Genomic DNA, 230,686 nt, shown 5'->3' on the forward strand with positions numbered 1-230,686 from the left:
ACGGATGAGTTTTTTTGTTGATAAAGTTTTATTGATTGATTCTCCCGCATTTAATCTTCCCTTAGCAAAAGCGATTAAAACGATTAATCCAAATGTTGAGATTATTTATTATATTTTGCCTCAGGTTTGGGCATGGAAACCTAAACGTGTTGCGAAAGTAGAAAAGTACTGTGATGTTTTGGCATCTATATTGCCATTTGAACAGCAGTTTTACAATAAAGCAACCTATGTAGGGCATCCACTTTTAGATGAAATACCTCTCTTTAAATTACGTGCAGAGGAAACAGGTGTCATCGCTTTTTTACCAGGGAGTCGTAAAAGTGAAATTCGTAGTCTTTTCCCTATCTACAAAGAACTTGCTTCCAAGATAGAAGGTAAAGAGAAGCTTTTGGTGATTCCACCGCATTATGATTATCGAGAAATTGCAGAGATTTACGGCGATATACATGATTTTAAAATCTGTCGAGACACGTATGAAGCATTTGAAAAAAGTGAGTTTGCTTTTGTCTGTTCAGGAACAGCGACTTTAGAAGCTGCACTTGTTGGCGTACCTTTTGTGCTCGCATATAAAGCAAAAGCGATTGATTATTGGATAGCAAAACAGTTTGTCAAACTTAAACATGTAGGATTAGCCAATCTGATTTTTGATTTTGAAAAGATGGAACCTCTTCACCAAGAGTTTTTACAAGAAGAGGTTACAGTTGATAACTTGTTTCAAGCCTATGAAACAACAGACAAAGAAGCATTCTTTAATCATGCCAAAAAACTTCGTTCTATGCTCAGTCATGGAAGTCAAGAGGCAATGATAAGCATAATGAAGGTATAATCAAAGTTTTTAGCAGAATTGTAATCACTGTCTGCCTCAAAAAATACGCTTTTCATATTAAAAATTTGGGTATTTCCCTTATTTTACACCATAACAGTACGTAGAAAGCTCTACTTAAAACTGTTATGAAGAATTTAAAGATAGAAGTATAAGGAGATAATTATGAGCAATGCAAAAGAACCAATGACCGAATATGGTTTTAAAAAATTAACACATGAATTAAGTGATTTGAAAAAAAGACAACGACCTGAGACTGTCATCGAACTTGATATTGCGCGAAGTCACGGTGATTTAAAAGAAAATGCAGAATACCATGCAGCAAAAGAGCGTTTAGCGTTTATTGATGGACGTATTGGGGAATTAAGCGATCTTGTTTCTCGTGCACATGTGATCGACCCAAGCTCTTACGAGCACGATAAAGTACGTTTTGGCTCAACCATTATGCTCGAAAATTTAGAGACCAATGAAGAGGTCACTTATACGATTGTCGGAAGTACTGAGAGTAATCCTGATCGTGGGCTTATTTCGTACTATTCACCTTTAGCGATTCAGTTAATGGGAAAAAGCGAAGGCGAAGAAGTTACTATCAAACTACCATCAGGTCAACAAGAGTACGAAATCTTGGAGATTGCGTACCATGAGATCAATTTCGAGGGATAAAGTATGTCAAAAATAGATGTAGCCATTATTGGGGCAAGCGGGTATACTGGTTTAGAACTGATTAAAATTTTGATGAATCATCCGCACTTCAACATAAACTATATAGCGACCACAGAAGGTGGAGTAAAGGCAACGGAACTTCATCCAAGTCTAGCAAGTGTGTTTGAACAAGATGTTTTAAAAGCCGACGCAAATGAAGTAGCAAAATATGCAAAATTAGCTTTTCTAGCACTTCCTCATAAAGCAGCCATGGGCTTTACGAAAGAACTTTTAGCGCTAGGTGTCAAGGTGGTTGATCTCTCAGCGGACTATCGTTTAGAGCTTGAGGCGTATGAAAAACACTACTGCGAGCATGAAGATAAAGAGAATTTAAAAGAGGCTATTTATGGGCTTCCTGAGATTAACCGTGAAAAAATTAAAACGGCACGTTTGATTGCTAATCCTGGATGTTACCCGACTGCGTCAATTTTGGGTATTTTGCCATTTTTGAATTACCTAAACAAAGAAGCGCCTATTTTTATTGATGCAAAAAGTGGTGTGTCTGGTGCTGGTAAAAAACCAATGACGACAGCGCATTTTGTAACGATCAATGAAAATATCTTTGCATACAATCCTCTAAAACATCGTCATGAGCCAGAAATTGCCGAAAAGCTACGCCTTGTGAGTGGACATCCTTTTGAGGTTAACTTTGTACCTCATTTGCTTCCAGTCAGTCGTGGAATGTTGGTGAGTTCTTATTTACAAACGAATGACGTGATTGATGCAAAAGCTGTTGTGAAAGAATTTTATAAAGATACCCGTTTTGTACGAGTAAGGGATGTTCCTGTTGATATTAAATCAACAGCTGGAACAAACTTTTGTGATATCTTTGTAAGCCAAAAAGGTAAGTCTATTTTCGTTTCATCGGCGATTGACAATCTTTTACGCGGTGCATCTTCCCAAGCAGTGGTTAATGCTAATCTCATGTGTGGTTTTGAAGAAACCGCCGGTATCCCAATTATCGCCTATGTCCCCTAAACTGAATATCAAAGAAGGCGCTTTATTTATCGCTGATGCGCATGACTCAGCTGAGAGAGCGTTCTTCTTTGATTTTTTAGTCTATGTAAACCAAAATCCTCCATCCCAACTTTTCTTAATGGGTGATATGTTTGATCTACTGGTTGGTAGTGTTTCGTATGGTGTGAAACAGTACCAGCGTTATATCGATCTTATTGAAGAGATTGGAAAAAAATGTGAAGTCTATTATTTTGAAGGTAATCATGACTTTAATCTCTCATCACTCTTTTCGCATGTCACTGTCATTCCTATTGAGGAACAACCTTATCTAGCTAGCCTGCCTAGTGGTAAACGCTGTCTTTTATTGCATGGGGATAAATATGGAAGTTTTATCCATCGTTTTTATACGAGAATTATTCGTAATCAAACTGTTTTAAAAGCCCTCAACTTTCTAGATGAAATCATGCAAGGAGCTATTTCAAAAAAGATACAAAATGACCAGTCAAAAAAAAGATTGTGTAAGCGAATAGAAAATTTTACAACGCTAATGCAACAGAAGCTTCATTTTTATCCAAAAGTAGATGTTGTTGCAGAGGGGCATTACCATCAAAACATTGATTTTATGGTATCTGGAACGCATTATATAAATTTTTCATCTTTTGCGTGCAATCAAAGCTATTTTAGTGTACAATCCTCATCAGAGACAGAATTTGCGCAAAAGCAACTAAGGGGCTGCAATGGCTAAAGAAAGTATTTTAAAAGTAGGCTCCAATGAGATGGAGCTGGTGGACTTCCGTATTTTTAAAAAGGAAGAAAACGGTGTATATGAGGGAATTTACGGTGTAAACGTTGCAAAAGTACGTGAAATCATTAAAATTCCTAATTTGACAGAACTTCCAGGCGTACCAGATTACATTGAGGGAATTTTCGACCTTCGTGGTATTGTTATTCCTGTTGTTAATCTCGCCAAATGGATGAATATTAAAGAGCCAGACGATGGTTCAATCAAGCCTCGTATTATTATTACAGAATTTAGCGATATTTTGATTGGATTTGTCGTTCATGAAGCCAAACGAATTAGACGTATCAGCTGGAAAGATATCGAACCAGCATCATTTGTTGCAGGTATGGGCTCACTCGATAAAAGTCAGATCACAGGTGTAACACGTATCGAGAATGATGATGTTCTTTTGATCTTAGATCTTGAGAGTGTTGTACAAGCACTTGGAATTTATCAGCCAAAGATGGATATTAATGATGACCAAATTGTCAAAGTTGATGGTGTTGCTTTAATCCTTGATGACAGTATGACAGCGCGAAAACTTGTCAGTGATGCTCTCAATAAAATGGGCATGCGTGTCGTTGAAGCTAAAGATGGTATGGAAGGATTGGAGCGACTCAATGAGCTTTACAATACCTATAGCGATCGTTTAACAGATGTTGTCAAAATTATTATCAGCGATGTCGAGATGCCTCAAATGGATGGATTTCACTTTGCGGCTAATGTGAAAGAAGATGCAAGGTTTAAAAATATTCCTATCGTCTTTAACTCTTCCATTAGTGACCATTTTAGCGAGATTAGAGGCAAAGAGGCGGGCGGTGAGGCCTATTTAACGAAATTTGATGCGTCGATTTTTTACAAAGAAGTTTCTAAAGTAATTAAATCGCACGTGAAAACAGCACAATAGGGGTAGAACGATGGAAGATATTCAAGAAATTTTAGAAGATTTTTTGGTTGAAGCGTTCGAACTTATTGAACAACTTGATCAAAACTTAGTGGAATTAGAATCCAATCCAGATGATTTGGAATTACTAAACAGTATCTTTAGGGTTGCACACACGATTAAGGGCTCTTCATCATTCTTAAATTTTGATGTTTTAACAGGCTTAACACATCATATGGAAGATGTTTTGAACAAAGCACGCCATGGTGATTTAAAACTAACACCTGAAGTTATGGATGTCGTTTTAGAGTCGATTGATCTTATGAAAAGTTTATTGCATGCGATTCGTGACAATGGAAATGACACATCTGTGGGCATTGATATCACTGATATTTGTCGTCGTTTGGACATTATCTCAAATGGCGAAAGTGCACCACATGCTACAGCTGCAGAAGAAATTGATGAATCACCTGTACCTTCAGAAGAAGACAATGTCGATTATTCAAAACTAAGCGATCAAGAAGTAGAAGATGAGATTGAGCGCTTACTTAAAATGCGTAAAGAAGAAGATCGCAAACGAAGAGAAGGCAATAGTGCTCCTAAAGCAGCTCCAGTTGCTACACCATCGTTTGAAAGTTTGAAAGATAATGGTGATAACGATAGTGACGATGAAGCACCAAGAGTAGAACCAGTATCAAGACGTGGTGGAGGCGATAACGCCAATACAGCTCCTGCAAAAAAAGAGTCAGCAAGTTCAATGGAACAAACCATTAGGGTTGAGGTTAAGAGACTCGATCACTTGATGAATCTTATCGGCGAGCTCGTTCTTGGTAAAAATAGATTGCTTAAAATTTATGATGACGTTGAAGAGCGCTATGAAGGTGAAAAATTCTTAGAAGAGCTCAATCAAGTCGTTTCGTCTATTTCTCTAGTAACCACAGATCTACAAATTGCGGTTATGAAGACCAGAATGCTTCCAATTGCAAAAGTCTTTAATAAGTTCCCAAGAATGGTTAGAGATCTTTCTCGTGAACTTGGTAAGCAAATTGAGCTTGAAATTTCAGGTGAAGAGACAGAACTCGATAAATCGATTGTTGAAGAGATAGGCGATCCTTTAGTCCACATTATTCGTAACTCATGTGACCATGGAATTGAAGATGCTGCGACAAGAAGAGCAAACGGTAAGCCTGAAACAGGATTGATTCAGCTCAAAGCGTACAATGAAGGCAATCATATTGTTATTGAGATTACCGACGATGGTAAGGGCTTAGATGCAGATCTGCTTCGTACGAAAGCTATTGAAAAAGGTATGATTACAGAGCGTGAAGCTGATGCAATGAGCGATAAAGAGGCATTTGCGTTAATTTTTAAACCTTCATTATCGACTGCAAAAGTGGTAACGAATGTTTCAGGTCGTGGCGTCGGAATGGACGTTGTTAAAACGAATATTGAAAAGCTCAATGGTATTATTGATGTCGATAGTGAATTGGGTCGTGGAACAGTTATTAAGCTCAAAATTCCTTTAACATTAGCGATTATTCAAGCGTTACTTGTTGGAGCGCAAGAAGAGTACTATGCTATTCCATTAGCATCTGTTTTAGAAACTGTACGTATCCCTCTTGATGAGATTTATACCATTGAAGGCAAAAATGTACTAAGACTTCGCGATGAAGTTCTCTCTCTCGTACGTCTTTCAGATATCTTTGGTGTTAAACAAGTCTATGAAGGTGGCGAACATACTTATGTTGTTGTTATCGGTCTTGCAGAGTCAAAACTTGGTGTTGTTGTTGATACACTTGTTGGCCAAGAAGAGATTGTTATCAAATCTCTTGGTGATTACCTCCAAGGCATTGAAGGTATTGCAGGTGCAACCATTAGGGGTGACGGACGTGTAACACTTATCGTGGATGTTGCGGCACTGATGAATCTTGCTAAAGGTATCACTGTAGATATTCGTGCAAGTGCAGAAGCGGTTGTAAAAACAAAAACAGTACCAAGCGATTATATCGTTCTAGCAGTTGATGATAGTGCAATGGATCGTAATATCATGAAAAAATCCATGGAACCAATCGGAGTCAAAGTACTTGAAGCAAGCAATGGCCAAGAAGCACTCAATATGCTTAAATCTGCTGAATACAGCATTGATGCTGTGCTTATTGACATTGAGATGCCAAGAATGGATGGTTATACTTTAGCAGGCGAAATTCGTAAATACTCTAAGTATAAAAACCTTCCGTTAATTGCGGTTACGTCACGTACTTCTAAATCTGACAGACTCAGAGGCGTTGAATCAGGCATGAGTGAATATATCACTAAACCATACTCTCCAGAATATCTTGAGAGTGTGGTCAGAAAAAATATTAAACTATAAGTGGGGAAGTCGCGATGAATGATAAACTCAATCAAATTCTTAAAAAACAGCAACAACAAGTTGACGAGCCACACAAAAAAGAAGATGATATTATTCAGCTTGTGGGATTTATAATAGGACAAGAAGAATACGCAGTGCCAATTTTGAGTATTCAAGAGATTATTAAACCGATTGAATATACGAGAGTTCCAAGTGTACCAGACTATATTCTAGGTGTCTTTAATCTAAGAGGTAGCGTTATCCCATTGATTGACTTAAGACGTAAGTTTAAAATGGATCCAGTAAAAGTAACGGAAGATACACGCTACATCGTTATGAAAGGAAAAGACAATACCGCTGGCTTTGTGATTGATCGTTTAACAGAAGCGATTCGTATTAAAAGTAGCCGTATTGGACCACCACCAGAAACAATTCATGCTGAAAAAGGGCTGGTTTATGGAATTGGTATGAGAGAAGAAAACATCTTGACAATTCTGAAAGTTGAACAGCTTTTAAAACGCGATTTCTAAATACACTTTAAGTGCCAAACTAAAAAGTTTGGCACTTTTTACTCTTCTAGTACTTTAATAAATCAGCTACAAGTTCAAAGTTGTTGGCACTCATCATGTGAATTTTTGGATGTATTTTTTTAAGCTCTACAAAGGCATTTAAAGAGAGTTGAAACCCTACTTTTCGTTCTTCTTCTTCACTAATTTTTTTTGCTTTTGCCAATTTATCCATCCATAAAGCTGGTACATGAATACCCGGAACGTGTGCAGCTAAAAACTGAGCAGTTCGTAGTTTAACAATAGGGAAAAATCCTAAAATCAACTGTGTTTGGCTCTGCTCTTTTCCAAGTTCTGTTTTAGCATCTTTTAAAAGCTCTAAAAGCATCGTTGCATTTTCAACACTATACACAGGTTGCGTAATGATGCCTACGGCACCATGCTCGATTTTAGTAGCCATTTTTTTCATTAAATTTTTTGGTGTATTTGCATGGGCATTGCAGACCGAAAATGGATAAATAGGCTTAGGTTGGGTTTTAAAGGGTTTTCCTGAATAGTCAATGCCTGCATTAAAGCATTGAATAATATCTAAAAGGAGCGTGCTATTTCCTTCAAAAACACCTTTAACAGCAGGTTGATCACTCGCACTTGCTGGATCTCCTGTAAGACATAAAATGGTTCGTAAATCATATTCGTTTGCACCCAAAAGATCAGATTGAAGGGCAACTTTATTGCGATCTCGCATACTCATCGTTGCAATAACAGGTTTTGAAAATTTTGTTTGAAGACTCAGTGCGCCAAAAAGCGCATTAAATTTAAGACGTGCGAGTGGATTGTCCGTTGTGCTGAAACCATCAACCTTCGTATCGAGCCCAAGTGAGGCTATCTTTTCGATAAGCGGCTCAAACGTTGGCTCATGCATTGGAGTCGTTTCAAGCGTTAAAAAAGTATCGTGTTTTAATTTTTCAATAAAGGTTTCGATCATTGTTTTCCCATAAAGTGAACTTTGTCGTATTATAACTTAAACGCATACAAACATGCTAGTCCTTCTTTTAGCCTAAAGCGTTTTATTGCCTAAGCAAGATATTGCTATAATGAGATTTTTAATAGTAATTAAGGAGCGGCTTGAATGAAGTTGTGTGTATTTGATTTTGATTCAACACTCATGGATGGTGAAACAATCGATTTTTTAGCAAAAGAGCATGGGGTTGAAAAAGAAGTCTCTATGATCACTGAAGCTGCAATGCGCGGTGAACTTGATTTTTTTGAGAGTTTAACAACACGTGTAGGGCTTTTAAAAGGTATGAATGCGAGAAAGGCAGAAGAAATTTGCCATGCGCTTCCTTTGATGAAAGGGGCTTATGAGGCGATTGCTGGACTAAAAGCAAAAGGCTATACGGTTGTTGTTTTTAGTGGAGGGTTTCGTATCGCAACAACGCCTGCAAAATCAATTTTAGGTTTTGATGCTGATTTTGCCAATGTCTTACATGCTAGAGATGGCCACTTAAGTGGGCTTGTAGGTGGCGATATGATGTTTGGTTTTTCAAAAGGCGATATGCTAAGACGTGTACAAAGTCTTTTAAATGTCAGTTACGATAACACAATTGCAGTAGGTGATGGCGCAAATGACATCTCTATGTTTGAATGTGCGGCAAAAAAAGTAGCATTTTGTGCAAAACCTATTTTAAAAAATGCTGCCAATGTCGTTATCGATGAGAAAGACATGCGTAATCTTCTCCAATTTATTTAAAAGAGTGAACTAAATGTATAACAATGATTTAAAATTTTCGTTATGGTGTGATTTTGTTGAGCGTAGCTTTTTAGAAGGTGAATTTGGAGAGCTCATTCAAAACAATATTGTCAATGCTGCTACGAGTAATCCATCTATTTTCAAGTCGGCTTTTTTGGGTTCGTCTGCTTATGCAGAAGATAAAGCAAAACTTCAAGGAAAATCAGCCAAAGAGATTTATGAAGCCCTTGCAATTTCAGACATTCAGCTCGCTGCAAAAAAGCTTTTGCCTTCTTATGAAAAAGGAGATGATGGGTTTATCAGTATCGAAGTTGATCCTTTTTTATGTGATGATGCCGAAGCAACGGTTGAAGAAGGAAAGCGATTATTTAAAGCTATTGGCTATCCTAACGTTATGATTAAAGTGCCTGCAACGGAAGAGGGCTATATAGCAATGGAAGCATTGTTAAGCGAAGGTATTAATGTCAATGCAACATTGATCTTCTCCGATGTACAAACACAAAGTTGTCTGGAAGCATTTGCAAAAGCCAATGAGACATTGACGCAAAAAGGATTTAAAAAACTTCCTCAAGCAGTGATTAGTATTTTTGTAAGCAGATTTGATCGCAAATTGGATGAACAGCTAAAAAAAGTAGATTTCGTAACGGCTCGAGTAGGTATCATGAATGCTATGCGCGCTTATGCGTTGATCCAAAAAGCACAGTTACCAAATGTTAGAGCTCTTTTTGCAAGTACAGGTGTAAAAGGTGATGAGCTTAGCCCAGATTATTATATTAAAGAGCTTTTGTTAGAAAATTCAATCAATACGGCACCTCTTGGAACCATTAAAGCATTTATCACTTCTTCTAAAGAGTGTAAGCCAGTAGAGTTAAGAGCTGATTGGATTGAAAACTTTTTTCATTCTCTTGCTGCTAATGGTGTTGATATGAAGGTAGTCTGTGATGAATTGATGGATGAAGGTTTAAGTGCTTTCAAAGAAGCTTTTGTTGAGATTTTGAACGAACTCAAATAGACAAAGGATGTCACAATGGCAACAGTTGAAGTCAATGTTAGTGAACTTACTTTTGAGATGACAAAAAAGCTGAGGTTTTATCTCAGCAAACTTGTTGAACACAAAGGAAGTGATTTGCATGTCAAAACAGGGACAACCATTAGAGGTCGTATCAATGGTGAAATTGTCTCCTTTTCTAAAGAAGTTCTTGCGTATCAAGACGGACTTACTCTAGCAAAAGAGCTTCTGCGAAGTCGCTTTCCAGAGTTAGTCGAAAAGAAAAATATTGACTTCACGTTTAAACTCAACGATGATTACCGCTTTCGTGTCAATATGTTTTTTCAAGTAGATGGTGTTTCAGCTGTTTTTAGAACCATTCCGATGGTGCTACCAACCATTGAATCATTGCATTTACCCTCTGTGATTAATTCATTGTGTGATCTCCCTCGTGGTCTTATCTTAGTAACAGGACCAACAGGTTCAGGTAAAACAACAACATTGGCTTCAATGATTAATCGTATCAATAAAACACAGAAAAAGCATATTATCACCATTGAAGATCCTGTAGAGTTTATCTATAAAGATGAGTTGTGTGTCGTCAACTAGCGTGCTATTGGACAAGATGCACTCTCCTTCTCTGATGCCTTACGTGCAGCACTTCGTGAAGATCCCGATGTTATCTTGGTTGGTGAAATGAGAGATCTTGAAACCATTGAAACTGCAATGCATGCAGCTGAAACAGGGCACTTAGTCCTCTCAACATTACATACTGTTGATGCAAAAGAAACCGTAGGACGTATCATTGGTATGTTCCCTGGTACAGAGCAAAATCGTATCAAAATGTCATTAGCATCTGTTTTGCAAGGTGTTATTGCACAACGTCTTGTTAAAACAGTCGATAATGGGCGTACGGCTGCTGTCGAGATTTTAGTAAAAAATGCGCGTATAGAGGCACTCATCTTAGAAGGCCGAGAAGGCGAAATTCCTGACGCAATTAAAGAAGGCAAAGATGTCTATAAAACGCAAACCTTCGATCAAGCGCTTTTAGCGCTTTATGCAGAGGGTAAAATTTCACGAGAAAATGCTATTCAAGCATCGACCAGTCGCAATGATATTACAATGGCTCTTGACTTCTATGATGCAGATAAAACTCAAAAAGAGACACGTAAAGAAGAGGCTCGTGTGAGTATTAAAGAACTGAAAGAGATTGATAAAGATATCTTAGGATTGAAACAATAACAATTTATGCAGCTTTTAGGTTCAATTTTGTACAATTGTTCCCTTATTTTTTATAAAGGAAAACTATGTTAGAAGGCATCATTAGAGATAGTATCGAAAAAAAGGCTACTAAAGCACTTCGTAGAGATGGATATCTAATTGCAAATATTTACGGTAAGGGTGAAGAAAACATCAATGCTGCATTTAAAGCAAACGAATTCATCAAAGCAGCAAAGAACAAAGATACTCTTATTTTCCCAGTGAAAGTATCTGGTAAAGAGTACAATGTTGTAATTCAAGATTACCAAAGAGATCCAGTAAATAGCAACCTTTTACATGTTGATTTACGTATTGCACTTCCAGGTGTTTTAACAAAATATTTGGTTCCTGTTATTCTTGAGGGTACACCAAAAGGTACAAAAAACAAAGGTGTTCTTATCCAATCTAAAAAACGTTTAGCAGTTAAATGTACAGCTGAAAATTTACCAAACAGCTTTGTTGTTGATGTAAATGATCTTGATGTTGGCGATACAGTTTTAGTACGTGATATTCAAGTTCCAGCAAACGTTAAAATCATGGATGAAACACGTGTTTCTGTTGCCGGAGTTATTAAAGCGAAGTAACGCTTAGATGACACTTCTCGTAGGGCTTGGAAATCCAGACTTACAATACAAAAATAATCGACATAATGTCGGTTTTATGGTCATCGATGCTATCATCGATGACCAATCTTCATGCGAAAAAATCACAAAAGCTAATTTTAAAGGTGAACTTTTTAAAGCACCTTCTATGTTACTGCTGAAACCAACAACGTATATGAATCTTTCAGGAGAAAGTGTACGTTCTGTGGATGATTATTTTAAGCCTGATCAAATTATTGTTATTCATGATGATTTAGACCTTCCTTTTGGAACATTACGTTTCAAAATAGGCGGTGGTCATGGTGGTCATAATGGGCTTCGCTCTATTGATGCTCATATTGGACCAGAATATATACGCGTTCGTATTGGTATTGGTAAACCAACACATAAAAGTGATGTTGCAAAATATGTTCTTTCTGATTTTTCTGTATGTCAAAGGGAGCATTTGCCTGAAATCATCCAGCATGTAAAAAAGAGTATCAAAGCACTCCTCACAAGTGATTTAAAAGAAGTTTCGCTACAATACACGCTCAAACAAACCCTGTGTGATGGAGATAAAGTATGAAACTTTTTGAGAAATATATTGTTAAAAATTATCTCAAAAATTTCTTTGTTATCTTTATAGCACTTGATCTTTTTTATGTGGGCGTTGACTTGCTTACAAACTATAATAACATTCCGGATTCTGCAAACTTGCAAATTTTGTATGCTCTTTTTCAAGGCATGAATGCCGTAAATTATGTGTTACCACTTTCAATTGTATTTGGTATGGTTGTAACGTATTTTAGTATGATTAAATCCAATGAACTTATCTGTATGTATGCATCAAGTATTAGTAAAAGAGCGCTTGTGAGGCCTTTTTTTATTACTGCTTTAGGACTTACACTCATTTATATTGGACTCAATTGTACGGAATTTGCTTATGCGTATGAATATAGCGCAAATCTAAAAAAATATAACCGTATTTCAAACAGCTCAGAAGATCTTTTTCTAAAACACAATAATCAATATGTCTATTTTAAAAAACTTGATCCGCTAAAACAAGTGGCATACGATGTGACTATTTTTGAAGTAGATAATGTTGATCTTACTAAAATTATACGCGCTTCTGTAGCTTCATTTATTCAAAATCATTGGATTTTGGAAAAGGTAAGCATCGTGCATAAACCACGAATTACCTCTTTGGACAATGATGGTTATCGTACCGAAAATGTTGATAAACTTCAAACTATGGAAAATTTTAAACCTAAGATTATGGATAACGTGTATCAAAGTGAATATACCTTATCTATCAGTGATGGCATTGATGCATTACGCTTTTTCAACGAGCAAGGTGTCAATACCAGCAAGATTAAAGCAACACTCTTTTATCAGCTTTTTTTCCCTTTTTTCGCTCCTTTTTTGATTGTCATTTTGTACTATAAAGCTCCTGTAATGGGGCGTTATTTTAATATGGCTTTGATCGCTTCTTCTTTCGCTTTTGTAACTTTAATTGTTTGGAGTGGACTTTTTCTTTTAAGTCGTCTTGCAGCAAATGGAGTTGTTTTTGCAGAAATTGCTATTTTATTACCTATTGTACTTCTTCTTTTTATTGCCATGTATTTTTACGCCAAACGCTAAGTTAACTCGCATTTAATCATCTTTTGTTGAACTTTTTGATAGAATAGAGGATTATTGTTATCTCTAATAAGGTTCAAAATGACGAAATTCCAAGCTTTAGCACAAAAATATGATACTCCTTTATATGTTTATGACTTTGACACAATCTCCAACAAGTTTTCGGCTCTCAAAGAGGTCTTTAAGGCACGCAAATCTCTTATTTGTTTTGCTGTAAAATCAAACTCAAATCTCTCTGTTTTAAAACATATGGCAGGCCTTGGAGCAGGGTGCGATTGTGTTTCTATTGGTGAAGTCAAACGTGCTTTAGTAGCAGGAATCCCTAAATATAAAATTATCTTCAGTGGTGTTGGCAAAAGAGACAATGAGATCGAAGAAGCACTGCAAAATGATATTTTGATGCTCAATCTTGAAAGCGAAGAAGAGATGAAACGGGTTGAGATGATTGCAGAGCGATTGGGCGTAACTGCACGCATTAGTATTCGTGTCAATCCAAACATCGATCCTAAAACGCATCCGTATATTTCAACAGGTCTTCACGAAAATAAATTTGGTGTTGATATTGAGAGTGCAAAGCGTATGTATATTCATGCGAAAAATAGTGCTTCTCTTGATCCAGTTGGAATTCATTTTCACATTGGTAGCCAAATTACAGAGGTAGAGCCTTTTAAAGAAGCAGCACTTGTTTTAGCAAACCTATTACGTAACCTCAAAGCTTTAAAGATTGACATCAAATTTTTTGATGTGGGTGGTGGTATAGGCATTCAGTACAAAGATGAAACAACAGTAGCTCTTTATGAGTATGCACAATCTATCTTTGCAGCACTTACAGGTCTTGATGTGACATTGGTATGTGAACCAGGTCGTTATTTGGTAGGTGATTGTGGATATTTTTTAACGAAAGTACTTTACGAAAAACACAATGGCTATAAACGTTTTGTTATTGTTGATGGTGCAATGAATGATCTCATTCGACCAAGTCTGTATCATGCGTATCATGCGATTGAAGTAGAAGGCAAAGCAGTAACTCAAGAAACAACGTTGTGCGATGTTGTTGGTCCAATCTGTGAAAGCGGTGATTTTTTTGCAAAAAATATTGAATTACCTGCTCTTGAACATGATGATCTTTTGGTGATTAAAAGTGCTGGAGCATATGGCTTTACAATGAGCAGTAACTACAATACACGTTCACGTGTAGCAGAAATAGCCCTTGAAAATGGAAACGATCGTTTAATCCGTAGACGTGAAAATTTCGATGATGTCATTGCTTTGGAAAAAGAGTACCTGTAATGCATTGGAATTCATTCTACCAGCTATTGGGCATCTCAAAGGCAGATAAATGCAAGAAATAGAAAAATACAGAAAAAAAATTGATCATATAGACGATCAAATTTTGAAGTTGCTCAATGATCGTATGGAGCTTGTTAAGGAGATTGGTCGTGCAAAGCAGACCAGTGGAACAGCTATTTATCGCCCTGAGCGAGAAAAAGAGATTTTGGATCGTTTAAAAGCACTAAATAATGGTGCATTGAACAATAGAGCGATTGATGCAATCTATTTAGAAATTTTTGCAGTAAGTCGTAATCTTGAGTTCCCAGAAAAAATTGCTTTTATGGGGCCAGAGGGTAGTTATACACATCAAGCTGCAGAGAGCCGCTTTGGTGCGATGGGGAGTTACATTGAAGTAAGCTCAATAGAGGCTGTTTTTCATGTGCTTGAAAATGGTGAAGCTAAGTATGGTGTAGTGCCTGTTGAGAACAATACAGCAGGAGCTGTTGGTACAACCCTTGATTGTTTAGGAAAGTTTAGTTCTAAAATTGTTGCAGAGCTCTATATGGATATTCACCACTCTTTTGCCACAGTATGTGAAGATATCAAAAAAATAAAACGTATCTACTCGCATCCGCAAGGGTACAATCAGTGCCGAAAGTTTTTAGAAGAACATATGCTCTTAGGGGTAGAGTTTATTCCTACCAAATCAACCGCAGAAGCAGCAAAAAAAGCAAGTGAAGATCATGATGCTGCTGCTATTTGTTCGCATATTGCTGCTAAACTTTATAATGTGCCTATTATGTTTGCCAAAATTGAAGACAATATGGCAAACCAAACACGCTTTTTGATTTTGAGTGATTTTAAAAATAAAAAAGGCGTACATAATAAAACCTCAATTTTGGCAAAAACAGATGATAAACCAGGTGGTCTTGTAGAGTTCTTGCAGACATTCCAAGATCAAAAAGTCAATCTCACGAAAATTGAGTCACGTCCGACAAAAGAAAAAGGGTTTCAATCTATTTTTTATATGGATTTTGAAGGACATATTGATGATGAGAACGTTCAAAAAGTAATTGAAGAGAATAAAGAAAGATATGATATTAAATGGCTCGGTAGCTATATTTGTGGAGGATGAGAGATGCAATTTAACGGTGTTTTAGATCAACTAAAAATTTATGAAGCAGGTAAGCCTATTGAGCTTGTAGTACGTGAATACGGCATAGAAGCTAAAGATGTTATCAAATTAGCCAGCAATGAAAATCCAAGAGGATGTAGTCCTAAAGTACTTGAAGCAGTACGTGCAGAAGCTGCTAAAATGAATTTATATCCAGATGATAGTATGTATGAGCTCAAAGAAGCTTTGGCTAAAAAATATGCTGTAAAAGAGGAAAATATTATTATTGGTGCGGGAAGCGATCAAGTGATCTCTTTTGCAGTCCATGCGAAAGCAAATCCCAATACAAAAGTTTTGATGGCTGGAATTACCTTTGCAATGTATGAAATTTATGCTCTTCAAACAGGAGCAACCATCCTTAAAACACCATCAGCTGGTCATAATCTTCAAGAGATGTTAGATATTTACAAAGCAAATAAAGACATATCAGTGATTTTCCTTTGCCTTCCAAACAATCCGCTCGGAGAGTGTTTAGATACAAAAGATGTGTATGCCTTTTTAGATCACATCAGTCCTGAAACACTTGTAGTGATTGATGGTGCGTATCAAGAGTATGCAAGTTTTAAAGACCCTGCGAAAAAAATTGTTCCAAGCGAAATCATTGCAAAATACCCAAATACACTCTATTCAGGTACATTCTCAAAAGCGTATGGACTTGGGGGTATGCGTTGTGGTTATGGAATTGCGCAACCAGAAATTATCAAGGCACTTTTAAAACTGAGAGCACCATTTAATATCACAAATTTAACGCTTAAAGCGGCAATTGTTGCACTGAGTGATCAAGCGTTTGTGGATGCTTCTGTCAAAGAAAATTTTGAACAAATGAAATCATATGAAGCTTTTGCAAAAGAACTGGGTTTTAATATTATTGAGAGCTATACAAACTTTATTGTATTAGAATTTGATGCAAGTAAAAACTCTGGTGTGATTGCGCAAAAATTGATGGAAAAAGGTATAATCGTTAGAAATTTAGGATCGTATGGTATGAATGCAATTCGTGTTACCATAGGAACACCTGAACAAAATGCACGCTTTTTTGAACTCTTTAAAACAATTTATAAGTAAGAGAAAGACATATGGAGCTTAGAACACTTTTAAATCAAATAGCAACACTCATACAAAACTTGACCTTGCGTCAAAAGATAGTTGCAGCAGTTTCGATTGTTGTTCTTATCGGTTTTTTAGTGTTTCTGACGCTCTACAAAAACTCCACTTCGAGTAAAGGAAGTGGGTACAGTGTTTTATTTGAAAACACAACTGCGGGTGATTCTGCACTGATTATTCAACAACTTGAAAAAGAGAAAGTTCCTTATAAGATACTCAACGAAGGAACAATAGCTGTTCCTACAGAAATGGTGCATAAACAAAGAATTTCGATAGCTGCACAAGGCATTCCTAAAAATAGCAAAGTTGGTTTTGAAATTTTTGATAAAACTGAGTTTGGTGCGACTGATTTTGAACAAAAGATCAAATATATTCGAGCACTTGAAGGTGAACTTGCACGTACTATTGAAAGTTTAGGACCAATTTCTAACGCAAGTGTACATATCGCTATTCCGAAAGAGACAGTATTTGCTCAAAAACAAGCGGCACCAACAGCGTCCATTGTTCTAAATATTCGACCGAGTATGAATCTTTCTGTGAAACAGATAGTAGGCATTAAAAATCTTGTTGCTGCTTCGGTTTCAAACTTAACTGCAGAAAATGTTTCAATTGTCAATCAAGATGGTGAGCCTTTAGGTGATGAGCAGAGCAATATTTTTCAAGGTGAGCTGGTTAAAAGCCAGATGCGCTATAAAAAAGAGTTTGAACACAATGTAGAACAGAAAATTATCAATGTGCTAGCTCCCGTTATTGGTGGTGTGGATAAAGTCAATGCAAAAGTAACCATCGATTTTGATTTTTCCCAACAAGATTATGTTAGTGAGATATATGATCCAAACTCTGTACCTAGAAGCGAGCAGAGTGTTGAAGAAAAACGTGAAGGAAAAGAGCCTCAAGATGTAGGAGGCGTTCCTGGTGCGATCAGTAATATAGGGCCCGTACAAGGACTTGAAAGTAATAAAAAAGGCGAAACATATCAAAAAAGTTCTACGACTACCAATTATGAAATTTCAAAAAAAGTGGTTAATTCTAAAGATGAGTTTGCAAAAGTTAAGCGTTTAACTGCTGCGGTAGTTGTTGATGGTGTTTATAAATATGGAGTCGATGCTGACGGTAAGAAAAAAAGTGAATTAGAGTACTTTCCTCTCACAAAAGATCAGATGGATGCTATTCGTGATGTTGTACGTCAAACTGTTGGGTATAACCAAGCAAGAGGTGATGAAGTCACGGTTAGTAACTTTGAATTTAAGCCACTTTCGAGTGATGGAACACGTGCTCCAACTAAAGATTTGATGGATAAAGTCACCAATTACGTAGGACCATTGGTACCTTTATTAAAATATGTTATTGTCGGTATTTTACTGTTTGCCTTCTATAAAAAAGTGATTATTCCATTCAGCCAAAAAATGGTTGAAACAAAATTAGATGATTTTGAAGATGAAATTGAGCCAATTACAGCGCATGAAGAAGAGGGAGCTGAAGATACGTTAGAAAAATTCAGACAAGCTCGTAAAAAAGTCGAGGATCAGCTTGGAATTGGTCAAGACTTTAATGAAGAGGCTCTTAAATATGACGTCTTACTTGAAAAGCTTAAACATGTTGCAGAACAAAAAAGTGAAGAATTTGCGGCACTCTTACAATCTATGATTCGTAATGAGGGTGATTATGAGAAAAATAGCTCAAAGGATCTAACATAATGAAACTTACAGAAGAGCAAAAAACCCTTTATAATGAACTTTCTATGGCAGAAAAAGCTGCAATTTTGATGATTCAGTTAGGCGAAGATGCGACGGCAAATCTTTTTTCACATATGGAAATTGATGTCGTGACCGATATTTCTAAATTTATTGCCACTGCTAAAACAATTGATAAATCTGTTGCAAATGCTGTTTTGGAAGAGTTTTATGTCATTTTACAATCCAACCAATACATCAGAAGTGGTGGTATGGAATATGCAAAAGAGATTCTTTATCGTACTTTTGGTGCAGAAGGTGCTCAAAAGATTCTTGATAAACTTTCTAAATCAATGGAAAATTCACAGAGCTTTGGATATCTTTCTCAAATTAAGCCTCAGCAGTTGGGTGATTTTATTATTAATGAGCACCCACAAACCGTTGCGCTTATTTTAGCACATATGGACCCTACGAGCGCGGCTGAAACACTCTCGTTCTTCCCTGATCAGCTTCGAAGTGAAGTTACGATTAGAATGGCAAATTTAGGTGAAATTTCACCTTCAGTTGTTAAACGCGTTTCTGCAGTATTGGAAAATAAATTAGAATCATTGACTTCTTATAAGGTTGAAGTGGGTGGCCCACGAGCTGTTGCAGAAATTCTTAATCGTCTTGGTCAAAAAGCTTCTAAGACAACTATCGCATATATTGAACAAGCCGATGAAAAATTGGCATCTGTTATTAAAGATATGATGTTCACTTTCGAAGATATTATGAAGCTTGATGGAAATGCTGTACGTGAAATTCTTAAAGTAGCAGATAAACGTGATCTAATGGTTGCTCTTAAGGGATCAGCAGATGATTTGAAACGAAAATTCTTTGATAATATGTCTCAACGTGCACAAGAGGCATTTGTAGAGGAGATGAACTTTTTAGGCGCTGTGCGTGTAAAAGATGTTGAAGAGTCACAAAGAAGAATTGTTGAAGAGGTGCAAAAACTTGCAGAACAAGGCATTCTCCAAATCGGTGAAGCTGAAGAGATGATAGGTTAAGATGGTGAGCGAGAATATTATTGATAAAGAGAAGGTTGAAGACCACTCTGTAAAGCCGTACCGGTTTAAAGTTTTAGGTTCCAACGTATCAGAAACTTCCACGCCATTACATGTGAATGAAGAGGTAAGTTCATATGATCCCGAATCGATGCCAGTAAATGACGAAATTGTAACGATTGCGCGCATTGAAGAAGGAACACAAAATCAATTTATTGAAGAGCTCCTCAAAAAAACAGATGAACTCACAACAAATGTTGTTAAGCTTCAGATTCAAATTGAAAAGCAAGAACAAGATTTCAATAACAGATTAACAGAAGAGCTAACGCGTGAAAGAGAAAATGCTTATGCGCAAGGTTATCAAAAGGCAAAAGAGGAAGCTGAGGATGCAATTAGTGAGATTCGATCGCGTTATTTAAAGTCAATCAGCCATTTAGATACACTTTACAAAAGTATAGAAGAACGCATATCAAAACTTGAAACTGATATGAGTGTTACCGCTTTTGAGATTGCTAAAGAGGTGATCAAAAAAGAGGTCAGTTTATCAAGTACACAAATTGCAGCATCCCTTTCCAAGGCACTGCTGAAAGAGGTCAAAGATGCTGTCAAAATTGAACTTAAGGTCAATCCAAAGGACTTAGATGCACTTAAAGAACTTTATGCGGAAGATGAAAAAATAAAAGTAACATCGGATGATGCGATTACGCTAGGTGGTGTTGTCATTCTTAGCGATGTAGGAAACTTAGATGGCAATTTGGCAATGCGTTTAGAAAAAGTGAAATATCTATTACAAGAAAACTAAAAAGCACTGGAAGACATGAAACAATTACGAGAATCCTCTATTGAAGAATTAAATGACTATTGTGAGCAAATTAGGCAGAAAATTATTCAGACTGTTAGCAAAAATGGTGGCCATCTGAGCAGCAATGTAGGTGCAGTAGAGCTTATAGTAGCTATGCATTATGTTTTTGATGTAAAGAATGATCCCTTCATTTTTGATGTTAGCCATCAAGCATACACCCATAAGCTTCTGACGGATCGATGGGAGCGTTTTGAAACTCTACGAGAACTCAATGGCATTAGTGGCTACACACGACCAGATGAATCAGATTGTGATTATTTTGTTGCAGGACATAGCTCAACATCCATCTCACTTGCTGTTGGTGCAGCAAAAGCTATTGCATTGAAAGGTGAACAGTATAAGCGTGTACCTGTTGCACTGATTGGTGATGGCTCATTGAGTGCTGGTATGGTGTATGAAGCCCTTAATGAACTTGGAGATCGTAGATACCCTGTTGTTATTATTTTAAATGACAATAAGATGAGTATTGCAAAACCTATTGGTGCTATTAGTAAATTTTTATCCAGCGCAATGGCAGGTGGTTTTTACCAAAAAATCAAAAAAACAACGGAACAGATTTTACAATATTTACCAGAGAGTGCCACCTATATGGCGAAAAAGTTTGAAGAGAGTTTTAAACTTATTACTCCAGGTATTTTATTTGAAGAATTAGGAATTGATTATATTGGACCTATTGATGGGCATGATTTAGAGAGCTTGATTAAAGCCCTTCAATCAGCACGAAGCCTCAAAAAACCAGTTATTATTCATGCCCAAACTCTTAAAGGCAAAGGGTATGAAATGGCAGAAGGGTATTATGAAAAGTGGCATGGAGTAGGGCCTTTTGATGTCGCTAGTGGCGAAGCTATCAAGCAAGGTGTGAGCAAAAATGCAACCACAATGTACTCAGAAGCACTTATGACATTAGCAAAAACTCATGATAATGTTGTCGGTGTTACTGCTGCAATGCCAAGTGGTACAGGACTATCCCCTTTAATTCAAGCTTATCCTAATCGTTTTTGGGATGTGGCTATTGCTGAACAACATGCTGTTACTTCTATGTGTGCTATGGCTAAAGAGGGATTTAAACCGTATGTGAGTATTTATTCTACTTTTTTACAACGAGCTTATGACCAAGTCATTCATGATGCATGTATTATGAATTTAGATGTTGTTTTTGCGATCGATCGTGCAGGAATTGTAGGAGAAGATGGAGAGACACATCAAGGAGCATTTGATATCTCTTATTTAAGTGCAATTCCCAATATGACTTTGATGGCTCCACGCGATGAGAGAGGAATGCATGCCGCTATTCATTATTCTTATATGCATAAAGGGCCATTAGCAATTCGTTATCCACGAGGAGCATTTTTAGAATCAGATGCTTTTGAGTCATTACCATTTGAATATGGCAAAGCACAACTGCTCCAAGAAGGTACAAGTAGTATTCTTCTTTTGGGATATGGAAGTGGTGTTGGTAAGGCTATTGCAACTTCAAAATTACTAGCAGAGCAGGGTATTGAAGCAGCTATTGTTGATTTGAGATTTGTGAAGCCATTGGATGAAACATTGTTGATTGCATTATCACAAGAATACAATAAATGGTACGTTTTTAGTGATAGTGCTAAGATAGGTGGTGTAGGTTCATTATTAATGGCAGTGAAAGAAAAACATACTTTAAACGTGAATATTAAAACATTTGAATATGAAGATGCATTTATTACGCATGGAGCAACACATCTTGTTGAAGAACAATTGGGCATTACGGTTGAACAATTAGCAGAAGTAATTTCAAAAGAGTTCTATTAATTAATAAAAAATATTAGTTAATTTTTTTTGAGATAAATTGAACTAAAATATGGAATCATTCAAGAAAATATTATAAAAGGGGTTTATTATGAATGATTTCATCAATCTTCTTAAAACCAAAGAGCTTAAAGCAACGCCCCAAAGAATATCTGTTCTTAAAGAGTTAGGAAAAAAGATGCATCCTACTATTGATGATCTATATGAAGCTCTTCGAAAAGAGAACCCTTCTATGTCTTTGGCAACAGTTTATAAAAATTTGGCTACGCTTAAAGAAAAAGGTGTTGTAATTGAAGTGAATACTGCTGAAGGAAAGATGCGTTATGACATTTATTCAAAGCCGCATATTCATCTTGTATGTCGTCAATGTGGTGCTATTGAAGATGTAGATTATGATAAAAATTTGTTTGCTTATCAAACAGTATTAGAGCAAATGAAAAGTGTAAAAATTGATCGTATGGATGTCATTGCAACTGTAGAGTCATGTACGCTTTGTTGTAAAAAGTAAGTAATAAAAAGAGAGAAAAGCTAAGAGAATAATCTCTTAGCTTTATAAATTAAAGTTTATCTGAGTTATGTGCAAGGTAGTCAGCAACACCTTCTGTGCTTGCAGTCATACCTTTATCACCTTTTTGCCAACCTGCTGGACATACTTCACCATACTCATTCGTAAAGAGCATTGTATCAATCATTCTTAGCATTTCATCGATGTTTCTTCCAAGTGGCAAGTCATTGATAACAGCATGTCTTACGGTTCCATCTTTATCGATTAAGAATGAACCACGAAGTGCAACACCCTCTTTAAAGAGAACATCATAATCACGAGAAATTTGTTTTGTAATATCTGCAACTAATGGGAATCTTACTTGTCCAATTCCGCCTTGGTTAACTGGAGTGTTTTTCCATGCAAAATGTGAAAATTGTGAATCGATAGAAACACCAATAACGTTAATACCACGATTTTTGAACTCTTCTAATCTTTTGTCGAATGCAATAATTTCTGATGGACATACAAAAGTAAAATCGAGTGGATAAAAGAAAAGAACTGTACCTTTTGCGCCGAAGTTTTCGTATAAATTAAAATTATCGACAATTTGATTGTCACCAAGTACTGCGGTTGCGGTAAAATCAGGAGCTTTATTTGTTACTAACATGAGTATCCTTTAATTGAGAATTTTTATTGATACGGAAATTATACAATTAAATATAAAAAACTCTTTTAAGTAATAAGACTAATTCTATCCAATAAGATTTAATCCAAATTAGGTTCTAAATTCCCCCAATTTATGGTTAAGGTTTTCTGTCATACGGCTTAGATGTTCAGCAGCTCCCGCGATCTCTTCAACACTGCGACTATTTTCAGTTGAGATTTTATTGATTTCACCTATTTTAGCAATAATAAGTTCTATTTCATTACCTGTCTGAAGGTAGTTATCAACCGTGTTTTCAGTGATTTTTGTTACTGAATCAATGATTTTGAAACTTTCTTGTAAGCGATTTTCAACCTCTTGAGCTGTCTGAGCAAGTTCTTCAACTTTTTTAGAGTTCGAACTCATTTGTTCGCTAGAATTTACAATAGATTGAACAATAACATTGATTGTAGCATTAATCTCAATAAGACTTTTTTGAGTACGTTCAGCGAGTTTTCGGACTTCATCAGCAACGACTGCAAATCCACGGCCGTGTTCGCCTGCACGTGCTGCCTCAATCGCAGCATTAAGTGCTAGAAGATTCGTTTGATCTGCAATATCACTAATAACAGTTAGAACATTTCGCACTTGCTCAGCATCCACACTTAATTGGTTTAATCCATGTGCAAGTTCAATTTCCGTTGCTGAGCTTTTTTGAATTTCTTCTGTTAAAGCAACGACAGCGCTACTTGCAGAATAAAGTGAATTATTGGCTTTAATCATATCTTCTTTGCTATTTTTTGCTTGGTCAATTGATCCTAACATATTGTTACGAATTTGATTAGCTTGGTGAGTGGTATCAATAACGATTGTTGTTGATTTTTCAACAAGTTTTTCAACTTGAAGGGATGTGGTAGATAGTTCGTGTGAAATAGAAGAATTTTCACACGAAAGAGATTTTGCATTACAAATGAGAATGCGTACTTTTTCAATAAAGTTATTAATTTGCTCACTAGCCTGTGCAATCTCATCACTTCCTTTGATCTCTAAATGACGTGTGAGGTCGCCATCTCCACTAGAGAGTTCTTTTGCTTTTTCAATAAGATTATTAAGAGGTTTTGTAATGATTTGATTGATAATAATCCAAATAATGATCACAATAACAAGAGTCATAATAAGAGAAGTGATAATAAGATTATTTCTAAGTTTATCATTTGCAGTTTGAAAATCTTTTTCGTTCGCTTTTGCTACTAATATCCAATTCCACTTGTCAAAAGCTTGAAAACTAACGATCTTTGCTTCACCATCTTCTGTTATATGTAACATACCATTTTTTTGAGCAAGCATTTTTTTATCAAGTTCTGAAGAAATTTTTGTATTAGTAGTATCTATTTTGGGATGCACATCGTACGATTCACTTTTGGTATTCATGGCATAAAAGTAACCATTGTCACCAATTTTCATATTATTGATCTGATTTTTTAATGCTTTTAATCCCTCTGTGAAGTTATACCCAATAAACAAAATACCCAAAATCTTATCATTTTCTACGATAGGAGCATAGACGGTAATGTAATCTTTTCCAAATAATCGTGCACTTCCGATGTATTGTTTCTTTTGCATAATTGGTTCATATGCAGGACTGTTCTTACCTAAAAATGTTCCCATTGCACGGCTGCCATCTTCTTTCTTTAGTGATGTAGAAACACGTACAAAGTCGTCACCTTGCAAAGCAAAAATAGTTGCAACAGCACCTGTCAGATCAGTAAAAGTATCAACTTTTGTAAAATGATTATTGAGTGTATATCCAGCGTTTGTAAGGGTAGGTGTATCAATACCATTCACTTTAATTTTTTCATTAGGATTGATATGAAAAGCTCCAAAATCTGCTTTGAAAATATTAAAAAGTTTGATGGCGGTATCTTCTAGTGCACTATTATAAACTTTAACAGTTTGCTCTAATCCAGAAATATTTGCATTAATCTTTTGTTCTGTTTCTTGTTGGATATAACCTGTAAGGTAAAAATTGATATAAAAAATAAAAGCAAAAATTGATACAGAAACAATTAATACCTGTAAAATTGTTACTTTTTTCGCTATAGAATTCATTGATTGTCTCCACGCTAAAATATTATTGAGTTAATAATATGAAAATATACCTTTTGAGAAGTTAAACATAAAGAAAAAAGTTAATATTTATTTACCATGTTGACAAATTCTATGTTATTGACATGATTGGCTGAAATAAAAGTTAAGCTATTTTCATGCTACGAATTTTATGTAATATTTCTTAATAAAAGATTTTAAAATGAGATCTCTTGTTTAAAATAAGATTCCAGATTGAGCTGTTTAAATAAGCCATTTGTTTAGTTTTTAACTAGCAATTTGGTTTTAATATCAATTTTAATTTAGTTTCGATATAGTTTTTTGTTAGTAAAAAATACCGAGTTAAGGAGAAATTATGGCAGTAAAAATTACTGATATTTGTATCGCATGTGGTGCCTGTATTGATGAGTGCCCAGTAGAAGCAATCGTAGATGATAGCGATAACCCAACAGGTGCTGATATCTATTATGTCTACGCTGACAAATGTGTTGAATGTGTTGGCCACCATGATGCTCCTGCATGTGCAGAAGCATGTCCAACAGAGGGTTGTATTGTATGGGACGCTCCATATCCAGGACAACCAAGCCGTGATGAAATCGGTGCAGATATGAGAAAAGGCACAACTCCTTGTGCTGAATAATAGCTACAAAGAGGGGTCATCCCTCTTTGTTCTATATAGTATAAAAATAGTATTTAATTGATATTAAAAAAAAATTCTGCTATACTCCCACGTTCTAATTCCCTACAAAGTTATGAAATTCAATTATATATAGGAGCGGATTGTGGAAAGCACATTATCCATTATTAAGCCAGATGCAGTAGCTAAAAACGTTATTGGTAAAATTGTTGACAGATTTGAATCAAATGGATTAAAAATTGCAGCGATGAAAAAAGTTCAACTTAGCCAAGCGGATGCAGAAGCTTTTTATGCAGTTCATGCAAGTAGACCTTTCTTTGGTGATCTTGTTAAGTTTATGATTAGTGGACCAGTAGTCGTTATGGTTTTAGAAGGCGAAAATGCTGTTCTTAAAAATCGCGAGCTTATGGGTGCAACTAATCCTAAAGAAGCAGCAAAAGGAACTATTAGAGCGGATTTCGCTGATAGTATTGATGCAAATGCTGTTCATGGTAGCGACAGCTTAGAGAATGCAAAAATTGAAATTGACTTCTTTTTTGCAAGAAGAGAGATTCTCTAATTTCAATGCAAATTGAATTCAAAAAAATTCCCGCTAATGGGATTCATTTTGAAACATCTTTAGGCAAGATTAGATTTTCTGGTGAAGCTTTAAAGACAAATAAGACAATGGTAAAATGTTCAGGCATTATGGAAGGAATTCTTCCTCATGTGTGTGACCGTTGTGCTGAAGGTTTTGAATTAAAAGTGAATGAACGTGTTGAAGTCTTCGCAAGTGATGGTCTTTATAAAGATCAAGAAGGTGAAGAACTTTTAAATATAATAGAATTTTTTGATGGTTTGATAGATCTTGAAGTAGCGCTTCAGAGTGAAATTGAAGCTTTCAAAAGCGATTACCACTATTGTGGACAATGTGAACAATTAAAAGGAGAGTAAAATGGCAGTACCTAAGAGACGTGTAAGTAAAACAAGAAGTGCAAAAAGAAGAACTCACTATAAAGTGACACTTCCTATGCCAGTAAAAGACAGTGATGGAACATGGAAAATGCCTCACAGAGTGAACAAAACAACAGGCGAATATAAAAACTAAATGCTAACCATAGCAATTGACGCGATGGGCGGGGACTTCGGTCCCGCTCCTATTGTTGAAGGAACCCTTCTTGCGCTGAAAGAACGTAATTTTAAAGCGCTTCTTGTTGGGGACGTTACTGTTCTCAAATCCCTAATCCCTAATGATTATCTAGATAAAATCTCATTTATTGAAGCAACAGATATTCTCGATATGCATGAAGCTGCGACCAATGCGCTTAAACGCAAAGAGACATCCATTTATAAAGCTGTTGATCTTGTCAAGGATAAAATAGCTGATGCTGTTGTGTCTATGGGGCATAGTGGTGCAACAATGAGTCTAGCAACTTTACGAATTGGACGACTAAAAGGTGTTTTGCGTCCTGCAATTGCTACGATTATGCCAACGGCAATTGCTGGTAAACTTAGCCTCGTTTTAGATGTAGGCGCAAATGTAGATTGCAAAGCAGAACATTTAGCGCAATTTGCTATTATGGGTGAAGCATATGCGAAAGATGTCTTAAAAATTGCAAAGCCCAAAGTTGGTTTGCTTTCTAATGGTGAAGAAGAGAGTAAAGGAAATGAAACCACGAAAGAAGCATTTTTAGCACTAAAAAAACTTGATAGTTTTGTAGGTAATGTAGAAGGTAATAATGTTTTTGATGGTTCTGTAGATGTCATTGTATGCGATGGTTTTGTAGGAAACATCTTACTTAAAGCCAGCGAAGGTGTTGCGGACTCTATTACCAAAATTATCAAGCAAAACGTTAGACGTTCTCCTCTTGCAATTGCAGGAGCCGTACTTATGCGAAAAGTTTTTAAAGTGCTTAAAAAACAAGTAGATTACGCAGAGTACGGTGGTGCACCACTTATTGGTATTAATGGCTGCGCAATCATTGGGCATGGTAAAAGCAATGCAAAAGCAGTGAAGAATGCTATTTTTCAAGCGATTAGTTTCTCAAGTTCTAATATTAATGCTGATATTGAACAGAAATTAACACTATTAGAGCAATAAAGGATAAATGTGTACGCATCTTTAAAATCCATTGGGGCGTATGCTCCTGCCCGTATATTAAGTAACGCTGATCTTGAAAAAATGGTCGAGACCAGTGACGAGTGGATTGAAAAACGTACCGGTATTAAAGAGAGACGTATTGCTGCAGAGGATGAATCAACCAGTGATTTAGGTGTGAAGGCAGCTGAAGTTGCCATTAAGCGTGCTGGTATTGCTAAAGAAGAGATTGATCTTATTATTTGTGCAACACTTTCACCTGATCATTTTTGTATGCCTTCTACTGCATGTGTTATTGCTGGAAAATTAGGTATTAATGATGTCATGGCATTTGATATCAGTGCTGCTTGTAGTGGATTTGTGTATATGCTCTCCATGGCAAAAGCATTCATCGAATCGGGTGCAAAGAAAAATGTTCTTTTAATTGGAGCAGAAAAAATTAGTAGTGTTGTGGATTATACTGATCGTAGTACTTGTATTCTTTTTGGAGATGGTGCAGGAGCCGCTATTATTAGTGTTACAGAAGACAAAAACGAAGCAATTATCGACATACATGCTTCAGCAGACGGTCGTTATGGAGATCTTTTAATAACGCCTGGTTGCGGTTCAAAGTATCCTTGTTCACAAGAAACGCTTGATAATAAACTCAATTATATTAAGATGCAAGGTAATGATGTCTATAAAGTAGCTGTTAAAACACTTACCAATGATGTAATCGATATTTTAGAAAAAAATAATATTACTGCTTCAGAAATTGATCATTTTATACCGCATCAAGCAAATTTTAGGATAATTGAAGCTGTACGTGCAAAACTTGATTTTCCAATTGAAAAAACTGTCTTAACCGTTGCAAAATATGGAAATACATCAGCAGCATCTATCCCTATGGCAATGAATGACGCTTATGAAGAAGGTCGTATCAAAAAAGGTGATCTAATGTTATTGGATACTTTTGGTGGTGGATTTACATGGGCAAGTGCATTAGTACATTTTGGTGGTCAGTGAATTATTAAATAAGTATTACTACATGTAAGCATTTAATGCTTACATGTGTAAAAAATTAAAGAATTTTATGTAGAGTTGTTGCTTTACTCATCCATGCTTCTAGACCACTCCAATCTTCTTCTTCAATCATTTTTTTCGATTTTTCTAATTCTTGTTCGAAAATTTCAATGGAATTTAGAACATTCACTTTATTTTGTCTAAAAATATCTGACCACATCTGAGGTGAGCTCTTTGCAACTCTACTCATATCACGGAAACCACCTGCTGCTAAAGCAAGGATGCTTTTAGGGTCTTCTTGTCCCATAACACTATTTGCTAGGGCATAACTAATAACGTGAGGAAGATGCGAAATAAAAGAAGCATGTGCATCATGGGCGTATGGATCCATAAAGACGATTTTCATACCGATATGTGAAAAGACTTGAATAGCTCTATTTTTATGCAAATCACCACTACTGTCAGTATCACAAAGAACTACTACTTTATCATGATATAAATTTTGAATAGCCGCACTTGGTCCAAATTTTTCTGTACCTGTCATTGGGTGTGCAGCAATGAAATTAACACGAATATTTTCAGGAACAGATTCAACAATTTCTGCTTTTGTACTTCCCATATCAACAATAGTCGTATTAGTTGGGATATTCTGAAGTTCTTGGAGTGCTTTAATAATTCCACCAACAGGGATTGCAAGAAAAATCATGTCACATGTTTTAATTTCTGCAAAAGAGACGATATCGTGAACAAGTCCTAATTTTAATGCTTCTTCGCAGTGACTTAAATTATGGTCAAACCCCACAATCTTAGATACCAATTTTGTATTTTGAAGTGCTAATCCTAATGAGCCTCCCATTAAACCTAAACCAACTATACCTACTACCATTAAGAAACTCCTTCTTTCACACATCATTACGTACCAAAAAATAGCCATTTTATGGTTTTAATAGGCACTTAATTCTAGAGATGGTATTATAGTTCAAAATATCTAAAAATTATATTCTAGGGCTAATCAGTATGAAAAAAGTAACTGCGTTGTCTCTCATTGTCGCAACTGCATTGTATGCGGCACCGTTAAAAAGCCTTCAGTTTGATGGATTAATCCACCTTTCCCCAGAGATGGCTTCTGAGATGATCGATATGAGAGCCGGTGACTCTGTCGATATGGAAAAAATCGATAAAGCGGTTAAAACGCTTTACAAACAAAACTATTTTGAAGATGTTTGGGTTGAAGAGGTGAGTGAAGGCGCTTTACTTATTCACGTTAAAGAAAAACCTGTTATTGCAAAAGTTGATTTCTCAGGTATTAGCGAGAGTGATAAAGATGAGATGAATAAGCTCGCAGGCATTAAAAAAGGGGAAGTTTATGATGCTGAACGTGCGGAACTTTCCAAACTTAAAATTATTAAATTTTATGAAGACAAAGGCTACTTTGATACCGTCGTTGAGATAAAAACGACACCTTTAAGTGAAAAACTTTCTATGGCGATTGATTTTGTTATCAACCGTGGTGAAAATATTGTTATCAAAAAAGTGACTTTATGTGGTTCAAAAGAACTAAAATACGGTGATATTGAACCAAATATTGCAAATAAGTCTGAAGAATGGCTTCCATGGATGTGGGGATTCAACGATGGAAAGCTAAGAACTAATGATCTAGAACACGATTCAGCACGTATCAAAGATACATACATGCAAAAAGGATATCTTGATTGTGAAGTTAGCCAGCCATTCTTAAAAACCTATTTAGATAGTTATACCGCTGATCTTGTTTACAGCATTAGCGAAGGTGAGCAATATAAGGTTGGGACCATTGCAATTGAAATTCCAGATGGCTTTATTGATACAAATGAAGTTATTAAAGAAATGTTCCTTCAAAATGGAAAAGTCTTCAACGTAGCAAAATTACGTAAAGATATGACACTTATTGAAACTAAAGTCGCAGATCAAGGGTATGCTTTCGTAAAAATTATTCCTGATGTGAAGAGTGATAAAAAAACGCATGTAGCGAATATCACATATAGAGTTGTTCCTGGAGAAAAAGTTTATATTAATAACGTTAGAATTTCAGGCAATAGCCGAACAATCGATAGAGTTGTACGACGTGAAGTTTATTTGGCGAACAATGATCTTTATAGCCGTACAGACGTTGACGATACAAAAAAAGCGCTCAAGCGAACAGGCTATTTCGAAGATGTTGAAATTAAAGAAGAGCGTTTAAGCAAAAACTCAATGGATATAGTTGTTAATGTAAAAGAGGCATCTACTGGTTCTATTGGTGGAGGTATTGGTTATGGCTCCTCTGACGGACTTCTTTTAAGTGCAAATATTTCAGATGGAAACATTTTTGGTTCAGGTTTAAGAGCTGGTATTGATGTTGAAAGAAGTGACAGTGAACTTAATGGTGCAATTTCATTAAGTAACCCTCGCTTATTTGATTCAGTTTACAGCCTTAGTGGTAAAATTTATGGTGCAAACAACGATTACTACTACTATGATGAAGAAAAATATGGTATTAATGTTGTATTAGGAAGAAAAATTGCACGTAATTGGGGCGTTTCATTAGGATATATTATTGAGCAATCTAAACTTTCTAACTTAACAGGTGAACTTCAACCATATAAAAATATTTTATGGACAGATGAAACAACACTTAAAAGTTCTATCGTTCCTGGAATTTCATTTAATAATACAGATGATTTCTACCTTCCACGTAGCGGTATTGCAGCGAGCAGTAGTTTAGAGATTGCAGGACTTGGTGGTGATGAGAAATTTATGAGTAGTGTAAATAAATTTGCTACGTATTATGGTATGCAAGATCTCATTGATTATGATCTAATTTTACGCTATAAAGCGCAATTTAAATACCTAGCAATGAATTCATCAGATGAAAAATACTCTTATGGTGAGAAATACTACATGGGTGGTGTAAGAACGATCCGTGGCTATGAATCTAATTCACTTTCTCCAAAACTAAATGGCACAAACATCTTAATTGGTGGAAATACCATGTTTGTAAACTCAATTGAAGCGAGTTTCCCATTAGTTGAGAGACTTAAAATGCGTGGTGCGATTTTCTTTGACTATGGTATGATTGGCGATGATAGTCTCGATATCAAACGTGGCGGTACAGGTGTTGCACTTGAATGGATTTCTCCACTTGGACCAATTGGTTTGATTTTTGCACAACCTGTTATGGATGAAACAGGAGATAAAAAAGCTTCGTTTGAATTTACAATTGGACAAAAATTCTAATACTAATAAAAGAGAGGTTTAAACCTCTCTTTTTACTCTTCACTACTTTAAAATTTTCTACTTAATTATAATTGCAAAAGAGGCTGGTTTCATCAGCTGTTTAATCTGCTCGCGAGCCAAAAATAATTTTTTTTCTGCTTGAATGGTAAGTGTATGGTTTTGATAACTAAAGCTAATTGGACTACGGCTCATATCGCTATTAATTGCTTTAGCAAGAGAAAGGATAAAACTAAGCCATTGAACTGTCTGCATATCTGGGAGAAGAGCTTTATACAATGCTATATCTTCAATCGTAGGAAGTTTATTCACATGATATTTGATAAGCATTGCAACGAGTATTTTTTGTTGATGCGAAAAACCATAATTAAGATTATTCAAAATGAAATAAAAACTGTGTAAATGATTTTGGTAAAAACCTAATTTTGTTCCAATATTATGAAGCTCTGCTGCAACACCAAGCTCAAATTTATAGGTTTCAGAGATTCCATGTAACGGAGCTAACGTATCAAAAAGAAGATGAGAAATTCTTTTGATATATAGATTGTCTTCTTCCATAAGTGAAAAGCGATCTTTAAAGCTTCGAAGACTGAGCTTAAAATTAGGAGAAAACGTATGGTGATTAGAACGTAAAAGGTCACAAAGATATGCACCTTCTCTTACGCCTGCTCCACTCGTAATAATCGTCTTACAAGAGAGCTTTTGATAAATGGATTGAAAGATAATACATCCTTCTCTCATAGTATCATAGCGATCTTTTCTTACTCCTAAATTTTTAAGCCCTAAAACATCAGAATTAACAATGGCATCAACAAAAGGTGTATGGGAAGCTATTTCATATTCAAAGCCATGAACTGTTTTAAGAGGGTAATTTGTACGTTCCATAATAATTTTAGACAGTGATCTAAGCGTGCCACCGATACCAATCATATCATTGCATGAAAAACGTTCAGGAATCTTCTCAATCTCTTTATGAATAAAAGTACGGATTTCCCCAAGAGGAATCTTTTTATCAAAAAAGAGCTCTTTGAGTCTTACGGTACCAATATTGAGTGAAATTGTTTCAACAATTTTACCATTTTCAATTTTAGCAAGTTCGGTTGAGCCTCCACCAATATCAATTGTTACTGCATCTTGAATGTCTTTAAGATAATTAAGTGCACCTACCGCACCATAATAAGCCTCTTTTGTACCTTCAATGATTTTAATGTTGATATTGAGTTCATTATGAATTTTTTTAATGAAAGCATTAGCATTGGGGGCGTCTCTAAGAGCAGAAGTTGCAATACAGAGTACCTTATTGCATTTAAGCCCTTTGATGATGTGACCAAACTCCTCGAGAGTAGTAAAAGCACGTTTAAGAGCAGGCTCTTGGAGCATACCACCAAAATTATAAGCACCTTCACCAATTCGTACACGGCTTTTTGTTTCATTAATGAGATGAAACGCAAAACGACTACTTTTTTCAAAGATCGCCATTCTCGCAGAATTTGATCCTATATCAATAATGGCTGTTCGTTTTGACATTAATTGTCGCTGTTAAGCTGTTCGTATTTTAGCTTTAATTCTTCAACGCTTTCGATATTATCAGGGTCTGGGATAATACATTCTACTGGGCAAACAGAGATACAAGCTGGTTCGTCATAATGACCAACACACTCTGTACAGACATCTGGATCAATAATATAAATAGGATCTGATTCCTCGATCGCTCCATTTGGACATTCATCGCGACACGCGTCACACGCAATACACTCTTCCGTGATCATTAAAGACATGCTTTTTTTCCTTGTATAAAGTCAAATTTATTGACGAGTTTATACACTAAAAATACTTTAACGAAATTTAAAGAGAGCGTTTGCGAAGTGGAAGTAGTAGTGTTGCAACGGTTCCTTGTACGTCTTCTCTGTTTTTTAGAGTGATTTTAGCTCCAATTGCATCAGCTGCATTTTTAGCAAGGAAGAGTCCCAAGCCTGCACCTGTTTGATTGCCATAACGCTTGAAAGGTGCAAAAAGGTCTTTGCTTTCATCAATACCAATGCCTTCATCAATCACATGAACGAAAAAACCTTCTTTATTGAGATAAGATTGGACTGTGATATTCCCTTCTTTAGGGGTAAATTTAATAGCATTCTGAACAAAATTTTGCAAAATATGCATTAAAAGAGTCGGTTGAATGGTTATTTTGTAGCTTAGAGGGGTAATATCTTCAATAATATTTTTTTCTTCCATCTTGGCTAGAATGGTGTAATTATTCACTTGTTCTTTTAAAAATGCAATAAGATCAATTTCAATGGGTTTTTCAAATTGAGCTCCTTCTTGACGACCTATTTCTAGGATATTACTAATCATTTTATTCATGTCATTGATGGTTTGGTTATTGCTTTTAATCGTATCAATATATTTTTCATTTTCTCTTGGCTTCAGTAGGGTTACTTCATTTTTAGTTTTCATAACAGCTAAAGGCGTTTTGAGCTCATGTGCGGCACCTATGAAAAGTTCTTTTTGAGAGTTAACAAAGATTTGAATACGCTCAACAAGCTTATTGATACTTGCACCCAAAGGCTGGAATTCGCTAGGAAGTTTTTGAGTGTCAATAATTTGTAGAAAATTTTCATTCATGCTCGCTAATTTGTTAGTCAAAGAACGAATAGGGAGTACAAGCATTCGAGAGAGAAAAAGTGCATAAAAAAGTATTAGAAAAATTGCTGTGAGATTGATGCTAAGGATATTTCGAAGAATTTTGTTGAGAAGTACATCGGTGTTGGAAATATCTTTAGTAATCGAAATAAAATAATGCTCGCGTTTTTCTAAGGGGTAATAAATCGTGAGAAATTTTTGATCATCTTTTTCACTGTGTTCAAACGAAGGAACATTGCCTTGATTTACACGAATGGCAATAGTGACTTGGACATCCGCTGGATTGTTAATAGAACTGAGAGATGGATCAAAAATATTAATACCCATACGCTCTATAGAACTGACACGAGAAGTGGCAATAATTTTAGCTTGTTTTGTAAGCTCTTGCGTAATATCTTCAAAAATTGAGATTTTAATATAGTTGTAGAGGATGACGGAAAAGATTACAATCAGTGTCGCCGAAGCGGACACCAATTGTAATATAAAACTTTCTCTTATACTTTTTTGGGAAAGCAAAATCTATAACCTCTTCGTCTAACTGTCTCAATAGTTGAGATTTCCAATGGTTTGTCCATCTTTTGACGAATTTGGTTAATGGCAACTTCGATAACATTTGGTGTAACAAGTTCTGGCTCTTCCCAAATTGCATCAAGAAGTTGCTCTTTAGATACGATTTGATCACTATGGCGAGCAAGGTGAGTAAGAACTTCAAATGGTTTACCTTTAAGTTCAATTTCTTGACCTTTATAGGTAATTTTTTCTTCATCCGGATCGATGGTCAAGTCATCAATTTTGATCACATTGGTACCGCCAAAGCGAAGTCTTGCTTCGATACGAGCGACTAAAATATCAAAATCAAATGGTTTGCGGATATAGTCATCTGCACCCGCTTTAAGTGCTTTAATTTCGCTCTCTTTGTCATCTTTCGCAGAGATAATTACTGCTGCGGTACGAGGAGATTTTTGTTTGATAAGGTTGATAAGATCAACGCCATCGCCGTCTGGGAGCATCCAATCTGTTAAAACGAGGTCATAATTTCGAATACCAATGTAGTATTCTGCATCTTTATAGTTCTCAGAGCTATCGGTTTGATAACCAAACTCTTGTAAGCCTTCTGCAATGGTCTTATTGAGGGTTACTTCATCTTCAACGATTAAAATTCGCATTATAAATTCCTTAGTTGCTAAAATTTAAACGGGATTATACCACAATTTTAGCTAGATTTAAAGTTTTTTTAATTAAATTTTAATTTTTGGAGTAGCAAATGGTTTGTGAAACCCCAACCATCGCATTTGACAAAATATCAGGTTTGAAAATTTGAAGTTTTATTTTATGGATTTGTGGATGAAAAACTTTCAGTTTTTGGATTAAATCATTGAGCGCATCTTCAAGTAAAAAATAAGACATTTTATTCATTTCTTCTTCAAGAAAAGTGGAGACTTTAGCATAATCTATAAAATTATCTCCACTGTAATCATAATCAAGTTTGACATTTAAAATGACTCGTTGAGGTGTATGACGTTCTTCCTCAAGAATCCCGACAATTGTTTCAAACGTTAAATCTTGAATAATAATTTGCATTAGATAACTTTCGATTCTTTACCTTGAAAGAGTCTAACAATGTTTGGAATATGTTTGTAAACAATCACAAAAGCGATGATAAAAATAGGCGCATGAGTTTTAATACCATCAATATCTGGATGAATGATAAAAGAAGAGAGGATAAGAGCACAAAGTGCTAGTAATGATGATAAAGAAGAAATTTTAAGTACTTTACCAACAATAAACCATGTAATAAATGCAATTAACGTCTCAATAGGAAGCATGACTAACAGTACACCTGCTCCTGTAGCGACACCTTTACCACCTTCAAATTTAAGATAAGGACTGTAACAATGACCAATTACTGAAAAGATAGCAATAGCCCACAATGTCTCAATACTTAAACCAATTAATTTTGCAATAATCAATAATACAACACCTTTTAATGCATCCAAAACAACGGTTGTAATTGCCAACTTTTTTGCCAATGCTGGATTAGTTTCTTTGAGTACTCTTAATACATTTGTTGCACCAATGCTACCGCTACCACTTTCTCTAATATCTTTGCCAGTAAAGAGTTTTGCAATCAATAAACCAAAGGGTATTCCCCCGATAAGATAGCTTAAAATGTAAAATTGAACGTTAATGTTTAAGAGAAAATCCACACCTAATCCTTCATTGAAATTCCCGCAGTATAGCAATAATTTTGTTATTATTTCTTTAACGCTATAATAAGTTTTTTCGATAGTACACAAGGAATTTAAAGTGGATAATCAAACCTTAAAAGAAGAAATTTTAAAGTTAAAAAAAGAGTTGCACGTTAGTATTGTGGCTCATTTTTATCAAAAAGATGAAGTTTTTGAACTCGCTGATTATGCAGGGGATTCATTGCAATTAGCGCAATGGGCTGCAAAAGATGCCAATCCGTATTTGCTTTTTTGTGGCGTTGGGTTTATGGGGCAAAGTGTTAAAATTTTAGCACCAAATAAACGTGTGTTAATGCCTAAAATAGCGTGTTGTGCTATGGCTAGAATGATTGATGTAGAGTATTTTGATCAAAATGTTGCGATTTTAGAGAACGCTGGTATAACAAAAGAAGATATTTTACCTGTTACGTATATCAATTCATCGGCAGATGTGAAAGCCGCTGTTGGAAAGATGGGTGGATATGTCTGTACCAGCTCCAATGCAAAAAAAATCATCACAAAAGCTTTAGAGAGTAACAAAAAGATTTTATTTGTACCTGATCGTTGTTTAGGACAAAATATCGCTAAAGAGATGGGACTCAAATCGTGTGTTGTTGGAGATGGAAGTGATCCAAAGGAAGCAGACATCATCTGTTATAATGGGTTTTGTTCTGTACATCAGCTTTTTGATGTTGATGATATTGCTTTTTATCGTGCAAAGTATCCTGGAATTTTAATTGTAACGCATCCAGAATGTAAGCCTGAAGTATGTGAACTTTCTGATTTTGTGGGATCAACTAGCCAGATTATTGATTATGTTAAAAAGCTTCCACTTGATCAAAAGGTAGCGATTGGCACAGAATACAATATGATTAAACGCTTGCGTAAAGAGAACACTTATGTGCTTTCTTCTTCAAAACCAGAATGCCCTACTATGAATGAAACCACGCTTCAAGATGTTTACAATACACTTCTTAGCATTAAAGAAGGGCGTTTTGAGAATGAAATCAGTGTTTCTGAAGAGACGCGTAAATGGGCGTATGAAGCCCTTAATAGGATGTTTGAAATATGATCAAAAAATTTGTTAAAAAAGCACTTGAGGAAGATGTCGGTAGGGGCGATCTTTTTTCATTAGTAGGAAAAGATAGCTTTGCAAGTGCAAATATTATTTGTAAAGATGTAGGTGTTTTTGCTGGAAAGCCTTATGTTAAGGCATTATGTAAATTAAATAAACTGGATATTAAATTTTACTTTAATGATGGAGATATGCTTCAAAAAGGTGATCTTGTAGCTGTCATTGAAGGGAAATCAAAAAATATTTTACGATGTGAGCGTACGATTTTAAATCTTATGCAACACGCCAGTGGTATTGCTACCAATGTTGCAGGTTATAAAAAAGTGTTAGAGGGATATACCCTTAAACTTTTAGACACTAGAAAAACCAGACCACATTTGCGTATTTTTGAAAAATATGCCATTCGCTGTGGCGGTGGAAATAACCATAGAATGGGCTTAGATGATTGTTTAATGATCAAAGATACACACCTTAAAACCATAGATGATTTGAAGGTCTTTATTGTAGAGGCAAGAGAAAAACTTCCTTTCACATGTAAAATCGAAATTGAATGTGAGGATGTGGAATTTGCGAAGTTTGCAATACAATGTGGCGCTGATATTATTATGTGCGACAATATGTCACATGTTGATATAAAAGCTGTTGTTGCTTATAAAAATAGTCATTTCCCTCATGTCCTTTTAGAAGCTAGCGGTAATATTACAAAAGAAAATATCATTGAGTATGCTAAAACAGGTGTTGATGCTATTAGTAGTGGGAGTTTGATCCATCAAGCAGTTTGGTTAGATTTTTCCATGAGAATTACTCATAAAACACTCATCTAAAGTAGGAACAGTATAGCGTGGCAGATGATCAAGAGAAGACGGAAGAACCCAGTTCCAAGAAGATTGAAGATGCCAGAAAAGATGGTAATGTTCCCAAAAGTCAAGATACCAGCGCCTTTATCACCTTACTTGTAGCACTTGTCGCATTCTTAGCGCTTCTGTCATTTATACAATCTCGCATTGTCTACCTTTACTACTACTATCAATCTTTAATAGGTACAGAAATTACAAAAGAGGTCACACTTCAGGTATCGATGATCTCTTTTAGAGAGATTATTTTTATGGTCATTCCTCTCTCTTTGGCAGTTGCTATTGCAGGAATTTTAGCGAATGTCATCCAAACAGGATTTATTTTTACAACGAAACCGCTCATGCCAGACCTTTCAAAATTAGACCCAATGAAAGGGCTTAAAAATCTCTTTTCAATGAAAAAAGCGGTTGAAGCAATTAAAATTATCCTTAAAGTGGGTGTCATTTTATGGGTATGTTATTATTTTCTTCTTTCGTTCACTAAAGAGCTACCAACGGTTATTTATTTTCCATTGTTTGATCAACTATCATGGTTAAAGCAGAAAATGTTAATTCTTGTAGCTGTAATTTTGATTTTGTTTTTAGTGTTGGCCTTAGCAGATCTTCTCTTTGTACGATTTACCTACTTTAAAAGTTTACGTATGAGTAAGCAAGAGTTAAAAGATGAATATAAACAGATGGAAGGTGATCCTAAAATCAAGGCTAAAATTAGACAGATTCAAATGCAAATGACGAAAAAACGTATGATGCAAGAGATTCCTCAAGCTGATGTTGTTATCACCAATCCGACACATTATGCTGTTGCTATTCGTTATAACCAAGACAAAGAGGCAGCTCCAAAAGTTATTGCGAAAGGGACAGATTTTGTTGCACTTCGTATAAAAGAAATTGCGATGAATTATAATATTCAGATTGTTGAGAACCCTCCATTAGCTAGAGAGTTGTACAAAAAATGCAATCTTGGTGATATTATTCCTGAAAATCTTTATAAGGCAGTTGCCGAAGTTCTCGCGTTTGTTTATAAGAGCTCAAAGAAGCCTCGCTAAAAGATATCAATAACTTTTCAGTCAAAATTAAGTATAATCTCCATTTTATCTCGAAGTGGAGTTATAATGTATCAACAAGCGTGGAAGCGTATGCTTGAAGCCAATCACATTGTTATTGTCTCTCATGTACATCCAGATGGTGATACATTAGGCAGTGCTTTAGCTCTGTATGATGCGCTAAGCCATGCAGGGAAAAAAGTAACACACTTCAATAAAAACAGTGAACTTCCATTGGTGTATGACTATTTGCCGGGATTTTCCAAAATTAAAAATAGTCTGCCGAAAAGTTTCGATTTAGTAGTTAGTTGTGATTGCTCAACGCGTGATAGGCTCAAAATTCCAGAAGGGGATTATGAGATTATCAACATTGATCATCATCTGACAAATCGCTATTTTGGAAACATGAACCTTGTGGTAGATCGTTTCACGAGTGCGGGGATGGTGGTATATGAGCTTTTAAAAGCCAATGCCATTGAGATGAGCAAAGAGTGTGCGATTTGTCTTTATACGGCTATTGCCGATGATACAGGTTTTTTTCAATACGGCGATATGGACGAATTGACGTTTAGTATTGTTGCACAATTGGTTAAACGTGGAGCAAATCCAAAAGAGATTGCCTCGAAAGTAAAGCGTAGAGAGCCCCTTTCAAAAATAAGACTTTATGGTTATATGTTAAACCATTTTGATCTTTATGAAAATGGGCGTATTGCTACCATTATTTTTGATAAAGCAGCTCTTGAGGCCACAGGCGCTAGAAGACACGATACTAAAAACATTGTCAACATGCTAAGAAGCATTGTTAATGTCACGATTGCGATCATGATATTGGAAGAGAAAGAGGGAGGCTATAAAGTCTCATTAAGAAGTAAAGATATTAATGTCTCAAAGATTGCGTTGGAGTATCAAGGCGGTGGTCATAAGACTGCTGCAGGTTTTGAAGTACCTGTTTGTGATCCAAAAGTCCTTCGAGATGAAATTGTGGAAAAAATAAAAAGGATAGACAAAGAATGAGAAAACAAGGAAAATCGTCCATAGCAGCCGTTGTGCTTGGATTTATTTTTTTAGTCTTAGTAGGTGGAGTCGCATTTGTATTTAACTCCAGTTTATTTGAAAGAGAAGCTCCTCAAGTCGTTCTTCCTAAAGAAATTGAATGGAATTTAAAAGAACCTATTAAAGTGCAGTTAGCGGATGCAAGTGGACTTCGTTTTGTGCGAGCATCACTTTTTGATGGTGAAAAAAGTGTTGTATTAGATACAAAAGAGTATAAAACACCTGAAAAAGTGGTCGACCTCAATCTCTCTTTTCCTAAGACAGGATTTGGTGCAAACAAAAAAGTGTTTGAATTGACTGTTGAAGCTGTTGATGGTAGTAAATGGAACTTTTTTGCGGGTAATAGTGTTAGTGTCAAATCAGTTATTAAAGTGGATACCAAAAGACCTGAAGTTAACATCATCGGAAGTTCATATAAGATTATGAAAGGTGGCGTTGCTACGGTTATCTTTAAAGCACAAGATGAAGCAATGAAATCGCTTTATGTTGAGACAAATTTTGGTAAAAAATTCTATCCAACACCTTTTTATAAAGAAGGGTATTACATTACTTTAGTAGCATGGCCTACCAATATTGAGAGTTTTAGTGCATCCGTTGTCGCTCTAGATCGTGCTGGAAACTTAACAAAAGCACATATCCCTTATTTTTTACAGGATAAAAAGTATAAAACATCTACTATTGCATTGGATGACCGTTTCTTAGATGGAAAAATTGCCGATTTAATTGCAGAAATGGCACCTGAGCGTTCATCTCTTACGAAATTGGAAAAGTTTAAATATGTTAATGAAGATATGCGTAAAGGCAATGAAGCAAATATCTTAAAAGTAACGTCAAATGTACCAACAGAATTGATTAGTGGATTTTATCTAAAACCATTTTATCCATTGCGTAACGGAAAAGTCGTTGCAAGTTTTGGCGATCATCGTTTTTATGAGTATGATAAGCAACCAACCAGTGAGTCGTATCACTTAGGACTTGATCTTGCAAGCAATGCACAAGCTGCTATGCAAACCTCAAATGATGGTGTGGTTGTGTTTGCTCGCGAAAATGGAATTTATGGCAATAACATTATTATCTCTCATGGATTAGGGGTTTATTCACTCTATGGACATTGTTCAAGCTATATGGTAAAAGAAGGCGATGTGGTTAAAGCGGGCGAATCTATTGCAAAAACAGGTTTAACAGGATTGGCACTTGGCGATCACCTGCATTTTGGTATGTTTGTTCAAGGTGTAGATGTTAGACCAGAAGAGTGGATGGATGAGGTTTGGCTTAAAGAGAGCGTCTTTAATGTAATAGAATCAGCAAAGAAGATTATGGATCGATGAAAGTAACACAAAAAAATGTGAGAGTGTTTCATATTGAAATTGATGATGAAGCCTCTTTTTTAGATTATTTTAGAAAAAACAGCCTTCTTTTGAAGGAATTCTTTTTGCTTGTCGAAGGAAATATAACAAAAAATATTGCCTTTGTATTAGAACAAAGTGGGGTATGTTACAAAGACATCAATCATTGTACTATTCGTTTTGGAGGTATTAAAAAAGAAGCACCTGCACTTGAAGAGGTACCACTTAAAAAAGAGAGTGTTACTGAACCTGTTGCTGAGCAGTCTAAACAGTTACCAAAATTGAAGCTTTATGATCGTCCTATACGCTCTGGTGAAGAGATTGTTGAGAGTTTACCTATCGTTATTTTTGGTCGTGTCAACAGTGGAGCAAAAGTTTTTTCTGAAGAGAGCATTAGTATTTATGGTATTATTGATGGATTAGTGCAGTGCGATGGTGATTATATAGTACTGAGCGGCATCAGTCCAAGAGGGCATCTCATCTTTAATGGAGAAATTGTCGATAGAGAGATGCTCAAACAAAATGTACTCCAAAAAATTGTTATGCGTGATAACGCTATAGAAATAAAGGAAATTGTGTGAAACAAACCACATTAGCCAAAGCGGTTAGCGGTGTAGGAATAGGTCTTCACAAAGGTGAGCCAATTTCGATACGTTTAGAGCCTCTTGAAGCAAATAGCGGTATTCTTTTTTACAGAAGTGACGTTGGACTTTTAGTTCAAGCGTTACCTCAAAATGTTGTGAATACTCAAATGGCAACGGTCATTGGAAATTCAAGTGCTTATATCTCAACGATTGAGCATTTACTATCAGCTGTTTATGCATATGGAATTGATAATATCAGAGTCGTTTTAGATGGAGCAGAAGTTCCTGTTATGGATGGCAGTAGTGCAAGCTTTTGTATGATGTTAGATGAAGCAGGAACTCGAAAACTTGAAGCTACAAAACAAGTTTTAATTATTAAAAAAGAGGTGGAAGTGCAAGATGGTAAAAAGTTTGCACGTGTAACACCTAGCCTTAAACCAAGTTACAGTTTTATGATTGAATTTAATCATCCTTCTATTGGTAAACAAGAATATAGTTTTGAGTTTAGTAAGAAAAATTTTATTGAAGAGATTTCTAGAGCCCGTACATTCGGCTTTTTAAAAGATGTTCAAATGCTACGTTCACGTGGACTTGCTTTAGGTGGATCACTTGATAATGCCGTAGTTATGGATGATACTAAAATTTTAAATCCTGAAGGATTGCGTTTTTCAAATGAGTTTGTCAGACATAAAATCTTAGATGCAATTGGTGATCTTTCTCTTTTAGGTGCACCATTTGTAGGTGATTATATTTCATTTGCAGGTAGCCATAATCTTAATCATGAACTTACAAAAGCTATTTTAAGAGATCCAAGTAATTACGAAATTAGAACGCTCAGTGTTGAAAAAGCAGAAGAATTTGAAAAGGTTTACGCATAAAAACAGCTGTTGATATTGTTGTTATAACGCTTACTTCGCCTTTACATGTAGGCATTTATGAAAATAACCAACTCGTTAAAACGTATGAAACCATAGAGCAAACGAGTGAAGCATTGCCATTATTATTTGCGTCTATTCTCAAAGAATATCAACCGAAAAGGCTTTTTTTTGCGAGAGGTCCTGGAAGTTTTATGGCAATTAAAATTACCTATATTTTTTTAAAAACGCTCAGTATTACATTAGGAGTACCACTATTGGCATGTGATGGTTTTGTATTCAATCAAGGAAAACCCATTCGTGCAATGCGTAATCTCTACTTTATTAAAAAAGAGCAAGAAATTACAACCGTTCGATTAGAAACTCCCATAGAGCAGCATTTTGCTTTACCTACAGTTTTGGATGAAAGACTTTTTAATGATGAAATTGAACCACTTTATATGTTACCAGCAGTTTAGGAGCAATGTGTGAAGATAAAAATACCAGCGACAAGTGCCAATTTAGGACCAGGATTTGATTGTTTAGGTCTTGCTATTGCACTTTACAATGAAGTAAGCATTAAGCCTTCCAGCTATCAGAGTATCTCTGTTAAAGGTGAAGGTGAAGAGAATGCAAAACTTAAAAAAAATAATATTTTTGTCTCCATTTTTTATGATATTTATCAAGAATTAACGGGTAAAAAAGATCCTTTCAGATTTGAATTTTTTAACAATATCCCTTTTTCAAGAGGTATGGGAAGCAGTTCAGCTGTTATTGTTGGTGCCATTGCAAGTGCCTATGAGATGGCTGGTATAAAAGCAAGCAGGGAGACTATTTTAAATAAAGCGATTATATACGAAACACATCCTGACAATATTGCTCCTGCCGTTTATGGAGGATTTACAAGTTCTATTGTTGAAAATGGGAAAGTAAAAACACTCAGAAAAGAGATGAGTGAAAAACTTAAGGTAGTAATGATCATACCTGATCGTCCTATGTCAACAGCACATTCAAGGACATTACTTCCTAAAACCTATTTGATGAAAAATGTAGTGTATAACCTATCCCATGCATCTTTATTGACGGCAGCTTTTTTTAGTGAAAATTGGGAATTTTTAAGAGTAGCATCAAAAGATTGTATGCATGAACATCGACGTATGAAACAGATGAAAGAGCTTTTTGAGGTGCGTGATATTGCTTTAAAAAGTGGAGCGTTAATGAGTACACTTTCAGGAAGTGGCTCATCATTTTTCAATCTTGTAAAGGCTGAAGATGCTCCAAAAGTTGCAACGGCACTTAAAAATGCATTTGGGATGTTTAGAGTAGAAATCTTTGAATTAGATAACCACGGTTTTGAAATCGTAAAAAGCTGAAAAACAGCTAAAATTTGATATAATCAGGCGCAAAAATGAGTCAACCCATACGAATGTGCATTGTTTGTAGAGAAAGATCTTTGCAGGAAAGTTTACAAAGATTGCAGATTGTAGATGGTGAGCTCGTGCTGTTTTCTAAAGTTGGAAGAAGCTTTTATATCTGCAAGGCATGTATGACAAACAATGAAAAGAAAGTTGTGAAAATACTCAACAATAAATGTAAAACAAATCACAAAGCAATGATGGAATTTGGTAAAATTTTTAAGGAGACAGGGTCGAATGGATAAAGTTCGTATAACCGAAATAGCAAAAGAACTGGGCATGAAGAACAAAGAGATCGTTGATAAGGCGATAGATCTTGGACTTGATGTCAAAGGGCATTCAAGTTCAATCAGTACAGAAGATGCCGAAAAACTCATGAACTATGTATTGAGCGGAGAGAATGCACAAGCAAGTAAGCCATCCCCTCAACCTAAAGCTCCAGAGATTAAAAAAGTTGAAGTCGTAGAGACACCAGCTGTCGTTGAAAAACCAAAAGCACCTGAAGTTGTTGTTCCTAAAACCAAAACATTGAAAGAAAAAGAGCTTGAAGCAGGACAGAGTGTTAAAGTACACAAAGAGATTGCTCCAAAAACAGTAACAGAGCCTTTGGCTGAAGATGAAGACGAAGATATGGAAGATAAACTTGACCCGACCAATGTACGTAAACGTAGAGGTTTGGTGATTGTTAAAAAGAAACGACCTGATGTTAAAGAGGTTGAAGCTGAAGAGAAGCCGAGTCCATCGTCATTTTATGGCTCACGTGAAAATACACCTTCACGAAGCATGGAGTCCATGTTTGCGTCTACGACAAATAATAGTGCAGAACTTCAAAAAAAGAAAAAGAAACTTAAAAAAGTTCCAGCTGAGAAAAAAGCCAATGCTGAAAAATTGGATATTGCTTTAAATATTGAAATGGCAGATACCAACATCGATACGGAAGAAGAAGATATGATTGTTCTTCCTGACCTTAATGTAGGCATTACGGTCAACGAAGAGGCGAAAAAGAAAAAACAGATTGATCCTAGCCAAATTAGAACAACGAAAAAAACAAATTTTGTGATGCAAGGAATTCAACGTGTTGGTCGTAAAAGAAGACGTAGACCTACACAAGTTCAAGAAGCAGAAGCAGTAAGCGCGATTGAAATTCCTGAAGAGATTAGGGTTTATGAATTTGCAGAAAAAATTAATAAACCTGTTAGTGAAGTCATTAAAGAACTTTTCTCATTAGGTGTTATGTTTACTAAAAACGACTTCTTAGACAAAGATTCGATTGAAATTTTAGCAGATACTTTTGGTGTTAATGTAACAACTGTCAATGACCAAGAGGCATTTGACTATGTCAAAGCGTATGATGAAGAAGGTGAAGCCGGTGAGCAAAATCTTGTTGAACGTGCACCTGTTATTACCATTATGGGTCACGTAGATCATGGTAAAACATCCCTTCTTGATTACATCAGAAGTGCCAAAGTAGCAGCAGGTGAAGCAGGTGGTATTACCCAACACGTTGGCGCTTATATGGTTGAAAAAAATGGTAGAAACATTACCTTTATCGATACTCCAGGTCACGAAGCCTTTACAGAAATGCGTTCACGTGGTGCGAAAGTTACGGACATTGTCATCGTTGTTGTAGCAGCAGATGATGGTGTAAAACCTCAAACAAAAGAAGCAGTTGAACACGCAAAAGCAGCAGGAGTTCCAATCATCATTGCTGTCAATAAAATGGATAAAGAATCAGCTAACCCTGATCTTGTCAAAGCACAACTTGCAGAGCTTGGTATTACACCTATTGATTGGGGTGGAGATCATGAATTCGTGCCAGTGTCTGCAAAAACAGGTATGGGTATCGAAGATTTATTAGAGACAATTCTATTACAAGCAGATCTTTTAGAACTAAAAGCAGATCCAAGCAGAGATGTTAAAGCGACTGTTATCGAGAGTTCACTTGAAAAAGGACGTGGTCCTGTTGCAACAGTTGTTGTTCAAGACGGTACTATGCGTGTAGGCGACATTGTTGTTGCGGGTGTAGCATTTGGTAAAGTTAAAGCACTTCTTGATGATCTTGGTCGCTCCGTAAAAGAGGCACTTCCGGGTGAGCCTGTTGTTGTACTTGGTCTTAGTGAAGTTCCAGGGGCTGGCGAGACACTCATTAGCGTTAAAACAGATAAAATTGCACGTGAATATGCGAAGAAAAAAGCAGAATATTTACGTCAAAAAGAGCTTTCTAAAACAACCAAAGTAAGTTTAGATGATCTTAGCGCGATGATTGCAGAGGGTGCTTTAAAAACATTACCTGTTATTATTAAAGCAGACGTTCAAGGTAGTCTTGAAGCAATTAAGGGTAGTTTAGAAAAAATTAGAAATTCAGAGACGAAGGTTAATATCGTTAGCGCAGGTATTGGTGGTATTACAGAAAGCGATGTAGCGCTTGCAGGAGCAAGTTCAAACTGTGTGATTTTAGGCTTCCATGTTCGTCCTACAGGTGTTGTTAAAGAAAAAGCAAAAAGTGCTGGCGTTGAGATTAAAACGTACAATATTATTTATGATTTAATTGATGACGTCACAAACCTTGTTACAGGATTGATGGCTCCAGTCATTCGTGAAGAAAACATCGGTCAAGCGATGGTCAGAGAAGTCTTTACGGTTCCGAAATTGGGTGCAATTGCTGGTTGTATTGTTACGGATGGTACCATCAATAGAGGTGTTAAAATCCGCGTTATTCGCGATGGTGTCATTATATTTGAAGGTAGTGTTTCATCACTCAAACGCTTTAAAGACGACGTAAAAGAAGTAGGTAAAGGGTATGAGTGTGGTGTTGGCATTGATGGCTACAACGATATTAAAGTAGGCGATTATATCGAGAGCTTTAAAGAGGTTGAAGAAAAAGCAAAACTATGATGGATAAAAGTATTAAAATCCAGCGAACGGAAAGTGTTTTAAAAGAGCTTATTCCTGAAGCGCTCTGCACTCTTGAAGATGAGATGCTTCGTGGTGTTTGCGTTGTTGATGTACAGTGCAGCCGTGGAAAATACGATGCGATCGTTTATTTAGATGGATCTATCTATGACGAAGCTGAAAAGCGTTATATCGTTTCTCATTTAGATCGTGTACAGCGACATATTCAAACGCATTGTATGCAAGCAGAGGGCTGGTTTAGATGTCCTCATTTTAAATTCCGTTTCGACGATAGTTTAGAGCTTCAAAATAAAATGGACGCTCTCTTTGCCAAAGTGGAAGAAGAGTTGAAAAAAGGTAAAAAAAGCGATGATTAATCTTGAACAAATTACTAAGATTGTAGAAAGTTGCGGTGTATCGCTTTATGATACTGAAGTGGCAAACGAATTTGATAAAAAAATTTTTAGAATTTATATTACCTCAAAAGAGGGTATTAATCTTGATAAATGTGCGGAAATTAGCCGTATTTTATCACCAATTTTTGATTTAGAACCACCACTTGAAGGTGAATATCTTTTTGAAGTCAGTTCTCCTGGCATCGAGAGAAAATTGACAAAACCAGAGCATTATAGTGCTTCTCTTGGTGAAAAAGTCAAAATAAAACTTAAGACTAAAGAAAAATTTATTGGTCTACTTGAAGCCTTTAATGGTAACGCTGCTTCTGTGCGCGTTGAAAATGAACTCAAACAGATTTCTCTGGATGAGATTGAAAGTGCTCGAACCTATTTTGAATGGTAAGCGCATTTGACGCTGTCTTAATGCAAAAGGCACTTGATGCTGCGTGGGCGCATCAAGTGCTGACTTTCCCAAACCCAGCGGTTGGAGCTGTGGTAAGTAATGAGCAGGGCGATATATTAGGGGTTGGAGCGCATAAAAAAGCGGGAACACCTCATGCTGAAGTGCTTGCTCTTAAAGCTGCTTATGAGAACTTAACCAATGATTCACGCATCAGTTGTATAGAAGATGCAACTGCACTACACGATTTTTTAAAAGAACATCACAATCATCTATTTCATAATCTCACATTGCATGTAACCCTAGAACCATGTCACCATTTTGGTAAAACGCCTCCTTGCTCAGCGCTTATTGAAGCACTTGGTATAAAGCGTGTTGTCATTGGCTCATTTGATGAAAGCGCAAAGGCTAAAGGTGGTGGTGCTTTTTTAAAAGAAAAAGGGGTAGAAGTCATCTTTGGATGTCTTAAAGAGGCGTGTGATTTACTTTTAACACCTTTTACGTGCAAAGAAAGCAAACATCCTTTTGTATTTTTTAAATTGGCTGTGAGTAGCAATGGTGTCGCAACGGGAGGTATTATTACTTCGGAAGATTCAAGAAGAATGGTTCATCGTTTAAGAGATCGTTGTGATCTTTTAGTCATTGGCGGGAATACAGTAAGAACGGACAGACCTATTCTTGATGCAAGATTATGTGATGGAAAAGCACCTGATGTATTGATACTCTCTAAACAAAATAATTTTGACCAAACTATTCCTCTGTTTAATATGCCAAATCGCTTGGTAAGTATTGCTCAAGATAGTGAAAATATGAATAACTATTCTATGGTAATGATCGAAGGTGGGCAAGGATTTCTTGATCTACTTTCAAAGAAAGTTGAGTGGTACTTAATCTTTGAATCACCTCATGAAAAAGAAGGCAATCCTATTGTTCTACCAGATGGATTGCAAAAAATTTTTTCTCAAAGAGTTGGTGAGGATACGATGAGTTGGTATTTTAAACATGCAAAGTGAATTTTTACTTTTTGAAGTTATTATTGTTTTACTCGCCGGGTTTTTTCATGGGGTAGTTGGTTTTGGATTCCCCATGGTAGCAACACCACTTTTTGTTCTTTTCCTCGATTTAAAACAAGCTGTTTTATACACACTATTTCCTACACTTATTACCAATGTGGTGAGTCTTAAAAAAGCAAATTCCTTCTCTCATATTTGGAAAGAGTTTTGGCCGCTTATTCTTTCTGTGATGGTAGGAAGCATCATCGGTACCAATCTTTTGGTTGTTTATTACAGTCATTATTTTAAATTAGTCATAGCTGCTGTAATGCTTTTATATCTCAATAAAGAGAGACTTCGTTTTTCGTTGACGCATGCAGTGGCAAAGCAACAAGGCGTCGTAACAGTTATCATGGGGTTTGTCAGTGGATTAGTGGGCGGAATGGCGAATATTATGTCACCTGTTTTGATTATGCTGATTTTAGAACTAAAACTTGATAAAAAACATGCTATTGGGGTGATGAGCTTTTGTTTCATTGCCAATAAAACTTTGCAGATTTTAATTTTTGGATATCATGGAAGTTTTACTGTAGAAAATAGTATGCTTATCGCATTTTTTGTACTTGTCTCATTAATAGGATTTTGGATTGGTACAAAAATTCATGAGCGTATCAATGAAAAACTTTATACGATGATTTTAAATCGTATGTTATGGGTTATTTCATTTTATTTAATTTTCTCAACGTTTTACATATAAAGAGCATATTTACGTAGCAAAAGAGCTTGTGCTTCTTTGTAAAGGTTTCTATAATGCGATGGGGTCGTATCAATAAGTGGGGCATATTTTTCATACGTTTGCCATACTTGTTTCGCCCCTTCTTTCTTCCCTTTACATGCTAAAGCTAAGGCTGTTGATGCATTAATGAGGCCTTTAAGAATTTTGGCTTCATCTTCATATTCAGAAAGCTTTTTGAGTCGATGCCAATCTGTTTCTAATACCTCATGCCCTTCAACAAACTCATCTTTAGAGACAACGTCTAAAAAGTGTTTAATTGCTTCCATACGAACTCTTTATTTTAGGAATTGGTGACGGTTCATGCAGGTAAAAACCTTGTGCATAATGAATACCAAGCTCTTGAACCTTTTCTAAGATCTCTTTTTTGTGAACAAATTCAGCAACAACTAAAATACCTAAATTTTTAGCAAAATGGGTAATCGTTTTAACCGTAGCATATGCGTTTGCATCCGTATCCATGTTTTTGATCAGTGAGCCATCAATTTTGATGAAATCCACATTTAAACGTAAAAGATATTCAAAGTTAGAATAACCAGCTCCAAAATCATCGATGGCAAGTAAACATCCATGTGTTCTTGCTGTTTGTAAAAAGTTTCGTACCTCTATAGAATTTTCAATACCTTCTGATTCGACAAGCTCTAATGTAATGCGCTCTTTAAGCGTAGGGTATTGCTGCAATAATTCTATAAGATAGTTGGTTGTTTCTTGATTTACTATATCTTCTTTTGTGATATTAATTGAGATATCACAATGAAGCTCCAGCGCTGCTCTAAAGCCTTCTTGGAGTACGAAGCGGGTTAGTTGATCGTAGAGATGCATACGTTTTGCCAAATCAATAAAATGAAAAGGTGAAATAATCTGCCCGTTGGTATCGATTAAACGAATGAGTACCTCATATTTTTTACGTTCAGTATTTTTACCATGTACGGGGACAATTTCTTGTAAGAAAATCGTAAAACGGTTTTCTTTGAGTGCTTTACGTATAGTTTCATTCCATTGAATATCTTTTTGAAGACGCTCCTCAAAGCCTTTATTGTCATCGTAAATCACAATACTTTTATGCGATGAACGAGCTTCTTTCATAGCAATTTCTGCACGATTGTAAAGATATTCTATGCCATTAGCAATACCAAAGCGAATTGAGAGTGGATAAAAAGCGTGTTGGATAAAGAGCCCTTCATGACCAAGAATGGCAAGGAGATGTTGGCACTCATCATTAAAAGCTTGATCTGGAAGCTCTGTATCGCAAAAAAGAGCAAACTCGTCACTTTGGAGATGGTAAAGCTGCCAATTTTTAGGCATAAGCTGTTTAATTTTTAGTGCTAAATGACGTAAATAGAGGTCCCCAAATGTTTGTCCATGCAGTGTATTGATATCGCGAAAACCGCAAATATTCAGAATAGCCAAGTGAGGAGCTTGTGCCTGCTCAATAGCTTGAAAGAGTACTTTTCTACTTGGGAGCTCCATCAGTTTTTCTTTTCGAAGGTGTTCAACTTGTTCGAAAAGCTCACTCACATCATAACGGATTGCTATATACTCTTGGATTGTATTTTGTTCATCAAGAAGAGGCATGATGACAGATTTGACATAGTAACTACTGCCATCTTTACGTCTGTTCTTAACAACACCTTTCCATGGTTTACCTTCTTTAAGCGTTGCCCACATCTCTTTGAAAAAGCTTTGAGGATTGTCTGGATGACGAACAATATTATGAGGTTTTCCCAATAACTCTTCTTTGGAGTACCCAGAAATAGCTACAAATTGGTCATTCGCGTAAGTAATAATTCCTTTGGTATCTGTCTTAGAAACGATGGTATTTTCATCAATGGCTTCTTTGTAGTGTTCTAAGAGTTGTGTCTGTTTTTCATGTTCACAAATAAGGTGTGCAATCTCACCTAATTCATGCTCTTGACGGGATAGTGCTAAAATATATCCCAGTTGATGTGTTTTAAGTGCCATCGAAATACGTCTAATAGGTGTGAAAATAACCGTATGTGTGAGTGCATAAAAGAATACAATGACACATAATATAATGATAACACCAGCAAGCACAATAGAGTGTTGAAATTCAGTCATAAACAGAAGTACAGAAGGCGTATAGTAAAAATCAAGATAGCCAATAATTTTATCGGACAAAGAGGAGAGTGGTATATGAAAATGCTCACCAAGCGCAGCATGATTTGTATCACGAGAGAAAGAGGCTTTCCCAAGGGTTATTTGCTCCATACTCTCTAAAAAAGCATCATCAAAAATACGCCCTAATACTAAAAAGCCCATCGGCTTACCTGTTCGCTCTAAATCGGCTGAATAATGAATAGGAGAAAGAAAAAATTGGATAAATTTACCATTTTCAAAATGGAAAAACTCTTTAAAATGAGAAGGTGTGGAAATAAGTGAGGATAAATCAAGATAGATGTCATCTGCTTTACTGTTTTTATAGTGATAAACTTGTTTTTTTGAAACATCAAAAACAGAGATATATGTAAGATGAAATGTCTCAATCATTGGCTCTAAATTATCTTTGCTCCAGTTTAGATCTTGATTGTGTACAAATGTTACCATTTCATCCCAACGGGAGTAATCTTGGCTTACTTGTCTAATAGCGGTACTTTCAAGATTTAACACTGCTTTATAGCGCTCAAATACACTACTTTGTTCTTGTTTGATTTGGTGCTGCTCTTGCGTTTTTTTACCAAACCACACAGTAGTCATTAAAATGATTGCAAATGAGAGAATGAGTGCACTATAGAGTGCGTATGTTTTTGCTATCTTCATGTAACCAGTATAGTTAAAAGCGAATTAAATTTGCTTTATTTTTAAAAATTGGATACACTATTTTTCCAGAAAGATGAGGTTCGAGTTCATCTTTGGTAGTTTTGTGATACGTGACCTTTAGTTAGCATCCTAAATACTCCCAAAATACTCAATTTTCTACTTTTCGATTTTATAACAGGAGCATTAGATGGCTTTATTAGAGGGAACCGTTAAATGGTTTAACAACGAAAAAGGTTTTGGTTTTATCCAACCAAATGACGGCGGAAAAGATGTATTCGTACACTTTCGTCAAGTAAATAGATCAGGTTATGGTCGTGTTTCTTTGGCAGAAGGCCAAAAAGTTACTTATGAATTAGGCGAAGGTCCAAAAGGTCCTCAAGCTGAGAACGTAACAGCACTATAATACTTCGGGGGAGATTTTCTCCTCCACTTCTTCTTTAAACCAATAGTTAAATTCACTTCCTTTTTTCTCTTCTGATTGTACTTCAATCACAATGCTATATTTATCGCAAATACTTTTTACAATGCTCAGCCCAATTCCAAAACCACCTTTATAGATATCGCCTCTGTAGTGACGCTCAAAGATTTTGTTGATCTCTTTTATGCCAACACCGTGATCTTTTACACGAAAACATAAACCGTTATCTTTCGTATGTAACGAGACTTCAATAATTGTTTGTGGTGGAGAATATTTAATCGCATTGGTGATGTTATTGTCAATAATGCGTTGTAATTCAATGCGATTGATACGCACAAAGTGCTCTGGTTCTATGGTAGAGAGAATGGTGATTTCTTTTGAAGAGCTCAGTGCTTCAAAATAGGCGATCCTATCTTCTAAAAAGAGTGAAAAATTAAGTATTTCTGTCGAATAGGTAATTGTCTTGTTTTTGATGAGGTATTCAAGATCATCATAGAGTGTTGAAAGCGTTGAAAGTGCTGCTAAAGTTCGACTAAGACGTTTATCTTTATACTTTTTAACTAAGCCCTCAATATTGAGTTGCATAATGCCAAGAGGCGTTTTAAGCTCATGCATAACATCGGTGAAAAAGAGATTCATACGTGTTGATGTCTCAATGTAAGGCTTGAGTAAAAGTTTGAGAAGAAGATACGAAAAAATGAGCATACCCAGTAACACCACACCAATAATCACCAAAACATCAAAAATCACTTGTGAATGGGATATCTCTTTTTGTACCACTAAAAATTTGGCATGCAGAATATTGGGAGCAAGCGGGTATTTGTAAAAGAGTGATGCATCATTTTTGGCAAATTCATCGCTAAAGGTTGGGATAGGTTCATCAATCAAAGAAAAAATAATGTGATTGTTCGCATCTAAAAGCGCACTTTTGAAGATAATAGAGCGTGGAAATAAAAATGTTTTTTGAAGCGGTAAAATACCTTGAATAGATGTTTCAATCTCCTTGGCATAGCTGCGTAATTGTACTTCTTGGTTAACTTGGCTAAGGCGAAGTGAGACAGAGAGATAATTTAAAATAGGGAATGAAACCAATAAAAGCGTTAAAAAGGTAAGAATAATGGCAAAGATAAACGCGTTTTTAGTCTCACTTTTCAATTTTGTATCCTATCCCTTTGGCAGTGATGATAAAGTCTTTATCGGTTTTGTCCCGTAGTTTTTTAATCAGCATACGAATGTCATTATCTCCCACCTCTTTACCTTCCCAAACGTATTCATGGATGAGTTCTGTGGAGATATAATTGCCTCTATTTTTTACCAATACAAAGAGCAATTTTTGCTCATACTTACTTAAATTGATTTGCATATTTTCAAACCAAAGACTCTGATCATCGCTATGGTAAGAGAAGCCACATGGCAGAGAAATGACATCCAGTGTGGAGTGAAAATGGTAACTTTTGAGTGTTTGTGAGACACGGTATTGAAGCTCTTTAAGAGAAAAAGGCTTCCGCAAATAGTCATTGCATCCTAGCTCATACCCCAATGAAAGGTTGTTAATGTCCGTGAGTGAGGTAATAAAGATAATGGGAAGATCCAGTTTGGCTTTGCGAATTTCTTTTAAAATTTCATAACCATCCATATGCGGAACCCTAATATCCAAAAGAGCCAGATGATACTGCTTGTCAAAGAGTGCATCTAAGGCGAGAAGCCCATCGTCAAAGGCATCTACTTCGTAGCCCATCTCTTCAAGAGACTCTTTAATGCTCTCATTATAGGTATAGTCATCTTCTAAGAGTAAAATTTTCATCGAATGAGTACCTCTTGTGGTGTAGAACTTTCTATGGCAGGCTCTAAGGTTTTGACATGCAACGGTGCACTATGAGGAGCGAGTGAGGCGCGCAGGAGTAAAGACTCTTTGAGGAGGGACTCTCCAAACCATATACCGATGTATCCTACTTGTTTTGCTTCAATGTCAAAGAGTGGCGTAAAACCAAAAAGAGCACCGTTGGAGCGCGCAAAACCTTGTTGCATAATGGATGCCGAAGCAACGGACATAAATGAATTGACACAACCAACAGAACAGTTATTTCTCACAATAACATATCCATCAATTTGTGGGAGTTCTTTCATCCATTCCCCTATATCTAACAAGGCTTTATCCATCAAAATAACAAAATTAATTTTTTTGGCACTCAGTTTTTGAGCCACTTCATCAAAGTTGATGATGACTTCTAATGAACCAACAAATTCATTTTTCTCAAAAATAGGACAAAGCGCTTTGATATTGAGGCGTTTCCCTAGTTCAATCGATACCAAAGGTTTTTTAGATTGTTGAAGTAGCGTAATACCTTTGCGAAACGTGGAGAGGTCATCACCATAATCTTCAAAATCCCAACTGCGAACATACGCTTTGGCATCTTTTGTATGCAGTTGAACTTCAAGATTTTCGATTTGAAGGTATTTTTTCAGTTTTGGAATTTCGCTTTGTAAAGTTTCGTAAAGTTTTTTACGATCATTTTTAACATAGCCCATTTTTAGGGCTTCATTTTCTGAAAGGATCAAAGCGATACTGAGGGCAAGTTGTTTTTCATGTGCAATTAACTCTTGCGTAAGACCGAGTACACTCTCTACACTATTTTTAGCATCTTCAATATAGAGATTGTGGTTGGCGCGATAAATTAAAAAGCCAAGTGTGAGCATCGCAATGCAAAAAAGTCCGATAAGAAGAGCAAATACACGAAAATTTTTGATGAGAGCTCCTTCACTTTTTTATAAACCTATTAAAAAATTATACCTTAAAAGTGAAGAGGAAAAATTGACGATAAATTGACACAAGATGCGTATGATAATGCTAGAAATTATTTTAAGGAGGCATTATGAAATTGGATTCAATAGTGCGTTTTGCACTTATTGCATCATGTGCAAGCGGGCTTTTTGCACTAGATACGGCAGAATTAGCTAAGCGTTCAGACAAAGGATTCAAACCAGTAGTTGTGAAAGATTGGAAAGCGCCTGATGAGAGCACTATTCCTAACAACCTTTTTGGTGATACTGTGCGTTATGGTAAAGCACTGGTGAATGAAACGTATAAATATATTGGTCCTGAAGCGGCTAATCCTAAAATGCGTTATGCGGGAAACAATCTTGCCTGTTCATCCTGTCACCAAGAAGCAGGGACTAAAAAATGGTCTGGTCCTTTTATGGCAACGTTTCCTAACTTTCCGCAATACCGCAACCGTGATGAAACCATCGGAAGCATCGAAGGGCGTGTCAATGGTTGTATGGAACGTAGTATGAATGGTAAGCCTCTGCCTGAAGACGGTAAAGAGATGCGTGCTATCGTCACGTATATGTACTGGTTGGCGCAAGGTATTCCAGTGGGTGCAAAAGTAGAAGGTGCTGAGTTCCCACAGGTCAATCGTAAGATGATTATGACTCAAGCCGCTGATCCTATCAAAGGCGAAAAAGTTTACAAAGAGTTTTGTGCTTCATGTCATGGTGTAAATGGTGAAGGTGTAAAGCGTGAAGGTAAAGCTAATGGCTATGAGTTCCCACCACTTTGGGGAAAAGACACTTACAACACAGGTGCGGGTATGTATAGAGTCATTCGCGCTGCTGACTGGATTGCAGCCAATATGCCTTTGGGTGCTGACAATAAAAATCGTATTTTAACCGATGAACAAGCGTATAACGTTGCTGCGTATATCAACAACTATGATAAACCGCGTGATGTGAAAGCAAACCGTGAAAAAGATTTTCCTGATCTTAAAGTAAAAGTTCCTGATAGTGATGTTGGACCATACGATGATGGTAAAAATCGTCACCAACACAAGTTTGGCCCGTATCAAGGCATTATTATTCCTGCAAAAAAAGAGCAATAATCGCTAATATGTGGCAGAGATACTCTGCCACATAATGTCACTTCTTTAAAAATCTTCATTTCTTCTACGTCATGACTTTATGTTTAGACTATTTCTTTATAATACGGTTATAAAAATCCAAAAAGAGTCTTAATGAATAAAGAAAAACTTCTTTCAGACACGCAAACTTTGCACCGTTTTATTCAATTGCATTGTGATAAAAAACATCACGATGTTCCTAAAAAGAAAGGTGTATTAGAAGTTAGTTTCAAAGAAGAGGCACTGTGTGAATTGCCGTATCATATCTGTGAAGAGTGCGAAACACTCTTTATCTATGCGTATGGCAGACTTAAAAATTGTCCGCATGAACATAAACCGAGTTGCCGTAAATGTCCTGCCCCTTGTTATGAAAAGCCGATGTGGAAAAAAATGGCTAAAGTGATGATGTTTAGCGGAATGCAACTAGGTCTCACAAAATTACGCAAACTCTTTTCTAAGTAATGCTTCCCTATCTTAGCCATAAAGCACATATGCAACATGTGTATGGCAAAGCACTTTTTAGTATTCCCGTTAATTTAGAATTTGGCTGTCCCAACCGTGAAAAAGATGGTAACGGTGGGTGCTCCTTTTGCCCAGAACATGGCGCTCGTGCGGCTCAAATTGCAGATGCTAAAAACGTGGAAGAGCAGATACAAAAAGCACTCTTTTTTGCAAAAAGACGCTACAAAGCCTCTTCGTTCGCGCTTTACATTCAAGCCTATACTGGAACTTTCGCATCACTCCTCAAACAAAAAGAGGCATATGAAAAACTCTTAAGCCTTTATGCGTTTGATGCCTTTCATATCGGAACACGCCCTGATTGTCTTACATCAGGAACTTTGGAATATTTGCGTGAACTGAGTCAAAAAATAGATGTTGTGGTGGAATTAGGTGTTCAAAGCCTGCACGATGAAAGTTTAGTACGAATGAACCGAGGACACAACTCAGCGTGTTCTCTTGAAGCCATTAAGCGTTTGCATGCGTATGGTTTAAAAGTCTATGCACATCTTATTATCGGCTTACCCAACGAAACGCCTGCTATGTGGAAAGAGAGCGTGCAAGGTTTGGTTGATGCAGGCATTGATGGTATAAAATTTCACAACCTTCACATCATTCACAATACTGACTTAGCACATGAGTATGCCAAAAATCCTTTTGCTCTTTTGAATGAATACGAATACGCCGAAGCGCTTATGGAGCTGCTACGCACTATTCCTTCGCATATCCCTATTTTACGTCTTGCGACTGATACACCAGACGAAGAACTGGTTGCTCCTAAATGGCATATGGCAAAAGGGCAGTTTGGGGAGTATGTGACTCAGAGTATGCGTTATCGTGGTATTGCACAAGGAGATTTGACGATGTATCCTTGCATCTCATATTCTCCAAAAACAGACGCTCACATTTTATTAGAAGATGGTAGTGTCACATTATGGAATAAACGGTACCATGATTATTATCATCCAAAATCGGGTGCATATAGACAAGCAAAAGAGCTTTTTATCGAAAAATCAGACCTCAAAAATCGCCTTAAAAAGGGTGATGTAAAACTTTTAGATATTGGCTTTGGCATGGGATACAACACATTTTGTGCGTCAGAGATGGCTCAAAGTTTAGCGCAAAATACACTATATATAAAAGCAATGGATCAAGATCGTATGCTTTTACAGCAAAGTATGAGCATTGTTCCCAATGCTTCTCATGCCATACTTTTAGAGGCACTCTTTAACAACAATGTATATGAAAATACATTTGCAAACATTGCATTTTTAAACGTAGAAGCGCGTTATGGAGTAACACTTTTGAAAGAATCGTTTGATGTGATTTTTCTTGATCCTTTTATGGAGAGTAATAACGCTTCTTTAGTCACGTTTGATTTTTTCAAAATAGTACAAAAACTCTTAAAATCAGATGGTATTTTAGTGGCTTCCACTTCACTACAAGCAGTGCACGATGGACTGATGCTAGCGGGCTTTGATGTGTGTATCGTGAACGATGAAAAGAGCGATATAAAGGGTATAATAGCAAGACTTTCTTCGTCATCTATTTTACCTGCTAAAGAGCCTTATCGCGACCCTTATGGTATATACAGCGATAAACAAATTGAAACACTGCATCAAAAATCGTCTTAATAACCTCAAAGTAAACGCAAAATTTACATAAAATTTACATACCTTTTCTAAGATGGTCACTATAGAAATCTTAGAAAAGGATGAAAGATGACTCAAATGCTTAATCGAAGAAGCTTTCTAAAGCTCTCTTCAACTGCTGCAGCCGCCGCGGGTATGTCAAGTGTCCCTGGTCTTTTAGGTGCGCTTGAACCCGAACAAAAGGCATTAGTTGGCAGTGCTAAGTTTACAGCCAGTGTTTGCGAAATGTGCAGTACACGCTGTCCTATAGAAGCACGCGTTGAAAATAAAGAGGGTGTGTTTATTCGCGGTAATCCAAAGTCAAAAGGTACAGGCGGACGTGTTTGTGCAAGGGGTGGTTCAGGCTTCAATCAGCTCTATGATCCACAACGTATTGTTAAACCGCTTATGCGTGTAGGTGAGAGAGGCGAAGGAAAGTGGAAAGAAGTCAGTTGGGACGAGGCATACACTTTCATTGCTCAAAAATTAGGTGAGATTAAAGAAAAATATGGTGCTCATACCGTTGCATTTTCGGCGAAAGGTGGTTGGGAAACAGACTATTTGTGTAACTTTGCAGGCGGATATGGCTCACCCAATACCTTTGATCATGGAACGACCTGTCCTTTAGCATACGGCGTTGCGCTTGAAACTGTTTTTGGGACAAGTGGTGTTAGTCGTGATTTTGGAAAATGTAAGTATATGATTAACCTAGGTCACAATGTGTACGAAGGTATCGTTATCTCTTATGCAAGGGCCATTAGCGAAGCTGTTGAAGCAGGGTGTAAACTTATCTCACTCGATCCTCGCTATTCTGTTCTCTCTTCTAAAGCAACCGAGTGGCATCCTGTACGACCAGGTAGTGATGTTGCCTTTATTTTAGCGCTTATCAATGTTTTAATCACTGAGAATCTCTATGATAAAAAGTTTGTTGAGAAATACTGCGAAGGTTTTGATGAACTCAAAGCTTCTGTAGCAACATATACTCCTGAATGGGCTGAGAAAGAGTGTGATATTAGTGCAAAAGACATTAAACGTATCGCTCATGAGTATGCCAAAGCAGCACCTGCTGCGATGATTGATTATGGTCATCGTGTAACTTATACTCCAGAAGAGATTGAATTGCGCCGTGCCATTGTTATTGCAAACGTTTTAATTGGAAACATCGAAAAACCAGGTGGCTACTACTTTAACAAGGGTGCTTCGATGTATAACAAACTTGCAGGTGAAAAAGTGGCACCTGTATTTAAAAAGTTTAAAATACCTGAGTTTAAAAAGTCTGAATTTAAACGTATAGACGGTATTGATTTGCCTGACAGTGAGTTTGGATATATCTCTAAAAAACGTGGTATTTATCAAAAAATCCTTGACGCTGCTGTAGATGGTGTGCCGTATCAACTAAAAGGTTGGGTAATGACGCGTTCCAACCCTGTTATGACGATTACCAACACAGACAAAGTGGTACAAGCACTCAAAAAACTAGACTTTGTTGCTGTAATGGATATTTACATGTCAGATACAGCATGGTTTGCTGACATCGTACTGCCAGAATCAACTTACTTAGAGCGTGATGAAGAGTTTGTAGCGGGTGGAGGAAAAAATCCAACGTATCAAGTTCGTCAAAAAGTAGTTGAACCCATTGGTGATACAAAACCATATTGGATGGTTTTTAAAGAGTTAGCCACAAAAATGGGCTTTGGTGAGTACTTCCCGTATAAAGATATGGATGATATTCGTATGGCACAAGCTGCAGATTTCCCAGAATTGATGTTTGAACTTAAGAAAAATGGATTGGCAAGTGTGGGTGTTCCATTACTCCTTCGCGATAAAAAAAGTGTAGCAGATTTCGTTGCAAAATACCCAGCTGCTGAGACGTTAGTTACGGAAGAAGGATATATCGATGCACCATTTTTTGAGCTAAAAACGCCAAGTAAAAAGATCCAACTCTTTGATGCGAAGTTAGAAAAAACTGCTGGAAGAGGATCTATTTCATTTAGACCTGTTAAGTTGAAAGAAGATGATGAGCTTTTCTTTATTCAAGGAAAAACAGCGCTTCATACCAATGGACATACAGGCAACATACTTTGGCTAAACAATGCGATGCCAACAAATGCGGTATGGATTCATACGGAGACTGCAAATAAACTGGGTATTAAAAATGGTGACAAAATTGAGCTTGCAAATAAATATGGCAAGCAGATTGGTGAAGCACTTTTAACAGTGGGTATTCGTAAAGATACTGTATTTGCCTACTTTGGTTTTGGACACATTTCCAAAGGATTGAAAAGAGCTTATGGAAAAGGTGTTAATAGTGGAACATTGTTGCCACACTTTACTTCACCCGTTGTTGGTATGAACTTACATACCTCAGGCGTTAAAGTAAGAAAAGCGTAAGGGGAATAAAATGCCAAAAAAATATGGAATGATTCATGATGACAACCTCTGTATTGGTTGTCAGGCGTGTAGTATTGCATGTCGTTCAGAAAATAAGGTACCAGAGAGTGTATATCGTTTGCAAGTACGTATTAAAGGTCCTGAGCAACTCCCAAATGGTACATTAAAATATACCTATCATCGTCAATCATGCGTACAGTGTGAGAACACACCATGCGTCTCTGTTTGCCCAACAAAAGCATCGCACAAAGATGAAAATGGTATCGTGAGTGTGGATGTCGATTTATGTGTAGGATGTTTGTACTGCGTTGCAGCATGTCCTTACCAAGCACGTTATGTAGATCCTGTGACAAAAGCACCAGGTAAATGTGATTTTTGTAAAGAGACACGTCTTAAAAGAGGTGAAGAGCCAGCGTGTGTCACAGTGTGTCCAACCGATGCACTCATTTTTGGTGATCTTAATGATCCAAAAAGTGCACTCAATAAAGTACTTTCAACAAAAGTTACTGTACGCAATAAAGAGTCTTTAGGAACAAATCCAAAACTCTTTATCGTGCCTAATAGAAGAGGAGGGATCGAGTCATGAATCAGCTATGGGGTTCTATGGAACAATATAACACCGTTGTATGGCATTGGCCAATTGCTGTCTATCTTTTCTTAGCAGGTCTTTCTGCAGGAGCAATTATTTCAGCAATTGTAGTTAAGTGGATGAAAGGGAATGATGCTTCTTTGAGTGATGGCATTATTAAAGCAGGCGCTATTTTGGCACCTATCACCATCGGTGTGGGTCTTTTTCTTTTGATTTTTGACTTAACACGTCCACTTCATTTTTGGAAATTGTTGATTCATTATAACTTTGGTTCCGTAATGACACTGGGTGTTTTAGCGCTTTTTGCTTATTTCCCAGTGGTGATACTCTTTTTCCTTGGTGTCTTTAAAAAAGAGCTTACTCAGAGTGGACCATTGGCATTCTTAGCACCGTTTGCAGATTTTGCACTTTCAAAAGCAAAACTGATTGAGAGTATTACATTGATTTTAGCGGTAGGTGTAGGTGCGTATACAGGTTTCTTACTCTCAGCAATGAACAGTTATCCACTACTCAATACACCTATCTTGCCGGCACTTTTCTTGGCATCTGGTGTATCTGCGGGTATTTCAGCAAACTTGGTAGTAGGACTTCTTTTCTTTAAAAACTCTACAGCAGAGGGCAATGTAAGCTACTTGCATGGTCTTGATGTTAAAGTGATTTTTGCAGAGCTTTTCTTCCTTTTCATCCTCTTTGTGGGCATGATGTATCAAGGTGGAACTACAGCGCATGTTGCAAGTGCAGCGCTTAGCAGTGGTGGTCTTTCAACACTTCTTTGGGTTGGTGTGATTGGATTAGGATTGTTGTTGCCAATAGGACTTAACTTCGCACTGCCTCATGGAGTGAAACATTCACATGGCTTTGTTATCTTCAATGCCCTGATCGTTTTAGTAGGAGTTCTAGCACTTCGATATTATATTCTTTATGCAGGTCAAACATTCGTTGGATAAGCTTTCACAACTCCCTCTTTTGAGGGAGTTTCTTCTTTTTTCTTCTCAATATGCAAAACGTGAATATTATGATAGAATAATCTTCTTATAAAAATAAGTACTATTAGGTAAATATTAGATAAATTTGTAAATAATCTTTAAAAGATAAGGCACTAGGGTGAAGCTGATTAACTATAGCTACGAAACACTTGAAGCATTAGAACATTTTTCAAGAACCTATTTTAAGCCTAATGATCATTTGTTTATTCAGCTTTTTTGTGGCGATACGGATCAATTAAAAATTACAAAAATACTCCATTTCTTGAAAAAAACCTTTCCTCATTGCGCTATTATTGGTGCAAGTACAGCGGGAGAAATCAAATCAGGTCGTATAAAAACAGGAAGCATCCAAATCAGTTTTTGTCAGTTTGAAAGAAGTGTTGCCAACGTTTCTTATTTTCCTGATGTTAATGAAGAGAGTGGAAAGCGTGCCGCGTCTTTTGTTATCGAAAAGGATACAAAAGTATGTATTGCTTTTGCGCACCCTTTTGCCAACGATGATAGTGAAAATTTTATAGAAGGGTTTAATAGCGTCAGATCAGATATCCCTATTGCTGGTGGTAACGCTGCTGATGATTTTTTATTTGAGAAAGCGTTTATTATCTGTGAAGATCAGATTTATGAGAAGGGTGTAGTCATTGCGGCTCTTAGTGGAAAAACCTTGCATGTCAATAATGATTACTCCTTGGGATGGACTCAAATTAGTAAAGCGCTTACCATCACGAAGGCTGATAGAGGAATCGTCTATGAAATCGAGCATCAACCAATCCAAGAGGTTTACAAACACTATTTAGGCGAAGATGTATTGCACAATCTTCCAAGTAGTGCGATGGAATTTCCTTTTGTTAAAACGTGTGATGATATTGAGGTGTGCCGTTCATTAATTGGTGCTAATGAAGATGGTTCTCTTTTGTTTGCAGGACATTTGAATGAAGGTGAAAAAGTACGTTTTGCCATTGGTAATGTCGAAGAGATTATGGATAAAGCTGTTTTAATACAAGAGAGAATCAATGAAAAGCCTGTTGAGGCTATTTTTGTCTATTCTTGTGCTGTGCGTAAACGCTTTTTACAAAAACAGCTTAACTATGAATTGGGACTTTTACAACAAATTGCTCCAACAACAGGTTTTTTTACCTATGGGGAGTTTTTCCATTCACAACATAAAAATCAACTGCTCAATGTTACAACAACAGTTTTGGCACTGAGCGAATCAGACTATATTATTTCCCACTCTTTGGGTGAAAAACCCGAAGTCAACTGTTCTACGCTCAAGTCTCTCACGCATCTTGTGAACACGACCCAGCACGAGCTTGATGTCAATGTCAATTTTCTCAATCAGTATAAGATGATTTTAGATGAAAGTACCATTGTGTCAAAAATGGATATTCGTGGAAACATTACTTACGTGAATGATGCTTTTTGTCAAGTGACTGGATTACGTAAAGAGGAGATTTTAGGCACGAAACACAGTCAATTTCGCCATCCTAATTCAGAGATAGCAACGTATAATGACCTTTGGAGTACCTTACAAAGAAAAGAGATTTGGAGGGGTGTTTTACACTGTATCAATCCAAAGCAAGAGGTCTTTTATATTAAAAGTACGTTGATGCCTTTTTTAGATGAAAAAGGTGACATTGTAGAGTATATTACCAGTAGTATCAACATAACGGATTTGATTTTAAAAGAGCAGATTATTGAACAGCATTTTAAAGATGAGTTAACAGGCTTTGGTAACCGTGAAGCGCTCTTTTATAGACTCCGCTTAGATAAACGTGCAAAACTTTTAGTACTGATTAATCTTTTAGGGTTTTCAGAGATTAATGATTACTTAGGCTACGATATTGGTGATGAGCTTTTAAAACAAATTGCTAATTTTTTAATGCATATGTTCGATGATCATGCTGATGTGGTTTACCGTATTAATGGGGATGAATTTGCCGTATTAATGGTCGAAGACGATCAAAAAATGTTTCGGAATTTTCGAGATAAAATCAAGCGGATGATCCACAATCTTGAGAAAAAAGTCTTTACCATCAAAGGGTATGAAGTCGTTGTAAGAATTAATGTGGGTGTTGCTGAGGGAAAATCAGATGAGATCTATATGCAATCGCATGTGGCGTTAAAAGAAGCAAAAACGCACAATCAAGCAGTCATGTTTTATGAAATTAATGAATCTTTGAAAGCGAAAACACGCCAAAATCTCCAAGTTATTCAAAAAATTAGAGCTGCTATTGAAAATGATCGTATTGTTCCTTTCTTTCAGGGTATTTATGACAACAAACTCCATAAGATTACGAAGTATGAAGTATTGATGCGACTTCAAGAAGAAGATGGCAGTTACCTAAGTCCTTATTACTTTTTAGATCAAGCAAAAAAAACACGGCTTTATGAAAAATTGACAAAAATGATGATTCACAAGTCGTTTGAATATCTTAAAGATTTTGAGGTTGATTTTTCTATTAACCTCACAAAGGGCGATATTCTCTCATCTTCGGTCAAAGAGTGTTTGTATGAAAATATCAAAAAATATCAGTGCGCACATCGTGTGATTTTAGAGATTGTTGAGTCTGAAGGCATTGAAAATTTTGGAGAGATTACTTCGTTTATTCGTGAAGTCAAAAAGCTTGGATGCCGTATTGCTATTGATGACTTTGGTACGGGGTACTCCAATTTTGCATATTTGGTAAAGCTTGAAGTTGATTTTATTAAGATCGATGGATCACTCATTAAAGATATAGATACGAATGAAACCAGTGCGATGACTGTTGAGACGATTATCTTATTTGCCAAAAAAATGGGTTATGGAATTGTTGCAGAATTTGTAGATCGCATGAGTGTGCAAGAGAAACTTCAAAGTCTTGGTGTTGATTACTCTCAGGGTTATTTGTTTAGTAAACCAAGCCCTATTATTCCACTTTAAAGTCAAATTATCATACAATAAGAGTAAACTAAAGAAGGGTGGAGTATGGCATATCTTCAAGCGCGAAGAGATTTCCTAAAGATAGCAACAACAGGTGTATCTGCCTCTGTTTTAATACCTGGAAGCTTGGGTGCATTGGGAGATGTAGCGCTTAAGGGAGAAGATAAATTTATCCGCTCTGTGTGTGAGATGTGCAGTAGTCGTTGCCCTATGGAAGCTCGCGTTGTCAATGGAAAAACCGTTCTCATTCAAGGCAATTCTTTTGCCAAAGAGATGGGGACCTCTTTGTGTGCTAAAGGGGTTGCGGGTGCTTCGCAGCTTTATGATCCTCAAAGGCTGGTTACACCACTGATTCGCGTGGGAAAACGTGGTGAAAATAAGTGGAGAGAAGCGAGCTGGGATGAAGCGCTCAGTTTGATTTCCAGAAAGTTTTCTGCATTGAAAGAGCGCTATGGTGCTCGCAGTGTCATCTTCTCAGCTAAAACAGGGGAACAGTACGATCTTTTGCGCTCTTTTGCTTCAGCTTATGGTTCACCCAATATTTTTTCACACTGGAGTTCCTGTCCGATTGCAATTGAAAGTGCTTTTGCCCATACGTTTGGTGAAAAGCTATACCGTGATTTTGAAAACAGTACTTACATCCTCAACTTTGGACATAACCTTTTTGAAGGTTTGGATATTCCGCTTACCAAAGCAATGGCACATTTCTCTGCCAATCCTTCTAAAAAATTAGTTGTATGTGATCCTCGCTTTTCCATTATCGCTTCAAAGGCGGATGAGTGGCATCCTATTAAAGCAGGAAGTGATTTAGCGTTTATCCTTTCGTTGCTACATGTGTGGATTAGGGATGGTAAATATGATAAACGATTTGTTGATGAATATACCATTGGTTTTGATCAGCTTTCAGATGCGATAAAAGAGGCAACGCCTCAATGGCAGCAAACGCTTACGGGTATTGATGCAAAAGTTGTAGAACGTATAGCGGCAGAAATGTATGCAGCAGCCCCTCGGTGTATTATTGACTGGGGTCATAAAGCAACGACCACAAAGGCGGAATTTCAGAGAACACGCGCTATTTTAATTGCCAATATTTTGATGGGAAATGTCGAAAAAGAGGGCGGAATCTTTTTTGCCAAGACAGCCGAGCGTATCAATACTCTTGCTTGTGAAAAGGTTGTTCCTGAACTGAGCGATCCTTATCCTAGACCACGTATTAATGAACCTCGCCTTGATGGTGCAGGCGAAGAAGGAGAGCATCGTTTTATTTCTCGCTCACACGGTATTCTTCAAGCCATTCCTGATGCGATACTGTCTCAAAAGCCGTATGCCATTAAAGGATGGTTTTTAACCAGACACAATCCATTGGTGACCGTAGCGTATCCTCAAAAGATGAAAGAGGCGATGGAGCAATTAGAATTTATCGTCGTGAATGATGTTTATCTTTCCGATACGGCAATGATGGCAGATGTCGTTTTACCTGAGGCTACTTACTTAGAGCGTGATGAGGGCATTAGTAAATATTCCTTTAAATCGCCTGTATATGCAATGCGTAACCGCATCGTTCAGCCCATAAATCATACTAAAAATCTTATAGAAATCATTCGTGACCTCGCTGAACGCATGGGTTTTGGAAGCCACTATGCATGGAAAAACATCACAGAGTTACGAGCGTTTCAAGCCAAGGGCGATGCTGAGCTTTTACAAACATTGCTGATGCGAGGCGTTGCTTCCTTTGATGTGCCTCCTCTTTTAGCACGGTGTTCCTCTTCCGTAGAGCGTTTTTGTGAACGTTACCCTAAAAGTCACCTTTTAAAAGATACGCAAGGTCTTTTTAGTCATATGCTGCACTCCTTGAAAACCCCTTCTGGAAAGATTGAGATTTTCTCTGCTGAGATTGAAAAAGCATTTAAAGGATATGGTGTACCAAGAGCCGTGGATATGGACGTAACCCAAGGTTACCCTTATGTTCTTACCAGTGGGAAAAGTGCAGTGCATACCAATGGTCATACGCAAAATATTCCTTATCTTAACATGTTACTTTCCTCAAATCCCATCTGGATGCATCCAAATACAGCTAAAGCACATGGTTTGAAAATGGGCGATACATTTTATCTTCAAAACGCTATTTCTAAAGAGAAGGCAACGGTGTTTATTACGGAAGGGATTCGCCCTGATACCTTGTTTGCTTATATGGGATTTGGACGCGATGCACCAGCATTGAAGCGTACACATGCTAAAGGAACCAATCCTTCCAAACTGCTCTCTTTGGAGAGTGCAACACTCTGTGGAGCGATGATCACCAATGTTGGTGTGAACATCGTGAAGGCATAAGGAGGGCGCATGCAAAAACAGTACCGACTGCTGTATGATGAAAACCTCTGTATCGGGTGTCAGGCGTGTAGCGTTGCCTGTCGTATGGAAAATAGTGTTCCAGATAATGTCTATAGAGTACAAGTACACATGAAAACACTTGGTGTATTTCCTAATCTTGGGATGCAGTATGAGAGACACTCGTGTGTTATGTGTGAGAATCCTCCGTGTGTGAGCGTGTGTCCGACCAATGCCTCCTTTCAGAGCAAAGACGGTTTGGTGCACATCGATGAGAAATCGTGCATATCGTGTAAGTACTGTATTTTAGCCTGTCCTTACCATGCGCGTTTTATTAATCCTCTGAAAAATGTGGTGGAGAAATGCACGTTTTGTTATGAAACAAGGGTTTCAAAAGAGCTGTTACCTGCTTGTGTGAGTACGTGTCCAACCGATGCACTGAGTTTTGGTGATATGCGTCAAAAAGAGTCTTTAGTGCATCAAAAATCACAGAAAGAGGTACTTGTTTTTCCAAAAGCACACCTTGGAACAAAGCCGAAAGTGGCGTTCATCCCTAATCGTAAGGGTATAAAATCATGAGTCCTATGTGGGGAAGTGTAGAACAATATGAGATGGTTCATTGGTCGTGGGCAATTGCGATCTACCTCTTTTTGGCAGGGCTTAGTTCAGGTTCTATCATCGTAGCGCTTTTAGTAAAGTGGAATCGCCATGAACGCAGTAACTCCTCTATTTGGGATGCGATGATTAAAGCAGGTGCCGTCGTAGCGCCAACAGCCATCTTTTTAGGGTTACTACTCTTGGTAGTTGACTTGGGGCGACCGCTTTCGTTTTACTGGTTACTCATTCGCTATAACATCACTTCTGTGATGAGTTTGGGTGTACTCTTTTTGCTGATTTATACGCCTATAGTGATGGTTTTTATGTTGTTGGTTTTTGAGCGTAGTGTCATTAAACATCCTTTTTTAGCTCCATTGGAGAGCTTGATTGCTCTTGTGAAAAGTTTTCACTCGTATGCGAAGATTATTGAGTATTTTCTTTTTGGCGCAGCGCTTTGTATAGGCTCTTACACAGGCTTTTTACTCTCAGCACTCTATGCCATTCCTTTGTGGAACAGTCCACTTTTGCCTATTGTATTTTTAACCTCAAGCCTCTCTTCGGGTGTGGCTGTGAACATTCTCATTGGACTGCTCTTTTTTAAAAGTACAATTAACACAGAGAGTATCAAGTATCTTTTAGTCCTAGATACCAGAGTTATTTTAACAGAGCTTCCTCTTTTAGGGCTCTTTTTCATTGGTCTCTTTTATGCAGGTGGCGATGCGCCTAATGCGGCTAAGATGGCACTTACGCAAGGTTTTTGGGCAGGTATTTTTTGGTTAGGAGTTATTGGCGTGGGACTAGGACTTCCTTTACTGACAGTTATTATTGCTCTTCGCAGTCATGTGTACCGTGTAGGGTATGTTGTGATTAACTCTATGGTGGTTATTTTAGGCGTATTGATGCTTCGTTATTACATCATTTACGCAGGACAAATTTATCTTGGTTAAGGAAAAAGGTATGAAGATTTTGCTCTTAGAAGATGACTACAACTACAACGAAAGCATTAAGGAGTACTTAGAGCTTTTAGGGTATGAAGTCGATGCCTTTTTTGATGGAGAGAGTGCGTTAGACGCCATTATGCAAAAATGTTACTATCTCTTTTTACTCGATGTCAAAGTACCAAAACTGAGTGGGCATGAACTGATTAAGTACATTAAAGAGGCGAACATTACTACGCCCATTATCATCACTACCTCTTTAGTGGATATCGATAACATCGCTATTGGCTATGAGCTTGGATGTAATGATTATCTTAAAAAACCTTTTGAACTTAAAGAGTTGGAACTGCGTGTAAAAGAGTTGATTAAAAAACATTATCAAACGAGCAGTGCGGGTGAATTTAAACTTGGGTGTGGATTTGTCTTTAATTTTGAATCAGGCGAGCTCAAAAAAGAGGAAAAGAGTGTTGTTCTGACCTCAAAAGAGCTTGATTTGGTGCGTTTTCTGATTCGCCGTAAAAACACGTTTTGCGACATTGAGCTTATTCGTGAAAATGTGTGGGAAGGTAAAGAGATCAGTTACGCGGATATTCGTATGTATATACGAAAAATCAGGCTGAAAGTAGGTGACGAAGAGTTTATTAAATCCTCTCGTGGCTTAGGGTATCGCATCGATGTTGTCTCCTAATCCTTTTCGCTCTGTTCTTGTCTATACACTCATCGTCATGGCACTCTTTTGTGTGCCCAGTTACTTTGCAATTCAAAGTACGATTATGGAAGAAAAATACAAAGCAACACAAGAAATTTTAGAGTGGGTCGATGCCCATGAAAAGAGCATTTTCGAAAAAGAGCATTTTGAGATTCCAAGAAGTGTACGTTTTAGAATCAATATCTACGATGCGACACATCAGCTTTTGTATAAGGGTATAACAGAACCTCTAAGTGATTTTACCTTTAAAGTACGCGTGGTGTATCCTTTTTTGTATTATCAAAAAGAGATTAAAAAAGAGCGCGAACTTCTCTACCTCGTGGTTGAATTGCAACTCAATTATGCCAAGATTATTTTTATTACCACGATGCTCTTTTTTATCGTACTTTTTTTAATTTATCTTATGAGTAACGTGTTTATTCATTCCAGTATTTATCCGTATAAAAAGATGCAGCGCTATATGAATGACTTTTTTAATGACTCTATGCACGAGCTTAAAACACCACTGGGTGTTATTAACATCAACGTTGAGTTACTCTCGCATTATGTTAATTCTTCAAAGCATTTGCAACGTATAAAAGCGGCTACAAAACAGATGCAGATGACGTATGAAGATGTGGAGTACTACATCAAGCATAAAAAGGTGACGTACAATAAGGAGCCTATCAACCTCTCGGAGTATTTAAATCAGCGCATTGCGTTTTTTGAAGATATCTCCATTTCAAAATCGATTACGTTAGAGCACAGCGTGGCGGAAAATATGATGATTTATATGAGTAAAGTTGAACTTCAGCGCATTATCGATAACACGCTTTCCAATGCGATCAAATACTCTTTCTTTCAAGGTAAAGTCGAGATAAAACTGTATCTCAAAGATGAAGATCATTGTATTTTGAGTTTTCAAGATTATGGACAAGGGATTAAAGACCTCTATAAGGTTTTTCAACGTTTTGAGCGCGAAGATTCGGTCCAAGGCGGTTTTGGTTTGGGACTTAATATCGTACAAAATATTTGCAATAAAAATGACATTGACATCAATATCGAATCGTATGAGAACAAGGGATCGTGTTTTACCTATATTTTTAGGCTGGATAAAAAGAAACTTTTAGACAGTGTGGATGATGACGTAACAAAGGGCGAAAGATGAAAGAAAAAAGGTTTTTTTTAAGTGCGGCAGTGATGCTCTTTTTTGGGCTTTTGATGCTCTTTTTATATAACAAGTCTATCTCGTATGAAGAGGAAGAGACACTTAAAAAGCAGATGGATGCACTTTTACTGACACTACACAACAAAATTGAAGAGACAACAAAGGTTTCGCTTGCAAGTTCTGTTATTTTGGCAAAAAGTCCCCATGTGATCGCTTGCTTAAGTCAACAGGAGAGAGAACACTGTTTGCAGTATTTACTTGGAATTCGCAACAGTATGGCACAAGCCAATATTTTTGAAAATGCACGTTTGCATTTACATACCAAAGATTTTAAAAGTTTCATGCGCCTTTGGGATTATAGCAATCAGACCAATGATGATCTAAGTACGTTTCGCCATGCGCTAGAGAAAATTAAACAAAACAAACAGCCAACCCATGGCATAGAGATAGGAAGACACGGTATGTTTATGCGTGCGATTGCTCCTGTATTTGCTAAAGGTGATTACATCGGTACGATTGAAACGGTTGTTGATTTTAAAGATCTCAATGAATACTTTAAAAAAGATGGCGTAGAGCTTTATGTACTCATGAAGAATGAGTATCGACCTATCGCAAATGCAGCCACGTATAGTGAGAACCTGATGCTTGATAACTATACGATTGTCAATCAAGAGGTGAATGGCTTAGGATTTATCAAAGAGATCAATTTTCAAGGCACTGGGTATCTCAAACGAGGTGATTATTATGTGCTTTATACCCCCATTGTCGATATCAATGGGGAGCATATAGGCTTTTTTGTGCTTACATGGAGTGAAAGCCTCTCTTTAGCATCGTTTAAAGGGTGAGGTTTTTACGCGCTTCATTACGAATGCGATCCATTCCCATGTAAAACTCTTTCATCATGACTAAAAAGAGATAATCCCCAAATTCTGTTGTGGTGATGTTCTCTTTGTGCTCTTTGATTGCTTTGGCAAATTTTAAGAGCACCAACTCTTTATTAAGCGTATCATTAATGTTTTCTCCGAACATAGCGGTAAATTTCTTTTTAGAGAGCTTTCCATTGAAAAGATCGACCATCAAACGATAATACATACGTGAATTGGCAGGAAATGTTCGCTCTTTTGTAACAGCGGAGCGTCTCTTTTCAATGAGCGTAGAGTAGTTATCCAGTGCAAATTCATTGAGATAGAGTGTGTCTTTGAGGAAACTAAATGAACCAGAACCCACCCCAACATACTCTTCATTGTCAATGATATACTCATCAATAATCACTTCGCTCTCTTTAGAAAAAGACCAGCCATGACGTGATGGATAGGCATCTTTGAGAGATTCTTTAATAAGTCCAAAAAAATTAAATTCATTCTCTAGGCTAAATTCGCCCAGTGTTTTTTTAACACTATTTTTAACCAAAGATGAGGTCATCAAAGGATAAACACTGGTTTGTTCTGGACTGAGCTTTTTAAGTGTGTCCAGATCACGTATTAAGCCCTCTTTTGTTTGGGTCGGAAAATTGAAGATAAGATCCACGCTAGTAATGGGCAAGATTCCTAGCATGGAGTTAATCTTCTCATACACCTCTTCACCTGAGCCAAACTTTTCATGACGCCCTAATTTCTTTAAAAGCGTATCATCAAACGTTTGCACGCCTACTGAGAGACGATCTACTAATCCTTTGAGTCTTGTGACGGTCTCTTTTTGGATATGGTTAGGATCAGTTTCACACGAGACATGTTCGATGGAGAAGAGTTTTTTAACAAACTCGATCGTTTCTATCAGCTCTTCTTCATCGATCAAAGGTGTACCGCCACCAATGACTAAATAGTTAAAGTCGTACCCCAACTCTTTGACATGTAAAATCTCATCACGTAAATGGAGGTAATACTTTGTAGCTGCTTCTTTGGTGTAGGTAAATTTATTAAAGGAACAGTAAGGGCAAAACATCGTACAAAATGGCACATGGATATACAATAGGTACTTTTTCGCTTCAGGGGGAGGAGGTAACCCCAAAGAAGGTTTCTCTACATGCAGATAGTGCTTTGTGTATTGGTTCATAAAATAGCTTGTCGCACTGGTAATAATTTTCGCTTGAGAGAATCGCATACTAACCCTTATTTACTTTTCTTACCAAATTGGATTGTATTATAATGATTCTTCGTGACATTAACTATGATATTACAATGATGTTTTGTCATAAACGGTTCCTTTAAAAATTTTCAAGAGCATTATAGGCTGACGAGCGTAATTTTTATGTAAACAAACGGTTACACACATCAACAACGTAGGAATAGTACAGAGAAAAAAGGAGGAAATGAGGGGAAGGATTTTCACGATCCATTCACATTTTTAACTATAATACGTATAAAATAAAAAATGCTCTGAAATCAAAAAGGAGAAAATAATGCAACTCAAAAAAATGTTACTCGTGGCAGCGAGTATGCTGGTTTTTAGTGGATCTGCTCTTATTGCGGCAGATTTTGATTGGATGGCCAGTCTGAACCTTCGCTCCGATTCTGACCCTTATGGTTACAAATCAGGACTTGCTTCTCGTTTTAGAACACCTGAGACACAACTGAGTCTTATTTTAAAAAGTGTAGGAGCTCCAGCAGATGCATATATGGTTTTACGCTTAGCAGAGCTTTCCGGAAGACCACCAGAATATGTTTTAAAACAGTATCAAGGTAAAAAGAGTAAGGGTTGGGGTGCACTAGCTCAGGATTTGGGAATTAAGCCAGGTTCACGTGAGTTTAAAGCCCTTAAAGGTGGACATGATATGTACGACTTTGATGATAGACGCGATGATCGTGATCATGGTAATGGTAACAAAGAACACGGTAAAAAAGGACATTGAGACTTAGTGTATCACAGTAGGGTATAACTAAGCTCAATTTGGAATGTCATACTTGAGGTAAAAAGATCTTCAGAGAAAGGAAATGGAAAGCTCTTTTGAATAGCTTCTTCTGTAGCTTTATGAAAGATCTTTTTTCCTTCTAGGATGACAAATGAGAGTAACTCTCCTTTAGGAGAGATTGTAAATTCTACTTTTACACTTCCTTCAATATGACTTGTCTGCGCGACTTTTGGATAAATTTTATGTCCATTGATACGTCTTCTTAAATCTTCTAAATAATTTTTTTGATATGCCTGCAACGACTCTTTAGATACTTCTTGAGTATGTGCAATGGCAGGTGCAGGTTCTTGTACAGGCTTCTCATTAGTAGTCTCATTGGCAACGAAAGATTCCGTAGGTGGTTCAACCATAGTCTCTTTTTTAGGAGCAGGTTTTGGTTTGGATAGCTTTGGGCGCTCTTGTGGCGGTATCTTTTTTGGTTCAGGTGTTTTGGGAGTTTCTTCTTGGTGTCGCGGCTCTTCAAGAGGAGCCTCTTTGGGAGTATAAAGACTTATTGCTATCGATGTCAAAGGTTGTGGTGTTGGCTTTTTTACCACCGTACTTTGGTACAAAAAAGTTGCTCCGATAAAAAGATAAATAAACGATGTTAAACTGAGTGCTAAACTATAACGTTTCATCGTTTTGTCACAATTCCAATATGCTCAAAATGATGCTGTTTCAGCACATCGAGTAGTGCTACAAATGGTTCAAACGAAACATGTTTGTCAGCATTAATCATGACAGAACTTTGGGCTTTATCATACTGTATGAGTTCAGATTCAAGGTCTTGGAATGTTATCGCTTTATCATTGAGATAGTAACTTCCATTTTCCATAATGCTAATAACAAGCTCTTTTGAAGGTGTCAAAGGGGCAGAAGAAGAGGCTTGCGCCAAATCAACAGGAATAATCCCTCGTGCTACAAACGTTGCTGTTGTGAGTACAATGACAAGTAGTACCAGCATAATGTCAATGAAAGGTACTACATTGATGCCTTCAAAACGACGTATTTTCATCGTTTTTACCTTGTTTATTGATATCCCAGCACATTAATATTTTTTCAATTTTTCGCACTAAATGGTTATAAAAAAAGACAGCGGGAATGGCTACTACTAAGCCCATAGCGGTTGCTTTAAGTGCTAATGCTAAAGAAGACATAATCGTTTTTACATCGATTTGTCCACTTTGTCCCATCGCATAAAATGTGATAATAATACCCCAAACGGTTCCTAAAAGACCTATATAAGGGGCATTTGAACCAAAAGTAGAGAGGATGTGGATGTGATTGGTCACATCCATCTCTAATTTTTCTTTACTGGTATAGTCTGATAGTTTGATGGTACGATAAAATAAAAGTCGTTCAATCCAAAAAAAGAGTGTCATAAAACTCATAACACTTAGAAGCCCTATAATTCCATAGTCCACAGCATCTTGCAAGAAAGTAATAGACATCATTTGAAATCCTTGATCGCTACTTCAAAAGCTTCATCAAATGTTTTAATCTCTCCTCCATTTTGAGCAACAAATGTTTTTGCGTCCTCTTTTGATGCAAAGGCATACTGGCTGGTTTCACTCATCGTTCCTTTGATACGGCTACCGACAACATAAAAAGCTTCTGTAACATCGATAAAATTTAGTGATGAAACATCGACAACCTGAATGTCTTGAAGCGGTAAATGTCTGACATATACATCTTCGGCAAGGCAGTGAATTGAGCAGTATTGCCTTATTTCACCATTGAGTTTTGCGCTATGGTTTGTTTTAAAATGCTTATCCAGAGGCATACCACAAACCACCCCTTGATTTTTTTTCTCACCGTGTTGAAGTAGGGTGGCTCTTTCTATGGGGACACTCGCAAATAAGGCTTTACTGCTTCCATGTTGTGCATGTCCACCTTGTTTAGCGCCATAGGTTGTAAAAGCATAAGAGCGATACACGTTAAGACCAAGATAAAAGAAGATCAGTAAAGATGCAAAACAAAATGCGAGGAGGCGTTTAAATCCAGAGGCTTTAAAAAATGTGATACGTTTTGCCATAATGAGCAATGCCCACACAATGGCAATGTAATTGATGATACCAAAGAAATGCGTCCATGTATCTTGTTTGGTTGCAAGAGGTTTCACAGGCTCAATGTTAAGATGAAACCCCTGTATAAAGCCGTTTACAATGTTGCTGTAGTGATGTAAAAAGAAAAATTCATACGTATGAGACAACCCACCAATAATGAAAATGGGGATAAAAGCATATGAAAGAGTATAAAAGGCTGATTTGAAGTTGCAATTTAAGAGTTTAGAGGCAATGAATGTTCCACCAGCAGCAAGAGAAATGGTGATGATAGATGCACACATAAGGGCACTAACACCAATATAATCAATGCCTTCTATGCGAAGATTATTTTGTAGCCATTGTCCAAATTGAACCCAAAAATAACTATCGCTAATGGCGACACGGCTTAGCGCATGGTGAAAACTCATCGTGATGGTAATAGCCGCTGTTATGAGTAAAATTGCCCAGATTTCAGCGGTTGAGCTTTGAAATTTTTGAAAGAGTGAGGATGATGGTTTTGTGAGTTTAAAATGCACAGACTCACATGTTTGAGCACAGTCCATACAAAGCGTACAATCTCCCATAGAGACTTTGGAATTAAAGCTAAAAGGTTTGAGATTATAAGAACAGGCTTTTGTGCATTCAAATGTTTTGCATGTTTGACAACTTGATGCATAGGTTCCTAACCACGTAAACGAGACTTTTGAGAAGGCACGTGTCAGTGTACCGATAGGGCAAATGTATTTGCAATAGCTCATCTCTTTAAAAATGAAAAAAAATAAAAAGGCTAAAACACTTAAGACTGTAAAGAAAATAGCACTACTTAAAGGTGATTTATAGGCCGTTGGATAGATATAATAGACCGTCCACCAACCAAAAAAAAGTAAAAGGACACCGATAAGAGGTTGTTGAAGCCATTTGGGTGGTGTTTTATTAAGTCCTACTTTGGTTAAAAATTTCCCCACAAAAGCGTGGGGACAGATACCGCAAAATAGGCGTCCAAATGTCGAAAGTGTTACCACCATAAAAAGTGGCCAAAATAGTGACCAAAAGAGGATGGTTGTGAAACCATTTTGCTCTTTTGTAGGAGCGATAAAGCCTAAGAAGATGGCATAGACAAATAGGGCTAAAACACTCATTCTAAGTAACATTAAAAAAGTTCTGTTTTTAAAGAAAAACGCACTTATAGGATTTGCAAAAAGGTCGTTTCTATCTCGTTTTTGTTGATTAACCATTACCGTTTCCTTTAAAATTTGTAGCGGTAGCTAACCATCGCACTTCTAGGTGCTGCTGCTTTATAACTCTCGACACCATAAACGCTTTTGTCTGCTTGCATTGCATAATGCTTATCGAAGATGTTGTTGATATTAAGCTGAATGAGATGCTCTTTGTGCTCATACCCAAACATAACATCGGTAACAAAATCGTATCCGGTGTATTTGTCAGAGTTTGCATTATCAAGGTAGTAATCACCCCAGGTTTTGGTTTGAATACGTGTTTTAAAACCGTTATCCATACGATAATTTGCTTCTAGACCGTATTGGGTTTTAGGAATGTAAGGAAGATGATTGCCATCGCGACTTACAAACGCAGCTCCAACTTTTTCTTGAAAGCTTTTATAAATGAAGTCACTGTATGCATACGAAAGGCCAAAATTGAGGTTGCGAGTGAGATGGTATGTTCCTAAAAACTCAAAACCTCGTTTTTGTGTTTGACCTGCATTATCATAGATGGTATTGCCGCCGGCATCTTTGATTTGGATGATTTCATCTTTTACATCATTTTGGTAGATTGCCATATCGTAAGCAAAGTCACCTGTACGAGTTTTAAGTCCAATTTCGTAATTGATACTTTTTGTTTTATCGAGCGCATCATTGTCGGTGAGTTCACTGGTCGTTGGAGCTTGGTTGGCAAAAGCGATAGAACTGTAGATATTGGTTGCATCTGTAATAGCATAGGTGATGCCCAGCTTGGAAGAGAGAAGCGTATAACTTTTATCAATGCTGTATGCACCCACTCCAGCAGCGTATTTTCCTGTCGAATAGTTAAAATAGCTGTATTCGTTACCACTCACGTCAAAAGAGAGTTTGTCGGCACGAGCACTAATATCAATTGTTGTTTTATCGAATGGAGAAAAGGTTTCCATTGCATAGATACCGTATAAGGTGGCAAGAGAGTCTTCAACATTGGCTAAAGCACCTTCTTGGTTAGAGAGTGTTTTTAAAATACGCCCTGTGCCTGAAGTGACAGTGTCAGCGTATTGATATTTTTTAGCATCATCACTTCGGTCTTGTTTTGCGGTAACGCCAAAGACTAACATAGCATCACGGTTAAAGAGTTTATGTGCATAGTCAGTCTCTAAATCTGTTCCATAGACATAGTTTTCGTCCGCATCATTAATCATACCTGTAACAGGGTGGAAATGCTCCCATTTGTTGATATACAAACGTGGTTTATAGGTAAAATTGCCTATCTCTTTTGAATATTTTGTGTTCAACGAGAGAATTTTTGAATCTCTAGCGGTATATTGCCAAGGGCTAGAGGTGTTATGCTGTTCTCCTGTGCGTTTAAACTCTTCAAACTCCGCTCGTGTCATTGATGCAGGTAATTCCAAGTTAGATTCTGTGTAGGAGAGTTCACTTTCAAATGTAGCGTCATCATCGAAAATATGGCCGTATTTAAGGCTGAGTTGTTTCGAATCAAATGCGTTATTGTCCCGCCAGTCGTTATCAATTTTTCGTTGTGAATAGTTCATAGAGACGAAGTCATTATCGTCAATTTTTTCTCTTAATTTCAAGTTGAGGTTGCGTTGTCCATCGTTTCCAACACCTATTTTAATGCTGTTGCTATCTTCTTCAAAAACAGATTTTGTGATAAGCTGAATAACACCGCCTGTTGTATTGACTGCATTGATAGAACCAGGACCTTTTTGAACTTCGATACTTTGTACATCTTGCATATCGATGTAGTCAAAGCGTGTAAATGAATCAGGATCGGTCATAGGAACACCATCTTTAATAACCATAATCTCTCTAACCCCATAACTCGCTTTAAGGCCTGCACCTCGAATGATCAGTCTTGGACTAGGTGAGTTGCTCGAACTTTCAACATTAACACCTGGAATATTTTCCAAAGCGCTACTCACATCAAGAACGTTTTTGTCTTCGATGGTTTGTGCATTGACAACAGCGATCGACTGAGAAACTTCTTTTGTTCCTGTTTCAACTTTTGTTGCAGTGACACTGATGTTGTCTAACTGTATAGATTCGGCATTTGCAAGAAGTGGCAAAAGAGCAAGACTATAGAAGAGGCATTTCTGGTCTATCATATATTATCCTTATAAAAAATTGAAATTAAATTATTATAGGTGAGTATAAAATTAGTGTTAAATAAAACAGACAATGAAGTTTCAAAAGAGATTATTTCAAAAAAGTGGGTACAATCGGCTATAATTACACAAAAAAATTAAAGGACATTTTGATGCAAACGTATGCTTGCGGACATATTAATCCCGATTCTGATTCTATTGTTTCAGCGATCTCTCTTTCTTATCTTAAAACACAGCTTGGAGAAGCATGTACTCCTGCACGTCAAGGCGAAATTAGCCCAGAGACGGAGTTTATTTTAAAGACCTTTGGACTTGAAAAACCTTTGTTAAAAAATGATTTTTCAGGTGATAATCTTTACATTACTGATTATTCTGATCTTGCACAAGCACCACACAATCTTAAAGAGACAAACATTTTAGGTATTGTAGATCATCATAAACTAGGCGACATCACGACAACAACACCTCTTGAATGTTGGATTCGCCCTGTTGGTTGTACCAATACTATTGTCAAAGAGATGTATGATCACTATAAGATTGAAATTCCAAAAAATATTGCAGGTGCAATGATGTTGGCAATTTTAAGTGATACTGTACTTTTCAAATCTCCAACATGTACCAAAGCCGATACCAAAGCCGTTAAAGAACTAGCAGCGATTGCAGGCGTAGAAGATTTTAAAGCGCTTGGTATGGAGATGTTCTTAGTCAAATCAGCTGTGGTTGGAGCAACCCCACGTGCATTGTTACTTCGCGATTACAAAGATTTTGAAATGGGCGGAAACAAAATCGGTATTGGTCAGCTAGAAGTGGTTGACCTTAAAGTATTCGATGGCATGAAAGAAGCGCTTTTTGCTGACATAAAAGCGTATAAAGAAGAGGGGTCTCGTCATACCGTCATGCTTCTTTTAACTGACATTATGATCGAAGGTTCACAATTCTTAGTTGTTAGCGATGATGAAAGTAAAATTGAAAATGCATTTAACACAAAACTTGTCAATCATGAGATGTGGGTAGATGGCATTTTAAGTCGTAAAAAACAGGTTATCCCTGTGATGGAAAAGCAGTTTTAAAGCACTGATGTGAAGAAGTGCACCATCAAGCGACGGTATCTTATTCAAAATCCTAAAGAAGTGGTAAAGTCTATCCTCACCACTTCTTCTCAGTATAAAAAAAATCTACAACAAGTCTTTGTTGAAAATCATCCTGATGCTTCCAAACGACTTGCTATCTTAGGCGCTCGTTTTCAGACAGTTAAAGAATGTGAAGCATTCGAAAAAGATCTACATCCATTTTTATGCGCAGATGTAAGTGACGATAAGCGTTACAAAAACCGCTATCTCTCCTTATTTGGACTACCTCAAAACTATAATTTTTCACTGTTAGAAGTGTACAAAAGATGCGATAAATTAGGTACAAAACCATTTGATTTTGCTTTTAGTTCTGGTATGAGTACTCAAAAAGTGCTCAAAGTTCTTTTGTATCGTGAGATGCAGTTTTTAGAGCGTGAAGTGGAGCTTCTTTTAGAGGATGATGCCAAAGCGGTTAAAAATCTTTGCAAGAGAGCTGAAAATATCTGTTATCTTCTTATGATTTCTACGGTTATTTTTGATCCGATTTTAAGAGAGAGACTTTTGAATGCATTTTTTCCTTTTCGGTGTAATGATAGAGTCTTATTACTCAAGTTTGTACAGCACAAAGCCTATGCAACACTTCTTCTAGATATGCGTTTTTTTCTACGTGAACAGAGTGGATTTTATCTTTTAAAAAAAAGTGAAATGCCGCTACTTTTTTTTGTCAAAAAGTATCTTAAAAAAGAGGAGTTTCGTATAGCCAAAAGGCTGAAAAAGGCGCTTTATTAACACTTCATTTGCATTGAACTGATACTATTTCAATAATAATTTTGGATATTGCGGTACAATATCGCACCTATTTTTTAAATAAGGATGAGCAATGAAAAAAACAGTACACGTAGGACTTGCAATGAGTGCTGCGCTTGTTTTAATGACTGGATGTGCAACAAGTGAACTTCAAACAAGTGCACGTATGACACAGAGTGTTTTTATTAACCCTGTAGCGAAAGAAAAACGAACCGTTTTTATCTCTACTAAAAATACAAGTGGAACACAAATTAACTTAGAAAACCGTATTGTCCAAGCGCTTTATGCTAAAGGATATACCATTGTCGATGATCCTGAAAAAGCAACATATGTGTTGATGACAAATATTTTATTCTGTAATAAAAAGAGCGAAAACAACGTTGCATCAGGTGCTCTAATGGGTGGTGCTGCTGGTGCTATCGCAAACTCAGGAAGTAATGGCAGAAGCATGGCTCTTGCTGGACTTGGTGGTGCCGTTGTCGGTGGTTTGATTGGAAAAGCAACAGAAGATACTATCTATCAAATGCAAGTTGACATTGTTATTCGTGAAAAAGCGAAAGGCAAAGTTATGGCAAGTACGGGTAACGTAGGCGGCCAAGCTGGCATTAGAGATGGACAAAAATCAGGTACGATGAATAGCTTTGGTGGACCAATTCGTGATGCAGATGCGAGTGGTAAAATGTACAGCAACAGCTACTCTTCAAGCTCCCAATCGTATGAGAGTGATTTCATCGAACATCGCACTATGATGTTTGCAGAAGCAACGAAAATGGACTTGAACCTTTATGAGGCAACTCCAATCTTAGAAGACAAAATTGCACAGCAGGTTGCTGGACTGTTTTAACCTTGACATACGCACCAAGAGCTTTGCTTTTGGTGCTACGTTTGCCACTAGGGCACTCAAGCTAGCCTCATGCGAGGCAGAATTTAAGCACTCGCCAATTTCTTGGCAGATATTTTACATGTAGGAATTGCTTTGGAGAATAACGAAAACAAACAACAGAAAATCGTGCAGATGTTCAATGAAATCGCAGGAACCTATGATACTGCAAACCGTGTTTTAAGTATGGGGATTGACATACAATGGAGAAAAAAAGCGTGTGATGAAACGTTTGCACGTTATTCTAAGCCTATTGAGTTAATTGTGGATGTTGCATGTGGTACTGGCGATATGATGGGCTACTGGGCAAAGCAAGCTAAAAAAGCAGGGCGCGAGATCGGTAAGATTTTAGGTGTTGATCCTTCCACCGGTATGACTGATGTTGGCAAGCAAAAATTTCCTGAGTTTGAATTTGTTATTTCTGAAGCGACAGAAATTCCTCTACCAAATGAATGTGCAGATATTTTAAGTATCAGCTATGGTATTCGCAATGTGGTAAGACGTCAAGAAGCGTTTAGCGAATTTGCACGTGTAGTTAAAAAGGGTGGTTATGTTGTCATCTTGGAATTTACAAAAGATGAGAAAAAAGGCTTTTTCTTTGCACTCAAAGATTTTTATCTCAATAAAGTTTTACCAATTTTAGGTGGAATTATCTCTAAAAATAAAGAGGCCTATGAGTATCTTCCAAACTCTATTGAAGGTTTTTTAACGCCATCAATGCTTCAAAAAGAGCTCGATGTTGCTGGTTTTGAAACAGAATTTGTTAAAAGTTTTTCAATGGATATTTCAACATTGGTTATTGCTAAAAAACGTTAATGAACCAAACACTAAGCGTCTCAAGTTTAAACAATCAAATCAAGTCACTGCTTGAGACCACCTTTTTACATGTGAGTGTAGAAGGTGAAGTCTCGAGACCTACGTATCACAGTTCAGGTCACCTCTATTTTATCCTCAAAGATGCTGATTCTTCTATCTCGTGTGTGATGTTTAAGGGAAACAACAAGGCATTAAAATTTCAAGTTGAAGAGGGAATGGCAGTTGTCATTCATGGCTCTATTTCCGTTTTTTCACCAAGAGGAACGTATCAGATTAATTGTATGATGATGGAACCTTCAGGTAGCGGAGCACTTGCAAAAGCCTACGAGCAACTCAAAGCGAAGCTTGGTGCAAAAGGCTATTTTGATGTGGAACGTAAAAAAGCACTGCCTCGTTTTATACGTCATATTGCTCTTGTCACATCAGGAACAGGGGCAGCCCTCCAAGATATGCTTCGCGTTGCGACGAAGCGTTGGCCACTGGTCAAAATCACTCTACTCGATACACTTGTTCAAGGAGAAGGTGCAAAATTTTCCATTGCTAGCAATATCGCGAAAGCGGATACATTGGGTGTCGATGTCATTATTGTGGGACGAGGGGGCGGGACTGTGGAAGATTTGTGGGCATTTAATGAAGAAGTGGTAGCCGATGCGATCTTTGCTTCACAAACACCAATTGTTTCTGCGGTGGGGCATGAAATCGATTATGTGATTAGTGATTTTGTAGCTGATTTAAGAGCCTCTACTCCATCAGCCGCGATAGAAATGATACTTCCTGATAGTGTAGAGATGCTTCAACGCATCGATAGTATGATGGAGCGCTACACCCTTATTTCTGGGCGAATATTGCGTTCAAAAGAGGAATCATTGGAACACCTAAAACGTCTTTTTGCTAAACGTTCTATCGATGAAAAACTCTCTTTATGGAAAAATGAGATCAGCATATTGCAAAGCCAATACAATGATAAAATAGCACTTCTACATCGTGAAAAATCACGTCAAGTGAGCTTACTTCAAGAGCAAATTCATTTTCAAACCAGACAAAATCTTGCTAAAAAAGAACAATTACTCTCTTCATATACTCTAGCGCTCAACTCGAAAGAACCAACCCGCGAACAAAAAGAGTGCTATGCTCAAATTGTGAAAGAGGGTAAAAAAATTGCATTAGAAAAAATTGATGAGGGTGAAACGTTTGAGCTTCAAACACCTCATACGATTTTAAAAGCGAAAGCCGTTGAAAAAAGAACTCTAAAACAGGAGTAAGCTATGCGTTTTTTGACCATTTTGATTGTAATGACTCTCTCTTTATGTGCGGATATTCTTCCAAAAGTTATCGATGTTCCAACACGTAGTAATGTAAGTGAGCGTCTTTTGGTTCTTTCTCCAGATGTACCAAAAGCAGTTGTTGTTCTTTTTGCAGGAGGACATGGTGGGATTCAACTTACCAGTGATGGAAAGTTTGGTTGGGGTGAAGGTAACTTTTTGATCCGAACACGTGAGCTTTTTGTTAAAGAAGGATTGATGGTTGTTATTGTTGATGCTCCAAGTGATCGCCAAAGTGAGCCTTATCTTAATAGTTTTCGCCAGACAAAAGAACATTTACAAGATATAAACGCTATTGTCGCATGGGTTCAGACGCAAACAACAGCTCCTCTTTGGCTGGTTGGCACAAGTCGAGGTACACAATCCGTTGCGTATGCAGCAACAGAATTGACAGAACAAAAAGCTATTCATGGGTTTGTGTTAACATCCACTATTCTTTCTGATGCCAAAAGTAAAGCCGTTACCAAAATGGATCTTGAAAAAATTACAAAACCCATTTTAGTAGTACACCATCAAAATGATGGTTGTTCGCATTGTTCATTTGATTTGGTTCCTTCCCTGATGAGTAAACTCAATGCCTCTTCCAAAGAGCTTATTGCGATTGAAGGTGGACAGACAAAGGGTGATCCTTGTAATGCTTTTGGCTATCATGGTTTTAACGGTGTTGAACAAGAAGTTGTGAGCAAAATCTCTCAGTGGGTGTTGTCGCATTAAAGGTGGTATGTTTCTTTAAACGCTTCTGCTTCTTTGATCGCTTCAACAATTTTGGCTGAAAGAATGGGGAGTTCTTTGTATTTGATCCAGAGGGTATCTTCAACAATATCGTGAATTTCCCCTGCAATTTCAACTGCTATACGTTTTAATCGCGCAAGCTCTTTTTTGAGCTCTTTTTCATCCATCACATACTCCTTAGATCATTTTTCATGAGAGTTGCAAGGAGTATTCCGTATGAAAAATAAAATGTTATGATGTATCTTGCATACAATGTAACAGTTTTAAAGCTTTTATCCGATATAGTGGCTAATGCTTTGTTATGAGGATTATTTGGAGTAGTGTTGATGTCTCATCTTTTTCATCGAATTTTTGTTTCAAATCGGATATCACCTAATACCTATGCCAGTAGGCAATATTCGCTCGTCATGATTTTTGCAGCTTTAGGTGCGTCTACATTTGGATTTTTCTTTTTTTATAATGCTTTTTTCTTACACTATTACACGATTGCATTGATAGATACTATTGGTTTTTCTATCTCTATAGCATCGATGATTTTTCTCAGACGAACACATCGTATTAAACTCAGTACGTTTATTGTCACTAGCTACTTTTTTATTTTCTTTGTGGCGTTTACGTATTTTAATAAAAATGAGAGTTTTGGCCTAATATGGAATATCTTTTTTTGTATTATTGCAATCAATCTAAACGGTCATAAAAAAGGCCTTTTGTATACACTCGCGTTGTATGGGTGCGTCTTTTGGATGGCGCATAAAGGGATTGGAGTATGGCAACAAGGACTTTGGGATAAAGTTGCTTTTTTTCGATATGTCTTCTCTTTAGGGTTATTAACATTTGTTGTGTATGTCATGGAATTAGCTCTGTATACCTCTTATACCAAGCTGCAAAAACTTGCTGAAGAAGACGAACTGACACAAACGTACAATCGACGTAAATTAAAAGAGATACTTCAACGAGAGATAGAACGTTCAAACCGCTATGAGACATCGCTATGTGTGGCATTGTTTGATATCGATAACTTTAAGAACATCAATGACACGTATGGGCATAATGTAGGAGATGAGGTTCTTAGGCATCTCGCTAAAATTGTAAAAAGTGCTATTCGCGTGAATGCCACGTTTGGGCGATGGGGTGGTGAGGAATTTTTACTCATTTTGCCAAATGTCAGTCTTGAAGAGGCAAAAATAGCCTGTGAAAAGATACGTTTTATTATTACCCAAACAGAATTTGAGACGATAGGCTCAATAACGTGCAGTTTTGGATTGTGTGCTTATAGCGCTACGAGCAACTTTGATACACTGATAAGCCAGTGTGACCATGCTATGTATGAAGCAAAAAGTGCTGGAAAAAATTGCGTCAATGTTTTTGTTTCAAAATAAATGATAATAAGATGATGAGGTATGTTACTGAATCATGTTAATAGTGATCCTTTTCATACCAGTCATAGATACTTAAGAGTCTTTTTACTAAAGACGATTTATGCTAAGTACAGAAGCAAAGATAAGGAGGTAAAACAATGAAATTGTTTCTCGCTTATCTCTTGTGCACTCTTTTTCTCCTTACTCCTGCATCTCTTTTTGCAGATATTACTGCAAAATCACGAAAAATTAATTTGCAATTAACAGAGCAAGAAAAGACATGGCTCATTGAACATCCGACAATTCGTGTAGGTATGGATTTTGAATATGCTCCTTATGAGTGGCACAATAAAAATGGAAACTATGTTGGCATGGCTGTAGATTATTTGCGTCTTGTCGAACAAAAACTGGGTGTGCATTTTGAGATCGTTAAAGGAAAATCATGGGATGAAGTGATTGAGATGGGCAAACAAGGTGAAATTGATGTACTCACCAGCATCGTTCAAACACCTGAACGTCTCAAATATTTTTTATTTTCTGAACCCTATCGTGATACTCAAACAATGATAGTCGATAATGCAGAAGGTGAATTTATAGGTCAATTAAGCCATTTGGTAGGAAAACGTGTCGCAGTTGAAAAAGGCTATTTTACACAAGAAGTACTTGAAAAGAATTATCCACAAATAAAGCTCATTTTGGTAAAAAGTATCATAGAAGCCTTAACATTTGTACGTGATGGAAAAGCAGATGCCTATGTGGGTGATATGAGTGCTATCAATTATACAATACGAACCAATGGTTTTGAGAAACTTCGTTTTTCTGGACAAACGGAATTTTCCAGCCAACACCGTTTTGCCTTTCCAAAAAACAACAAAGAACTTGCGTCTATTATGACAAAAGCTATGTCTTCCATTTCATCTGAAGAATCTGACATTATTTATAGTCGTTGGCTCGGTATGCGAATTGAGCAAGGTATTCGTGTGGAAACATTGCTTAAGTATAGTATTGGTGTTGCACTGTTGTTTTTACTCTTTGGATATTGGTATTATAGATTGAATTGTGAAATCAAAAATCGAAAAGCAGCGGAAAGACGAGAACATTATCGAAATAATATTCTTGAGATGATTGCAAAAATGGTGCCTTTATCAAGGGTACTAGAAGCAATTATTGAGGGTGTTGAAGAACAAAATTCCCGTATGCTATGCAGTATTCTCTTACTCGATAAAGAGGGTAAGTTTTTTGAACAGGTCATCGCTCCAAGTTTGCCTGATTTTTATAACGAAGCTTTGATGAATGTTAAAATAGGACGAGGTGTGGGTTCATGCGGAACAGCCGCATACATCAAAGAGTGTGTAATCGTGGAAGATATTGCAACAGATCCTTATTGGAAAGAGTACAAAGCATTAGCACTTCGTGCAGGACTTAAGTCCTGCTGGTCAGAACCTATTTTTGCATCAGATGGTAGTGTTTTAGGAACATTTGCTATTTACCATTCATCACCTCAAACGCCTCAAGAGTCAGACAAATTGCTCATAGAACACTCTGCTAATCTTGCAAGTATAGCCATTGAAAAAAGTATGGCTGCAACAAAACTCAAAGAGAGCGAAGAGCTTTATAGACGGCTTACCGAAGAGGTGACTGATGTGATTTGGCGGACAGATAAAGATCTGTTTATTACCTATATTAGTCCTGCTGATGAGAAATTTAGAGGGTACACCGCCGATGAAGTTGTTGGAAAACATGTTTTTGAAATGTTTACGCCTGATGGTATCAAAACGATTATGGAAAAGATAGAGCAAAGGCAAGAGGCAGAACGAAAAGGTATTCGTACAGATTTTGTAACCTACGAAATAGAGCATGTCTGTAAAGATGGAAGAATCCTTTGGGGTGAAATTGTCGCAAAGCCTGAACGAAATAAAAAAGGTGAAATCATAGGATATCATGGCATTACGCGAGAGATAACGGAGCGAAAAGCGATGCAAGATAAAGTCCAAGAATTAGCATTTTACGATACATTGACAAAATTACCAAATCGTCTGTTACTTAAAGAGCGTTTGAATTATACATTAGCGGAAATGAAACGTAACCATCATCATAGTGCATTACTCTTTTTGGATTTGGATAATTTTAAATCACTCAATGACACCTATGGACACAGTATAGGAGATTTACTATTGTGTCAAGTAGCAGAGAGACTCAAAGAGTGTGTCAGAGAGGTAGATACCATAGCACGTTTTGGTGGTGATGAGTTTGTTGTAATTCTTAGCACGCTACATAAAAATGAAGATGAATCCATAGCACAAGCACAAAAAGTAGCCGAAAAAATTCGTCATAGTCTATCAAAGTATTATAGTATTAATGTTTCCCATGATAAGAATGAAGAGCAGTTAGTTGAGCATCTTTGTACAGCAAGCATTGGTGTGGTAGTTTTTGATTGTAGTGAAAAAAATCAAGATGAACTTTTAAAACGAGCGGATTTTGCAATGTATCGTGCGAAGGATGCAGGTAAAAATGGGATCTATTTTTATGGTTTATAAAAAGGGCAGATGTGCCCTTTTCTAATACTGTGAGATTTGATTGATGAAATGTTTTTTTCTCTCATCGCTTAAAAATGAAGCTTTAAAACTATTGGAAGCTAAGGTTTTAAGCTCTTCTTTACTAAGGTCTAAATTATCACAAATCGCTTCATAATTTTCATTCACATATCCGCCAAAATACGCAGGATCATCTGAATTGACAGTGACTAAAACGCCTTGTCGTAAAAGTTTTAAAATATTGTGCTCTTGCATGTTTTTCACTGCTCTTAGTTTAACGTTAGAAAGAGGGCAAACGGTAAGAGGTATTTGTTTTTCGATGAGCAATTTTACCAAGGATTCATCTTCGTCACAACGAATACCATGATCAATGCGTTCTACCTGTAAAAGGTTGATGGCTTCCCAGATATACGAGCTGTCACCTTCTTCACCAGCATGGGCTACGATTTTATAGCCAACTTTTTTACACTCAACAAATAGTCGCTGAAACTTTGAAGGTGGATGACCTACTTCACTGGAGTCTAAACCCACACCGATGATTTTATCTTTAAACGGAAGTGATGCTTTGAGCGTTTCAAAAGCATTTTCTTCACTAAGATGTCGCAAAAAACACATGATGAGAAATGAGCTAATACCTAACTCTTGTTCACCCTTTTGAAGGGCTTTTGTTATGCCATCGATCACCGTTTTAAATGCAATGCCACGTGATGTATGCGTTTGTGGGTCAAAAAATATCTCTGTGTGGCAGATATTTTGAGCATGACATCGAAGCAGATATGCCCATGTAAGATCAAAAAAATCAGACTCGTTGATGAGTACATTCGCACCAGCGTAATAGATGTCTAAAAAGGATTGCAATGAAGTGAAGTTATATGCTTGTTTGACCTCTTCAATCGTTTTGTAAGGAAGAGAAATAGTGTTTTTCTGCGCTAAAGAAAACATGAGCTCAGGTTCAAGTGAGCCTTCGATGTGTAGGTGCAGTTCCGCTTTAGGAAGTTTAGTGATGAGGTCTTTCATATGGTCTCTTTTTAGAAATTATAGCAAACTTCTAAGACACATCTCAACTAGGTGTGACATTTTTAAGAAGAGTGGAGTATAATTCCTGCGAAACTTATTTCTCAGGGCAGGGTGCAATTCCCTACTGGCGGTAATCTTGTAACAAAGAGAGTCCGCGAGCGCTTTTAATGCTAGCATTAAAAGGTCAAGCAGATTTGGTGTAATTCCAAAACCAACGGTTAAAGTCCGGATGAGAGAGAATGTAGTCCATATTGCCATTGTTTATGACAAAGTCTGGTGCCTATATTTCATATGCCCTGATTCTGGTAAGTTTACTCATATTTAGGAGTATACCATGAATCAAATTTGTAAGGGAACTTCCCTTCACCACAATGTTAAGCAAGCTATTGCTGCGCTTCAAAACCAAAGCGGTGTGATCGTTTTGGATAGACATGACCGCGAGAATGAAGCGGACATTATTTTCCATGCAGGTTCATTAAGTACCGAGCAAATGGCTCTTCTTATTCGTGAATGCAGTGGCATTGTCTGCTTATGTTTACCACCTGAAAAGGTCGACGAACTTTCTCTCCCTATGATGGTCACCCACAACCAATCTAAATTTCATACAGGCTTTACGGTTTCTATTGAAGCAAAAGATGGTGTTACCACAGGCGTGAGTGCAAAAGACAGGCTTACGACTATTCAAGCAGCCATTCATCCTGAGGGTAAAGCGAAAATAGTCTCTCCGGGTCATGTGTTTCCATTGCGCGCACGTAGCAATGGTGTTTTAGAACGTGAGGGACATACGGAGGCATCGGTTGATTTGATGCGACTCTCCAATCTTTCTCCCTATGCTGTTTTGTGTGAGCTAACCAATCCTGATGGTACGATGGCAGTAGGTGATACCATTTATCATTTTGCGGCGCAACATGATTTTCCTATTGTAAGTATTGATGAGATCATCGCGTATCGAAAAGAGCATAAAATGTAAGAGATATGCCCATATAGATTTGTATTTATATGGGCTTTATTTTTGTATGAACAAACGCTTTGAAGAGACTAAAAAGCTTGGTGTGGTATTTATTTTTATGATATACGAGGTAAAACGTACGGTCAATTTTTAGATTGATGAGTTTCACTTCAAAGAGTTCTTTTCTTTTGAGTTCACTTTCAACCGCAACTCTTGAAAGGCAGGTAATGGTTTGAGGATTGTTCAGCAAAATAGTTTTTGCTTCTTCAAATTCTGAAAACTCCATAAAAATATTGAGTTCTTTGGCAATGTCACCAAGCGCATCTAAAAAGATTTCTCTCGTTCCTGAGCCTTTTTCTCTTAGAATCCATTTTTTATGAAAAAGTTCATCAATGAAAAAATCTCCCTCCCCAAGGCAAGCGTCACTGCTCACAACAATAAGCTCATCATTTCCAATAGGCTCTTTAATGAGATCGATCTCATCACACGAAGATTCGATAAAACCCATATCAATTAGCCCATTCTTAAGCATATGAATAATCTGTGCAGAATTTTGAATGTCTTTGTGGATATTGACATGTTCATGCTGTATCAGAAAATCAAATACAATATGGGGTGTGATGAAATCACCGATCGTCTTGCTAGAGGCAATGTTTAAAATGCCCGATATTTTGTCTTTTTTGAAAAAATTCTCAGCATCATTGAGAGCTAAAAAATGTGAATAGGTTTTTTCTTTAAAAAGCCTTCCTGTTTCATTAAGGACAAGTTTTTTACCAATGCGATCAAAAAGAGGCTCTCCTATTTGAGATTCGAGAGATTTGATCGAAAGAGAAATGGCTGATTGGGTAATACCCAGTTGCTGTGCTAAGTTAGAGATATGCGAATCTTCACAGAGATAATAAAAAAATCTCAATTCTTGAAAGGTCATACCCTCTCCATAATTAAAAATATTTATGATTATATCGAATATAATTTATTTTACTTGTCAAAAGAAACATTTTATAATTTCCAAAACGATTTAAGGATATATATGTTTCAAAGAGAAAATCGAAATAATACACTGAGTGGTATTTTATTTGTTGCCCTTTTTGCAATGTCCGCAACCTATCTTGGAGAGTTTTCTTTTTTTCAACATTTAGGAATTAGCCCTTTGATTATTGGTATTGTGTTAGGCATGATCTATGCCAATACGTTGCGTTCTAAACTGCCTAAAGAGTGGGTGAGTGGAATTTTATTTTCAACAAAAACGCTTTTGAGAGCGGGCATTATTTTATATGGTTTTCGTATTACGTTTTCTAACATTCAAGCTGTAGGACTTTCAGGTATTGCAACCAGTGCTATGGTGGTGACTTCTACATTTATCATTGGTTATATAGTGGGAACAAAATGGCTAAAACTCGACAGAGAAACGACCATCTTAACCAGTGCTGGAAGCTCTATTTGTGGGGCTGCTGCTGTTTTGGCGACAGAGCCAGTAGTGAATGCAGAAGCGCATAAAAGTGCCATTGCTGTCTCTACTGTTGTTGTTTTTGGAACGATCGCTATGTTCTTGTATCCGTGTCTTTATACCATGGGAGTGATACCTTTAACACCTGAACAGATGGGTGTTTACATTGGAGGAACGCTTCATGAAGTAGCACATGTCGTTGCTGCTGGAAATGCACTGGGTGAAGAAGCTTCTCAAACAGCCGTGATCGTTAAAATGATCCGCGTGATGATGCTTGCGCCATTTCTTGTATTTTTAGGTATTTGGCTCCTTCAAAGCTCACAAGATATAGCGAAAAAGCAGAAAAATAAGATCATGATTCCGTGGTTTGCAGTATGGTTTATTGTCGTGGCAGGGTTTAACTCACTTGATCTTTTACCTCAAACAGTGGTATGCAATATCAATGCTATCGATACTTTTTTACTCACAATGGCAATGAGTGCTTTGGGCATGGAAACGAGCATAGAGAAGTTCAAAAATGTAGGAATGAAACCTATCTATTTGGCGAGTATTTTATTTGTATGGTTGATGTTTGGTGGATTTTATATTGTTAAAATCTCTTTGAGTTTATAAATAGATCAAAATATCCACTTCTAACGATTCAGGCTTTGTTGCTGGGGCATAGCGGTTGATCACTGTACCGTTTTTATCAACTAAGAATTTGGTGAAATTCCATTTAATCGCTTCGCTGCCAAAGAGCCCTTTTTTGGCTTCTTTGAGGTATTTGTAGAGTGGATGGGTATTTTCACCATTGACATCGATTTTGGAAAACATAGGAAATGTAACACTATATGTCAGTGAACAAAAACTTTTGATCTCTTCTTCATTTAAGGGCTCTTGATTCATAAATTGATTGCATGGACTAACTTTTCTAAAATCAATAAATAGTATAATTAGCTTATAACCCTTATAATAATGATTGTTTGAATGATTAATTTACCCTAAATAGTATAATTAGAAATTCTGAGAAAAAGTACAATTATTTTTCATGTTTTTAATTATTACAACAATAAAAAAAGTATAATTAAAATAGGTGCATATTTAAATATTATTGCTATGGTATTAATACATGTTAACTATGATTATCACTAAATATTAGGATAACCTTGAAACTAATCAGAATATTGTATATAATAAAATAACGTATGAAAAAGTTGAAAATAAATAAGCATTACAATTCAGGAAATTAAATTTAAAATATTGGATATTTTATAATGGACCCAAGTAAGTGCGAATATTAATTGATACTAATATTCTTATTCCATTGGAAGATACGTGTGGTATATTATGTGATGCGTACTCTGATTTTGCTAAAGTTGCCATCGAAAATAAACATCAGATTATTGTTCATCCTGGTTCTATTGATGATTTGCAACGAGATAAAAATGATAATAGAAAACAAACGTTACTCTCAAAAACTAAAAAATATCCTGTATTAGAATCGCCACCCATTCCAACAGATGAAAAACTTATTGAGCTTGGGCTATCTGCAAAAAAAGATAATGACCGAATTGATAATTTAATCCTCTACGCTATTTTTCAATCGGCCGCACATATTTTAGTAACCGAAGATAGAAAGATTCATAATAAAGCTAAGCAGCTAGGCATATCAGACAAAGTGCACTATGTGCTTCAAGCATTAACCTTTTTGAAAAATATGCATAATGTTATTGAAGTAAAACTTCCTAATATTTCGCATGTCCCTTTGCACAATATAGATTATAAAGGACCTTTTTTTTACTCATTGAGGGATTCATACTTAGAATTCAACGATTGGTATCAGGAAAAGAGTGCTGAAGGCAGAAAAGCTTGGTGTGTCATGAATAAAAATGATCTTTCCGCTATTTTGATTTACAAAGAAGAAACAGATGAGCAAGTGACGCAAGACATAATTCTGGAAGGGAAAAATTTAAAACTTTGTACTTTTAAAGTTGGAGAAAAAGTCCGTGGAAGAAAAATCGGATAGCATGATCAAAATGGCTTTTGAACATGCTATCCGAAATAAACATAGGCATGTGTATCTTACAATAAGACCTGATGTCCATGATCATTTACGAGATTTATGTGATGAGTTTGGTTTTTATAGTATTGGATTATGTAAACTCAATCGAGATGAAGTTTATGTGAAAGAGGTACCTTGTATACCCCCAAAGAGGTTATTATATAGTCCCTTTGAGTATTATAAAAGATATCATCCATTTTTCATTTGCAATGCAGTCAAAAAATATATAGTTCCCATAATCCCCAAATATCATCAGATATTATTCCCCGAAGCTCAAGAAAGAAGACAACTCAGTTTATTTGGAGATACTACAGCAACGGGTAACACTATTAAAAAGGCTTACTTGTGCCATACCCCGACCAAACAGATGAATGAAGGCGATATTGTTCTCTTTTATCGATCTACTGACAAAATGGCCATTACAACTATTGGTATTGTAGAAAAATTTAAGAATTCAGTCGATGCTGATGAAATCGCAACTATCGTTTCAAAAAGGACGGTTTATTCAAGAGCTGAAATTGACAACATGTCTGAAAAAGAAACTAGAATAATGTTATTTAGGCAAGTTTTACATTTTAAAAGGCCAATTGGTAGAAAGTGGCTTCAGGAAAATGGGATTGATGGCAATATACAATCAATACGAGCAATAGATGATGCTCTTTTTCAAAAGATATTAAAAGCAGAAAATATTCAGTATGCTCAATAAGGAGTTCCTTTTGAAAAATTACAATATTTTCTTTGTTGCAGGCATTCATGGTGTCGGGAAAAGTACTATTTGCAATAAAGTTGCGCAAAGACTAAATATTTTTACATCTTCATCAAGCCAGATAATCAAAGGATATAAAGGACAGAAAATTTCAAATAGTGGTAAACGTGTTAAAAATATTGATGAAAACCAAGAAGCACTTTTGCTAGGCTTGCAACAAATAGAAGCCAAAAATATACTTTTAGATGGGCACTTCGTATTAATGAATGCTTTTGGGGATATTGAAAAGATATCAGAAAGTATTTTTCAGAAAATACGCCCTACAGCTATTATCCTACTTATTGATACTCCAGCAGAAATTGCAAAGCGACTAGAAAATAGGGATTGTACAAAATATCCTGAAAATATATTAATACAAATGCAAGACTTAGAAGAAAGGCGAGCTGTACAAATAGCTAAATTGGTAAGTGCTAACTATTTGAAAATAGATCTTCAAGCAGATATAGAGCCAGATAAAACACTTTCAAGTTTTGTATCAAGAAACATATAAGATTGGGGTGGTCTAAAACCATCTAATTCTTTATAGGGATTGATGGGTTTATCATAAACTTTAAGATTATCTATCACAATGGAAAATGCCATTTGCTTATCCGCAAAATAGTCTAAAAAAGAATTTCTATCTATCCCCGCATGTTGTTTACATCGTTCCCAAATATTTTCAGGCGTGTCGCTGATAATATCTGTGACATAGAATTCTGCAACAATTTTTTTAATAGGTGAAGATGATCTGTCAACACTTTATGATACACAGAAATAAATATGTCTAGGCACTCATATCGTTTTGTAACAGTTTATTTTCAAAATCCACTGGTGACAAATAACCATTACTAGAGTGCAACCTCTGTCTATTATAAAACACTTCGATATATTCAAATATAGCTTGATTTGCTTGGCTCCTTGTTTCAAATTTCATATGGTGCGTAAGTTCTGTTTTTAAAGAATGAAAGAAACTCTCGGCAACAGCATTATCATAACAATTTCCCTTAGCACTCATACTTTGGACGATGCCATATTCTTTAAGCATGGCTTTATGGGCATCGGAAGCATATTGACTGCCACGATCGGTATGCCAGATGACACCCTGCGGAGGATTGCGTTTTTTAAGCGCCATAAAAAGCGCATCGTTGACAAGTGTTGCACTCATATGTGCATCCATAGACCAACCAATAACTCTTCTTGAATATAAATCAATGACGACAGCTAAATAGAGCCATCCTTCTTGTGTCGGGATATAGGTTATATCACCTACATACATTTGATTAGGAACTGAGGCATAAAAATCTTGTTGAATTCGATTAGGGGCAATAGCATAGGTATGATTGGAGTTGGTGGTAAGAACTCTAAAACGACGTTTATTGCGACAACTTAGCCCAAGTTTTTTCATAATCCTTGCAATACGTCTACGAGAGACGATCAATCCATAGAGTTGTTCAAGTCTCTTTTTCATTCGGCGTGTGCCGTACGTTTGATAAGTGCTAAGAAAAATATCTTGAATCATGGTGTTTAATACCATATCTTCTTGCCTCTCTATTCGAAGCCATCGATAATAACAGTTACGAGAAACCTCTAATAAATGGCACATGTGCGCAATATTGAATTCATTACGATGCTCTTTAATCCAGGCGTACTTCAATGAGCTTCTTTCGCGAAGAACGCCGCTGCCTTTTTTAAAATATCTCTCTCTATCTTCAACTTTGAGTTCTCTTTACGCAGTCGTCGATTCTCCTCTTCAAGACTTTCTTTGGGTGAACTATTGGTAGTTCGGTTCGGTAATTCAGAAATTAAGTGATGCTTTTTCCTATAGTCTCGTAGCCACGCATACAGTGTTTTATCACTCATCCCTAAATCTTGTGCTATTTGATAGGCTGATTTTTCACTATTGAGGGCTAATTGTATTGTTGAGTTTTTAAACTCTTGAGTATATTTCTGAGCTTTGTTGACCATATTATCAATCCTTCCTTATTATGTAGAAATCTTATCATTTCTGTGTCCTAATAAGTGTAGCCAGATCACCATACAATAGGGAATAGAAAATGTTACTGTTATAACTGTCAAGATCATTTTCAACAAATTCTTGATAAAGATATTTTTGAGTCGAAACAAAGAGCATATACGAATAGCGACTATACGATGGCATCACCAAAGACAAAACTTGCGATTGCTGCTATTCTCAGAAGTGGACAAGATGAGCATGATATTACATTAATTCGACCAAATTTTTTGCATATTAAAACAAAACTTTCACCTACAAGCAGTATGTCAAAAGAATTGATTTCATATTTGTATGATAAACAATGGATTTACTTTGATGATGAGAATAAAGAGTCATGTTTTGGGATCGAAAGAGATAAAATCATCAGTTTTAGAACATTTGAAACACAATTTAGACTAAATGTTACCGATGAATTTACTCTGTTTTCCGAGTTGAATTCCCCTGATTTTAGTGATTTTGATTTTTCTGATATGCTAATGTTATGGAAAAATATTGCTACAGAAGAATGCCTTGAATACCTTGAGTATAATCTAGCGGAGTATAACTTGATAGAAAATACAGGCCCGAAGACAATAACTGTTATTCAAGAAGGTTTGAATCATTTTTCTATTTCACAAACATTTATGTTTATTTGGGGAGCAGTCAAAGATGCTGCAGCTTATTATCAAAAAGATCGTGTAACAAAGAAACATGCGGTTAATTCAATTCCTGGGAGCATCCAAAAAAGACTAGATAAAGCACTTGTTGAAGGCAAAGAGGTCAAAGGATTTCGTCGTAACTACAATCTACCGCAAAGTATATATGCTGATCTGATTTTTAATAAGGTTTTAAAGCTTGGAGATAGAGCGTTTGACATAAAAATTGATGTTGAGTCACTTCCATAAAACTTTCATTGATGGAATAATTTTCTAATTAATAATTTAAAGCTATTTACGAGAGCTTTAAAGGCATAAACTGTGTGTGTTCTACACCAACATTCACACAACGTTTATCTTCGTTGATTTTGGAGTGAATATGCCCATGATAGTTTAAATCACAGTGGCCCCAATCAAATAGAGTTTCTAAAACTGCTTTTCTCTCATTCTCAATCTCTTTGGCATACACATCATGATAAAAGCAGGGGTAATGGGAAAATAAAATACGTTTACCTTGAAAGTCCTGAATCCAACAGATACAAGAATCTAAAAGTTCTTGAGAGAAAGTATCGTGTAAGCGTTGCTCAATCATCTGCTTTTCTTCCAAAGGGATATCAAGCACAATGGAATCAATCACTCTAGTAAACCCATGTTCTTTTAAAAACGCTGTGCTTTTTTTAAAATCATGATTGCCTTTTAAGAGGGTAATTTTTCCTTTAAGCACTTTAGCATAATCCCAGCCTTTGGACTTAAACGCAAAATCACCTAAATGCCAGACTTCATCTTCTTTATTGACAACACTGTTCCATAAATCAATCATCATTTCATCATCAATACTTTCACGTAAGGGTTCATAAAGTTTAATATTATCATGACCAAAGTGGGTATCAGCAATAATGAATAATGACACAAAATAACCTTTAGAATAGACGAAATGAATTATCAGTTATTGTAACGAGGATATGATGAGGGCAATATTAACCTTAAATTTGTGATAGTTATATATTTCGTGTAATTGGAGTGCTTGTGAAATATCAAATCAAAAGTTTTTACACAATAATCTAAAATTATTTTATTATTAAGTATGACTCATGATTTATATCAATTTTTTTTAGTGAAGATGATGGTATTATAAATATTAATATTATTATAAAACTAATATTGTTAATATTTATAAGCAAATGCCTAACCTTAGGAGGCTTTGTATTTATATATAGTATAAAAGGAGTCATTGGTGACTATTTCAAAACAACTTATGGTTATGTTAGCCATAGCAATTATCGGAACCTTTACTATTTTTGGTATCAGTATGAATAAAATAGATCAAGTCTATGAAGAAACTAATTATGTGACTATAAATTCACTACCAAGCGTTCTATCTCTTAATGATGTAACAGTATTTGCTTTGAGATTAAGGCTGGTTATGTGGGAACATATAACCCAGGATGATAAAGAGGCAAATGGAAAATCTAGAGAAGGAATTATCGCATCTCTTGGAGACATAGAAAAAGAGTTTAAAAAATATGAAAGCATGATCAGTGATGATAAAGATAAAGCACTTTTAGTAAAAGATATTGAGGCATTCAATGCATTTAAAAAACTCGTAGATGATCTTTTAAAGCTCTCTGAATCAGGACAAAAAGTTGAAGCAACTGTTGCTTTCAACAAAGCACGTCCTATACTTAAAACATTGACATCGGCACTTGATGATCATATGCAATACAATGTAGAACTTGCTCATAAGATGTCAACACATGCTGCTGGAGTTGAGAAAAATGCTAGTATGGTGATGACCATTCTTTCAATCTCTATTATTAGTTCAATAATTTTTATTAGCATTCTTATTCGAAATAATATTATGCAAGGTGTACATTTGATTCGAGATAGTATCACTAATTTTGTACGTACAAAAGAATTAAATTTTCGTATTAGCTATAAAAAGAATAATGAGATTAAAGAGATTGTTGATAGTTTTAACAATCTTGTTGTGACGTTAGAACATACTATTATAGATGCTAAAAATTCTTCGAATGAAAATGCTTCAGTTTCACATGAACTTAGTACAACCAGTATGCAAATAGGGCGAAATGCAGAACAAAGCTCTGCAATTGTAGAAAATACAATACAAGAAATCAATACTATTAAAACTTTCGTACAAGAGACAGCAGCTCTTTCTGAAACTATGAAACAAAGTATTACTGACGCAGGAAATAGACTTGATAACGCGAAAAATGAAGTAATTACACTTCGTGGAGAAATGGATCAAGCAAGCCAAGCAGAGACAGCACTTGCTCAAAAACTTGAACAAATGAGTCATGATGCAGAACAAGTTAAACAAGTTTTGACAGTTATATCAGACATTGCAGATCAAACCAACTTATTGGCACTTAATGCTGCTATCGAAGCGGCACGTGCAGGAGAACATGGACGTGGTTTTGCAGTTGTTGCAGATGAAGTAAGACAACTTGCTGAGCGTACCCAAAAAAGCCTCACAGAGATTAATGCAACCATTAATATTATTGTTCAATCGATTATGGATTCATCTGAGCAGATGGGTAGAAACGCTAAGAACATTCAAAGACTATCAGATGTATCTAACGGAGTTGAAACAACTATATTAGGAACAACACAGGTAATGACGGCAAGTGTCACGTCTGTCACAACCAGTGCCCAAAATTCACGTAAAATTTCACAAGACACTGATAAAATTGTTGACATGGTCTCTAATATCAACACCCTCACTTCTCAAAATGCCAGAAGCGTTGAAGAAATTGCAGCTGCAGCAGATCATCTCTCTCGTTTAGCTGAAAACCTTAATAATAAACTTAATGAATTTAAATAAATAGTTTTTGATAGTACAGTAGAATATGGTGCTTTCTACTGTATCTTTTTTTAAGTAATGAAAGATATTTTATTAAATTATTCTATTTGATTATATACCATCATAGAAAGGGTTTTGTATGCAAATACCTATATCTACCAATAAAGAACACAGTGTAAGTGCTGATGCATTTTTGGTTTCTAAAACCGATATCCATGGCAAGATCACTTACTGCAATGAACCTTTTATGAAAATCGTAGGAGCGAGTGAGCAAGAGCTTCTTGGAAAACCGCATAACATCATTAGACATCCTGATATGCCACGCATCGTTTTTAAACTCTTATGGGATAAAGTCAAAAACAAAGAAGAAATCTTTGCTTATGTTAAAAATCTGAGTTTTGATGGAGGTCATTATTGGGTTTATGCTAATGTCACTGCATCAACGGACCCATCCGGAAAAATCATTGGCTATTACTCTGTCAGACGTAAAGCAAATCCAAAAGCATTGGAAATTATCCAACCTCTTTATGCAAAACTTTTGGAACTTGAAAAAACAGGTGGGATGGAAGCTTCACAAGCTTATCTTACTGATGTATTAAATCAAAAAGGAGTCAGTTATGAAGAACTATCTAACACATTACAGCGATTATAAAACTATTTTCCTTGTACTTCTCCTTTGTGTTGCTGTCAGTAATTATTTTATAGGTTATACGGAGAGTATGACTACATCAGGACTTCTCTTAGGAGTTGGAATAGGTTCATTTTTTGGTAGTAGAAAGACTATGGTGTGTGATACAGAGTTGTATGAAAAAACACTCAGTGTCATTCGCGATGCAGCACATGGAAATTTAGAGCCTCGTGTCGTCAATATTGATCCCAATAAACCAATGGGCAAAATAGCTTTAGAAATTAATGACCTGCTTGATCAGATGGAAGCTCTTATGAGAGAGACGAAAACATCTATAGAATCTGCAAGTCAAGGTAAAACATATCGTAATATCTTTAATGAAGGTTTTCGTGGGCTCTTTGCTGTCAATGCACGTTATATTTCAGAAGGCGTTAAAGGAATATTGGATGGACAAAAAGGAAAAGCAAAAGGAGAACTTTCTTCTGCATTTTCTGACCTTGGCAATGGTAACAATGGTATTAAAATGGTGCAACAAGATCTTAGCCAAAGTATTGATGAAATGGCACATATTAAACAAGTTTCTCAACAAACAGCACAAAAATCAGATGAGAGTTTGGAAACTGTTATAGCCCTTTCTTCAGGTATTCAAGAGCTCTTAGAACTTCTTAACAGCACCAATGAAGCGATCACATCTCTTAGTGAGCGTACATCTGAAATTTCCTCTGTGGTCAATTTGATTAAAGATATTGCCGATCAAACCAATTTATTGGCACTTAATGCTGCCATTGAAGCTGCGCGCGCAGGTGAGCATGGACGTGGATTTGCGGTTGTTGCAGATGAAGTTAGAAAATTAGCCGAACGTACGCAAAAAGCGACACAAGAAATTGCTATGACCATTCAAACACTACAACAAGAAACCAATGATATTCATTCTAACTCGGATCGTATTAGCGTGATTGCAAATACCAGTGGGGAAAATGTCGTCCATTTTGAAGATGCACTTCGTGCGTTTAACAAAGATGCAAATGAAACAGCTAAGATATCGAACAAACTTGAAAATAAGACATTTGTAACTTTAGCAAAAATCGATCACATTGTATTTAAAACCAATGCATATTCAGCAATCCTCAATGAAAAAGAGGATGCAATTTTTTCTGATCATACAACATGTCGTTTAGGAAAATGGTATCAAGATCCTGCTGTTAAAGAGCGTTTTGGACACACTCAAGCCTATACACAAATGGCTAAGCCACATCACGATGTACATCATTATGTACTCACAAATATGAGTGAACTAAAACAAGGACAGATTGTTGGTAAATTGGCATTATTTGTAGATAATTTCAAAAAAATGGAAGAATCGAGTTCTACTCTCTTTAATTTACTTGATAAAATGGTAGTTGAGAGTGAAAATACAAAGAATTCATCTGTTGCCAAGGCTAAAAGTCTTTGATAAAGCGTAAAAGTTACGATAGACTTATCTTTATGTAAATTGATGTAGAAAAGAGGCTGTTTTGGGACGCTTTTGGCATTCTAGTATATTACCATGGTTAGTAATTATTGTAGGTCTTCTTTTATCTACAATAACTGCTTGGAAAAGTAATCAATGGATCACAGAGACTGAACAAATCCGTTTCGAAAATGCATCGATGCATATTCAAAGCTTAATTAAAAAAGAATTGAGCATATCTATTCAATTAATTTCAAGTACCGCAGCCTTTATCAAATCATCTGCAGATGTGACACGTGAAGAGTGGCAACAATTTGCTACTGCTGCTAATCTTAATCAAGAACTGTTGGGATTTAGAGCTATTGGTTATGCTCCACTTGTCAGAGATACTGAACGAACAGCGCATGAAAATAATATTCGTAAGGATGGATTTTCTGATTACACCGTCACACAAAAAGAGATCTTATCTCAAAATATGTTTCCTGTTACTTATCTTGAACCTCTAACCGAACTTAATAAAAAAGCATTTGGCTTTGATTTGGCGTCCGAAGAGATACGTAGAAATGCAATTTATGATGCATTTTCACGTGCAAAACCAACACTATCACATAAAGTTGAATTAGTTACTGATGAAAGTAATGGATTTTTTATTTTTTCCCCTATATATCAATCCATTGAAATACCAAGCACAATAGAAGATCGTCTTAAAAATGCAAAAGGTATTGTGTATCTTCTTCTTGATACTAAAAAGCTCTTTCAAGGAATCTTAGACTCTAACTATATCAAAGTGGACTTTGAGATTTATGATGGAAACACACCTCTACTTGAAAATAAGTTGTATGATTCTGCTTCTCACATACATAATTCTCGTTTGAGCTCTTATCAGTTACTTGATATGTATGGGAAGCCTTGGCTTATACATTTTAAAGCCATTGAAGTCTTAGATATTGGCTTAAATCGTTATATTCCATTCATTCAATTGTGTGTAGGTGTAATATTTTCTATGATTTTGGGTGCATGGATTTATGCATTACAACATACACGACAGAAAGCTTATCGTCTTGCTGAAGAAAAAACAAAACAACTTTCTCAATCTGAAACAGCAATCCGCTCTATTTTTCAAACCATGCAAGAAGGTATTGTTGTTATCAATAAAGATGGGACGATTCTCGAATGTAATCTTGCAGCGCAAGAGATGTTACAAGTTAATGCAAGTGAACTGATTGGCAGTGTAAATAGAAATCCAAAATGGAATGTTATTCATGAAGATGGAACAGCATTTTCAATAGAAGATCGCCCTTCGTGTAAAGCACTTAGAACAGGAGAAATCCAGAGCAATATTATTATGGGAATTGAACGAAAAGATGGCTCTTTTATTTGGGTTAATACTAATGCTCAGCCTCTTTTTTCTGATGATTTTAGTGAGATAACATCAGTATTAGCTACCTTTAGTGATATTACTGCATATCGTAAATCTAAGTTAGAGTTAGAACGCTACTTGGAAATTATTGATCACAACGTCATCATATCTAATACAGATATTAACGGAATAATTACAGAAGCAAGTGAGGCCTTCTGTAAAATTTCTGGATATTCTAAAGAAGAATTAATTGGAGAAAAACACAATATTATTAGACATATTGATATACCATCGTCATTATATAAAAGTATGTGGAGTATTCTTAAGAAAGGTCTTCCGTGGACTGGTGAAATTAAAAACAAGCGAAAAGATGGATCTGTTTACTGGGTGGAAGCTATAATTACCCCTCAATATGATGAGAAAAAATCACTTATAGGGTATATGGCTATTCGTCATAATATAACAGATAAAAAAAGAGCTGAAGAACTTTCTATAACAGATCGTTTAACAGGACTGTATAACCGTCTTAAATTAGATGAACTTTTCGCTTATAATCTTCATGTCGCTAAACGCCATCATTTAACCTTTTCGATTATCCTTCTGGATATTGACAATTTTAAATTAGTCAATGATACTTACGGTCATCAAGTAGGGGATAGTTTACTACAAGAGATAGCACATATCCTAAAAACAAATGTTCGTCTTGAAGATGCTGTTGGTCGATGGGGTGGCGAAGAGTTTTTACTTTTACTCCCTAGTAGTGATTTAACATCAGCAACAATGTTAGCAGAAAAACTTCGTGGCTTAATCGAAGCAACGGTATTTTTATATGTAGGTCATTGTACAGCTAGCTTTGGTGTTTCTAGTTATCATGAAAAAGATCATGAAAAAGATATGATTGCACGTGCAGACGCAGCACTGTACCGTGCAAAAAGTAATGGCCGTAATTGGGTTGAAACAGAACTACCTTTGTAATTATTTACTCTTTTAGTGATTTTCGCAAGCGCTTTTGTGCATACATAGCATGATCTGCAATTTCAATAAGTTTGTGTAAATCTTGAGAATCTTCTGGGAATAAAGCATACCCAATACTTCCTCCTATTTGGAGTGTATAGTCTTCAAATAGTAAATCTTGATCTATTCCTTTAGAGATTCTATTGATTACAAGATCAATTTCATGTTTATGTGTAATATTTTTCAAAATAATTCCAAACTCATCCCCTCCAAGTCGTGCTACTATATCTACATCTCGCGAGACATTTTTTAGACGTTTGGCAAACTCTTTAATGGCTTCATCACCCGCTTTGTGTCCATATGTATCATTAATATATTTTAATCCATCCATATCAATTATGACAATTGCAAAATTAATTGTTTTTTGTTTCGATAATGCAGTTAATTGAAATAATTGATCATAAAAAGCGGATCGATTATTTAATTCTGTTAAAGCATCATGTGAAGCTTTATAAAAGAGTTCATCTGTCGCATAACGAGCTGCATAATACATCAATGAAGCCATAATATCGCCCACAATAGATAAAACACAAATATCATGATCGCTGAAAAATGAAGTTTTATCTGATACTATTTTCAAAACACCAACAGTATCTTCATCGTGCTTTAAAGGAACAACAACCATTGAAAGTGCACCTACTTTTGAAGAAGCTTCCTTATCGACTCTATCATCTGTTTGAGTGTTCTCACTGTAAAAAATTTCACCTGTTTTCACACATAGCCCTGATAAACTAGAATCTTTTTTTAAATGCAACCCTAAAAAAGGTTCTAAACTGCCCGATGTAGCACGATAAACCATATCTTCACCTTCTGCTAGCTCTAATGTCGCTCCTTTTGCATGTGTCATTTCTTGTGCTTTATGTGTAATAAGGGTCATGATACTTCCAAGATCTGGTCCAATTTTAACAACATCCGTTTGAAAATTAATAATTTCTAATAGCCTTTGTTGAGATAGAAGCATGGAACAGATCTTGTTGCCTATCATTTTGTGCCTTCTTATGCAAATTATTTTTGCATATTTTATAATAAAATTTGTAGCTTGAGTTATTTTTTATTAAAAAACTAATGTAATTTAATTTAACAATTTTCAAAAATATTTTCATAATTATGATAATATTTGATTATGAAAAAAGCCTTTGTTCCAATTTTTCTACTCTTCATTTTGCTCTTTGCCGCAGCAACAACTTTCTCTCACTTTTATCTTGATAAAGAAGACTCAAACATAATAAACAAGAAGTTATTTTTAGAAACACGAAAGTTATGTTTCAAAGCCTTTTTGGTGGAATGACCCCACATTTGTAGACACACTCTAATTCTGCGAAGCCATATTTAATTTCTCATTATATCTTTTTTCAAATTCATTGGGCGAAATATAACCAAGATAGCTATGCCTTCTGGTTGAATTATAAAACATTTCAATGTAATAAAATATGTCTGATTGTGCTTCCTCTCGTGTAATATAAATCTGTTTTTTGACACATTCACGCTTAAATGTTTTAAAAAAGCTTTCAGCCACTGCATTATCATAACAGTTGCCTCGCCTGCTCATGCTAGGAATCAGGTTGTATTTTTTTAGGAGTGCTTGCCACTCGTAAGAGCTATACTGTGATCCTTGATCAGAGTGTACAATAACTTCATGATGTGGTTTTTGTCTAAAGGTTGCCATTTCCAGAGCTTTTAGAGCTAACTGTGTTGTCATGCGATGACTTGTTGCCCATCCAGCAACTTTTCTACTGAAAAGGTCTAATACAACCGCTAAATAAAACCATCCTTCATGTGTTTTGATATAGGTTATATCTGTTACCCATGTGTGATTTGGCTCTTGAACATTGAAACACTGCCCAAGATGGTTAGGATGTGCCAAATGTCTCTGCCCTTTTTTATAACGAGGTTTTTTCTGTTTGACACCTGCACCAAAGAGTTTGGCTATGTTCATAAGTCTTGCGACTCTTTTTTTATTCACACTGATACCTGATGCTATAAGATCTTTGGTAACAGTTCGATATCCATAGATACGACCACTGTGTTCATAAGCCTCTTTAATGTGTTGCAAGACCACTTTATTATCTCTATCACGTTTTGATTCTGGTTGTTTATTCCATGCATAATAACCACTAAAATGGACTTGCAAAGCTTTGCACATTCTTCGCACGGGATAAAATGGCTTATACTCTTTAATGAAGGCGTACTTTACTTTTGATTCTTGGCAAAGTACGCTGCGGCCTTTTTTAGAATGTCACGCTCCTCGGTGACTCTTTTTAATTCTGCTTTGAGCTTCCTATTCTCGGATGATAAATCTTTGGAAGCTTGGTGTTGTGAGGTACTTTGAGGATTACTATAGATTTTTATCCATGCTTTGAGTGAATCAGGATGCACTCCTAATCTTTGTGCGGTATCTTTAATGGGATAGCCATTTTTTACAATTTGATTGACTGCCTCTTGTTTGAACTCGTCTGTGTATAGTTTATTTGCCATGGAATTACTTTCTCCTCTTGATGTTTCATGTGGTCATTATCGACCGTATTAACAGTTTCAAGAGTGTCTAGTGTTGTGGGGTCATTCCACTATTATAAAATTGGAATATTGTGGAAATAAATCCAGCACATTTTTTTTATAAACTTAATTACTAGAATGTATCTTTTTATGACCAGCCTCTTGTAAGGCTTTAATAAATTCAATATTATTAGCTGATGACATATAAATACGTGAATGTATTTTTGTTGTCTCTGCTGTTTGTCTATAGATTAAATAAGTGCCGTAATGCTCTTTAGCATATGTTGAATCCACTGTATCAAAATGTTTTTTGTAAATTTTTTCTTTTTGAGGAATATTAGAAGTAGAGAGTTCGGTTGCTTTTAGCATTTTGTACTCTTAATTATACTTTTTTAAAGTATATCAGAAATACAGAAAAATGTTATTAATTATACGTTTATAAAAATTTTAGAAAAGAAACCCAAAATGACAAGCCCTTTATCTTTATACTTTTGGTATAAATTTTCAAGCCCTGCATATTGTTCCGTAAAACCACATTTACTTGCTACATTGACAATGAGGAGTACCTTGTTTTTAAAAGCATTCATAGTGATGATTTCACCGCTGATGGTCTTGACTTCAAAATCGTAAATGCTCATACGTACTCCTTAATAGATGTTAATAATTAGTCTCTTCCTAGAAATTCAGATGCTTCTGAGATAATCAAAAAGGCTTCTGGATCGTATTCACGAATAATGTCTTTCAGTAGCTGAATTTTTGATGTTTCAACGGTAACTAAAATCACCGTTTTAATCTGCTTCTGATGATGCAGCCCAACACCTGTAAAGACCGTTCCATGCTCTTCAATGCGTTCACGGATTTGTTCGGTGAGCGTTTCAACATTATTTGAGACAATTTGGACAACTTTTCGAGGTGGACGACCAATCAAAATGACATCGATCATTTTTGCAGTCACATACACACCTATCATACTGTAGAGTGCTTTTTTGATGTCACCGTGCGCCACAATAAACGCAAGCATAATGCTCACATCGATGGCTAAGAGAACTTCTGAGGCTTTAAATTTGCTCTTCATCGCAACGATTTCACCTACAACGGAAGTACTTCCCGTAGAAGATCGCCCTTTAATAACCAATCCAACACCAAGCCCTATAAACATACCACCAAAGATAGCTGCTAAAAGTATGTCATCAGTAAGTGGCTTGAGATGTAAAACTTCTCGAAACAAATCAGTAAAAAAAGAGGTCGCAAGCATCGCTAAAAGCGTTTTAAAGGTGTATTGTTTCCCAAAATAGACAAATCCTAAAACAATAAAAGGAATACTCACCAAAATGATGAGCGTTCCAAGCGTCAATGAAGTCACAATGTAGTGAATAATCAATGCGATACCAATGCCACCACCTGTGACCATATTGTTTGGAGATAAAAAGCAAACGACAGCAAATGCCATTGACATCGTGCCTAAGAGCACATAGACATATTGCAGGAGTGCTAAGGAGCGTGAGGATTGTTTCATTTTATTTGAGATACCCCATCAAGTTAAAAATAGGTAATTTTGAGCTACTCTCTAACTTTTTCATCCATTTATCCATCTTGTCAGGTTTTTGCCAAACAGCATGACTTACATTTGCCAGCTCTTCCACTTTTGTTTTCGCGTCATTGATAGAGCCGATTTCATCGATAAGATGAACATTGAGTGCTTTGCTTGCGATGAAAACTTGGGCATTGGCAAACTCATTTGGTTTTGCAAGATTAAGTCCACGCGCAGTTGCTACATCGGTAATGAAAAGCGTGTACGCATCATCGATAAGTTCTTTAAGCGCTCCACGTTCTTTAGCTGTCCATTCACGTGTAAACGTTCCCATCTGTTTGTATTCGCCCGCAGTAATAATTTGCTCAGAAATGCCTAGTTTTTTAGCAAGTTCTGCCACATTAGGAGCTTGGAAAAGTACGCCGATAGAGCCTACAAAAGCCCCTGGATTGGCGATGATATGGTTTGCCCAAATAGAGGCATAGTAACTACCACTGGTCATACTTCCAGCAGCATATGCTACGACAGGCTTCTTCTCAGCTAAGCGTTTGACTGCCATAGAAAGCTCGATGGAAGGGGCAAGTGCACCACCTGGAGAATCAACCTGCAAAAGCACGCCTTTAATTTTTTCATCTTTGGTTGCATCTTCAATATTTTCTAAAATTTCTTCAACATTAAGGATTTCACCTTCAATTTTGACAACCGCAAGGTTAGGATGTTTTAACTCATCTTGCGAGCCAAATACAAGAATAAGAATGAGTAAAAGCAGCACTGTTTTGAAGTGATTTTGGATATAGTTAAAAACAGCACCTATCCAAATAAAAGGTTTTTTAATAAGCTCTAACATTGTTTTTCTCCGTCAATAAAAGTTAAATGGGTTTGATGTGTATGTAAGATAAGCTGTAATGCTACATCATCACATTCACACGCTTGTGGTAACGTTGTTACGATAAAGTCGCTATAACATCCTTGCTTCAGTATGCCACATGAAAGCCCTAAAGCGTGGGCTGCGTTAGATGTAACACTTTGAAGGAGTGTTTTTGCTAGATACGAAAGTTCTTTTTGTGGATGCATCATAAGTGCGCTTCGCATCTCATCCCAAAGACTCAAAGAGATGTTAGAACTAAGACCATCGGTTCCTAACGTGAGGTTGATATTTGCTTTTTCCACTGCATCAATATCCAGCTTTCCTACTCCTAAAAGTCGGTTGGAAACAGGGCAATGCGTGAGTGTTGCTTTTTGGTCAGCAATCGTTTTTAACTCTTCTTTTTTGGCTTGAACAGCGTGTGTAAAGAGCGTTTTGTTTTGCTTAAACAACTCAAGATACTCTAGCGCAGAGCACAAGGGCTTTGCGTGAGGATTAAACGCGCTAAAGAAGGTTTGAAAATCACCACTTCCTTCATCGATCCAAGCTCGTTCTGCTGGGCTTTCCATAAAATGCGTAGAGACAACACACTCTTCTTCAAGGGCAACTTGCAGTGCTTTTTTCGCTAAGATTGGATGCGTTGAATAAGGTGAATGAACAGATACGGCTGGAATAAAGCGTTCACTTTTAAACTCCTTACTTGTCTCTAATCTTCCTCTAAAATCACCATACATCGCGTCCACAGCACTAGGAACGGAGCCTAATACTTCATTGAAGTAAACGACACGTTGAGGTGCCTGCACACATGCTTCTAGGTCTGCTCCAAAACTACTGATAGCTCCTAATGATGTCGTACCGTTTTTAAGCATCTCTTGAAGTTTCGAGCCAATAAGCTCTGTTGTTGCAAGTGCACTGAGTTCTTCTCGGTGCTTGATGACCGATTGTAGCCATACGATAAAATCGCCATAGCGAAGCATACTTTGGTTGGCACTAAATTCTAGGTGAACATGTGCATTAATGAGTCCTGGCAAAATAACACTGTTTTGAGGCGTTTCAATGATGGTTGCAGTTGGGTGTTTGGCTTTAAGTTCTTCACATTTACCTACTTCGATGATACGTTCATCAAACAACATAGCACCATTTTCAATGATTTCAAACCCTTCATTACAGGTAAGTATAAAATCGGCGGTTATAAGAGTCACTATTGTCCTTTATTGAGAGGTTTGAAAGAGTGATTTCAAACGAAAAATTCGTGTAATTGTATCCTAAACAAACCATTGATATAATAAGACTAAATTTTAAACAAAAGGTAACCAATGAAAATTGTCGTGATCCAAGGTCCAAATCTTAATATGCTCGGTCACCGTGAGCAAAGCATTTATGGCGGTATGAAACTTGAAGAGATTCACTCTCAAATGGAAGCAGTTGCAAAGCAAAATGGTTTTGAAATTGAATTTTTTCAATCCAATTTAGAGGGTGAGATTGTTGATCGTATTCAAGAGTGCTTAGGTGACGCTGATGGTATCATCATTAATCCAGCGGCATACACACATACGTCTATCGCTATTCGTGATGCGATTAGTGCTGTTTCTTTACCAGCGATTGAAGTACATATTAGCAATATCTACAGACGTGAAGAGTTCCGTCAAAAAAGCATGACAGCGGCTGTTTGTACAGGTCAAATCAGTGGTTTTGGACCATTTGGTTACCATCTTGCAATGATCTCAATGATGCAAATGTTAGGTGAGCTAGACGCATTACGTAAAGCTCAAGCAGCAGCACAACAACAAGCGGCACAAGCGTAACGTGAACAACTACATTCTCCAAGATGAAAACGCACTCTATTTTGAGTGCGGTTTTTCATGTGATCACGCAGTTTTTTTAAAGCTGGGAAGTGAAGCGTTTTTTATTACCGATGCACGCTATACAACAGAAGCAGCTGAAGTCATTAAAAATGCAACGGTTTTGGAAGGTGATAGACGTGATTTGCTTAAAACAGCACGTCTGCTGATTCGCAAAAGCGGTATCAAATCACTTGCATATAACCCAGCAGAATGGAATGTGGAAGCCTATGCAAGGTTTTCAGATAAGCTCAATATCAATTTCCAAAAAAAACCTAACTTTTCACAGCAAAAACGTATCATCAAAACAGAAACAGAGCTTGAAATCTTGAAAAAAGCGGCTCTTTTTGGTAGAGATGCCTTTCATCGTTTTGGAGAATTTTTAAAACACGATGGCTTAGGAATAGACGAGATGATGGCACATTTTGAGGCTGAGTCTATTTTTAAACATAAAGGAGCATTGGACCTTAGTTTTTCGCCAATTGTAGCTCTTGGTGCTAATGCAGCTAAACCGCATGCACTTCCAACACGAAAAACACTTCAAAAGGGCGAACTTGTACTCCTCGATGCAGGAGTGAAGTATCAACGTTACTGTTCAGATCGCACACGAACAAGTGTGTTTGATGAGCATTTTAATTTCGAAAAAAAGCAACAGTTCAAAGATGCGCATCAACAAAAAGTGTATGACACGGTTTTATTGGCTCAAAAAGCTGCTTTAAAAGCTGTCAAAATTGGTGTAAAAGCCAAAGAGATTGATAAAGCGGCACGGGATGTCATCGATAAAGCAGGTTTTGGAAATTACTTTGTACACTCTACGGGACATGGTGTAGGACTTGACATCCATGAACTACCTGTTATTGGCTCACGTTCAGAAACCATCATTGAAGAAAACATGGTTTTCACCATAGAACCAGGCATTTACTTACCAGAGCAATTTGGTGTGCGTATTGAAGATACGATCATCGTACGAAAAGATGGCGCTGAGGTTATGGGGTGAAGTTAGAGCGTATTCGTTTTTTCCCAACGTGCAAGAAGGCAAAAAAGCACTTCGCGCATAGGGTTGTCATCGGCCTTGGTGGCAATGAAGGCGATGTAAAAAAACGTTTTGTAAAGCTTTACCGAACATTGTTAAACGATCCACGCTTTTTTGTGCAAGAAAGCTCAGCAGTTTTGAAAAATCCACCGTTTGGATATCTCAATCAGCCTGATTTTTATAATGCCATTATTGTGATGCAAACCTCACTTAGTGCCAAAGCATTACTCAAAGTCCTTTTACATACTGAGCACCTTTTCGGGCGCGTTAGGCTCTTTAAAAATGGACCAAGAACGTTAGATTTAGATATAATATTTTTCGATAATCAAAAAATTCATCAACCAAACTTAATCGTTCCACATCCTAGATGGTCGGAGCGTGCATCGGTTATCGTTCCACTCTTTACGCTAAAAAGTTTTAAAGGATTGAGGTGAAATTTCATACGTTTAGTGGTGAAACACCAGCAGAAGCACTCAAACAGGCTCAACTGGAATGCGGTGAAAATGCCCTTGTTATAAGTACCAAACAAATTCGTAAAAAGACCATTAGTAGTTCAGCACTTTACGAAGTGGTCGTTGCCATTGAAGAAGATCAGCCAACACCGCCACCTCCAAGACCTGAACCTCGTGTTGAGCCAAAATACAAAAGTGGCGAAGATGTTCTTTTTAGTCTTTCTGAAGCGGCTAAGCAGATCTCACAAATTGCACAAGCGACTAGTGATGTAGGAAATCCATCTGCTTCGAGACAGGCTGAAAAAGCACAAAACAATGAAGGATTAGGCGAGATAAAGTGCGAGATTAACAAACTTGCCGACAAAATTAAACTCATCCAAGAGATGTTTTGGGAAGAAAAAGCACCGCATCGTAATAATTTAGCTATCCCATCAGAGTTTTCTGAGATTTACAAGCTTGCTAAAACGAGTGGTATGGGGGAAGATCATTTAGAAAATATCATGAACTTAACGTTAGAGCATATGCCTGTTCGTATGAAAAACAGTTCTGAGACAATAAAGCGCTATTTTCAAGTACTTCTTCGTAAACTCATTCCTGTACGTGTGGAAGCAGAATTACCAAAAGGCAATAAACGTGTGATGATGTTTGTAGGACCCACAGGAGTTGGTAAAACTACAACGATTGCAAAGCTTGCTGCACGCTACTCTTACATTCAAGAAAAACGTGCAAAAGTGGGCATTATTACCTTAGACACTTACAGAATTGGTGCGGTTGAACAATTGTTTCAATACGCTAAAATGATGCGTTTGCCGATTGAAGATGTCGTAGATCCTCATGATTTCAACAACGCTCTCTCTTCTTTGAGCCATTGCGATGTTATCTTAATTGATACGGTTGGAAGTTCTCAGTACGATAAAGACAAACTGCTAAAACTCAATAAATTTCTTCAAAGTTCACAGCTGCAAATCGATGTTAATCTCGTTCTTTCTGCAGGAAGTAAACTGGAAGACCTCAAGGAAATTTATAAAAACTTCTCATTTCTCGATATAGATACACTTATTTTTACAAAATTTGATGAAACTAAAGTTTTTGGAACGATATTTTCTTTGATCTATGATACAGATAAGCCAGTGAGTTATTTTTCTATTGGTCAAGAGGTTCCAGATGACATTGTTCCCGCATCCAGTGATTTTTTGGTTGAATGTATTTTAGATGGCTTTGAGAAAAAACGAGGTGAACATGGAAACGCAGGCGAATAAACTCCAAGAACTAGTCGGCGCAGTTTCTGCTAAAGAGCAAAGCCATACAAAATTTATTGCTATAACAAGTGGTAAGGGTGGTGTTGGTAAAAGTACCGTCAGTGCTAATATGGCGAATGTTTTAGCCAATAATGGTTATAAAGTAGGTCTTTTTGACGCAGATATTGGTCTAGCAAACTTAGATGTTATTCTCAATGTGCGCATTGATAAAAATATTTTACATGTTTTAAAAGGCGAATGTACACTCTCTGATGTCATTGTTCCTATCAAAAAAAATCTCTTGCTCATTCCAGGAGAGAGTGGTGATGAGATTTTAAAATACTCTGAGCAGTTTTTATTTGAACGCTTCCTAGAAGAGACCAAAGTGCTCAATGATCTTGATTTTATGATTATTGACACAGGAGCGGGCATTGGTGAGCATATTCAACTCTTTTTAGAAGCTGCAGATGAAGTCATTGTGGTCACCGTTCCTGATCCTGCAGCCATTACTGATGCATATGCGACCATTAAAATTACCAGTAAAACACAATCCAATATACATCTAATTTTAAACATGACCAAAAGTGAAAAAGAGGCGCAACTTATTTTTGATAAAATCAATAAAGTTGCGATGGCAAATATTGGAAACGGTTTAAAACTCAATTTGATTGGAAAATTGCCTGAAGATAAACTCATTTCAAAGAGTATCAAACAGCGTACACTCTTTACGAATGATGCTCCCAATTCACTGGCATCTTTAGATATGAAACGTATCGTCAACAATTTAGTTTATAAATTGGAACGAAAAGTGCTTAAAACGGATACAAATAAGAGCTTTGGAAGCTTTTTTAAGCGTATTATTGAGCAATTTTAGATACATTTTGTAAAGGCATTATATGGTCAAATCAGAAAATTTCATCTACTTTTTCACCATCTGTGGATTTTTTATAGGGTTGATGTTTTCGATACTGAATTTTTCAGAGCCAGAGGAGATACTTTTTTACACGTTAGAAATAACGTTGTTTTTCTATCTCATTATCCATGTGGCAGTAATGAATTTCTTCGATTTTGATCGTATGGCAACATTTATTTTCGACAAGAAAGACCACGAAAATATTAGTGATTATTTTATTCAAGAGCTTGAAAACAGAGAAAAAGTGATGGACAATCTTTTAGCAAGTATTGATAGCATGAATCAGCATTATGATAAGATCATGAAAGGCTCAACGGAGAGTAATGAATCCTACATTAAAAAAGCAGCAGCCTAATCCTTACAGCCAAAATCTTAAAAAAGAACAAGATGAACTTGTTTTGCAATATCTTCCTGCAGTACGAGCTATGGCGTATCGTCTGCGTGAAAGGCTTCCCGCTTCGGTAGATGTTAACGATTTGATTTCTATTGGTACCGAAGAGATGATTAAACTCTCTAGGCGCTACGATAAAGACCAAAATGACTCTTTTTGGGGATATGGTAAAAAACGTGTTTATGGCTCAATGCTTGATTTTTTACGTTCCTTAGATACGATGAGTAGAGCCAACAGACGCCTTATTAAACTAGTCGATCAAGAGATTACTGCGTATTTGGCTGAGCATGGCAATGAGCCTGATGATGCCTATTTGGCACACGTGTTAAATGAAGATATTGAAAAAATAGCAGAAGCACGAAACAGTGCTATGATTGTTTCTGTGATGTCACTCAATGAACAAGTGACAATTCTTTCAGGTGAAGACACTGCACAAAAAGTAGAAAAAGATGAGCTTATGGAAATGGTCCAGAGTATTCTTTCAACGTTTAATGAGCGTGAACAGATGATTATTCAACTCTATTATTTTGAAGAACTTAATCTAAAAGAGATCAGTGAAGTGTTAGATATTAGTGAGTCGCGTATTTCTCAGATTCATAAAAAACTTTTAGCAAAGATTAAAGAACAGTTGGGAATCAACCATGGCTGATATATTAAGTCAAGAAGAGATTGATGCACTTTTAGAGGTGGTAGAAGAAGAGGGCGATACACTCTCATCAGAAGCTGAACCAACCGATACAAGACAAGTCATTCTGTATGATTTCAAACGACCAAATCGTGTTTCAAAAGAACAGTTGCGTGCGGTTAAAGGTATTCACGATAAGATGGCGAGAAACCTAGCATCGCAGATCTCTTCTATTATGCGTAGTATCGTTGAAATTCAATTACATTCTGTTGATCAAATGACGTATGGTGAGTTCTTGATGTCTTTACCAAGCCCAACCAGCTTTAACGTTTTTTCCATCAAACCATTAGATGGTAACTGTATTATTGAAATTAACCCTTCTATTGCGTTTCCGATGATTGATCGACTTCTTGGTGGTCTTGGTGAATCATACGAAGCAACACGTGAGCTTACCGATATTGAGCTGAACCTTTTAGATGCAATTTTACGTATTATTATGCAGCGTCTCAAAGAGGGCTGGGCACCAATTACCGATATGTATCCAACTGTTGAGACAAAAGAATCGAGTCCAAACGTTGTCCAAATCGTTTCACAAAATGAGATTGTCATCATGGTTGTTATGGAGATCATCATTGGAAATTCCAGTGGTATGATTAACCTTTGTTATCCTGTTATTTACCTTGAACCCATTCTTTCACGTTTAGCAAACCGCGATATTATGCTCGGTGAGACCAGTGCTAAGAAAAGCCGTAATAAAGAGCTTAATACATTGATTTCTCGTGCAGAAGTGTTTAATGAAGCAATTATTGGGCAAGCTGAACTGAGTGTTGGGGAATTATTGGAACTTAAAAAAGGCGATATTATAAGGTTGAATCGTGCCGCAGATGATAAAGCCATTGTAATGATCGATAAAAAAGAGCTTTTTTTAGCGGAGATTGGTTTGCATCGCTTTAGAAAATCGATTAAGATAGAAAAATTGGTTAGAACAGATAAAGATGAAGTGAAGAGTGCCCTAGAAGAACTAGAGCAGATAAGAAAGTCAAAAATATCATCATTTGATGCAACGCAACAGGGGTAAGGTGTGAATACATTTGTACAATTATTACAACAAGAAGTCGTTTCGACGATAGAAGGATTAACGGGTATCCCACCTACTGTTGAGCTCAATGCAGAAGAAAGCGGCGAGAGTAAATTAAAACTAAGCCCTCCATTGGCTAAACTTGATGTTACGGTTGGCGGTGAATTGCATGGAAAAATGCGTGTTACGATGGCAACGTCTATTGCGACTGCTATTGGTGACATGATGCTTGGTGGTGAAGGCAATGAAAAAGAGGATATGGATGCTGAAGATCTCGATGCAACCAAAGAGATTATCTCCAATATTTTAAGTTCTTTTTCACGCTCCCTTGGCAGTCAGAAAAATATGCCTAAGCTTGAATTTGATATTGACAATATTGAGTATATTGATGCCAATAGTTTAATTGATTTTAAAGGCTTTGAAAAGCTATTTATTTATAATTTAGCGGTTCATAATTCTCACGATACAATCGCATTTGCAATTACTCATGAATTAACACCTTTAATAGGAGAAGATGGTCCTGCACCAATGGAAACACCAGCTCCTACACAAGAGTATATTTTTGAAGAACCTAAAAAAGTTATGACAAGCATGACTCCAGAAGAGTTAAGCAATATAGAACTGATTAAAGATGTAAGGCTTCCTATTCGTGTGCGTATTGGTTCTAAAAAAATGCTTTTAAAAGATGTTTTAAGCATGGATATAGGCTCTGTTATCGAGCTAGATCAGCTTGCCAATGATCCTTTAGAAATTTTAGTAGGCGATAAAGTTATCGCGATGGGTGAAGTCGTTATTGTCGATGGTAACTTTGGCGTTCAAATTGGCGAAATTGGTACAAAACGCGAACGACTTGAAAAATTACGATAGTAGATCATATGGAAGAGCAACAGCATATTAAAGATACCGAACACTCTAATGAATGGAGTGTTCTTCGCATTATGTCAGATTTTGTAAAGGGATTTGACGAACTTCGAGATTTAGGCCCTGCCGTTACCTTTTTTGGGAGCGCACGTTTTCATGCGAACAATCGTTACTATAAAGACGCGCATACCCTTGCATATCAGCTCGGTAAAAAAGGCTATTCTATTGTAACAGGCGGCTCTAAAGGAATTATGGAGGCTGCCAATAAAGGCGGGTATGACTCTAAAAAATGTCAATCCATTGGTCTTAATATCAACCTTCCACATGAACAATCAGGCAATAAATACACGACAAAACATCTAAATTTTGATTACTTCTTTGTACGTAAAGTAATGCTCATCAAATATTCTCTGGCGTATGTTATTTTTCCTGGTGGATTTGGTACACTCGATGAACTTTTCGAAGCCTTAACACTCACTCAAACAGGTAAAATTACAAAAATAAGTATTTTTTTGTACGGGAAAGAGTATTGGGAAAAATTGTATGATTTTATCGCAACCACATTGGTTGAACATCACACGATTCGACCTGAAGATGTTGAACTTATTACTTTAACCGATGATTTAAGTGAAATAGAAAAGAAAATTGACGAGCGTTTAGTACTGTATATCAATGAGCTAAAAAATGAAGGATTAGAATCAAGTCGTTATTATAAAAAAGCCATTGAATTTTTATCCAATCAAGAGTAACAATGACTAAAACACGCTACTTAAAATATCAACTCAAAAAGCATCTTCCCCTCTTAGGTGCATTGCTTCTCTTAAGCTTTGTTCTTTATGAAATTAGTTTTTATATTTTTAAAACGTATCGTGCTTTTTTTAATTCAGATGCTGCTATCGCCAACATTTTGGCTGAAGAGATTGTGCTTGCAGGAACTTTTTTCCCTAGCCATTGGTGGTATGTCAATAATGATTTATGGGTTTTTTACAAACAACTTTTAGTTATTCCTTGGGTTCTCGCAGGTAAAAATGGTTATTTTGCTCACGCTTTTACGGTCTTTGAAGTGAGCATTTTCATGATCGTTTTTATCTATCTTTTCCTTCGTTCTTTGATGCTTTCTCGTGCCTCTTCTATCATGGGCAGCGTTGTTGTGTGTATTGGTTATTCACCAATGTATTTGCGTGAACTTTATGGAGAAGCTGCGTATACATGGTACTTTTTATTTATGATCGCATTTATGTTTATTTTTAGAAAACTGAGTCCTCATGTCATTAGCAAAAGTACGCAAATTAAAGCCTTTATCTTCTTTATGATGTTGCTCTATCTGCTTGTACTTGCTAATCCCGTACGCTTTTTTGTCTATTATGTTGCGCCTTTTTTTGGAGCGCTTGCATTAAGTATTTATTTTGCGAGGGATAGTCTTAAGACTTTTCAACATGCCTTAAAACGGGTTTTATCAGTAAAGCGTCTTGTTATTTTTGCCTTTGCGTGTGTGGTTATGGGACTTGCTGCGATGGCGCATTTCAATCTTTTAGAAAGCCTACATTTAGCAGGTGGTGCCAATAACGCAGGGCTTGTTTCTTTAGAAATCCTTCCTGTGCATGCAGCACATGCCCTTTTAGGACTTTTAAATTTTATAGGTGCTGAATGGAATGAAGGTGTTCGTGCCGCTTCTATAGAAGGTGTCGTTTCATTACTTAAATTTGCGCTCTACCCTTTTGTTTTAATTATTCCTGCACTACACATTAAACGTGCTTTTTACCAAATGAGTGCCACTGAACGCTTCTTTGTACTTTTCTCCTACGTAGGTTTTAGCATTATCTTGGTTCTTTATGCTACAACAGGTTTACATGAGCATGCATGGGCTGCACGCAATAATATTCGTTATATTTCTCCTTTTTTAATGATGATTTTAGTCTGTAATGTCATTATGTGGCGCTTCTTTTCATTGTTTATGAAATTGATTTTATCACTTTGTCTTGCAATGGCATTATCTCTTTCTTGGAACTATGTTTCGCCTAAAGAATGGAGAGGCATTGTTGATGAGCGTATTGCATTGGTCGAAGAGCTTAAAACACGTAATCTTCATTTTGGGTACGCTTCTTATTGGGATTCTCATATTTACACCGTTTTTAGTGATGGAGAGGTAGATATTCGCCCTATTGAAATTGATGAAAAAGGAGTCTCACTTATTAAGTGGTTATCTAGTGATAGATGGTACCAAAAAGATTCAACGGATGGCAAAGTATTTTTTATGGTAGAACATGAAGATATCCCAGATCTTGAAGTGGGTATCAAGAATCTCAATATGCCTGATCCTATTGAAGAATTTAAGTTTGGTAAATATACGATCGTTGTCTTTGAAAAGAATCCGCTCTATGTGAAAAAAAGTAAAGCTGAAGCTAGGAAGAAAAAGCGTATAATGACGGCTCCATAATTTACATATAAAGGCGTAGCTTGGAGTCTGTTAAGATTAGTGTTGTTTCTCCCATTTATGGCTGTAAAGAGTGTTTGTTTGAACTCTATGATCGACTGGTTAAAACACTCTCTCAAATCACTGAAAATTTTGAGATTATTTTGGTCAATGATGCCTGCCCTCAAGCTTCGTGGGAGCGGATTGTCATGTTGTGTGCAAAAGATAGTCGCGTTAAAGGAATCAACCTCTCTCGTAATTTTGGACAGCACTATGCTATCACTGCAGGCCTAGACTATGCAAAAGGGGATTGGGTCGTTGTCATGGATTGCGATCTACAAGATAGACCTGAAGAGATTATTAAACTTTATAATAAAGCACTTGATGGCTATGACATTGTTTTTGGAAGACGTGCAGAAAGACAAGATAGTTTCTTTAAACAACTAGGTTCAAAAGCATTCAATAAAGTGTTAGAGTATTTCACCGAGACAAAACACGACAATAGCATTGCCAATTTTGGTATCTATGCACAAAAAGTTGTTGAGACGATCAATCGTTACCGTGAACATAGCCGTGATTTTCTCTTATTTGCCAAAATGGTTGGTTTTAAAAAAACAGAAATTGATATTGAACATGCATCTCGCGCCTATGGGCAGTCTTCGTATAATCTCACAAAGCTGATTCGACTTGCCATAGACTCTATCGTTTCTCATTCCAACAAGCCTCTACGTCTTTCGATTCAATTGGGCTTTTTTATAGCGTTAGCGAGCCTTATTTATGCAGGATGGCTTGTGATTCGTTACTTCTTTTATCATACGCCAGCGGAAGGTTGGACAAGTTTAATGGTTTCGATGTTTTTTATGTTTGGTCTTTTATTTGCGATTATTGGTATTACGGGGCTTTACATTGGAAAGATTTTTGATGAAGTCAAACGTCGCCCACTTTATATTATTCAAGAGACAATAAATTTATGAAAAAAATAGCTATCTTACAATCAAACTATATCCCTTGGAAAGGATATTTTGACATTATTGGAAGTGTGGATGAGTTCATTTTGTATGATGACATGCAGTACACTAAAAATGATTGGCGCAATCGCAATAAAATTAAAACTCAAAATGGGCTTCAGTGGCTCAGTATCCCTGTGCGTCAAGAGAGTTTACATCAAAAAATCAATGAGACAAAAATTACAGACCCTAAATGGAATGTAAATCATTGGCGAAGCATTTCACAAAATTATGCAAAAGCACCTCATTTTAAGGCATACAAAGAGCAATTTGAAGCCTTATATATGGATGCTACGATGGAGACGATTAGCGAGATCAATCGTCATTTTATCGATGCAATATGTTCTATGTTAGAGATAAAAACCGTGATTCGTGATTCAAGAGAATTTGTACTAGCTGATGGTAAAAGTGAACGCCTTTTGGCTCTGTGCCAAGATTTGGGTGCAACAACGTACTTAAGTGGACCAGCTGCACGTGATTATTTGGATGAGTCTATTTTTAAAGAGGCGGGAATTGCTGTGGAATGGATGGATTATAGTGGGTACAAAGAGTACCATCAACTGTTTCCACCGTTTGAGCATGGTGTGAGCGTGATCGATTTGATCCTAAATGAAGGCGAAAATGCCAAAAATTTTTTAAAGAGTACACAACAATGATACATTTTAATAAACCTCCTTTAACAGGAAATGAAGAAAAATACGTACTAGAAGCAATGAAAAGTTTGAAAATATCAGGAGATGGCGCCTTTGGTAAACGTTGTCAAGAGTGGTTTGAAAAGCGCTATGCGTGTCCTAAGACTTTACTGACTCCTTCGTGTACACATGCCCTTGAAATGGCCGCTTTACTTTTAGAGATTAAAGAAGGTGATGAGGTCATCATGCCTAGTTACACTTTTGTTAGTACTGCCGATGCATTTGCGCTTCGTGGGGCTAAAATTGTTTTTGTTGACATCCACCCAGAAACCATGAACATTGATGAACGTCTTATAGAAGCTGCAATTACACCAAAAACGAAAGCAATTGTACCTGTACATTATGCTGGAGTTGGGTGCAATATGGATGATATTATGGATATCGCAAACCGTCACAATCTCTTTGTTGTTGAAGATGCAGCACAAGGCTTTGAAAGTACCTATAAAGGAAAACCTCTTGGGACGATTGGTCATTTAGGAGCATTTAGTTTTCATGAAACGAAAAATGTTACCAGTGGCGGTGAAGGTGGACTTTTACTGATTAATGATGAACGATTTTCTCATAGAGCAGAAATTATTCGTGAAAAAGGAACAAACCGTAGCCAGTTTTTTAGAGGAATGGTTGACAAGTATGGTTGGATGGATATTGGAAGTAGTTATCTACCGAGCGAGCTTCAAGCAGCCTATCTGTGGGGAGAATTGGAGATGGTAGATGTGATTCAAACATATCGTTTAAATGCATGGAAAAACTACTATGAAAGACTTGAACCTCTTGCAAAACGAGGTATTATTGAACTGGCGTTCATTCCTGATGAGTGTCAGCATAATGCCCATATGTTCTATCTTAAAGTTAAAGATTTAGCAGAGAGAACAGCACTTCTGGAAAAATTCAAAGAGGCAAATATTGGAGCGGTTTTTCATTATGTTCCTTTACACAGTGCTCCTGCTGGTATTAAATTTGGTCGTATGTTTGGTGAGGATCTTTACACAACAAAAGAGAGTGAGAGATTGATTCGTTTGCCATTGTATTATGGCATCACGTTAGAGGAAATTGATGCTGTATGTGAAATATTGGTAAAATGGAGTGCACAGTAATGGCGCATTTATATATCTTTGGAACGATTTTTTTTACTGTTTATGGACAACTTGTCATTAAATGGCGTATCCCTAATTATGGGCATTTACCAGAGCAAACAATTGAAAAAATTATCTTTTTGCTAAAACTCTTTTTAGATCCATTTATTCTCAGTGGGTTTGTGTCTGCTTTTGTCGCTTCTTTGTGCTGGATGGCAGCGATGACAAAGTTTGAACTAAGTTACGCGTATCCATTTATGGGGCTTACATTTGTTGTTGTTTTTATTTCATCTGTCTTTTTATTTAGCGAGAGTGTTACACTTTATAAAATTCTAGGACTTGCGTTAATCGTACTTGGTATTTTTATCTCAAGTCGTGCATAAGAGGAAGCAAGAAATCGCCTCCTCTTAGGGTTATTTTGCACCTCTATTTTGTCTATTTTCTTGCATACGTTCTAACTGACCTTTTTGAAACTCTTCTTTTGTAATTTTCCCATCTTTATTTGCATCAAAAAAGCTAAAATCAGGTGAGTTGTCGGCATTTCTCATAGGAAGGCCTGCGTCTGCTTTAGCGCTCATACGCTCTGCTTTAACACTGTCAAATTCCTCTTTTGTAATCACGCCATCTTTGTTCTTATCGTATGCTTCAAATCCGATAGGCCCACGTGTAGTATCTGCAGCGTGAAGACCTAAACCTAAAAGGCTAACTATGGTTAAAAACAAAAGTGTTTTTTTCATCTTGACTCCTTTATTTGGGATGATTTTAGTAATTCTAAAAGCTCGATTGGTTTTAAATTGAGTGCATTGGCAGCTTCTTTTAATGTTGTATTTTCATGTGCTTGATAGCCTCTTTCTGCAATAAATTGCAAAGCATTTTGAAGATCAAATGCATGTTGAATTGCTGCTTCTTTAAGACGAAGTTGACCATAGCCACCACCTTCTTTTAAAGGCTGAATGGATGGTTTTGTTTGAATGATGTCAAAAATTTGTGCAGGAGATTTGCTATTTTCTTTAGCAATTTGATGAATTGTTTTTGTGAGCGTAATACCTTGAAGATGATGGGTATTTAAGTTAGAAAGAATGGTGGATGTGGGTATCCCCATTTTGTGTGAAAACTCTTCTAATGTTGATAGCTCTGCATGGTTATAAGGGGCTTTATCTACTTTTTTCTCCCACATAGTCTTGAGGTCATCTTGAAAGTCTAAAAATTGATCAAATGGAGGCCAATAATAGAGTGTTCCTAGAACAAAAAGTACATTGATGCCAAATGCAAGTAAAAATTCTTTGGTTAAAAGTGAAAATGTACGTGCTTTATTTTTCAGGTAATTGATAAGAGATGACCAATTAAAATAAATATGAAAAATCATACCAAAAAGAAAAAGTACCATAAACGTTACGTGTAAATGAGTATAGTGTGTTTTATCAAGTCCTAAAAGCTCCCAATTGGTCCAATTTGCAACTCTTCCTTTGGGTGCTAAAAAGAGAATAATACCTGTATAACTCATCACAAGAAATGAAAAGCTAATGGTTAAAGAGATAAAACGTCTAAATGAGATCATCATAGCTTCCTTTAAAAAACTTATAATGTAAATTAGTTCTCGTGATATTATGGCACTTTAATGTTAAAAGAGTGTTAACGCTATCTTAAGTCCCTTTTGGATAAAATAGAAAACTTTTTGATGTAAAGGATATTTAAAATGAGAGGCTATAAAGTCTTTGCAGGAACGGCAAATCCAGAGTTTGCAAAACGAGTGGCGAAACATCTTTCTCTCCCTCTTTCAGCAGCTGAGATTAAGACCTTTAGCGATGGCGAAATCAGTGTTCAAATCAGTGAGAGTGTACGCGGAAAAGATGTGTTTATCATCCAGTCAACCTGTGCACCTGCTAACGTTAACTTGATGGAATTGTTAATTTTAACAGATGCTCTAAGACGTAGTTCTGCAAACAGCATCACGGCAATTATGCCTTACTTTGGCTATGCGAGACAAGACAGAAAAGCTGCGCCTCGTGTTCCTATTACGGCAAAGTTAGTTGCCAATATGATCCAAACTGCTGGAATTGACCGTGTTGTAACGATTGATTTGCACGCAGGACAAATTCAAGGCTTTTTTGATATCCCAGTAGATAACCTTTATGGCTCTATTATCTTCAACGACTACGTAAAAGCTAAAAATCTTAAAAACCCAATTATTGCAAGCCCTGATATCGGTGGTGTTGCACGAGCACGTAGTTTTGCAAAACTTTTGGGTGTTGATATGGTCATTGTTGATAAACGTCGTGAAAAAGCCAATGAGTCTGAAGTCATGAACATTATTGGTGATGTTTCAGGTAAAGATGTTATTTTAGTGGACGACATGATCGATACAGCAGGCACGATCGTTAAAGCAGCCGAAGTGCTTAAAAAAAGAGGTGCAACAAGCGTTATGGCATGTTGTACACATGCTGTTTTTAGTGGTCCAGCGTATGAGCGTATCGCTAAAGGTGAGTTAGACGAATTAGTTGTAACGGACACTATTCCTCTTAAAGAAGCGAATCCAAAAATTAAAGTGCTTAGTGTTGCTCCTGTATTTGCTGAAGTCATTCGCCGTGTTTATCACAATGAAAGTGTAAATGGACTCTTTATTTAATGCAGAAACATATTCGTAACTTCTCAATCATCGCCCATATTGATCACGGTAAAAGTACCTTAGCAGACCGCCTTATCCAAGAGTGCGGCGCGGTGAGTGAACGTGAAATGACCACCCAAATGATGGACACCATGGACATCGAAAAAGAGCGTGGCATCACTATCAAAGCCCAAAGTGTACGTTTAACGTATGTCAAAGATGGACAGCCTTATGTCCTAAACCTTATTGACACTCCAGGTCACGTTGACTTCTCTTATGAAGTCAGTCGTTCACTCGCTTCAAGTGATGGTGCTCTTTTAGTTGTCGATGCCTCTCAAGGTGTTGAAGCACAAACCATTGCGAATGTTTACATTGCCATTGAAAATAATTTAGAAATTATCCCTGTCATCAATAAAATAGACCTTCCTGCGGCTGATCCTGAGCGTGTAAAAGATGAAATTGAGCATACGATTGGACTTGATTGTACACATGCTTTAAACGTCAGTGCTAAAAGTGGCATTGGTATTCGTGAACTTCTCGATACCATTGTCGATAAAATTCCAGCTCCTCAAGGTGATGAAAATGCCCCAACAAAGGCATTAATTTATGATAGCTGGTTCGATAACTATTTGGGTGCGCTTGCACTTGTACGCGTGTATGATGGAAGCATCACCAAAGGTCAAGATGTCTATGTTATGGGTACAGGTAAAAAACATGAAGTTTTAAACTTGATGTATCCACACCCTCTTGCGATGCAAAAAACGACTGAGATTAAAACTGGAGAAGTGGGCATCGTCGTCCTTGGACTTAAAAACGTAGGTGACGTTCAAGTGGGTGATACCATCACTGACAATCGTAAAAAAACAGCTGAGGCTGTTGGTGGATTTAAAGAGGCGAAACAGTTTGTTTTTGCAGGTCTTTATCCAATTGAAACAGATAAATTTGAAGAGTTACGTGATGCACTTGATAAATTAAGCCTCAATGATTCAAGCATTTCGTATGAGCCAGAAACCTCTGCCGCTCTTGGATTTGGTTTTAGAGTTGGCTTTTTAGGGCTTCTACATATGGAAGTGATTAAAGAGCGTCTGGAGCGAGAGTTTGATCTTGACTTGATTGCTACAGCGCCAACGGTTACCTATAAAGTCAAAACAACAAAAGGTGTGGAGTTAGATATTCATAACCCAAGTGAATTACCACCGGTGAATGAAATCGAAGAGATTTCAGAGCCGTATGTGAAAGCAACCGTTTTAACACCTACAGAATTTCTTGGAAACATCATCATTTTGATGAACAATAAACGGGGTAACCAAAAAAAGATGGATTATTTAAGTCCTGAACGTGTTTTATTGGAGTATGAAATTCCTCTCAATGAAATTGTAATGGATTTTTATGACAAACTCAAATCTGTCTCAAAAGGCTACGCAAGTTTTGATTATGAACCGATTGGTTACCAAGCGGGGGATCTTGTCAAGCTCGATGTTCTTGTTGCTGGAGAGGTGGTGGATGCACTTTCTATCATTGTTCCACGCATCAGTGCTCAAACAAGAGGACGTGATTTTGTAAAAGCGATGAAAGAGATTGTGCCTCGTCAGCTTTTTGAAGTGGCTATTCAAGCAAGCATTGGCAATAAAGTTATTGCTCGTGAAACCGTCAAATCGATGGGCAAAAACGTCACGGCTAAATGTTACGGCGGCGATATTACCCGTAAACGCAAACTTCTTGAAAAACAAAAAGAGGGTAAAAAACGTATGAAGTCAATTGGTAAAGTCCAATTGCCTCAAGAAGCTTTCTTAACCATCCTTAAAATAGACTAACACATGCGTTGCCAACTTTGTCTTGGACTGAGTTGGCAACCACTGTGTAAGCATTGTCTCAAAACTATTTTAGCACCAACTCCTGCTTTTAGAATTTTAGAGAGTGGACTGAAGGTGTACTCTTTTTACAACTATAATGATATCGCTCCACTGCTTCACACTAAACATACCTACATCGGCGCTAAGATTTTTACACAACTTGGAAAGCACACATTTTTTGAATTTTTTAAAACGTTTGAATTACCCAGAGGAATTTACGCGATACCCATTGATGATCATGTAAGACATGGTTATTCACATAGTGCCATTTTAGCCAAAGCAACACAACCTTATTTAATGCCACTCTATTGCAGTTTAAGAGCGCAAAATCATATAAGCTATTCTGGCAAAAGTAGGGCTTATAGAAAAACCAATAAACGTGACTTTGTTGTTAAAATAAAAGAGCAAGTAGATATTGTTTTGATTGATGATATTGTCACAACAGGAAGTACCCTAAAAGAGGCACATGACGCACTGAAAAAACATGACGTGAATGTACTGTTTGCGCTTGTTTTGGCGGATGCAAAAGAGAACTAAAATAAAACGATAGAGAGACTCTACCGTTTTGTTTTATATATCTTCAGATAACTCTTTTTCTTTACGAATAATATACCAGCCAAGAACAGCGCCACATACAAAGACACCAATCACATAAAATCCTGCGGCGTATTTGCTGAAAAAATTAGCAAGGATTGGGATAAGAAAAGAGGTGAGTGCACCAGTAATCGCATAGGAAATATTAAAGGAAAAAGCAACACCACTGTATCTGACTTTCGCTGGAAAGGCACGTACCATATAGTAAGGAAATGCCCCAACAATCCCTACACTAAAGCCTGCGATAGGATAGGTAATGTATAAGATTTCATTTCCAAATGAGAGTGACACAAAAAATGTTCCAATGGCTAGAGTTGCAAAAAGACAACCAGCTGAGATAACTTTACCAATAGAAAATTTATCTGCAAAATAACCATAAAATACACATCCTATTGCTAATCCAATAGTTGCCAGAAGTCTTGAAACAGAAACATCTATTTCTGAAAAACCAAACTGACCTTGTAGATAAACATGTGCAGTAACAATGACAACCATGATTCCCGCAGATAAAACCCATGTCAATAAAATGGAAAGGCTTACTTGTGGTAAATGATCAGACAGAACATTCCAGATAGGCAATTTTTTTGATATATCAGCTTTCTCTCTTTTTTGCATTTCTAGAAAGATGGGTGTCTCTTTAAGCCAACGTCTAAGATACATTGCGATAAATCCAAAAATTCCACCCACGATAAATGGAATTCTCCATGCCCAGCTGTTCATCTCGGTTGCATTAAAATGACTTTGCATCATAATGGAAACTACTGAACCAAGAAAAATACCCAAAGTGAGTCCAGATGTAAGTGTGCCACAGGCAAGGCCTACTTTATCTTTTGGAACATGCTCTGCAACAAATGTCCATGCCCCTGGTATCTCTCCACCGACTGCTAAGCCTTGGCAGATACGAAGAAAAAGAAGCAATATAGGTGCAAAATAGCCTATAACAGCATAGGTTGGTAAACAACCGATTAGAAGTGTAGGCACTGCCATAAGAAGTATGCTAAAAGTAAACATGCGTTTTCTACCAAAAAGGTCGCCAAAGTGTGCCATAACAACACCACCAAATGGGCGCGCTAAGTAACCAGCTGCAAAGATACCAAATGTTTGCAGTTGACTGAGCCACACAGGCATATCCGCGGGAAAAAACAAACCTCCAATGACTTTGGAAAAAAAGACAAAAATAATAAAGTCATAGAACTCTAATGCCCCACCAAAAGCTGATAATGAAAGTGTTTTATAGTCTTGAGCATTGAGTAATCTTTTATGCATCATTGCTTTTCGTGTTGGCATGAGAATTATCCTTCCTTTTGTAAAACACGAAGTATAACAAAATTCTTTTTGCCTAGTGCGAAAAAAAGGGCCTAAAATTGTTTAGAAAATAACCATAAGGTGCTTATTGGTAGAAGATACATACGTGAAGGTGTATTTTGAAGATTATTTCATATTACATGAACTTTGATACTGAGGAGAAGAACTATTTTTTTCAACATGTAATTTCATCATGAGTAGAAGTATTTCATACATATCTTTATCGTTGCTTTTAGCAATCGTTTTGAGGGTATTCTCAATATTTTCAACATTGACATGATTTTCTAAAAGTTTAGTTTGAAGAAATGAAACATCCCAATTAAACAATGCACATAGCGCAGTAAAAGACTGATTTTTTGTGTTGTGAATTAGAAAATCGATGTTGTCTTCATGGCGGATATGTTTGTTAAAAAGAATTGCGATGCATTCTTGCGCAAGCCGTCTAATAGTACAACGCCTAAGCCATGCATGGACACTTAAAAGTAAAAGAATCATTAAAGCAGCAATTTTATGCAATAAAACATTATAGGTGGAAACACTTCCTAATACAAAAGCAATACCCGTCGTATAAAGGATAATGAACATCACAAGGATAGATATAATAATTACAACTTTGAGCACAGTTTCATTCACATTAATTCCTTTAAAGGGGTCAGGGCTAAACTTTTAACTTTTTGTATTCTTATGTTAGAATTCTAGCAAAAAAAGAGGGTATTTATGCCACGAAGATTACGTATTGAAAGCTTAGGATACCATCATATATACAATAGAGGTGTAGCAAAAGGAAATGTTTTTGAAGATGAAAAAGATAAAGCAAAATTTATTGAACTGATAGCAAGTATTGCTAGAGAGTATAAGTTTAATATACATGCATTTTGTTTGATGGACAACCATTATCATATTTTAGTACAAAATACGCGTGAAAATCTCTCTTCAGGCATGCGCCAATTAAATGCGCAGTACGCAACATATTTCAATAAGCGGCATCAAAGAGTAGGACATTTGTGGCAAGATAGATTCAAGTCATGGTATGTTTTAGATCAAAAATATCTCTTTACACTTTTTAAGTATATTGAAAATAATCCAATCAAAGCAGGAATGAGCCAAAGAATAGGTGATTACATGTTTTGTTCTACTTATAGTATTTTAAAAGATGCTATACCTGCCTTTTTACAAAACAGTTTTGTTTTACGAGATTATCATACCCATGAGTTATTTGATCTGTTAAGCATTCCTCTTAGTCTAGAAGAACGCACACGCATCAACACATTTCATCAAACGAAGTACAATCATCACAATAGTGAAATTCAGCCTTTGCATAAAGAAAAACTTGAAAGTTATTTTATGAATGTACAAAATAAACAGCAAAGAAATGAAGCAATAAAAAATGCTTATAACGATGGATATAGTAAAAGTGAGATCGCAAGAAATATTTCTCTAAGCGTTGCGGGAGTGAGTAAAATACTAAAAAGTTAAAAGTTTAGCCCTGACCCCTATTGAAACAAAAGGAAAAGAAAAGTAAAATGAAACAATTTTATATTGTAAGGTTAATGAATGGATAATATTTTTGATTCTAACCAAGACATCAAAACGATTAGTATTGAAGAGTCGATTAAGACCAGTTATCTTGATTATTCGATGAGCGTTATCATCGGACGTGCGCTTCCTGATGCAAGAGATGGTTTGAAACCAGTTCATAGAAGAATTTTATATGCGATGAATGATCTTGCGATCTCTTCACGTAGCCCATACAAGAAATCGGCACGTATCGTTGGTGATGTTATCGGTAAGTACCACCCACATGGTGATACAGCTGTTTATGATGCACTTGTTCGTATGGCTCAACCTTTTTCTATGCGTATTCCTATGGTTGATGGTCAAGGAAACTTCGGTTCTATCGATGGTGATAATGCGGCTGCTATGCGTTATACAGAAGCTCGTATGACACCACTTGCCGAAGAGTTGCTCAGAGATTTAGATAAAGACACCGTTGATTTTGTTCCAAACTATGATGATAGTATGGTAGAGCCAGACGTTCTTCCAAGCCGTGTTCCTAACTTATTGCTTAATGGCTCAAGTGGTATTGCGGTAGGTATGGCAACAAACATTCCACCACACTGTTTAGATGAACTTTTAGATGGACTTTTGCTTCTTATTGACAATCCAGAAGCAACACTTGAAGAGATTATGGAATTCATCAAAGGCCCAGATTTCCCAACAAGCGGTATTATCTTTGGTAAAAAAGGAATCATCGAAGCATACCGTACAGGACGTGGTCGTGTTAGAATTCGTGCGAAAACGCATATCGAGAAAAAAGGAAATAAAGACATCATTGTTGTGGATGAACTTCCATATCAATGTAACAAAGTACGTTTGATTGAACAAATCGTTGGTCTTGTAAAAGAGAAAATGATTGAAGGTATCAGTGAAATTCGTGATGAGAGTGACCGTGAAGGTATTCGTCTTGTTATTGAACTCAAACGTGAAGCGATGAGTGACATTGTTCTTAATAACCTTTATAAATCAACCAGCTTAGAAGTAACATTTGGTGTTATTTTACTTGCAATTCACAATAAAGAACCAAAAATCTTTACATTGATCGAATTGTTACAACTCTTTTTACGTCATCGTAAAACCGTTATTATTCGTCGTACTATTTTTGACCTTGAAAAAGCAAAAGCAAAAGCGCACATCTTAGAAGGTCTTAAAATTGCGCTTGATAACATCGATGAAATCATCGCGTTAATCAAAAGCAGTGCCGATACAAAAAGCGCAAAAGACGGCTTGATTGAGCGTTTCAATCTCAGTGAAGTTCAAGCAGGTGCAATCCTTGATATGAGACTCCAACGTCTTACAGGACTTGAGAGAGACAAAATTGAAAATGAATTGGCTGAGTTGTTACTTGAAATTCAACGCCTCAGCGACATCTTACGCAGTGAAGCACTTCTTAACAACTTGATTAAAGAAGAGTTATTAGAGATTAAAGACAAATTCAAATCAAAACGTATCACAGAAATCGTTGATGATTACGATGATATTGATGTGGAAGACTTGATCGCAAATGAGCCAATGGTTGTCACCATTACTCACCGTGGTTACATTAAACGTGTTCCACTTAAGCAGTATGAGAAACAAAAACGTGGTGGTAAAGGCAAAATCGCTGTAACAACGTACGATGATGACTTTATTGAGAGTTTCTTCGTTTCTGATACCCATGATACCTTGATGTTTGTAACCGATCGCGGACAACTCTACTGGTTAAAAGTGTATAAAATTCCTGAAGGAAGCCGTACAGCAAAAGGTAAAGCGGTTGTCAATCTCGTACAGCTACAAGCAGATGAGAAGATTATGGCAATCATTCCAACGACTGACTTTGATGAAACAAAATCAATTGCATTCTTTACCAAAAATGGTGTCATTAAGCGTACTAATTTGAGCGAATTTAAAAATATTCGTTCTGTAGGTGTTCGTGCGATTACTTTAGATGATGATGATGGTTTAGTGACTGCGAAAATTGTAACACAAGATGCGCAGTTCTTATTTATCGTAACCAAAAAAGGTATGTGTATTCGTTTTGAAGTAGGTGATGCACGTGAAATCGGAAGAACTGCACGTGGTGTTACTGGAATTCGCTTTAAAGAAGAGAACGATTGCGTTGTGGGTGCTGCGGTTATTTACAATGAGCAAGAAGAGCTTTTAACCGTTACTGAAAAAGGTATTGGTAAACGAACAACGGCAGAAGAGTATCGTTTACAAAATCGTGGTGGTAAAGGTGTTATCGCTATGAAGTTGACAGCAAAAACGGCCGATCTAGTAGGTGTTGTTATTGTTGATGAAGATAAAGACCTTATGGCGCTCAGCAGCAGTGGTAAAATGATCCGTGTGGATATGGAAACTATCCGAAAAGCAGGACGTAATACCAGCGGTGTTAAAGTCGTTTCTGTTGAGGGTAGTGACGTAGTTGCAAGTATTGCGCGTTGTCCAAAAGAAGAGAGCGATGAGCTTGAGGGTGAATTTGAAGAAGGTGATGAGAGTTCTTCTAATGAGGGAAGCTTGATTGTAGATGATACACCAAGCGCTGAGTAATTGGAATAGTAGTTGCTTCAAAACAAAAAAATATTTAAAGGTGTAGCTATGAATAGATGGTTTATGACACTTTTGGCAAGTTTAGGTTTGGTGTTAGTGATTTCGGGTTGTTCAGCGAAGAAAGAAGAACCAGCCAAAAATCCAAAAGATGCAATGTATGATTTTAGCAATGAAAAATCCTTTGTTGTTTATGGTGAAGGCATTGCACCTAAAAATACAGTTTCACCTGCGCAAGCAATTGCTCTTGCAAAACGTGCAGCGATTACCGATGGTTACCGTCAACTTGGCGAAAAACTTTATGGCGTTAAAATTAATTCAAGTGAGACTGTTCAAGATGCAGCATTAAAAGATTCTCGTATCGTTGCACAGGTTAATGCCCTTGTTAAAGATGCAGCTATTACAGATGCAGCATTTAAAGATGGCTTATACAGTGTTAGAATGGAAATTACGATGAGCGCACGTAGGTGGCAAGAACTCTTTGCCTACTAATTTTAGGCGCTTCACAAGCACTTTTTTGCAGTGATGTTTTTTGGTTTTCCTATAAAATCGTCACTGCAAATGGACTTGTGGTTCATGAACAAAAAAACATTGCTCCTGTAATGGTTCCTTATGAGGGAAAATCACAGAAATTGTGTACCCTACAGCTATCCAATACACAGAATCTCCCAAAAGAGCAATTTTTACGAAAACATTTTGATGAAATTCTTCCCTGTTTTTACCAACTCTCTTCGCATATTCTTTCATGGAATGAACAACATTTAAAACAAGGAAGTGACAGAATTGAATTGGTGATTGAGCCTGTTCGCTTCACAGTAGATTTTAAAGATGAATTTGCTACCATAAATGCCATTAGGTAAAACACTTTTTGGTAGGATTGATGTAAATGCATGTTGCAATCGTAGAAGATGATATAAATATGAGAAAATCCCTAGAAATCGCTCTAGGTGAATATGAAGAATTTAAAATTTCTACTTACAAAAGTGCATTAGATGCTCTCAAAAAAATTGATTCAAGTGTTGATCTGATTGTCACTGATATTAATATGCCTGGAATGGATGGCATTGAGTTCATTAAAAAATTAGATGGTCAGTATGATATTATCGTCATTACAGGTAACGCAACTCTCAGTCGTGCCATTGAATCTGTACGCTTAGGCGTGAAAGACTTTTTAACCAAACCTTTTGAAATTGAAACATTGGTTGAAGCCATTAAGCGACATAATAAAATCCGAACAAAAGTTAAAGAGAGTTTTGAGAAGATCGATAGTAGCAAAGAAGATAATGGAGATTTTATTGCAAGTTCTCCTGAGCTTGAAAAAGCGCTTTCTATTGCACGAAAAGCTGCAAAAACGGATGTGAGTGTCCTTCTTTTGGGTGAGAGTGGTGTCGGTAAAGAGCTTTTTGCGAATTACGTGCATAAAAACTCTCCACGCGCTAAAAACCCTTTTGTTGCAATCAATATGGCAGCCATTCCTGAAAACCTTTTAGAGAGTGAACTTTTTGGGTATGAAAAAGGCGCTTTTACGGATGCAACAGCTGAAAAGAAGGGTTATTTTGAAGTTGCCAACGGAGGAACACTCTTTTTAGATGAAATTGGTGAGATGCCTATGACACTTCAAGCCAAGCTTTTAAGAGTGATTCAAGAGCGTGTTATGGTACGCGTAGGTGGAACGAAAGAATTACCGATTGATGTACGTATTGTTTCTGCAACGAATGCCGATATTAAGAAAAGCATCAAAGAGGGACGTTTCAGGGAAGACCTTTACTATAGGCTCAATACGATTCCTATAGAAATAGCGCCACTTCGCCAACGTAAAGAAGAGATTCTGCCGATTTGTGAAGTTATATTAGAGCGTGTTACAAAAAAATACGGTTTACAAAAGCGTTATTTTTCAGAAGAAGCGATTGAGTCATTGATGGCGTATCGATGGCCTGGAAATATTAGAGAGTTGATTTCTGTCGTAGAACGTGCAGTGATCCTAAGTGATACCGAAGCGATTAGCAAAGAAGATCTTTTCCTAGAGAGTCGTAACTGGTTTAGTTCATAGTGAAATAAAATAGACTTTTTTGATAACTTAATACCAACTCTATTGGGTTATTAAAAAAGTCTCAGATAAAAAATGAAGGTAAGAGAAATGAAAAAGTACAATGTAGCAATCGTTGGAGCTACTGGTGCGGTTGGCGAAGAGTTAGTTAGAGTTTTAGAAGAGGTTGACTTCCCTGTCAATAATCTTGTTCCATTAGCAAGCAGTAAAAGTGCAGGTATTGAACTTGAGTTCAAAGGCAAAACCTATAAAGTACTTGAGCTTACTGAAAAAGCATTTGAAGAGAACGATGTTGAAATTGCATTTTTTAGTGCCGGTGGTGACATTTCAGCACACTATGCTCCATTTGCAGCAGAGGCAGGTGCAGTAGTCATCGACAATACAAGCCATTTCAGAATGGATGCGGACGTTCCTTTGGTTGTTCCTGAGTGTAATCCAGATGATATTGACCAATGGCAAAACAGAGGTATCATCGCAAATCCAAACTGTTCAACTATTCAGATGGTACAAGTGTTAAAGCCACTCGATGATTTGTTTAACATTACACGTGTGGATGTTGCAACATACCAAGCGGTAAGTGGTGCAGGAAAAGGCGGTATGGAAGAGCTTGTTAACCAAATGCAAGACTTTTTTGCCTTTAAATTGGATCAATGTGAGCCAAAAACATTTGCACATCAAATTGCGCTCAATGTTATTCCTCATATCGATGTTTTTATGGATAACGCATACACTAAAGAAGAGATGAAAATGGTCAATGAGACCCAAAAAATCTTGGGTAAAAAAATGGAAATCAGTGCTACATGTGTACGTGTTCCTGTTATGAGAAGTCACTCTGAAGCGATTACGATTCATTTTGAAAAAGATGTCAATTTGGATAAGGCAATTGAAGCACTCAAAAATGCTGAGAATGTTGTTGTTATCGACAACCCAGCAAAAAAAGAGTACCCAATGCCAATTATCTCAACTGATACTAATGAAACATACGTAGGAAGAATTCGTAAAGATATCAATCGCGATAACGTTCTTCACTTATGGTGTGTTGCTGACCAAATTCGTGTGGGTGCTGCAACCAATGCAGTAAGAATCGCACAAAAATGGATTAAGAGAGAAGAAGCGTAATGCTTGAGCGTTGGTTTGAAAAAGGATTATGGGCAAGTAGACTTGTTATTTTACTTGCCGTAATCTTTAGTATCTTTGCAGCATTTGCACTTTTCCTCATTGGCAGTGCAGATTTATATCATGTCGTTATTGCGACGTATAAATATTTTTTCATGGGAATACATCCTGAAAATTTTCATGCTGACGTTGTCGCTGAAATTATCGGTGCCGTTGATCTTTATTTGATTGCAGTTGTTTTACTGATTTTTGGTTTTGGTATTTATGAACTGTTCATTTCAGATATTGATGTAGCAAAAGGCACTGGTGGCGATAAGGTTTTATATGTAAGCTCTTTGGACGAGCTTAAGGATAAGATTGCTAAAGTCATCGTCATGGTTTTAGTAGTGAGCTTTTTTCAGCGTGTTTTACATACTGATTATAAAGGTTCATTAGAGATGCTTTATTTTGCTATTTCAATTACAGCACTCTCTTTAGGACTTTACTTTTTACATAAAGGTGGAAAGCACTGATGATTTTTGTAGATGCGTGTTTCGGTAAAAAAACTCCTTATACTCCAGTATGGATGATGCGTCAAGCGGGACGCTATTTACCAGAGTATATGGAAGTAAGAGCACAAGCAGGGGATTTTTTATCTCTGTGTAAAGACCCTGAGAAGGCATGCGAAGTCACGCTTCAGCCTGTGGATATTTTAGGTGTTGATGCTGCTATTTTATTTAGCGATATTTTAGTTGTTCCTCTAGAAATGGGAATGGAACTTCAGTTTTTAAAAGGTGAGGGGCCTGTTTTCACACATCCTATTAAGAACCAAGCTGATCTTGACAAACTGGATGTTCAAAAAGCTATTGATGGTTTAGAATACGTTTATGAAACCATTCGCCTTATTCGTGGCAAACTTGCTGCAGATAAAGCATTGATTGGTTTTTGTGGTGCGCCTTGGACACTTGCAACCTATATGATTGAAGGACAAGGTACTAAAACGTACGCATTGGTAAAAAAGCTTATCTATTCTGATCCAACGTTTATGCATGCATTACTTAAAAAAGTAACGGAAGTGCTTAAAGGGTATATGGATCGTCAAATTCAAAATGGCGCTAACGTTGTGATGATTTTCGACTCATGGGCTGCAGCACTTGAAGAGAGTGCTTACTTTGAATTTAGCTGGTCATATATGAAAGAGATTAGCGCTTATCTCAAAGCTAAATACCCACATGTTCCAGTGATTTTGTTTCCAAAAGGTATCAGTGGTTACCTTGATAAAATCGATGGCGAGTTTGATGTTTTTGGCGTGGATTGGTCAACGCCACTTGAGCTTGCAAAAGAAAAATTGGGTCATAAATATGTCCTTCAAGGAAATATGGAACCAACACGCCTTTACAGTAAAGAAGCCATTGATAAAGGGATTTCTCATATCGTCAATGTTATGAAAAATGAACGTCATGTCTTCAATTTAGGACATGGAATTCTCCCAGATATTCCTGTAGAAAACGCAAAATACTTCATTAATCAAGTCCAAACGCGTACTAAACTATAACAGTATGCCCTATTTTAGGGCATACTCTCTTCCCCTGTAAAGGACTTCCCATGAGTAATATTATCTTTGGACCGATTACTTCTAGACGTTTTGGTCAATCGCTTGGTATAGACCTTAGCCCAAATTCCAAACAATGCAATTTTGACTGTCTTTATTGTGAGCTAAAAGGTGCAAAAACTGTCAATAGCGCGAGCAATACTCCATCTGTTCAAGAAGTGCTAGATGCGCTCAATGAGGCGTTACACAAACATCACAATTTAGATGTTATTACACTCACTGCCAATGGCGAACCGACACTGTATCCTAAATTAGATACCTTGGTTGATGAGATACTCAAGATAAAAAAAGAGACGAAACTATTGATTCTTTCCAATGGTTCAACCATTGCAGATCCTTTGATTCAAAATACTCTTTCAAAACTTGATATTGTTAAACTCTCTTTAGATTGTGTGAGCCCTAAATGTTTTAAGAAACTTGATCGTGCGCATAAAGGTATTGAGATTAGCCAGATTGTTGAGGGCATGAAAAGCTTTAGAGAACGTTATGCGGGTGAGCTTGTTATAGAAATTTTAGTCGTTGATGGCTTAAATGATACCGAGGAAGAATTTCAAGCTTTAAATGAAGCATTATATGCCATAAGCCCTGATCGCATTGATGTTGGAACGATAGATCGTCCGCCTGCATATGAGGTAAAAGGTGTGAGTATTGAACGCTTAATTGAGCTTTCAAATATACTACAAAATTTACCGGTTTCTATCGCGTACAAGAAAAATTACATTCCTCAAAAAAGATATTTTAATGAAGAAGAGATCTACGAGCTTCTTGTAAGACGACCTCAAAGCTTTGAAGATATTGCACTCTGTTTTGATGAGAAGAGCCTCGAAAATCTTGCACATTTAGTTGAAGAAAAGCGATTATATGTGAAAAATATTGCTGGAGTAAATTTTTATAAAGTAGTATAGTGGGCGAGATATTCGCCCACTTTCAATTATGCTAATGCTAATTGTTGTTTCTTATACTTAATACGCTGCGTAAAGTAGATAAACCCATAAATGCCTAATCCTATAACGTAAGAGATATAGTGGCTTGGGAGTCCTAATTTTGCTGCCATAAGTTTTGGTAACATCAAAAATGGAATAACAACAACTAAACAGATACGTTCGATAGTGTTTATCTTCGTTAAGATAAAACTTTGCGTTGCCGATGTAAAGGCAAACATACCCAGTACCGCTCCACCAAAAATAAGTCCAATCTCAAATGGATTGGTTATCCATTGCCATTTAGACGCATTATTTGGATCACTTGGATCTACTCCACCGATTAAGAGAAGCTCATTGTTGAAAAAGAACATAAACGGTAGGAGTGCCGTACGCATATCGTAAATAAATGATTGCCATCCGGTCACAATTGGATCACTTTTTGCGATGGCGGCGGCGGCATAAGCTGCCATACCGACAGGTGGCGTGTCATCCGCTAAGATACCAAAGTAGAAAACAAACATGTGCGCTGCGATGATAGGGATGAGATAACCGTTATTGGCTGATAACTCCATAATAATCGGAGCTGTGAGTGATGCCATTACGATATAGTTTGCTGTGGTTGGAAGTCCCATACCAAGCACTAAAGAAACAAACATTGTCAAGAACAAGACGCCTAGGATATATCCACCAGAGAGATTATCAATGACTTCTGCAAGAACCAGACCTATACCAGTAAGAGTAACTGAACCTACGATCAAACCAGCAACTGCAGTCGCAGCAGCGATAGATACCATGTTCTTACCACCCATAACCATACCATTACCAATGTCGGCAAATCCTTCAAGAATGAGTGGAAGGGTAATTTTTTCTTTATTGAGGAAAGCTTTAAAAGGCTTTTGCACAACCATAATAATCATCAAAAACATAATGGCACTAAAAGCAGCGCTTTGTGCAGACTGTTTAAGGATGATAAGCGTGTAGATCAAGAAAAAGATCGGGATAAGATAGTGAATACCTCTGATAAAGATAGGCCATGTACGTCCTAAAACACTTGGATCTTCACCTTTAAGACCATGTTTTTTAGCTTCAAGATGAACGATGTAAAAAAGTGCCGCATAACATGTAAAAGCAGGAATAAATGCAGCAAATACGATATCGGTATAATCAAGACCTAAAAATTCTGCCATAATAAACGCAGCAGCACCCATAATTGGAGGCATCAACTGACCATTAACCGAAGCTGCTGTCTCAACAGCGGCTGCTTTATGGGAGCTAAAACCAAGACGTTTCATCAAAGGAATGGTAAATGTACCAACTGTAACGGTATTGGCGATAGATGAGCCTGAAATCATACCAAACATACCAGAAGCAGCAACAGCAGCCTTAGCAGGACCACCATCATACTTACCGAGAATAGTGTATGCGACTTTAATAAAATATTCACCTGCTCCTGCACGATCTAGCAATGAGCCAAAGAGAACAAACAAAAAGACAAAGCTTGCACTAACGCCAAGAGGTACACCAAAGATACCTTCTGTTGTGAGTACCATTTGTCCCATAATTTTGTTAATACTTGCTCCTTTATGAGCAATCATGTCAGGAAGATAAGGACCAAAATAGTCATACAATAAAAACAGAACTGCTGCAAGCATCAATGGAAGTCCCATAACTCTGCGTGAAGCTTCAAGAACAACTAAAATGGTTGCAACACCGACGATAATATCGGTTTGAGTCCATGCACCTGAACGCATAGCAAGGTCTTTGTAGGCATACCATTGGTATAAAATAGCAGCAACACCTACAATCATAATGAGAAAATCATACCATGTGATAACAGATTTTAGTTTTGGACTCCTACTCATAGCATGCATTGAAAATGCAAGCGCAATACCAAATGCCAAGTGAATAGCTCTTATATGAGCACTATTACCTGGATCAATAACAATGTAAAGTTGGTATAAAGACCAACAAAAAGCAACAGCAGCTACAAACCAGTATTGCCACGTATTACTTTCAAAATCTCTATGACCTTCAAATTCGCTGATGAGTTTCGCATCATCCAGTCGTTCTTCTAATGTTTTCACGCGTAAACCTTTATGTCAATCTGTGAGGCTTCTTGTGAAAGCCTCACATGTTAAGAGTAGTGTAGAGTTATTTAAGAAGTCCAGCTTCTTTAAATGCTTTAATCGCACCTGGATGTTGTGGTACGCTTAAGCCTTCAAGGAGACTTTCTTTAGTAATTGTTTTGTAAGAAGGGTGAAGTTCTTTAAATTTGTCAAAGTTATCTAAAATGGTTTTTACAATTTGATAAACCACTTCATCTTTTACTTTGCTGCTAGTAATAAGAACCGCTTTTACACCAATACTTGGTACATCGTTTGTCACACCTTTGTAGTATGAACCAGAGATAGTACCTTTAGCATAGTAAGGGTATTTTTTGACCAATGCATCAATTGCAGGTCCTTCGATAGGAACAATGTTGATGTCAACAGAGTTTGATGCATCTTTGATGTTCGCTGTTGGATGTCCTGCTACGAAGAAGTAACCATCAATGTGATTATCTTGAAGCATGGTAGGACCTTCTGTTGATTTAAGCTCATTTGCAAGTGCTAAATCAGAACGTTTGATACCAAGTGCTTCAAACACAACATCAACAGTCATATTAGTTCCTGAACCCGGAGAGTCAAGGTTTAGTTTTTTACCTTTAAGATCAGCCATAGTTTTAATGCCTGATTTTTGGCTAACAACAAGGGCTAAAAGCTCTGGATAAATTGCGATAGCACTACGAAGTTCTGGTACTGCAGCAGCACCTGTGAATTTACCTTCACCTTTATAGGCTTGGTATGCAGTATCACTTTGTGCGATACCAAAATCAAGCTCTCCTGCTTTAATGGTATTGACATTGTAGACTGAACCGCCAGTTGATTCTACTGAACATCTGATGTTGGTCTCTTTTTTGTTTTTGTTTACCATTTGACAGATAGCACCACCTGTTGGATAGTAAGTTCCTGTAACTCCACCCGTACCAATTGTGATGAACTCTGCCGCAACCATTGGAACACTGAGTGCCCCAGCAAGAGCTAACGTAACAAGTTTCTTCTGCATATAGTCTCCTTCAAATTAAATCTTATTATATCCTACTATCTTTCTTCTTACTTTTTATTGAATAAATTTCCATGCAAATATAGGATTTATGTTTTTTTTAAGATTTGTGTGACAAAAAACTTTTTTATCAATTTATTCAAATATGTCTTGACAATAAAATATTTTTTTACTATAATTTCGACCTCATTCAAAGTGTTCCGAATTAGCTCAGCGGTAGAGTAGGTGACTGTTAATCACTTGGTCGCTGGTTCGAATCCAGCATTCGGAGCCACTCTTTTTTAAATCCCCTAAAATTCAACCTTTTAAATTAAAAAACTCTTAAAAACAGTAAAACATTTCTAAATTTTTTTGCTGATTTAACATTCATTTACTAATGGTTCATTTCTTGTTTAGATAAAACGATTATACTTTCATTACCAAGACAAAAACCTCCTTTTTGTAAATAATCTACCAATTTTTCATAATTAACGCTCGAATTGCCCGGTTCGAGCGTTTTTTTATTTTTTTTCTTCCTGTTTATTTTTGACACAATCACTCTTCCAAAGGAATGTTATAATGTTGCATTATTTCAAAGGAAATGCATGCGCGTAGGAATTATTGGAGCAGGTGGTGTTGGTGTTGAATTAGTAAACTATCTTCTAACGCTTGGCAATATGAGTGAAATCATCTTAGTCAATCGTACCAAAGAGAAAGCATGGGCAGAAATCGAAGACTTTTCGTATGTCGCTTCTTTCACGTATGCAAAGAACACCCATTTACATTATGGTGATTATGCCGATTGTAAAGAGTGTGATGTGATTGTCATTACTGCAGGTGCACAACTAAAGGGCAATCAAACCAGAGATGAGCTATTGCATGAAAATGCAACTCTTATAAAAAATATGGTTAAAGAACTCTATCAGTACGCTCCCAGTGCTATTTTGTTAATGGTCTCCAACCCTGTTGATGTTCTAACGCACATCGCCTATAAAGAAGGTCTTTACCCAAGAGAGCGGCTTATTAGTGCGGGAACGCTTGTCGATACTGCGCGTTTTATGAAAATCGTCAGTAAAAAAGTAGGAATTGACCCTAAAAATATTTACGGTTTTGTGTTAGGTGAACATGGCAAGGGGAGTACGATTCCTTGGAGTATTTGCAACATCTGTGGTTTAGATGTTGATACATTTTGTGAACTCAACGGTTTGCCATTGCTTGATAAAGAACAAATCTTCAAAGATGTGATTAATGCTGGATTTGAGATATTTCATAAAAAAGGCAATACCAATCATAGCATTGCCGCAAGTGTTTTTCGCATCGTTCGTGCAATTGCCAATAACGAACACTCTGTACTTCCGTTAGGTGTTTATTTGGATGGCGAATATGGACTCAAAGATGTTGTACTCAATGTCCCAGTAGTTGTAACGCGTCAAGGTGCAAGTAAAATTTTAAATTATAAGCTTTTACCAGAAGAGCTTGAAGCGTTACATGCAAGTGCAAAAGTGATGCAATTAATGGCGAAAGAGGTCTTGTAAAATTACAAGCCTATTTCTTTGATTTGCTCCTCACTCATAGCTGTTTTCTTCCCTTTTTCGTCGTATTGGAATCCACTTATAGCAACGCTTTGTTTAAATACAATTTCATTCGCAACTTTTCCAGACTCATAATAAAGTTTTGAGATACCTTCTGCTTTATTGTCATGAAATGGTGTTTCGCTTTGAAGCTTACCTGATGGATAGTAAATTTTTGCGACGCCTTGGGCTTTATCATTAACAAAAGGTGTTTCGCTTTGTACTTTACCTGAGGTGAAATAACTTTTTCTTAGACCCTCAATCATGTCGTTTTTAAAGAGTGTTTCGCTTTGAAGTTCTCCTGTTTCATAGTATGTCTTTCCAAGTCCTTCACGTTTTCCATCTTTAAAAGGTGTTTCCCCACGAACTCTTCCTGAGTCGTAGTAAAATTTCCCTATACCATTTGCGAGTACTTTTGTCTTTGTTTCGATGAGCGTGCCATCATCTTGTACTTCCAAATCGCCATATTCGTAAATTTTATCAGCGCCATAGAGTGTTAAGCTTAACAGCAATAGCATAACAAATTTCATTTTTCAAATCCTTACTATAAATTTTTCGCGAATAGTATCATATTAGATTTAACAGCGCCACTTCCATTCGCGAATTTCTGGCATATCTTGTCCATACGTTTCAATATATGTTTTATGTTCCACAAGTTTGGCATACATGGTGTTTTTAATAGACTCAGCGAAAGCCTGCATTTTAGGTACACGGTTCATCACGTCGATGACGAGGTGAAATCTGTCCATATCATTGAGTACGACCATATCAAATGGCGTGGTGGTCGTTCCCTCTTCTTTGTAGCCTCGCACATGCAGATGTTCATGATTTGCTCTTCGGTACGCCAAACGGTGAATCAACCACGGATAACCATGATATGCAAAGATAACAGGCACATCTTTAGGAAAGAGGGCATTAAACGCTTCGTGGCTAAGTCCGTGTGGATGCTCTTCGCTTGGTTGTAGTTTCATAAGATCAACAACATTGATAAAGCGGATTTTGAGTTCTGGCACAAGATCTCGTAAAATGCTCACTGCCGCCAAAGTTTCTAATGTTGGAATATCGCCACAACATGCCAAAATAACATCGGGTTCACCCGCGTCATTGCTCGCCCACTCCCAAATGCCGATGCCTTTTTCACAATGCGCTACGGCTTCTTCCATACCCAGCCACTGAGCTTCAGGCTGTTTACCTGCCACGATGACATTGATGGAGTCACGACTTTTTAAACAATGCTCTCCAACCCATAAAAGCGTGTTGGCATCGGGTGGAAAATAGACATTGACAATGTGCGCTTTTTTGTTTACCACCACATCGATAAACCCTGGGTCTTGGTGTGAAAAGCCATTATGGTCTTGCCTCCACACATGTGACGTCAAAAGATAGTTTAAAGAAGCGATGGGCTTTCGCCATGGGATTTCACGACTCGTGACTTTTAGCCACTTAGCATGTTGATTAAACATAGAGTCGATGATGTGGATAAACGCTTCATAACACGAGAAAAAGCCGTGTCTTCCTGTGAGTAAATAACCTTCAAACCAGCCTTGGCAGGTGTGTTCGGAAAGGATTTCCATGACACGCCCATCCTGAGCTAAATGGTCGTCAAAATCGTAGTGTTCTGCCATCCAGACGCGATTGGTCACTTCAAAGAGTGCGCCAAGTCGGTTGGACGCTGTTTCATCAGGACCGAAGACACGAAAGTTTTGCATATTGGAGCGCATGACATCGCGCAGATAGTTGCCTAAAACACGCGTAGATTCGGCAATGGTTTGCCCATGTTCTTTGACGTCTACCGCATAGTTTTTAAAATCAGGCAAGCTTAAAGGTTTAAGAAGTGCGCCGCCATTGGTATGAGAGTTAGCTCCCATGCGCTTTTTACCTTTAGGTGCTAGAGAAGCGAGTTCTGGGAGGAGTTTACCATGCGCATCAAAAAGCTCTTCAGGTTTATAGCTTTTCATCCAGTTTTCAAGGATGGTGATGTGTTCGGGCTTTTTATCGAGTTCTGAGAGTGGTACTTGATGCGAACGCCAGTGTCCTTCGGTTTTGAGTCCATCAACCTCTTTAGGTCCCGTCCATCCTTTAGGGCTTCTAAGGATAATCATTGGCCAGCGTGGACGAGTCGGGTTACCCTGTGTTCGGGCTTCATGCCAAATCGTTTTAATTTTAGAGACAATAACATCCATCGCCTCTGCCATCTTTTGATGCATAGAATCAGGTTCATCGCCCTCGACAAAGTAAGGCTCATAGCCGTAACCGATGAAAAGTTTTTCAAGTTCATCGTGAGAGATACGAGAAAGCACTGTTGGATTGGCGATTTTGTAGCCGTTGAGGTGGAGGATGGGTAGCACAACACCATCGCGTTTTGGGTCTAAAAATTTATTGGAGTGCCAAGCAGTTGCTAGTGGTCCCGTTTCGGCTTCGCCATCGCCTACCACACAACAGGCGATAAGATCAGGATTGTCAAACACAGCGCCATAGGCATGAGAAACCGCATAGCCTAATTCTCCACCCTCGTGAATGGAACCAGGAGTTTCTGGTGCGGCGTGGCTTGGTATGCCTCCGGGAAAGGAGAACTGTTTGAAAAGTTTTTGAAGCCCTTCTTCATCTTGAGAGATGTCGGGGTAAACTTCGCTATACGTGCCTTCCAAGTAGGTGTTCGCTACGACCGCAGGACCACCATGCCCCGGGCCTGCGATAAAAAGCATGTTAAGGTCATCTTTTTTGATGACGCGGCTCATATGCGCATAGATAAAATTAAGCCCTGGAGTTGTGCCCCAATGCCCTAAAAGACGGGGTTTTATATGCTCTAAGCTCAAAGGTTTTTTAAGTAGTGGGTTGTCGAGTAGGTAAATCTGCCCCACAGAGAGGTAGTTGGCAGCACGCCAATATGCGTTTATATGTTCAAGTTCTTGTCGTGATAGTGGTTGATTTGTCATCATAACTCCTTTGTAATGAGTCCGTTAGTATGCTACTTCAAGTTTACTTAAAAATATACGTAATTCCTTTTATATTTGTCTATAAAAAAAGCATTTTTTGCACTATAAACTATGCTACAATTTGTGCTCAATTTACACAAAAAAGGCTAAATGTGGGAATTAGTACGAAAAAGCTTGAAGCATTAGTGGATGAAGTTGTTTTACCCTTTGAAAAATTTATTATTGAAGATTCTAGATTAGCGCGTTATTTGTCTGATCCAGAAGTTGCAAAAGTACACAACCTAGCAGTTGCAAAGCTTTCTATTTATATTTATTCTGATATTAAAAGAGCTTACGAGTACGTCCAAGAAGCAGCAAAAAAACATAAGATAAAAGAGATTCCTGTTGAAAATTTACGCGAGTTTTACTCACTCTATTTTGTTTTATGCCGTGAATGGAATCAAAAAAATATGGAAGTAGAAGATCGTTTTGGAAAAAATTTGGAAGTGATAGAACAGTTTGTGTATGACTCTTTTTCAAAAGAAAATGAGAGTAAAGAAGAATTTTTTATCTATGATTCACCAACAATCTCTCAAGATATGGCAAAAATGCACTACAGTGATGATGTCAAAATAAGTGCACTTGCTTTTTGTGCAGAAGGTAGCATCGATGAGCTCGATATTCAAGATATTTTAGAGAGTTGTGGTGAGCTTGCAGACGTTGTGCAAGACTATAACCTTGAATACAATGAGGCTTATTTCTTAAATGTAAAAGAGTATCTTGATTCTTATGCAAAGGTGTTGGAAAAAAACTTTGAGTTTCGAGATTTGGGCTATAGTTTATCTAAACTTTCTGCATTGTTGGAAATACATCTAGAATCTTTACCAAACCATGCCAATAAAAAGAAGATTTTGGTTATTTTAAATGCGATTGCAGAAGATCTTATTGGTTGGACAGAAGCGGTTTTAAAAGAAAAAACAGCAGTAGATATTCACTATTTAGATGCTTCGCTCTTTTCGAGTATTATTCAATTTGAAATGATGCTCACTCCTGCAAGTGAAGAAGATGACTCATTAGAGTTTTTTTAATTTAGCTTTTTTATAAGGATTTTGTGTGCTTTTAGCCATAACTCATTTACCTTCTCCTGCGTTACAGCATTGTGAATTAACGTTTTTAAAAAGTGAACCTATTTCAATGGAAATTGCCAATCTTCAACATCAGGCGTATTGCGCAATGCTGGAGCGATGTGGCGCTAAAGTGATTGTGTTGGATGAAAATTTGGCATGTCCTGATAGTGTTTTTGTGGAAGACCCCATCATTGTTTTTGATGAGGTTGCCGTGCTCACTTCTATGGGCGTAGAATCTCGCCGTAAAGAGAGTGAAGCTATGGAAAGAGTCTTTTCCAAGTACCGTAAAATAGAGCGTATTGTGTTACCTGCAAAAATTGAGGGTGGTGATGTGCTCAAAATAGGCAAGAAAATCTTTGTGGGTGAATCAGCACGTACGAACAAAGAGGGCATTGAAGCCTTAAAAACTATTATCAAGCCATTTGGTTATGAAGTCATTGCGGTAAAAGTGACAGGGTGTTTGCATCTTAAGACAGGCGCTACTGCGCTGGATGATAAAACCATTTTTATCAATTCGCACTGGGTGGATGCAGAGGCATTTGAGGGCTTTGCTAAAGTCGAAGCCTTAAATGATGAGCCTTTTGGTGCAAATGTGCTCAAAATGGGAAACATCCTTTGTATGAATGAAGCATTTCCTAAAAGCATTGCGCATATCAAATCGCTAGGTTACACGGTTGATTCGTGCAATATCAGCGAGTTTGTCAAAGCCGAAGCAGGATTGACGTGTATGAGTGTTCCATTTTTATCGAATGATTAAGAATCGATAATTTCATTTGCTACCTCGATGAGATTTCCATCGAGATCACGAAAATAAACGGATAATAATTCGCTTTTTGCACCTGTTCGCTTTATAGGTCCTTCAAGATAGGAGACACCACAGCGAAGCAAATGTTTTAAAAAAATTTGAAGAGGCATTTGCGTAATAAAACACAGATCAGCAGAACCTGCAGTTGGATATGTCGCTTTAGGCTCATATTCGTGTCCAATTTCGTGAAGGTTGATTTTACTCTCACCAAATTTAAGAGCTTTTCTACCATTAAACGTTATCTCTTCCATTTGTAAAACGGTGCTATAAAAGGTACAACTTCGCTCAATATTTGCAACCGTTAAAACAAGGTGATCTAAATGCGATATAAGTGACATGTTCATAATTCCCTATTTGTTTTTTATCATAGTGTGTTGGTATAACAATGGTATCACTATGTTTTTTCATTCGCTTCTCAAAAAATGCTTTTTGGTGCATAAGCATTTTTTGAGAAGGTAAATAGAGAGGAATTCAAATATAATATAGAAAGTTTTAATGTAGAGTTTTAAAGGTATAACAAACGATGATTGCGAAACACAATTTTGATAAAAAAGAGTTCAAGATTATTGGATTCTTATCAATTCTTTTTTTTATTTTCCTCTTAGTCAATCATGCGTTAAATTATAAATTACTCAAAGAGACTATTCAAGCGTATGAAAACACAATACTGGCTCGTGTAGATGGCAAACTATCTGATTGGGTCAATGAGCGGTTTTCTAACATTGAAAAAATTCAGCGTTTCTTAGAAAAATCAGAGATAAATAGCAAGGCTGAACTTCAAAAAAGTTTGAAACGTATTCAAGAGACAAGCAATTTCCCTTATATTATTATGGGGTTGGATGATGGTACGTTTTTAATTTCAGAAGATAATTTTGTAACGCCAAAAGAGTATGATCCAAGGCGAAGAGAGTGGTATGCAGATACACTTAAAATGCGAAAAACAATTGTCACAAAGCCCTATGTGAGCATGCGCCTTAGTTTACCAGCTGTTTCGGTATGTACACCTATTGATATCTTTGGAGGGATTGGTGTTGTATGTGGAGGTCAGCCTTTTGAGGTCATTCAACAATACATCTCTAGTTATGACATTTTATACGATAAGGCTTTGTATTTGGTGGATGAAAATGGAATTGTTTTAGCCAGCTCGAACCACCAAAAAAATGCTCCAAGTTTCCTAAATGTAACAACGCTTAACGATGACTTTTTAGTGATGAAAATTGCCAATACAAATTGGAATCTGGTCTTTGAAAAAAATCAAGCAATTTACAGTGAAAGACTCAACGTACAACTTTTAATCAGCCTTTTAATTTATGGTGGAAGTATCACGTTGTACATATTTCTCAATCTCTTTTGGCTTTCAAAAAACCGTAAGGTCGAAAATGAACTGACTAAGCAAAAAGACTATTTTCACAATTTTATGCAGCATCATACGTTAAGAGGTGTCATGATTTGTGATTCTTCTGCAAAAATAATCTTTTGCAATCAAACCTTTAGTCATTTTTTACAGATAAAAGAGCCTGTGGAAGAGGGTAATTTTTATGATCTTCTTCAAAAAATGACACAACTCGATCAGAGTATAAAAGAGCAAATTGTTAATTTGATTTTTGAGGTGCAAGAGAGTTCTCAAACCAAATATCTCAATATCGCTAATTCTCAAAATCGAGCAGCTCAACTTTTATTGACTTTAGCGCCTTTTGGCTCAAAAGAAAATAATCAAAATAGTTTTTTACTCTCTTTACAAGATACGACAGAAATGCAGTCTGTTGATGATGAAGAACAAAAAGTCAGTGGTGATGTGGTCTTTAATGCGCACATTGAAAAGCTTTTGATGTTTATAGAAAAAAATCTTGATGATGAACGGCTTGATATCAATAAACTAGCCCATGTTTGTGGTTATTCGAAGTACCATCTGCAACGTATTTTTAAACATTATTGTGGTGAAAATATCGCTTCGTATTTAAGACGATTGCGTATGGAAAAGAGTGCTTTTTTACTCAAATATTCAGAAGAAAAAATTTCAGTGATTGCTGCGTTGTGTGGCTTTGGATACAATCAGTCTTACATTAGAGCGTTTGAGAAATACTATACGCTTTCTCCTAGTGATTTTAGAGATACACACATCAATGATATGCACAATTCAATGATTTTTGATCGAAATGAATATGAAATTATTGAGCAAAAACAATTATCTGTCTTGAATGTGTATAACACACAAAAAGAAAATACTCAGCAGAGTATAGAAATGCTTTTAGAAGACTGTTTAGAAGGGCTTAATCCAAATGCCCAAATGCTTGGTATTTATATGAATGATCCAAAAATGAGCTTTAAAGAAGAAGACAATGTAGCTCCCTATGCTTTTGGCATTCTCTTAGAAGCACATGAATATGAAGGCAAAAAAAATCTTCCTATTCGCATTTTTGAATCAGGAAAATATGCCAAAATAGCCTTTGATCCTCGAAAAAATGATTTAGAAGTGTTTATTCAAAAAATATATTTAACGTTCTACAAATCCTCGGTATATCATTCAAACTTCTTGCCTCTTTTACAAATACAGCATGCAACTCGCCAATCTTATCTCGAAGATATCGCTCAACCCAGTGATTTTTTAGTTTATCTTGGGAAGCTTTAAACATCTCTCATTTTCTGCGCTTTAGTGTTAAAAAGCACTTTTTGTTCATTCTTTAATTAGCAGTTATCTTAATCTTTCATTTGGAATTACTATTAAGTTCCAAACAAAAGGAGATATTGCATGTTAAATATGCAACGAAGAAAAGCAATGAAAACATTTGCTTTACTCGGTAGTGGAATGGCATTGTTTCCAGCATTAGAAGCGCAAGCAAAAATGCTTGAAAAAGATGTTCCAAGATGGGATGAAGAGTTTGATGCTATTGTTGTCGGCAGCGGTTTTGCTGGTAGTGCTGCAATGGTATCTATGATGGATAATGGGCTTAGAAATGTGCTCATGATTGATAAGATGCCATACCTTGGTGGTAACTCATCTATTAGTGGTGGATCATTTGCAATCTCTGGAACATACATTCAAAAGCAGGATGGCATAGATGATAATCCAGAATTACATATTAAAGATACCCTAAAAAGCGGTAAAAATCTTAATGACATCGAACTTGTGCGTATTATGGCATATGAAGGGCTTGATTCATTTAATTGGCTAACTACGAATGGAGTGAAATGGAAATGGGTTAGCCAAAGTGGTGGACACAGTGTTTCAAGAAGCCATTCAGCCGGTGCTGGTTCTTATATCGTCAGACCGCTTCAAAAACGTATACGAGAAATGGGTGGAAAGATTCGTATGCGTGTCATTATGGACGAGATTGTTTATAATGAAAAAGGGCATGTTATTGGTATGAAAGTCCGTGAAAAATATGAATTCAAATTTGATCGTGATTTTGATGAAAACGAGAATACTACTGGCAACACAAAATATTACCGAGCCAATGCAGGAATTATTTTAGCCACAGGAGGTTGGGGTGCTGATAAAAAATTCCGACAACAAATGGATGCAAAACTAACACCTACAACACTGACTACCAATCATATGGGTGCGACGAGTTACACTATCAAAAAATTGATTCAAGATGACATTGAGACAATTGACATGCAATACATCCAATCCATGCATGTAACATCAGCAGACGAAGGCAGTTTTGGTTTTGCGTACCGTTTTATTACCAGAGCGTATGGCTACGGCATGATGATCAATCCAAAAACAGGTCGTCGTTTTGTCAATGAAATTGTTGACCGTAAAAATGGTACTGATGCCATTCTTGCTATGAATGAGGGTGGAACTAACCATCCTATTTTATTTATGGATTCTGTTGGTATTAAAACAGTTGATATTGCAGATTTACAGCGTGGTATGGAAGCAGATGCGATTTGGCAATTTGAAACACTCGATGAGATGATTGCAAAATTTAACATTAACAAAGAGCCATTTTTGGATGAACTCAAAAAATACAATCAGTATGTCAAAAGCGGTAAAGATGCTGATTTTGGTCGTGTTTTTCAAAAGTATAAAGGAGCAACGATCACAATTGAAAAGCCTCCATTCTTTGCAGCACGTCCAGGACCAAAGATCCATCACTGTATGGGAGGAGTGAAAACAACACCTCAGTGTTTAGTATTCCACAAAGGGGGTTACACTGTACCAGGTCTTTTTGCGTGTGGTGAAGTAACCGGCGGAAGACACGGATACAATAGACTTGGTTCTAACGCAGTATTGGATTGTATTTTATTTGGTCGAAAAGCAGGTAAATCTATCGCTGATCGTTATAAACAAATTGTAAGGAGCTAAGGATGAAAAGAGTAACAAACGTAATCATAACAGTGCTCTTTATGTTTTGTACCGCTTCTTGGATTGTTGCGGCTGAAAATAGTTCTAAGCTATTACCTTTGACACCAATGGGTGATAAATTTACAGCACAAAATTATCCATTAGATGGTATTCATAAGAAACTTGGGCTATCGTGCGTGGATTGTCATAACGAAACTAAACCCGAAGAGTATTCGAGTGAAATGCTGGGTAGTTGTTTGAAATGTCACGGCAGCTATGAAACCGTTAAAGAGCGAACAGCTCATTGGGGGCATAACAATAACGTTCACCAATCCCCTCACTTTGAGAATTTAGCCTGTGATGTTTGCCATAAATCACATAGCAAGCCTGCGTCCAATTCTAATCTTTGTGTGCAGTGCCATGGTCAAAAGACCATGAAACAACTGCTTGTGAAGTAAGGAGAAGATGATGAAAAAAATTATAGTAATCACCGTAGCTATCAGTTTCGTAGCAACACTTATTTTGGTATGGGGTGGGCATAAAGTTGTGAAAGTCACAGGGGATGCACCATTTTGTGGTTCATGCCATTCATGGGATGGTCTAATCGCTCAAACACATTTGCATGACCCAATTCATGGCAATGCTAACCCAAAAGGCGTTCAGGCAAGCTGTACAGATTGTCACTTACCACATAGTTCACTCATCGCTTATTTAGGCGTGAAGGCTAAAAATGGTATTGCTGAGGGCTGGACAACACTGACAAAAGATCCAAGTAAGAAAGATTGGTTGGCTAATAGGGAAAATGCGCGTAAAAATTATACGTATGATAGTTCGTGTTTAGAATGCCATAAAGGTCTTTTAGAGAGAGCTTCCAAAGCAGAATTTGCAGATGAGAAATCAAGCAAAATGCACCTTAAATATATCAATTTCAAAGGTACAAAAGAAGAGATGCAATGTACCAGTTGTCATAAATTGGTAGGGCATAAAGACCTTGGAGAGACATTATTTAAGCAAAAAGATACACGTCCAGAATCGTGGGATGAGTGGGAAAAACAGCGTAAAGAGAAAAAATAGTTGAATAGGGAAGTGACACCACTTCCCTGTTAGATATCACAATGATTTAAAGTGTGATTTTAGTCCCTAATACCCCTAAAAATTTGGCAATCCATTGAGGATGCGCTGGCCATGCTGGGGCTGTAACAAGATTGCCATCAACGGCAGCTTCAGTAACTTCGATGGCTTTGTAACTACCACCTGCTTTGGTAACTTCAGGAGCACAAGCAGGATACGCAGAACAGCTTTTCCCTCCCAAAACATCCGCAGCAGCAAGTAGTTGCGCTCCATGGCAAATGGCAGCAATAGGTTTGTTGGCTTTTGCAAAGTGGCGCACCATCTCTAACACTTTTTCATTGAGCCTGAGGTACTCAGGAGCACGACCACCAGGAACTACGAGTGCATCAAACTCTTCGGCTTTGATGGCATCAAACGTGCCATTGAGTGTAAAATTGTGACCGGGTTTTTCACTGTACGTTTGGTCACCCTCAAAATCATGTATAGCTGTACGGATAAATTCTCCTGCTTTTTTATTTGGGCAGACAGCGGTAACAGAGTGTCCAACGGCAGCAAGTGCTTGAAAAGGAACCATAACTTCATAGTCTTCTACATAATCTCCAACGATAAACAGAATTTTCTTTGCCATAATGTCTCCTTATGAAATGGTAATATACTTGATTATAACGCCATTTGATTACAACTCTCTTATGGTTTTATGCTTTTTTCATACACAAAAGAATACTTTAAATTAAAGCCCAGGTATCCCATAAATGTAGCCTACAGGAGCTTGGAATTTATCGATTTTTGGTGCTACTTTTATTTGAAGAACTTTATCCATCGTTTTGATAAAATCGCCTTGATGTTGGGCATTGCTCATGATGTATGCATGACCGTTGAGGTTTTCCACCACTTGGAGTCCTGTTGCTTCTGCACCCGCAGGAACAGAGAGAATACGAGAAAGTTTTTTGGTATCAATGTTGTATGCCCAAACGTAGTTGTTGACATGTGCGCCACTGTCTTCACCAATGAAAAGTGTACGAGCACGTGAGGAGTAAAAGAGATTGTCAGTGTTCGCAACTTTGTTGACCGCACACGTATTGCCAAAAAGATCTGTGGTAATCTCTTCTCCTAAAAGTCTAGCAGGAACATACATGAATGTAGGAACAAAATCGCTTTTGATGATTTCACCATTGGTATCATATATACCGCTCGATAGAGTAACCTCGTATGTTCCACCACAGCGATTTTTAGCAACTCTGATGTCGTCTTTTACAAAGCTCACATCTTTTGTCATCCCTTTTTCGATATAGGACATCGCAATGTAGAGCTTTTTATCTTCTTTGTTAAAGGCAACACCTTCCATTTTGTTGAATTCGGTTGTTGCCCCAAGATACGCTGCATAGCGTCTGGTTTCTAAAAAGGCCGCAGCACGTTCCATCCCTGATTTGAGTTTTAAGTATTCAACTTCTGAATGTCCTGCTTTGATAGCTTTAAACCCTTCATGCTTTTGCGGGTCGAATTCTTTAGGAGCGAGGCTTTCAAAGATGTCACCAAATGTTAAGTTCTCTTTCCAACGCCATACCTCTTCACTGCTTGCATGTCCTAATTTAATCCAAATGAGTGTTGCTTGACCGCCATCTTTAGCGCCATCTTCATTGATTTGTTTCCAGACAGCAGCGTAGAGTGTTCCACTGTCAAGCTCTTTTTTACCATCTCCCACATACATATAGAGTCCCACTTGCGTGCCATCATCACCAAAAAAAGCGGTTTTAGCATCACTCATGACTTTTGCCATTTCCCAGGTTCCACGTCCCATCGCATAGTGCTTTTTGACATTGGTTTTTCCGTTAGGTTTTACGGTAACTTCGGTAATGTAACCATAGTCATACGCTTTAGCTTCTTGTTTACCTTCAAAGTAGAGCTCACTCATGGCTTTAAGCCCTTTTTGTGTTTTTTTATAATGCTCACCGTTTTGGGCGGTAAAGTAAAGATCATAATCTTCTTCACTTCCTAAGTGCGTATTCCAAGGAGTTTGTGAACCAAAGCAAGGAGTCCAAATACCACCTACCTTAGAAAAGTCGATAGGATATTGATCGGTTGCTTTGAGTTTGCCATCTCGCATATCTTGACGAAGAGAGGTTAATGTCATGCTCATAGGTGCACGGTTGTACCACATTTCACTTTTTTCTACGGATGAACCATCACTTAAAATCCAGTCATACTCATAATGTGTGACCAAATACAATGAGCCTTCAACACTTAAAAGTGAGTTGCTATCGGGTGTCTCTGCGATAAGTGGTTTGCCAAAAGGATCTTTGAGAGGTTTTTGTGAAATACTATAGAGCTGTCCTGCAGGGTTTTTACTTGTACCAACTTTATCTTTAACACCAAAAAGTGTTTCATATGAAAGTGCTCTTTCGATTTTCCACCACTGGGAGTATGAATAATGACTTTTGCTTCAGAGTACGTTTTTGCCATTTTTTCAGGTGTGTTAGGTGCTTCCATGCCAATAAATTCTACACGAGTGCCTGCGCAAAGACTTGATGCTACCAATGAGAATGAAATGAGTAGGGGTGTTAATGATTTCACGAGAGCCTCCAATAAATTTTACTCGTACAATCGTAAAAAAGAAGTGTTACAAATACGTTACAATCTTAAAAAAAAGCGTTAGATCAAGAATACACTACAAAGCTTGAAGAAAGTCATTTTACAATAATTGAAATTATACCCTAAGGAGAGAAAGATGAAAAATATTTTAGTTGCAACCCTAATGTTGTTCCTTGCTACAGTGGGTTTTGCAAAAGAACACGCTGTAACATATGAATTGGATGGCAAAGTGTATGAAGGCTATTACAGTACACCTTCAGACAATGCTCCGTTAGTTTTCATCATCCATGACTGGGATGGACTGAATGCTTATGAAATGAAACGTGCAAAAATGCTCAATACGTTAGGTTATGGTGCTTTTGCGATTGACCTTTTTGGGAAAGATGTGAAGCCTGTAACCCTAGAAGAGAAAAAGGCATTAACCAATGCCCTCTACAATGATAGAGCCAAAATGCAAAAACTTTTAAATGCCAGTTATCAAGCAGCAAAAAAAGAGGGTGCTAATGTGACCAATGCGATTGGTATAGGCTATTGTTTTGGTGGTGCCGCATTGTTAGAGATGGCACGAATGGGAACACCACTAAAGGGTTTTGCAAGTTTTCATGGAGGATTAGCAACTCCTAGTGGAGAAGATTATAAGCAGACAAAAGGTTTTGTGCTTATCTTGCATGGAACAGCCGATGAAAGTGTAAGTATGGATGAATTTGCAACCCTTGCGAAGGAGCTTGAAAAGACAGGTGTTAAGCATGAAATGATTGCATACAGTGGTGCACCTCATGCGTTTAGCGTCTTTGGCACAGAACGATACAGAGAGGATGCTGATAAAAAATCGTGGAGAAGATTGGTTGAATTTTTAGATGAGACACTCTCAAAATAAGGCATATTTTTTGCTTGCAAATGTGCATGTAAAAAGGAGTTGCTATGGACAACAGACTATTTCAAATCGACCCATATGCAGGCATTAGCTATGGACTCTATAATTCGCTTAAAGGTGAAAAAGGGAGTTTTGAAGACTTTTTGCTTCATTATGATTCGACAGGTGCAAACAACGATGACAGCTCATGGCTTACAAAACTGATTAAAGAAGATACAACCAGTGCTCTTAGCTCCCCAGAAGTTTGGGAAGCGATGAATACACTGGGCATCAATGGCGTGGATCTCTTTAGTGGGGTCAATTCATCTGATTTTTTTGATACTCAAGTCAGTGCATTAAAGATGCAACTGATGGAAGCTTTTAGCAAACGATCTGATTATAAAGAGATGAAACCACTCCTTGAACAGTTGATGAGCTAACGACAGACATATGTAACAATATCGAACTCAGCGGTACCAATCGTAGGTTGGTACCATTGGGTTGGCGTTCCTTGAATATCTTTTACGGAACGTGTACTACTTCCTACTTGTCTTATATAGCGAGAAGGGCAATTGACTTCTGCTTTAATATACATGATGGTATCAAAACTCTGACGTCTTAATGTAATGGTACTGAGTGTTGCTTGACGTCCTTCTTCCAAAACATAGTACTTATAAATATCTTTATAGGCTGTTCGTGGTATCTCGATTTCTTGAGATTTACTGACACCATAGGTATTGAGTGCCAAGATAGCACCAAAAATAATGAATAATTTTTTTATGATAAACATATATTCTCCTTTGTCGATCTTGTTTTCATTGTAGCAAAAGCTAACTCAATGTGCCATTAGCAAATACACCTTAAGTGATTAAAGCATGAGAATTTCATAATTTATTCATCTTTAGGGTACAATACTTGAGCACAGTGTCATAAGTTTGTATAAAGGGCTTTGCATGGGACATAGCGTGGGAAAAGAGCAAGAGCAAAAAGAGAAGATCAAGCTTTTATCGCGTGAACTTCGTATGGTGCAAAAAAATCTTGTAGAACAGTTTTATACAGACCCTCTTACGCGCCTTCCAAATCTTTATAAATTGCGACATGATCTCGAAGAGCTAAGCGAATTTACACTCATTATTGCCAATATCGATAATTTTAAACTTCTAAATGATTTTTACGGTTTTGTTGTAGGTGATTTTATCTTAGAGTCATTTGCCAAAACACTTAAAATTGAGCTTCAAGAGGTTGCGGTTTACCGTATTGCTGGCGATGAATTTGCCATTTTGTTGCATGAAAGAATGAGCTTTTATCTACTGAAAAATTATCTTACACATCTTTCAAAACAGTTGACACATCTTAGATATGCCTATGCTCAAACGGAGATTTATGTGGACTGCACACTCTCATCCAGTGCGAGTTTTTCAAATGACGATATTTTCTCTAAAGTGAGCATGGCGCTTAAGTACGCTAAAAAAGAGCAGTTGAAGTTTTGGATCTATGAAGATACAATGAACTTTTCACAAGAGTATGAGAGCAACCTCAAGTATGCGACAAAAGTGCGCAAAGCCATTGTAGATTATTCGGGTATTGTGCCGTATTTTCAGCCGATTATCGACAATGCCAGCAATGAAATTATCAAATTTGAAGCGCTTTCGCGTCTTGTCGATGAAGAGGGTGTCATTCATTCTCCACACAATTTTATACCCATTGCAAAGATGATAAAAGTGTATGACAAGATTACAATGACGATCATCGACAAAAGCTTTAAAGTCTTCGAGACACACCCTTATGACTTTAGTATCAACCTCTCTTTTGAAGATATCATTAACCAAGAGATATACGATTTTATTATCCGAAAACTCCGTGATTCCAATATGGGACATCGTGTTACCTTTGAGCTTTTAGAGTCTGAAAAAGTCAATGACTTTAACAAAGTTGTTCATTTTTTCAATGAGATAAAACGCTATGGCGCTAAAGTAGCGATAGATGACTTTGGAAGTGGTTTTTCCAACTTCTCTTATATCATTAAACTCAATCCTGATTTTATCAAGATTGATGGAAGCCTTATCAAAGACATTGACAAAGATAAAAACGCGCAGATCGTTGTTGAAACGATTGTAAACTTTTCTAAGAAACTGGGCATCAAAACCGTTGCGGAGTTTGTCCACTCCAGTACCGTACTTTCTACGGTTAAACAGCTTGGCATTGACTATTCGCAAGGCTATTTTATCGATATGCCTTCGCCTCAAATTGTGACCTAAGAACTTTAGGCGACAACGTCGGTATCCCACAAGATACTCACACCGTATTCCGGATCAGGGATGACGTACTTGAAGTACTCGCTTGTCCCTTTTCGTCCATGTAATCTGACCGCAATTTGCCCCTCTTTTAACAGTTGTTTCATCTCATACTCGCTCAAACTTCGTTTGTTCCAGCGTAAAAAAGCGTTGGAATAAACCCGAAAACGACATGAGGCATCGCTACTAAAAACATAGTCATCGTTGATGTCACGCTCTTTTTTGGCATGTTCACAGCTGTAAAGATTCACTTTTTGCCCTCGAATGGTAAGTTTCTGGGCTATAACACTACCACCGCAAAACGGACACTTGCCAAGAATCATCACACACCTCAGTTTTGATTTATGAGGGTATGGTAGCAAAGTGGGAAAAGAGGGGTTGAAAATATTTCAGAATGAAAGAAAATAAATTATTGACAAGAAGAGAGATTTTATAAAAACCTCTCCACAAATCTATCCAAGCCTTCATCATTCATAGCGCCCGATACACGCTCAATCTCTTGTCCATCTTTAAAGACAATGAGTGTAGGAATAGAGCGAATTTTAAAGCGAGAAGCAAGGAATTGTTCTGCTTCAGTATCGACTTTAGCGAACAACACACGAAGAGGGTAGGCACGTGCTGCCTGCTCGAAGATAGGTGCAAACATTTTACACGGTCCACACCAAGGTGCCCAAAAATCGACGATAACAGGAACATCTGTACTCTCTAGTACTGCTTCAAGATTGTCACTTGTAAGTGCTACAGGATGGGGATCAAGCAAAGAAGCTTTACATTTTCCACAGTTGGCTTTTTTATAAACTTCTAGTTTTGGAACATTATTGGTTGCAAGGCAAGAGGGACAAATAACTTTCATAGCTTATCCTTTCGTCGCATAATCTTTAAGTGCTTGAAGAATTTTGGGTTCTAACTCCCACTCTTTACCATCAACTGACATGACAGACTCTCGTTTGATGCCATCAACTGAGCCTTTGCTGACGATGAAGGCGAGGTATTTTTCAACTTCTTCAAAACGGGGTAACACTTCTATATGCAAAACACGTTCAAGTTCTGCGATGAACCCATACCCACCCCAATTAGAGACGGAAGCAATCATGGGGTAGTCACAAGGAATGACACAGTAGTCATAAAAAAGCTCTTTATTTTTAAGGACTTCCGCAAAGCTTCCCATGCCTACTTCATTGCCACCATCGCCTATGCCAAAACTAGGAGCGATTTGGCTTCCCTTTTTAAAGAGTTCATCCACAGGTGCTGTAAACTCTTTGATATCAACGCCTCTGGCGTTTAGATAACGCCCTTCAGCATTTTGACCGCAGCGCTCAATGGAAAGATGACAAATGGGTTTGTAGGTATTTAAAATCATAGAGCTCTCTTCATTGCTTAAGCCTTCAAGCGGAATGTAGAGCGTTTTAATATCTGGAAAATAGTCATCACAAAAATGATCGGTAATAATAACAGGCATGTAGCCCAATTTTTCAAATGCTTTCGCTAAAAAATAAGCACCCAATGGACCATCGGTTTCGGCAAAACCTGCAACATAAAAGCCTGTATAAATGAAAACAACACCTTTTTCGAGTTTTAGAAAAGCATTGACAGCTTTTTTGGTATGTTCATTGGGAAAATGTGCTTGAATTTTGTCCATATTGCGCGTAGAGTGTTGGAGAACGATCTCTTCGATAGTATGAAAATTGCTCATGAAAGCCTTTGCATATAAAAAGTTAACAGGAAAAATTGTATCTAAAATTTGATACAATTTAACCAAAAAAAGGGATTAAAATGTCTCCAAAAGAGTTACGCGCTAAAATTGCCAAGGGCGAATTTACAAGACCAACAGCGGGTGAATGCCCAGGGTATATTCAGATGAACATGGTAGCTTTGCCAAGAGAATATGCAGAGCGTTTTGAAGCATTTGCCAATGAAAACTCTAAAGCCATTCCTGTTCTTGAAGTGATTTCCAAAGGACATCATTCCCAAATCTTAGCACCCGGTGCTGACATTTTAAATGAGATACCAAAATACAATATTTTACGTGATGGTGTATTGGTGGAGACAGTTACAGACATCACACCATATTATACCCCTGATTTGGTCTTCTTTTTGATTGGCTGTAGCTTCTCATTTGAAACAGCACTCATTGAAAATGGTATGCCACTTCGTCATGTCGATCAACAAAAAAATGTTGCGATGTATCGAACAAACATCAAACTTAAACCTGTTGGCGGATTTGAAGGCGAAATGGTTGTAAGTATGCGCCCGATTAAAAAAGAAAAAGTTGCTGATGCATGTGTGGTTACCAGTCATTTTCCGAGGATGCACGGTTCACCGATACAAGTGGGTTATCCTGAGATGATTGGTATTCATGATGTTGCTCATCCTGATTATGGTGATGCGATAGAGATCAAAAATGATGAAATACCGTTATTCTGGCCATGTGGCGTAACACCTCAAAATGTCATCACCAGTATGAAACTTCCTTTTGCAATCACTCATGCACCAGGACATATGTTCGTCACCGATAAAAAAGATAGCGAATACTACGAATAAGACTACTGTACAAACGCTTCTTGAATAGGCTTAAATCGGTATGTTTTAAGTACTTCAGGAAGCTTCTTCTCCATCATCGCAATTCCCTGAGGCTCATTTTTATTACCATGAATGAGGATAATACTTCCTTTTTGAATAGGCTCATTTTTAGCAATCCACGCATTTGCACCAAGAGGAATTAAAAAATACGTTTCTCTAAGTTCTCTCATAAGCTTTTCATCTGCAACTAACCCTGGAAAACGAAAGAAAACAGAAGGTGTAATCCCTTCTTCTAAAAGCGTTTTTTCTAATCCTAAAATTTCTGTTTTTGTATCAGTGTTTTGATGTAACATAAAATTTTTGCGTTCAGGAAGTTTAGGGTCATAAAAATGAGTGTGCGTATGATTAATCCATGTAATCTCTAAAAGAGGATTTTTTACAAGGGCCTCAAATTCTTTTGGGTGATGTTCTTTCCACGCGGAACTAAGTGCAATAGCAATAGGTGTTTTTCCATTTTGCTTGGTTAATTTTTCTATAAAATCGCTTTCATACCCTTTTTTACTGGATGGACAAAGATCCATGCTAAGATAAATCGCTTTATCATTTGCCGTGATACCTTGTGTTGCTCCGCCTTTTATATAAGTAGATGTAGCAGCACTCAATTGTTTTGCAAATGGAGTTTTAGAAAAATTCTCATCTAAAGGCATTAATTTTAAAGGATCAAGTGAACGTACTTTGGTTTGGAGCGTTTGTGTATTGGTTGTGAGATAAAATGTTACACCACTGAGCTCAAAACGACGAGAAATGAGAAAAAGGGTGTCGTTTTCTTGATACTGTTTTGTGAAGATTTCATACTGTTTAATATGCTCAATTGCAGACAATGGAAGCCAACATAAGAGTAAAGAAAAAATTAGTCGTAACATGCATACTCCTTTTACAAGAATTTTAGCTCTTTTTTGAAAAAATATGATTATAATTTCGCAAAATATTGTCTAATGGCGGTGTTTGAGTTTTCAAACGGATTTTAAGGCTGTAAGGCCTAAAGAAATAATGAGAATGAGAGAATGACGGTCAACGAAGCAGTTTTAGAGATGCGTTATAGTGGGATCCCTGAAGAAGATATTGAGGAGATTCTTGAAATTTGCAAGAAAAAAGGACTCAGTCCTCAAAATATCGACAAAGAGCTTGAAAGCAGAGGCTTAGATAAGGTTTTTGAGTTTGAGTACGATGCAAGTGAGAGTTGGTTTGAAAGTGGGGCTGCAAGTAGCGCTCCTGCACACAAAGCACCAAGCAAACAGGGCTTAGAAAAGGAAAAAAAGTAGATGGCAAAACAAATTAGACAAATTATTGAAGAGTATTATGAAACCATTTGGAATGAGCAAAAACTCGATCAAGCTCATCATTTTTTACATTCTGCCATTACCTTTAGAGGTTCTTTAGGTATGCGCGTTGAAGGTATCAATGGTTTCAATGACTATGCCAAAATGCTTTTTAGTGCGTTTTCAAATCTTTACCACGTAATTGAAGATGTTGTCGTTGAAGGTGATAAAGCAGCAGTAAGACTGGTTTACTCAGGAATGCATACAGGTAAACTGTTTGGCTTTGATCCAACAGGCAATCGTATTCGCTATTCTGGTGCATGTTTTTTTAAATTTGAAGATGACAAAATTGTTGATGCATGGGTTCTAGGTGACCTTAATGCACTCTACGGACAACTTAACGTCGCTGATCACCATTAATTTTTGCTTCTTTATAAGCCATCATAGAGTGTACGATTAAGGTCGTAACAATGATGGCTCCCCCGATGAGTGTATTAAGGTGCGGTTTCTCATCCATTAAAATCCACACCCAAAATGGTGCAAGTACAGGCTCAATAATCGTCAAAAGCGCCACTTCAACAGAAGGTAATACTTTCGTTCCAATACCGATAAATGCTCGTGAAAGCGGTGTGAGTAATGCGCCCATAAAGACAATAATCCAAAGCGAATAACTATCTGGAATAATCATAGGAGCAGTCATCGCTGCTAAAAGAGATGCTATGAGAGCACCCGTTCCAAAACACGCAAGACGGTTAGCCTCTTTATCTCGCTCTAAAACAGACAACATGGATACAAAAGCAAACACACACCCAAAGGCGTAAAGATTGCCTTCCATATTGCCAAGTTCTAAGTCATTGAATAAAATAATGGCAAGTCCTATAAACACAAAAAAGATTGCGCCAAAAGTACGCTGTGGTGTTTTTTGTTTAAAAAAGATAAAAGCGATCATAGCACTAACTAGTGGTCCCGTACTTAAGATAAATACAGCACTCGCAACACTGGTGTGTTTGATAGCTAGAATAAACAAAAGATTGCTCAGTCCTATACAAAGTCCACTCCACAAAATAGAGCTAAGATGATTTTTATAGATGGAAGCGATACTGTTTTTATGCTTTGAGTATAAAGTAAGATTCATTGTCACAAACATACACAAACCAAAGTAAAAGGTAAAATTCTGAGCAGGGACATGCGTCATTTTAATGAGTGGTGATTCAAAACTCATGAGGATCATACCCAGTGTAGTAATACCAAAAGCTTTTGTGTAATTCATAAGACTACTTTGTCTGTTGCTTACGAAAAGTGATATAGAGTTTTTCTATTTTAGCACGTGCCCAAGGGGTCTTTCTAAAAAATTTTAGGCATGAGTTGATACTAGGATTTTCATGAAAGCAGTTCATGTGCATCATCTCATCAAGTTTTTCCCAGCCATAGTGCGCTTGCAGTTCCGTGACGAGCTTTTCAAGCGTGATGCCATGCAGAGGATTGTTTTTGTTTTCGTTGTTATTCATGTATTCCTCAAGATTTAGGGTAAGGATTTCTCCTTACCTTTTATAAATTTAATTATTGCGCTCTACGCTTAAGCCCGCGTAACTTTGAACGGTTGGCATAATTTCAATACGATTGACATTGACGTGTGCTGGAAGTTCTGCTAAAGAGAAGATAGCATTGGCAATGTCTTCTTTTGAAAGAGGTGTAGTGTTTTTATACACAGCGTCTGCTTTTTCTTTATCGCCTTTAAAACGCACATCAGAAAATTCTGTGAGTGAAAAACCAGGTTCAATGTTGGTAACACGAACATGTGTGCCTTTAAGATCTGTTCTGAGGTTGAGTGAAAACTGTTTGACAAAGGCTTTTGTCGCACCATACACATTGCCACCTTCATAAGGCCAACTACCAGCGGTTGAACCAATGTTGAAAATATATCCTGTTTTACGTTCAACCATAACAGGAAGTACCGCTTTTGTAACATAGAGTAATCCTTTGATGTTGGTATCGATCATACGCTCCCAATCATCTAAACTTGCTTCATTCGCATGCTCTAATCCTAAAGCAAGACCAGCATTATTGACCAAAATATCGATATTTTTATACTCTTTTGGCAGGGATGCAATAGCGTTAAATACCTCTTCCTTTTGGGTAACATCAAAACAAAGGGGGAAGATATCGCATGTGGATAAGCGTGCTTTGAGAGCATTTAAACGCTCTTTACGACGACCTGTGACAATGACTTTATAACCAGCTTTGGCAAATTTCTCAGCAGTAGCTTCTCCAAAACCCGAAGTAGCACCTGTAATTAAGACGATTTTTGACATGTCGATCCTTTGGTTGTAATTTGCATGATTATAGCGTTTTAAGGTATAATGATACCTTTGGTAACGTCATTAAAAATAGTCTCCATTGGACGAAATACTAAAATTAGCCTTAAAATAGCCATTTTAAAGCACTAATTTCAACTTTCTGTATTTTTTGTCTAAAATTTCACCACTTTTTTTTGAAAACTTTTTCCAAAAATATACTACTATTTCCTTATGAAATAAAAAGTACTACTTTTAGTATTCTTAAAATTTACTAAGGTGAACGACGTGGCAAAACAGAAATTTGGCAGAGAAATCATTCAGAGTGTGATTGAAAAGAATAAAACCAAAAAACGTGAAATTGCACAACTGACCATTAAAATTGACGCAAAACTCGACATCGCCCTTAGTAAACTTTCAACAGCGTTAAATATCTCTAAAAATAGACTCATTGAAGATATCCTAAAAGAGAGTGGTATCATACAAGAAGTTGAGGAAAATTACTATGAGTAAATTTCCTACACAAAGCAGTGTGATTGAAGCAACGCTAGAAGGAATGAGTCAAGCACAAAAAAACTTTTTGTTTTGGACAAACAACCGACTTTCTCTCTCTGCAGGGCCTCAAAAAATTCTCTCCATACATGTGGCACAAGCATTAAGTTTGATTGAAAATGCTCCTGAAGTATTTATTGATGCGACGGTATCTGATATTTTACGCTGTTCATTGCCTAACCGTAAAGCGTTTAAAACCTATATGGAAAAAAATGCACTCTCGCAAGATGTCTTTAGCATCACGTTGGATGAGCGTTTTCCACATCAAAATCACAATGATTCTATCTCAAGAGTAATTATCACCCTAAAAAATGGGGTCTGTAATGCTAAAGCAGAATACAGTTATGAGATAGAGCGGTTGTGTAAGATGTTACATAGAAAAGTCGAAGAGTCTTCTACGCTTGATTATGGTATTTTTGCTTTTTATGCGGATCTTTCTACTTCTGCACGCAAGAAATTGGTTAAACGCCTTCCTGATGTCATAGCAAGTTTTGATGAGGTAGTCAGTCATTTTCCATCTCTAAAAGCATCTTTTGTGCAGACGCCAGTACAACACGTAATTGATGTGGGTGAGTGGATGGCTGGATGTTATGTGATAGAGCCAAAATAAAACTCAGCCAAATACTTTCAGATATCAAAGTATTGGACTGAGTTTTAAAATTTATAAAGGAGTGAGAATGAAGAAAATGTTTCCAAAATTGACTGCTTCTTTAGCAGTATGTTCTGTGCTTGTAAGTACAAGCATCGCAGCTGATGTGATTAAAATTGGTGTGCAAGCACCAATTACTGGGCAGTATGCCAATGAAGGTCAAAGCATTGATAATGGTGTTAAACTCATCGTTGATCAGTACAATGCTAAAGGTGGCGTTTTAGGTAAAAAAATCGAAGTTGTCACATGTGATGACCAAGGTACAGCGCAACAAGCAGCAATTTGTGCAAAAAAACTTGTCAATGAAGGTGTAAAAGCCGTTATTGGTTCTTACACATCAGGTGCAACGGAAGCAGCGCAAACAACGTACTTTAGAGCAGGTGTCCTTCAAACCAGCGATGGTACAAGTGACTCTTTGATCGCGCACAAATACTGGACATTTTTTAGAAATTCATTCCCGAACAGTGCGGAAGCAGACTATACAGCAAAATATTTTGTAGAGGGTAAACAGTACAAAAAAATCGTTATTCTCTCTGATTATTCAAGCTATTCTACAGACTTAGCGGATGCTACGGTAAAAGCACTTAAAGCAAAAAATGCCAACATCATTTATGAAGGCAAAATCAAGTCTGGTACTCAGAACTTTACAGCAACACTCACAAAAATCAAGTCAATGGAACCAGATGTTATCTACTTTAGCGGCTACTACACTGATGGTGGATTACTACGTGCACAACAGCTTCAACTTGGCATCAAAGCAGACTTTGTTGGTGGCGACTCTAACGACAATCCTGATTATATGAAACTAGCAGGCGATAGCGCTAAAGGAACACTTCTTATCAACGTACCAACGCCAGACATCCTTCCGTATGATATTGCTAAAACATTCCTAGTAGACTACAAAGCAAAATTCAACGCGATGCCAGCGTCTATTTGGTCACTGATGAACGTAGATGGCTTGCGTGCCATTTTACATGTAATGGAACAAACCAAGTCTGAAGATACGAAAGTGATTGCGGAAGGCTTACATAAACTCAAAGATTTCCCAGGTATTACAGGTCCTGTTACCTTTAGAGAAGATGGTGAGCGTATTGGTGGTGGCTATATGACGTATGAAGTTCAAGCGGATAAAAGCTATAAGATTGTTTACCAATAAGCATTTTGCTGATACACTTTCAGCCCGCATTGCCAAGGATGAGTTTCATCTTTGGCATGCAATTACATTAGGATAAGGTTATCTTATGGATATTTTCTTACAACAAATGGTCAATGGCCTTACCATCGGGAGTCTTTATGCACTGGTTGCATTAGGCTATACAATGGTGTATGGTGTTATGCGACTGATTAACTTTGCACACGGTGATCTCGTTGCGTTTTCAGCGTTTATTGGCTTAAGTGTTTATGCCCAAATCTTCGGAGAGAGTGTGACTTCATTGATTGCAGTCATTACAGTTTTTGTATTTACTGCTGCCATCGTTGCTGTTGTGGGTGTACTTCTTGAGCGCCTAGCGTATAGACCTTTACGAACTGCACCACGCCTTAGTGCTGTTGTTTCAGCACTTGGAGCAGGGTTGGTCATTCAAAACTCGGTGATGCTGATTTGGGGTCCTAATATGAAAATCTTCCCTTCCAACCTTTTCCCTGCAACCATTTGGGAAATAGGGGGTATTGTTATTACCTTTACTCAAGTAATGATTTTGGGGCTTTCATCGGTGTTGATGGTAGGACTTTACTTTTTCATTCATCAAACCAAAATTGGAACAGCCATTCGTGCCGTTGCTATTGATCAAGACGCGGCAAAACTCATGGGCATTAATGTCAATCGCATCATTATGATTATCTTCATCATAGGCTCTTCACTAGGTGCCGTGGCAGGACTTTTCATTGGAACATACTATCGTGGTGTTACATTTGATATGGGATGGATGTACGGACTTAATGCCTTTGTTGCAGCAATTATGGGTGGTATCGGTAATATTCCAGGTGCGATGTTAGGAGGCCTTCTTTTAGGGCTTTTCAATGCAATGATTACAGGGTACATCTCCACACAATGGGCAGAAACGTTTACGTTTGTGCTTCTCATTGCAATTTTAGTCTTTAGACCAACGGGTATTCTTGGCGAAACCGTAGCGGAGAAAGTATGATGAATAAAACCAGTATGATAGCGATAGCACTACTCGTTTTTATGGGGCTTTATCCACTTTTTGTGGACTCTGCATGGTTAGCGGTTGGTACAACATTTTTGGTCTTCTCTGTGGTTGCTCTCTCTCAAGACATTATCTTAGGGCGAGCGGGTGTATTTCACATGGGACATGCGATGTTCTTTGGTTTGGGTGCATATACGACAGCCATTTTAAATGTACATTTTGGTCTTCCTATTTTAGCAACATGGGCGCCTGCTGTGTTGGTTCCTATGCTGGTTGCGTTTATCATGGTAGCTCCGATTATTCACTTAAGAGGTGACTATTTATTGGTTGCAACGATTGGTTTTAACATCATCTTTATTCAAGTACTTGAAAATGACATCTTTGGTTTAACAGGAGGACCGAACGGTCTTTTTGGTATCGATGTTGTACGTGTTCTTGGATTTGACTTTAATTCGCAAACACATATGTACTACATGGCGTTTATTCTTCTAGGTATTACGCTGTTTATTATGCGTAACTTGGACAAAAGCAAATTTGGTCGCGCGATGTTTTACATTCACAAAGATGAAATTGCAGCACAAAGTATGGGTATCAATGTACGTTATTTTAAACTCTATGCGTTTATCTTAGGTGCAGGTATAGCAGGTGCTGCTGGAAGTATGTTTTCCGTTCAGTACTCAGCGGTGAGCCCAGAAGCATTTAACGTAACACAGTCGATTATGTTTTTTACCATTGTTTTAGTAGGTGGTTCTGCATCTCTTCCCGGTGTTTTAATTGGAACATTTGTGATGTTCGTATTGCCTGAGATGTTTAGAGAGTTTGAAACAGCACGTTATTTGGTCTTTGGTGTTGCCATGATCTTAACGATGATTTTACGCCCTCGTGGTATTTGGCCTGTTAAATTTGGCAATATCCCTGATTTCCTTAAAAAGGGGGTAAAATGAGCGAATATATCTTAGAGATTAGCCATGTGAGCAAATATTTTCAAGGACTTATTGCCATTAACGACCTTTCAATGAAAGTTAAAAAAGGGCAGATATACGGCATTATCGGACCAAATGGTGCGGGTAAAACGACTTTGTTTAACTGTATTACCGGCATTTATCGCCCTGAAATTGGACAGATTTTGTGGAAAGGTCAAGATATTAAAGGTATTAGCCCGTATAAAATTGCGGAACTTGGTATTTTAAGAACCTTTCAAACCATTCGTCTTTTTGCGGAGATGAGTGTAGCTGAAAACATTATGTCGGGTCGTCACATCAAGTCGAAACAACGTTGGTATAACGGTGTGATTCCAACGCCTGCGTATTACAGAGATGAAAAAGCGAACTGGGAAAAAGTGGGCGAATTGATGGAGTTTTTCAATCTCACTGAGTATGCGACTATTCCAGCTGGAGATCTCTCCTATGGTATTCAAAGACGTATAGAGATGGCGCGAGCACTTGCTGCTGAGCCTGAACTGCTTATTTTGGATGAACCTGCTGCAGGACTCAATGAAAATGAGACCTTAGAGCTCACACAAACGATTCGAAAAATCCAAGAGATGGGTGTGACCATCATGATGATTGAGCACGATATGGAGATGGTTATGAGTTTGACAGAATACATCACCGTCATTAATTTTGGTGCAAAAATTAGCGAAGGAATTCCTTCGCATGTACAAGACGACCCTGTTGTTATCGAGGCGTATATTGGAAGTGATGAGGATGATAGTGATGAGTGAAAAATTACTAGAAGTAAAAGGCTTACACGTCAATTACGGTGCCATTGAGGCAATTAAAGGCATTGACCTTTATGTCAATAAAGGGGAAGTCGTCACCATCCTTGGAGCGAACGGTGCAGGCAAAACAACAACACTTCGTACTATCAGCGGGCTTTTAAAAGCAAGTGCAGGAAATATAGTATTTGATGGTAAAGAGATTGCACACATTCCTGCTCATGAGATCGTCTCTCTTGGCATGAGTCACTCTCCTGAGGGACGTCGTGTTTTTGGAACACTCAGTGTTGAAGAAAATCTCATGATGGGTGCGTACAGTTTGAAAAAGTATGATGCTTCAACGCTTAATTGGATTTATGAAATTTTACCTCGCTTACATGAGCGTAAAAAGCAGTTAGCAGGAACGCTTAGTGGTGGTGAACAGCAGATGTTAGCCATTGGAAGAGCAATTATGAGTAAACCAAAGCTGTTGATCTTAGATGAGCCAAGTCTAGGGCTTGCACCTGTTTTAGTCAAAGTGATTTTTAAAGCAATTAAAGAGATTAGTAAAAGTGGCGTAACCGTTCTTTTGGTAGAGCAAAATGCAAAAGCAGCTCTAAAGCTTGCCAATCGTGGTTATGTGTTGGAGTTAGGGAAAATAACACACAGTGGAAGCAGCGAAGAATTATTAAATTCTGAGATGATTCAAGAGGCATATTTGGGTAAGAAAAAGTAAGGTTTCATGTAAGACCGCCTGTAGTTTGCAGGCGGCTTTTTTTTGCCCAATTTTCATATGAAGTAAAACGTACTACTTTTAGTACTACAAAAGGAGAAATAATGCAAGCAAATGCTGAAGTGATTCAAAGAGCCATTACCCTCGCCGAAATATGGCAAAACAGAGCCAGTGAATTGGTGAGTGATTTTGATAGAAAGTTCCATATTAAAATGAATAAGATGCTTAGCAATCCGAAAGATAAAGTCTTTTTGATTGAATTGATGGACCAAAGTTTTAGAAGTAAAAACCCTACGCGTGTTGCAAATCAGATTGAGTATCTTTTTGCAAAATACGAAATGGCTTCATTTTTCACAACAGCGGAGCGTTTTTTAGTCTTTTTATTTTTAAATGCAGGTGTTTATTTACCTCAAATTTCGATTCCACTTTTTGTAAGCAACATACGGGAAGACACAAAAACGGTTGTACTTAAAGGTGAAGATGAACCCTTTAATGCACATCTTGTCAAACGAAAAAATGAAGGAACAAGAGTTAACATTAACCTCATTGGTGAAGTCGTTCTTGGAGAAGAAGAGGCGGAAGAGCGCATTGAAAAGTATCTAAAAGTACTTGAAAACCCAAATGTAGATTATATTTCCATCAAAATCTCTACACTTTTTTCTCAAATCAATGCTTTAGCGTATGAAGAGACGGTTGCAGAATTGGTCAAGCGTTTGAGCCGTATCTATGCGCAAGCTAAAAAGTACAGTTTCACCAATGCGAAAGGCGAAAAAGAGAACAAATTTATCAATCTTGATATGGAAGAGTACCGTGATTTAGCGCTGACGTTTAGTGCTTTCACCCAAACGCTAGATCTTCCTGAGTTTCAAGATTTTCGTGCGGGAATTGTACTTCAAGCTTATTTACCAGACTCACACTTATGGCAACAAAAGTTAGTTGAATGGGCGAAAAAACGTGTTGAAAATGGCGGTGTTCCGATTAAGATGCGTCTTGTTAAAGGTGCCAATATGGAGATGGAAGAAACTGAAGCAGGACTTCGCCACTGGGAAATGGTTACCTTTACACAAAAAATTGACACCGATAGCAACTATAAAGTCATGGGTGAATTTGCTTTGCGCCCTGAAAATGCAAAGTATGTCAATATCGGCATGGCATCACACAATCTTTTTGAATTGGCGTATGGCTATGAGCTTTCCAAAGAGTATGGAACAACAGAGTTTTTTAGTATGGAGATGCTAGAAGGTATGAGCGAATCTGCGCGATTAGCAATTAAGCAGATCAGCGGTGAAGTGATCTTATATGCACCGATTGCTAAAAAAGAGCAGTTTACGAATGCCATTGCTTACTTGGTAAGACGTCTTGATGAAAATACGGGTGTGGAGAACTTTATTCGCTACTCCTTCGGGTTAAAAGTAGGAACACCTGCATGGGAAACTCAAAAACAAAAATTCATTGACTCTTTTGAAAATGCTAAACATATTTTTATAGGCTCAAAACGCAAACAAAACAGACTTACAGAGCAGTGGGAGCATTACGAAGGTGGTAGTTTCTTTAGCGGTAAATACCATGGAGAAGCAGACACAGACTTTATCTTGCCAGCCAATAAAGAGTGGGCAAAAGAGATTCGTACAAAATGGAAGAAAAAAGCTGCTGAAACACTTGAAATTGCACCTGTCGTTGTGGGTGGGGAGGTGTTCGTTGAGCGTGAAGTGAAAGAAGTCATTGATAAATCACAACTAAAAGAGGGCGTAATGTGTGGTAAATACGCACTAGCGACCAAAGAAGATTTAGAGCGTGCTGTCGAGATAGCTGCAGAAGATAAAGATGGTTGGAGAACGCTCAGTGCGAGTGAACGCCAAAAAATTCTTTGTCAGGTTGCCAATCAGGTGCGTTTAAAAAGAGCTGATCTTATCGGTGTCGCTGCAGCAGAAGTAGGAAAAGTATTTAGCGAAACCGATGTAGAGGTCAGTGAAGCTATCGACTTTTTGGAATTCTATGGTCACAGTGCACGTTATTTTGATAACTACAAAAACCTAAGCGCAAAAGGCAAAGGTGTGGGTGTGGTAACACCTCCGTGGAACTTCCCAATAGCCATCCCTACAGGCGGCATCAGTGCAGCTTTAGCGGCAGGTAACTGTGTTATTATCAAACCAGCTAGTGTTGCTGCTTTATGTGCGTATGAGTTATGTAAATGTTTTTGGGATGCAGGGGTGAGTAAAAATACTCTTCAATTTGTTCCGTGTTCTGGAAGTTTAGCAGGTGAGTATTTAGTAAAAAATGAGAAGGTTGACTTTGTCATTTTAACAGGTGGTGAGGAAACGGCTTATAAAATGTTAGAAAGCCGTCCAAATCTCTTTTTAAGTGCGGAAACAGGCGGTAAAGATGCGACCATTGTAACAGCGATGAGCGATCGTGATCAAGCCATTAAAAATGTTATTCATTCCGCATTTTCCAATAGTGGTCAAAAATGTTCTGCAACGTCGCTTTTAGTTTTAGAAGAAGAGGTTTACAATGACCCTCACTTTAAAAAAGGACTTATTGATGCGGCAAAAAGCTTGCATGTAGGCTCTGTATGGGATTTTACGAATCGTCTTGGAACTCTTGCAAATCCTGTGAGTGGTGCACTCAAACATGCCCTTGAAAATCTAGAATCTGGTGAGAGTTGGGCATTGGCACCTTCGTATGTAGATGGCAATGAATACATGTTAAGGCCATGCATTAAATGGGGTGTTAAAGAGGGAAGCTTCTGCCATATGAACGAACTTTTTGGTCCAGTACTTTCCGTCATGTGTGCTAAAGATTTGAAGCACGCTATTGAGATCGTGAATGCGACAGGTTATGGACTGACTTCTGGTATAGAATCGTTAGATGAGCGTGAAGTGGCATATTGGAGAAAACACCTTAAAGCAGGAAATCTCTACATCAATCGTGGAACCACAGGTGCTATTGTTCTTCGTCAGCCTTTTGGTGGGCTAGGCAAATCAGCGGTAGGAACAGGACGAAAAGCAGGTATTCACAACTATATTACACAGTTTATGGATATTGTGGATGTGGCAGAGCCATCTATTAAGCACTCTGTGCAACATTCGTTTATTCATCTCATTCATGGCTGGGTTGATAGTTCCCATAAGGGTGCGCATGCAGGATTTAAAGCAGATTTTGACAAACTTTCTTTAGCTGTGGGAAGTTATCTTGAAAATTATGCCGAAACCTTTAGTCAAGAAAAAGATTTCGTGAAAGTAAGAGGCGAGGATAATCTTTTCAAATATCTTCCTTTATCGAAAATAGCACTTCGCATTACCAAAGACGATGGACTTTTTGATGTCATGAGCCGTGTTATGGCTGCACGTATTGCTCAAACTTCTCTACATATCAGTATCGAGCTTAGCGCTGAAAGCAACGTTATCTCTTTCTTATATGAAAACCAAGGAGTCTTGTTAGGCAAAAATGATACGATTGAGCGTGAAGATGAAGCAACATTTGTGAAATGTTTTGAAAGTGTTGATAAAATCTTCTATGCCAATGAAACACTTATCACGCCATTTGTATATGAAGCAGCTTCAAAGAAAGCAAAATGCATTGTAAGAAGTAAGCCTTTGATGGAAGGACGTGTTGAACTACTTCATTTCTTTAATGAGCAGTGTATTTCACACAGTTATCATCGTTATGGCAATCTTGGCGCACGTGGGATTAAAAAATAGATGGAAGAAGGAAGGGGTAGACATACCCCTTCGCACGATTATTTGAGCTTTTCGATAATGGTTTGATTAAGTTCGATAATCTCTTTATTTTTAGCGATATTTTCTTTATTCTTTTCGATATTTTGTTTGTTTTTAGTAATCTCTTCACGGTTAAGCTCGATAAGCCTTGTGAGTTCATCTACTCTTCGTTCGTACTTATTGATGAGATAATAAATTACGTAAACCAGTACACCAATGACAATCCATTGTAAAACGTCCATGAGCCTTTCCTTTATTCAAATTTGATGACATTGTACCCTTTTAATGCAAATCAATCAATAATAGCAAAGACATATTCTCGTTTGAGTTTTTGGGTGATAATTTCATGAATGTGAAGACCTTTAAAATGAATTTCACCCAGTTCTTTTTCATCATGAGGTTGATGAATTGCAATTTGACGCAAAACTTCACCGCGATATGCTTTAGCAAAATGACTTACAACTTTTCCATTTTTCAGGAATTTCATGGTGACATAAGGACGTTTTAGCGTATAAAATTTTTCATAAAAGCCAGCACGTAAGTCAAGAACACTTTCATTACCTATCCATGCATCAATCGCATCACTAAAATGTTCTTTATAAAACGACTCTGTTTTAAATCCATCTAAACTCTCTCCTTGTTGTAGTTTATACTCAGGGATGAGATCGCCTGCTAAGAGAGGGCCAAAAAGATTCGAGAAGATCATGGTATGATTTTCTAGATAAGTTTGAGCATTTTGATCGAGCGAAGCAAAATCCAGATGATCGTAGGCAATGCCACTGTAGCGAAGAATTGCTTTACACGTGGATGCATTGAAAATATTGCGTGTAGCATAAAGAAGTATTTTTTCTTCATCCTTAATGCCAAAAAGTATTTGTAGTTTTTCTATATTTTTTGTATCTAGAAGAGATTGATAGTGTTTTAAAACGATATGGCGTTTTTCATATGAATATGGAAACACTAAGCTCTTTTCTTCTAGGACACCGTGTGTTTTTAGTGCACTTTTGGTCTCACTTGGAGAAAATAAAATCTTCATAATAACCCTTTGTTTACAAATATAGACGAACATTTTAGCAAATCTTTAAATAAATCTGCGAAAAAGTATTGACTTTGGAAATCTTTTGAGATATAATTTCACCTCACAATCAAGGGTGCTGGTGTAGCTCAGTCGGTAGAGCAACTGCCTTGTAAGCAGTAGGTCGGCGGTTCGATTCCGTTCACCAGCTCCATTTTTGTTTGTGAAAGACAGTGTTTGACCAGCAATGAAAAATGGAAAAATACGGTGAGATACTCAAGTGGCCAACGAGGGCAGACTGTAAATCTGCTGACTATGTCTTCGAAGGTTCGAATCCTTCTCTCACCACCATTGCGGGAGTAGCTCAGTTGGCTAGAGCATTAGCCTTCCAAGCTGGGGGTCGCGGGTTCGAGTCCCGTCTCCCGCTCCAAGATTTTATAAGCAAACTGGGAGCTGTTGAATTTCTTCTGCTTTAGGGCGCTACAGAACAAGTTCAGTAGTCTTACCTTCCTTTCTTAATAAAATCAAAATCATTAATTGTTGTTGTTCGGTACAATTTGGTCCACCCTTTTGTAGTCGGCTCATATGGCTCAGGGGTAGAGCACTTCCTTGGTAAGGAAGAGGTCGAGGGTTCAAGTCCCTCTATGAGCTCCATCACTTAAAAAGTTTTAAATAACTTTGACAAATTAAAATGTATTAAAAAACAAACTCATTACGGAGGAAAAAATGGCAAAAGAAAAGTTCTCTAGAACCAAGCCACACGTTAACATTGGAACCATCGGTCACGTTGATCATGGTAAAACTACGCTTACAGCTGCAATCTCAGCAGTTTTAGCGACAAAAGGTCTTTGTGAGTTTAAAGATTATGATGGTATTGATAACGCTCCTGAAGAGAGAGAGCGTGGTATTACTATTGCAACTTCACACATTGAGTATGAAACAGACAACCGTCACTACGCTCACGTAGACTGTCCAGGCCACGCCGACTATGTTAAAAACATGATTACTGGTGCTGCTCAAATGGATGGCGCGATTCTTGTTGTTTCAGCTGCAGATGGTCCTATGCCACAAACTCGTGAGCACATTCTTCTTTCTCGCCAAGTAGGTGTTCCTTACATCGTTGTTTTCATGAACAAAGCTGATATGGTTGATGATGAAGAACTTCTTGAGCTTGTTGAAATGGAAATCCGTGAACTTCTTTCTGTTTATGACTTCCCAGGTGATGATACTCCAATCGTTTCTGGTTCAGCTCTTAAAGCACTTGAAGAAGCAAAAGCTGGTACAGTTGGACCATGGGGTCAAAAAATTCTTGATCTTATGGCAGCAGTAGACGCTTATATTCCAGTTCCACAACGTGAAACTGAAAAAGATTTCTTGATGCCAATCGAAGACGTATTCTCAATCTCAGGTCGTGGTACAGTTGTTACTGGTAAGATCGAGAGAGGTGCAGTTAAAATTGGTGAGACTATCGAAATCGTAGGTATCAAAGATACTAAAACTACAACTGTTACTGGTGTTGAAATGTTCCGTAAAGAGATGGAGCGTGGTGAGGCTGGTGATAACTGTGGTATCTTATTACGTGGTATCAAAAAAGAAGAAGTTGAGCGTGGTATGGTTCTTTGTAAGCCAAAATCAATCACTCCACACACTGACTTTGAAGCTGAGATCTATGTTCTTTCAAAAGAAGAGGGTGGTAGACATACTCCATTCTTTAATAACTATAGACCACAATTCTATGTACGTACAACAGACGTAACAGGTTCTATCACATTACCAGAAGGTACTGAGATGGTTATGCCTGGTGATAACGTTAAGATTAAAGTAGCACTTATTGCACCTATCGCTCTTGAAGAAGGTACACGTTTTGCAATCCGTGAGGGTGGTAGAACTGTTGGTGCGGGTGTTGTTTCTACAATCATCAAGTAATTTTAATGTGTAAGGGGAGTTTCCCCTTACATGTAATGAAAGTTAAGGAAATATTATGACCGTTAAAATCGGACTTAAGTGTTCTGAATGTGGTGACATTAATTACACAACAACAAAAAACAGCAAGACAAATACTGAAAAAGTTGAACTTAGCAAGTATTGTCCAAGATTGAAAAAACACACTGTTCACAAAGAAGTGAAATTAAAAAGTTAAGTCCCTTAAAAGACTTAACTTACATGCAGGGTAGTAGCTCCAACGGTAGAGCGTCGGTCTCCAAAACCGCAGGTTGGGGGTTCGAGTCCCTCCTACCCTGCCACTAGTCGAGGTAACACAATGGAAAAATTAAGAGCTTATTATCATCATTCTAAAGCTGAATTGTCAAAGGTTATCTTCCCAATTAAAGAACAGATTAGAAACGCATTCATATCTGTTTTTGTCGTTGTAACCGTGATTTCGCTCTTTTTAGCGCTGATTGATGCTGTTATGTCTTTTTCTTTATCTTCATTAATTTAAGGATAAGAAATGGCACATAGATGGTATGCAATTCAAACCTATGCAGGTAGCGAACAAGCAGTTAAAAAAGGAATTATTAATCTTGTCAACGATCATGGTATCGCTGAAAAGTTAGAGCAAATTGTTGTTCCAACCGAAGATGTAATTGAAGTTAAGAATGGTAAAAAGAAGATTAGTGAGCGAAGTCTCTATCCTGGTTATGCATTTGCAAAATTGGATTTAGATACAGCACTTTGGCATCTTATCCAATCATTGCCTAAAGTCGGAAGATTCATTGGTGAGTCTAAAAAACCAACACCTTTGAGTGAAAAAGACATTGCATTGATCTTGGAGAAAGCTGAGAAAAAAGGTGCGCCAAAACCAAAAATCTTTTTTGAGAACGGTGAAAGTGTTAGGATTACAGAAGGTCCTTTCGCAAACTTCACAGGTTCTGTTGAAGAGTATGATATGGTACATGGCAAACTCACACTCAATGTTTCAATCTTTGGTAGAAGTACCCCAGTTGAGATTCTCTATTCTCAAGTTGAAAAAATAGTCTAAGCGTAAAGGAAAAGAAATGGCAAAAAAAGTCATTGGCGAAATTAAATTGCAGATTGAAGCTGCTAAAGCAAACCCATCACCTCCAGTTGGTCCAGCACTTGGTCAACGTGGTGTTAATATTATGGAATTTTGTAAAGCATTTAATGAAAGAACAAAAGATATGGCAGGTTTTAGAATTCCTGTTGTTATCACTGTTTATGCTGACAAAAGTTTTACATTTGTTACAAAACAACCGCCTGCAACTGATCTTATCAAAAAAGCAGCTGGTCTTAAAAGTGGTTCAAGCAACCCTCTAAAAAATAAAGTAGGAACACTTAGCAAAGCTCAAATACTTGAGATTGTCGAGAAAAAAATCGCTGACCTTAACACAACAGATAAAGAAGCAGCTGCAAGAATTATTGCAGGAAGTGCAAGAAGTATCGGTATTAACGTCGTCGATTGATGATAACCCTTTACCGCCAGGGTCTATAAAGGCGGAAGCAAAATTATGCGGAGATAAATAATGGCAAAAAAAGTAAATAAAAGATTTCAAGAACTTTTGAAAAAAGTTGATAAAGAAAAAAAATATTCTGTTGATGAGGCACTTGCTAATATTAAAAACTTAGCGTCTGCAAAATTTGATGAGACAATCGAAGTAGCACTTAAACTTAACGTTGATCCAAGACATGCTGATCAAATGGTAAGAGGTTCTGTTGTTCTTCCAGCGGGTACTGGTAAGACAGTTCGTGTTGCTGTTATTGCAAAAGACGAGAAAGCAGATGAAGCGAAAGCTGCTGGTGCTGATATCGTTGGTAGCGATGATTTGATTGAAGAAATTCAAGCTGGCCGTATCAACTTTGATGTATTAATTGCAACACCTAACATGATGGGTTTAGTAGGTAAAGTTGGTCGTATTCTTGGACCAAAAGGTATTATGCCAAATCCAAAAACAGGTACTGTAACAATGGACGTTGCAAAAGCTGTTGAGAATAACAAAGGTGGCCAAGTGAATTTCCGTGTTGACAAACAAGGAAATATTCATGCTGGTATTGGTAAAATTAGCTTCACATCTGAGCAAATTAGAGAAAACTTTGAAGCATTTATCAAAGCAATTAACAAACATAAACCTGCTGCTGCAAAAGGTAAATATATTAAAAGTGCCGCTGTGTCACTCACAATGAGCCCGTCTATGAACCTTGAAAATCAAGAATTAATCGACCTTAGATAATTATTGAATCACTCATCAAAATTGATGAGTGGTTTTGCCTTCGTGAAAATTCTGTCATAAGATTTATTTTATGACGTTAAATGTAAGTACTTAATCTTTGATTGGAGAGAGTAGAGGCGCAAGCTTAATTTGATATCAATCATCTCTACTTGAAATCACCAGTTGGAAAGGAGAAAAATTGACAAGAACAGAGAAAGCTGAATTTATTAGTTCTCTAACTGAAGAGTTTAAATCTTCCGACGGTTTAATTGTTTGTGACTATAAAGGTCTTAATGTTAAAGCGATCGAAGCACTTAGAAATAGTGCTAGACCAGAAGCTGTTAGTGTTAAAGTTATTAAAAATACTTTGGCATCAATTGCTATGACAAACGCTGGTATCGAAGGTCTTGAACTTAAAGACACAAACATTTTTGTTTGGGGCGCAGATCAGTTAGCGGTTACTAAAGTTGTCGCTACGTTCGCCAAAACAAATCCAAATTTTGTAATTAAATCTGGTTTTGCTGGTGGTGTTGTGGTTGATGCTGCTAAAGTTGAAGCACTTTCTAAAATGCCATCACGTAATGAGCTTATTGGAATGCTTCTATCAACTTGGATGGCACCAATTACAAACTTTACCATTGGTCTTGATGCACTTCGTGCTAAAAAACAAGAGTCTGAATAAAGCGTGTTTGTAAGGCTCTAGTCTTACATGTAAGGTGCAAGAGCAAGACTCTTGTAAAATCATTATAACTATAAAATAATCAGGAGATTTGAAATGGCAATTTCAAAACAAGACGTATTAGAGTATATTTCAGGTCTTAGTGTACTTGAATTGAGTGAACTTGTAAAAGATTTCGAAGAAAAATTTGGTGTATCTGCTGCTCCAGTTATGGTAGCTGGCGCTGGTGCTGCTGTTGCTACAGAAGCTGCAGAAGAGAAAACTGAGTTTGACGTTATCCTTAAAGATGGTGGCGATAAAAAAATCAATGCTATTAAAGTTGTTAGAGAGATCACAGGTCTTGGTCTTAAAGAGGCTAAAGATGCAGTTGAAGGCGCTCCTACAACAATTAAAGAGGGTGTATCTAAACAACTTGCTGAAGAGATCAAAAAGAAACTTGAAGAAGCTGGCGCTGTCGCTGAAATCAAGTAATTTTTTTACTTTTAGAGAGACCTTGGGTCTCTCTTTTAAAACTTTTTCCCTGGAAATTAATTATTAGTCGTTACAACGTCTATCAAACGAGATAGATGAACCCACTGCCCTTTTCAAACAACTACACGAGGTAGACTCATGTTAAATAGCCTAAAATCTGGAAATCGCTTACGAGTTGATTTTTCCAAAGTCCCAAAAAAAATCGATGTACCAAATCTACTCCAACTTCAACAAAAGAGTTATGAACAGTTTTTAAATGTTGAAAATCTCAAAGAAGAGAGTGGTGTAGAGAAGGTTTTTAAATCTATTTTTCCTATTCACGATCCTCAAAATAGACTTACTTTAGAATATGTCGGATCGGAAGTAGGCAAACCTAGATATACTGTCCGCGAATGTATGGAACGTGGACTTACGTATTCTGTCAGCTTGAAAATGAACATTCGTCTTATCCTTTGGGATAAAGATGAAAAATCCGGTGAAAAAACGGGTGTAAAAGATATTAAAGAACAAGCCATTTTTATTCGTGAAATTCCATTAATGACTGATAGAACTTCGTTCATCATTAACGGTGTTGAAAGAGTTGTTGTTAATCAGCTTCATAGAAGCCCTGGTGTTATCTTTAAAGAAGAAGAGAGCCCAACGGTTGCTAACAAATTGATCTATAATGCTCAAATTATTCCTGATCGTGGTTCTTGGTTGTACTTTGAGTACGATGCAAAAGATACACTTTTCGTGAGAATTAATAAACGTAGAAAAGTTCCTATTACGATTCTATTCCGTGCACTTGGATACAGCAAACAAGATATCTTAAAACTTTTTTACCCAGTGCTCAATATAATGATTCGTGAGAACAAATTCCTCATTGAATTCTCAGCAGATAATTTCTTAGGTCGTGTTGACTTTGACCTAAAAGATGAACATGGTAACCTTCTTTTAGCAGCAGGCAAACGCCTTGCTCGTAAAAAAGCAGAAAAATTTATTGAAGATGGTGTCAAGTTTATCGAGTACCCTGTTGAAATTTTAGTAAACCGTTTCCTTTCTTCTCCAATTATCGATCAAGAGAGTGGTGAAGTTCTATACGATACCCTTACACAGCTTGATGAAGGAAAATTAGCAAAAATTATTGAACAAAAATGTGAAGTAATTGAAATTGCGAATGATCTTGCAAGTGGTGTGGATGATGCTATTATCAACTCATTTATCGCTGATAACGAAACACTTAAATTGCTTCGCCAAACAGAAAGTATTGAAGATGAAAACGATTTAGCAGCTATTCGTATTTACAAAGTTATGAGACCAGGTGAGCCTGTTACAAAAGAAGCAGCAAAACTTTTCGTAAAAGATCTATTCTTTAATTCTGAGCGTTACGATTTAACAAAAGTTGGTCGTATGAAAATGAATCATAAGTTAGGCCTCTCTGTACCTGAATACGTCACCATTATGACCAGTGAAGATATTATCAAAACAGCGAAGTATTTGATCAAAGTTAAAAATGGTCAAGGTCATATCGATGATAGAGATCACTTAGGTAACAGAAGAATTAGAGCAATCGGTGAGTTGTTAGCGAATGAGCTTCATGCTGGTTTGATTAAAATGCAAAAAGCAATTCGTGATAAATTTACAGCGCTTAGCGGTAGTGTTGAAGAGTTGATGCCACATGATTTAATTAACTCTAAGATGATTACATCTGCTATTGCAGAATTTTTCTCAAGTGGTCAGTTATCTCAGTTTATGGATCAAACAAACCCACTGAGTGAAATTACACATAAAAGAAGACTTTCAGCACTTGGTGAGGGCGGTCTTGTAAAAGAACGTGCGGGCTTTGAAGTGCGTGACGTTCACCCAACACACTATGGTCGTATTTGTCCTGTTGAAACACCAGAGGGTCAAAACATTGGTTTGATCAACACGCTTTCAATGTATGCAAAAGTAAATGATTTAGGTTTTGTTGAAGCACCATACCGTAAGGTTGAGAATGCAAAAATTACTGACGAGATTGTTTACATTACAGCGACACAAGAAGAGGGCTTAGTTATTGCTCCTGCAAGTACAAAAGTCAATGAAAACAATGAGATTGTTGAAGACTTGATTGAGGTACGTGTTGACGGTGAAACAGTTCTAATTGAAAAAGAAAAAGTTGACTTAATTGACCTTTCTTCTATGATGATTGCGGGTGTTGCCGCGTCACTCATTCCATTCTTGGAACACGACGATGCGAACCGTGCACTTATGGGTTCAAACATGCAACGTCAAGCAGTACCTCTTGTTAAATCTGATGCACCAATCGTAGGAACAGGTGTTGAGAAAATTGCCGCTCGTGACTCATGGGAAGCAATTAAGGCAAAACGTGCAGGTGTTGTTGAAAAAGTCGATAACAAAAATGTTTACATTCTAGGTGAAGATGAAGGTGGTGCATTTATAGATCATTATGCACTTCAAAAAAATCTTAGAACAAACCAAAACACAACCTTTACACAAAAAGTTATTGTTAAAAAAGGTGACGTTGTTGATGCAGGTACTGTTTTAGCAGATGGGCCAAGTATGGATCAAGGTGAACTTGCTATCGGTAAGAATGCAATGGTTGCATTTATGCCTTGGAATGGTTATAACTACGAAGATGCGATTGTAATTTCAGAGCGTATGATTCGTGAAGATGCATTTACCAGTGTTCATATTTATGAAAAAGAGATTGAAGCACGTGAATTAAAAGATGGTGTTGAAGAGATCACTAAAGATATTCCAAACGTTAAAGAAGAAGAGTTAGCTCATCTTGATGACAGTGGTATTGTTAAAGTAGGTACATATATTACTCCAGGAATGATTCTTGTTGGTAAAGTATCTCCAAAAGGTGAAGTAAAACCAACTCCTGAAGAAAGACTCCTTCGTGCTATTTTTGGTGAGAAAGCAGGACACGTTGTCAATAAATCACTCTATGCGACACCTTCATTAGAGGGTATCGTTGTTGATGTTAAAATCTTTACGAAAAAAGGTTATGACAAAGATCCACGAGCTGTTCAAGCATATGAGCAAGAAAAAGAGATTTTGGATCGTGAACACCATGATAAACTTTTAATGTTAGATAGAGAAGAGATGTTACGTATTAATGCGTTGCTTCTTAAAAATCCATTACAAGAAGATCAAGAGATTAGCAAAAACAGCTATAAAAAAGGTGACTTTATTAAAGCTGAAGATCTTCACAATGTTAATCGTTTCTCTATTAACTCTATTGTTAAAGCGTTTTCAAACGAAATTCAAGACGAGTACAAAGATCTTAAAGTTTACTTCCAGAATGAGAAGAAAAAACTTAAAGAAGAACACGATGAGAAGCTTAATATCATCGAGAAAGACGATATCTTACCAAGTGGCGTCGTCAAACTTGTAAAAGTGTATGTTGCTACAAAACGTAAGTTAAAAGTCGGTGATAAAATGGCTGGACGTCACGGAAATAAAGGTATCGTTTCAAATATCGTTCGTGAAGTAGATATGCCTTACCTTAAAAACGGTGAGATCGTAGACATCGTACTGAACCCACTGGGCGTTCCGAGTCGTATGAACATCGGACAAATTCTTGAGGTTCACTTAGGACTTGTTGGTAAACGTTTAGGTACACAAATTGAAGAAATTTTCAAAGAGAAACAAGGTGATTGGATTAAATCACTTCGTGAAAAAATGATTAGTATTGCTGAAGTTGCAAAACTGATGGATGCTAAGAATTTCATTGATACCTTAAATGACGAACAATTACTAGTTTATGCAAGAGATTGGAGCAAAGGCGTTAAATTTGCAACTCCAATTTTTGAGGGTGTGAATGTTGAAGAGTTTGAAAAACTCTTTGAAATGGCAAAAATTGATATGGATGGAAAGACAGAGTTATATGATGGTATGACAGGTCAAAAAATGCATGAAAAAGTCAACGTGGGTTACATGTATATGTTAAAACTCCACCACTTAGTTGATGAAAAAGTTCACGCAAGAAGTACAGGACCATACTCACTTGTCACACAACAACCAGTGGGTGGTAAAGCACTCTTCGGTGGACAAAGATTTGGTGAGATGGAGGTTTGGGCGCTTGAGGCATACGGTGCTGCTCATACCCTAAGAGAAATGTTAACAGTCAAATCAGACGACGTTGAAGGAAGAATCCTAGCGTACAAAGCACTCACAAGAGGCGAAAATGTACCACAAACAGGTATCCCTGAAACATTCTATGTTTTAACAAACGAGTTGAAGTCTTTGGCTTTAGATGTTGAGATTTATGACGAGGTGGAAGAAGATGAAACGACTAGAACCAATTGAGATTCACGAAGAGAGCCGTCCAAGAGACTTTCAAGCTTTCCAATTAAGACTTGCAAGCCCTGAGAAGATTCGCTCATGGAGTTATGGTGAGGTCAAAAAGCCAGAAACCATTAATTATCGTACGCTCAAACCTGAGCGTGACGGTCTTTTTTGTGCAAAAATCTTTGGACCCGTCAGAGATTATGAATGTCTGTGCGGAAAATATAAAAAGATGCGCTACAAAGGCATCAAATGTGAAAAATGTGGTGTTGAAGTAACGAGCACAAAAGTAAGACGTTCACGTATGGGTCACATTGAACTTGTGACTCCAGTAGCGCACATTTGGTATGTTAACTCACTTCCAAGCCGTGTGGGAACACTTCTTGGCGTTAAGATGAAAGATCTTGAGCGCGTACTTTATTATGAAGCATACATTGTTGAACAAGCAGGCGATGCTTTCTATGATGCTGAAAACAAAAATAAAGTTGTAGCGTATGATGTTCTCAATGAAGAGCAGTATCAATCATTACAACAACGTTTTGGTGATACAGGCTTTGTAGCTAAAATGGGTGGTGAAGTTATTCGTGACCTATTGGCGAGTATTGATCTTGTTGAAGTTCTTGGACAGCTTAAAGATGAAATTAATCAAACCAGCTCAGAAGCAAAGAAAAAAACCATTGTTAAACGTTTAAAAGTTGTTGAAGCATTCCTTAACAGCGGCAATCGCCCTGAGTGGATGATGATTACGATGCTTCCTGTATTACCACCAGATTTAAGACCATTGGTTGCGCTTGATGGCGGTAAATTTGCAGTAAGTGACGTCAATGACTTGTATCGTCGTGTTATTAACAGAAATGCACGTTTGAAACGTTTGATGGAACTTGATGCTCCTGAAATTATTATTCGTAACGAAAAACGTATGCTTCAAGAAGCAGTTGATGCGTTATTTGATAATGGTCGTAGAGCAAATGCGGTTAAAGGTGCAAATAAACGTCCTTTAAAATCGCTTTCTGAAATTATTAAAGGTAAGCAAGGACGTTTCCGTCAGAACCTACTTGGAAAAAGGGTTGACTTCTCAGGCCGTTCCGTTATCGTTGTTGGACCGAACCTTAGAATGGATCAATGTGGTCTTCCAAAACAGATGGCATTGGAGCTTTTCAAACCACACTTGTTAGCACGCCTTGAAGAAAAAGGCTATGCTACAACGGTTAAACAAGCTAAGAAAATGATCGACATGAAAACCAATGAAGTTTGGGAGTGTTTAGCAGAAGTTGTTAAAGGTCATCCGGTTATGCTTAACCGTGCACCGACACTTCACAAACTCTCAATTCAGGCGTTCCACCCTGTTTTGATTGATGGAAAAGCGATTCGTTTGCATCCACTCGTTTGTTCTGCGTTCAACGCGGACTTCGACGGTGACCAGATGGCGGTTCACGTTCCATTATCACAAGAGGCGATTGCTGAATGTAAAATTTTGATGCTTAGTTCTATGAACATCTTGCTTCCAGCTTCTGGAAAAGCGGTAACCGTTCCAACACAAGATATGGTTTTGGGTCTTTACTACTTAACACTAGAGAAGCCAAATGCAAAAGGTTCAAATAAAATCTTTGCAAACATTAATGAAGTACATATTGCGATTGATGCAGGATTCTTAGATATTCACGCAAAAATTAAGACACGTATCAATGATAGAGTACTGTTCACGACTGCAGGTCGTTTAATTTTAAAATCGATCTTGCCAGATTTCGTTCCTGAAGAGTTATGGAACAGAGTCTTGAAAAAGAAAAACATCGGTGGATTGGTAGATCATATCTTTAAAGAGGGTGGTATTGGTGTTACCGCAGGATTCTTGGATAACCTCAAAAATCTTGGTTTTAAATACGCAACTCAAGCAGGTATTTCTGTTTCAATCGACGATATTCGTGTTCCTGAAGCAAAAGTGAAAAAGATTAAAGAAGCGAAGAAAAAAGTACGTGAGATCCAAAAACAGTTCAGTTCAGGTCTTTTAACTGAGCAAGAGCGTTATAACAAAATTATTGATATTTGGACCGATACAAACAACGACGTAGCTTCTGAAATGATGAAGCTTACAGAAAGTCATAAAGGCGGCTTCAACTCTATTTACATGATGGCAGACTCTGGAGCGCGTGGTTCTGCGGCACAGATTCGTCAGCTAGCAGGTATGAGGGGTCTTATGGCAAAACCAGATGGAAGTATTATTGAGACTCCAATTATCTCTAACTTCCGTGAAGGTCTAAATGTTCTTGAGTACTTTATTTCGACGCACGGTGCTCGTAAAGGTTTAGCTGATACCGCTCTTAAAACAGCGAATGCGGGTTACTTAACACGTAAACTGATCGACGTTGCGCAAAACGTTAAAGTTACGATGGATGATTGTGGTACACACGAAGGTGTTGAAATCACAGAAATCAGTGAGAGCGGTGAGCTTGTAGAATCACTCTATGAGCGTGCAACAGGTCGTGTTTTAGCAGAAGATGTTATCGATACGATTACCAATGAAGTTCTTTTCACTGAGGGAACCCTTATTGATGAGAAAAGCGCTCAAGCCCTTAAAGAAGCAAGCATTAAATCTGTTGTTATTCGTACACCAATTACATGTAAAGCTAAAAAAGGCGTTTGTGCAAAATGTTATGGTACTAACCTTGCTGAAGGAACATTGGTTCGTCCAGGTGAAGCAGTTGGTATTATTTCAGCACAGTCTATTGGTGAGCCAGGTACACAGTTGACACTTCGTACATTCCACATCGGTGGTACGGCATCAACTGAGTCTCAAGATCGTCAAGTTATTGCTCAAAAAGAAGGTTTTATTCGTTATTACAATGTAAAAACGTATGCAACTAAAGAGGGTAAAAACATCGTAGCTAACCGTAGAAATGCTGCTGTTTTATTGGTTGAGCCAAAGATTAAAGCACCATTTAAAGGTACAATTGAAATCGATACAGCACACGAAGAGACAGCAATTACTCTTAGTGGTGCAGCAGGTGAGAATGTACGTTATACCCTTCGTAAGAGTGACTTTGCTAAGCCAAATGAGCTTGCAGGTGTTAGCGGTAAAATCGAGGGTAAATTCTACATTCCTTACGTGAGTGGCGATGTTGTTGAGATGAATGAGAGTATCGTAGAGGTTATTAAAGAGGGTTGGAATGTTCCAAGCCGTATTCCTTATGCGAGTGAACTCAAAGTTAAAAATGGTGAGCCGATTATTCAAAAAATTCATGCAGATGCAAAAGGTCTTGTGAAGTACTATAAACTTCGTGGAGATTACTTAGAGCGTATCCATGATATTGAAAAAGGTCATATCGTTAAAGAAAAAGGTATCTTTGCTGTTGTGGCAGATGATGATGATAGAGAGGCGATTCGTCACTATATCCCAAGAGATTCTATTATCGACGTAAATGACAACAGTATGGTTGACTCAAAAACCTTGCTTGCATACCCATCAACAAGTGAGCAAATCACAATTGCTGAGTGGGATCCGTATTCAACACCAATTATTGCTGAAGATGCGGGTTCAATTACGTTTGAAGATATTGAGCCAGGTATCAGTGCAACAGAGCAGTTTGATGATATGACAGGTCAAAGTAGACTTGTTATTAACGAATACTTACCAAGCGGCATGAAACCAACTATTATCATTGCTAATAAAAATGGTGAGATTATTAAGTACCAATTAGAGCCAAAAACAGCGATTTTCGTCCAAAATGGCGCAACAGTTGGCTTAGCAGATCTTATTGGTAGAACACCAAAAGCGATTGCAAAATCGAAAGATATTACCGGTGGTCTTCCACGTATTAGTGAGCTTTTTGAGGCACGTCGCCCTAAAAATGCAACAGTGATTGCTGAGATTGATGGAACCATTCGTTTTGGTAAACCATTACGTTCAAAAGAGCGTATTATCATTGAAGCAAATGATGGTACAAGTGTAGAGTATTTAGTTGATAAAAATACACAAATTCACGTTCAACCAGGCGAGTTTGTTCACGCAGGTGAGAGACTTACTGATGGAGTTATTTCAAGCCATGATATTCTACGTATTATGGGTGAGAAAGCACTTCATTATTATTTGATTAGTGAAATTCAACAAGTTTACCGCGGACAAGGTGTTGCGATTAACGATAAACACATTGAGGTTATCGTTTCTCAAATGCTACGTCAAGTAAGAATTGTTGATAGTGGTGATACTAAGTTCATTATGGGTGACTTAGTAAGCCGTAGAAGATTTAGAGAAGAGAATGAAGCCGTCATGAAGATGGGTGGTCAGCCAGCAATCGCTGAACCGACACTTCTTGGTGTTACTCGTGCTGCGATTGGTAGTGATAGTGTTATCTCTGCTGCATCGTTCCAAGAGACAACAAAAGTACTTACAGAAGCAAGTATTGCAGGTAAGATGGATCTTCTTGAAGACCTTAAAGAAAACGTTATTTTAGGACGTATGATTCCAGTAGGAACAGGTCTCTATCAGAACAAAAACTTTAATATTGAGTTAAACCCAAGTAGAGGTTAAGTTAAGGTTCCCTTAACTTAACCTTTTTTTAAGCTATTTTTAAATAAAATTAGCACCTATTTTTTACAAAATAAAGGAAATAATGTGCCAACCATTAACCAACTCGTCAGAAATGAGAGAAAAAAGGTAATTAAAAAGTCGAAATCACCTGCGATGGCAAAATGTCCTCAAAGAAGAGGCGTTTGCACCAGAGTTTATACTACGACTCCAAAAAAACCTAACTCAGCGCTTAGAAAAGTTGCCAAAGTCAAATTGACAAGCGGCTTCGAAGTCATTAGCTACATCGGTGGCGAAGGACATAACCTTCAAGAACACTCTATTGTTTTAGTACGTGGCGGAAGGGTAAAAGACTTACCAGGTGTTAAGTACCATATCGTACGTGGTGCGCTTGATACTTCAGGTGTTGCAAAAAGAACGGTGTCTAGAAGTAAATACGGTACAAAAAGACCAAAAGCTAAATAAATTTAACAGCAGGTGATGTCCGTTGTTTTGACATCATTTGAGTAAAATTTTTAACAAATTTGAAGGAAATATAATGAGAAGAAGAAAAGCTCCCGTAAGAGAAGTATTACCAGATCCAATCTACAATAGCAAGATTATCACAAAGTTTATCAATGCGTTGATGCTCGATGGAAAAAAAAGTGTTGCTACTAAAGTATTTTATGGTGCATTAGAGTTAGCAGAAAAAAGAAGTGGAACCCTAAAAGGTATTGAGATTTTTAATGCAGCTATCGATAATGTAAAACCAGTTATGGAAGTAAAAAGTAGACGTGTAGGTGGAGCAACATACCAAGTTCCAGTAGAAGTTAGAGCAGCTCGTCAACAAGCATTGGCTCTTAGATGGTTGGTTTCTTATTCACGTAAAAGAAGTGAGAGAACAATGATCGAGAGGTTGGCAAATGAACTTTTAGATGCGGCTAATAGTAGAGGCGCTACCTTTAAGAAGAAAGAAGATACTTATAAAATGGCAGAAGCAAACAAAGCGTTTGCTCACTATCGCTGGTAAAATGATGTTAGGAATGTTCGTCTATGCGATGTTCATTCCTTCTTCATGAACTTACACTCCTAATATAACAAGGAAATTATAATGGCAAGAAATACCCCTATTGAAATGGTTAGAAACATCGGTATTGCTGCGCACATTGATGCAGGTAAAACCACTACAACAGAAAGAATCCTTTTTTACACTGGTATCTCTCACAAAATTGGTGAGGTACATGATGGTGCTGCAACAATGGACTGGATGGAGCAAGAGAAAGAAAGAGGTATTACCATTACTTCTGCTGCAACAACTTGTACATGGAAAGATCACCAAATTAACATCATCGACACTCCGGGCCACGTTGACTTCACCATTGAAGTTGAGCGTTCTATGCGTGTTCTTGATGGCGCTGTAGCAGTATTTTGTGCTGTTGGTGGCGTTCAACCACAATCTGAGACTGTTTGGAGACAAGCAAATCGTTACCAAGTTCCAAGAATGGTTTATGTTAATAAAATGGACCGTATTGGTGCAAACTTCTATAACGTTGAATCACAAATTAAAACTCGTCTAAAAGCGAATCCAGTGCCAATTCAAATTCCTATTGGTGCAGAAGATACCTTCAAAGGTGTTGTTGATCTCGTTGAGATGAGAGCACTTATTTGGGATGACGACGCTGCAATGGGTTCAAACTACCAAGTAGTTGATATTCCAGCTGAGCTTATGGATAAAGCAAAAGAATACCGTGAGAAAATGGTAGAAGCAGTTTCTGAAACTAGCGATGCTTTAATGGAAAAATATCTTGGCGGTGAAGAACTTACAAAAGAAGAGATCAAAGCAGGTATTAAAGCAGGATGTCTAGCAATGACATTCATCCCTATGATTTGTGGAACATCATTTAAAAACAAAGGTGTTCAACCAATGTTGGATGCTGTTGTTGACTATATGCCAGCTCCAACTGAAGTACACGCAATTAAAGGTGAGTACGAAGACGGACGTGAGTGTGTTGTTGATTCAACAGATGATGGCGAATTTGCTGCTCTTGCGTTTAAAATTATGACCGATCCATTCGTTGGACAATTAACATTCGTTCGTGTATACCGTGGTATCCTTGAGAGCGGAAGTTATGCATACAACACAACAAAAGATAAAAAAGAGAGAATTGGTCGTCTCTTAAAAATGCATGCTAACAAACGTGAAGAGATTAAAGTTCTTCATGCAGGTGAAATTGGTGCGGTTGTAGGTCTTAAAGATACACTAACAGGTGATACACTTGCTAGCGAAAAAGATCCTGTAATTCTAGAGAGAATGGTATTCCCAGATCCAGTTATCTCTGTTGCAGTTGAGCCAAAAACAAAAGCTGACCAAGAGAAAATGGGCATTGCACTTCAAAAACTTGCTCAAGAAGATCCAAGCTTTAGAGTTGAGACTGATGAAGAGAGTGGTCAAACTATTATTTCTGGTATGGGTGAGCTTCACCTAGAAATTCTTGTTGATCGTATGCTTAGAGAGTTTAAAGTAAGTGCTGAAGTTGGTCAACCACAAGTTGCTTACCGTGAGACAATCCGTGCCTCTGTTAACCAAGAGTACAAATACGCAAAACAATCTGGTGGTCGTGGTCAATACGGTCACGTTTATCTTAAACTTGAGCCACAAGAGCCAGGTGCAGGTTATGAATTTGTTAACGATATCAAAGGTGGTGCGGTTCCAAAAGAATACATTCCAGCTGTTGATAAAGGTATCAAAGAAGCACTTCAAAGTGGTGTTCTTGCAGGTTATAAAGTGGAAGACGTTAAAGTTACACTTTATGATGGAAGCTACCATGAGGTTGACTCATCTGAGATGGCATTTAAACTTGCTGCTTCTATGGGCTTCAAAGAGGGTGCAAGAAAAGCGAAACCAGTTATTCTTGAGCCAATCATGAAAGTTGAAGTTGAGACTCCAGAAGACTTTATGGGTGATGTTATCGGCGATCTTAACAGAAGACGTGGACAAATCAACTCTATGGATGACAGAAGTGGTAACAAAATTGTTAACGCATTCTGCCCATTGGCTGAAATGTTCGGTTACTCTACAGATCTTCGTTCTCAAACACAAGGTCGTGCTTCTTACTCTATGGAATTTGATCACTATGATGAAGTTCCAAGAAACGTTGCAGAAGAGATTATTAAAAAACGTAACGGCTAATACGCCATTTTAGTGAAGCCGAATGTGTTTTTTGCACATTCGGCTTTTTTTTTACTTCATTTTTTCGATTTGTCCCCATAGCTCAGCAGGATAGAGCATCAAATTCCTAATTTGAAGGCCGTGCGTTCGAATCGCGCTGGGGACACCACCTCTGTTATTCATCCTTCCAATGTATGCTAACATCTGGCTTTTTATACTCTCAATGATTCAAAATTTTTAATGGTGCTTTTTTTATATGATTAAAAAAGATAGCTAAAGGGAACTATAGAGATTAAGGTGTAGGATACAGCAAAGGAGGAGATGATGTTACCATACCATGCTCAAACAATGCACAGTTATTTCTCTGTGCGCAACTCGTCTCATTTTATGGATTGGGAGCACCAGCCTAATCAATTTAAGATATATCCTGAAGAACTTCAACGCATTAAACTCGAACCACAAAACCCTCATCATCAATTTCTTTCTCTTATTGGAGGTATCACTGCACAAAAAAGCTATCCAGGCGTGACTTATGCTTTGCGTACCAATCCTAGCGCTGGGGCTTTGTACCCTACTGAAGTGTATATACAGATACGAAGCGTTGAGGGGTTCGAAGATGCAATTTACCATCTTTGCCCTTATGAGTCAGCTCTTGTATTGCTCTATGCTTTGAAACAAGATGAAGGCATAGAGTGTTATTTACATTCACAGAAAATAAATGGTTTTATTTTTCTCTTTTCAGCACTTTACTACCGTTCATCATGGAAATACCGTGATCGCGCTTTTAGGTATTGTTTACACGATACAGGGCATATGTTAGGTACCGTTGAAGCATCATGTTTTGTTTACAAAAAAAAGTATCGCATTTGCTATGATATAGACAAAAAAGCGTTGAATAAACTCTTTCATTTTGGCACAGAAGAATTTTTTCTCTCATCTGTTATTGTGGGTAGTGAAATAGATGAAACATGTGATGCCGCACTCATGCAAGTACCTTATGTAGATGGTACGGGTGTATTTGAAGCAAATAATCTCATTGAAAAGACCTATTTATCAACGTGTGAACTCTCTTTAGAAAAACAGATAATTATGCCTTCTTTTCGTTTAGATGATACACGCTTTAAACATGCCATTTGGAAGCGTCGTTCCATTCGTGAATTTAGCCAAAAGTCTCTTTCAAAAGAAGAGTTTGAACAGGTAATGGATTTCATCAATGAGCCTATCCCTTCAGACTGTGATGTAAAGATTGATATTTATGCGATTATCAATCGAGTAGAAGGAATGTGGCAAGGAGTATACAAAGAAGGTGTCTATCTACAAAGTAGCAATTTTGCACGCAAAGCAGGATATCTTTGTTTAGAGCAAGCATTAGGTGCTCAAAGTGGTGTGACATTCTTTTTGGTAGGAAACGATGATAAAAACTATCAAGCGATGGTTCAAAAAGCAGGCATTATAGGTCATCGACTTTATCTTATCAGTGAGTACCTTGGTTTTGGTTGCAGTGGCATCGGTGCGTATTATGATGAAGAAGTTGCTGAATTTTTAGCAAGTGATGGCATGGTACTTTACGCATTAGCCATAGGGCGCTGAGGCAGCTTTTTATAGGTATAGTAGAGTAAAAAAAGAGCTGAACTGTATACGATGCATCCAAGCCCAACCCACATCCACACAAAAGAGAGTTGAAAATAAGAGACAATCAGTGTATACACAATGCTAGGTGCTAAGATTTGGCGAAAAAAGCCTACGTAGAAAATCATCGTTGGCTTCTTAATTCCTTGCAATGTTGCTACGCACGCAAAATGTGTTACATAACCACAGAAGAGAAAAAGCATCACATAAATGTAGATTGTACCGTATTGGATAACCTCATTGTTGGAATCAAATTGTGCTACTAACCATGCCCCCAAAATCCATAAAATCGCCATACCCACAATGCTGATCGTATAGCCATACGCGAGCGCATAAAAAAGTGTTTGACGGACACGTTCATATTTTCCTGCTCCTTTGTTGTTTGAAACCAAACTAAGTACGGCACTGCTAATGCCAAGGGCTGGAAGAAGCATTAATTGTTCAACTCTGTATCCAATGCCATATCCTGCTACTGCTTGATAACCATACGTAGTAACAAAATGAAGCGCTATCAGTGAGCCAAAGGACATCATCAACATATTGAGCCCTGGAGGTGTCGCTTGTGAAATGAATTCTTTATAGATACGCCAATCAGGATAATACTGTTCTTTACAGTTAAAACGAATCAGTCCTGTTTGTAAGCTTTTATAGAGCAAATAAGCCGCATTGATGGCTTGCACTAAAACAGTTGCAAAAGCAATACCTGCAATACCCATAGCCGGGATGAATCCCCATCCATAGATAAAGAGTGGATTGAGTGCAATATTGGCAAAAAAGCCAAAAATAAGTGTGTTACGATAACTCTTGGTATCACCTGTCGCAACGAGAACACTATTGAGTGCAAAATTGGCGAAGAAGAGGGCTGCCCCTAGCAAAATCACTTCAATAAAAGAGAGTGCAAGCGCATGGTAGCGTTCTGTCGTTCCAATGAGATGTAGTAAATCTGAGGCGCAAAAAAATCCTAGTAGCCCTAAAACCATTCCTACGCCAATAATCAATGCAACACCTTTTTGAGCAATAAGGCTTGCAAGGAAAAAATGCTGTTTCCCATACGCATGACCTATCAGTGCCGTGAGTGCACTGGTTCCACCATATGCAAGACCTATGACAAAGAAAAAAAGAAAAGATGAAGCAGAGAGTGCAGCTAATGCTTCTGTTGAGATAAGCCCTGCATAATAGGTATCGACAATATTATAGAGCGTGTTAAAAAGCATACCAAGGCTTGATGGAATCGAAAGTTGCCTGAGTAAAGAAGGGATAGGTTGATTGATAAGTGATGTCGAATCCATATAGGCTCTTTTTAATTTTATCATAACGACTTAATGCTTTAAAAAAACTCTTTTTTTAGAGACATATTTTAGAACTAAGAATGGTGTCTTTTGTATGCAAAAATAGTTGAAAATAATGTATTTTATAGGGGAAATTTTCTCTCATTTTATGAAAAAAACACTCATTAATTACTCATTTTTTTTCGTTAAGCTTCATTTATAAAAATAAAAATTACAGACTAAATGTAACTTTTATTTAAGTTTTGTCGTTTGCTATGAAAAAAATGTTCAATCTAAGGAGTACATAATGACAAAGAAAATGGATAGAAGATCGTTTCTTAAAGTAGGTGGAGCCGCAGCTGGCGCAGCTGTTGCAACTATTAATGCAGAAGCAATCCCTTTGGTGGGTGAGTCACTACTCAATGACAATGAAAAAAGCTTTAGTGCATCGCACTTTGGTGCAGTCGTTACACATACACGTAATTCACGTTTTGAAAGCGTAACACCGTTTGAGGGAGATGAGCATCCTGTAACGCTCATTGAAGGTTTAGCAGCTCGAACGTATGCTAAAGATCGCATTATGTACCCATGTGTTCGTGAGAGTTATTTGAAAAATGGCTATAAAAGCGACAAAACAAAACGTGGAAGCGATAAATTTGTTCGTGTTTCTTGGGAGACAGCATATGATTTGATTGCGAATGAACTTAAGCGTGTGTATAAAAACTATGGTGCAGACTCTGTGTATGGTGGAAGTTATGGATGGTTCTGTGTAGGAAGCCTCAATAACCCACAAGCACTTCTAGGTAGAATGTTGGGCATTGCAGGTGGTTACACTTCACGTACATGTACGTATTCAACCCATGCCATTCGTCAAATTACTCCGTATGTTACAGGAACCGATGAATCTACAGCACCTGCTACAGTATATCCTGTCATTATCGAAAACTCTGAGTGTATTGTATTTTGGGGAGCTGATCCAATTAATACAAACCAAATCGCATGGGGTGTGCCAGATCACCAATCGTACACTTACATGAAAGAGCTCAAAGAAGCAGCTAAAAAACGCAATATCAAGTTTTATATTATTGATCCAGTGTATAACAACACCGGTATGTATTTTGGTGCAGAGCATATCCAAATTCGTCCAACCACAGATGTTGCGATGATGTTAGGTATGGCAAACTATCTCTTTACTGAAAACCTTTACAGTAAAGAATTTGTTGACAAATACACTACAGGTTTTGAAGAGTTTAGAAAATACCTTGTTGGTGAGAGCGAAGATATGGTTGCCAAAACACCTGCTTGGGCATCAAAAATTTGTGGTGTTCCAGAAGATGTCATCAAAATGTTAGCGAAAGAATTTGTTTCTAAACGCACCATGCTTATGGGTGGTTGGGGCACACAAAGAGCACACCATGGCGAGCAACCAAACTGGATGTTGATTACGCTTGCAAGTATGATCGGTCAAGTAGGCCTTCCTGGTGGAGGTTATGGTATGAACTATCACTACTCAGATGGTGGTGTTCCAATGCCTGCTGCTGCAACAGGTAATGCACTCAGCGATAAACCACTCAATGGTTCTGTAGGTGCAGTGGCAGATGCTGAGAATGTAGCGGCTTCTCCGGGACTTTCTGGTATTAGTATCAACTCAAAAATTGACGGACCATGGAAACAAAGAAAAATCAATGTCATCCCTGTATCTCGTATCGTTGAATGTTTAGAAAACCCAGGCAAAGAGTATAACTTTGATGGTAAAGCATATAAATACCCAGATATTAAAATGGCATATTGGGCAGGTGGCAATCCTTTCCACCATCACCAAGACAGAAACCGTATGGTGAAAGCATGGCAAAAACTCGATACATTTGTTGTAAACGAGTGTTTCTGGACAGCAACCGCACGTATGGCAGACATTGTCCTTCCAGCAACCACTGAGCAAGAACGCAATGACATTACAAAATCTCACTCCAATAGCTATATTTTTGCAATGAAACAAGTCGTAAAACCAGTGGGTGAAGCAACTGATGATTTTGATATTTTTGTAAACATTCTAAGACGTTTTGGCGCCAATGAAGTGCTTGCCTTTACTGAAGGTAAAACGAAGATGGAGTGGGTTGAGTCTTTCTACGAAGAGTCATACACCAAAGCTACCAAATCAGGCGTTAAAATGCTTCCATTTAAAGAGTTTTGGGAGAAAGGTTTTGTCAAATTTGAAACACCTGAGAGTGCGAAAAAATTTGTTAAACATGGTAAATTTAGACAAAATCCTGTAGTCAACCGTCTTGGCACACCATCTGGTAAAATCGAAATTTTCTCTAAAAAAATTGCAGGCTATAACTACAAAGAGTGTAAAGGTCATCCAATGTGGTTTGAACCAATGGAATGGTTGGGAAGTTCTGTGGCGAAAGAGTTCCCTCTGAACTTAATCTCTCCACATCCAAAATACCGCCTTCACTCACAACTTAACAACACATGGATTCGTGATCTTGAAGAAGTGGATGGCAGAGAGCCAATTTGGATGCATCCAAAAGATGCTGCAAAACGTGGCATTCAAAATGGTGATATTGTAAGAGTCTTCAACAAACGTGGACAAGTTCTTGCGGGTGCTGTTGTCACTGAAGCGGTCATGCAAGGTGTTGTTAGAATGCAAGAGGGTGCATGGTATGACCCAGCAGAGCCAGGCAAAGTGGGTACATTGTGTCGTCACGGAGATGTTAACGTGCTTATCCCAGATGTAGGAACATCTGAACTTGCACAAGGCAACCAAGCAACGGCGTTGGTTGAGATTGAAAAATTCAAAGGCGAAGTTCCAGAGATTGGAATTTTTAAAGCGCCAAAAATTAAAGGTATCTAATGCGATTGTTTCACGTACTAGCACCACTGTGTGCCGCAACAATGATGTTTGCAGCGAGTGGTACATTTCTAAATAAAAATGCACCTCTTTATGCAGAGGCAAGCGAAGGATCAGCTCTTGGTGAGCTGATCATCGCTTCAGAAGTCAAAGAGCTTTCACAAAAAGGCTCTTTTAGTGAAGTTGAATTTGTAGGATTTGTCCCTGAAGGTAGTAGCGTTGTGTATGAAAAAGCAGGTATGCTTATCATAGGCTTTGAAGCAAGTAATCCTGGTGCATTGAAGGTTTTAGGTAAAAAAACTGATGAATACGGTAGTGTATGGATCAATGTATCTGTGAAGGGCTTTGTAAAAAGTGATGCCCTCAACAGCGATAAAAATAAAGTGTTAGCTGATGGTAAAACACTTTTCCAAGCCAAATGCAGTACCTGTCATGCTTTGCATCCTGAAACAGAATTTGATGCTAATGTATGGCCAAGCATCCTAGAAGCAATGGGTGCACAAGCAGGACTCTCAAAGCCTGAAAAACAGAGCATTGAAAAATACTTGCAAAACTACAAGTAACCGCTTTTCCCTTCACCTCATTTTTTAGGTGAAGGGAGCTTCTCACCTCATTTTTAACTCATTTTTTGTCGCTATAGTGACTCAATATGCAAAAAGATAAAATTGGCTAAAATCTTCATAGTCGAAGTCATTTTTAAAGGATGATAATGGAACTTTGGATGGAAAAACTCAAATCATTACGACTCTTGTATGCTGAAGATGAAGATGGCATTCGCAAACCCATGGCAAATACACTCTCGTACTATCTAAAAGAGGTTATTGAGGCACGTAATGGGGAAGAGGGACTTTCTCTTTATGATGAACAGCGCCCTGATATTATCTTAACAGACCTTAGAATGCCTGTAAAAGATGGGCTTTATATGGTTAAAGAAATTCGTAAAACCGATAAAAAAACGCCTATTTTGATGATTACGGCACATACGGATAAAGAGTATTTGTTGAGCGCCATTGAATTAAAAATTGAAAAATATCTTATCAAACCTGTTGCACTTGATGAGCTTTTAAGTGCACTTAGACTTTGTATCGAAGAGATAGAATCTGATAGAACGCTTTTTTTTGAGTGCGGTGGATGCAAATTTGATTTTAAAACAAACTTATCATTCATGAAGATGGTAACGAAATTGAACTGACACACAAAGAAGCTGATTTTTTAGAGTTACTGTTACGCAAAAAACGCCTCATTGTCAGTTATGAAGAGATTGAGATGAGTGTATGGAAAGAAGAATTTATGAGTATTGCAGCACTCAGAACGCTCGTAAAAACGCTACGTAGAAAATTAAAAAACAATCACTTTATTAAAAACCATTCACAAACGGGATACAGTTTTGAAGCATAGCTTGCTATGGCTTTGTTTAACATTCGTACTGTACGCAGCCAATACGCCTGAGTATCGTGTGGATGAAAGCTCTACGAAGGCTTTACAGGTACGAGACCCAAGGTCGCATATCAAAGTTTTTTTACCCTCCATGCCATACAACTACGTTTCACGTTTGGTAAATGAAGGGCTTGTGAGATTAGCGGAAAACGAACAAGGTTGGGAGTATTCACTTGCAACATCCAGTGTCAAACTCTCACCCATACTCTATGAGTTTGAGTTGCGTCGTAATGTACGGTTTCAAGATGGAACGCCTTTTAATGCCGATTCGGTCATACACAATTTTAACTATTTTATACGCCAACCTTTTAATTACACCAATATTCACAACTCACTGAAATCAATTGAAAAAATTTCGGATTATAAAATTCGTTTGCATCTGCACAAACCCTATGGTATGCTCTTTCGTGATCTTGCCCGTATTTATGTCTATTCGGAAGCCTACTTAAAAGAGTTTGGTTGGGGCGGAGCAGATACGGGAGCAAATATCAAAAGTGCAGGACCTTATGGGCTTGGACCTTACATTTTGACTGAAGGCATTGTGACAGGAAGAAAACAGACGCCAGAAGTCATTTTAAAAGCTAATCCTTATTATTGGGAAGAGGGCATTCCTAGTATTGAGACGATTACATTTTATACGGAATTAGATACGCAAGAAGCCCTAGAATTGGCTCTTTTTAAAGATGGTGGGCTTGATTTTATGCAAATCCCTTTCAATAAAAAGATAGAGACGATGCTCTCTCCTTATGCGAAATTAATCTCAATGCCTTCAACGAACAATTTTACGATCTATTTTAATTTACTCAAAAAAGACTCAGCAGTTTCCAAAAAAGAGGTCAGACAAGCACTCAATTGTGTTCTCAATCAAAAAAATTTACTGGATTTTACCTATAAAAAAGAGGGTGCACTAAACTCAAGTGCACTTGAAGAAAATAGGTGCTTACTTGAGCATGAAGCGATTGAAAAGCTTCTGCGCGGTTTGAAATTGAATGTTGTAACACAAGATTCGCTTCTTTTTTTATGGAAAGGGATTGAATATCAGCTTTCTCATTACGATGTCACCTTTGAGTATAGTATTACCAACAGCGAAAAAGAGATTTACGATTTGGTACAGCAAAATCATACCCGTGTACAAAATTGGGACATGCTGATACAAGGAACACAAGATTATTATGGAAGGCATCCATGGCCTATTTTTATTCGTTATCAAGAGGGTAATCCTTGGAGTTTTGTGCAAGGTGATGCTTTGATGCAATCGTACATCGAACAATTTTTTCTTGTCGAACAAGATGACCCCAAATTTTTAGAGCTGAGTGCGCTTATTAAAGCGCGTGCGAAAGAGGAGGCGTATATGCTTTTTGTCCCAACTCCCAATGCCGTTTTTGCAATGAACAAAGAGCTAGTGTTCGAACCACTGGGTATTGGGATGCAGCCTTTTTGGAAAGCTAAGATTACTGATCAGCATTGGTCAATTAGGGGAGAGAAGCCTTATCCTAAAGAGCTTCAAATTCCTATTTTACCAAAACGGTTGCCTTAAAATGTTCTGGAAAAAACTACTGCTCATGGGATACATTAGTTGTGTATGTACCGTGATGGCAAGTGTGGATCAATACCGCGAAGATGACAGTGCGCAAAGAGCATTACACAAGAGAGATCCACGCTCTCATATCAACATTTTTTTACCTGCGATGCCTTACGTGAGTGTCTCACGTCTTATCAATGAGGGGTTGGTGCGACTTGCAGATAATGAACAAGGTTGGGAATATTCACTCGCAACACAGTGTGAGAAAAAAAGTGCCACTATGTATGAATGTGATTTACGCCAAGGGGTTAAATTTCAAGATGGAACAGCCTTTAATGCCGATGCGGTCATCAATAATTTTCATTATTTTATGGCTCAGCCAATTAATTACACCGATATTAAAAATCGCCTCAAGGGGGTGACAAAACTCTCTGAGTATAAGATACGTATAGAGCTTTATAAAGCCTATGGAATGCTCTTTCGCGATCTCGCGCGAATCAATTTCTATACCGAAGCGTATTTGAAAAAATTTGCATGGAGAGGGTCTGCCACAGGCCCTAACATCGAAGAAGCAGGACCTTATGGCTTAGGGCCTTATGTTTTAGTCGAGGGTGTCATCACAGGGCGAAAGCAGACACCGCAAGTGATTTTAAAAGCAAATCCTCATTATTGGGAAAAGGGGTACCCCAAAATAGAAACCATTACGCTTTATACCCAACTAGAAACAGATGAAGCGCTTAAAATGATGACAGAGCATGAGGGTGCACTTGATTTTATGCCGATACCGTTTAATAAAAAAATAGAAACGATGCTCTCACCATACTCAAAATTGGTTGTTTTACCTTCAACCAATAACTTTACACTCTACTTCAATCTCATCAAAAAAGACTCGCCTGTATTTGATAAAAAAGTCAGGCAAGCTCTTAACTGTGCGCTTAATCAACACAACCTTTTAACCTTTACCTATAAACAAGAAGGTTCGCTCAATAAAGAGGCGTTGCAAACACAAGAGTGTCATTTGAGTTCGGATGAGGTTTTTGAAGCACTAAATAATAAGCATTTTAAAGTTGTTACACAAGATTCGCTTCTCTTTTTGTGGAAAGGCATTGAGTATCAACTCTCCCATTACAACGTGACTTTACACTATACGACCACATCGGATGAGAAGATGGTGTATGATCTTTTGTTGTCTAACAATGATACCGTTCAAGACTGGGATATCTTAAGCCAAAACACGGTGGATTGGTATGGAAGACATCCGTGGCTTACATTTTTTAATTATCAAGAGGGAAACCCTTGGAGTTTTGTGCGAGATGATGCTTTGATGCAATCGTACATTTCAGAGTTTTTTGGGTTAGAACAAAATACCCCAGAATTTAATACCTTGTGTGAAAAGATACGTGAGCGTGCCAAGAAGGAGGCGTATATGCTTTTTGTACCCACCCCTCATAATGTGTTTGCAATGAACAAAGAGCTTGTGTTTGAGCCACTTGGCATTGGAATGCAGCCCTTTTGGAAGGCGATGATTACAGATCAACACTGGTCTGTGAGAGCTGAGAAAGGTTATCCTAAAGCGTTACAAATCCCTATTTTACCAAAGCGACTCCCATGAAAAAGATACAGATCAAATACAAACTTTTTTTGTTGTTTAGTTTTTCGTTTATTGGTATGCTCATTCTTGCTGAGCGCTCATTCAAACTGAGTCAAGAAAATATCAGCAATGCAACAACGATTTTTGAGAATTCTCTCAACACCCGACACCTACAAGAGAACTACATTGAGCCGACCAATATGCTACGTGAGATGAGCCTCTCTTTGGTAATGTCGCCCAATGACGATTATCGTAAAACGATTGAGGTGGATATTGCAGGGCAGATGCAAATTTTAGAAGAGCACTTTAGTAAGCTAGACCAAAAGACATACGATGTCTGGACGCAGTATGCCAAAGCGGTAGAAAAGACACGAAGTTATCTCAATGCACGTTTTGAAGAGGGTGCATTTGTGAATGTCAATACGGTTGAAAGAGAGCGTTATTATGAACTGCTCAATCGCTTGAAACAGCTTCAGCATGATGCCGTGAATCAAACCAAGCGAAATTTTGAAGAGATTAAAACCAGTGCGCAAGCCTTAAAGTATGAGATTGCCGTTTTAGTATTGTTGCTCTCGGCCGTTGTGTTTGTCGCTGGATTTTTACTCTCCAGTCATATCGTTTCTTCTATTTTAAAACTTCAAGAAGGGCTCAAAGAGTTCTTTGGTTATTTGGAGACAAAAAATACGCAACCAAAGCCCATTGAGCTTTCAAGCAGGGATGAACTTGAAGATATGGCAAAGCTGCTCAATCGCAATATTGCAAAAGCATCTGCAAACATCGAGCAAGATATTGTTTTTATTGAAGATGCGATTAGTGTGGTGAATGATCTAAAAGTAGGCAAACTCTCTTCTCGTTTGCATGCAACAGCGCAAGCGCACGAGCTTAAACTTCTTAAAGATGTGGTTAATGAGATGATCGATAACCTAGAGTCAAAAATCAATGAAGAGATACTCAAACGTACAGAACAAGAGAAGCTTCTTATTCAACAAAGTAAATTAGCAAGTATGGGCGAAATGATCGGCAATATTGCCCATCAATGGAGGCAACCTTTGGGTGAAATGAGTGCCGTTTTGATGAACATTCAGGTGCGTTATGAATTTGGAGATTTTGATGGTGCATTTTTGGTTGAGAGCATTCAACAGTGCAATAAAATCAATGCTTATATGTCTGGAACCATCAGTGATTTTCAAAACTTTTTTAAGCCTTCTAAAGAGAAAGAGGTCTTTGAGATTAGTGAGGCGTGTCAGCGTTCTATTACGATTTTGCAGGCATCACTTAAGTATCATGGCATTGAGTTTTCATTTGATATTTCTGAGAAAATGGAAGTTTATGGTTATCCCAATGAATTTGCGCAAGCACTTCTAAATATTCTCTCCAATGCTAAAGATGTTCTAAGCGAGCGCGAAATTAGCAATCCTTTCATACGTTTGTATCTTAAAAAAGGGTACAAATATATCCTCATTGTAATAGAAGACAATGGTGGCGGAATTTCAAATGAGCATATGGACCGCATTTTTGAGCCATACTTTACTACCAAATATGCAAAGCAAGGAACGGGTATTGGTCTTTACATGACGAAGATGATTATAGAGAACAATATGGGCGGAATTATCAATGTGAAAAATACAAATTCAGGGGCTCTTTTTACGATTAAATTGCCAAGTGTTCCAGAACAGAGTGTGTAAGTGAAGAGTGACATATGTAAGGGTTCCCTTACATATGTCATAGCATTAAGCTTGTGCGTTTTTCTCCGCAATCATTTTATCTAAGGTTACAAAGAGTACTTTACTCTCTTTTTCTACTTCTTTAAAATAGTTTACAATCAATTCTTTTTCATCTAACAGATTTGATGAGGTAGAACGAATGAGTTTGGCAACCTCAAGTACATGACTATGGAAGCTTTCATGTGGTTTATAGAGCTCTTTAAAGCCTTGAGTATCGCCAAAGATTTTCTGACCATCTTTTTGGTACCACTCTCCAAGACTGCATGTTTCATGGGTTTGGAATGCTGCTTCTTTGTCGTTTACATAAACCGCGCTATACGCATTTGATTTAAAGATAGCATGATTCATCTTCGCGAGTGTGATAAAGATTGTTTGCTGAATGGTATTGATATTATTTGAAGTTGTATTAGAATGTTCAATCAGGCTATTAAAGGTAGTGCTGAGTTTATCAAGTGTAGTGGTTGAAGCATCAGCATTTTCTTTCATCGCATCAGCGTTGGTCTCAAGTCCTGAGGTCTCTTGCTGAAGCATTTTAATCGAAATAGCAATTTCAGCGGTTGCTTTTTGGGTTGTTTCAGCCAGTTTTCGTACTTCATCAGCAACAACGGCAAAACCACGTCCATGCTCACCTGCACGTGCAGCTTCAATAGCGGCATTAAGGGCTAAAAGATTTGTTTTATCGGCAATGTCATTAATCATATCAACTACATTGCTAATGTCACGTGTACGTTGTGCAAGTACACCAATGCTTTGCTCATTTTGATTCACGAACTCAACGAGTGACGTAATCTTATTGATGGTGTCACGTAAATTTTGGTAGCTTCCTTTTGTCTCTTCCGCATAGATTTCGCCATCATGCGCGATCTCTTTAAGGCGCTCAACAATGGTTGTAAGATTGGCTTGGACTGTTGTAAAGTCATTAGAGCCACTGCTAATTTGTGCTAGTTCTGCATTGAGGGTATTACGTGCGATAAACTCATGCGTTTGTTTCATAGCGTTGACCGATTTGTTGACCATTTCGGTTTGCTCTTTAAACTCACCGTGCATACCTTTTTGAAGAATTTTACGGCTAAAATCTTCTTTGGATGCAGCAAAAATAGTTGATTTAATCTCTTTTGTAACCAGTTCAAAATTGTCTAAAAGGGAGTTCATATTAGAGCAGAGTAGTTTGAGTTCTCCTCCATCATTGACATTGACAATACGGCCGTGTAAATTACCATGTTCACTCTCTTTAACAATGTCAGCAAGTGCATGAATCGTTTTTTGAACTTTTCGGATATTGATAAACATAAACCAAGCGAGTGCAAAGTTTGTTAAGTTGATGATTTGAATCCAGTGAAAGCCATTATATGAGACTTCAAGAATGAAGGCAAACGTAAATGCAACGAGAGAGATAATATTGGCATCTTGCACTTTTGCAAGAGAAGATCTATTCATGAGAGAGGATGAAGGCATCATAACTGACCTTTAATTGAGATAGGGTGTTATCTAAAAGAGCTGTGGATGCTTGTATGCCACCTTGCTCTTCTGCTTGAAGCATTTTCTTATATAAAGGGGCAATCACTTCGATACCTTTTGCACTTGGTGAACGACGAACAGAGTGATACCCAATAAGTTGTTGAGTTTTTGTGTCAACAATAGGGGTAATATAGGCATGTACCCAGTAATATTTATTGTTTTTCGTTTTATTTTTAACGTAGGCAAAAACCTCTTTACCTGCTTGAACGCGATCCCATAAAAGTTTAAAAATAGCTCTTGGCATATCAGGGTGGCGTAGGATATTGTGAGGTGTTCCGATGAGCTCTTGCTCTTTAAAACCAGAAATTTGGATGAAAAGATCATTCGCGTAGGTAATTCTGCCTTTAAGGTCTGTTTTTGAGACGATAAATTGGTTCTCGTCAAAGTGAAGTTCTTCACCTTTTTGGGTAATGGACACGGTGGCTACTCCTCAGAAAAATTAAGTTATAAGTATAACGCAAAAAATGGTTCATATGTCACACAATAGAATGCAATAAATATTCCTATCCTCAAACATTACTTTGTGTAACGTAGTCTTATTTTTTTAAGTTACTTATCTGTTTTAAACGTAAAAATAGCTCCTTGGCTTTGAGAGGTTTGATTTAGTACAACATTGGCTTGCCATATCATATTTCCCATAACGCATGTGGGGAGCATTCCTTCACCTTCATAGATACCTTTTGCACTCTGTTTAAGGGTAATGTTATGAAATCCCATGTTCATATTGGTGGCAAAAAGTTTAATTTCAATACTCGGTAAATCAATGGCAGATGTTACTTTAAAGTGCAATGGCTTCATGAGTGGAATCTCTTTTGGTTCGATATCCAAAGAAAGTGTTGTTCCATCTTTAAGTGTTACTTCACATGCTTCTACATGCAAATCGCACGGTTCGGTCGATTGTACAAAACGGGTGTCTCCTACCCACCATCGATAAATATCGGACGAGTCGATCAGGATATAAGCACCAATAAGAAGAACCGCAATAATTTCAACGATAAGCCATTTAAAAAAGCGAGACGAAGGCATGCAATTTCCTTAAAATATTTAAAATGTGCAGAGTTTAACATCTCTTGATTGAATTTTTAGTAAACCAGAAGTGACAGCTACTTTAAAGTTTATGCTCGCTAGAATTGAGACACTACGTCCAAATGAGGATAGCAATTTAATGGCGCATATTACGGTAGATGGCAGGGTATTAGAGGTTAAAGAAGGTGCATTGCTGATTGAAGAACTATTGGCACACAATATCAATATACCCCACTTTTGCTACCATCCTGCTCTTGGAAAAGATGGTAATTGCCGTATGTGTATGGTTGAAATTGAAGGACAAAAGCGTCCTCAAATCGCTTGTGATACACCGATTAAAGAAGGAATGATCATCCGCACCAAAGGTGCAAATATTGACCGCGTGAAACGTTCCATTCTAGAGCTTGAACTCATTAATCACCCCATTGACTGTCCTATCTGCGATCAAGCAGGAGAGTGTTCTCTTCAAAACTATTATATGGATGTGGGGCTGTATGAGAGCCGTTTAAGCACACCAAAAACCAGAGGTGAAAAGCATGTTGATTTGGGTGCAAATGTCGTGCTCGATCAAGAACGCTGTGTGCTTTGTACCCGTTGTGTACGATTTACTAAAAACATTACCAAAACCAGTGAACTAGGTGTCCTATCCCGTGCCGATCATTCGGTTATCACCACTTTTCCTGGTTCAAAACTTTCCAATCCTTATGCGATGAATGTGGTTGATCTTTGCCCTGTGGGAGCACTCACGAGCAAAGATTTTCGTTTCCAAAAACGGGTATGGTTTCTAAACACCAAAGAAGCCATCTGTAACCATTGTGCCAGAGGGTGTTCTATTTTTGTAGATCATCACAAAGAGAAATATAAACGTGAGATGATTTACCGTTATCGTCCAAGACTTAATGATAAAGTGAATGGTTATTTTATTTGCGATGCTGGACGACTCAGTTACCACATAGAAAACGAAAATCAAGAGTTTCACGCGCTTATTCGTGGAAAAGTGAGTGAATACGAATACGCTGAGGGAAAATTATTGCGTTTACTCAAACGCCATTTAGGAAAAACTCTTTTTCTTTTAGGCTCAAATCTTAGTTTAGAAGAGATGGTGCGTGTTCAAAAACTTGCAAAACTGTATGAAATTATGCTCAATGCATATGAGCCTGAACGCTTTGATGTCAGTTTTGGCGATGACTTTTTAAAATGCAATGATCGTTCTGCCAATGGACGCTCTTTCCCACTTTTAGGCATCGATGAGAGCAAAGAGGGATTAGAGCAAGCGTTACAAATGGCCGAATTGGTTGTGCTCATTGGTCGGAGCGATGCTAAAATGATCAAAGAGATGGGGTATGCAAAAAACATTGCCATTTTATGTTCTCAGTGTGAAGTGAGTTGTAAAGAGGTAGAGTTGGTTCTTCCTATGGCATCACATACCAGACGAGAAGGCAGTTTCATTAATATTGATGGCTATATCCAATACAGTTCATGTGTGATTAAAAGTGAAAATGCTCATAAAACATTGCTGGCGATTGTAGCTCAAATTTTAGGTGATACAGTGACGACATGCCAAGCAGTGTGGGAAGCTGAACTTTTCTTTTATGAAGTGCTCAAAGGTATCTCCTTTGCATCACTTAAAGATACGCCAAAGATAACACTATGAGTACTCTAAGCATTGCTGTCGTTATCATCAATGTTGTTTTAACACTGCTTTTTTCTTTGGGTGCCGCGCCGATTTTAGTGTGGATAGAACGCCGTGTTGCTGGACTCATTCAAGATCGTTTAGGACCCAATCGTTGTCATATTAATGGTATCCGTTTAGGCGGGCTCATTCAGTCATTTGCCGATATGCTCAAACTGGTTTTTAAAGAGGATTTTAAAGCCAAGGCGATTCAAGAAGGTTTCTTCTTCTCATTAGCACCCGTCATTGTTTTTGCCTCAGCCTTTTTAAGTTTCATGGTAATGCCTTTTGCAGATGATCTTCTCATCAATGGTGAGCGTTTTATTATGCAGGGATTGCCGATGGATCTGGGTATTTTGTGGTTTTTAGCGCTTGCAGGGCTAAGTGTCTATGGCATTATGCTGGGTGGTTGGTCAAGTCATAACAAATACTCTCTCCTAGGGGCAATGCGAGCAGGAGCGCAAGTTATCAGTTATGAAGCGGCAATGGGGCTTTCATTGGTTTCTGTACTTATTACCTATGGCTCCATTCACTTAGGCGACATCGTGACATATCAGGGGCAACTGCTCTTTGGATTTATTCCTGCGTGGGGTATTATCATTCAGCCTATCGCTGCACTCATTTTTATTATTACGGCATTTGCTGAGGCTAACCGTACACCATTTGATTTGGCTGAAGGCGAGAGTGAAATCGTAGGTGGTTTTCATACTGAATATAGCGCTATGCGATTTGGACTCTTTTTCGTGGGCGAATATGTTGCGATGAGCGCATCAAGCGCATTGATCGTGACACTTTTCTTAGGTGGGTATCATCTGCCGTATCTCAATACCCAAACCTTACAATCGTATATGCCTTTTATTTTAATGTGTATTATGGTTGCTCTTCCTCTTGGAAGCTGGTCTGCAATGCGCTGGATTAAAAAACATAATAGGTGGCATAAAGCGGGTGATGTCAGAAACCATGAGAGTGCTTTTTTACAAAAAGGCTTAATTGGCATCAATGTTCTTGTTATAGCAGGGCTTGGCTTCCTTCTGTTTTCAGGTCTTAGTGAAACATCTACTAACGTTGCGACAGCAATCATTCAAATCACTACATTTGCATTAAAACTACTTTTTATGAACTTTATTTTTGTGTGGGTACGTTGGACATTGCCTCGTTTTCGTTATGATCAACTGCAAATGCTCGGTTGGAAAGTTTTGATGCCTTTAGCACTGGCAAATATCTTTATCAGCGCAATTATCGTTGTGGTTAGGGGGATGTAAATGGGCATTAAAATCGTTCCACGCCATGGTGGTACCCTCAAAGAAAAACTTTATTTACCTGCCATTTTTGGCGGTATGAAAACCACACTTTCTCATCTGTTTACCAATCTTGGAGATACACCAGACATTAAAACCATCAATTACCCAGAAGAGATGCCTCATGACATTAATGAACGCTACCGTGGGGTGCATCGTCTGACCAAACGGGAAGATGGCAGTGTACGATGCGTGGCCTGTTTTATGTGTGCTACCGCGTGTCCTGCTGAGTGCATTTTTATTGAAGCGGAAGAGAGAAGTGATGGGGTCGATGAAAAGATGCCAAAACGTTTTGATATCGACCTTTTAGAATGTGTCTTTTGTGGTGGATGTGTCGAGGCGTGCCCGTGCGATGCCATTCGTATGGATAGCGGAATTTTTAGTTTCATTGGTAAAAAACGAGAAGATTTTGTGTTAAATAAAGAGCAACTTTTAGCGCATGAGGAGAAAAAAGCATGATAGATATACTCTTTTTGTTGCTCAGCTTTTTTGCCATTTTAGGCGCTGTGGGTATGGTCAGTTTTCATCAGCCTGTGCACAGTGCGCTTAGTCTTATTTTAACTATTATCGCTCTTGCGGGGCTTTTTGCCCTTTTAAGCGCTTCGTTTTTATTTATGGTGCAGATCATCATCTACGCAGGTGCGATTTTGACACTTTTTATTTTTATCATTATGTTCCTCAATGTCAAAGAGGCAAACCTGCCGAAAGAGCCCAATAAAAATATTACGCTTTTTCTAGGCTCCATTGCTCTTTTACCTATCAATTTTTTGATTTTGCGTGCCTTTTATAAAATGCCACTCTTAACAGAGCCATTGGAGCACGATTTTGGTAAGATCAAACCATTAGGTATGGAGCTTTTCACACAATGGCTACTTCCCTTTGAGTTGATTTCAATTTTACTGCTTGTTGCCCTCATCGGTGCAGTTGTATTTGGACGAAAGGAAGAAGCATGATCGCTAACTCTCTTTTTATGTATATCACTGTTGCGATGATTCTTTTTTCTATTGGCCTGTTAGGTGTCATTAGCCGTAAAAATATCTTTGTGATTTATATGTCAATTGAGCTGATGCTCAATGCGATTAATCTTATTTTTATCGCCCTAAGTAACTACCATCACGATATGGGTGGGCAAGTACTTGCTATGTTTGTCATTGCGATTGCCGCGGCAGAAGCAGGAGTCTTTTTATCGCTCATTATTGTCTTGTATCGTCGTAAAAAAACGCTTGATTCGGATATCTTTAGAACCCTTTCTCAAAAGGAGGCAGTATGAGTGTCATTCTTGCATTCATTGTTCTTGCTCCTTTACTTTCTTCTGTCCTCATTGGGCTTTTGTATATGTTCTCCATTACAAAAAAACCTTTACGAAAACGATGGTTCACTATTCCCGCACTTTTCGCACCGTTTATTAGTTTTGTGCTAGGGCTCAGTGGCTTTTTGTACGTTGCAAAATACGATATACCGCTTCATTTTCAGCCCTATTTGTGGCTTGGCGTGGGCGAGTACAAAATCTATATGGGTTTTTTAGGCGATAAACTCTCTTTGTTTATGGTGCTCTTTATCACCTTTGTGGGCTGGCTCATTCACCTTTATGCGACGTCTTATATGAGCGAAGATAAGGGCTATGGAAAGTTCTTTTTTTATTTCAATCTGTTCCTAAGCTCGATGCTTTTGCTCGTGCTCGCAGATGGACCTTTGATTATGTTTATTGGTTGGGAAGGAGTAGGACTTTGTTCGTACCTGCTCATTAGTTTTTATTTTCAAGACAATGCCAATGTCGTTGCAGGCAATAAAGCGTTTATCGTCAACCGTGTGGGTGATCTTGGCTTTTTAATCGGACTTGCGATTCTATTTTTTTACTGCTCTGATACAGGCTTTAGTTATGCAACCATTGCTGCTAAGATCAGCACCATGCCACTTTGGCTTATGGAGCTTGTAGGCATTGCGCTCTTTATCGGCGCGATGGGAAAATCGGCTCAGATACCTCTGTATGTGTGGCTACCTGATGCAATGGCAGGACCAACCCCTGTTTCAGCACTGATTCATGCAGCAACGATGGTGACAGCCGGTGTTTACATGGTCGCTCGTTTTGCTTTCTTGTACGAACTTATCCCCACTATTGGGCTTTTTATCGCGTATATTGGTGCGTTTAGTGCATTGTTCGCTGCTATCATCGCTACAAAGCAAAGTGATATTAAAAAGATTTTAGCCTATTCAACAATGTCTCAACTAGGGTATATGTTTATCGCCGTTGGTTTGGGTGCTTACAGTAGTGCGCTTTTTCATGTCTTTACGCACGCCTTTTTTAAAGCTCTTCTTTTTATGGGTGCAGGTGCAGTAATCGTCGCATTACACCATGAGCAAAATATCTTCAAGATGGGCAAAATGCGTCATGTTACTCCTGTGGTCTATATGAGTATGCTGATCGCTACGTTAGCGATTAGCGGTATTCCTCCTTTTGCGGGGTTTTTCAGTAAAGATGAGATTTTATTGGTTGCATTTAATAGTGGTGAGTACCTTATTTGGGGCATTGCTGTGTGCAGTGCGGTCCTCACGGCATACTATATGTTCAGACTCTTTTTTGTGGTCTTTGAGGGCAAAAACGCCAAACATACCCACCATCCTCATGATGTCTCGTGGGTGATGAAAGCACCTTTGGTTGTTTTGTCATTTGGTTCGCTTCTTGCAGGTTTTGTAGGCTTACCTTCGCTTTTAGGTGGAAGTCATCTCATCGGTACTTGGTTAGGAGAATGGGGCATGAGGGCAATGCATGTTAGCCATGAAACTGAGTGGTGGTTACTCGCACTTAATGTTGCTATCTCACTGTTGGGTATTGGTATTGCCTATAAAAAATTTAGTGCGTATGACTTTTCAAAACATCAAGAAGTGACAAAAGGTGTTGTCTATAACAAATTCTATGTGGACGAAGTCTATGACTTTTTATTTGTACGTTCTATTAAAAAACTGAGTGAATTTTTTGCAGTAAATTTGGATGTGAATATTGTTGATCGCTTTATTATGGGACTGAGTTATGGGGTTATTAAACTAGGGCATCTTGTTGCTCTTGTGCAAAATGCGCATGTACGGCTTTATGCACTTATTATGATGTTGGGCATTAGTGCGGCATCATGCTATTTGATTTATGTATTAGGGTAGAACATGAGTATAGGTATTCTTTCCATCATTATCTTTTTACCGATGATTAGCGCTTTTTTGCTGATGATTATTCCTCTTTCTTCTCGTCCAACTCGTAATATTGCATTTGGTGTTTCTCTTGTTATTTTTGCACTTGCTCTTTATATCTACGCCCATTTTGAACTGACAGGGACACTGCAATTTAAAGAATTTTATCCGTGGATTAAGAGTTATGGGATTTCCTACAGTTTGGGTATTGATGGTTTTTCACTCATTATTTTGATGCTTATTGCAACACTCATTCCTAGTGCGTACCTGCTTCTTTGGAATAATGCACGCTCTAAAAGTTACTGGATCAATATGCTCTTCATTCAATCAGGAATCAGTGGTACACTCTTTTCACTTGATCTCTTTTTGTTTTACTTTTTTTGGGAAGCGATGTTGTTGCCTGTTTTTATGATAATCGGTCTTTTTGGCTCGGGCAATCGCGTCTTTTCTACACTTAAGATTACGATTTATACTATTATGGGTTCACTCTTTATGTTCGTGAGTATCCTTTATTTGGGCGTTGCACACTACTATGAATTTGGCATGTGGAGTTTTGCACTTTCAGATTTAATAAACATCACTACAATTGCACGTGAACACAAAATCTTGCTTTTCTTTGGGTTTATGCTTGCATTTGCTATCAAAATTCCACTTTTTCCATTTCACTCTTGGTTGCTTCAAACCTACTCTAACTCTCCAACGGGTGGTGTTTTCTTGCTTTCATCCATCATGGCAAAGTTGGGTGTCTATGCGCTTGTTCGCTTTATGATTCCTCTTTTCCCAGACCTTTTTGTAGAATTTTCCGCTTATTTTGTAGCGTTAGGGATTTTTGGATTGGTCTATTTTGGTATTGCTGCAATTTGTCAAATGAATATTAAAAAGATGTTTGCTTACTCTTCCGCTTCACATTTAGGACTTATCACTGCGGGTGTTTTTGCTTTGAATGTTCAAGGTATGATGGGAAGCTCTTTTTTAATCGTTGCACATGCTATCGCGACTGGCGGACTCTTTTTGCTAGTGGGTGTGATGGAGCGACATCTTGGCATTCGCTCGTTAAGTGCACTCGGAGGCATTGCCACTAAAGCACCGTGGTTTACACTCTATTTTGCCATTATGCTCTTTTGTACCGTAGGTATCCCTGGAACCAATGGGTTTGTCGCAGAACTTTTAATCGTACTGGGAATTTTCCACTATAACCCTTATCTTGGTGTGTTGTCGGCTCTTACAGTGCTTGTGGCGGCTAGCTATATGTTCTGGGTTTTTCAAAAAGCTGTTTTAGTTAAAAGTGATAACGATGTTTCACAAATGAAAGATTTAAGTGCACATGAGATCATAGGACTCTTCCCACTTGCCTTTTTGATTTTAGCGATGGGTGTTTACCCCGATCTGTTTTTATATAAAATCGAGCCTACGTTGCAGTACTATCTGCTCGACATTTTACATGTAGGAGTTCAGTGATGCAATGGGTACAACTAGGCTATCTTTTGCCACTCATCATTGTCGGTGCTGGAGCGATCCTCTTAATGCTTCTTTCTCCATTGGAAAAGATAACGATGGAGCGTTTTTCGCTCTTTACATCTCTTATCTTACTATTGGCATTGGGAGCTGATTTTTACTATTTTGGAAAGCTTTTTACGGCCTTTCCAATGCAAGAAATTTTCTCTAAAATGTTGATTGTTGACAGTTATTCGGTCTATTTTGATGCCATCATTTTAAGTGGTGCTTTGGTTACTGCGCTAATTGGAACACACTATTTTCAAGATAAACGCCATTTCAAAAAAGAGTTCTTCTCTCTTTTTCTTTTCTCTGTATTTGGCATGATGTTTTTAGTTCATGCCAATGAGCTTTTAACGGCATTCATCGCTCTAGAAATAGCATCATTAGCACTTTACGTGATGATAGGTTTTCAAAAGATTCATGATAAACGTGTGGAAGCGAGTTACCAGTACTTAGTGCTTGGCTCGATCTCCGGAGCATTTTTTCTTTTGGGCTCTGCATTTATTTATGCGGGACTTGGTACGACCATCTTGGGCGATATGGGCAAAACACTGGATCTTTTGATAGGAAAGGACGTTTCACTCATCATCATTGGTAGTACATTTGTTCTGGTGACCTTCTTGTTTAAAATCTCAGCATTTCCTTTTCAAAACTGGACGATCGATGTATATGATGGCTCACCACTTCCTGTAACGGCATTTATGGCGGCAACGTTTAAAGTAGCTATTTTTGGGTTTGTGCTTCGTTTGATGCTCATCGACCTTGACCCAATTCGTGACATTTGGGACACTCTGTTCATTGTTGTTATTCTTGCGACACTTTTATATGGAACTTTTTTAGCGATTATCCAAGAGAGTTTAAAACGAATGCTCGCTGCTTCAAGTATTGTGCATACGGGTTATTTATTGATCGCATTTGTTTCCATTGGTTATGCAGGAGAGAGTGCTTCTTCTTCCATCATCTACTACTTAGTAGCCTACTTTCTCTCAGCAATGGGGGCATTTGGACTTATTTCGTATATTGCTGCCGATGAGCATATTCGTGTAAAGTATGAGGATTTTAGGGGATTTGCACATGTGCATCCTTATATGGCGGCGATGCTGAGCATCTTTATGCTCTCCTTAGCAGGCATACCAAGTACTATCGGCTTTGTCGGTAAGTTTTACATCTTCACAGGTGCGATTGAAGCGGGTTATACCTTCTTAGCAGTGTGCGGCATCATCGCAACGTTTATCTCTATTTACTACTACTTTAAGCTTATTGCACTGATGTACTTTTACCCTGCGTGTGAGTCGGAGTGGGATCACGTACCAAGTCTAAAAGGCATTACTCCAATTACGATTGGATTTATTGCAATCGCCATTATTTGGGGTGGTATTGGTAATACCTTTATCGCTTACTTCCCAGGCGTTGACTTCTTAATAGAGAGTGCGAGACTTTCGTATATGTCGTTGTTTATCAAATAGCCTTTATACCAAAGGCTATTTAAGTAACGCTTCAAATTCTTCAGGAAATTTCTTCAAATAACTCTGCGCGATAAAAGCCACAGAAGGTGCAAAAACGCAGATGGTTTTACCATTGAGCATATCGCAGGCATCAAGGATGGTTTGGTAGTCTTCTTTATTTCCTCTGCCTGCTAAAATCTTAGCTAAGATATGATCAACCCAGCCTGTACCTTCCCGACATGGGGTACATTGACCGCAAGATTCATGGTGGTAAAACTCAAAGAGGTTTTTCATCACTTCGGGAATAGAAACAGTTTCATCCATGACGATCATACCACCCGTTCCAAGGGCGGAACCATGTGCTTTGAGGCTTTCGTAGTCCAGTGTGATATCTTCGATCTCATCAGCTCTTAGTATTTGCACCGATGAACCACCGGGAATAATGGCTTTGAGTTTTTTGCCATCTTTAATACCGCCGCAAAGGTCGTAAATAACCTCTTTCATAGACGTTCCATAAGGCAGTTCATAAACTCCTGGTTGCTCCACATGCCCACTGATACCAAAAAGCATCGTACCAGGAGACTCTTTCGTACCATACATTTGGTAAGCGCCATACCCTTCATTGATGATGTAAGGAACACTGGCGATGGTCTCAACATTGTTCACCACCGTTGGATTACCAAAAAACCACTCAGGCTCTTTGCCTTTAGGCTTCAGTCTTGGATGCCCTCGTTTGCCCTCTAAAGATTCTAAAAGAGCGGTTTTCTCACCGCAGATGTACGCACCTGCTCCTTTGTGAACGGTGATATCTAAAGCATACTCATGTCCTAAAATACTTTTCCCTAAAATGCCTGCTGCATAAGCTTCATCAATAGCATGTTGCAAACGGTTCATCCAAAAGACATACTCACCGCGAATGTAGACATACGCATGGTGCGCGCCAATGGCGTAGGAAGAACAGATGATACCCTCAATGAGTAAATGCGGGTCAAACTCCAAAATCTGACGGTCTTTAAAGGTTCCTGGTTCTCCCTCATCGGCATTGATAACAAGGTAAACAGGTTTAGTGTTGTTTTTAGGGATAAGTCGCCACTTCTCTCCTGTGTGTGCCCCACCTCCGCCTTTGCCTCGAAGTCCGCTTTTTTCAACTTCACTGGTGACTTCATCGGGGCTCATAGAAAAGAGTTTTTCTAAAGAAGCATATCTACCATTTTCTCTCGCTACTGGCAGAGTATAGGCTTCTGGTATATCAAAGTTTTTACTGACCAGTTTAACGACCATTTTGAAGCTCCTCTAAAAGAGCATCGAGCTTTTCAACGGTCAGATTTTCGATGTAGTCATCATTGAGGCGCATACAAGGACTTGTACCACATGATCCTAAACACTCGACCAAAGAGAGAGTGAATTTACCATCTTGGCTTGTTTCGCCAGCTTTAATGCCAAGGCGATTTTGTAAATGTTCTTGCAACGTTTTAGAACCAGCCAACATACATGAAAGTGTTTTGCATAATTGCAGATGGTAGGTTCCGATGGGTTGAAGGTTGAACATCGTGTAAAATGAAGCAACGGAGTAAACATCCATTGCTGAACATTCTAGTTTTTTGGCAATGTAACTCATTGCATCTAAGCTAATCCAGCCTTCTTGGTACTGTACCATCCATAACGAGGGGAGCATTAAGGAGTTTTTGTTAGGGTAGCGCTCTAATAGCGCATTAAATTTTTCCTCATTGGCGTGATTGAATGAAAAGGTATTCATCGATCCAACTCTCCTGCGATGATATTGAGACTTCCTAAGGTTAAAACAGCATCGGCAATCATACTTCCTTCGATGATGCGTGGATACGCAGCCATTGCATAAAAGCAAGGAGGTCGTACTTTCACTTTATAAGGAGTGCCACTCCCATCACTGATAATAAAAAAGCCAAGTTCTCCATTAGCTCCTTCGATAGCACGGTAATACTCCATTGGTGGAACTTTAACACCTTCATAAATGAGCTTGAATTGGTTCATCAACCCTTCGATGTTTGAGTAAACCTCTTTTTTAGACGGCAAAGAAATCGCATGATCTTGTACGCAAATAGGGCCTTCTGGAAGCCTTTGCATCGCTTGATGGATAATACGTGTACTTTGACGTATTTCTTCAAAGCGCACCATCATTCTATCGTACACATCTCCGACACTACCAAGGGCTATGTCAAAGTCAAAGGTCTCGTAGTGATAATACGGTGCAGTGACTCTCAGGTCATAAGCAATTCCAGATGCTCTAAGATTGGGACCGCTAAGACCACGGTTGATGGCATCTTCTTTGGTGATAATACCTACATTTTGTGTTCTATCGTGGAAAATGCGGTTGTGTTCGATGAGCTTGAGTGTTTCACCCACACCTTGCTCGATTTCTTTAAGGCAAACGCTTAAGTCATGCTCAAAACCATCGTATAAGTCATGACTCATACCGCCAATGCGCATATACGAATTTGTCAGGCGCGCCCCAGTTAATTTAGAGAGGAGGTCATACACTTTTTCACGTGGATTGTAAAGGTACCAGTAGTTGGTAAGTGCGCCCATATCGACTAAAATAGCAGCTAAACAGACTAAATGATCGATGATACGTGAAAGCTCACCGATGATAACGCGAATAAACTTGGCACGTTCAGGTAAATCAACCCCTAAAATACCCTCAACAGCATGAGCAAAACCGATGTTGTTCAGAATAGCGGAGCAGTAATTAAGCCTGTCGGTATAAGGGATGATTTGATTGTAGGTATGATTTTCGCACGATTTCTCAAAACCTCGATGGAGGTAACCGATCTCGCTGACTGCACAGGTAATGTTCTCACCATCGAGTGCCACAAAGGTACGAATAGTTCCATGACTTGCAGGGTGTGCAGGACCTAGATTAAGAAACATCAACTCTTCTTGTGAAGAGTACCCTTTGGTTTTAAGTCTTGGAGTCATCTCATCCATCAAATCGTCACTCTTATGACAGAGTTGTCCTTGTGTGATGGGATAGTCTTTGCGTAAAGGATGCCCTACAAACTCTTTGTGATTGAGGATGCGCTTTAAATTAGGATGATTTTTAAAGTGGATGCCGTATTGGTCCCAAATTTCGCGTTCCGCCCAATTGGCACTTTTGAAAAGTGATGTGATGCTTTGCGTTGCAAGCGAGCTATCAATGTAGGTTTTAAGTGTGATGAGGTTTTGAAAATGCTGATCTCGTAAAATATAAATAATCGCAAAACGTTCGGGTTGGTTTTTTTGATGCAAATAATCAACTGCCGTCATATCGACCAAAAACGTATAGTCGTCTTTTTCAAAAAGGAGTTGTAATGCTTGTAAAATCAGCTCTTTTGGAAGAACAAATGCACCGTTGCTATCGACACGGTAGTGTTCTTGGAAGAGTGCTTTAAACGCTTTAGGCACCAAGTACTCCTTTAAAAACGCGTTTCGCACGGTCTTCTAACAAGCTTTGTGAGGCTTGAATTTTTTGAATCTCTAAAAGCGCATCTAAAAATGCTTCCGGACGAGGAGGGCATCCTGCCACATAAACATCCACAGGAATGATGCTATCAATACCTTGCATGGTGGTATAGTTATCGTAAAATCCACCACTGCAGGCACACGCCCCAGCACTGATGACCCATTTTGGTTCACTCATTTGGTCATAAATCTTTTTCAAAATAGGTGCTTGTTTATAGCTGATCGTGCCAGCGATGATGAGTAAATCAGCTTGTCGTGGAGAAAAGCGTACGACTTCTGCGCCGAAGCGGGAGATGTCATACTTACTGCTTGCCACACTCATAAATTCAATGGCACAACACGCTGTTCCAAAAATATAAGGCCACATAGAAGATTCTCTTGCCCATGCAATGGCACTGTCAAGTTTTGTGGTGATGAGGCTTTCCCCGAAAATCGCTTCTGCTCCTACTGCCATGTGAGTGCCTTAATACGGTAGATGTAGATAAGTCCAAAAAGAAGTAAACCGATAAAAGTAAACATCTCAAAGAGTCCTAAAAAAGAGAGTTCTCTTACATTTACAGCCCATGGAAACATAAAGACAATTTCGACATCGAAAAGAACAAATAAAATTGCAACAAGGTAAAACTTAGCGCTAAAACGGCTTTCACTACTTCCTACAGGAGAGCTAATACCACTTTCGTACACACTGTTTTTTGCTTTATTTCCAACGTTTGAAGGTCCAAACTTTTTACTGAGTAGAAAAAGTGTGGGAAGAAGAATAACCAGTAGAGCGACGATACATGAAGCCAAAATGAGTTCTAAGGACATGAGCGCATCTTTTATTGAAATTGATCCATATTAGCCAAAGAATTTTAAAATATACGTAAAAAAAGAAAATCAATTTTTGTTTGCTGAACAGAGGAGGTCTTAAGTGATTTTTTTATAAAATAGGCTCCAAAAATCGTAATGAATTAATGAATAAGAGGGGATGTATGCGCTATCTGGTCTTTTTATCTCTGTGTGCCTTGGCTTTATATGCTGCAACGGCTGAAGATATTTATAAAATTTACAAAACAAAAGGTATCAATGCTGTCGAGGATTTTCTCAAAAAAGAGTTTGAATCCAAAGAGGTAAAAGAAGTACCTGTTAAAGAAGTTAAAAAAGAGAAAGAAGAGCCTAAAGAGCCTGTGGTTAAGTTGGGTCAGAAAAAACAACCTAAACTCAAAATGCCAACCGAAAAAGAGTCAATGGCACGTGATTATTGGTTGAAGCAACTTAAAGGCGTCGAAGTTGGTTATGGTTACTATGAAGATGTTGAGTCACTAATTGTATGTGAAAAAGATCGTAAACGTTGTGAAGTGTACCACAATGAAGACGATGGTCTAAAACTTGTTCGTGCGCACGATGATGTTATTATGGGTAAAAGTGGTGACAAAATTAAACGAGGTGATCTTAAAACTCCAGTAGGTGTTTATGAAATCACTAAACGTTTTAAACCGATGGATCAATTCTATGGACCATTGGCATTTGTCCTTTCTTATCCGAACTTATTTGATGTCTTAAGAGGCAAAAACGGTGATGGTATTTGGATTCATGGTATGCCTATAGATGGTAAAGATCGTGATGATAGAACCAAAGGTTGTGTTGCGTTTGAAAACAACCAACTTGTTATCCTTGATACTGAGATTAACGCACAAAGTGCAGTTGTTATCATTGGAGAATCTAAAGTTCCTAAAATGTCTCGTGAAAATGTTGCAACGATTTTGACAGAAGTATATAAATGGCAACATTCTTGGAAAGTTAATGATATTAATGCCTATTTGAATTTTTACTCCAATGACTTTAAAAAGTCCGATGGATCAGGAAAAGTACAATTCTCAAATATGAAAAAGCAGATTTTCTCTCGTAAAGAGAATAAATCAATTGTATTCGAACATATCAGTGTTGCACCTTATCCAACAGTGGATGAGCGTAGACTCTTTAAAGTTTCATTTTTCCAAACCTATAAAAGCCCATCATTTGCTTCAAAAGGTGAAAAAGAACTTTATATCGAGTTAGTTGGCGACAAAATGCAGATTTTGGCAGAAAAATAAGGTTCACATATGAATCCAAATGAAATAGATATTGATAAAGAGCTTGAAAAACTTATCGAAGCAAGAGATGCATTTATGGCTTACTTTGATGAAAATGTTCCAAAAGACAAAAATGGCATAGCCTTTGATTTTTCAAATCATCCAACCTTGGATGCAAAAACAGTGTATGAGCATTTCTATAAACTTGATTACCAAGCCCGAAAAATTCGTGGTTTTGTAATTCGTAACCTTGGGGTGAAAGCGTAGAGATATGGCATTTATTACGATTAATAAGGCGCACTTTTTTCACAATCTTGATGTGTTGTGCGCAAAAGCTGGGGGCAAAACAAAGCTCATGGCGGTATTGAAAGATAATGCTTATGGGCATGATCTTAGACTTATGGCATCTCTTGCTTCAGAGTACGGTTTAAAAAGAGCTGCAGTTAAAAATATCTCAGAAGCAGAGCAGATTGCTGATCTTTTTGAAGAGGTTTTGGTCTTGGTCGATCATCCCACTTCTGAAAAACTTTCTCCTTCTATTTCTCTTGCAGCGCATTCATATGAGGCGTTGCAAGCGCTACCTTCTGGAACTTCCATTCATCTGAGTTTTGATTCTGGTATGCATCGCAATGGCATCAAAGAAGATCAAATCGATGAAGCGATGGCTTTAATTTATGCTAAAAAACTTCATTTAAAAGGTGTCTTCACACACTTTAGAAGTTCCGATGAACTCAGTAGCGAATTTTTCTGGCAAAGAGCCAATTTTGAACGTGCTAAGAAACGTATTAAAGCATTGATTGAACAGTATCAATTACCTCACGCCTTGTTTCATTCATGCAATTCATCTGCACTCCTTCGAACACATACTATAGGTGATGATGACTATGCGAGAACAGGTATTGCGATGTATGGTTATACAACGTTAGATCCTCTAATTGCTACATTTGATCTTAAACCCGTCCTTGCGTTATGGGCAGAAAAACTCAGCTCTCGTGTACTCAAAAAAGGTGAACGTGTTGGCTATGGCGGTGTGTATGAAGCACCAGTGGATGAAGTGATCTCAACGTATGATATCGGTTATGGAGATGGTTTTTTCCGTTTTGATGGCTCTTCTCCTATCGCGATGGCAGATGGAAGCCTTACAAAAGGGCGTATGTCTATGGATAGCTTTTGTCTTGGTGGTGATGCGCAAAAGGTATGTATGTTCGAAGATGCTAATCCTTTAGCAAAACAGTTTCACACCATTAGCTACGAGATTATCACCAAACTCTATCCCGCGTTAAAACGCGTTGTGATTTAACTCCGTTGTTTGGAGTTTTACTTCGATGGCATTTCCTTCTTTTGCAGAAGCAGAAACAAGCGCACTCTCAGCTCTGGCTTTAAAGCTACCAACGGTATCTTTAGGCGAGAGTGACGTGATGCCATAGCTACAACTGATTTTTCCAACTCTAGCAAATTTTGTTTCATCTAAAGCTACTTGAAGTTTTTGAGCAACGCGTTGCCCTGCACGAAAATCAACATCAGGTAAAAGTAGGGCAAATTGATCGTTAGTCCATTTTCCAAAAATATCAACTTCACGTGTATTTTTTTTCACCAATTGTATAAAATCTTTTTTGAGTGCCATTACCACTTCTGCAGGAAATATTTTGGTTAAATTTTTCAGCATAGTAATATCAATCAGGACAAGTGTTAATGCCGTATGGTAGCGTTTATGACGTTTATACTCATGGTCAATATGTTCTTGCACTTTAGAGAAGTTAATGATGTTAAGTACCTTATCAAAATGGCTCGTTGTATCACTGGAGTATTGGTTATTAAGCGTTTGTAAAAGCTCTTTTTTCGCAGCCAATGACAGTGCGAAAGTAAGCATTTGAGTAAGTTTTTCAATTAATGCACGATTTTGTTCTATAAAAGTTGGATCATGGCTAACGAGCATCAAATTGCCAAAAGGTTTTTCACTGCGGTTTTCTTGCAATGCAAAGGCAAAGAGAGTGGCCTGCTTTTTATCAATTTTCATGCTCAGTTCAGACGTTGCACGTTTTTCTAAATAACAATTGACGGCGAATTCTTCAACATCGCTACGTGTGGAGGTAGCACGAAAAGGTAAGATCTCTTTGGAGCGAAAAAAGGCTTTGATAAACTCATTTTCATTATAGAGTGTCAATGTTTCTTTGTTGTAAATAAAAAGAAGACTCGCTTCTAAATGTAAAATTTCCTCAAGAATTTCAAGCGATTTAACGACATTGATCTTCGTAGAGAGTGATGAAAACAAAATATCAGCAATGCGCTGCAATTCACCAAACTCATTGAGAGGTGTTTTCGTTTTTGCTTGTACACGCTTGTTAAAGAAAAGAGGTGCAAGTGTGAGTGAAAAAATCAACCCAGCTGTTAAAAGTTTAACGAAAATAAGCGTATGAGGCGTTTGTAACAAGAACTCATCAATCAGTGATGATCCGTATAAAGATGCACTCTTATAGGCATCTAACGTCCAATAAAGTAGGGTGATAATGAACGCTAGTATAACGTAATGGTTTTTATTCATGTGTCCTTAACCTAAAGGGATTTAATTCCATTTTCAAATAAGATGCCATCGATGGCATGAGATGCTGCAAATTCGATCTCATTGTCATCATTGCTTAAGAGTAAAACTTTACCATCAAACAGATAATCATCAGCAATTTTTTGCGCATGCAGTGCTAATGCTTTATCAACAACAAAATAAGAAGCGCGTAGCGCATTGGCTAAAACGAGCTCTTTAATGTTTTTAACATGCATGGCAAATGAGACTTTTTGAGCATTACAATACATTGATAATGCAGGATCAAAATTGAACAAAACGACCGCTTGTGAAGGTGTTTTGGCGATCTCTTCGCTAGAGACAACACGGTAGAAAGGCTCGTTAGAGATAAGTTCATGACCAATGAGTAACATTAGGGTAACCTCGCACACTCTTTTGAGCAAAAGAAGAGTCCATCTTTAATGATGGCTTCTTTATGACTGATATACGTTGAACATGCATGACATTCAACCATCGTTTCGCCTTCTAAGACTTTTTTAGAACTGTTTTTTTTAATTTCTTCTTTTCGACTATTTTTGAAAAAAAAGATATAAATGAGAACAATGACAGCAACAAAAAGTGCAATTTTAAGAAGCATTAACATCCTTCATAACAAGATAATAGCGTTTGTCACGTTGATAGATATGACAATTAGAAAGTCCTTTGATCTCTTCTTCTACTAACTCCCCTTTATAAAAAAGAAGCGTTGTGGTAGGTGCAATGAACGCTTTACATAATTTGACCAACATTTTTGTATTTGTAACGGCACGTGAACTGATAAGATCAACTGAAAAAGGGGTTACTTTTTCGACCCTGTTTGTGGCAATATCGACATTTTTAAGTTCAAGTGTTGTCTTGGCAAGATGTAAAAATGCACTTTTTTTCGCAATCGGCTCAAAAAGGGTAAAGTGCACATCTGGAAGCGCAAGCGCTAGAAGAAGCCCAGGAAAGCCTGCTCCTGTACCGATATCAATAGCGTTTTTGATACTATTTATCTCTAAATACTTGAGAGGATAGACGCTATCTTCTACATTTTTAAGAACGGCCTCTTTGGTCTTTGCACCTGATATATTATGTGTTTGATTGTATTGTAGCAAAAGTGTTGTGAAAACATCCACTTTATGCCAAAATGTATCAGGAAGCGAATATTCTGCCATTGACAAAAACCTTTTCTATAATTTAAAGGTATATCGTACCCAAATGGCGATTAATGAGCAATTAATATTTTAGATTGATAGGATGTAAGCCCAAGCGAGGGCTTACAACGAGTATTAGTGAATGCGGAATCGTCTTAGTTCAACGTTTGCACTTTCCGCTTTTGCAGAGAGATGTTTAGAAATATCTTTAACCTTCTCTCCTAAAGCATTGTTGTTTTCAGAAAGTGTGGTGACTTCATCAATGTGCTTCATGAACGTTTCAACAGTTTGTGCAACGACAGTGTGTTCTGATGTTTGTTGTGCTGAAATGCGAATAGTGTTACTGAGCTTTTCAGAGGTATTTTGAGAATCTGAGATCAGCGTATTGGTCTCTTTAGAGAGGTGGTAGAACGACTGTGAGATATTTTCTGTTTCAGTCGTAACATCATGAATGGTTTGTACGATGACATTGGTTGTTGTACTGATGTCTAAAAGTGATGTTTGGGTACGTTCTGCAAGTTTTCGTACTTCATCAGCAACAACAGCAAATCCACGTCCGTGTTCTCCTGCGCGTGCGGCCTCAATAGCGGCATTAAGCGCAAGTAAATTGGTTTGATCGGCAATATCTCCAATAATGCTTAAAACCTCTTTGATTTGAGTTGCTTGGCTAGAGAGCGAATCAACTTTGCCTCCAAGTTCGTGTTGTTTTTGCGCACTTTGAGCGATGAGTTCAACCACTTTACTCATATTGGTCACAAAAGCTTCTAACACTTCTTTGGTTTGTTCAAGATCGCCAAACGTTTTAAAAGACATCTCTTTCATCGCGATCTCTTTGTCTTTAAGCGACTGCATTTCTTGCTGAATTGTGTGAATAAATCGGTTTTGCTCTTCAATGTTAGAGGCGAGATTGGTTGAGACATTGCTTAGTGAGTTACTGGCTTCAACACTTTGATTTGAGGTATCAAGAGCTTTTGAGATAGAGTCTTTAAAATTAGAAATCAACTTCTGAACTTGTTGCATCGTATCAGAAATCTCATTATCACTTTGCAATTCTAAAGATTGTGTGAGGTCGAGATTGGTAGCAATAGATTCAAGTTTTCTACCAGAAGTTGTAATGGCACGAATGACATCTTGAAACGTTGCATACAGCAAGATGATGATAAATAATGTTATCACTACAAGTCCGCCACCTTCGATGAACATTTGCTTTTGGGCATTGCTTTTCAGTATGGAAAGAGATGTTAAAACTTCTTGTGCGAGTGCATCATCAACCTCTTTGAGTAAATTGATTTTGCTTGTAATAGTGTCAAACCAATGGGTCGCATCAACACCGAAGTTACCTACAGCTGCTTTATCGATAGCGATATTGCGCATTTTTTCAACTTCAGCTACGAGTGGATTACGCATCGTTTTTTCATAAAAAGCAATCGAAACGGGAGAAGCTGTTCCTAAAAAGGAGTCAATATACGAGACTTGTTCTGAGACAAGAGTAATAAGTTTAACAAACATATTGGGTGCAAACGTACCTGCCGCAAAGGTATTAGAAAGAACCGCACGCTCAATACCAGTACGCTCTTTTGCTTTTAGGAAATTTGCATAAGCACCTAATTGTTTGACTATTTCAGTATCGGAAGAGAGGACGGCAGTTGAGGCAACAATGTCTAAAAGATGTTTATTCAAAAGTGTATAAAAATCAACTTGTTCAGCGGCACTGATACTCAAGCTATCAACACGGCTACGAATAGAAGGAAGTTTTTTAAGCATCTCATCAATCGTTTTTACTTTGTCGCTTAACGATTGAGGGTAACGTGAAAGATCAATTTTTTCAAGTGCTTCGGTATAGCGTTTTTGTTCTTTGTCGGTAAGTTGTCGTTGAGGAGCTAATTTGTCTGCGAATTTTTTACCAGATGATCCGATAAATCCAGCACTGGTACCTCTCTCTTTTTGACTCTCATGCACGAAAAGGCTAATACTGGTTGAGAGGGTAACAATGTTTTGTAAATCGTGAATATTGTGTAGTTTACTCTGTCCTTCCATCATTGTTTTGATACCT

General features: G+C 37.5%; 221 protein-coding genes, 7 tRNA genes, 6 pseudogenes and 1 riboswitch (2 of these 235 running past the window's edge). Of the genes and pseudogenes, 164 read left to right on the forward strand and 70 right to left on the reverse strand.

The features are described 5' to 3' along the window. The 8 genes and pseudogenes from lpxB to UCH001_RS01215 form a co-directional block, all read left to right on the forward strand. Positions 1-826 carry the 3' portion of a lipid-A-disaccharide synthase gene (gene lpxB / locus UCH001_RS01185; protein WP_067173168.1) on the forward strand. It extends 206 nt beyond the left edge of the window, so the window shows 826 of its 1,032 coding nt (coding positions 207-1,032); the start codon falls outside the window, past its left edge; it ends in the stop codon at positions 824-826. 162 nt (positions 827-988) lie between these two features. Further along, positions 989-1,486 (forward strand): transcription elongation factor GreA, encoded by a 498-nt coding sequence (greA, locus tag UCH001_RS01190; RefSeq protein ID WP_067173171.1) that lies wholly within the window; start codon positions 989-991, stop codon positions 1,484-1,486. A gap of 3 nt (positions 1,487-1,489) precedes the next feature. Continuing rightward, on the forward strand, positions 1,490-2,503 hold the full coding sequence (argC, locus tag UCH001_RS01195; RefSeq protein ID WP_173636805.1) for an N-acetyl-gamma-glutamyl-phosphate reductase: 1,014 nt from the start codon (positions 1,490-1,492) through the stop codon (positions 2,501-2,503). After that, positions 2,493-3,227 (forward strand): UDP-2,3-diacylglucosamine diphosphatase, encoded by a 735-nt coding sequence (locus UCH001_RS01200; protein ID WP_067173174.1) that lies wholly within the window; start codon positions 2,493-2,495, stop codon positions 3,225-3,227. The genes argC and UCH001_RS01200 overlap by 11 nt, the downstream gene beginning before the upstream one ends. Continuing rightward, positions 3,220-4,170, forward strand: coding sequence for a chemotaxis protein (locus tag UCH001_RS01205; protein WP_067173176.1), 951 nt, complete (start codon positions 3,220-3,222; stop codon positions 4,168-4,170). Before UCH001_RS01200 ends, UCH001_RS01205 begins: the two co-directional genes overlap by 8 nt. Positions 4,171-4,180: 10 nt before the next feature. Further along, a pseudogene (locus UCH001_RS13525) lies at positions 4,181-4,729 on the forward strand (Hpt domain-containing protein); the annotation flags it as partial. Between the two features lie 156 nt (positions 4,730-4,885). Continuing rightward, a pseudogene (locus UCH001_RS01210) lies at positions 4,886-6,517 on the forward strand (chemotaxis protein CheW); the annotation flags it as partial. A 14-nt stretch (positions 6,518-6,531) separates the two neighbouring features. Further along, positions 6,532-7,026: a chemotaxis protein CheW gene (locus UCH001_RS01215; RefSeq protein WP_067173183.1), complete on the forward strand. Its 495-nt coding sequence runs from the start codon at positions 6,532-6,534 to the stop codon at positions 7,024-7,026. A 46-nt stretch (positions 7,027-7,072) separates the two neighbouring features. Here UCH001_RS01215 and UCH001_RS01220 read toward each other — a convergent pair whose 3' ends face one another. Further along, positions 7,073-7,987 (reverse strand): methylenetetrahydrofolate reductase, encoded by a 915-nt coding sequence (locus tag UCH001_RS01220; RefSeq protein WP_067173186.1) that lies wholly within the window; start codon positions 7,985-7,987, stop codon positions 7,073-7,075. A gap of 144 nt (positions 7,988-8,131) precedes the next feature. On the opposite strand from UCH001_RS01220, the gene serB reads away from it, so the two are divergent. The 14 genes and pseudogenes from serB (at position 8,132) to UCH001_RS01290 (ending at position 22,643) form a co-directional block, all read left to right on the forward strand. After that, a complete protein-coding gene (gene serB / locus UCH001_RS01225) occupies positions 8,132-8,752 on the forward strand; it encodes a phosphoserine phosphatase SerB (RefSeq protein ID WP_067173189.1) in 621 nt (206 codons plus the stop codon). Positions 8,753-8,765: 13 nt separating this feature from the next. Next, a complete protein-coding gene (locus UCH001_RS01230; RefSeq protein ID WP_067173192.1) occupies positions 8,766-9,764 on the forward strand; it encodes a transaldolase in 999 nt (332 codons plus the stop codon). A 15-nt stretch (positions 9,765-9,779) separates the two neighbouring features. Further along, positions 9,780-10,982: pseudogene (locus UCH001_RS01235) on the forward strand (type IV pilus twitching motility protein PilT). Between the two features lie 65 nt (positions 10,983-11,047). Continuing rightward, positions 11,048-11,584, forward strand: a complete 537-nt coding sequence (locus UCH001_RS01240) for a 50S ribosomal protein L25/general stress protein Ctc (protein WP_067173195.1) — start codon at positions 11,048-11,050, stop codon at positions 11,582-11,584. Between the two features lie 7 nt (positions 11,585-11,591). Further along, positions 11,592-12,167 (forward strand): aminoacyl-tRNA hydrolase, encoded by a 576-nt coding sequence (pth, locus tag UCH001_RS01245; protein ID WP_067173198.1) that lies wholly within the window; start codon positions 11,592-11,594, stop codon positions 12,165-12,167. Continuing rightward, positions 12,164-13,222, forward strand: coding sequence for an LptF/LptG family permease (locus UCH001_RS01250; RefSeq protein ID WP_067173201.1), 1,059 nt, complete (start codon positions 12,164-12,166; stop codon positions 13,220-13,222). Before pth ends, UCH001_RS01250 begins: the two co-directional genes overlap by 4 nt. 78 nt (positions 13,223-13,300) lie before the next feature. Continuing rightward, positions 13,301-14,509, forward strand: coding sequence for a diaminopimelate decarboxylase (gene lysA, locus UCH001_RS01255; RefSeq protein WP_067173204.1), 1,209 nt, complete (start codon positions 13,301-13,303; stop codon positions 14,507-14,509). Between the two features lie 49 nt (positions 14,510-14,558). After that, on the forward strand, positions 14,559-15,626 hold the full coding sequence (pheA, locus tag UCH001_RS01260; protein ID WP_067173207.1) for a prephenate dehydratase: 1,068 nt from the start codon (positions 14,559-14,561) through the stop codon (positions 15,624-15,626). Positions 15,627-15,629: 3 nt separating this feature from the next. Then, complete coding sequence (gene hisC / locus UCH001_RS01265) at positions 15,630-16,730, forward strand: histidinol-phosphate transaminase (RefSeq protein WP_067173210.1); 1,101 nt, start codon at positions 15,630-15,632, stop codon at positions 16,728-16,730. Between the two features lie 11 nt (positions 16,731-16,741). After that, positions 16,742-18,466, forward strand: coding sequence for a flagellar basal-body MS-ring/collar protein FliF (gene fliF / locus UCH001_RS01270; RefSeq protein ID WP_067173213.1), 1,725 nt, complete (start codon positions 16,742-16,744; stop codon positions 18,464-18,466). Beyond that, positions 18,463-19,491 (forward strand): flagellar motor switch protein FliG, encoded by a 1,029-nt coding sequence (gene fliG, locus UCH001_RS01275; RefSeq protein ID WP_067173216.1) that lies wholly within the window; start codon positions 18,463-18,465, stop codon positions 19,489-19,491. The genes fliF and fliG overlap by 4 nt, the downstream gene beginning before the upstream one ends. A gap of 1 nt (position 19,492) precedes the next feature. Next, positions 19,493-20,290 (forward strand): flagellar assembly protein FliH, encoded by a 798-nt coding sequence (gene fliH, locus UCH001_RS01280; protein WP_231963945.1) that lies wholly within the window; start codon positions 19,493-19,495, stop codon positions 20,288-20,290. 15 nt (positions 20,291-20,305) lie between these two features. After that, positions 20,306-22,138 carry a 1-deoxy-D-xylulose-5-phosphate synthase gene (dxs, locus tag UCH001_RS01285; RefSeq protein WP_067173218.1) on the forward strand — a complete coding sequence of 611 codons (1,833 nt, stop codon included), beginning with the start codon at positions 20,306-20,308 and terminating at the stop codon, positions 22,136-22,138. Positions 22,139-22,226: 88 nt separating this feature from the next. Then, entirely contained in the window at positions 22,227-22,643 is a 417-nt protein-coding gene (locus tag UCH001_RS01290; RefSeq protein ID WP_067173221.1) for a Fur family transcriptional regulator, read from the forward strand. 49 nt (positions 22,644-22,692) lie between these two features. Here UCH001_RS01290 and UCH001_RS01295 read toward each other — a convergent pair whose 3' ends face one another. Continuing rightward, positions 22,693-23,289, reverse strand: coding sequence for a peroxiredoxin (locus UCH001_RS01295; protein WP_067173224.1), 597 nt, complete (start codon positions 23,287-23,289; stop codon positions 22,693-22,695). A 108-nt stretch (positions 23,290-23,397) separates the two neighbouring features. Then, a complete protein-coding gene (locus UCH001_RS01300) occupies positions 23,398-25,374 on the reverse strand; it encodes a methyl-accepting chemotaxis protein (protein ID WP_067173227.1) in 1,977 nt (658 codons plus the stop codon). Positions 25,375-25,726: 352 nt separating this feature from the next. Here UCH001_RS01300 and UCH001_RS01305 point away from each other — a divergent pair, with 352 nt between their 5' ends. From UCH001_RS01305 to UCH001_RS01330, 6 genes are all read left to right on the forward strand, one after another. Further along, positions 25,727-26,011 (forward strand): DUF362 domain-containing protein, encoded by a 285-nt coding sequence (locus UCH001_RS01305; protein WP_067173230.1) that lies wholly within the window; start codon positions 25,727-25,729, stop codon positions 26,009-26,011. 142 nt (positions 26,012-26,153) lie between these two features. Further along, on the forward strand, positions 26,154-26,567 hold the full coding sequence (gene ndk / locus UCH001_RS01310) for a nucleoside-diphosphate kinase (protein WP_067173233.1): 414 nt from the start codon (positions 26,154-26,156) through the stop codon (positions 26,565-26,567). 5 nt (positions 26,568-26,572) lie between these two features. Continuing rightward, positions 26,573-26,941 carry a DNA-binding protein gene (locus UCH001_RS01315; RefSeq protein WP_067173237.1) on the forward strand — a complete coding sequence of 123 codons (369 nt, stop codon included), beginning with the start codon at positions 26,573-26,575 and terminating at the stop codon, positions 26,939-26,941. Between the two features lies 1 nt (position 26,942). Continuing rightward, positions 26,943-27,095: a 50S ribosomal protein L32 gene (rpmF, locus tag UCH001_RS01320; RefSeq protein WP_067173249.1), complete on the forward strand. Its 153-nt coding sequence runs from the start codon at positions 26,943-26,945 to the stop codon at positions 27,093-27,095. Then, positions 27,096-28,088: a phosphate acyltransferase PlsX gene (gene plsX, locus UCH001_RS01325; protein WP_067173251.1), complete on the forward strand. Its 993-nt coding sequence runs from the start codon at positions 27,096-27,098 to the stop codon at positions 28,086-28,088. Between the two features lie 9 nt (positions 28,089-28,097). Next, the gene (locus UCH001_RS01330; RefSeq protein WP_067173253.1) at positions 28,098-29,090 is read left to right on the forward strand and encodes a beta-ketoacyl-ACP synthase III; all 993 of its coding nucleotides are present in this window, start codon (positions 28,098-28,100) and stop codon (positions 29,088-29,090) included. 55 nt (positions 29,091-29,145) lie between these two features. Here the strand turns inward: UCH001_RS01330 and UCH001_RS01335 are convergent, their stop codons facing one another. Then, positions 29,146-29,973 (reverse strand): prephenate dehydrogenase, encoded by an 828-nt coding sequence (locus UCH001_RS01335; RefSeq protein ID WP_067173255.1) that lies wholly within the window; start codon positions 29,971-29,973, stop codon positions 29,146-29,148. Positions 29,974-30,104: 131 nt separating this feature from the next. On the opposite strand from UCH001_RS01335, the gene bamA reads away from it, so the two are divergent. Next, the gene (bamA, locus tag UCH001_RS01340; protein ID WP_067173258.1) at positions 30,105-32,342 is read left to right on the forward strand and encodes an outer membrane protein assembly factor BamA; all 2,238 of its coding nucleotides are present in this window, start codon (positions 30,105-30,107) and stop codon (positions 32,340-32,342) included. A gap of 57 nt (positions 32,343-32,399) precedes the next feature. On the opposite strand, the gene UCH001_RS01345 is transcribed toward bamA, so the two are convergent. The 6 genes from UCH001_RS01345 to plsY all read right to left on the reverse strand — a co-directional run bounded on the left by UCH001_RS01345 (position 32,400) and on the right by plsY (position 37,186). Beyond that, positions 32,400-33,866 (reverse strand): Ppx/GppA phosphatase family protein, encoded by a 1,467-nt coding sequence (locus UCH001_RS01345; RefSeq protein WP_067173261.1) that lies wholly within the window; start codon positions 33,864-33,866, stop codon positions 32,400-32,402. After that, positions 33,866-34,117, reverse strand: a complete 252-nt coding sequence (locus UCH001_RS01350) for a YfhL family 4Fe-4S dicluster ferredoxin (RefSeq protein ID WP_012856037.1) — start codon at positions 34,115-34,117, stop codon at positions 33,866-33,868. The genes UCH001_RS01345 and UCH001_RS01350 overlap by 1 nt, the downstream gene beginning before the upstream one ends. 67 nt (positions 34,118-34,184) lie before the next feature. Continuing rightward, positions 34,185-35,450 carry a HAMP domain-containing sensor histidine kinase gene (locus UCH001_RS01355; protein WP_067178433.1) on the reverse strand — a complete coding sequence of 422 codons (1,266 nt, stop codon included), beginning with the start codon at positions 35,448-35,450 and terminating at the stop codon, positions 34,185-34,187. Positions 35,451-35,473: 23 nt separating this feature from the next. Next, entirely contained in the window at positions 35,474-36,145 is a 672-nt protein-coding gene (gene hsrA / locus UCH001_RS01360; RefSeq protein WP_012856039.1) for a homeostatic response regulator transcription factor HsrA, read from the reverse strand. A 79-nt stretch (positions 36,146-36,224) separates the two neighbouring features. Then, complete coding sequence (locus tag UCH001_RS01365; protein WP_067173265.1) at positions 36,225-36,560, reverse strand: dihydroneopterin aldolase; 336 nt, start codon at positions 36,558-36,560, stop codon at positions 36,225-36,227. Beyond that, positions 36,560-37,186 carry a glycerol-3-phosphate 1-O-acyltransferase PlsY gene (gene plsY, locus UCH001_RS01370; protein ID WP_067173267.1) on the reverse strand — a complete coding sequence of 209 codons (627 nt, stop codon included), beginning with the start codon at positions 37,184-37,186 and terminating at the stop codon, positions 36,560-36,562. Before plsY ends, UCH001_RS01365 begins: the two co-directional genes overlap by 1 nt. 100 nt (positions 37,187-37,286) lie before the next feature. Here plsY and nadA point away from each other — a divergent pair, with 100 nt between their 5' ends. The 14 genes from nadA to UCH001_RS01445 all read left to right on the forward strand — a co-directional run bounded on the left by nadA (position 37,287) and on the right by UCH001_RS01445 (position 50,867). Continuing rightward, complete coding sequence (gene nadA / locus UCH001_RS01375) at positions 37,287-38,279, forward strand: quinolinate synthase NadA (RefSeq protein ID WP_067173270.1); 993 nt, start codon at positions 37,287-37,289, stop codon at positions 38,277-38,279. Further along, entirely contained in the window at positions 38,276-39,106 is an 831-nt protein-coding gene (gene nadC / locus UCH001_RS01380; RefSeq protein WP_067173274.1) for a carboxylating nicotinate-nucleotide diphosphorylase, read from the forward strand. Before nadA ends, nadC begins: the two co-directional genes overlap by 4 nt. A gap of 17 nt (positions 39,107-39,123) precedes the next feature. Next, positions 39,124-40,182, forward strand: a complete 1,059-nt coding sequence (flhB, locus tag UCH001_RS01385; RefSeq protein ID WP_067173277.1) for a flagellar biosynthesis protein FlhB — start codon at positions 39,124-39,126, stop codon at positions 40,180-40,182. A 66-nt stretch (positions 40,183-40,248) separates the two neighbouring features. After that, positions 40,249-41,193, forward strand: coding sequence for a bifunctional oligoribonuclease/PAP phosphatase NrnA (locus UCH001_RS01390; RefSeq protein WP_067173280.1), 945 nt, complete (start codon positions 40,249-40,251; stop codon positions 41,191-41,193). Continuing rightward, on the forward strand, positions 41,190-42,560 hold the full coding sequence (locus UCH001_RS01395; RefSeq protein WP_067173282.1) for a M23 family metallopeptidase: 1,371 nt from the start codon (positions 41,190-41,192) through the stop codon (positions 42,558-42,560). Before UCH001_RS01390 ends, UCH001_RS01395 begins: the two co-directional genes overlap by 4 nt. Beyond that, positions 42,557-43,159 carry a septum site-determining protein MinC gene (gene minC, locus UCH001_RS01400; protein WP_067173284.1) on the forward strand — a complete coding sequence of 201 codons (603 nt, stop codon included), beginning with the start codon at positions 42,557-42,559 and terminating at the stop codon, positions 43,157-43,159. The genes UCH001_RS01395 and minC overlap by 4 nt, the downstream gene beginning before the upstream one ends. Continuing rightward, on the forward strand, positions 43,156-44,040 hold the full coding sequence (gene lpxC, locus UCH001_RS01405; protein WP_067173287.1) for a UDP-3-O-acyl-N-acetylglucosamine deacetylase: 885 nt from the start codon (positions 43,156-43,158) through the stop codon (positions 44,038-44,040). The genes minC and lpxC overlap by 4 nt, the downstream gene beginning before the upstream one ends. A gap of 191 nt (positions 44,041-44,231) precedes the next feature. Next, positions 44,232-44,495 carry a hypothetical protein gene (locus UCH001_RS13315; protein WP_231963946.1) on the forward strand — a complete coding sequence of 88 codons (264 nt, stop codon included), beginning with the start codon at positions 44,232-44,234 and terminating at the stop codon, positions 44,493-44,495. 9 nt (positions 44,496-44,504) lie between these two features. Beyond that, on the forward strand, positions 44,505-45,389 hold the full coding sequence (gene thrB, locus UCH001_RS01415) for a homoserine kinase (protein WP_067173293.1): 885 nt from the start codon (positions 44,505-44,507) through the stop codon (positions 45,387-45,389). 279 nt (positions 45,390-45,668) lie between these two features. Beyond that, positions 45,669-48,326, forward strand: a complete 2,658-nt coding sequence (gene infB / locus UCH001_RS01425; protein ID WP_067173305.1) for a translation initiation factor IF-2 — start codon at positions 45,669-45,671, stop codon at positions 48,324-48,326. Next, positions 48,323-48,700 carry a 30S ribosome-binding factor RbfA gene (rbfA, locus tag UCH001_RS01430; RefSeq protein WP_067173308.1) on the forward strand — a complete coding sequence of 126 codons (378 nt, stop codon included), beginning with the start codon at positions 48,323-48,325 and terminating at the stop codon, positions 48,698-48,700. Before infB ends, rbfA begins: the two co-directional genes overlap by 4 nt. Then, complete coding sequence (locus tag UCH001_RS01435) at positions 48,696-49,121, forward strand: ribosome maturation factor RimP (RefSeq protein WP_173636831.1); 426 nt, start codon at positions 48,696-48,698, stop codon at positions 49,119-49,121. The genes rbfA and UCH001_RS01435 overlap by 5 nt, the downstream gene beginning before the upstream one ends. A gap of 20 nt (positions 49,122-49,141) precedes the next feature. Next, positions 49,142-50,131: a bifunctional diaminohydroxyphosphoribosylaminopyrimidine deaminase/5-amino-6-(5-phosphoribosylamino)uracil reductase RibD gene (gene ribD / locus UCH001_RS01440; protein ID WP_231963947.1), complete on the forward strand. Its 990-nt coding sequence runs from the start codon at positions 49,142-49,144 to the stop codon at positions 50,129-50,131. Continuing rightward, on the forward strand, positions 50,121-50,867 hold the full coding sequence (locus UCH001_RS01445; RefSeq protein WP_067173317.1) for a sulfite exporter TauE/SafE family protein: 747 nt from the start codon (positions 50,121-50,123) through the stop codon (positions 50,865-50,867). The genes ribD and UCH001_RS01445 overlap by 11 nt, the downstream gene beginning before the upstream one ends. Here the strand turns inward: UCH001_RS01445 and UCH001_RS01450 are convergent. Together UCH001_RS01450 and UCH001_RS01455 are read right to left on the reverse strand one after the other, a co-directional pair. Then, positions 50,858-51,172, reverse strand: coding sequence for a DUF309 domain-containing protein (locus tag UCH001_RS01450; RefSeq protein ID WP_067173320.1), 315 nt, complete (start codon positions 51,170-51,172; stop codon positions 50,858-50,860). The two genes, UCH001_RS01445 and UCH001_RS01450, sit on opposite strands and share 10 nt — an antisense overlap. Next, complete coding sequence (locus tag UCH001_RS01455) at positions 51,159-53,681, reverse strand: EAL domain-containing protein (protein ID WP_067173323.1); 2,523 nt, start codon at positions 53,679-53,681, stop codon at positions 51,159-51,161. The genes UCH001_RS01450 and UCH001_RS01455 overlap by 14 nt, the downstream gene beginning before the upstream one ends. A 187-nt stretch (positions 53,682-53,868) precedes the next feature. Here UCH001_RS01455 and UCH001_RS01460 point away from each other — a divergent pair, with 187 nt between their 5' ends. Further along, a complete protein-coding gene (locus UCH001_RS01460; RefSeq protein WP_025343528.1) occupies positions 53,869-54,084 on the forward strand; it encodes a cold-shock protein in 216 nt (71 codons plus the stop codon). Here the strand turns inward: UCH001_RS01460 and UCH001_RS01465 are convergent. From UCH001_RS01465 to UCH001_RS01475, 3 genes are read right to left on the reverse strand one after another with little or no spacing between them, the layout of a single operon-like run. Further along, positions 54,079-55,254 carry a cell wall metabolism sensor histidine kinase WalK gene (locus UCH001_RS01465; protein ID WP_067173325.1) on the reverse strand — a complete coding sequence of 392 codons (1,176 nt, stop codon included), beginning with the start codon at positions 55,252-55,254 and terminating at the stop codon, positions 54,079-54,081. The genes UCH001_RS01460 and UCH001_RS01465 overlap by 6 nt on opposite strands. Next, positions 55,244-55,903 (reverse strand): response regulator transcription factor, encoded by a 660-nt coding sequence (locus UCH001_RS01470; RefSeq protein ID WP_067173328.1) that lies wholly within the window; start codon positions 55,901-55,903, stop codon positions 55,244-55,246. The genes UCH001_RS01465 and UCH001_RS01470 overlap by 11 nt, the downstream gene beginning before the upstream one ends. Continuing rightward, positions 55,900-56,796 (reverse strand): cache domain-containing protein, encoded by an 897-nt coding sequence (locus tag UCH001_RS01475; RefSeq protein WP_067173331.1) that lies wholly within the window; start codon positions 56,794-56,796, stop codon positions 55,900-55,902. Before UCH001_RS01475 ends, UCH001_RS01470 begins: the two co-directional genes overlap by 4 nt. A 176-nt stretch (positions 56,797-56,972) precedes the next feature. On the opposite strand from UCH001_RS01475, the gene UCH001_RS01480 reads away from it, so the two are divergent. The 13 genes from UCH001_RS01480 to UCH001_RS01540 all read left to right on the forward strand — a co-directional run bounded on the left by UCH001_RS01480 (position 56,973) and on the right by UCH001_RS01540 (position 73,574). After that, the gene (locus UCH001_RS01480; protein WP_067173335.1) at positions 56,973-57,977 is read left to right on the forward strand and encodes a c-type cytochrome; all 1,005 of its coding nucleotides are present in this window, start codon (positions 56,973-56,975) and stop codon (positions 57,975-57,977) included. Positions 57,978-58,109: 132 nt separating this feature from the next. Further along, positions 58,110-58,457, forward strand: coding sequence for a nitrous oxide-stimulated promoter family protein (locus UCH001_RS01485; RefSeq protein ID WP_067173338.1), 348 nt, complete (start codon positions 58,110-58,112; stop codon positions 58,455-58,457). Positions 58,458-58,486: 29 nt separating this feature from the next. Continuing rightward, the gene (locus UCH001_RS01490; protein WP_231963948.1) at positions 58,487-60,127 is read left to right on the forward strand and encodes a TIGR01212 family radical SAM protein; all 1,641 of its coding nucleotides are present in this window, start codon (positions 58,487-58,489) and stop codon (positions 60,125-60,127) included. Positions 60,128-60,214: 87 nt separating this feature from the next. Further along, positions 60,215-62,515, forward strand: coding sequence for a thiosulfate reductase PhsA (gene phsA / locus UCH001_RS01495; RefSeq protein WP_067173343.1), 2,301 nt, complete (start codon positions 60,215-60,217; stop codon positions 62,513-62,515). Positions 62,516-62,525: 10 nt separating this feature from the next. After that, a complete protein-coding gene (locus UCH001_RS01500; protein WP_067173345.1) occupies positions 62,526-63,101 on the forward strand; it encodes a 4Fe-4S dicluster domain-containing protein in 576 nt (191 codons plus the stop codon). After that, positions 63,098-64,051, forward strand: coding sequence for an NrfD/PsrC family molybdoenzyme membrane anchor subunit (gene nrfD / locus UCH001_RS01505; protein ID WP_067173346.1), 954 nt, complete (start codon positions 63,098-63,100; stop codon positions 64,049-64,051). Before UCH001_RS01500 ends, nrfD (UCH001_RS01505) begins: the two co-directional genes overlap by 4 nt. 157 nt (positions 64,052-64,208) lie before the next feature. Beyond that, positions 64,209-67,010, forward strand: a complete 2,802-nt coding sequence (locus UCH001_RS01510) for an EAL domain-containing protein (RefSeq protein ID WP_067173350.1) — start codon at positions 64,209-64,211, stop codon at positions 67,008-67,010. Between the two features lie 45 nt (positions 67,011-67,055). After that, positions 67,056-69,341 carry a thiosulfate reductase PhsA gene (phsA, locus tag UCH001_RS01515; protein ID WP_067173353.1) on the forward strand — a complete coding sequence of 762 codons (2,286 nt, stop codon included), beginning with the start codon at positions 67,056-67,058 and terminating at the stop codon, positions 69,339-69,341. A gap of 9 nt (positions 69,342-69,350) precedes the next feature. Beyond that, positions 69,351-69,917, forward strand: a complete 567-nt coding sequence (locus UCH001_RS01520; RefSeq protein WP_067173372.1) for a 4Fe-4S dicluster domain-containing protein — start codon at positions 69,351-69,353, stop codon at positions 69,915-69,917. Next, entirely contained in the window at positions 69,914-70,882 is a 969-nt protein-coding gene (gene nrfD, locus UCH001_RS01525) for an NrfD/PsrC family molybdoenzyme membrane anchor subunit (RefSeq protein ID WP_067173375.1), read from the forward strand. Before UCH001_RS01520 ends, nrfD (UCH001_RS01525) begins: the two co-directional genes overlap by 4 nt. A gap of 10 nt (positions 70,883-70,892) precedes the next feature. Continuing rightward, a complete protein-coding gene (locus UCH001_RS01530) occupies positions 70,893-71,561 on the forward strand; it encodes a response regulator transcription factor (protein ID WP_067173377.1) in 669 nt (222 codons plus the stop codon). Beyond that, a complete protein-coding gene (locus UCH001_RS01535; RefSeq protein WP_067173380.1) occupies positions 71,548-72,729 on the forward strand; it encodes a cell wall metabolism sensor histidine kinase WalK in 1,182 nt (393 codons plus the stop codon). The genes UCH001_RS01530 and UCH001_RS01535 overlap by 14 nt, the downstream gene beginning before the upstream one ends. Next, complete coding sequence (locus UCH001_RS01540) at positions 72,726-73,574, forward strand: cache domain-containing protein (RefSeq protein WP_067173383.1); 849 nt, start codon at positions 72,726-72,728, stop codon at positions 73,572-73,574. Before UCH001_RS01535 ends, UCH001_RS01540 begins: the two co-directional genes overlap by 4 nt. On the opposite strand, the gene UCH001_RS01545 is transcribed toward UCH001_RS01540, so the two are convergent. Further along, a complete protein-coding gene (locus UCH001_RS01545) occupies positions 73,564-74,829 on the reverse strand; it encodes a coproporphyrinogen III oxidase family protein (RefSeq protein ID WP_067173387.1) in 1,266 nt (421 codons plus the stop codon). The genes UCH001_RS01540 and UCH001_RS01545 overlap by 11 nt on opposite strands. A gap of 298 nt (positions 74,830-75,127) precedes the next feature. Between UCH001_RS01545 and UCH001_RS01550 the strand changes: the two genes are divergently transcribed. Continuing rightward, positions 75,128-75,577 carry a hypothetical protein gene (locus tag UCH001_RS01550; RefSeq protein ID WP_067173390.1) on the forward strand — a complete coding sequence of 150 codons (450 nt, stop codon included), beginning with the start codon at positions 75,128-75,130 and terminating at the stop codon, positions 75,575-75,577. Positions 75,578-75,588: 11 nt separating this feature from the next. On the opposite strand, the gene UCH001_RS01555 is transcribed toward UCH001_RS01550, so the two are convergent. The 5 genes from UCH001_RS01555 to UCH001_RS01575 are packed head-to-tail and all read right to left on the reverse strand — an operon-like array spanning position 75,589 to position 80,989. After that, on the reverse strand, positions 75,589-76,254 hold the full coding sequence (locus UCH001_RS01555; protein ID WP_067173393.1) for an energy transducer TonB: 666 nt from the start codon (positions 76,252-76,254) through the stop codon (positions 75,589-75,591). Beyond that, on the reverse strand, positions 76,251-76,631 hold the full coding sequence (locus UCH001_RS01560) for a biopolymer transporter ExbD (RefSeq protein WP_067173396.1): 381 nt from the start codon (positions 76,629-76,631) through the stop codon (positions 76,251-76,253). The genes UCH001_RS01555 and UCH001_RS01560 overlap by 4 nt, the downstream gene beginning before the upstream one ends. Beyond that, positions 76,612-77,070 carry a TonB-system energizer ExbB gene (exbB, locus tag UCH001_RS01565; RefSeq protein ID WP_067173399.1) on the reverse strand — a complete coding sequence of 153 codons (459 nt, stop codon included), beginning with the start codon at positions 77,068-77,070 and terminating at the stop codon, positions 76,612-76,614. Before exbB ends, UCH001_RS01560 begins: the two co-directional genes overlap by 20 nt. Beyond that, entirely contained in the window at positions 77,067-78,896 is a 1,830-nt protein-coding gene (locus tag UCH001_RS01570) for a nitrous oxide reductase accessory protein NosL (protein WP_231963949.1), read from the reverse strand. Before UCH001_RS01570 ends, exbB begins: the two co-directional genes overlap by 4 nt. Before the next feature lie 11 nt (positions 78,897-78,907). Continuing rightward, positions 78,908-80,989 (reverse strand): TonB-dependent receptor, encoded by a 2,082-nt coding sequence (locus UCH001_RS01575; RefSeq protein ID WP_067173402.1) that lies wholly within the window; start codon positions 80,987-80,989, stop codon positions 78,908-78,910. Positions 80,990-81,141: 152 nt separating this feature from the next. On the opposite strand from UCH001_RS01575, the gene UCH001_RS01580 reads away from it, so the two are divergent. From UCH001_RS01580 to UCH001_RS01605, 6 genes are all read left to right on the forward strand, one after another. Further along, on the forward strand, positions 81,142-82,059 hold the full coding sequence (locus UCH001_RS01580) for a manganese-dependent inorganic pyrophosphatase (RefSeq protein WP_067173405.1): 918 nt from the start codon (positions 81,142-81,144) through the stop codon (positions 82,057-82,059). Positions 82,060-82,068: 9 nt separating this feature from the next. Further along, entirely contained in the window at positions 82,069-82,848 is a 780-nt protein-coding gene (locus tag UCH001_RS01585) for a hypothetical protein (RefSeq protein WP_067173408.1), read from the forward strand. A gap of 91 nt (positions 82,849-82,939) precedes the next feature. Next, positions 82,940-83,710: a complement resistance protein TraT gene (gene traT, locus UCH001_RS01590; RefSeq protein ID WP_067173411.1), complete on the forward strand. Its 771-nt coding sequence runs from the start codon at positions 82,940-82,942 to the stop codon at positions 83,708-83,710. A gap of 171 nt (positions 83,711-83,881) precedes the next feature. Next, positions 83,882-84,562, forward strand: coding sequence for a bifunctional demethylmenaquinone methyltransferase/2-methoxy-6-polyprenyl-1,4-benzoquinol methylase UbiE (gene ubiE / locus UCH001_RS01595; RefSeq protein ID WP_067178434.1), 681 nt, complete (start codon positions 83,882-83,884; stop codon positions 84,560-84,562). Further along, positions 84,562-85,824 (forward strand): exodeoxyribonuclease VII large subunit, encoded by a 1,263-nt coding sequence (gene xseA, locus UCH001_RS01600; RefSeq protein WP_067173414.1) that lies wholly within the window; start codon positions 84,562-84,564, stop codon positions 85,822-85,824. Before ubiE ends, xseA begins: the two co-directional genes overlap by 1 nt. 3 nt (positions 85,825-85,827) lie before the next feature. Beyond that, positions 85,828-86,598: an alpha/beta hydrolase gene (locus UCH001_RS01605; protein ID WP_067173417.1), complete on the forward strand. Its 771-nt coding sequence runs from the start codon at positions 85,828-85,830 to the stop codon at positions 86,596-86,598. On the opposite strand, the gene UCH001_RS01610 is transcribed toward UCH001_RS01605, so the two are convergent. Continuing rightward, positions 86,595-86,783, reverse strand: a complete 189-nt coding sequence (locus tag UCH001_RS01610) for a CCE_0567 family metalloprotein (protein WP_067173420.1) — start codon at positions 86,781-86,783, stop codon at positions 86,595-86,597. The genes UCH001_RS01605 and UCH001_RS01610 overlap by 4 nt on opposite strands. Before the next feature lie 240 nt (positions 86,784-87,023). Between UCH001_RS01610 and UCH001_RS01615 the strand changes: the two genes are divergently transcribed. Both UCH001_RS01615 and UCH001_RS01620 read left to right on the forward strand, forming a co-directional pair. Beyond that, positions 87,024-87,995 (forward strand): GGDEF domain-containing protein, encoded by a 972-nt coding sequence (locus tag UCH001_RS01615; RefSeq protein WP_067173424.1) that lies wholly within the window; start codon positions 87,024-87,026, stop codon positions 87,993-87,995. Positions 87,996-88,132: 137 nt separating this feature from the next. Further along, positions 88,133-90,511 (forward strand): diguanylate cyclase domain-containing protein, encoded by a 2,379-nt coding sequence (locus UCH001_RS01620; protein ID WP_067173427.1) that lies wholly within the window; start codon positions 88,133-88,135, stop codon positions 90,509-90,511. Between the two features lie 21 nt (positions 90,512-90,532). Here the strand turns inward: UCH001_RS01620 and UCH001_RS01625 are convergent, their stop codons facing one another. After that, entirely contained in the window at positions 90,533-91,525 is a 993-nt protein-coding gene (locus tag UCH001_RS01625) for an adenosine deaminase (protein WP_067173430.1), read from the reverse strand. A gap of 93 nt (positions 91,526-91,618) precedes the next feature. Further along, positions 91,619-91,770, forward strand: a riboswitch (FMN riboswitch). Positions 91,771-91,859: 89 nt separating this feature from the next. On the opposite strand from UCH001_RS01625, the gene ribB reads away from it, so the two are divergent. After that, positions 91,860-92,495, forward strand: coding sequence for a 3,4-dihydroxy-2-butanone-4-phosphate synthase (gene ribB, locus UCH001_RS01630; RefSeq protein ID WP_067173434.1), 636 nt, complete (start codon positions 91,860-91,862; stop codon positions 92,493-92,495). A gap of 25 nt (positions 92,496-92,520) precedes the next feature. On the opposite strand, the gene UCH001_RS01635 is transcribed toward ribB, so the two are convergent. Beyond that, entirely contained in the window at positions 92,521-93,402 is an 882-nt protein-coding gene (locus UCH001_RS01635; RefSeq protein ID WP_067173436.1) for a LysR family transcriptional regulator, read from the reverse strand. A gap of 102 nt (positions 93,403-93,504) precedes the next feature. Between UCH001_RS01635 and UCH001_RS01640 the strand changes: the two genes are divergently transcribed. After that, positions 93,505-94,533, forward strand: a complete 1,029-nt coding sequence (locus UCH001_RS01640; RefSeq protein WP_067173439.1) for a YeiH family protein — start codon at positions 93,505-93,507, stop codon at positions 94,531-94,533. Here the strand turns inward: UCH001_RS01640 and UCH001_RS01645 are convergent. Continuing rightward, positions 94,528-94,821 (reverse strand): annotated as a pseudogene (locus UCH001_RS01645) (glutathione peroxidase); the annotation flags it as partial. The gene UCH001_RS01640 and the pseudogene UCH001_RS01645 overlap by 6 nt on opposite strands. A gap of 367 nt (positions 94,822-95,188) precedes the next feature. On the opposite strand from UCH001_RS01645, the gene UCH001_RS01650 reads away from it, so the two are divergent. The 3 genes from UCH001_RS01650 to UCH001_RS01660 are packed head-to-tail and all read left to right on the forward strand — an operon-like array spanning position 95,189 to position 97,218. After that, entirely contained in the window at positions 95,189-95,926 is a 738-nt protein-coding gene (locus UCH001_RS01650; RefSeq protein WP_067173442.1) for a hypothetical protein, read from the forward strand. Further along, positions 95,907-96,668, forward strand: a complete 762-nt coding sequence (locus tag UCH001_RS01655) for a hypothetical protein (RefSeq protein WP_067173445.1) — start codon at positions 95,907-95,909, stop codon at positions 96,666-96,668. The genes UCH001_RS01650 and UCH001_RS01655 overlap by 20 nt, the downstream gene beginning before the upstream one ends. Positions 96,669-96,678: 10 nt before the next feature. Next, a complete protein-coding gene (locus UCH001_RS01660) occupies positions 96,679-97,218 on the forward strand; it encodes an ATP-binding protein (RefSeq protein ID WP_067173448.1) in 540 nt (179 codons plus the stop codon). Positions 97,219-97,491: 273 nt separating this feature from the next. Here UCH001_RS01660 and UCH001_RS01665 read toward each other — a convergent pair. Beyond that, positions 97,492-98,672 (reverse strand): IS3 family transposase gene (locus tag UCH001_RS01665; RefSeq protein WP_145973094.1). Its coding sequence is split into 2 segments (ribosomal slippage): positions 97,492-98,384 and positions 98,384-98,672, totalling 1,182 coding nucleotides; the frame shifts between segments, so codons are not numbered across the junction. A 186-nt stretch (positions 98,673-98,858) separates the two neighbouring features. Here UCH001_RS01665 and UCH001_RS01675 point away from each other — a divergent pair. Then, a complete protein-coding gene (locus UCH001_RS01675) occupies positions 98,859-99,605 on the forward strand; it encodes a hypothetical protein (RefSeq protein ID WP_067173453.1) in 747 nt (248 codons plus the stop codon). 46 nt (positions 99,606-99,651) lie between these two features. Here the strand turns inward: UCH001_RS01675 and UCH001_RS01680 are convergent, their stop codons facing one another. Further along, a complete protein-coding gene (locus UCH001_RS01680) occupies positions 99,652-100,266 on the reverse strand; it encodes a metallophosphoesterase family protein (RefSeq protein ID WP_067173456.1) in 615 nt (204 codons plus the stop codon). A gap of 324 nt (positions 100,267-100,590) precedes the next feature. Here UCH001_RS01680 and UCH001_RS01685 point away from each other — a divergent pair, with 324 nt between their 5' ends. The 4 genes from UCH001_RS01685 (at position 100,591) to UCH001_RS01700 (ending at position 106,590) form a co-directional block, all read left to right on the forward strand. Further along, entirely contained in the window at positions 100,591-102,198 is a 1,608-nt protein-coding gene (locus UCH001_RS01685; RefSeq protein WP_067173459.1) for a methyl-accepting chemotaxis protein, read from the forward strand. Between the two features lie 118 nt (positions 102,199-102,316). Continuing rightward, positions 102,317-102,829: a PAS domain-containing protein gene (locus UCH001_RS01690; protein WP_067173462.1), complete on the forward strand. Its 513-nt coding sequence runs from the start codon at positions 102,317-102,319 to the stop codon at positions 102,827-102,829. Continuing rightward, positions 102,795-104,258: a methyl-accepting chemotaxis protein gene (locus UCH001_RS01695; protein ID WP_067173465.1), complete on the forward strand. Its 1,464-nt coding sequence runs from the start codon at positions 102,795-102,797 to the stop codon at positions 104,256-104,258. The genes UCH001_RS01690 and UCH001_RS01695 overlap by 35 nt, the downstream gene beginning before the upstream one ends. 61 nt (positions 104,259-104,319) lie before the next feature. After that, positions 104,320-106,590, forward strand: coding sequence for a diguanylate cyclase (locus UCH001_RS01700; RefSeq protein ID WP_067173468.1), 2,271 nt, complete (start codon positions 104,320-104,322; stop codon positions 106,588-106,590). Positions 106,591-106,594: 4 nt separating this feature from the next. On the opposite strand, the gene UCH001_RS01705 is transcribed toward UCH001_RS01700, so the two are convergent. From UCH001_RS01705 to UCH001_RS01740, 7 genes and pseudogenes are all read right to left on the reverse strand, one after another. Continuing rightward, a complete protein-coding gene (locus tag UCH001_RS01705; RefSeq protein WP_067173470.1) occupies positions 106,595-107,614 on the reverse strand; it encodes a sensor domain-containing diguanylate cyclase in 1,020 nt (339 codons plus the stop codon). A 324-nt stretch (positions 107,615-107,938) separates the two neighbouring features. Beyond that, a protein-coding gene (locus UCH001_RS01710) for an IS3 family transposase (protein ID WP_145973095.1) occupies positions 107,939-109,104 on the reverse strand; the annotation gives its coding sequence in 2 pieces (ribosomal slippage) (positions 107,939-108,852 and positions 108,852-109,104; 1,167 coding nt in all). A 144-nt stretch (positions 109,105-109,248) separates the two neighbouring features. After that, positions 109,249-109,491 (reverse strand): hypothetical protein, encoded by a 243-nt coding sequence (locus UCH001_RS01720; protein WP_067173477.1) that lies wholly within the window; start codon positions 109,489-109,491, stop codon positions 109,249-109,251. 86 nt (positions 109,492-109,577) lie between these two features. After that, positions 109,578-109,760, reverse strand: a pseudogene (locus UCH001_RS01725) (glutathione peroxidase); the annotation flags it as partial. Between the two features lie 26 nt (positions 109,761-109,786). Then, positions 109,787-110,638: a YitT family protein gene (locus tag UCH001_RS01730; protein WP_067173481.1), complete on the reverse strand. Its 852-nt coding sequence runs from the start codon at positions 110,636-110,638 to the stop codon at positions 109,787-109,789. Position 110,639: 1 nt separating this feature from the next. Further along, positions 110,640-111,500: a signal peptide peptidase SppA gene (gene sppA / locus UCH001_RS01735; protein ID WP_067173484.1), complete on the reverse strand. Its 861-nt coding sequence runs from the start codon at positions 111,498-111,500 to the stop codon at positions 110,640-110,642. Beyond that, positions 111,494-112,720 (reverse strand): metal-dependent hydrolase, encoded by a 1,227-nt coding sequence (locus UCH001_RS01740; RefSeq protein WP_067173488.1) that lies wholly within the window; start codon positions 112,718-112,720, stop codon positions 111,494-111,496. The genes sppA and UCH001_RS01740 overlap by 7 nt, the downstream gene beginning before the upstream one ends. Positions 112,721-112,834: 114 nt before the next feature. Between UCH001_RS01740 and aroQ the strand changes: the two genes are divergently transcribed. Genes aroQ through UCH001_RS01815 form a run of 15 tightly spaced genes read left to right on the forward strand, consistent with a single transcriptional unit; the run spans position 112,835 to position 125,518 of the window. Next, the gene (aroQ, locus tag UCH001_RS01745) at positions 112,835-113,323 is read left to right on the forward strand and encodes a type II 3-dehydroquinate dehydratase (RefSeq protein WP_067173490.1); all 489 of its coding nucleotides are present in this window, start codon (positions 112,835-112,837) and stop codon (positions 113,321-113,323) included. 1 nt (position 113,324) lies between these two features. Next, on the forward strand, positions 113,325-114,356 hold the full coding sequence (locus UCH001_RS01750) for a M24 family metallopeptidase (RefSeq protein ID WP_067173493.1): 1,032 nt from the start codon (positions 113,325-113,327) through the stop codon (positions 114,354-114,356). Beyond that, a complete protein-coding gene (gene folK, locus UCH001_RS01755) occupies positions 114,353-114,826 on the forward strand; it encodes a 2-amino-4-hydroxy-6-hydroxymethyldihydropteridine diphosphokinase (RefSeq protein WP_067173497.1) in 474 nt (157 codons plus the stop codon). Before UCH001_RS01750 ends, folK begins: the two co-directional genes overlap by 4 nt. After that, complete coding sequence (gene flhF / locus UCH001_RS01760) at positions 114,817-116,103, forward strand: flagellar biosynthesis protein FlhF (RefSeq protein WP_145973096.1); 1,287 nt, start codon at positions 114,817-114,819, stop codon at positions 116,101-116,103. Before folK ends, flhF begins: the two co-directional genes overlap by 10 nt. Further along, positions 116,084-116,956: a MinD/ParA family protein gene (locus UCH001_RS01765; RefSeq protein WP_067173503.1), complete on the forward strand. Its 873-nt coding sequence runs from the start codon at positions 116,084-116,086 to the stop codon at positions 116,954-116,956. Before flhF ends, UCH001_RS01765 begins: the two co-directional genes overlap by 20 nt. 22 nt (positions 116,957-116,978) lie before the next feature. Then, a complete protein-coding gene (locus UCH001_RS01770) occupies positions 116,979-117,350 on the forward strand; it encodes a hypothetical protein (RefSeq protein ID WP_067173506.1) in 372 nt (123 codons plus the stop codon). Then, positions 117,319-118,035, forward strand: a complete 717-nt coding sequence (locus UCH001_RS01775; protein ID WP_067173509.1) for an RNA polymerase sigma factor FliA — start codon at positions 117,319-117,321, stop codon at positions 118,033-118,035. The genes UCH001_RS01770 and UCH001_RS01775 overlap by 32 nt, the downstream gene beginning before the upstream one ends. Then, positions 118,028-119,089 (forward strand): flagellar motor switch protein FliM, encoded by a 1,062-nt coding sequence (gene fliM, locus UCH001_RS01780; protein WP_067173512.1) that lies wholly within the window; start codon positions 118,028-118,030, stop codon positions 119,087-119,089. The genes UCH001_RS01775 and fliM overlap by 8 nt, the downstream gene beginning before the upstream one ends. Positions 119,090-119,092: 3 nt before the next feature. Further along, complete coding sequence (gene fliY, locus UCH001_RS01785) at positions 119,093-119,956, forward strand: flagellar motor switch protein FliY (protein WP_067173515.1); 864 nt, start codon at positions 119,093-119,095, stop codon at positions 119,954-119,956. An 8-nt stretch (positions 119,957-119,964) separates the two neighbouring features. Beyond that, positions 119,965-120,699, forward strand: coding sequence for a TIGR00730 family Rossman fold protein (locus UCH001_RS01790; RefSeq protein WP_067173519.1), 735 nt, complete (start codon positions 119,965-119,967; stop codon positions 120,697-120,699). Between the two features lie 2 nt (positions 120,700-120,701). Next, on the forward strand, positions 120,702-122,387 hold the full coding sequence (locus UCH001_RS01795) for a hypothetical protein (RefSeq protein WP_067173521.1): 1,686 nt from the start codon (positions 120,702-120,704) through the stop codon (positions 122,385-122,387). Positions 122,388-122,407: 20 nt separating this feature from the next. Next, positions 122,408-123,337, forward strand: a complete 930-nt coding sequence (locus UCH001_RS01800; protein WP_067173525.1) for a glycosyltransferase family 2 protein — start codon at positions 122,408-122,410, stop codon at positions 123,335-123,337. Continuing rightward, positions 123,334-124,026, forward strand: coding sequence for a WbqC family protein (locus UCH001_RS01805; RefSeq protein ID WP_067173528.1), 693 nt, complete (start codon positions 123,334-123,336; stop codon positions 124,024-124,026). The genes UCH001_RS01800 and UCH001_RS01805 overlap by 4 nt, the downstream gene beginning before the upstream one ends. Further along, positions 124,023-125,156, forward strand: coding sequence for a dTDP-4-amino-4,6-dideoxygalactose transaminase (gene rffA / locus UCH001_RS01810; protein WP_067173531.1), 1,134 nt, complete (start codon positions 124,023-124,025; stop codon positions 125,154-125,156). The genes UCH001_RS01805 and rffA overlap by 4 nt, the downstream gene beginning before the upstream one ends. Then, positions 125,156-125,518 carry an EamA family transporter gene (locus tag UCH001_RS01815; RefSeq protein ID WP_067173534.1) on the forward strand — a complete coding sequence of 121 codons (363 nt, stop codon included), beginning with the start codon at positions 125,156-125,158 and terminating at the stop codon, positions 125,516-125,518. The genes rffA and UCH001_RS01815 overlap by 1 nt, the downstream gene beginning before the upstream one ends. A 30-nt stretch (positions 125,519-125,548) precedes the next feature. On the opposite strand, the gene UCH001_RS01820 is transcribed toward UCH001_RS01815, so the two are convergent. Beyond that, positions 125,549-125,872, reverse strand: a complete 324-nt coding sequence (locus UCH001_RS01820; RefSeq protein WP_067173537.1) for an EF-hand domain-containing protein — start codon at positions 125,870-125,872, stop codon at positions 125,549-125,551. Further along, complete coding sequence (locus UCH001_RS01825) at positions 125,869-126,693, reverse strand: DUF4405 domain-containing protein (protein WP_067173541.1); 825 nt, start codon at positions 126,691-126,693, stop codon at positions 125,869-125,871. Before UCH001_RS01825 ends, UCH001_RS01820 begins: the two co-directional genes overlap by 4 nt. Positions 126,694-126,831: 138 nt before the next feature. Between UCH001_RS01825 and UCH001_RS01830 the strand changes: the two genes are divergently transcribed. The 3 genes from UCH001_RS01830 to UCH001_RS01840 are packed head-to-tail and all read left to right on the forward strand — an operon-like array spanning position 126,832 to position 130,130. Then, on the forward strand, positions 126,832-127,761 hold the full coding sequence (locus tag UCH001_RS01830; RefSeq protein ID WP_067173545.1) for a ribose-phosphate pyrophosphokinase: 930 nt from the start codon (positions 126,832-126,834) through the stop codon (positions 127,759-127,761). Beyond that, positions 127,761-129,554, forward strand: coding sequence for a translation elongation factor 4 (lepA, locus tag UCH001_RS01835; RefSeq protein WP_067173548.1), 1,794 nt, complete (start codon positions 127,761-127,763; stop codon positions 129,552-129,554). The genes UCH001_RS01830 and lepA overlap by 1 nt, the downstream gene beginning before the upstream one ends. Positions 129,555-129,557: 3 nt before the next feature. Then, the gene (locus tag UCH001_RS01840) at positions 129,558-130,130 is read left to right on the forward strand and encodes a ComF family protein (RefSeq protein WP_067173551.1); all 573 of its coding nucleotides are present in this window, start codon (positions 129,558-129,560) and stop codon (positions 130,128-130,130) included. A 33-nt stretch (positions 130,131-130,163) separates the two neighbouring features. Here UCH001_RS01840 and UCH001_RS01845 read toward each other — a convergent pair whose 3' ends face one another. Both UCH001_RS01845 and UCH001_RS01850 read right to left on the reverse strand, forming a co-directional pair. Next, entirely contained in the window at positions 130,164-131,474 is a 1,311-nt protein-coding gene (locus UCH001_RS01845; protein ID WP_231963950.1) for an MFS transporter, read from the reverse strand. A 144-nt stretch (positions 131,475-131,618) separates the two neighbouring features. Further along, positions 131,619-132,125 carry a hypothetical protein gene (locus tag UCH001_RS01850; protein WP_067173554.1) on the reverse strand — a complete coding sequence of 169 codons (507 nt, stop codon included), beginning with the start codon at positions 132,123-132,125 and terminating at the stop codon, positions 131,619-131,621. Positions 132,126-132,209: 84 nt separating this feature from the next. Between UCH001_RS01850 and UCH001_RS01855 the strand changes: the two genes are divergently transcribed. From UCH001_RS01855 to UCH001_RS01895, 9 genes are all read left to right on the forward strand, one after another. Beyond that, the gene (locus UCH001_RS01855; protein ID WP_067173557.1) at positions 132,210-132,968 is read left to right on the forward strand and encodes a transposase; all 759 of its coding nucleotides are present in this window, start codon (positions 132,210-132,212) and stop codon (positions 132,966-132,968) included. A 78-nt stretch (positions 132,969-133,046) separates the two neighbouring features. Next, positions 133,047-135,578, forward strand: a complete 2,532-nt coding sequence (gene gyrA / locus UCH001_RS01860; protein ID WP_067173560.1) for a DNA gyrase subunit A — start codon at positions 133,047-133,049, stop codon at positions 135,576-135,578. 48 nt (positions 135,579-135,626) lie between these two features. Then, entirely contained in the window at positions 135,627-136,067 is a 441-nt protein-coding gene (locus UCH001_RS01865; RefSeq protein WP_067173563.1) for an LPP20 family lipoprotein, read from the forward strand. Continuing rightward, positions 136,043-136,435, forward strand: coding sequence for a hypothetical protein (locus UCH001_RS01870; RefSeq protein ID WP_067173566.1), 393 nt, complete (start codon positions 136,043-136,045; stop codon positions 136,433-136,435). The genes UCH001_RS01865 and UCH001_RS01870 overlap by 25 nt, the downstream gene beginning before the upstream one ends. Positions 136,436-136,461: 26 nt before the next feature. Then, positions 136,462-137,625 (forward strand): sigma-54 dependent transcriptional regulator, encoded by a 1,164-nt coding sequence (locus tag UCH001_RS01875; RefSeq protein ID WP_067173568.1) that lies wholly within the window; start codon positions 136,462-136,464, stop codon positions 137,623-137,625. Between the two features lie 87 nt (positions 137,626-137,712). Next, complete coding sequence (locus tag UCH001_RS01880; protein ID WP_067173572.1) at positions 137,713-138,741, forward strand: aspartate-semialdehyde dehydrogenase; 1,029 nt, start codon at positions 137,713-137,715, stop codon at positions 138,739-138,741. Further along, positions 138,741-139,250, forward strand: coding sequence for a YqhA family protein (locus UCH001_RS01885; RefSeq protein WP_067173575.1), 510 nt, complete (start codon positions 138,741-138,743; stop codon positions 139,248-139,250). Before UCH001_RS01880 ends, UCH001_RS01885 begins: the two co-directional genes overlap by 1 nt. Next, a complete protein-coding gene (gene hemE, locus UCH001_RS01890; RefSeq protein ID WP_067173578.1) occupies positions 139,250-140,272 on the forward strand; it encodes a uroporphyrinogen decarboxylase in 1,023 nt (340 codons plus the stop codon). The genes UCH001_RS01885 and hemE overlap by 1 nt, the downstream gene beginning before the upstream one ends. A 50-nt stretch (positions 140,273-140,322) precedes the next feature. After that, positions 140,323-141,234, forward strand: a complete 912-nt coding sequence (locus UCH001_RS01895; RefSeq protein WP_067173581.1) for a radical SAM protein — start codon at positions 140,323-140,325, stop codon at positions 141,232-141,234. A 26-nt stretch (positions 141,235-141,260) separates the two neighbouring features. Here UCH001_RS01895 and UCH001_RS01900 read toward each other — a convergent pair whose 3' ends face one another. Continuing rightward, positions 141,261-143,336: a TRAP transporter permease gene (locus UCH001_RS01900; protein ID WP_082705643.1), complete on the reverse strand. Its 2,076-nt coding sequence runs from the start codon at positions 143,334-143,336 to the stop codon at positions 141,261-141,263. Positions 143,337-143,403: 67 nt separating this feature from the next. Further along, entirely contained in the window at positions 143,404-144,357 is a 954-nt protein-coding gene (locus UCH001_RS01905; protein WP_067173584.1) for a TAXI family TRAP transporter solute-binding subunit, read from the reverse strand. Between the two features lie 196 nt (positions 144,358-144,553). Here UCH001_RS01905 and UCH001_RS01910 point away from each other — a divergent pair. Together UCH001_RS01910 and UCH001_RS01915 are read left to right on the forward strand one after the other, a co-directional pair. Beyond that, positions 144,554-144,628 (forward strand) — tRNA-Asn (locus UCH001_RS01910). A 310-nt stretch (positions 144,629-144,938) separates the two neighbouring features. Further along, positions 144,939-145,868 (forward strand): L-lactate dehydrogenase, encoded by a 930-nt coding sequence (locus UCH001_RS01915; RefSeq protein WP_067173587.1) that lies wholly within the window; start codon positions 144,939-144,941, stop codon positions 145,866-145,868. Positions 145,869-145,870: 2 nt separating this feature from the next. Here the strand turns inward: UCH001_RS01915 and UCH001_RS01920 are convergent, their stop codons facing one another. Further along, complete coding sequence (locus tag UCH001_RS01920) at positions 145,871-146,434, reverse strand: toxin-antitoxin system YwqK family antitoxin (RefSeq protein ID WP_067173616.1); 564 nt, start codon at positions 146,432-146,434, stop codon at positions 145,871-145,873. A gap of 48 nt (positions 146,435-146,482) precedes the next feature. After that, positions 146,483-148,840: a phosphoketolase gene (locus tag UCH001_RS01925; RefSeq protein ID WP_067173619.1), complete on the reverse strand. Its 2,358-nt coding sequence runs from the start codon at positions 148,838-148,840 to the stop codon at positions 146,483-146,485. A gap of 152 nt (positions 148,841-148,992) precedes the next feature. Here UCH001_RS01925 and UCH001_RS01930 point away from each other — a divergent pair, with 152 nt between their 5' ends. Together UCH001_RS01930 and UCH001_RS01935 are read left to right on the forward strand one after the other, a co-directional pair. After that, positions 148,993-149,907 (forward strand): hypothetical protein, encoded by a 915-nt coding sequence (locus UCH001_RS01930; RefSeq protein ID WP_067173623.1) that lies wholly within the window; start codon positions 148,993-148,995, stop codon positions 149,905-149,907. A 25-nt stretch (positions 149,908-149,932) separates the two neighbouring features. After that, positions 149,933-150,703 (forward strand): dimethylarginine dimethylaminohydrolase family protein, encoded by a 771-nt coding sequence (locus UCH001_RS01935; RefSeq protein ID WP_067173626.1) that lies wholly within the window; start codon positions 149,933-149,935, stop codon positions 150,701-150,703. Here the strand turns inward: UCH001_RS01935 and UCH001_RS01940 are convergent. Further along, positions 150,700-151,089 carry a VOC family protein gene (locus UCH001_RS01940; protein WP_067173629.1) on the reverse strand — a complete coding sequence of 130 codons (390 nt, stop codon included), beginning with the start codon at positions 151,087-151,089 and terminating at the stop codon, positions 150,700-150,702. The genes UCH001_RS01935 and UCH001_RS01940 overlap by 4 nt on opposite strands. Before the next feature lie 185 nt (positions 151,090-151,274). On the opposite strand from UCH001_RS01940, the gene UCH001_RS01945 reads away from it, so the two are divergent. The 4 genes from UCH001_RS01945 (at position 151,275) to UCH001_RS01960 (ending at position 156,116) form a co-directional block, all read left to right on the forward strand. After that, the gene (locus UCH001_RS01945; protein ID WP_067173633.1) at positions 151,275-153,380 is read left to right on the forward strand and encodes a helix-turn-helix domain-containing protein; all 2,106 of its coding nucleotides are present in this window, start codon (positions 151,275-151,277) and stop codon (positions 153,378-153,380) included. 120 nt (positions 153,381-153,500) lie between these two features. Continuing rightward, the gene (locus tag UCH001_RS01950) at positions 153,501-155,063 is read left to right on the forward strand and encodes a flavocytochrome c (protein ID WP_067173636.1); all 1,563 of its coding nucleotides are present in this window, start codon (positions 153,501-153,503) and stop codon (positions 155,061-155,063) included. A 2-nt stretch (positions 155,064-155,065) separates the two neighbouring features. Next, positions 155,066-155,500, forward strand: coding sequence for a cytochrome c3 family protein (locus UCH001_RS01955; RefSeq protein ID WP_067173640.1), 435 nt, complete (start codon positions 155,066-155,068; stop codon positions 155,498-155,500). 10 nt (positions 155,501-155,510) lie between these two features. Continuing rightward, positions 155,511-156,116, forward strand: coding sequence for a NapC/NirT family cytochrome c (locus UCH001_RS01960; protein WP_067173645.1), 606 nt, complete (start codon positions 155,511-155,513; stop codon positions 156,114-156,116). A 46-nt stretch (positions 156,117-156,162) separates the two neighbouring features. Here the strand turns inward: UCH001_RS01960 and UCH001_RS01965 are convergent, their stop codons facing one another. Beyond that, on the reverse strand, positions 156,163-156,741 hold the full coding sequence (locus UCH001_RS01965; protein ID WP_197651432.1) for a DJ-1/PfpI family protein: 579 nt from the start codon (positions 156,739-156,741) through the stop codon (positions 156,163-156,165). 102 nt (positions 156,742-156,843) lie between these two features. Beyond that, complete coding sequence (locus UCH001_RS01970; RefSeq protein ID WP_067173653.1) at positions 156,844-158,334, reverse strand: PhoX family phosphatase; 1,491 nt, start codon at positions 158,332-158,334, stop codon at positions 156,844-156,846. A gap of 207 nt (positions 158,335-158,541) precedes the next feature. Between UCH001_RS01970 and UCH001_RS01975 the strand changes: the two genes are divergently transcribed. From UCH001_RS01975 to UCH001_RS01985, 3 genes are all read left to right on the forward strand, one after another. After that, positions 158,542-158,766 carry a hypothetical protein gene (locus UCH001_RS01975; protein WP_067173656.1) on the forward strand — a complete coding sequence of 75 codons (225 nt, stop codon included), beginning with the start codon at positions 158,542-158,544 and terminating at the stop codon, positions 158,764-158,766. A gap of 72 nt (positions 158,767-158,838) precedes the next feature. Then, positions 158,839-159,579: a dienelactone hydrolase family protein gene (locus UCH001_RS01980; RefSeq protein WP_067173659.1), complete on the forward strand. Its 741-nt coding sequence runs from the start codon at positions 158,839-158,841 to the stop codon at positions 159,577-159,579. Positions 159,580-159,623: 44 nt separating this feature from the next. After that, complete coding sequence (locus UCH001_RS01985; RefSeq protein ID WP_067173663.1) at positions 159,624-159,995, forward strand: hypothetical protein; 372 nt, start codon at positions 159,624-159,626, stop codon at positions 159,993-159,995. On the opposite strand, the gene UCH001_RS01990 is transcribed toward UCH001_RS01985, so the two are convergent. Beyond that, positions 159,992-160,345: a hypothetical protein gene (locus UCH001_RS01990; RefSeq protein ID WP_067173666.1), complete on the reverse strand. Its 354-nt coding sequence runs from the start codon at positions 160,343-160,345 to the stop codon at positions 159,992-159,994. The genes UCH001_RS01985 and UCH001_RS01990 overlap by 4 nt on opposite strands. A 163-nt stretch (positions 160,346-160,508) precedes the next feature. Between UCH001_RS01990 and UCH001_RS01995 the strand changes: the two genes are divergently transcribed. Continuing rightward, a complete protein-coding gene (locus tag UCH001_RS01995; protein WP_067173669.1) occupies positions 160,509-161,813 on the forward strand; it encodes an EAL domain-containing protein in 1,305 nt (434 codons plus the stop codon). Between the two features lie 5 nt (positions 161,814-161,818). Here the strand turns inward: UCH001_RS01995 and UCH001_RS02000 are convergent, their stop codons facing one another. From UCH001_RS02000 to UCH001_RS02010, 3 genes are all read right to left on the reverse strand, one after another. Continuing rightward, positions 161,819-162,172 carry a hypothetical protein gene (locus UCH001_RS02000; protein WP_067173673.1) on the reverse strand — a complete coding sequence of 118 codons (354 nt, stop codon included), beginning with the start codon at positions 162,170-162,172 and terminating at the stop codon, positions 161,819-161,821. A 107-nt stretch (positions 162,173-162,279) separates the two neighbouring features. Next, complete coding sequence (trxC, locus tag UCH001_RS02005) at positions 162,280-162,702, reverse strand: thioredoxin TrxC (protein WP_067173678.1); 423 nt, start codon at positions 162,700-162,702, stop codon at positions 162,280-162,282. A 3-nt stretch (positions 162,703-162,705) separates the two neighbouring features. Beyond that, entirely contained in the window at positions 162,706-163,542 is an 837-nt protein-coding gene (locus UCH001_RS02010) for a DUF4392 domain-containing protein (protein WP_067173680.1), read from the reverse strand. An 80-nt stretch (positions 163,543-163,622) separates the two neighbouring features. Between UCH001_RS02010 and UCH001_RS02015 the strand changes: the two genes are divergently transcribed. Next, the gene (locus tag UCH001_RS02015; RefSeq protein ID WP_067173683.1) at positions 163,623-164,390 is read left to right on the forward strand and encodes a putative hydro-lyase; all 768 of its coding nucleotides are present in this window, start codon (positions 163,623-163,625) and stop codon (positions 164,388-164,390) included. Between the two features lie 2 nt (positions 164,391-164,392). Here UCH001_RS02015 and UCH001_RS02020 read toward each other — a convergent pair whose 3' ends face one another. Continuing rightward, positions 164,393-165,292 carry a polysaccharide deacetylase family protein gene (locus UCH001_RS02020; RefSeq protein ID WP_067173687.1) on the reverse strand — a complete coding sequence of 300 codons (900 nt, stop codon included), beginning with the start codon at positions 165,290-165,292 and terminating at the stop codon, positions 164,393-164,395. 141 nt (positions 165,293-165,433) lie between these two features. Between UCH001_RS02020 and UCH001_RS02025 the strand changes: the two genes are divergently transcribed. Together UCH001_RS02025 and UCH001_RS02030 are read left to right on the forward strand one after the other, a co-directional pair. After that, positions 165,434-165,691, forward strand: coding sequence for a hypothetical protein (locus UCH001_RS02025; RefSeq protein ID WP_067173690.1), 258 nt, complete (start codon positions 165,434-165,436; stop codon positions 165,689-165,691). Continuing rightward, complete coding sequence (locus UCH001_RS02030) at positions 165,692-166,108, forward strand: ester cyclase (RefSeq protein ID WP_067173693.1); 417 nt, start codon at positions 165,692-165,694, stop codon at positions 166,106-166,108. Here UCH001_RS02030 and UCH001_RS02035 read toward each other — a convergent pair. From UCH001_RS02035 to UCH001_RS02045, 3 genes are read right to left on the reverse strand one after another with little or no spacing between them, the layout of a single operon-like run. Then, complete coding sequence (locus tag UCH001_RS02035) at positions 166,086-166,958, reverse strand: DMT family transporter (protein ID WP_067173695.1); 873 nt, start codon at positions 166,956-166,958, stop codon at positions 166,086-166,088. The genes UCH001_RS02030 and UCH001_RS02035 overlap by 23 nt on opposite strands. 4 nt (positions 166,959-166,962) lie before the next feature. Continuing rightward, the gene (locus UCH001_RS02040; protein WP_067173697.1) at positions 166,963-167,196 is read right to left on the reverse strand and encodes a VF530 family DNA-binding protein; all 234 of its coding nucleotides are present in this window, start codon (positions 167,194-167,196) and stop codon (positions 166,963-166,965) included. Positions 167,197-167,244: 48 nt separating this feature from the next. Continuing rightward, positions 167,245-168,000: an SDR family oxidoreductase gene (locus tag UCH001_RS02045; protein WP_067173700.1), complete on the reverse strand. Its 756-nt coding sequence runs from the start codon at positions 167,998-168,000 to the stop codon at positions 167,245-167,247. A gap of 270 nt (positions 168,001-168,270) precedes the next feature. Between UCH001_RS02045 and UCH001_RS02050 the strand changes: the two genes are divergently transcribed. From UCH001_RS02050 to UCH001_RS02085, 8 genes are all read left to right on the forward strand, one after another. Beyond that, complete coding sequence (locus tag UCH001_RS02050) at positions 168,271-168,495, forward strand: hypothetical protein (protein WP_067173703.1); 225 nt, start codon at positions 168,271-168,273, stop codon at positions 168,493-168,495. Continuing rightward, on the forward strand, positions 168,488-169,144 hold the full coding sequence (locus UCH001_RS02055; RefSeq protein WP_067173706.1) for a hypothetical protein: 657 nt from the start codon (positions 168,488-168,490) through the stop codon (positions 169,142-169,144). The genes UCH001_RS02050 and UCH001_RS02055 overlap by 8 nt, the downstream gene beginning before the upstream one ends. A gap of 67 nt (positions 169,145-169,211) precedes the next feature. Further along, positions 169,212-170,339 (forward strand): branched-chain amino acid ABC transporter substrate-binding protein, encoded by a 1,128-nt coding sequence (locus UCH001_RS02060; RefSeq protein WP_067173709.1) that lies wholly within the window; start codon positions 169,212-169,214, stop codon positions 170,337-170,339. An 85-nt stretch (positions 170,340-170,424) separates the two neighbouring features. After that, positions 170,425-171,327 carry a branched-chain amino acid ABC transporter permease gene (locus tag UCH001_RS02065; RefSeq protein ID WP_067173711.1) on the forward strand — a complete coding sequence of 301 codons (903 nt, stop codon included), beginning with the start codon at positions 170,425-170,427 and terminating at the stop codon, positions 171,325-171,327. Continuing rightward, positions 171,324-172,274, forward strand: coding sequence for a branched-chain amino acid ABC transporter permease (locus UCH001_RS02070; RefSeq protein ID WP_067173714.1), 951 nt, complete (start codon positions 171,324-171,326; stop codon positions 172,272-172,274). Before UCH001_RS02065 ends, UCH001_RS02070 begins: the two co-directional genes overlap by 4 nt. Then, on the forward strand, positions 172,271-173,053 hold the full coding sequence (locus UCH001_RS02075; RefSeq protein ID WP_067173716.1) for an ABC transporter ATP-binding protein: 783 nt from the start codon (positions 172,271-172,273) through the stop codon (positions 173,051-173,053). The genes UCH001_RS02070 and UCH001_RS02075 overlap by 4 nt, the downstream gene beginning before the upstream one ends. Continuing rightward, positions 173,046-173,762, forward strand: coding sequence for an ABC transporter ATP-binding protein (locus UCH001_RS02080; RefSeq protein ID WP_067173719.1), 717 nt, complete (start codon positions 173,046-173,048; stop codon positions 173,760-173,762). The genes UCH001_RS02075 and UCH001_RS02080 overlap by 8 nt, the downstream gene beginning before the upstream one ends. A gap of 101 nt (positions 173,763-173,863) precedes the next feature. Further along, positions 173,864-177,460: a bifunctional proline dehydrogenase/L-glutamate gamma-semialdehyde dehydrogenase gene (locus tag UCH001_RS02085; protein ID WP_067173720.1), complete on the forward strand. Its 3,597-nt coding sequence runs from the start codon at positions 173,864-173,866 to the stop codon at positions 177,458-177,460. Positions 177,461-177,498: 38 nt separating this feature from the next. Here the strand turns inward: UCH001_RS02085 and UCH001_RS02090 are convergent, their stop codons facing one another. Together UCH001_RS02090 and UCH001_RS02095 are read right to left on the reverse strand one after the other, a co-directional pair. Then, the gene (locus tag UCH001_RS02090; protein ID WP_067173723.1) at positions 177,499-177,720 is read right to left on the reverse strand and encodes a hypothetical protein; all 222 of its coding nucleotides are present in this window, start codon (positions 177,718-177,720) and stop codon (positions 177,499-177,501) included. Positions 177,721-177,770: 50 nt separating this feature from the next. Continuing rightward, on the reverse strand, positions 177,771-178,514 hold the full coding sequence (locus UCH001_RS02095) for a YaaA family protein (protein ID WP_067173726.1): 744 nt from the start codon (positions 178,512-178,514) through the stop codon (positions 177,771-177,773). A 117-nt stretch (positions 178,515-178,631) separates the two neighbouring features. Between UCH001_RS02095 and UCH001_RS02100 the strand changes: the two genes are divergently transcribed. From UCH001_RS02100 to UCH001_RS02195, 20 genes are all read left to right on the forward strand, one after another. Next, positions 178,632-178,707, forward strand: a tRNA-Thr gene (locus UCH001_RS02100). 52 nt (positions 178,708-178,759) lie between these two features. Then, a tRNA-Tyr gene (locus UCH001_RS02105) sits at positions 178,760-178,844 on the forward strand. Between the two features lie 2 nt (positions 178,845-178,846). Continuing rightward, positions 178,847-178,923: transfer RNA gene (locus UCH001_RS02110), tRNA-Gly, on the forward strand. Between the two features lie 149 nt (positions 178,924-179,072). Then, positions 179,073-179,147 (forward strand) — tRNA-Thr (locus UCH001_RS02115). A gap of 72 nt (positions 179,148-179,219) precedes the next feature. Next, positions 179,220-180,419, forward strand: a complete 1,200-nt coding sequence (tuf, locus tag UCH001_RS02120; RefSeq protein ID WP_067173730.1) for an elongation factor Tu — start codon at positions 179,220-179,222, stop codon at positions 180,417-180,419. Between the two features lie 55 nt (positions 180,420-180,474). Then, positions 180,475-180,633 (forward strand): 50S ribosomal protein L33, encoded by a 159-nt coding sequence (gene rpmG / locus UCH001_RS02125; RefSeq protein WP_039672120.1) that lies wholly within the window; start codon positions 180,475-180,477, stop codon positions 180,631-180,633. A gap of 27 nt (positions 180,634-180,660) precedes the next feature. Then, a tRNA-Trp gene (locus UCH001_RS02130) sits at positions 180,661-180,736 on the forward strand. Positions 180,737-180,753: 17 nt separating this feature from the next. Continuing rightward, a complete protein-coding gene (gene secE / locus UCH001_RS02135; RefSeq protein ID WP_067173733.1) occupies positions 180,754-180,933 on the forward strand; it encodes a preprotein translocase subunit SecE in 180 nt (59 codons plus the stop codon). Positions 180,934-180,942: 9 nt separating this feature from the next. Further along, positions 180,943-181,473, forward strand: a complete 531-nt coding sequence (gene nusG, locus UCH001_RS02140) for a transcription termination/antitermination protein NusG (RefSeq protein ID WP_067173736.1) — start codon at positions 180,943-180,945, stop codon at positions 181,471-181,473. 16 nt (positions 181,474-181,489) lie between these two features. Next, on the forward strand, positions 181,490-181,915 hold the full coding sequence (gene rplK, locus UCH001_RS02145; protein WP_067173738.1) for a 50S ribosomal protein L11: 426 nt from the start codon (positions 181,490-181,492) through the stop codon (positions 181,913-181,915). 60 nt (positions 181,916-181,975) lie between these two features. Then, the gene (gene rplA / locus UCH001_RS02150) at positions 181,976-182,680 is read left to right on the forward strand and encodes a 50S ribosomal protein L1 (protein ID WP_067173741.1); all 705 of its coding nucleotides are present in this window, start codon (positions 181,976-181,978) and stop codon (positions 182,678-182,680) included. Between the two features lie 178 nt (positions 182,681-182,858). Continuing rightward, positions 182,859-183,341 (forward strand): 50S ribosomal protein L10, encoded by a 483-nt coding sequence (rplJ, locus tag UCH001_RS02155; RefSeq protein ID WP_067173744.1) that lies wholly within the window; start codon positions 182,859-182,861, stop codon positions 183,339-183,341. A 93-nt stretch (positions 183,342-183,434) separates the two neighbouring features. Then, a complete protein-coding gene (rplL, locus tag UCH001_RS02160) occupies positions 183,435-183,809 on the forward strand; it encodes a 50S ribosomal protein L7/L12 (RefSeq protein ID WP_067173746.1) in 375 nt (124 codons plus the stop codon). A gap of 138 nt (positions 183,810-183,947) precedes the next feature. Next, positions 183,948-188,105: a DNA-directed RNA polymerase subunit beta gene (gene rpoB / locus UCH001_RS02165; RefSeq protein WP_067173749.1), complete on the forward strand. Its 4,158-nt coding sequence runs from the start codon at positions 183,948-183,950 to the stop codon at positions 188,103-188,105. Further along, complete coding sequence (rpoC, locus tag UCH001_RS02170; protein WP_067173752.1) at positions 188,083-192,609, forward strand: DNA-directed RNA polymerase subunit beta'; 4,527 nt, start codon at positions 188,083-188,085, stop codon at positions 192,607-192,609. The genes rpoB and rpoC overlap by 23 nt, the downstream gene beginning before the upstream one ends. A gap of 84 nt (positions 192,610-192,693) precedes the next feature. Further along, positions 192,694-193,071: a 30S ribosomal protein S12 gene (rpsL, locus tag UCH001_RS02175; protein ID WP_039672128.1), complete on the forward strand. Its 378-nt coding sequence runs from the start codon at positions 192,694-192,696 to the stop codon at positions 193,069-193,071. A 73-nt stretch (positions 193,072-193,144) separates the two neighbouring features. After that, positions 193,145-193,615, forward strand: a complete 471-nt coding sequence (gene rpsG / locus UCH001_RS02180; RefSeq protein WP_082705645.1) for a 30S ribosomal protein S7 — start codon at positions 193,145-193,147, stop codon at positions 193,613-193,615. A gap of 81 nt (positions 193,616-193,696) precedes the next feature. Further along, positions 193,697-195,775, forward strand: a complete 2,079-nt coding sequence (gene fusA / locus UCH001_RS02185; protein ID WP_067173754.1) for an elongation factor G — start codon at positions 193,697-193,699, stop codon at positions 195,773-195,775. Between the two features lie 71 nt (positions 195,776-195,846). Then, positions 195,847-195,923 (forward strand) — tRNA-Arg (locus UCH001_RS02190). A gap of 155 nt (positions 195,924-196,078) precedes the next feature. Next, a complete protein-coding gene (locus UCH001_RS02195) occupies positions 196,079-197,344 on the forward strand; it encodes a nitroreductase family protein (RefSeq protein WP_082705646.1) in 1,266 nt (421 codons plus the stop codon). Here UCH001_RS02195 and UCH001_RS02200 read toward each other — a convergent pair. Beyond that, a complete protein-coding gene (locus tag UCH001_RS02200; protein WP_067173759.1) occupies positions 197,320-198,672 on the reverse strand; it encodes an MATE family efflux transporter in 1,353 nt (450 codons plus the stop codon). The genes UCH001_RS02195 and UCH001_RS02200 overlap by 25 nt on opposite strands. Positions 198,673-198,958: 286 nt before the next feature. Between UCH001_RS02200 and UCH001_RS02205 the strand changes: the two genes are divergently transcribed. From UCH001_RS02205 to UCH001_RS02230, 7 genes are all read left to right on the forward strand, one after another. Beyond that, the gene (locus UCH001_RS02205; RefSeq protein ID WP_082705647.1) at positions 198,959-201,505 is read left to right on the forward strand and encodes a molybdopterin guanine dinucleotide-containing S/N-oxide reductase; all 2,547 of its coding nucleotides are present in this window, start codon (positions 198,959-198,961) and stop codon (positions 201,503-201,505) included. Then, entirely contained in the window at positions 201,505-202,065 is a 561-nt protein-coding gene (locus UCH001_RS02210; RefSeq protein ID WP_067173762.1) for a hypothetical protein, read from the forward strand. Before UCH001_RS02205 ends, UCH001_RS02210 begins: the two co-directional genes overlap by 1 nt. Before the next feature lie 146 nt (positions 202,066-202,211). Further along, positions 202,212-202,694: a response regulator gene (locus tag UCH001_RS02215; RefSeq protein WP_173636806.1), complete on the forward strand. Its 483-nt coding sequence runs from the start codon at positions 202,212-202,214 to the stop codon at positions 202,692-202,694. Between the two features lie 29 nt (positions 202,695-202,723). Further along, positions 202,724-202,900, forward strand: a complete 177-nt coding sequence (locus UCH001_RS13245) for a winged helix-turn-helix domain-containing protein (RefSeq protein WP_231963985.1) — start codon at positions 202,724-202,726, stop codon at positions 202,898-202,900. After that, on the forward strand, positions 202,890-204,476 hold the full coding sequence (locus tag UCH001_RS02220; RefSeq protein ID WP_067173765.1) for an ABC transporter substrate-binding protein: 1,587 nt from the start codon (positions 202,890-202,892) through the stop codon (positions 204,474-204,476). The genes UCH001_RS13245 and UCH001_RS02220 overlap by 11 nt, the downstream gene beginning before the upstream one ends. A 1-nt stretch (position 204,477) precedes the next feature. Then, positions 204,478-206,073 (forward strand): ABC transporter substrate-binding protein, encoded by a 1,596-nt coding sequence (locus UCH001_RS02225; protein ID WP_067173767.1) that lies wholly within the window; start codon positions 204,478-204,480, stop codon positions 206,071-206,073. Beyond that, complete coding sequence (locus tag UCH001_RS02230; RefSeq protein WP_067173770.1) at positions 206,070-207,737, forward strand: ATP-binding protein; 1,668 nt, start codon at positions 206,070-206,072, stop codon at positions 207,735-207,737. The genes UCH001_RS02225 and UCH001_RS02230 overlap by 4 nt, the downstream gene beginning before the upstream one ends. Before the next feature lie 45 nt (positions 207,738-207,782). Here UCH001_RS02230 and UCH001_RS13530 read toward each other — a convergent pair whose 3' ends face one another. The 4 genes and pseudogenes from UCH001_RS13530 to UCH001_RS02245 form a co-directional block, all read right to left on the reverse strand. Further along, on the reverse strand, positions 207,783-208,124 hold the full coding sequence (locus UCH001_RS13530; RefSeq protein WP_371258011.1) for a CZB domain-containing protein: 342 nt from the start codon (positions 208,122-208,124) through the stop codon (positions 207,783-207,785). An 81-nt stretch (positions 208,125-208,205) separates the two neighbouring features. After that, positions 208,206-208,496, reverse strand: a pseudogene (locus tag UCH001_RS13535) (methyl-accepting chemotaxis protein); the annotation flags it as partial. Positions 208,497-209,205: 709 nt separating this feature from the next. Next, complete coding sequence (locus tag UCH001_RS02240; protein WP_067173776.1) at positions 209,206-209,712, reverse strand: PAS domain-containing protein; 507 nt, start codon at positions 209,710-209,712, stop codon at positions 209,206-209,208. A 131-nt stretch (positions 209,713-209,843) separates the two neighbouring features. Beyond that, positions 209,844-210,320, reverse strand: a complete 477-nt coding sequence (locus tag UCH001_RS02245; RefSeq protein ID WP_067173779.1) for a hypothetical protein — start codon at positions 210,318-210,320, stop codon at positions 209,844-209,846. A gap of 139 nt (positions 210,321-210,459) precedes the next feature. Here UCH001_RS02245 and UCH001_RS02250 point away from each other — a divergent pair, with 139 nt between their 5' ends. The 8 genes from UCH001_RS02250 to UCH001_RS02285 are packed head-to-tail and all read left to right on the forward strand — an operon-like array spanning position 210,460 to position 219,433. After that, on the forward strand, positions 210,460-211,974 hold the full coding sequence (locus UCH001_RS02250) for a 2Fe-2S iron-sulfur cluster-binding protein (RefSeq protein ID WP_067173782.1): 1,515 nt from the start codon (positions 210,460-210,462) through the stop codon (positions 211,972-211,974). Beyond that, a complete protein-coding gene (locus UCH001_RS02255; RefSeq protein ID WP_067173785.1) occupies positions 211,971-213,254 on the forward strand; it encodes a complex I subunit 1 family protein in 1,284 nt (427 codons plus the stop codon). The genes UCH001_RS02250 and UCH001_RS02255 overlap by 4 nt, the downstream gene beginning before the upstream one ends. Beyond that, positions 213,255-213,749: an NADH-quinone oxidoreductase subunit I gene (locus tag UCH001_RS02260; RefSeq protein WP_067173787.1), complete on the forward strand. Its 495-nt coding sequence runs from the start codon at positions 213,255-213,257 to the stop codon at positions 213,747-213,749. Next, positions 213,746-214,243, forward strand: coding sequence for an NADH-quinone oxidoreductase subunit J (locus tag UCH001_RS02265; RefSeq protein WP_067173790.1), 498 nt, complete (start codon positions 213,746-213,748; stop codon positions 214,241-214,243). Before UCH001_RS02260 ends, UCH001_RS02265 begins: the two co-directional genes overlap by 4 nt. Beyond that, positions 214,240-214,560: an NADH-quinone oxidoreductase subunit NuoK gene (gene nuoK / locus UCH001_RS02270; protein ID WP_067173792.1), complete on the forward strand. Its 321-nt coding sequence runs from the start codon at positions 214,240-214,242 to the stop codon at positions 214,558-214,560. Before UCH001_RS02265 ends, nuoK begins: the two co-directional genes overlap by 4 nt. Then, positions 214,557-216,443: an NADH-quinone oxidoreductase subunit L gene (nuoL, locus tag UCH001_RS02275; RefSeq protein WP_067173796.1), complete on the forward strand. Its 1,887-nt coding sequence runs from the start codon at positions 214,557-214,559 to the stop codon at positions 216,441-216,443. The genes nuoK and nuoL overlap by 4 nt, the downstream gene beginning before the upstream one ends. Positions 216,444-216,446: 3 nt before the next feature. Beyond that, positions 216,447-217,928: a NuoM family protein gene (locus tag UCH001_RS02280; protein ID WP_067173799.1), complete on the forward strand. Its 1,482-nt coding sequence runs from the start codon at positions 216,447-216,449 to the stop codon at positions 217,926-217,928. After that, positions 217,928-219,433, forward strand: coding sequence for an NADH-quinone oxidoreductase subunit N (locus tag UCH001_RS02285; protein ID WP_067173801.1), 1,506 nt, complete (start codon positions 217,928-217,930; stop codon positions 219,431-219,433). The genes UCH001_RS02280 and UCH001_RS02285 overlap by 1 nt, the downstream gene beginning before the upstream one ends. A 15-nt stretch (positions 219,434-219,448) precedes the next feature. On the opposite strand, the gene nuoF is transcribed toward UCH001_RS02285, so the two are convergent. From nuoF to UCH001_RS02310, 5 genes are read right to left on the reverse strand one after another with little or no spacing between them, the layout of a single operon-like run. Continuing rightward, positions 219,449-220,693 carry an NADH-quinone oxidoreductase subunit NuoF gene (gene nuoF / locus UCH001_RS02290; RefSeq protein ID WP_067173804.1) on the reverse strand — a complete coding sequence of 415 codons (1,245 nt, stop codon included), beginning with the start codon at positions 220,691-220,693 and terminating at the stop codon, positions 219,449-219,451. After that, entirely contained in the window at positions 220,683-221,168 is a 486-nt protein-coding gene (nuoE, locus tag UCH001_RS02295; RefSeq protein WP_067173806.1) for an NAD(P)H-dependent oxidoreductase subunit E, read from the reverse strand. Before nuoE ends, nuoF begins: the two co-directional genes overlap by 11 nt. Further along, entirely contained in the window at positions 221,165-222,832 is a 1,668-nt protein-coding gene (nuoD, locus tag UCH001_RS02300; RefSeq protein WP_082705648.1) for an NADH dehydrogenase (quinone) subunit D, read from the reverse strand. The genes nuoE and nuoD overlap by 4 nt, the downstream gene beginning before the upstream one ends. Beyond that, positions 222,825-223,343 carry an NADH-quinone oxidoreductase subunit B gene (locus tag UCH001_RS02305; RefSeq protein WP_067173809.1) on the reverse strand — a complete coding sequence of 173 codons (519 nt, stop codon included), beginning with the start codon at positions 223,341-223,343 and terminating at the stop codon, positions 222,825-222,827. Before UCH001_RS02305 ends, nuoD begins: the two co-directional genes overlap by 8 nt. Further along, positions 223,334-223,696 carry an NADH-quinone oxidoreductase subunit A gene (locus tag UCH001_RS02310; RefSeq protein WP_067173813.1) on the reverse strand — a complete coding sequence of 121 codons (363 nt, stop codon included), beginning with the start codon at positions 223,694-223,696 and terminating at the stop codon, positions 223,334-223,336. Before UCH001_RS02310 ends, UCH001_RS02305 begins: the two co-directional genes overlap by 10 nt. A 164-nt stretch (positions 223,697-223,860) precedes the next feature. Here UCH001_RS02310 and UCH001_RS02315 point away from each other — a divergent pair, with 164 nt between their 5' ends. Genes UCH001_RS02315 through UCH001_RS02325 form a run of 3 tightly spaced genes read left to right on the forward strand, consistent with a single transcriptional unit; the run spans position 223,861 to position 226,240 of the window. Beyond that, positions 223,861-224,961 (forward strand): murein L,D-transpeptidase family protein, encoded by a 1,101-nt coding sequence (locus UCH001_RS02315; RefSeq protein ID WP_067173816.1) that lies wholly within the window; start codon positions 223,861-223,863, stop codon positions 224,959-224,961. A 9-nt stretch (positions 224,962-224,970) separates the two neighbouring features. Beyond that, positions 224,971-225,207: a hypothetical protein gene (locus UCH001_RS02320; protein WP_067173818.1), complete on the forward strand. Its 237-nt coding sequence runs from the start codon at positions 224,971-224,973 to the stop codon at positions 225,205-225,207. A 4-nt stretch (positions 225,208-225,211) separates the two neighbouring features. Beyond that, positions 225,212-226,240 carry an alanine racemase gene (locus UCH001_RS02325; RefSeq protein ID WP_067173822.1) on the forward strand — a complete coding sequence of 343 codons (1,029 nt, stop codon included), beginning with the start codon at positions 225,212-225,214 and terminating at the stop codon, positions 226,238-226,240. Here UCH001_RS02325 and UCH001_RS02330 read toward each other — a convergent pair. From UCH001_RS02330 to UCH001_RS02350, 5 genes are all read right to left on the reverse strand, one after another. Continuing rightward, on the reverse strand, positions 226,220-227,482 hold the full coding sequence (locus UCH001_RS02330) for a GGDEF domain-containing protein (RefSeq protein WP_067173825.1): 1,263 nt from the start codon (positions 227,480-227,482) through the stop codon (positions 226,220-226,222). The two genes, UCH001_RS02325 and UCH001_RS02330, sit on opposite strands and share 21 nt — an antisense overlap. A gap of 11 nt (positions 227,483-227,493) precedes the next feature. Next, complete coding sequence (locus tag UCH001_RS02335) at positions 227,494-227,871, reverse strand: hypothetical protein (protein ID WP_067173827.1); 378 nt, start codon at positions 227,869-227,871, stop codon at positions 227,494-227,496. After that, a complete protein-coding gene (locus tag UCH001_RS02340) occupies positions 227,871-228,095 on the reverse strand; it encodes a PP0621 family protein (RefSeq protein WP_067173831.1) in 225 nt (74 codons plus the stop codon). The genes UCH001_RS02335 and UCH001_RS02340 overlap by 1 nt, the downstream gene beginning before the upstream one ends. Beyond that, entirely contained in the window at positions 228,085-228,654 is a 570-nt protein-coding gene (rsmG, locus tag UCH001_RS02345; protein ID WP_067173834.1) for a 16S rRNA (guanine(527)-N(7))-methyltransferase RsmG, read from the reverse strand. The genes UCH001_RS02340 and rsmG overlap by 11 nt, the downstream gene beginning before the upstream one ends. Before the next feature lie 114 nt (positions 228,655-228,768). Beyond that, positions 228,769-230,686, reverse strand: the 3' portion of a protein-coding gene (locus UCH001_RS02350; RefSeq protein ID WP_067173836.1) for a methyl-accepting chemotaxis protein. 68 nt of this gene lie beyond the right edge of the window; only the last 1,918 of its 1,986 coding nucleotides appear in the window; its start codon lies beyond the right edge, outside the window — the gene reads right to left on this strand; it ends in the stop codon at positions 228,769-228,771.

This window comes from Sulfurospirillum sp. UCH001, assembly GCF_001548035.1.
Classification (GTDB): Bacteria; Campylobacterota; Campylobacteria; order Campylobacterales; family Sulfurospirillaceae; genus Sulfurospirillum.

Coding starts and splice junctions, on each gene's coding strand:
- greA (WP_067173171.1), top strand. CDS start 989: ATGAGCAATGCAAAAGAACCAATGACCGAATATGGTTTTAAAAAATTA.
- argC (WP_173636805.1), top strand. CDS start 1,490: ATGTCAAAAATAGATGTAGCCATTATTGGGGCAAGCGGGTATACTGGT.
- UCH001_RS01200 (WP_067173174.1), top strand. CDS start 2,493: ATGTCCCCTAAACTGAATATCAAAGAAGGCGCTTTATTTATCGCTGAT.
- UCH001_RS01205 (WP_067173176.1), top strand. CDS start 3,220: ATGGCTAAAGAAAGTATTTTAAAAGTAGGCTCCAATGAGATGGAGCTG.
- UCH001_RS01215 (WP_067173183.1), top strand. CDS start 6,532: ATGAATGATAAACTCAATCAAATTCTTAAAAAACAGCAACAACAAGTT.
- UCH001_RS01220 (WP_067173186.1), bottom strand. CDS start 7,987: ATGATCGAAACCTTTATTGAAAAATTAAAACACGATACTTTTTTAACG.
- serB (WP_067173189.1), top strand. CDS start 8,132: ATGAAGTTGTGTGTATTTGATTTTGATTCAACACTCATGGATGGTGAA.
- UCH001_RS01230 (WP_067173192.1), top strand. CDS start 8,766: ATGTATAACAATGATTTAAAATTTTCGTTATGGTGTGATTTTGTTGAG.
- UCH001_RS01240 (WP_067173195.1), top strand. CDS start 11,048: ATGTTAGAAGGCATCATTAGAGATAGTATCGAAAAAAAGGCTACTAAA.
- pth (WP_067173198.1), top strand. CDS start 11,592: ATGACACTTCTCGTAGGGCTTGGAAATCCAGACTTACAATACAAAAAT.
- UCH001_RS01250 (WP_067173201.1), top strand. CDS start 12,164: ATGAAACTTTTTGAGAAATATATTGTTAAAAATTATCTCAAAAATTTC.
- lysA (WP_067173204.1), top strand. CDS start 13,301: ATGACGAAATTCCAAGCTTTAGCACAAAAATATGATACTCCTTTATAT.
- pheA (WP_067173207.1), top strand. CDS start 14,559: ATGCAAGAAATAGAAAAATACAGAAAAAAAATTGATCATATAGACGAT.
- hisC (WP_067173210.1), top strand. CDS start 15,630: ATGCAATTTAACGGTGTTTTAGATCAACTAAAAATTTATGAAGCAGGT.
- fliF (WP_067173213.1), top strand. CDS start 16,742: ATGGAGCTTAGAACACTTTTAAATCAAATAGCAACACTCATACAAAAC.
- fliH (WP_231963945.1), top strand. CDS start 19,493: ATGGTGAGCGAGAATATTATTGATAAAGAGAAGGTTGAAGACCACTCT.
- dxs (WP_067173218.1), top strand. CDS start 20,306: ATGAAACAATTACGAGAATCCTCTATTGAAGAATTAAATGACTATTGT.
- UCH001_RS01290 (WP_067173221.1), top strand. CDS start 22,227: ATGAATGATTTCATCAATCTTCTTAAAACCAAAGAGCTTAAAGCAACG.
- UCH001_RS01295 (WP_067173224.1), bottom strand. CDS start 23,289: ATGTTAGTAACAAATAAAGCTCCTGATTTTACCGCAACCGCAGTACTT.
- UCH001_RS01300 (WP_067173227.1), bottom strand. CDS start 25,374: ATGAATTCTATAGCGAAAAAAGTAACAATTTTACAGGTATTAATTGTT.
- UCH001_RS01305 (WP_067173230.1), top strand. CDS start 25,727: ATGGCAGTAAAAATTACTGATATTTGTATCGCATGTGGTGCCTGTATT.
- UCH001_RS01315 (WP_067173237.1), top strand. CDS start 26,573: ATGCAAATTGAATTCAAAAAAATTCCCGCTAATGGGATTCATTTTGAA.
- rpmF (WP_067173249.1), top strand. CDS start 26,943: ATGGCAGTACCTAAGAGACGTGTAAGTAAAACAAGAAGTGCAAAAAGA.
- plsX (WP_067173251.1), top strand. CDS start 27,096: ATGCTAACCATAGCAATTGACGCGATGGGCGGGGACTTCGGTCCCGCT.
- UCH001_RS01335 (WP_067173255.1), bottom strand. CDS start 29,973: ATGGTAGTAGGTATAGTTGGTTTAGGTTTAATGGGAGGCTCATTAGGA.
- bamA (WP_067173258.1), top strand. CDS start 30,105: ATGAAAAAAGTAACTGCGTTGTCTCTCATTGTCGCAACTGCATTGTAT.
- UCH001_RS01345 (WP_067173261.1), bottom strand. CDS start 33,866: ATGTCAAAACGAACAGCCATTATTGATATAGGATCAAATTCTGCGAGA.
- UCH001_RS01350 (WP_012856037.1), bottom strand. CDS start 34,117: ATGTCTTTAATGATCACGGAAGAGTGTATTGCGTGTGACGCGTGTCGC.
- hsrA (WP_012856039.1), bottom strand. CDS start 36,145: ATGCGAATTTTAATCGTTGAAGATGAAGTAACCCTCAATAAGACCATT.
- UCH001_RS01365 (WP_067173265.1), bottom strand. CDS start 36,560: ATGCAAATTATTATTCAAGATTTAACGTTTGAAACAATTGTCGGGATT.
- nadC (WP_067173274.1), top strand. CDS start 38,276: ATGATCAAAAAATTTGTTAAAAAAGCACTTGAGGAAGATGTCGGTAGG.
- UCH001_RS01390 (WP_067173280.1), top strand. CDS start 40,249: ATGTATCAACAAGCGTGGAAGCGTATGCTTGAAGCCAATCACATTGTT.
- UCH001_RS01395 (WP_067173282.1), top strand. CDS start 41,190: ATGAGAAAACAAGGAAAATCGTCCATAGCAGCCGTTGTGCTTGGATTT.
- minC (WP_067173284.1), top strand. CDS start 42,557: ATGAAAGTAACACAAAAAAATGTGAGAGTGTTTCATATTGAAATTGAT.
- UCH001_RS13315 (WP_231963946.1), top strand. CDS start 44,232: ATGGCAATTAAAATTACCTATATTTTTTTAAAAACGCTCAGTATTACA.
- infB (WP_067173305.1), top strand. CDS start 45,669: ATGGATAAAGTTCGTATAACCGAAATAGCAAAAGAACTGGGCATGAAG.
- rbfA (WP_067173308.1), top strand. CDS start 48,323: ATGATGGATAAAAGTATTAAAATCCAGCGAACGGAAAGTGTTTTAAAA.
- ribD (WP_231963947.1), top strand. CDS start 49,142: ATGCAAAAGGCACTTGATGCTGCGTGGGCGCATCAAGTGCTGACTTTC.
- UCH001_RS01445 (WP_067173317.1), top strand. CDS start 50,121: ATGCAAAGTGAATTTTTACTTTTTGAAGTTATTATTGTTTTACTCGCC.
- UCH001_RS01450 (WP_067173320.1), bottom strand. CDS start 51,172: ATGGAAGCAATTAAACACTTTTTAGACGTTGTCTCTAAAGATGAGTTT.
- UCH001_RS01455 (WP_067173323.1), bottom strand. CDS start 53,681: ATGAAGATAGCAAAAACATACGCACTCTATAGTGCACTCATTCTCTCA.
- UCH001_RS01460 (WP_025343528.1), top strand. CDS start 53,869: ATGGCTTTATTAGAGGGAACCGTTAAATGGTTTAACAACGAAAAAGGT.
- UCH001_RS01470 (WP_067173328.1), bottom strand. CDS start 55,903: ATGAAAATTTTACTCTTAGAAGATGACTATACCTATAATGAGAGCATT.
- UCH001_RS01475 (WP_067173331.1), bottom strand. CDS start 56,796: ATGCTCACACTTGGCTTTTTAATTTATCGCGCCAACCACAATCTCTAT.
- UCH001_RS01480 (WP_067173335.1), top strand. CDS start 56,973: ATGAAATTGGATTCAATAGTGCGTTTTGCACTTATTGCATCATGTGCA.
- UCH001_RS01485 (WP_067173338.1), top strand. CDS start 58,110: ATGAATAAAGAAAAACTTCTTTCAGACACGCAAACTTTGCACCGTTTT.
- UCH001_RS01490 (WP_231963948.1), top strand. CDS start 58,487: ATGCAACATGTGTATGGCAAAGCACTTTTTAGTATTCCCGTTAATTTA.
- phsA (WP_067173343.1), top strand. CDS start 60,215: ATGACTCAAATGCTTAATCGAAGAAGCTTTCTAAAGCTCTCTTCAACT.
- UCH001_RS01500 (WP_067173345.1), top strand. CDS start 62,526: ATGCCAAAAAAATATGGAATGATTCATGATGACAACCTCTGTATTGGT.
- nrfD (WP_067173346.1), top strand. CDS start 63,098: ATGAATCAGCTATGGGGTTCTATGGAACAATATAACACCGTTGTATGG.
- phsA (WP_067173353.1), top strand. CDS start 67,056: ATGGCATATCTTCAAGCGCGAAGAGATTTCCTAAAGATAGCAACAACA.
- UCH001_RS01520 (WP_067173372.1), top strand. CDS start 69,351: ATGCAAAAACAGTACCGACTGCTGTATGATGAAAACCTCTGTATCGGG.
- nrfD (WP_067173375.1), top strand. CDS start 69,914: ATGAGTCCTATGTGGGGAAGTGTAGAACAATATGAGATGGTTCATTGG.
- UCH001_RS01530 (WP_067173377.1), top strand. CDS start 70,893: ATGAAGATTTTGCTCTTAGAAGATGACTACAACTACAACGAAAGCATT.
- UCH001_RS01535 (WP_067173380.1), top strand. CDS start 71,548: ATGTTGTCTCCTAATCCTTTTCGCTCTGTTCTTGTCTATACACTCATC.
- UCH001_RS01540 (WP_067173383.1), top strand. CDS start 72,726: ATGAAAGAAAAAAGGTTTTTTTTAAGTGCGGCAGTGATGCTCTTTTTT.
- UCH001_RS01545 (WP_067173387.1), bottom strand. CDS start 74,829: ATGCGATTCTCTCAAGCGAAAATTATTACCAGTGCGACAAGCTATTTT.
- UCH001_RS01550 (WP_067173390.1), top strand. CDS start 75,128: ATGCAACTCAAAAAAATGTTACTCGTGGCAGCGAGTATGCTGGTTTTT.
- UCH001_RS01555 (WP_067173393.1), bottom strand. CDS start 76,254: ATGAAACGTTATAGTTTAGCACTCAGTTTAACATCGTTTATTTATCTT.
- UCH001_RS01560 (WP_067173396.1), bottom strand. CDS start 76,631: ATGAAAATACGTCGTTTTGAAGGCATCAATGTAGTACCTTTCATTGAC.
- exbB (WP_067173399.1), bottom strand. CDS start 77,070: ATGATGTCTATTACTTTCTTGCAAGATGCTGTGGACTATGGAATTATA.
- UCH001_RS01570 (WP_231963949.1), bottom strand. CDS start 78,896: ATGGTTAATCAACAAAAACGAGATAGAAACGACCTTTTTGCAAATCCT.
- UCH001_RS01575 (WP_067173402.1), bottom strand. CDS start 80,989: ATGATAGACCAGAAATGCCTCTTCTATAGTCTTGCTCTTTTGCCACTT.
- UCH001_RS01580 (WP_067173405.1), top strand. CDS start 81,142: ATGCAAACGTATGCTTGCGGACATATTAATCCCGATTCTGATTCTATT.
- traT (WP_067173411.1), top strand. CDS start 82,940: ATGAAAAAAACAGTACACGTAGGACTTGCAATGAGTGCTGCGCTTGTT.
- ubiE (WP_067178434.1), top strand. CDS start 83,882: ATGTTCAATGAAATCGCAGGAACCTATGATACTGCAAACCGTGTTTTA.
- xseA (WP_067173414.1), top strand. CDS start 84,562: ATGAACCAAACACTAAGCGTCTCAAGTTTAAACAATCAAATCAAGTCA.
- UCH001_RS01605 (WP_067173417.1), top strand. CDS start 85,828: ATGCGTTTTTTGACCATTTTGATTGTAATGACTCTCTCTTTATGTGCG.
- UCH001_RS01610 (WP_067173420.1), bottom strand. CDS start 86,783: ATGGATGAAAAAGAGCTCAAAAAAGAGCTTGCGCGATTAAAACGTATA.
- UCH001_RS01615 (WP_067173424.1), top strand. CDS start 87,024: ATGATTTTTGCAGCTTTAGGTGCGTCTACATTTGGATTTTTCTTTTTT.
- UCH001_RS01620 (WP_067173427.1), top strand. CDS start 88,133: ATGAAATTGTTTCTCGCTTATCTCTTGTGCACTCTTTTTCTCCTTACT.
- UCH001_RS01625 (WP_067173430.1), bottom strand. CDS start 91,525: ATGAAAGACCTCATCACTAAACTTCCTAAAGCGGAACTGCACCTACAC.
- ribB (WP_067173434.1), top strand. CDS start 91,860: ATGAATCAAATTTGTAAGGGAACTTCCCTTCACCACAATGTTAAGCAA.
- UCH001_RS01635 (WP_067173436.1), bottom strand. CDS start 93,402: ATGACCTTTCAAGAATTGAGATTTTTTTATTATCTCTGTGAAGATTCG.
- UCH001_RS01640 (WP_067173439.1), top strand. CDS start 93,505: ATGTTTCAAAGAGAAAATCGAAATAATACACTGAGTGGTATTTTATTT.
- UCH001_RS01675 (WP_067173453.1), top strand. CDS start 98,859: ATGGCATCACCAAAGACAAAACTTGCGATTGCTGCTATTCTCAGAAGT.
- UCH001_RS01690 (WP_067173462.1), top strand. CDS start 102,317: ATGCAAATACCTATATCTACCAATAAAGAACACAGTGTAAGTGCTGAT.
- UCH001_RS01695 (WP_067173465.1), top strand. CDS start 102,795: ATGAAGAACTATCTAACACATTACAGCGATTATAAAACTATTTTCCTT.
- UCH001_RS01705 (WP_067173470.1), bottom strand. CDS start 107,614: ATGATAGGCAACAAGATCTGTTCCATGCTTCTATCTCAACAAAGGCTA.
- UCH001_RS01720 (WP_067173477.1), bottom strand. CDS start 109,491: ATGCTAAAAGCAACCGAACTCTCTACTTCTAATATTCCTCAAAAAGAA.
- UCH001_RS01730 (WP_067173481.1), bottom strand. CDS start 110,638: ATGAAACAATCCTCACGCTCCTTAGCACTCCTGCAATATGTCTATGTG.
- sppA (WP_067173484.1), bottom strand. CDS start 111,500: ATGTTAGAGCTTATTAAAAAACCTTTTATTTGGATAGGTGCTGTTTTT.
- aroQ (WP_067173490.1), top strand. CDS start 112,835: ATGAAAATTGTCGTGATCCAAGGTCCAAATCTTAATATGCTCGGTCAC.
- UCH001_RS01765 (WP_067173503.1), top strand. CDS start 116,084: ATGGAAACGCAGGCGAATAAACTCCAAGAACTAGTCGGCGCAGTTTCT.
- UCH001_RS01770 (WP_067173506.1), top strand. CDS start 116,979: ATGGTCAAATCAGAAAATTTCATCTACTTTTTCACCATCTGTGGATTT.
- UCH001_RS01775 (WP_067173509.1), top strand. CDS start 117,319: ATGAATCCTACATTAAAAAAGCAGCAGCCTAATCCTTACAGCCAAAAT.
- fliM (WP_067173512.1), top strand. CDS start 118,028: ATGGCTGATATATTAAGTCAAGAAGAGATTGATGCACTTTTAGAGGTG.
- UCH001_RS01790 (WP_067173519.1), top strand. CDS start 119,965: ATGGAAGAGCAACAGCATATTAAAGATACCGAACACTCTAATGAATGG.
- UCH001_RS01795 (WP_067173521.1), top strand. CDS start 120,702: ATGACTAAAACACGCTACTTAAAATATCAACTCAAAAAGCATCTTCCC.
- UCH001_RS01805 (WP_067173528.1), top strand. CDS start 123,334: ATGAAAAAAATAGCTATCTTACAATCAAACTATATCCCTTGGAAAGGA.
- rffA (WP_067173531.1), top strand. CDS start 124,023: ATGATACATTTTAATAAACCTCCTTTAACAGGAAATGAAGAAAAATAC.
- UCH001_RS01815 (WP_067173534.1), top strand. CDS start 125,156: ATGGCGCATTTATATATCTTTGGAACGATTTTTTTTACTGTTTATGGA.
- UCH001_RS01820 (WP_067173537.1), bottom strand. CDS start 125,872: ATGAAAAAAACACTTTTGTTTTTAACCATAGTTAGCCTTTTAGGTTTA.
- UCH001_RS01825 (WP_067173541.1), bottom strand. CDS start 126,693: ATGATCTCATTTAGACGTTTTATCTCTTTAACCATTAGCTTTTCATTT.
- UCH001_RS01830 (WP_067173545.1), top strand. CDS start 126,832: ATGAGAGGCTATAAAGTCTTTGCAGGAACGGCAAATCCAGAGTTTGCA.
- lepA (WP_067173548.1), top strand. CDS start 127,761: ATGCAGAAACATATTCGTAACTTCTCAATCATCGCCCATATTGATCAC.
- UCH001_RS01840 (WP_067173551.1), top strand. CDS start 129,558: ATGCGTTGCCAACTTTGTCTTGGACTGAGTTGGCAACCACTGTGTAAG.
- UCH001_RS01845 (WP_231963950.1), bottom strand. CDS start 131,474: ATGCCAACACGAAAAGCAATGATGCATAAAAGATTACTCAATGCTCAA.
- UCH001_RS01855 (WP_067173557.1), top strand. CDS start 132,210: ATGCCACGAAGATTACGTATTGAAAGCTTAGGATACCATCATATATAC.
- gyrA (WP_067173560.1), top strand. CDS start 133,047: ATGGATAATATTTTTGATTCTAACCAAGACATCAAAACGATTAGTATT.
- UCH001_RS01865 (WP_067173563.1), top strand. CDS start 135,627: ATGAATAGATGGTTTATGACACTTTTGGCAAGTTTAGGTTTGGTGTTA.
- UCH001_RS01875 (WP_067173568.1), top strand. CDS start 136,462: ATGCATGTTGCAATCGTAGAAGATGATATAAATATGAGAAAATCCCTA.
- UCH001_RS01880 (WP_067173572.1), top strand. CDS start 137,713: ATGAAAAAGTACAATGTAGCAATCGTTGGAGCTACTGGTGCGGTTGGC.
- UCH001_RS01885 (WP_067173575.1), top strand. CDS start 138,741: ATGCTTGAGCGTTGGTTTGAAAAAGGATTATGGGCAAGTAGACTTGTT.
- hemE (WP_067173578.1), top strand. CDS start 139,250: ATGATTTTTGTAGATGCGTGTTTCGGTAAAAAAACTCCTTATACTCCA.
- UCH001_RS01895 (WP_067173581.1), top strand. CDS start 140,323: ATGAGTAATATTATCTTTGGACCGATTACTTCTAGACGTTTTGGTCAA.
- UCH001_RS01905 (WP_067173584.1), bottom strand. CDS start 144,357: ATGCAGAAGAAACTTGTTACGTTAGCTCTTGCTGGGGCACTCAGTGTT.
- UCH001_RS01915 (WP_067173587.1), top strand. CDS start 144,939: ATGCGCGTAGGAATTATTGGAGCAGGTGGTGTTGGTGTTGAATTAGTA.
- UCH001_RS01920 (WP_067173616.1), bottom strand. CDS start 146,434: ATGAAATTTGTTATGCTATTGCTGTTAAGCTTAACACTCTATGGCGCT.
- UCH001_RS01925 (WP_067173619.1), bottom strand. CDS start 148,840: ATGACAAATCAACCACTATCACGACAAGAACTTGAACATATAAACGCA.
- UCH001_RS01940 (WP_067173629.1), bottom strand. CDS start 151,089: ATGTCACTTATATCGCATTTAGATCACCTTGTTTTAACGGTTGCAAAT.
- UCH001_RS01945 (WP_067173633.1), top strand. CDS start 151,275: ATGATTGCGAAACACAATTTTGATAAAAAAGAGTTCAAGATTATTGGA.
- UCH001_RS01950 (WP_067173636.1), top strand. CDS start 153,501: ATGTTAAATATGCAACGAAGAAAAGCAATGAAAACATTTGCTTTACTC.
- UCH001_RS01955 (WP_067173640.1), top strand. CDS start 155,066: ATGAAAAGAGTAACAAACGTAATCATAACAGTGCTCTTTATGTTTTGT.
- UCH001_RS01960 (WP_067173645.1), top strand. CDS start 155,511: ATGAAAAAAATTATAGTAATCACCGTAGCTATCAGTTTCGTAGCAACA.
- UCH001_RS01965 (WP_197651432.1), bottom strand. CDS start 156,741: ATGGCAAAGAAAATTCTGTTTATCGTTGGAGATTATGTAGAAGACTAT.
- UCH001_RS01975 (WP_067173656.1), top strand. CDS start 158,542: ATGACTTTTGCTTCAGAGTACGTTTTTGCCATTTTTTCAGGTGTGTTA.
- UCH001_RS01980 (WP_067173659.1), top strand. CDS start 158,839: ATGAAAAATATTTTAGTTGCAACCCTAATGTTGTTCCTTGCTACAGTG.
- UCH001_RS01985 (WP_067173663.1), top strand. CDS start 159,624: ATGGACAACAGACTATTTCAAATCGACCCATATGCAGGCATTAGCTAT.
- UCH001_RS01990 (WP_067173666.1), bottom strand. CDS start 160,345: ATGTTTATCATAAAAAAATTATTCATTATTTTTGGTGCTATCTTGGCA.
- UCH001_RS01995 (WP_067173669.1), top strand. CDS start 160,509: ATGGGACATAGCGTGGGAAAAGAGCAAGAGCAAAAAGAGAAGATCAAG.
- UCH001_RS02000 (WP_067173673.1), bottom strand. CDS start 162,172: ATGATTCTTGGCAAGTGTCCGTTTTGCGGTGGTAGTGTTATAGCCCAG.
- trxC (WP_067173678.1), bottom strand. CDS start 162,702: ATGAAAGTTATTTGTCCCTCTTGCCTTGCAACCAATAATGTTCCAAAA.
- UCH001_RS02010 (WP_067173680.1), bottom strand. CDS start 163,542: ATGAGCAATTTTCATACTATCGAAGAGATCGTTCTCCAACACTCTACG.
- UCH001_RS02015 (WP_067173683.1), top strand. CDS start 163,623: ATGTCTCCAAAAGAGTTACGCGCTAAAATTGCCAAGGGCGAATTTACA.
- UCH001_RS02020 (WP_067173687.1), bottom strand. CDS start 165,292: ATGTTACGACTAATTTTTTCTTTACTCTTATGTTGGCTTCCATTGTCT.
- UCH001_RS02025 (WP_067173690.1), top strand. CDS start 165,434: ATGACGGTCAACGAAGCAGTTTTAGAGATGCGTTATAGTGGGATCCCT.
- UCH001_RS02030 (WP_067173693.1), top strand. CDS start 165,692: ATGGCAAAACAAATTAGACAAATTATTGAAGAGTATTATGAAACCATT.
- UCH001_RS02035 (WP_067173695.1), bottom strand. CDS start 166,958: ATGAATTACACAAAAGCTTTTGGTATTACTACACTGGGTATGATCCTC.
- UCH001_RS02040 (WP_067173697.1), bottom strand. CDS start 167,196: ATGAATAACAACGAAAACAAAAACAATCCTCTGCATGGCATCACGCTT.
- UCH001_RS02045 (WP_067173700.1), bottom strand. CDS start 168,000: ATGTCAAAAATCGTCTTAATTACAGGTGCTACTTCGGGTTTTGGAGAA.
- UCH001_RS02055 (WP_067173706.1), top strand. CDS start 168,488: ATGAGTAAATTTCCTACACAAAGCAGTGTGATTGAAGCAACGCTAGAA.
- UCH001_RS02060 (WP_067173709.1), top strand. CDS start 169,212: ATGAAGAAAATGTTTCCAAAATTGACTGCTTCTTTAGCAGTATGTTCT.
- UCH001_RS02065 (WP_067173711.1), top strand. CDS start 170,425: ATGGATATTTTCTTACAACAAATGGTCAATGGCCTTACCATCGGGAGT.
- UCH001_RS02070 (WP_067173714.1), top strand. CDS start 171,324: ATGATGAATAAAACCAGTATGATAGCGATAGCACTACTCGTTTTTATG.
- UCH001_RS02075 (WP_067173716.1), top strand. CDS start 172,271: ATGAGCGAATATATCTTAGAGATTAGCCATGTGAGCAAATATTTTCAA.
- UCH001_RS02080 (WP_067173719.1), top strand. CDS start 173,046: ATGAGTGAAAAATTACTAGAAGTAAAAGGCTTACACGTCAATTACGGT.
- UCH001_RS02085 (WP_067173720.1), top strand. CDS start 173,864: ATGCAAGCAAATGCTGAAGTGATTCAAAGAGCCATTACCCTCGCCGAA.
- UCH001_RS02090 (WP_067173723.1), bottom strand. CDS start 177,720: ATGGACGTTTTACAATGGATTGTCATTGGTGTACTGGTTTACGTAATT.
- UCH001_RS02095 (WP_067173726.1), bottom strand. CDS start 178,514: ATGAAGATTTTATTTTCTCCAAGTGAGACCAAAAGTGCACTAAAAACA.
- tuf (WP_067173730.1), top strand. CDS start 179,220: ATGGCAAAAGAAAAGTTCTCTAGAACCAAGCCACACGTTAACATTGGA.
- rpmG (WP_039672120.1), top strand. CDS start 180,475: ATGACCGTTAAAATCGGACTTAAGTGTTCTGAATGTGGTGACATTAAT.
- secE (WP_067173733.1), top strand. CDS start 180,754: ATGGAAAAATTAAGAGCTTATTATCATCATTCTAAAGCTGAATTGTCA.
- nusG (WP_067173736.1), top strand. CDS start 180,943: ATGGCACATAGATGGTATGCAATTCAAACCTATGCAGGTAGCGAACAA.
- rplK (WP_067173738.1), top strand. CDS start 181,490: ATGGCAAAAAAAGTCATTGGCGAAATTAAATTGCAGATTGAAGCTGCT.
- rplA (WP_067173741.1), top strand. CDS start 181,976: ATGGCAAAAAAAGTAAATAAAAGATTTCAAGAACTTTTGAAAAAAGTT.
- rplL (WP_067173746.1), top strand. CDS start 183,435: ATGGCAATTTCAAAACAAGACGTATTAGAGTATATTTCAGGTCTTAGT.
- rpoB (WP_067173749.1), top strand. CDS start 183,948: ATGTTAAATAGCCTAAAATCTGGAAATCGCTTACGAGTTGATTTTTCC.
- rpoC (WP_067173752.1), top strand. CDS start 188,083: ATGAAACGACTAGAACCAATTGAGATTCACGAAGAGAGCCGTCCAAGA.
- rpsG (WP_082705645.1), top strand. CDS start 193,145: ATGAGAAGAAGAAAAGCTCCCGTAAGAGAAGTATTACCAGATCCAATC.
- fusA (WP_067173754.1), top strand. CDS start 193,697: ATGGCAAGAAATACCCCTATTGAAATGGTTAGAAACATCGGTATTGCT.
- UCH001_RS02195 (WP_082705646.1), top strand. CDS start 196,079: ATGTTACCATACCATGCTCAAACAATGCACAGTTATTTCTCTGTGCGC.
- UCH001_RS02200 (WP_067173759.1), bottom strand. CDS start 198,672: ATGGATTCGACATCACTTATCAATCAACCTATCCCTTCTTTACTCAGG.
- UCH001_RS02205 (WP_082705647.1), top strand. CDS start 198,959: ATGACAAAGAAAATGGATAGAAGATCGTTTCTTAAAGTAGGTGGAGCC.
- UCH001_RS02210 (WP_067173762.1), top strand. CDS start 201,505: ATGCGATTGTTTCACGTACTAGCACCACTGTGTGCCGCAACAATGATG.
- UCH001_RS02215 (WP_173636806.1), top strand. CDS start 202,212: ATGGAACTTTGGATGGAAAAACTCAAATCATTACGACTCTTGTATGCT.
- UCH001_RS02225 (WP_067173767.1), top strand. CDS start 204,478: ATGTTCTGGAAAAAACTACTGCTCATGGGATACATTAGTTGTGTATGT.
- UCH001_RS02230 (WP_067173770.1), top strand. CDS start 206,070: ATGAAAAAGATACAGATCAAATACAAACTTTTTTTGTTGTTTAGTTTT.
- UCH001_RS13530 (WP_371258011.1), bottom strand. CDS start 208,124: ATGAATCATGCTATCTTTAAATCAAATGCGTATAGCGCGGTTTATGTA.
- UCH001_RS02245 (WP_067173779.1), bottom strand. CDS start 210,320: ATGCCTTCGTCTCGCTTTTTTAAATGGCTTATCGTTGAAATTATTGCG.
- UCH001_RS02250 (WP_067173782.1), top strand. CDS start 210,460: ATGGCGCATATTACGGTAGATGGCAGGGTATTAGAGGTTAAAGAAGGT.
- UCH001_RS02255 (WP_067173785.1), top strand. CDS start 211,971: ATGAGTACTCTAAGCATTGCTGTCGTTATCATCAATGTTGTTTTAACA.
- UCH001_RS02260 (WP_067173787.1), top strand. CDS start 213,255: ATGGGCATTAAAATCGTTCCACGCCATGGTGGTACCCTCAAAGAAAAA.
- UCH001_RS02265 (WP_067173790.1), top strand. CDS start 213,746: ATGATAGATATACTCTTTTTGTTGCTCAGCTTTTTTGCCATTTTAGGC.
- nuoK (WP_067173792.1), top strand. CDS start 214,240: ATGATCGCTAACTCTCTTTTTATGTATATCACTGTTGCGATGATTCTT.
- nuoL (WP_067173796.1), top strand. CDS start 214,557: ATGAGTGTCATTCTTGCATTCATTGTTCTTGCTCCTTTACTTTCTTCT.
- UCH001_RS02280 (WP_067173799.1), top strand. CDS start 216,447: ATGAGTATAGGTATTCTTTCCATCATTATCTTTTTACCGATGATTAGC.
- UCH001_RS02285 (WP_067173801.1), top strand. CDS start 217,928: ATGCAATGGGTACAACTAGGCTATCTTTTGCCACTCATCATTGTCGGT.
- nuoF (WP_067173804.1), bottom strand. CDS start 220,693: ATGGTCGTTAAACTGGTCAGTAAAAACTTTGATATACCAGAAGCCTAT.
- nuoE (WP_067173806.1), bottom strand. CDS start 221,168: ATGAATACCTTTTCATTCAATCACGCCAATGAGGAAAAATTTAATGCG.
- UCH001_RS02305 (WP_067173809.1), bottom strand. CDS start 223,343: ATGGCAGTAGGAGCAGAAGCGATTTTCGGGGAAAGCCTCATCACCACA.
- UCH001_RS02310 (WP_067173813.1), bottom strand. CDS start 223,696: ATGTCCTTAGAACTCATTTTGGCTTCATGTATCGTCGCTCTACTGGTT.
- UCH001_RS02315 (WP_067173816.1), top strand. CDS start 223,861: ATGCGCTATCTGGTCTTTTTATCTCTGTGTGCCTTGGCTTTATATGCT.
- UCH001_RS02320 (WP_067173818.1), top strand. CDS start 224,971: ATGAATCCAAATGAAATAGATATTGATAAAGAGCTTGAAAAACTTATC.
- UCH001_RS02325 (WP_067173822.1), top strand. CDS start 225,212: ATGGCATTTATTACGATTAATAAGGCGCACTTTTTTCACAATCTTGAT.
- UCH001_RS02330 (WP_067173825.1), bottom strand. CDS start 227,482: ATGAATAAAAACCATTACGTTATACTAGCGTTCATTATCACCCTACTT.
- UCH001_RS02335 (WP_067173827.1), bottom strand. CDS start 227,871: ATGTTACTCATTGGTCATGAACTTATCTCTAACGAGCCTTTCTACCGT.
- UCH001_RS02340 (WP_067173831.1), bottom strand. CDS start 228,095: ATGCTTCTTAAAATTGCACTTTTTGTTGCTGTCATTGTTCTCATTTAT.
- rsmG (WP_067173834.1), bottom strand. CDS start 228,654: ATGGCAGAATATTCGCTTCCTGATACATTTTGGCATAAAGTGGATGTT.